This is a genomic window from Pleomorphomonas diazotrophica, from assembly GCF_002844595.1.
Classification (GTDB): domain Bacteria; phylum Pseudomonadota; class Alphaproteobacteria; order Rhizobiales; family Pleomorphomonadaceae; genus Pleomorphomonas; species Pleomorphomonas diazotrophica.
The window spans coordinates 171334-402019 of the sequence record NZ_PJNW01000005.1; the positions used below are offsets into that span (position 1 = coordinate 171334).

Here is a 230686-nt window from a genome sequence, read left to right on the forward strand (position 1 = left end):
TCTGGCAGGATCCCTTCGAGCTTCGCCGCCAGATCCGCGAAGTAACGGCCGCCTTCCTCGCCGCCGGCATCGATCCGAAGACGCATATCGTTTTCAATCAGAGCCAGGTGCCCGAGCATGCCGAGCTTGCATGGGTATTCAACTGCGTCGCCCGCATGGGCTGGCTCAACCGCATGACGCAGTTCAAGGAGAAGGCCGGCAAGGACCGCGAGAACGTGTCGGTGGGCCTCTTCGCCTATCCGAGCCTGATGGCGGCCGACATTCTCGTCTACCGGGCGACGCATGTGCCCGTCGGCGAAGATCAGAAGCAGCATCTCGAGCTTGCCCGCGACATCGCCACGAAGTTCAACAACGACTTCTCGGCCTCGATCGTCGCCCAGGGTCACAGTGCCGAGGAAGGTTACTTCCCGCTGCCGGAGCCTCTGACGCAGGGCCCGGCGCCGCGCGTCATGTCGCTTCGCGACGGCACCAAGAAGATGTCGAAGTCCGACCCGTCGGATTACTCGCGCATCAACCTCACCGACGACCGCGACGCCATCGCCCAGAAGATCCGCAAGGCCCGGACCGACCCGGAGCCGCTGCCGTCTGAGGTCGAAGGCCTCAAGGAGCGCCCGGACGCCGACAATCTCGTGACCATCTACGCCGCGCTGGCCGGCACGACGAAGGAAGCGGTGCTGAGGGACCATGGCGGTTCGCAGTTTTCGGCCTTCAAGCCGGCTCTGGCCGACCTCGCGGTGTCCGTCCTGTCGCCGATCAACGATCGGATGAAGGCGCTGATGGCCGAGCCCGACCATATCGACGCCGTCCTCGCCGACGGCTCCGAGCGGGCCGGCGCCATCGCCGGCAAGGTGATGGACGACGTGCGCGACATCATCGGCTTCATCCAGAGCCGCAAGCGACGCTGAGATCCACCGTTCGATGAAACTTGAAGGCCGGCGCGGCTTGTCCGCCGCCGGCCTTCTGCTAGTCTCCCGCCATGGTCTCACGCCGTCTCGCCCGCGAAGAGGGTCACCGCCGCAAGTTCCTGTGCGTTATCGACGACACGCCCGAGTGCGACCGGGCGCTGGTCTATGCGGCGACGCGCGCCCGACATACGGCGGGCGGCCTGGTGCTGCTCTACGTCATCCCGCCCGGCGACTTCCAGCACTGGCGGGGCGTCGAGGAGATGATGCGGGCCGAGGCGATGGACGAGGCGCGGCAGCGGCTCGCCACCACCGCCGAGCGCGTACACGCCTTCGCCGCCGACATCGAGGCCGAGCTGGTCATCCGAGAGGGGCAGGCCGCCGACGCCATCCATCGGCTCATCGAAGAGGATCGCGACATCGCCATTCTGGTGCTGGCGGCCGGCATTGGCAGCGAGGGGCCGGGACCACTGGTCACCTCGGTGGCCGCCCGGTCGACCCCGCCCTTCCCCATTCCGGTGACCATCGTCCCCGGCGACATGAGCGATGACGATATCGCCGCCGTCGCCTGACCGGGCAGAACGATTTATGTCCGCAGGTTCACCGATTGTTCATTTGCAAAGTCTGAACTATCTTCTAAAGATCAAGTTTAGATCCGTTCCAATCAGGCGAGCCTGAGGAGCCCAACGACATGTTCATCCAGACCGAGTCCACGCCCAATCCGGCGACGCTGAAGTTCCTGCCCGGACGGGTCGTCCTCGAAGGCAGCCCGCGCGAGTTCCTGACCGCCGAACAAGCGACCGTCTCGCCGCTCGCCAGCGCCCTGTTCGAGATCGACGGCGTTTCCGGCGTGTTCTTCGGCGCCGATTTCGTCACGGTGACCAGCCGCGACGAGGATTGGGTGCACCTCAAGCCGGCGGTGCTCGGCGTCATCATGGAACACTTCATGTCCGGCGCGCCGATCCTGACCACCACCGAGACGACGGCCGGCGCCGAGGATTTCGATCCCGCCGACGCAGAGACGGTGTCGTCGATCAAGGAACTGCTCGACACGCGCGTGCGGCCGGCGGTTGCCGCCGACGGCGGCGACATCACCTTCCGCGCCTACAAGGACGGCGTCGTCTACCTGAACATGCGCGGCGCCTGCGCCGGCTGCCCATCGTCGACGGCGACGCTCAGGAATGGCATCCAGAACCTTCTGCGCCACTTCCTGCCGGACGTGCGCGAGGTTCGCGCCGTCGCCTGAACGCATCCGCTATATCCTGTCTTGCGCGCCGCCGGCTCCGCCGGCGGCGTTGTCGTTTGGGCCGACGACCGCTCGCTAAACAGTCAAGATGCCGTGAAAAGGTCGTTACTGACGCGTAATAAGGTGCGAAATTCCGCCATCGGTCACTCTTATTGAACAATTTGTCAGCCATTCGTGGTCTATTCGAGCCCCTGGGAGCGGCCTAGGTCGAGGGACGAAATCCTTCTTTCCCAACGAAAGGCTTCTCCAATGTCCGCTCTTCTCGCCGACGACACACTCGACCGCCTGTTTCGCGACGGCCGTTCCTACAACGGCTTTCTCGACAAGCCGGTCTCCGATCAAACGCTGAAGACGCTGGCCGAGCTCGTCAGCTTCGGCCCCACGGAGGCCAACACCCTGCCCGGCCGCTTTGTCTTCGTGAAGTCGCCGGAGGCCAGGGAAAAGCTGCTTGCCGCCATGGCGCCGGGCAACCAGGCCAAGACCAAGACCGCGCCGGTGTCGATCGTGGCCGGCTATGATCTCGATTTCTACGAAAACCTGCCGAAGACCTTCCCGCACGCAGATGCGCGCTCATGGTATGCCGGCTCGCCCGACGAGCGGCTGCAGTTCTCGGCGCTGCGGTCAGCCTCGCTGCAGGTCGGCTACCTCACCATGGCGGCCCGGGCGCTGGGTCTCGACGTCGGCCCGATGGCCGGCTTCGACGCAGCCGCCCTCGATGCCGCCTTCTTCCCCGACAGCCGCGTCCGGACCTTCCTGGTGCTCAACCTCGGCTATGGCGACAAGTCGTCGCTATTCCCGCGCCTGCCGCGCCTGGCATTTGACGAGTATGCCCGCATCGCCTGACGGCTCTCCAAGACAGGCAGCCCGAAGCCCCGCCGGCAACGACGGGGCTTTTCTTTTGCTTACATCGCTGGCAGGCGCTTTTCCGGGCTCCGGCAGAGGTCGGCGACGATGCAGCGTTCGCATTCCGGCCGCCGGGCCTTGCAGACGTAGCGGCCGTGCAGGATCAGCCAGTGGTGGGCATGCTGAAGGTAGGCTTTCGGCACGCGCCTTTCGAGGCCGAGCTCCACCTCGATCGGGGTCCGCCCCGGCGCCAGGCCAAGCCGGTTGGATACGCGGAAGACGTGGGTGTCGACGGCGATGGTCGGCTCGCCGAAGGCGATGTTGAGCACGACATTGGCCGTCTTGCGGCCGACGCCCGGCAGCGCTTCCAAGGCAGCCCGGTCACGCGGCACCTCGCCGCCGTGCTCGCGCACCAGGATCTCCGAAAGGGCAATGACGTTCTTCGCCTTGTTGCGATAAAGACCGATGGTCTTGATCGCCTCGCGCAGGCGGTCTTCGCCGAAGTCCACCATCTTGTGAGGCGTATCGATCGTCTCGAACAGGGGACGCGTCGCCTTGTTAACGCCGGCGTCGGTGGTCTGGGCGGACAGCGTCACGGCCACCAGCAGCGTATAGGGGTTGACGGCGTGGAGTTCCCCTTGCGGTTCGGGATTGGCCGCCTTGAAGGTGGCGAACAGCGCTTCAACTTCTTCGGCAGTCATCGGCCGCGTCGGCGGGATGGGCGTCTCGATGTCTTCGGACAGGGCGGCGGGCTTTCTCGGCACGGGCATACTCCGGACAAGGCGTGAAGCCGTTTCTATAGCCGGATTTGCCGCCCGACAGAGTCAGCAGCGCTCTTTTCCGGACGCCGGCATCGTTTTTTTGCGCTTTTTCGTCCCGCGTGCGAAAATCGGGTGGTTGGATCGCCCGACGCTCCCTAACTTCGCATCGCACCCTTGATGGAGGACGCGATGGACGCCATTACGCTGACCGACAACCTCACCTGCCCGCCGATGTCGGCGAGCTGGCTGCACGAGGGGATGCGCATGGCGGGCGAGGTATCGCTCGATCGCGATCACAGCGACTATATCCTCGTGCGCGATACCATTCGTTTCATCTCCGAACGCTGGCGCGACCAGCCGGAGCTGGAGACGATCGCCGCCGCCGTCGGCACCGATGCCGGCCATCTGCATCGCCTTTTCACCCGCTGGGCCGGATTGACTCCCAAGGCCTTCGTGCAGGCGCTGACGCTCGATGAGGCGCGGCGGATGCTCGACCAGTCGTCGTCCATCCTCGACACGGCCTATGAGGTCGGACTGTCGGGGCCGGGCCGATTGCACGACCTCTTCGTGACGCATGAGGCGATGAGCCCCGGCGCCTACAAGGCCCGCGGGGCGGGCGTCACCATCGCCTACGGCTTCCACAACTCGCCCTTCGGCACGGCTCTAGTGATGGCCACCGATCGCGGGCTCGCCGGCATCGCCTTCGCCGACCCCGGCGAAGAGCAGAAAGCCTTCCGTGACATGTCGGCGCGCTGGCCGGCCGCCACTTATGTTCAGGACGAGGTGGTAACCGCGCCCTACGCGCGGCAGGTGTTCGACCCGACGGTATGGTCGCAGGATCGACCGATCCGGCTGGTGTTCATCGGCTCCGATTTTGAAGTCCGCGTCTGGGAAACGCTGCTGCGCATTCCGCTCGGCAAGGCGACGACCTACTCCGACATCGCCCGGCACATCGGCAACCCCAATGCGGCGCGAGCGGTCGGGTCGGCGGTCGGCCGAAACCCTCTATCCTTCGTCGTGCCCTGCCACCGCGTGCTCGGCCGCGAAGGCGACCTCTGCGGCTACCACTGGGGTCTCACGCGAAAGAAGGCCATTCTCGGTTGGGAAACCGGCCTGGCGCGCCGCCTCGGCAGCGCCGAGGTGGAACGGGGCTGACCACCCGGCTCCTTCCGTCCAGAAACAAAAAACGCCGCGACGGGAAACCGCCGCGGCGCTTTGTTTTCAAAGAGGCCGTAATCAGGCGGCCAGAACCTTCTTCGACTTGATCGAGCCGTCTTCGTTCAGCTCGTAGACGATCGGCTCGCCGGTGTTGAGCTCGCGAGCGACGATCTCCTCGCCAGTGAGCTTCTCGAGGTCCATGATGATCGAGCGCAGCGAGTTGCCATGGGCGGCGACCAGCACATTCTCGCCCTTCAGGACGCGCGGCAGAATCTGCGCGTTGAAATAGGGCAGCGTGCGCTCGGCGGTGTTCTTCAGGCTCTCGCCGCCCGGAGGCGGAACGTCGAAGGAGCGGCGCCAAATGTGCACCTGCTCCTCGCCCCACTTGGCGCGGGCGTCGTCCTTGTTGAGGCCGGTCAGCTCGCCGTAGTCGCGCTCGTTGAGGGCCTGGTCCTTGATGGTCTCGAGGCCCGGCTGGCCGACCTGGTCGAGGATGAGGCGCAGCGTGTGCTGGGCGCGAGTGAGCACCGAGGTGTAGGCGATGTCATACTTGTAGCCGAGGGCCTTGAGGCGGGCGCCGGCGGCAGTCGCTTCCTTGACGCCCTGGGCGGTGAGGTCGGGATCCTTCCAGCCAGTGAACAGGTTGAGCAGGTTCCACTCGGACTGGCCGTGGCGGACGAGGACCAGAATGCGGCTCATGGGCTTTTCTCCAGTTGATCGTTTCATTGCGGGCCGGAACCAACCCTCGGCCCCGGAACGTTCAGCAGCCGGCCGCCGCCCCTTGTCGGGCGCGCGGCCGGAATATGGTCAATCCTTGAGGCCGAGCACGTCGGCCATGTCGTAGCGGCCGGGTTTGCGGCCGCGCGCCCAGAGCGCGGCACGCACCGCCCCCTTGGCAAACTGTGCTCGATCCTCGGCAACGTGCCTCAGCTCAAGCCGCTCGCCGGCGCCGGCGAGATAGACGGTGTGCTCGCCGACCACCGAACCGCCGCGCAACGTGGCAAAGCCGATGGCGCCCTGCGGACGCGGGCCGGTGTAGCCATCGCGTGAGCGGACGGCATAATCGTCGAGCTTGATGTCACGACCGCGCGCCACGGCCTCGCCGAGCAGCAGCGCGGTACCGGAGGGCGCGTCCACCTTGTGGCGATGATGCATTTCCAAGATCTCGGCGTCGAACTCCGGCCCAAGAACCCGGGCGGCTCGTTCGACCAGGAGAGCGAGAAGATTGACGCCGACACTCATGTTGCCGGACTTGACGACCGTCGCATGCCGGGCGGCGGCATCGATCTTGGCCTCGTCCTCGGCCGAACAGCCGGTGGTGCCGATGATGTGGGCGATGCGCGCCTGGGCGGCCAGCTCGGCGAACTCCAGGGTGGCCGCCGGCGTCGTGAAATCGAGAATACCCTCGGCGCCGACCACCGCGGCGAGGGTGTCGGTCGTCAGGGGCACGCCGATATCGCCGATGCCGGCCAGCGCGCCGGCATCCTCGCCGACAAGAGGACTGCCCTCGCGCTCGATGGCGGCGTGTACGGTCACGCCCGCCGTTTCGGAGACGATGCGCACCAGCGTACGCCCCATGCGTCCGCCGGCGCCGACCACAACGAGCTTCATGTCCGACATGTTCGACCTCGCCGGTTCAGGGGAGAACACCGTTGCCATGGCGGCCTTCTATCACGCGAGGGCCGCTCGGTAATCCTTTAGTCGCAAAAAACCTTCGGGATCATGCTGGAAAAAACGCGTATTGGCGCGGATTTCAGCTTCAATCCTCGGTCACGCGGCCGATGGCGTCGAGGATCAGGGCGATGTCGGCGGGGCGAGACAGCCTGTGATCCCCATCCTTGACCAAGGTCAGCACCACGTCGTCATCGACGAGACGATCGACGATGCGTTGGGCATGGAGGTAGGGTACCGAGGTGTCGGCCATGCCCTGGATGATGATGACGGGCACGCCGAGGCGGAGCGGCGCATCGAGAAGATTGTGTTTGGCGCCGTCCCGGAAGAAATCGGCGGTGAGGCGATAAGCGGGGCTGCCATACTCGCCGGGGACCTCGATGGTTTCGCCGGCCTCCACACGGGCGCGCGCCTCGGGCGGCAGCGCCGGATAGAACAGCTTCTCGGTGAAATCGGGGGCCGGGGCGACAAGGACGGCGCCCTTGAGGCCGGCGGGACACTCGCGGGCCAGCAACAGCGCCATCCAGCCGCCCATCGAAGAGCCGACCACCACGTACTCCGGGCCGGCCTCGGCGGCGATAATCGCCTTGGCCTCGGCGAACCAGCGGCCGATGCGGCCGTCCTCGAAGGCGCCGTCCGATCCACCGTGGCCGGAGTAGTCGAAGCGCACCACCTTTCGGCCGGTCTTGCGACCCCAGGCTGACACCGCCTCGGCCTTGGCGCCGGTCATGTCGGACCGGAAACCGCCGAGCCAGACAACAGTCGGGCCGGCTCCATCCTGGACAAGACCGCGAACAATCCGCCCATCATCCGGCATGGTGATATTGATCGGCCGATCCGTCATCTTGCTCCGCCCCACCCCTCATGCGCGCCGGTCTTTGCCGGCACCCAAGGCAATCCGCCGCTTCTTTAGCCCATTTCCTGGCTAATTGCGGCGTGTGACCTTGACTTTTTCGCACTCTCCAACGATTTTCAGGCCGTTGTCCAGCTTGCGAGTCCGTGCTTCACGGAATGACGCGGTTCGCCGTGAGGACAGCCGGCCACCCGTGGATGGCGCCCCTGTTTCAAAGGTGCGATCGGTTTGACGATCAAGGTCCTTGACATGGTCGGGCGCTGACATATCCCTGCGGTGATCGTTCCCAAAAACGTCAGAGGAGTTGACAGCCATTCGTCGCCCGTTCCGAGCCACCGCCCCCGTCAAGGAAGGTCCGCGCATCAATCGCGAAATCCGGGTCCCTCAGGTCCAGTTGATCGGTGAGGAAGGTGACAACCTCGGCGTTGTCGCGATCGCCGATGCCCTGGCCGCTGCTGCCGAGGCCGGCCTCGACCTCGTCGAGATTTCTCCGAATTCGACGCCTCCCGTCTGCAAGATCCTGGATTTCGGCAAATACAAGTTCGAAGCCCAGAAGAAGGCGTCGGAAGCCCGCAAGAACCAGAAGATCGTCGAAATCAAGGAGATCAAGCTCAGGCCCAACATCGACACGAACGATTACGGCGTGAAGATGAAGAGCATGCTGCGGTTTTTCGAGGAAGGCGACAAGGTCAAGGTGACGCTGCGTTTCCGCGGTCGCGAGATGGCTCACCAGGACCTCGGCTTCAAGCTGCTGCAGCAGGTCAAGGAAGAAACCGTCGGCGTTGCCAAGGTCGAGAGCGAGCCACGCCTCGAAGGCCGTCAGATGGTGATGCTGCTCGCTCCACGCTGAGCATTGCATTTTCCAAGGGCTCCGGGCGGCGTTGCCGCGCCGGAGCCTTTTTTGTTTCGGAGGCGCGATACCTGAATCCGCCTTGCGTCTGCTGCGCTTTTCGGCTAGAAGCCAGCCACTTCAGGTCGCCCGGCGTGGAAACGGCTCGCCGTGTCCATGGGCATGCCGTGGCGACCGTCGAAGCTCAAACCCCCGGACAGCGCGGTCCAGGGTCGCGGGTCTCCCGCGGCGGACCGCGGCCTTTTCCGGAACAAACAGGCCAGAGGCCCCGAAAGGGATCTCCTAAAACTCGGAAACGAGCAAAATGCCCAAGATGAAGACGAAGTCGGGCGCCAAGAAGCGCTTCAAGGTGACGGCCAGTGGCCACATCAAGTCTGCTCAGGCCGGCAAGCGCCATGGCATGATCAAGCGGACCACCAAGTTCATCCGTAAGGCTCGCGGCACCACCGTGCTGTCGAAGCCGGACGAGATCATCATCAAGAAGAACTTCCTGCCCTACGCCTGATCCCGCGCGATCAAACGGCACTCACTATCGAGGAGACTGAATTATGGCGCGCGTCAAGCGGGGCGTTACGTCCCATGCCAAGCACAAGAAGGTTCTAGAGGCCGCCAAGGGCTATCGGGGCCGTCGCAAGAATACCATCAAGACCGCCAAGGCGGCTGTCGATCGCGCGATGCAGTATGCGACGCGTGACCGCCGGGCCAAGAAGCGCAACTTCCGCGCCCTCTGGATCCAGCGCATCAATGCCGCTGTTCGCGATGTGACCGGTGGCGAGCTGACCTACGCTCGCTTCATCGACCTGCTGGCCAAGGCCGGGATCACCATCGACCGCAAGGTGCTGTCCGAGCTTGCCATCAGCGAGCCGGCATCGTTTAAGGCCATCGTCGAGAAGGCCCAGGCTGCCGCCTAATCAGCGACAGCGCGGGGCCGATCGCTGATCGGCCGCCCCCGACATCACGAGAGCGGCGCGCCGGTCGGTGCGCCGCTCTTTTTTGTTTCCGGGATGCATTCGCCGGTAAGACCGGCTAGAAGCCTGCCATCAGATCCGCCAGGACATCCGTCATGACCGACATCGAACAGCTCGAAGCCTCCATTCTCGACGACATCCACGCCGCCGGCGATGAAACCGCCCTCGAGGGCGTGCGCGTCGCCACCCTCGGCAAGCAGGGATCGGTGTCGGCACTGCTGAAAACGCTCGGCGCCATGAGCCCCGACGAGCGGCGGACGCGCGGCGCGGCAATCAACGCGCTGAAGGATCGGGTGAGCCTCGCCATCGCCGACCGCAAGGCGGTGCTGAAGGCCGCCGCCCTTGATGCCCGCCTTGCCCGTGAAACCGTGGATATCTCGCTACCTGTTCGCTCCGGCCCGCTCGCCGAGGGGCGTATCCACCCGGTGAGCCAGGTGATCGACGAGATCACCGCCATCTTCACCGACATGGGCTTTGCGGTGGCCGAGGGTCCGGATATCGAGACCGACCACTATAACTTCACCGCCCTCAACTTCCCGCCGGACCATCCGGCGCGCGAGATGCATGACACCTTCTTCCTGAAGCCGAAGGAAGATGGCTCGCGCCTGCTGCTCAGAACCCACACCTCGCCGGTACAGGTGCGCACCATGGAGGCGCAGAAGCCGCCGATCCGCATCATTGCGCCCGGCCGCACCTATCGCTGCGACAGCGACGCCACCCATACGCCGATGTTCCATCAGGTGGAGGGCCTCGTCATCGACGAGACGACCCATTTCGGCCATCTCAAGTGGGTGCTCGAGGAGTTCCTGAAGGCTTTCTTCGAGGTCGACGAGGTCAAGACCCGCTTCCGCCCGTCCTTCTTCCCGTTCACCGAGCCGTCGATGGAAGTCGACGTCGGCTGCAAGCGCTCGGGTTCGGAGACCCGCATCGGCGAGGGCGACGACTGGTTGGAGATCTTGGGCTGCGGCATGGTGCATCCCAACGTCATCCGCTCGGCCGGCCTCGACCCCGATGTCTACCAGGGCTTTGCCTTCGGCATGGGCATCGACCGCATCGCCATGTTGAAATATGGCATGCCCGACCTGCGCGCCTTCTTCGATGCCGATGCCCGCTGGCTGAAGCACTACGGCTTCCGGCCGCTCGACCTGCCGAGCCTTTATGGCGGTCTGACGGGGTAACCGGTGGCAGCCGCCAACCTGTTTATCCGTCCGCTCGCCGGGCCAAGCCAATCAGAATTTCCGATTACGGATTTGCCAAAATGAAGTTCACACTCAGCTGGCTGAAAGACCATCTTGATACCGAGGCCTCGCTCGACGAGGTCGTCGAGGCGCTCACCATGGTGGGCCTCGAGGTGGAAGAGGTTTCCGATCCCTCGGCGCCACTCAAGCCTTTCGTCGTGGCCAAGATCGTCACCGCCGACAAGCACCCCAACGCCGACAAGCTGAAGCTGCTGTCGGTCGATGCGGGCAAGGGACCGGTGCAGGTGGTGTGCGGCGCGCCCAATGCGCGGGCGGGCCTCAAGGGTGTGTTCGCCCTGCCCGGCGTGGTCATTCCGGCCACCGGCGACGTTCTGGAAGTCGGCACCATTCGCGGCGTCGAGAGCCGGGGCATGATGTGTTCGGAGCGCGAGCTCGGCCTGTCGGACGAGCATAACGGCATCATCGAGCTGCCCGAGGACGCCCCGATCGGCGTGTCCTTCGCCGACTATCGTGGTGGCGCCGATCCGGTGATCGACATTTCCATCACCCCCAACCGCCCCGACTGCCTTGGTGTGCGCGGCATCGCCCGCGATCTCGCGGCGCGCGGTCTCGGCACGCTGAAACCCGACCCGCTGGCGCCGGTTCCTGGCGCCTTCGCGTCGCCGGTGCCGATCTCGCTGACGTTCGACGGCGACGATACGCCCTGCCCGGTGTTCGCCGGCCGCGTGGTGCGTGGCCTCAAGAACGGTCCGTCGCCGAAGTGGCTGCAGGACAGGCTCAAGGCCATCGGTCTTCGTCCGATCTCGGCCTTGGTCGACATCACCAACTACCTGACTTTCGATCGCGGCCGTCCGCTGCACGTCTACGACGCCGACAAGCTGACCGGCACCATCCGCGCCCGCCTCGGCAAGACTGGCGAGAGCCTTCTGGCGCTCGATGGCAAGACCTACGCGGTGGACGAGAGCATGTGCGTCATCGCCGACGACGCCGCAGTGCTCGGCCTTGGCGGCGTCATGGGTGGCGAGACCACCGGTTCCACCGAAGCCACCACCTCAGTCTTCATCGAAAGCGCCTTCTTCGATGCCGGTCGCACCGCCCGTACCGGCCGCCGGCTGGGCCTCAACTCGGATGCCCGCTTCCGCTTCGAGCGTGGCGTCGATCCCGGCTTCGTGGTGGCCGGCCTCGAGCTGGCGACGCGGATGGTGCTCGACCTCTGCGGCGGCGAGGCTTCCGAGATCGTGGTGGCCGGCAAGGAACCGCTCCAGAACAAGGTGATCGACTTCCCGCTCGCCGAGGTGAAGCGCCTCTCCGGCCTCGATCTGCCGGCCGAGACCATCGCCGGCACGCTGGAGAAGCTCGGCTTCAAGGTGACAGGTGGCGGCGACAACCGCTCGGTCGCCGTGCCGTCCTGGCGGCCGGACGTTCACGGCAAGGCCGACCTCGTCGAGGAAGTGGTGCGTATCGTCGGTCTCGATCAGGTGAAGGCGACGGCGCTGCCGCGTATCGCCTCGGTGTCGCAGAAGGTGCTGACGCCGCTGCAGATCCGCACCCGCCGTGCCAAGCGGACGCTGGCAGCGCGCGGCCTCGTCGAGGCGGTGACCTGGTCCTTCCTCGCCAAGCCGGTAGCCGTGCTGTTCGGCGGCGGGGCACCCGAGCTCGAACTCGCCAACCCGATCTCCGCCGATATGAGCGACATGCGGCCGAGCCTGATTCCCGGCCTCGTCGCTGCAGTGAAGCGCAACGCCGACCGCGGCCTTGCCGACCTCTCCCTGTTCGAAGTGGGGCAGATATTCGCCGGCGACCGCCCCCAGGACCAGAGCATCGCTGCCACTGCCGTACGCGAAGGTAGTGCCGGTCTGGCCGGTGCTGGTCGTCATTGGGCTGGTTCCGCGCCCGCCGTCACCGCCTTTGACGCCAAGGCCGATGCGTTGGCGCTGCTCGACGCCTTGGGTGTCGACACGTCACGCGTCCAGATCGTCCGTTCGGCGCCGAGCTGGTTCCATCCTGGCCGCTCGGGCAGCATCCAGCTCGGACCGCAGACCGTGCTCGCTCACTTCGGCGAGCTGCATCCGGCCGTCGTCGAAGCCCTGGATGCCGAGGGACCGATCGTTGCCGCCGAGGTGATCCTCGACCGCATCCCTGTCGCCAAGGCGAAGGCCGGCCGCAGCAAGCCTGCGCTGGCGCTTTCCGCGTTCATGCCGGTCAGCCGCGACTTCGCCTTCGTCGTCGACGACGGCATCGAAGTGGCTAAGATCATCAAGGCGGTGCAGGGCGCCGACAAGAAACTGATCGGCAGCGTCGACGTGTTCGACATCTACAAGGGCGAGCACGTGGCCGCGGGCCAGAAGTCGGTGGCCATTGCCGTCACGCTGACGCCGAGCGACCGCACGCTGACCGACGAAGACATCGAGAAGGTGTCTAAGGCCATCATCGCCGCGGTGCAGAAGGCAACCGGCGCAGCGCTACGCGGCTGAGCGCCAAGCAAGCCAAGAGATGTGCGAAGGCCGCGGGAGACCGCGGCCTTTTTCATTACTTTGCGACCAGAACCTGCGAGCACTCCGGCGGCAGATCCTTCAGGGTGATCTCCGGTGGCGGTGGCTTGGGCTTCGACGGCTTCGTCGGTTTGGGCGGTGGCGGCGCGTACCAGCTTTGGAGTTCGGCGCCGCAGCCGTCGCCCGACGGCGGATCGACCTGGGGCTTGCAGGTCGGCGAGTTGCGCGGACAGGCGAGGCGGATGTGGAAATGGAAGTCGTGCCCCCACCAGGGGCGCACCTTGGATAGCCATCCGCGATCGCCGGTCGCGCCTTCGCAGAGCGCCTTCTTGATGGCCCGGTTGACGAAGATGCGCTCCACCTCCGGCTGTTTCGCCGCCAAGCGTATGATGTTGAACTGGCGGTCCGAAAACTTCTTCGGGTCGACGCTGAGCGTGTTGGGTGCCAGCATCGACACGGCGCTCACCCGCTCGCGTTCGTCGTAGGTCAATTCACGCTTCGGCATTGGTGTCAGCCAGATGTCGGCATCGAGCCCGATCTGGTGGCTGGCGTGGCCCGACGACATGGGGCCGCCCCTCGGCTGCGACATGTCGCCGACCAGAAGGCCGTTCCAGCCGACGGCCGGCGCCTTCGCCGCGAGGCGTTCGAGAAAGCCGACCAGTACCGGGTTGCCCCAGTTGCGGTTGCGGGACAGGCGCATGACCTGCCATGTCGGGCCGTTGACCGGTAGGAGCGCCGCGCCGGCAAGACAGCCTCGGGCGTAGGAGCCTATCGAGCGCGCGGCGAGTGGCGCCGGGGCCTCTACGGCGCCGAACAGTTGCTTGGCCGGCGTCTCGGCGGCGGCCGGCAGGATGGTGGCAAGGAGGAAGAGGGCAGCGAGGCGACAGGACATGGACTGTTCCGGGGCTGTTCCGGCAAGATGACCTGCCCATGCTGCGCCATTGCGGATTAACCGGAGATTAACCAGCGCGCGGCGGCGACGCCCCTTGATCGACGGGCAACCAGCCGAGGGCCTCGATGTCACTCGCGAAGCGACGGGCGAAGCCGCAGCACCGGCAGCGAGCCGGTAACGTCGAGGCCGGGCGGTTTTGCTGAGAAGATGACGCCGGCCGGTCCGGAAGCCAGTTCGTCGAGCCAGGGCGGCCGCGCGCCGCCTATCAGGCGGGCGGCGAGCCCCTCCGGCGCGCGTTCGGCCATCTGGTTCAGCTCGGGGTCGCTCGTGCAGGCCGCAAGATAGGTAGCTCCCGTCGCCCGGAAGGCGGCTTCCGGATCGGCACCGGTGAAGACGGCATCGACGGCCAGAATGCCGCGGGCGCCGCGGTGATAGGGCGCGGCCAGAACGGAATGCGGCGTTGCCTTGAGCAGGAAGGCGCCGAAATTGGAGGTGGCGACGACGAGGCCCGGCGCTCGAGTGCCGAGCACCTCGCCCAGGAATGCACGGCATTCGGTCATGGCCCCCACGTTGACCGCCTCGACATCGGGACGGCCAAACACCCGATCAACCGCAGCCACGCCAAGCGTCCACACGGCGGGAACGGCGACCAGCCAACTCCAGCGTCGGGCGACCGAGCGTGCGTCGTCGCGCCCCGCGGTTGCCTTGACGGCCAGGGCGGCCACAACCCCGACCGCCGCCGATGCGACCACCTGGGCGCCAACCAGGGCACGCAGCTGTATCGCGCCGATCAGCACCGAGCCGCCCAGGATTGCCAGAACGATGATGAACGCCGGCCGGTCGGCGACGGACATGCGGCGGAGTGTCAAGACGCCGAGCATCAAGGCGGCGAGCGGCGCAAGATAGACCGGCGCCACCAGCCCCGGTCGGTTCTCAAGCGTGGACAGAAAGCTCTGCGCTTCCGCGACATGATCGAGCCAGATCGGCCGAATGGCCGGATCGATGCCGCCGTAGGGGCCGGTCAGGCAGGCCGGAAACAGTACGGCGGCAAGCGTCACCAGCAGCGAGGCAATGGCGACCAGCGCACCGCCACGCATCAGGATGCCTGGAACGCCATCGCCGTGACCGCGCAACAGAGCCGCCAGCGCGATGACGGCGCTACCACCCATGACCACTGGCGTCAGATAGGCGAAAGACAAGGCATCGCAGGCCGGCACCAACCAACGCGACGGCGGGATGGTCGCCGCCGCCACAAGCAGCGTGCCGGCGATCAGCGCACCGGCAAACAACGTCAGTCCGCGCCGCCACCGGTCGGCGTCGATGGTCCAGGCGATGGCGAGGCCGAGGATGGCCAGGAGAATGGCAAGTAGCGTCTCCATGCCCACGGCGAGGCTGCCAGCCGCCGCTGCGCCGGCGACGATCGGCCAGCGGCGGGCTTGGTCGGCTCGTACCAATCCCATCAGAACGCAGGCCAGCAACACTGCTTGAACATTGTGATGGTCGAAGGCGCCCGGCACGAAGATGCCCTTGAGCTGCGGCGACAGGAAAATCATCAGGAGGGTGGCGAGGCGGGCGATCTCGCCACCGAAGCGGGCGGCGGCCGAAGCCAGCGCGACAGCGAAGGGGATTGCCAGCAGTGCTGGCCAGAGGTGGGCCGCGAAGAGCTCGGCGCTGGCACGTCCGACCAAGGGAGTTGCGGCAAGAATGATGGTGGCGATCGGCAGGTCTACGAGGCGAGACCAGTGCATCAGCAGGCCGCCGGGCGGATCGAGGCGATATTGCGTCAGGTCGAACCAGCTTTGGCCGGCAAGAAAATCGCGCACCTCGACGAGGCGCATCATCGAATCCGGGTCGTCCCAACCGGGTCCGAGGTCGGCGAGCCGGTTCACCCCAGCGAGCGCTAGGACGAAAAGCCCCAACGCGGCGGCGAAGACGAAGCGGGCGCGCAGGCCGAGACCGAAGAGGACAGGAGCGGAGCCAAAGGCGCCTTGTTTCGAATTCATTGACCAAAGCCGACGACAGAACGTGGGAAAGCCGGGCACACGCGAAGCGTCGTTAGCCTTGCCTTAACACGATGGATAAAAGGTAAAGGCGGCGCACCGCCCATCGCGGTCCGCATCCTCCGGATGGCCCCATGACCGCAAGTGAGATCGCAACCGACACCACCCCCGTCTTTCCGGGGCTCGATATCGCAGTGGTTCTGCCCTGCTACAACGAGGGTGCGACCATCGGCGCCGTGGTGCGCGGCTTCCGTGCAGCTTTGCCGGAGGCGCGCATCTGCGTCTTCGACAACAACTCCTCCGACCGCACCGCCATCGAGGCACGGGTGGCCGGCGCCGAAGTGATCCGCGAGGGTCGGCAGGGCAAAGGCCACGTCGTCAGGCGCATGTTCGCCGACATCGATGCCGACATCTACGTCATGGCCGACGGCGACGGCACCTATGATCCACGCGACGCCGTGGACCTCGTCCGGGCGTTGGTCACCGAACGTGCCGACATGGCCGTCGGTGTACGCCGCAACGTCACCGTTGACGCCGGTCGTTCCGGGCATGCCCTGGGCAATCGGCTTTTCAACGGACTCTATCGGCGGCTGTTCGGCCCCGACTTCACCGACGTTTTCTCCGGCTACCGCGCCTTCACGCGGCGCTTCGTCAAAAGCTTCCCGGCCGTGTCGCATGGCTTCGAGATCGAGACGGAGATGGCCGTGCATGCCGGACAGCTTCACATTCCCACCGTGGAGCTACAGCTCGACTACGGCCGCCGCGTCGAGGGGGCACCGTCCAAGCTGCGCACCTTCCGCGACGGCTTCCGCATTCTGATGATGTTCGCCATGCTGGTGAAGGAGACGCGTCCAAGCCTTTTCTTCGGCGTGCTCTCGGGCGCATTCGCCGCCGCCGCGGTCATCCTGGCTCTGCCGGTCTTCGCGACCTATGTCGAGACCGGTCTGGTGCCGCGCCTGCCGACCGCCGTGCTGTCGACCGGTCTGACGATCCTCGCCGCGCTTGTGGCGACCGCCGGGCTCGTGCTCGACAGCCTCGCCCGCTCCCGCGTCGAGCAAAAGCGCATCCTCTATCTGTCGATCCCCGCGCTCCGGCCAACGGAGGAACCTGCCGAGGCAGAAACGGCAGCGAATCTCGCGGCCCTCCGTGACCTCATGCACCGGCTTGATCGCCTGTCCGACCGCAAGGCGGGTTGAGATGCCCCTCGTCGTCAGGCGGCTGGGCGGCTTTGCTCTTGCAGGTTTCAGCGGCTTCGCCGTCGATGCGGGACTGACCGAGGCGCTCGCCGGTCTGGGCATCAGCCCTTACCTTGGCCGCGTCTTCGCGGTGGCCGTCGCCATCGCCGTCACCTACACGATCAACCGCAATCTTACCTGGAAAGAACGGCGCGTACCGGTGCCGGGCCGCCGGGCGCGCTATTTCGCGGTATCGCTCGTCTCGATCGCCGCCAACTACCTAGTCTTTGCCGCTGCCCTTGTCGCCTTGCCCGGCCTGCGCCCAGTGCTCGCCGTAGCGGCGGGAACCGGTGTCGGCATGGTAATGAATTTTGTCGGTTATTCCCGTCTGGTCTTCAAGAATGATCAGGCGGCGTAGCGACTGGCGTCGGCGCCGTAATACTTGACGTAGCGCTCGGAGATGCGATCGACCGGCAACACGATCATCACGTCGGTGGTGCCGAAGGGACGATCGACGACTGCACCACGGCCAACCATGGCGCCGAGGCGAAGATACCCCTTGATGAGCGGCGGCATTCCGGCGAGCGCGGCGCGCATGTCCACCGTCTCGATCGGCAGCCGGTTCATGGAGACGGCACGCTCGGGCCGCGCCTCTACCAGCCAATCGGCGTCGGCAGACGCGTGATGATGCAAGAAGGAGAGCGGCAGGGCTAGAGCGTTGGGATCCGTGCCCTCGAAGGAGGCGCAGCCGATCATGGCGTCAATGCCGTTGTTCAGCACATAGGCCCAGATGCCCTGCCACAGGAGTTCGACGGTGCGCTTGCTGCGATAGGGCTTCATGACGCAGGACCGGCCAAGCTCAAGAAACTCAAGGCCGGCATGACGGGCGAGCAGCGGCTCGATGGAAAACTCGCCGGCGGTGTAGAAGCCGCGATGACGCTCGGCCACGGTCTGTCGCAACAGGCGATAGGTGCCGACGATGCGCGGCCGGGCCTTGCGGAACGGCCGAATCTCGACATCGTCGTGGTCGAGAACGAGCAGATGGTCGCAATAACGATCGAAGGCGTCGGCATCGCGACGGCGGATGAGGGTGCGCGGGTCGGCTGTGGCCTGCATCTCTCCGTAGAAGACGCGATAGCGCAGCGCCTGGGCGGCGCGGACCTCGGCGGTCGAACGGGCCAGCCGCACCTCCAGCGCACCCATGCGGCCGAGGGGAGCAGCCTCACCCGCCACCGTGCGCCTCGCTTGCGTTGCAGGGAAAGTGCCAGGAAGTCCGAACATCGTGAGCCCTCCGCCAAAAAGCATAGCCACCATCCCATCCTTGCCGCGAGGATAGTGACAGTTCGCCGACGATCTCGTGACATTTTGGTAGCAGATCCGGCAGGGAAAGCTGCTAACTCTCGACTCAATCTAGCCAGGATGTGGATTGCTTAAGGGAAGTTTGACAGGTTGCATCCTATGGTTTGCCGCTTTCTTCGACGAGTGAAGGCCAATGGCATCCCAAGGCAATCTCATCCTAATTTCGATCATAATACCGGTCTTCAATGAAGAAGATGCCATCGAGCCGTTTCTTCGCCGAGTCGCTCAGCCGGCGGAGACAGCCTGCCGGTTGGTCGGCCCGGACATGAGTTACGAGTTGCTTTTCGTCGACGACGGCAGCCAAGATGGTACTTATGCCTATCTGATGGAAGCGCGCCTACGGCAACCCGAAATCGAAGTGGTGTCACTGTCGCGCAATTTCGGTAAGGACGCAGCTCTCACCGCTGGCCTTCACAACGCTCGTGGCCGCGTCATCATCCCCATGGATGTCGATCTGCAGGACCCCCCTGAAGTGCTGCCGGAAATGGTCAGACATTGGCAGTCAGGTGCCGAAGTGGTCAACGTCAAACGGTCGGACCGCCTATCCGACACTTCTTCAAAACGAATTTCGGCTGAGTGGTTTTACAAAGTATACAATCGACTGGCCGAACGCCCAATCCCCGAGAACGTCGGGGATTTCCGGCTGCTTGACCGTGTGGTTGTCGACGCGCTGTTGAACATGCCCGAGCGTGCTCGCTTTATGAAAGGGCTTGTCTCCTGGGTTGGGTTCCATCAGGAGACCGTGCAAGCCAAGCGCGAGCTCCGCACAGCAGGTAGTAGTAAGTGGCGCCCGTGGCCATTGTGGAACTTCGCGCTTGACGGTTTTGCTGGCTCGACAACCGTTCCGCTCCGTATCTGGACCTACATAGGATCGGCTATTGCGCTGAGTGCCTTCCTCTACAGTCTATTTTTGGTGGTGCGACGGATTGTCGCGGGCACCGATACGCCAGGCTATACTTCCTTGATGGTGGTAATGCTGCTTTTCGGCGGCATTAACTTCATGGCACTGGGAATTATGGGCGAATATATTGGCCGCATCGCTGCGGAGGTTCGCGGCCGGCCTCTCTACATCGAACGTCGCTCTACGCTGCGAGACCGATCCGCCGCCAAGAATGGGTTACCCGCCACGGCAGACGTTGTTTCCGCATCTTCAGAAGAGAGTCGATCAGCATAAGCCATGAAACTACCTATTAGCGACACAAAGCAACGCCTCCTTCTTGCATTTATAGCCACCGCGAGCGTTCTTTTTTACATTTCGCGACCAACGAAAGACGATATTAGTTGGCTCCTAGTTGTGGCGGATTCCCTGCTAGACGGAGGACGTCTCTACGACGACATTATCGAAACCAACCCCCCAATGTCTGTATTAATTTATACTCCAGCCATTATTCTTGAACGTATTTTTCATCTTAAGGCAGAGATATTTGTTATTTTGCAGACTATGATTACCTGTCTGCTATGCATTGAGTTTTCAACGCGCCTTATTGCAAGGTCCGGACTCAACATGAAATCTGGGATATTTCGGATCGCAACGGCCTTTGTCATCATAGTCTTGCCAATGGGCGCTTTTGGCCAAAAGGACCACTTGGCTTTCGTCGCCTCGCTACCACTTCTGCTCATCATCGCCAGTGCGGACCGCCGGCAGTTTACTTGCTCGGACCAACTCGTCGCGGGGTTGTTCGGCGGGCTCACCATGGCCATCAAGCCGCAGTTTGCTCTTGTTTTCATCCTCCCCTGTCTTGCAATGTTTTTTCAAAGGCGCCGGATATCGGATCTCCACAGTCCGGCCTTTATAGCCGCTGGTGCTCTAGTTGTGATTTACGCGGTTATTATCTGCCTGCTTTTCCCCAGCTTCACCTCGAAAATGCTGCCAGTACTCACCGAAATCTACCGTCCTGTTCATGAGAATCGGCTTTTGCTACTACTGCCAAACTATTTTGGCGGCTATATCTTACTAGTTCTCATCGTTGCTGTTTGGCCCCTTGGTAGGAAGGTGCTCCAGCCCTTGCCATTAGTACTCCTTCTCGCCGGCATTGGCTTTTTTCTTGCCTTCATGGAACAGGCAAAGGGCTGGCCATATCAGGCATATCCGGCTCTGGCTTCCGGCTTACTTCTCGGCCTGAGCGTTACCCTGCCGGTTTTCAATCGGGAAGTTGGTCCGTCGCGCTCGGCCTTCTTCATCTGGCTGGGCAGCTTCGCAGTCTTGTTTGCTTGGGCGGCTCGGTTTTTAGTTTGGTCATGGATAGATTACACGCCCATAGAAAAGGCGGTGTTTGACCTTGAGCTCAAACAGCCAAGCATCCTTTCCATTGCTGCTTCACACGGTCCGGGGCATCCAGTAACGAGGGATGTTAATGGCAAATGGGCAGGCACTCTGAGTTCCCGATGGATAACGGTTGGAGCCCTAAAACAAAAAAAGCTCGGAAATCTGTCGGACGAAAGAAACCGCTCGCTCGACAATTGGGTGTCGCTTGACCGGGCCTATCTTCGACACGACATTTTGGAAAAGAAGCCGGATGTTATCCTGGTGCAGCGGAGCTCCGATTTTGATTGGCTCGCTTGGGCACAGGAGGACCCGTCAATCGCGGCCGCCTTTGCCCACTATCAACGAACCAGCTCGGTTGCCAACCCAGAGGACCCCGGCACTATCGAAATTTGGCGCCGGCTGCCCAATGGCTCTTGAGACGAGACAAGGATACGCGGGCTTGTCTTGCGTCGCCTTCGCCGGCAACCTATATACCGGCCGAATTCGGGGACTTCCCCGGTCAGCATTCAAGGGAAAAACGGGGACCGGCCGGAGATCCGGCATCTAGCCGAATGCCTCGGAAGGGGGTTCGGACGGTCTGCCTGAACGGAGTGACGAAATGGGCAAGGTTATCGGCATCGATCTCGGAACGACCAACTCCTGCGTCGCCATCATGGACGGCAAGAACGCCAAGGTGATCGAGAACTCGGAAGGCGCGCGCACCACGCCGTCGATCGTCGCCTTCGCCGACGGTGGTGAGCGTCTGGTCGGCCAGCCGGCCAAGCGCCAGGCGGTGACCAACCCCGAGAACACCATCTTCGCGGTGAAGCGTCTGATCGGCCGCCGGTTCGAGGACCCGATGGTGGCGAAGGACAAGGACCTTGTTCCCTATGCCATCGTCAAGGGCGACAATGGCGACGCCTGGGTGAATGCTGACGGCAAGAAATACTCGCCCTCTCAGATCTCGGCGATGACGCTGGCCAAGATGAAGGAGACGGCCGAGGCCTATCTCGGCACCAGCGTGACGCAGGCCGTCATCACCGTTCCCGCCTATTTCAACGACGCCCAGCGTCAGGCCACCAAGGATGCCGGCAAGATCGCCGGCCTCGAAGTTCTGCGCATCATCAACGAGCCGACGGCCGCCGCCCTCGCCTACGGCCTCGACAAGTCCGACCATTCCAAGACCATCGCCGTCTACGACCTCGGCGGCGGCACCTTCGACATCTCGATCCTGGAGATCGGCGACGGCGTGTTCGAGGTGAAGTCGACCAACGGCGACACCTTCCTCGGCGGTGAAGACTTCGACATGCGGCTCGTCAACTATCTGGCCGACGAGTTCAAGAAGGAGCAAGGCATCGACCTGCGTGGCGACAAGCTTGCCTTGCAGCGCCTGAAGGAAGCCGCCGAAAAGGCCAAGATCGAGCTCTCGTCCTCTGCGCAGACCGAAATCAACCTGCCGTTCATCACCGCCGACGCCAAGGGCCCGAAGCACCTGACGCTGAAGCTCACCCGCGCCAAGTTCGAGGCACTGGTCGACGACCTGATCCAGAAGACGGTCGACCCCTGCAAGGCGGCCCTCAAGGACGCCGGCCTCAGCGCCGGTCAGATCGACGAGGTGGTGCTGGTCGGCGGCATGACGCGCATGCCCAAGGTGCAGGAGACGGTAAAGCAGTTCTTCGGCCGCGAGCCGCACAAGGGCGTCAATCCGGATGAAGTGGTGGCCATCGGCGCCGCCATCCAGGCCGGCGTTCTGGCCGGCGAGGTCAAGGACGTGCTGCTGCTCGACGTGACGCCGCTGTCGCTCGGCATCGAAACGCTGGGCGGCGTGTTCACGCGCCTCATCGACCGCAACACCACCATCCCCACCAAGAAGAGCCAGGTGTTCTCGACCGCCGAGGACAGCCAGAGCGCGGTGACCATCCGCGTCTTCCAGGGCGAGCGCGAGATGGCGGCCGATAACAAGATGCTCGGCCAGTTCGATCTCGTCGGACTGCCGCCGGCGCCGCGCGGCGTGCCGCAGATCGAGGTGACCTTCGACATCGACGCCAACGGCATCGTGCAGGTGTCGGCCAAGGACAAGGGAACCGGCAAGGAACAGCAGATCCGCATCCAGGCCTCGGGTGGCCTGTCGGATGCCGACATCGACAAGATGGTGCGGGACGCCGAGGCCAACGCCGCCGCCGACAAGGCGCGTCGCGAGGCGGTCGAGGCGAGGAACCACGCCGAGGCGCTGATCCACTCGACGGAGAAGTCGCTCGCCGACTATGGCGACAAGGTCTCCTCGTCGGACAAGTCGATCATCGAAGGCGCCGTTGCCGACCTCAAGGCGGTGATCGACTCGAACGACGCCGAGGATATCAAGGCCAAGACCAACGCCCTCGCCCAGGCAGCCATGAAGCTCGGCGAGGCGATGTATGCCGCCCAGCAGGGAGGCGCCGAGGAGAAGCCGAGCACCGAGGGCGATGATGTTCTCGACGCCGACTTCGAGGAGGTCAAGGACGACAAGAAGAACGGCTAAGGCCGGGCTTCCTGTGCACCCCGGCTCTCCGGCCCGCAACCGGAGAGCCGTTTCCTGTTGAGGGCGGGCGGGAGGCGCCGCCCTGGGTTTCTCCCACTCGGGACCAACGATGGCCAAACGCGATTATTACGACGTGCTGGGCGTTTCCCGCGACGCCGACGAAAAGACGCTGAAGAGCGCCTTCCGCAAGCTCGCCATGCAATTGCATCCCGACAAGAATCCGGGAGATACCACCGCCGAGGCCCGCTTCAAGGAAGCCAACGAAGCCTATGAGGTTCTGAAGGACCCGCAGAAAAAGGCTGCTTACGACCGCTTCGGCCACGCCGCCTTCGAGAACGGCATGGGCGGCCGCGGCGCGGACGCCGGCTTCGGCGCCTCAATGGCCGACATTTTCGACGACATTTTCGGCGAGTTCATGGGCGGCGGCCGGCGCAGTCGACCCAACGGCCGCGAACGCGGCGCCGACCTTCGCTACAATCTCGACGTCACGTTGGAAGAGGCCTTCGCCGGCAAGACGGTCGAGATCCATGTTCCCACCTCGATCACCTGCGTGAAATGCTCCGGCACCGGCGCTAAGCCGGGAACCAGCCCGCAGACCTGCCGGACCTGCGGCGGCAGCGGCAAGGTCAGGGCCAGCCAGGGCTTTTTCACCATCGAGCGCACCTGTCCCACCTGCCAGGGCCGCGGCGAAACCATCGCCAGTCCTTGCGAGGTCTGTTCGGGAACCGGACGCACCACGCAGGAGCGGACGCTGTCGGTGAACATTCCCTCGGGCATCGAGGATGGCACCCGCATCCGGCTTTCCGGCGAGGGTGAGGCCGGTCTCCGGGGCGGTCCGGCCGGCGATCTCTACATCTTCATTTCGCTTCGCCCGCACGCCTTCTTCCAGCGCGACGGTGCCGACCTCCACTGCCGCGTGCCGATCTCCATGACCACGGCGGCGCTCGGCGGCGAGTTCGAGGTGCCCACCATCGACGGCAGCAAGACCAAGGTACGCGTGCCGGAGGGGACCCAGACCGGCAAGCAGTTTCGTCTGAGGTCCAAGGGCATGCCGGTGCTGCGCTCGCGGGACGTCGGCGACATGTATATCAATGTCACCGTCGAGACGCCGCAGCGCCTGACGCGTCGGCAGCGCGAACTGCTCGAGGAGTTCGAGCGAGAGTCGTCCGGCGAGAATAATCCCGAATCGGCCGGCTTCTTTGCCCGGGTCCGCGATTTCTTTGACAATCTGGGTAGCTGAGCCTCCAGACCGATGACATGCCCCAGGCTTAAGCTGTGATCCGAGATGTCTGCAAGCCGAACCGGGGAGTGAGGGATGTTCGTGCATCGACTGCGGGATGAAGCGATCGCCGAGGCAAAGCGGGTGCGTTGCCATTATTCGGACGATCTCAAATTCCTGAGAAGCTGGGCTGCAAAGCCGCTCACGACCGGCGCCGTGAGCCCTTCTGGACGTTGGCTTGCCCGCGCCATGGCCGCTGCCGTCGATCCTGCCTGGGAGGGAACGGTGGTCGAGCTGGGGCCTGGCACCGGCGCGGTCACCGCCGCACTCCTGGCCCGAGGCGTCGCGCCGGAGCGCCTATTGGCCATCGAGTATAATCCGGACTTCGCCGAGCACATTCGAGGCCGCTTTCCCGGTCTCGGCGTGACCGTGGGCGATGCCTATCAGTTCGGTGACGCGCTGCAGCGCGCCGGTATCGACAAGGTGGCGGCGGTCGTCTCCTCCCTGCCGCTGTTCACTCAGCCGCCGCTCCGCCGCCGCCGTCTCCTTGACGAAGCAATGACGGCTCTCGATCCAGGGCGCCCCTTCATCCAGTTTTCCTATGCGCTGGTGCCGCCGGTTCCCGCAGAGGCGGGGCGTTGGACGCTGGACGTCAGCGGGTGGATCGTCCGCAATCTGCCGCCCGCCCGTGTCTGGACCTACCGCAAGGCTTGAAGCAGCAAGGCGGTCACGCTTCTTCGCTCGCCACAGGCTCGTCCGAAGGAGTGTGCTCGGCTTCCACGCGATTCGCCTCGAAGCAGCAGTTGCAATAGGCCCGCGCGCACATGCGGCACAGGCGACGGCGGTCGTGCCCACGCGCTGCATGCTGGTAGAGCATTCGGTCAACGAGGCGCCCCAGAAGTTCCCGTTCTTCGGCGGAAAGAACCTCAAGAAAACCATTGCTTTCGGCGAGACGGCGATCCTGCAGCCCTTCTGCCTTGCGTCGTCCGGCCGGTGTGATTTCCACCTGTACCTCACGGCCGACCCGGCGGCGGCGGCGGAGTAGGCCGTCCGTCTCCAGCCTGTCGATGAGGCGGACAGTGGCCGAGTGCGTGAGGCCGACAATGGCCGCTATCTCACCGATGCTCGCTGGAGGGTTGTTGGCGGCGGTGATCAGCGCGGCGACAGCGGTTGGCGCAAGAGCGGTATCCCCGGCGAGCGTCGCATCCGTGACGGCCAGTGAGAGAGCGGCGAACTTGTTCGGCAGATGCATCTCTACGTCTCCTCCGCCCACCGGTATGCCGCCGCCCTAGCACCGACGGATATCGGATCACCTAAAACTCGAGCTATTATCATTGATAAACGAAGGTGGTAGCAGGCACCGCCCCGAAAAATACGTATTGCGCTTAAGGCGTAACGCTCCTGCCGCATGACATCCGCCGGCCGGTGGCAGCCACTCGGTCTTGAGCACAAGGAGCTTCGCCCGACGCAGACGGTGTAGAGCAAGAGCGGCCCGGCGCCAGGAGTGGCATCCGCCGGGAACCGGCGTGAGGCGCGACGGCCGGCGGTTATTCTGGCCAAAGGCCGGAAAACCTTGCTCCGGCTGGACGTCAGGTGCTTGGCGGTGGAGCGGGGGAATGATATCTAGCCGGCCATGACGACAAAGCCGCTCTCCCATATTCGCAACTTCGCCATCATCGCCCACATCGACCATGGCAAGTCGACGCTCGCCGACCGCCTGATCCAGACGACGGGCGCCGTCGCCCAGCGCGACATGAAGGACCAGATCCTCGATTCGATGGACATCGAGCGCGAGCGCGGCATCACCATCAAGGCGCAGACCGTTCGCCTTGCCTACAAGGCGGAGGACGGCGAGACCTACACGCTGAACCTGATGGACACGCCCGGCCACGTCGACTTCGCCTATGAGGTCAGCCGATCGCTCGCCGCCTGCGAGGGATCGCTGCTGGTGGTCGACGCCAGCCAGGGCGTCGAAGCGCAGACGCTTGCCAACGTCTACCAGGCGATCGACAACAACCACGAGATCGTGCCGATCCTCAACAAGGTGGATTTGCCGGCCGCCGAACCGGAACGCGTCAAGAGCCAGATCGAGGATGTGATCGGGCTCGATGCTTCGGACGCCGTGGAGATTTCAGCCAAGACCGGTCTCAACATCGAGGGCGTGCTCGAGGCGATCGTCAAGCGCCTGCCGCCGCCCAAGGGCGATCCGGACGCGCCGCTCAAGGCGATGCTGGTCGACAGCTGGTACGATGCCTACCTAGGCGTCATGGTGCTGGTGCGGATCATCGACGGCGTGCTCCAGAAGGGCATGAAAGTCAGGATGATGCGGACCGGCGCCGTCTACGAAGTGGAACGCGTCGGCTACATGACGCCGAAGCTCGAACTCTGCGACAAGCTGGAGGCCGGCGAGGTCGGCGTCATCACCGCTTCGATCAAGGAGGTGGCTGACACCGCCGTCGGCGACACCATCACCGACGAACGCCGGCAGACTGCCGAACCACTGCCCGGTTTCCGCCCAGCGCAGCCGGTGGTGTTCTGCGGCCTGTTCCCCGTCGACGCCGCCGATTTCGAGGACCTGCGCGCCGCCGTCGGCAAGCTGCGCCTCAACGACGCCAGCTTCTCCTTCGAGATGGAGACCTCCGCCGCGCTCGGTTTCGGCTTCCGCTGCGGCTTCCTCGGCCTCCTGCACCTCGAAATCATCCAGGAGCGGCTCGAGCGCGAGTTCAATCTCGACCTGATCGCCACGGCACCGTCGGTCATCTACAAGATGACGCTCACCGATGGCACGGAAATCGAGCTGCACAACCCGGCCGACATGCCCGAGGTCACCCGCATCTCGGAAATTTCCGAGCCGTGGATTCGCGCCTCGATCATGACGCCGGACGACTATCTCGGCGCCATCCTGAAGCTCTGCCAGGATCGCCGCGGCATCCAGATCGACCTGTCCTATGTCGGAAGCCGAGCCATCGTGCAGTACGACCTGCCGCTCAACGAAGTGGTGTTCGACTTCTACGATCGGTTGAAGTCGATCTCCAAGGGCTACGCGTCCTTCGACTATCACCTCAGCGACTATCGCGAGGGCGATCTCGTCAAGATGCAGATCCTCGTCAATGCCGAACCGGTCGACGCGCTGTCCGTGCTGGTCCACCGCAGCCAGGCGGAGCGGCGGGGTCGAGCCATGTGCGAGAAGCTGAAGGATCTCATTCCGCAGCATATGTTCCAGATCCCGATCCAGGCGGCGATCGGCGGCAAGATCATCGCTCGCGAGACCATCCGGGCGCTCCGCAAGGACGTGCTGGCCAAATGCTATGGCGGCGACGTGACGCGCAAGCGCAAGCTTCTGGACAAGCAGAAGGAAGGCAAGAAGCGGCTCCGCCAGTTCGGCAAGGTGGAAATCCCGCAGGAGGCCTTCATCGCCGCCCTGAAAATGGACGACTGAGCCAGAACCGTGCATGTGGCGCGTCTGCCGCCGGGCTGGCAATGTCCCCCTTGTGACACGGGGCCGTTCCGACATTGCCGCCCGAGGGCGACCATCCCCTCCTGGGGCCGACCTCACACTAGACCCGAACGAGCCCGACGACCAGTCGTCTTTACGTGTAATTGCGTAGAAAACGGCCAGCAAAACCAAACAGTCTTAAGAAAGGAAAAGGGCGTCCATTCCGGACGCCCTTTTCGTTGTTCTCGCCAGCTTTTTTGGCTCACACCGTCTTGTCGACCCTGTGGCCGCTCTCGGCGGGTGCGTCAGGCTGGGCCGCTTCTTCGGCGGGTGTCGCCTTGGGGCCGCCGCGTCCGACGCCGACAAGGGCCGGGCGCAGCACGCGCTCGCCGATCTTGAAGCCGACCTGCATCACCTGAACCACCGTGCCGCTGGGCACGCTCGGGTCGGGCACCTCGAACATCGCCTGATGGAAGTTGGGGTCGAACTTCTCGCCGACCGGATCGACACGACTGATGCCGTGCTTTTCGAGCGCCTTCATCAGCTCGCGCTCGGTCAACTCGACGCCCTCGACCAGCGAGATCAACGACTCGCCGCCAGTGGCGCGCGCCTCGGCATCGACGGCGGCGACGGCACGCGTCAGGTTGTCGGCGGCGCCGACGATATCGCGGGCGAAGTTGGTCACCGCGTAAGTGCGGGCATCAGCAATCTCGCGCTCGGTACGGCGGCGAAGGTTTTCCATGTCGGCGAGCGTGCGGAGGAGCTGATCCTTAAGGTCGCCCGCCTCCTTTTCGAGGGCGGCGATACGCTGGAGCCCCTGGTCGACCACCGGGTCCAGTTCAGGCGTGGTCGGTTCGGGAGTCTGTCCTGTCTCGTCTGCCATCTTGTCCTCATGCTGTATCACAGGCGGCAACCGCCGCCGGACGTGCCCCGGATTTGAGGGTTCCCGAGGCGAAAATCAACCCTTGGCGGCCATTGTTGCGGCGGATGCCATGTTCGGTCTTTATTGCACGCGGAGGCTTACTCCTCCATGCTTTCGTGAGCAGGAACGTAGCGAATGGGTCATCGACCATATCGCCTTCGCGGCGAATGCCTTTGCCGGCGGGTAGGCTACGAGGTGGCCGACGCCTTCGAGTATGCCATGAACTGTCATTGCTCGAACTGCCGCCGGGCGACCGGTTCCGCTTTCAAACCCTTTGCCGGCATCCGCACGACGGAGCTCGCCGTTGTACGTGGAGAGGGCGACATCATGCGCTTTGGCGACGGCAATCACGACGCCCATTGCGCCCATTGCGGCTCGCTCCTCTATTCGCAGGTCCGCGACGGCGCCTATGTGCATGTCACCCTGGGAACACTGGTCGACGCGCCGTCGATCCGCCCGACGGCGCATATCTTCGTCGGCTCGAAGGCGCCGTGGTTCGAGATTTGCGACAGCCTGCCGCAGTATGACGAGTTCCCAACGGACTGAGTGCGCCGCGACCTAGCCAAGAAGGCGCCCGACCACGCGGGCAGTATAGTCGACCATCGGCACCACGCGCGCATAGTTGAGGCGGGTCGGGCCGATGACACCGACGACGCCGATCACCCGCGCCTCGGTATCCCGGTAGGGCGATACCACAAGCGATGAGCCCGACAGGCCGAACAGCTTGTTTTCCGATCCGATGAAGATGCGCACGCCCTCCCCCGCATCGGCGAGGCCGAGGAGTTCGATCAGATCCTCGGAGCTTTCGAGTTCGTCGAACAGCGCGCGGATGCGTTCGAGATCCTCGGCCGCCCTGACGTCGTCGAGGAGGTTGGCACGGCCACGCACGATCAGGGTCTGCGGCCGACTGCCGCCGGCGTCCGACCAGGAGGCGAGACCGGCGTCGACGAGGCGGGCGGTCAGCGTGTCCAGCTCCAGCTTGCGGGCGGCACGCTGGCGCTCGACCTCGGCGCGCGTCTCGCTGAGGGTGCGGCCGCGGATATGGGCATTGAGATAGTTCGCCGCCTCCTGCAAGGCTGAGGCCGGCAGATCGGGCGGCAGATCGACGAGGCGGTTCTCGACGGTGCCGTTGTCGCCAACCAGCACGACGATGCCTCGCGTCGGTTCGATGCGGACGAACTCGATATGACGGAGCCGCGGGTCGGCCTTCTGCGTCAGCACCACGCCGGCGCCACGCGTCAGACCGGACAGCGTCTGCGAGGCTTCTGTCAGCACGTCCTCGACGCTCTTGCCGGTACCGGACGCCTTGAGGCGCCCCTCGATCGCTGATCGGTCACCCTCGGTAAGGTCGCCGATCTCCAGCATGGCGTCGACGAAGAAGCGAAGTCCGAGCTCGGTCGGCAGCCGGCCGGCCGAGGTGTGCGGGGCATAGAGGAGGCCGGCCGCTTCCAGATCGGACATGACGTTGCGCACCGAGGCCGGCGACAGCGGCGCGGCAAGAAGGCGCGATATGTTGCGGCTGCCAACGGGGTCACCCGTATCGAGATAGGCCTCGACGATGCGGCGGAAGATGTCGCGCGACCGCGAATCGAGTTCCCGCAAGCCCCCCTGTCCACCTGTGGTCACCACGATACCCAAACTCCTTTCCCATCAGATCCAATTTGGCCGCGCAGCCCCTCCGGCGCAAGTCCCGCGAAGGCCTCGGTCCCGGGGAAGGTGGACGACGCGGCGTCGCTGCTCGACAGGGGCGGCCGGTCGGGATAAAGGGGGCCGATGCTGACGCTTGCGCTCGATACTGCCAATGACCGGATCGCCGTTGCCCTTGCGGGCGAAGGCAGGGAGACGATGCGCGCCGAGGCGATCTCGCGCGGCCATGCCGAGCGACTGTTTCCCCTGATCGACGAGCTTCTCGCCTCGGCCGGCGTGGAGATCGAAAGCATCGGTCGCATCGCGGTCAACGTCGGCCCCGGCAGCTTCACCGGCATTCGCATCGCCGTGGCGGCGGCGCGCGGCCTCGGCCTCGCTCTCGGCGTGCCGGTGGTCGGCATCGATGCGCTTCGGCTCATCGCCGCCTCGCTCGACGAACCGGTGGACGGGCCGGTGCTTGCTGCGGTCGATGCCCGGCGCGGCGAGGTCTATGCCGCCCTCTATGGACCGAAGGGCGATCTCCTCGAATCCCCATTCGCAGCCGACGCTGAAGCCATTCTTGCTCGCGTTGGCGACCGAGCCGCCGTGGTTGCCGGCTCTGGTGCGGCGATCCTTGCCCATCAGGCGGCGATCTCGGGCCGAAGGGTGCCGCCGGTCGACGCGATGACCGCCACCGATCCGTTGGCGCTGGCCCGGCTCGGCAGCCTCGCCGATCCCGCCGTCGCTGCGCCCCGCCCCCTCTATCTCAGGGCGCCGGACGCCAAGCCGCAGCCGCCGGTGCCCGGACTTCTCGCACGAGCCCCGACGCCATGAAACTTCGCGACCTCACGCGCCTGTTTGCCGCTCCCCGGCCGATCTGCGAACCCGGTCGCGTTTCCGACGCCGACGACCTCGCCGTCTTGCACTCCCATGCGTTCCGACACGGCTGGCCGGCCACCGAGATGGAGGCGTTGATCACCGACCCTACGGTGACGACCATCGTCGCTCGCGAGGGGCGGACGCCGTTCAGCCGCCGACCGGTCGGCTTCGTCATGGTGCGTGCGGCTGCCGACGAGGCGGAAGTACTGACGGTCGCTGTCTCGCCGAAGCGGCGCGGCCGAGGCATCGGCCGCCTGATGATGGACGAGGTGATCCGACGCCTCTACTTCATGCGTGTCGCTTCGCTGTTCCTTGAGGTGGACGAGAGCAACGGCCCGGCGCTCGCCCTCTACCGGCGCCTCGGTTTCCGCGAGGTCGGCCGTCGTGCCAACTACTACTCCGGCGGGACTGCGAACGCCCTTGTCATGCGAGCCGATCTCAAATAACCCATAGTTGGCCGACGACGGCGGCCGATTGTTCGAGGGTATCCGCGATGACCGAGGAATCCACTCCACTCTCTCTGGAAGAAGCCTGCGCGGCGCGCGGCATGCGCATGACCGAGCAGCGACGAATCATCGCGCGCGTGCTTGAGCAGGCGATCGACCATCCCGACGTCGAAGAGGTCTACCGGCGCGCCTCGGCGATCGACAGCAACATTTCGATCTCCACCGTCTATCGCACCGTCAAGCTGTTCGACGATGCCGGCATGATCGCCCGGCTCGATTTTCGCGACGGTCGCTCGCGTTACGAGCCGCTGCCCGACGAACATCATGACCACCTGATCGATTTTCGCACCGGCGCCGTTGTCGAGTTCCACAGCGACGAGATCGAGGCGCTGCAGCGTGAGGTCGCCCGCAAGCTCGGCTACAAGCTGATCGACCATCGGCTCGAACTCTACGGCGTGCCGCTGGAGGACGCCGACAAGGAGAGCAAGGCGTGAAACCTGGCCACGTCAGGGCAGCGCTGACGCTGCCGCTGTTTTCCGTGGCCGCTTCCGTCCTCATCCTTCTCTATCTTCCGGCCCGGCACTTTCGCTGGCGTCTCGCCGGCCTGCTCCAGATGGTCTTCCACCGGCTGGCCCTGTGGACGCTCGGCATCCGCCTTCACGTGCGCGGCCGGCCGGCCGCCGAACGACCGCTGCTTCTTGCCGCCAATCATGCGTCCTGGATCGACATTTCCGCCTACAGCGCGGTGATGCCACTGTCCTTCGTGGCCAAGCGCGAGGTCGGCACCTGGCCGCTGATCGGATTCTTTGCCCGCCTGCAGCACTCCGTCTTCGTCGACCGCGCCCGGCGCGGCAGCACCGCCGATCAGGCGGACAGTATCGGCCGCCGCCTCGCCGACGGCGACGCCATCGTGCTGTTCCCCGAGGGGACCACGTCGGACGGCAACCAGGTGCTGCCCTTCCGCTCGTCGCTGTTCGGCGCCGCCCGTACCGCCCTCGACGAGGCTGGCGTCGAGGCGGTTTTCGTTCAGCCGGTCGCCATCGCCTATACTCACATGCTCGGCCTGCCGCTCGGCCGGTCGGGACGCTCGATCGTGTCCTGGGTCGGCGACCAGGATCTGGTACCGCATGCCAAGGAGCTGCTCGCCGCCTCCGATTTCGACGTGAGCATCGTCTTCGGCGAGCCGATCCGCTTCGACCGTAGCGCCGACCGCAAGAAGGTGTCCCTCGAGGCGGAAAAAGCGGTGCGTCGCCTGCTCGCCGCCGAGCTCAGGGGCTGAAAATCCGGCCGCATTAGCGCGGCATCAGCAGCCAGAGATCGAGGTCGAGCACCACCGACGGCAGATAGGCGCCGGCGTCGTCCCGGTCGGGGAAATCGGCGGCCGGCTGGTCACGCGTTCCGACCAGACGGACGCGCAGCGCTCCGAGATCGTCGCGGCCGTCGATCAACTCCTTGCCGACGATGGTCGACCAGGCATGGATGGTCGAGCCGGTGAACACCGGCGCGACATAGCGGCCGGCATTGAGCGCCGCGACGTGGACGGCGTTGCTGAGACCGTTGAACGACAAGGCGCGGCCGATCGCCATGACGAGGCCGCCCGGCACCAGCCAGCGACCGCGCGATCGTTCGTCGGAGAAGGGCAGCGGATGCTGTCGGGCGGGATTGCCGAAAAATCGGGCCGCCAGCATGGTGCTGCCCTCGTCGATCAGAATACCGTCGAGATGATCGATGCGCTCGCCAAGTTCATAGTCGCCCCAACGGAAGCGGCTGCCGGACAGGCCGCTGTCCCAGGCGGAGAGGTCGAGCACGGGCAGATGCGATCCAAGAGCATCGGCTGGAACGGCCGCCGGCAGCGGCGGCACAAGTTGCTCGGAGAATGGCGGCACGCCCTCCTCCGTCTTGCGCACGGTCTGCCAACGGGCAAAATCGATGACCTCGACGCCGCCTTCCTTGTGACCGGTGGTGCGCAGATAGACCACCCCGGTGCGCCCGCCGGTGTCGCGCAGACCGATCACCTCGGTTACCGCCGAGATCGTTTCGCCCGGATAGACCGGAGACAGGAACCGGCAGCCGGCATAACCGAGGTTGGCGACAGCGTTGAGGCCGACATCCGGTACCGACTGTGCGAACACGACGTTGAAGACCAGGAAATCGTCGATCGGCGCCACCGGATGCCCGACGGCACGGGCGAAGTCGTCCGATGATTGCAAGGCGAAGCGGCTGCCGGTCAGCGCTCGATAGAAGGCGACGTCGCCATCGGTGACGGTGCGCGGGCTGGCATGGCGAAAGACCTGACCGACCCTGAAGTCCTCGTAATAGCGGCCGCCGCTACTCTTCATGACTGACCCCGCGCAGCGAATCGATGATCATCATGCCCCGCAACGCCAGGCTGTCCATCCCCACCTAAGGTCGGGGACGCGAGACCCAGGCGTTGCCGAAGCATCGTACCCTCGGCATCCCGTCCGAAAGCCTTGGTGGACATCGGCCTGAAAGCGTCAGCAGCAGGCACGGGCGGCGACGGCGCGTCTTCACTTCCGGCGGGCGGGCGGGCATAGTCGCAGCATGTCGAACGCTGAATCCCCCACGAGCCCCGCCTCGCGTCCGGTCAGGGCCGGCGACCACGTTTTCCTGATCGACGGGTCGGGCTACATCTTCCGTGCCTATCACGCGCTGCCGCCGCTCACCCGCAAGTCGGACGGTGTGCCGGTCGGCGCCGTTTCCGGCTTCTGCAACATGCTGTGGCGGCTTCTGAAGGAAACCGAGCAGACCGCTGTCGGCGTCAAGCCAACGCATCTCGCCGTGATCTTCGACGCGTCCGCCGTCACCTTCCGCAACGAGATCTACCCGCTCTACAAAGCGCAGCGCCCCGAGCCGCCCGCCGACCTCCGGCCGCAGTTCGGATTGATCCGCGAGGCAGTCCGCGCCTTCAACGTGGCTTGCGTCGAGCAACTCGGCTACGAGGCCGACGACCTGATCGCCACCTATGCGGCGGAAGCGACGGCGGCAGGCGCTGACGTCACCATCGTCTCGTCGGACAAGGACCTGATGCAGCTTGTCGGCGACAGGGTCGTCCTGCTCGACACCATGAAGGACCGGCGGATCGGCGTGCCCGAGGTGATCGAGAAGTTCGGTGTGCCGCCCGACAAGGTGGTGGAAGTGCAGTCGCTCGCCGGCGATTCGGTGGACAACGTGCCCGGTGTGCCCGGCATCGGCCTCAAGACGGCGGCGCAGCTCATTCTCGAGTATGGCAACCTCGAATCCCTGCTCGACGGTGCGGCCGGCATCAAGCAGCAGAAGCGGCGCGAGAACCTGATCGCCTTCGCCGAACAGGCCCGCATCTCGCACCGTCTGGTGACGCTGAAACGCGACGTGCCGCTGGAGCATCCGATCGACGGGCTGGGGGTTCGGCCGATCATCGGCGAGCGGCTGATCGCCTATGCCAAGGCGATGGAGTTTTCGACCATTACCCGGCGCGTTGCCGAAACGACCGGCGTGGACCCCTCGAAGGTGGTGCCGGCCGTGGTGCCGGTGACGCACTGGCCGCCGGAAGGGGAGACCCCTCCCCTCACGGAGACCGCCGACGTCACGACCGTGGGCATCACAGTCGACCCGCCGTCTCCCGAGATCGGCGCGGAAGGGGAAAGCGGCGTGTCGGCGCTGTCGGGCGCATTCACGCCGGCAACCCGTGCCGCCGAGGCACTGGCCCGGATGCAGGCGATCCCGGTCGACTACTCGGCCTATGAGACCGTCACCGACCTTGCCCGCCTCGAAGCCTGGGTGGCGGATGCCTATGAGGCCGGCCGCGTTGCCTTCGACACCGAGACCTCGGGCCTCGATCCCATGCAGGCAGAGATTGTCGGTGCATCGCTGGCCGTCACGCCCGGTCGGGCCTGCTACATTCCCTTCGCCCACGTTTCCGGGGCCGGAGACCTTCTGGGTGGCGGCCTGGTGCCGGGACAGATCACCGTTCGCGACTTCGTGCGGGTCATGAAGCCGCTTCTCGAGGATCCCTCGGTCCTGAAGATCGGGCAGAACGCCAAATACGACTGGGTGGTTTTGAAGCGCCTAGGCATCACCATGGCGCCCTGTGACGACACCATGCTGATTTCCTACGCGCTCGATGCCGGCCGCATGGGCCACGGCATGGACGAGTTGTCGGAGGTGCTGCTCGGCCACAAGCCGATCGCCTTCAAGGACGTCTGTGGCTCGGGCAAGTCGATGATCACCTTCGACCGGGTGCCGCTCGACCGGGCCACGCATTACGCGGCCGAAGACGCCGACATCACGCTCCGCCTCTGGCACGTGTTGAAGCCGCGCCTTGTCGCCGAGGGGATGACCGCGCTCTACGAGACGGCCGAGCGGCCGCTGGTCGACGTCATCGCCCGCATGGAAATGCGCGGCGTTTCCGTTGACCGGCAGATCCTGTCGCGCCTCTCCGGCGACTTCGCGCAGTCGATGGCGGCGATGGAGGCCGGCATCTTCGAGGTGGCCGGCGAGACCTTCAACATCGGCTCGCCCAAGCAGATCGGCGACATCCTGTTCGGCAAGCTCGGCCTCGCCGCCGCCAAGAAGACCAAGACCGGCGCCTGGGCGACCGGCGCCGACGTGCTGGAAGACCTCGCCGCCGAGGGGCACGAGTTGCCCCGCCGCATCCTCGACTGGCGGCAGCTCTCCAAGCTGAAGTCGACCTACACGGATGCGCTGCCCGGATACATCCATCCGGAGACCAGGCGTGTCCACACCAGCTATTCGCTGGCGTCCACCACCACCGGCCGCCTCGCCTCGTCGGAGCCCAATCTTCAGAACATCCCGGTACGCACCGAGGAAGGCCGCAAGATCCGCCGCGCCTTCGTGGCGCCGCCGGGCCGCAAGCTGGTGTCGGCCGACTACAGCCAGATCGAGTTGCGCGTGCTTGCCCATGTCGCCGACATTCCGGCGCTGAAGAACGCCTTTGCCGAAGGCATCGACATCCATGCCATGACGGCCTCCGAGATGTTCGGCGTGCCGGTCGAGGGCATGGACCCGATGATCCGCCGCCGCGCTAAGGCGATCAACTTCGGCATCATCTACGGCATCTCTGCCTTCGGCCTCGCCAACCAGCTCTCCATTCCGCGCGAGGAGGCGAGCGACTACATCAAGCGCTATTTCCAGCGTTTCCCCGGCATCCGCGACTATATGGAGGCGACCAAGCGGCAGGCGCGCGAGAACGGCTTTGTCACCACCATCTTCGGCCGCAAGGCGCATTATCCGGAGATCGGCTCGCCCAATCCGTCGATGCGCGCCTTCATGGAACGGGCGGCGATCAACGCGCCTATCCAGGGCTCGGCCGCCGACATCATCCGTCGTGCCATGGCGCGCATGGAAGCCGCGCTCGCCGAGGCGAGACTGTCGGCGCTGATGCTCCTGCAAGTTCATGACGAACTGATCTTCGAGGCGCCGGACGATGAGGTGGAGGCGACCATCCCGGTGGTGCGTGCCGTCATGGAAGGCGCTGCCGAGCCGGCCGTGAAGCTCGCCGTGCCGCTGGTGGTCGAAGCCCGTGCCGCCCAGAACTGGGACGAGGCGCACTGATGACCGACGCGGATGCCGAACGCCACCGGCTGAAGATGGCGAAGCGCAAGGCGGTGCAGGACGCGGAGGTCGCCTCGAAGACCATCAGCGAGAAAGGCCTGCTGATCGTCAACACCGGCCCCGGCAAGGGCAAGTCGACCGCCGCCTTCGGCCTTGTCGTCCGCGCCCTCGGCCATGGCTGGAAGGTGGGCGTCGTGCAGTTTGGCAAGGGTGGCTGGGAGAGCGGCGAGCGGCGCGTGCTTGAGGGCTTTCCCGGTGTGTCCTGGCATACCCTCGGCGAAGGCTTCACCTGGGAAACCCAGGACAGGGCGCGCGATGTCGCAGCGGCGGAAAGTGCCTGGGCGAAGGCGATGGCGCTGATGGAGGACCCCGCCATCCGCCTGCTCGTCCTCGACGAACTCAACATCGCGCTCCGCTATGAGCATCTGCCGCTTCTCGATGTGGTCGAGACACTGAAGACGCGGCGGAGCGATCTCACCGTGGTCGTCACCGGGCGCAATGCCAAGGCCAAGCTGATCGAGGCGGCCGACTGCGTGACCGAGATGACCGCCGTGAAGCATCATTTCGCGGCCGGCGTGAAAGCCCAGGCCGGGATCGAGTTCTGATGGTTAGCCGGCTGATGTTTCAGGGGACCGGCTCGGACGTCGGCAAGTCGCTGATCGTCGCCGGTCTCTGCCGCCTCTTCGCCCGGCGCGGCCTCCGGGTGCGCCCCTTCAAGCCGCAGAACATGTCGAACAACGCAGCGGTGACGATGGACGGCGGCGAGATCGGCCGGGCGCAGGCGCTGCAGGCGCGTGCCGCCGGTGTCGAGCCGTCCGTGCACATGAACCCGGTTCTCCTGAAGCCGCAGTCGGAAATCGGCTCGCAGGTGGTGGTGCAAGGACGCGTCGTCGGCAATGCCAGGGCTCGCGATTATCAGGCCATGAAGCCGCAGCTGATGCCGGCCGTGCTCGACAGCTTCGCGCGGCTGTCCGAGGATGCCGATCTCGTGCTGGTGGAGGGCGCCGGGTCGCCGGCGGAAATCAACCTTCGGGCCGGCGACATCGCCAACATGGGCTTTGCGCGCGCCACGGATACGCCGGTGGTGCTGATCGGCGACATCGACCGGGGCGGTGTCATCGCCAGCCTCGTCGGCACCAAGGCGGTCATGGCAGACGACGATGCGGCACTCGTCGCCGGCTATCTCGTCAATCGCTTTCGGGGCGATGTGTCGTTGTTCGACACCGGCCTCGCCGAAATCACCCGCCGCACCGGTTGGTCGTCCTTCGGCGTGGTCCCCTATTTTCCGGAGGCTGGGCGGCTACCGGCCGAGGACGCGCTGGGGCTCAAGAGCCGCTACCACGCCGGCGGAGAAGACGGCCGCAAGCGCATCGTCGTTCCGGTGCTGCCGCGCATCGCCAACTTCGACGATCTCGACCCGCTTCGGCAGGAGCCCGGAGTCGACGTGATTCTTGCGGAGCCTGGCCGCCCGCTGCCGGCCGCCGACCTCGTGCTGCTGCCCGGTTCAAAGGCCACGATCCCCGATCTTCTCGCGCTCAAGGCGGAGGGGTGGGATATCGACATCCGCGCGCACGCCCGGCAAGGCGGGAAGGTACTCGGTCTCTGCGGCGGCTATCAGATGCTCGGCCGGGTCTTGCGCGACCCTGAGCGGATCGAGAGCGACATTGAGATCATCGAAGGCCTTGGTCTGCTTGATGTCGAGACCACCATGACCGGCGATAAGCGCCTCCGCCCGGTGAAGGGCGTGTCGATGCCCGACGGCACGCCGTTCTCCGGCTATGAGATGCATGTCGGCGCGACTGTCGGATCCGGTCGATCCAGGCCGTTCGCCCGTCTTTCGGATGGCAGCGACGAGGGGGCCGTCTCGCAGGACGGCAATGTCGTCGGCAGCTATTGTCATGGCCTGCTCGCCGACGATCGGCAGCGCGCAAGACTTCTCGCATGGATCGGCGCCGCGACCTCTGCACTCGCTTATGAGGCAGAGATCGACCGGGTGCTCGACGGTCTCGCCGATCATCTCGCAGCCCACCTCGACATAGACGGCCTTCTCGACCTCAGCCGTAGGCGAGGATGACGAGACCGAGCCAGACGAGCCCCAGCAAGGTGGCGATCAACAGCAGCGCCCGCCGGTAGAGCCGCAACGCGCGGTCGATGTCATAGGCGTTGACCTCGGCCCGGCCGTCGCCCATCCAGGCATCCTCGACGCGGCTATCGCCGTAGACCTTGGGGCCGTTGAGACGCAGGCCGAGCGCACCGGCCATGGCCGCCTCTGGCCAACCGGCGTTCGGCGACTTGTGACGGCGAGCGTCGCGGTCGATGGCCCTGACCGCTGCTGCCGCCGAGGCGCCATCATCGGCAAGCGCCGCCGCAACGATGGCCCAGGCTGTGAGGCGCGAAGCCGGCAGGTTGACCAAATCGTCGAGCCTCGCCGAAGCCCAGCCGAAGGCGAGATGGCGCGGGGTCTTGTGGCCGATCATGGAATCGGCGGTGTTGATCGCCTTGTAGGCCGCCGCTCCCGGCAAGCCGAAGACAGCCATCCAGAACAGGGGCGCGGTAACGCCATCCGAGAAGCTCTCAGCCAAGCTCTCAATGGCCGCTCGGCAGACACCGGCGGCGTCGAGGTGGGCCGGATTACGCCCGACGATCTTGCCGACGGCCAGCCGCCCCGCCTCCAGGCCACCTTGGCGCATGGCGTCGGCAACCGCCGCGACGTGGACATGCAGGCTGCGGGCGGCCAGCAGCGTCGAGCCGGCAACGGCAGCAAGACAGGGACCGGCGATGGGACCGGCGAGACCGGCGAGCGAACCGATCGCCGCGGCCACAAGGACGCTCACCATGACATTGACGGCGGCAGCGAGCATGCCGTTCAGACGACGGCGGTCCGCGTCGAACTCATCGCGGTTGAGCGTGCGGTCGAGAAAGCCGATCAGCGCGCCCATCCAGGTCACCGGATGCCCAATCCGCCGGAAGACGAGATCCGGGTAGCCGATCGCCGCTTCAAACCCGAGGGCCAGCAAGGCGATGAGGAGAGAGTCGAGCGGGACCATTGTCAGCGTCTCTTCCGAGCGACGGCCAGACGGCCTGAAGCGTTAGCCGCGCCTTTCTGTCATGCCTCCCGCCGTTCCGAAAGCCCCGGCGTGTCGAACGCTGTGAGGCTGGGCGCCCCGACGGGAATGGCAAAGGACGATTCGGACGGGTTTTCGTCCCAGACGACAGGCAAATATTGCCGCAAAGAGTATCCCGTGAAATACCTAGGCGAGAGATTCTATCTGTGGTTGACGATGCGGAGTCAGTATCGGCCTGCGAGTCCCGCCATTTCTCAGCCCCCAAGAGGGAAAACTGGAAATTGTGATTCATTTCAAGACTCTATTCCTGCGGCACCCAGGATCTCCTCACCAGTCTTGCTTCAGCATCGATCGGGAACAAGACCTTACGGTCGAAAACGTATGATTCAACAAATGACAAGGAAGACTCGTAGAAACCAGTATCCTTAATAGCCGACTGCGCCGAATTGCCAGCCGAGAGAAGAATCCACTTCAGTTTTCGGTAACCAATCCATGCGTGTACTGCCATGCCCCAGGTCCACGGACAGGTGTGGCCTTCGACGCCTGTAGATTGTAGAGGCTCTAAGTTGCCGTCGCTCGAACAACGCAAGATTTCCTGCGATCTGACCGCCGCGCTCGACGCGTCTGCCGTCCGTGAACTCCATGCGCAAATCGAGCCTCTCGTTTCCGAGGCCACCTACCTGACCCTGAATGCCGCAGCCGTCGAACGGCTCGGTACCCAGGCCGTTCAGCTTTTTGTTGCAACCGCCCGCGCGCTCGAAATGAACGGCGGCCGGCTCGCGATCGTGAATATCACGCCAACCTTTCGCGAAGCCTATGCCGACCTCGGCCTTCTCGCCGAACTCGACGCCCGGAGCTCCATAAATGCCGAGAAAGATACTGACGGTTGACGACTCCAGGACCATGCGCGACATGGTCACCTACACGCTGAAGGGGGCTGGCTTCGACGTCCTCGAAGCCGAGGACGGGGTCAAGGCACTTGGCGTTCTCGCCAGTACCCGCGTCGACCTGATCATTACCGACATCAACATGCCCAACATGGACGGCGTGACGCTGGTCAAGCGGGTGCGCGCCGGTGGCGCTCACGCGTCGACGCCGATCCTGATCCTTACCACCGAATCCGGTGACGACAGAAAGGCCAGCGGAAAAGCCGCCGGAGCCACGGGCTGGATCGTCAAGCCCTTTGCACCGGAGAAGTTGCTCTCCGTCGTCAACAAGGTTTGCCCCGCCTGACCCTTCCGGACGGCCGTCATGTCAACTCCGACCTTTGGTTCCGACGAACTCGCCCAGTTCCGCAGGACGTTCTTCGAGGAATGCACGGAACTGCTTGCCGACCTTGAGGAACGCCTCGGGGCGCTCGTCGCGTTTTCCAGCGACGTTGAGAGCCTCAACGCCATATTCCGCGCCGTTCATTCGGTGAAGGCCGGCGCCGGTGCCTTCGGCTATACCGTGTTGGTAGGCTTCGCGCATCGCTTCGAGGCGCTGCTCGACCGCCTGCGCGATGGCAAGGCGGAGCTGGACGAACGCACGCTCGCAGCACTCGTCGCGGCCGCAGACGTGTTTTCGGCCCTTGTCGATCTCGCCCGCCAGGGAGAGGTGCCCGCCGATGATTTCGGCGCCGATGTCGCCGAGGAGCTCGGCGCCCTGCTCGACGGCGCCGCCCCGACGGCCAGCGTGGCACGGCCGGCCGAAGCTGCACCGGAAGCAGCGAAGCCGGCCGAGAAAAGTTACCGCATCCTCTTTCGCCCTAACGCGGAGCTGTTCCGCCACGCCAACGAGCCGCTCTATCTGATCCGCGAGATGAAGACGCTCGGAGAGCTCACGGTCGACTGTGATCTCTCCCGCCTGCCGCCCTTTGATGCGTTCAACATAGACGATTCCTATCTCGGCTGGACCATGACGCTACGCGCGGTCTGCACGCCGGCCGCCATCGCCGAGGTGTTCGAGTTCGTCGATGACGAATGCGTACTGACGATCGAGGAGATCGCTGCTGCCGTCGAGCCCGATGAAGCCTCCCCCGTCGTCGCGGTCGCAGCGACGGTGGCAACGACCGTTGCGCCGCCGTCGGACCCCCAGCCGTCGGGAAGCAAGCCTTCTGAGAGCAAGGCCGCCGGCAAGACCGGGTCGATCTCGTCGATCCGCGTCGACCTCTATCGTGTCGACCGCCTCGTCAACATGGTGGGCGAACTGGTCATCGCCCAGGCGATGCTGGCGCAGCAGTTTACCGAGAGCCATAGCCACGACGACCCCACCGCGCTCCAGGGCTTCGAGCATCTGGCGGGGCTGACGCGCGAGTTGCAGGAATGCGTGATGGCCATCCGCATGCAACCCGTCAAATCGGTGTTCTCGCGCATGCCGCGCCTCGTCCGGGACGTCGGCCACAAGACCGGCAAGGACGTACGCCTCGAAATGGCCGGCGAGCAGACCGAGGTCGACAAGACGGTAGTCGAGGAACTGGCCGACCCGCTGACCCACATGATCCGCAACGCCGTCGATCACGGCATCGAGGACGCGGCGGAACGGCTTGCCGCCGGCAAGCCGGCCGAAGGCGTCATCCGCCTGTCCGCCCAGCACGCCGGCTCCAACATTCTGATCCATGTCGAGGACGACGGCGCCGGGCTCGACCGGGACCGCCTCTTCGCCAAGGCGGTCGAGAAGGGCATCGTGCCGGCGGGAGCCAAGCTCACCGGCGAGGAAATCGATGAGCTGATTTTCGCGCCGGGCTTCTCGACGGCGGCCGCCGTCACCGACGTGTCGGGCCGCGGCGTCGGCATGGACGTCGTCCGGCGCAATGTGCAGGCGCTTGGCGGCCGCGTCCAGGTGATGTCAACGCCGGGCAAGGGCACCCGTTTCACGCTGGTCATTCCGCTGACCCTCGCCGTCCTCGACGGCATGGTGGTGGCAGTCGGCTGGGAGAAGTACATCCTGCCGCTCACCTCGATCGTCGAATCCTTCCGTCCCGGACGCGGCCAGATCCGCGTCATCCCCGGCGGCGGCGAGGTCGTGTCCATTCGCGGCGAGTTCGTCCGTCTGATCCACCTCGCCCGGGTATTCGGCGTCACGGAGGCCGTCGCCGACCCCTGCCAGGGCCTCGTCGTGCTGATCGAACTTGCCAACGGCGGCAAGCTCGGCGTCGTCGTCGACGAACTGATCGGCCAGCAGCAGGTGGTGATCAAGTCGTTGCAGGACAATTACGACCCGGTTCCGGGGATCTCCGGCGCCACCATTCTCGGCAACGGGCGCGTCGCGCTCATCGTCGACATCGAGGAACTGACCCGCCTTTACGACCGGAACGCCCGCATCGCCGATGCGCTGCGGCAGCCGATCGCCGCCAACGCCTGACCTTACGGAGACTTCTCCATGGCAGAACCGCTAGACCTTCCCAGCATCGGCCCGGACGCCGCCACGGCGCAGACGCGACAGTTCATTTCCTTCCGCGTCGGCGAGGACGAATTCGCCATCGACATCATGGCGGTTCGCGAAATCAAGGGGTGGACCGAGACAACCGTCCTGCCGAACCAGCAGGACTACATGCTCGGGGTGCTCAACCTTCGCGGCACCATCGTGCCGATCTTCGACCTTCGCTGCCGTTTCGGCCTCGGGCTCACCACCGCGACGCGCAGCCACGTGGTGATCATCGTGGCGATCGGCGGCCGTCTCCTCGGCCTGCTGGTGGATGCCGTCTCGGACATCCTGACCGTCAATGCCGCCGATATCCGGCCGGTGCCTGACGTCGACCAGCCGATCGACAACGCCTTCCTCGCCGGCATCATTCCGGTCGGCGACAGCATGGTCGTCCTTCTCAGCCTCGAAAACCTCTTCGCCAATCATGGCCCGGCCAACGCCGCCATCGCCGCGTGAGCGGCCTCTCCAGGAACTGACATCATGTCACTGACCTCGCTGAAACTCCGCACAAAGATCGGCCTGATCGTCGCGCTGATGACCCTGCCGATCGTCATCCTCGGCTGGCTCTATGTCAGCAAGAGCGAAGAGGGCGTGGCCACGGCCCGCCAGGAGGCCGACGGCGTCACCTATGCGATCGCCATCTGGGAATCCATTCGCGGGCTCGCCGTTTCTGCCCTCGACGACACGGCGACCCCCGCCACCGTGCTGCCTGACATTCCGGATCTCGCCGGCCTCAACCGCGATCACGGCGCCACCTTCGGCTCCACCGCCGCTGCCGAGACCTTCGCCGCCGCGCTGGCGAGCTACGACTGGCCGCGCAACCACGTACCGTTCGACGCAAAGCTGACCCAGTCGGTCAACTCCGGCCTCGCCCTCATGGCCGCCGTCTCCGACGGCGCCGGCATTGCGGTCGATACCGAGGTCGACCACAACTATCTCGGCCAGGCGCTGATGAACCGTATTCCGCGCGTGCTGTGGTACCGCGTGGCGATCACCGGAAAGATCCGCGAGATGTCGCGGGCGACCAGCGTGTCCGTCGCCGATCTCGGGCTTCTGAAGTCGCAGATCGCCCTGTTCCAGGAGGCCTCCGGCGGCGCCCTCGACGTGCTCCAGGTGGCAAAGACCCACAGCACGGACGGCCGAATCGAAGCCCTCAGCGCGCAGATCACTGCCTTCGCCGAGGCCGTGCCCACCTTCGTCCGCGAGGCGGAAGCCGTCACCCTCGCCTTTGAGACGGCCGCCACACCGCAGAACGTCGACGTCTCCCGCTTCATGGACGCCACCAAGGCGCAGGCCAAGGCGAGCCAGGCCCTCTGGCACGGCGGCGCCGAGACGCTCACCGCCATGCTCGCCGATCATGCCGCGAGCCTGCGCAGCGCGCTGTTCGCCACATTCGGCGTGGTCCTGTTGGCCGTGATCGTGGCGCTCGCGGTCAGCATCTTCTTCTCCCTGCAGATCACACGCGGCATCGGCCGGATGATCGGCTACATGCAGCGGATCACTGCCGGCGACTATGAGTTCGAGGTCGACGGCACCGATCGCAAGGATGAAATCGGCACCATCGCCGGCGCCGTGTCGGTATTCCGCGGCAATGGCCGGCAGGTTGCCGAGCTCACCGCCAACTACAAGGGTCAGGCCGACGCCATCCGCCTGTCGCAGTCGGTGCTGGAGCTGGCGCTCGATGGCTCGGTCATCGATGCCAACGACATCTTCTGCCGTATCTTCGGCTATACGATCGACGAGATCCGCGGCAAGCCGGTATCGATGTTTGCCGACGCCGCCGTCCGCGAGAGCGCCGAATACAAGCTGATGTGGGAGGGGCTGCAGCGCGGCGAGCATGTCACCGGCCAGTACAAGCGCATCGCCAAGGGTGGGCGGGAAGTCTGGCTCGAGGTGTCGTTCAACCCGATCATCGGTCTCGACGGCAAGCCGTTCAAGATCGTCCAGATCGCCACCGACGTCACCGCCCAGCGCCTTCAGTCGGCCGACTTCGAGGGACAGATCGCCGCCATTTCCAAGGCGCAGGGCATCATCGAGTTCTCGCTCGACGGCAAGATCCTGAGCGCCAACGAGAACTTCCTCAACATGCTCGGCTACACGTTGGCCGAGGTCCGCGGCCAGCACCATTCCATCCTGGTCGACCCAGCTTATCGCGCGTCGGTCGACTACCGCATGTTCTGGGAAAAGCTCGGTCGCGGCGAGTATGATACCAACCAGTACAAGCGCATCGGCAAGGGCGGCCGGGAGATCTGGATCCAGGCCTCCTACAACCCGATCCTCGACATGAACGGCAAGCCGTTCAAGGTGGTCGAATATGCCACCGACGTTACCGAACAGGTGCGGTCTGCGGAGGCGCTGCAGGCAGCGGTGCGCGAGTCCAAGGAAGTGATCGAGGCGGCGCGCGGCAACGACCTCACCCGCCGGGTACCGCTCGACGGCAAGACCGGGGAAATCGCCAGCCTCTGCGAGGGCATCAATACACTGCTCGACACCATGTCGACCGTGGTGGCCGACATGATGGAGGCGGCGACCACCATCTCCAATGCCGTCGCCGAGATTTCCTCAGGCACCACCGACCTCTCCCAGCGGACCGAGCAGCAGGCCTCGAACCTCGAGGAAACCGCCGCGTCGATGGAAGAGATGGCGGCCACCGTCAAGCAGAACTCCGACAACGCCCAGCAGGCCAACCATCTGGCGGCCTCCGCTCGCGGCACGGCGACCGATGGCGGCGAGGTCGTCGGCAAGGCGGTCGAGGCCATGAGCCGCATCGAGACCTCGTCGCAGAAGATCTCCGACATCATCTCGGTGATCGACGAAATCGCCTTCCAGACCAACCTTCTGGCCCTCAACGCCGCCGTCGAGGCAGCGCGGGCGGGCGACGCCGGTAAGGGCTTCGCCGTTGTCGCCTCGGAGGTGCGCTCGCTCGCCCAGCGCTCGTCCGGCGCCGCCAAGGACATCAAGGCGCTGATCGTCGAGAGCGGCGCCCAGGTGAAGGATGGCGTCAAGCTGGTCAACGACGCCGGCACCGCGCTGACCGAGATCGTCGGTTCGATCAAGAAGGTGGCGGATATCGTCTCCGACATCGCCGCCGCCAGCCGCGAACAGTCGGCGGGCGTCGAGGAGATCAACAAGGCCGTCACCCAGATGGACGAGATGACGCAGCAGAACTCGGCGCTGGTCGAGGAAAATGCCTCGGCGACGCGCATGCTGCAGGAACAGGCCGAGGCCATGCATGGCCGCATGTCGGCCTTCCGGCTCGCCGAAGCCGTCCGGTCGGCTCGGGTCGCCCTCGAGGAGCGGCGCGAAGCGAGATCCGCTGGCAAGACCCCGCCTCGTCCCGCCCAGCCCAAGAAGGTGGCGGCGGCCGGTGGGCGCACCGCCCAGCGCCTGCAGTCCGAACTGCATGCGGCCTTCGAGAACGATGCCGACTGGAAGGAATTCTGAGCGCGTCAAAAGATCGGGCCGCGGCGGCAACGCCGCGGCCTAGTTCCCCCGGAGTAGACATGGCCGCCCTCAGCACGACCGCCCCGGAACATCGCGAATTTCCCTTCACGCTGAAGGAGTACCGCCGGCTCTCGGCGTTCATTCACGGCCGCACCGGCATCACCCTGCCCGATCACAAGATCAACATGGTCTATTCGCGGCTGACGCGGCGGCTCAGGGAGCTCGGCTTCTCGGCCTTCTCCGAATATTGCGACTATTATTCAAGCCCGGAGGGCGAAGACGAGATCGAGTATCTCATCAACGCGCTCACGACCAACCTGACCCGCTTCTTCCGTGAGAAGCACCATTTCGACCACTTAGCCGACAACCTGTTCTCCGAACTGTCGACCGACGGCATCAACGGCCGGACGCGCCTGCGCATCTGGTCCGCGGGGTGCTCGACGGGCGAAGAGCCCTATTCGATCGCCATGACCTACCAGGAGACGGCGTCGTCGCGGGTACGCTGCGACACCCGGATTCTGGCGACCGACATCGACAGTTCGGTGGTGGCGCGCGGCGCATCCGGCCGCTACGGCGGGCAGTCGGTGGCCGAACTCGGCAAGGGCCGGCGCTATCGCCACTTCACGGCCGTCAGTGGCGGCGAATGGCAGGTTCGCCCGGAGCTCCGGCAGCTCATCGCGTTCAAGCAGCTCAACCTTCTCGATACTTGGCCGATGAAGGGACCGTTCGATGCCATCTTCTGCCGTAACGTTATGATCTACTTCGACAATCCGACCAAGGCCCGGCTGGTGCAACGTTTCGCCGACCTTCTGGCGCCCGGCGGTTGGCTCTACATCGGTCATTCCGAGACCATTCTCGACCAGAAGACGGCTTTCCGCCTGCGCGGCCCGACCATCTACCAGAAGGGAACCTGAGCGATGTCCTTTGCCGGCCAGCCGAAACCGACCGAGCATCGCGATTGCCACGTCGCCCAATCCCGCCAGACCTCGCACGCCTATGACTGGCGACGGGGCCTGCAAGCCGTGCGGGTGCTGCCGGGCGAGGCCTATGTGACGGCGCGGACCGACGAAATGATCGTCACCGTCCTCGGTTCCTGCGTCGCCGCCTGCATCCGCAACCCGGCAACCGGCTTCGGCGGACTCAATCATTTCATGCTGCCCGAGAGCGACTCCGGCATCTGGAACGGCGCCAGCGCCGCCCTGCGCTATGGCAACTACGCCATGGAAGTGCTGATCAACGAGGTGCTGAAGTCCGGCTGCGAGCGCAGGGACCTTGAGATCAAGCTGTTCGGCGGTGCCGACCTCACCGACGGGCCGACGTTGATCGGCTCGTCCAACGTGTCCTTCGTGCTCGACTATCTGGAAGCCGAGGGCCTCGTCATCGCCTCGGCCGATCTCGGCGGCTGCTATGGTCGGCGCATTCACTACAATCCATCGACCGGGGTCGTGCACCGGCTTCTGCTTGGCACCGCGACACACCCAGACTTCGTCGAGGAGGAACATTCATTCAAGGATCGGCTCGCCCGGACGAAAGTCGAGGGCGAGGTCGATCTCTTCTGAGGAACCATTATGTCCGGTACGCCCATCCGCGTTCTCATCGTCGACGACAGTGCGCTGATGCGCGACATGCTGGCCAGTGTGCTTGCCCACGATCCGGAGATCCAGGTGGTCGGCACCGCCAGCGACCCCTTCGCCGCACGTGAGGCGATCAAGCGTCTCAATCCGGATGTGCTGACGCTCGACGTCGAGATGCCCGGCATGAACGGCATCTCCTTCCTGGAAAAGCTGATGGCCCTCAGGCCGATGCCGGTGGTGATGGTGTCGACGCTGACCCAGGCCGGCGCCCTCAGCACCCTCCGGGCGCTTGAGATCGGCGCCGTCGACGTCGTCGCCAAGCCCGGCAAAGCCAGCGATCTCGACAGGATCGCCGCCGAGCTGATCGACAAGATCAAGATCGCTGCCGCCGCCAACGTCGGCGCCCGCCGCGCCACGCCCGAGAAGCCGCCGGCTCGGTTCTCCGCCCCGCCGCCACCCATCGGCTGCTCCCGCACCGGCATGGTGATCGGCATCGGCGCCTCGACCGGCGGCGTCGAAGCCATCCGCGCCGTGCTGACCGGCCTTCCCTCGGAGATGCCGCCGATCCTGATCGTCCAGCACATGCCCGGCCAGTTCACCGGCTCCTTCGCCAGCCGGCTGGACGGTCTCTGCGCCCTGCACGTGAAGGAGGCCGAGGATGGCGAGCTTCTGCGCCCCGGCACTGCCTACGTGGGGCCGGGCGGCCGTCAGTTCGAGCTCGGGCACGCCGGACCCAACCTCACCTGCCGCCTGGGCAGCGAGGACCGCGTCTCCGGTCACGCGCCGTCGGTCGACGTTCTGTTCCGCTCGATGGCGCGCGTCTGCCCGATCAACAGCCTCGGCGTCATCCTGACCGGCATGGGGCGTGACGGCGCCTCCGGCCTTCTCGATATCCGCCTCGGCGGTGGCCGGACGATCGGCCAGAACGAGGCAACGTCAGTGGTTTACGGCATGCCCCGCGCCGCCTTTGAGATCGGGGCCGTGGAGCGACAACTGCCGCTTCACGGCATCGCCCCCTACCTTGCCGCTGCCTTCTCGCCGGAAGCGGCCGAAAAGGCGCATGCTTGAGGTGACCACAGCGATCAGTCGGCGATCTTGCGGCACCCCGTCTTGAAGCGCTTGAAGTTGGCGGCGTAGTTTTCCGCCGACCGCCGCAGCTTTTCGATCGCCGCCTCGTCGAGTGATCGCACGGCTCGCGCCGGCGCGCCGACGATCAGCGATCCCTCCGGAAACTCCTTGCCCTCGGTGACCAGCGCGTTGGCGCCAACCAGGCTGTTGGCGCCGATTTTCGCTCCGTTCAGGATAGTGGCGCCCATGCCGACCAGCACGTTGTCGCCGAGCGTGCAGGAGTGGACGATCGCCTGGTGGCCGATGGTGCAGCCTTCGCCGATGGTCAGCGGGAAACCCGGATCGGTGTGCAGCGTCGCCCCCTCCTGAATGTTGGTGCGGGCTCCGACGACGATCGGCTCGTTGTCGCCCCGGATCACCGCGCCGAACCAGACGCCGACGTCGGACCCGAGCTTCACCTTGCCGATCACATGGGCGTCGGGGGCAACCCAGTAGTCGCCGTCTTCAGGCAGTTCGGGGGCGATTCCATCGAGTTCGTAGATCGGCATGGCGGCGTTCCGGGGCATGATGAAGGAGCGAACGGATCTTCCTTGTAAGCCGAGGCCGGTGGCGATCAAGGCGCTTTAGGCTTTGAATCCGCGGCTAATCGTTCCAGAGACGGGAAGCCGGCCCAGCCAGCCGAAGCACGATTTTGTTGGAAAACCGCCTTTCGCCGCTCCTCAAAATGCACTAGATGCCGTTATCTTTGCCGGGACGGTCTGGATTGCCGTCCCCCACGAGGGAAGCGAGCAACGGTGACGGATAAGAAGTCTGTCTTCATCAAGACCTACGGCTGCCAGATGAACGTCTACGACAGCGACCGCATGTCGGACACGCTGATGCCGCTCGGATACACTGCCGCCGACAGCGCCGAGAGCGCCGACCTCGTCATCCTCAACACCTGCCATATCCGCGAGAAGGCGGCCGAGAAGGTCTATTCCGAACTGGGGCGCCTGCGCGTTCTCAAGGCAGAGCGAGCCGCCGAGGGACGGGAGACGCTGGTCGCCGTCGCTGGCTGCGTCGCCCAGGCGGAGGGCGAAGAGATCATCGCTCGGGCGCCGGTCGTCGACATAGTGTTCGGTCCGCAGACCTATCACCGTCTGCCGGAGCTGATCGAGCGCGTGCGGGCGGGTGAGCGCCCGACCGCCACCGAAGGCAAGGCGCCGGCCCGCCAGAAGGTGGTGGAAACCGAGTTTCCCTCGGAAGACAAGTTCGACCATCTTGCCGCGCCCTCCGAGACGGCGGTGCGCTCGCGCGGGGTGACGGCCTTCCTCACCGTGCAGGAAGGCTGCGACAAGTTCTGCACCTTCTGTGTCGTGCCCTACACCCGAGGCTCGGAGGCCTCACGGCCGGTCGAAAAGATCGTCGAGGAGGCGAAGACCCTGGTGGCAGCCGGCGTGCGCGAGATCACGCTTCTGGGCCAGAATGTGAATGCCTACCACGGCGTCGACCGCGACGGGCGGACGGTCGGCCTTGCCGGCCTGCTGGCGCGCCTCTCCGAGCTGCCGCGGCTCGCCCGCATCCGCTATACCACCAGCCACCCGCGCGACCTCGATGATGCGCTGATCGCCGCGCACGGCGGCAATCCCAAGCTGATGCCTTACCTGCATCTCCCGGTGCAGTCGGGTTCGGACCGCATCCTCGCCGCCATGAACCGCCGTCACACCGCCGCCGAATACATCGCCCTCATCGAGCGCATCCGCTCGGCGCGACCGGACATGGCGATCTCCGGCGATTTCATCGTCGGCTTCCCGGGCGAGACCGAGGAAGACTTCGCCGCGACCATGGACATCGTCCGCACCGTCGACTATGCCGCCTGCTTCTCATTCAAGTATTCGCCGCGCCCCGGCACGCCGGCGGCAACGCTCGCCGACCAGGTGCCGGAAGCGGTGAAGAGCGCGCGGCTTCATCGCTTGCAGGCGTTGCTGGAAGAGCAGCAGAAGGCGTTTGCGGAGCGCCTCGTCGGCCGTACGCTGCCGGTGCTGTTTGAAAAGTCCGGCCGTACGCCTGGTCAGGTGGTCGGACGGTCGCCCTATCTTCAGCCGGTGGCCGTCATGGCACCGTCGTCGCTGATCGGTGAAATCGCCGAAGTGACCATCGAGGCGACTAGCGGACACAGCCTGATCGGCCGGCTCGAGGGCGAGCCCGTGCCGGCCCGACGGTCTGCATGAGGCCGTCAGGACACGCACCGACCATGCCGTCGCGATTGTCGCGACCTAACCGGGGAACGCCATGACCTATGCGTCCGACCTCACTCATCTGGAGCTGATCTTCGAGGATAACCGGTTGATCGGCCCACTCTACGGTCAGTTCGACCAGCATCTGGCACTGATCGAGCAAAAGCTGAGTGTCGACGCCACGGCGCGTGGCAACCAGGTGACGATTCGGGGCTCGCACGAGGCGGCCGGCCGCGCCCGCGACGTGCTGGAAGCGCTTTACGGCCGCCTGCAAGCCGGGCAGACCATCACCTCGGCCGACGTCGAGGGGGCGATCCGCATGGCGCTGGCGGTCGGCGATCAACTGCCGCTGCCGACTATCGACGCCGGCTCGCGGTTGCAGCTCGCCGCCATCTCCACCCGCCGCAAGACGGTAGTCGCCCGCAACCCGGCGCAGGACGCCTATATCCGCGCCATGGATCGTTCGACCCTGGTGTTCGGCCTCGGCCCGGCCGGCACCGGCAAGACCTATCTCGCCGTGGCGCATGCCGCCGCCCTGCTTGAACGCGGCGAGGTGGCGCGCCTCGTGCTGTCGCGTCCGGCGGTGGAGGCCGGCGAAAGGCTCGGCTTCCTGCCCGGCGACATGCGCGAGAAGATCGATCCCTATCTGAGGCCCCTCTACGACGCGCTCTACGACATGATGCCGCCCGAGCGGGTGGAGCGGGCGCTGACCTCCGGCGCCATCGAGATCGCGCCGCTTGCCTTCATGCGCGGCCGTACGCTGGCCAATGCCGCCGTCATCCTCGACGAGGCGCAGAACACCACGTCGATGCAGATGAAGATGTTCCTCACCCGCCTTGGCGACGGCTCGAAGATGATCGTCACAGGCGATCCCAGCCAGATCGACCTGCCGGCCGGACAGGTGTCCGGTCTGGTCGAGGCGAGCCGCATCCTCACTGAAACTCCCGGCGTCGTGCAGGTACGCTTCAGCCACGAGGACGTGGTTCGTCACGAGTTGGTGGCCCGCATCGTCAAGGCCTATGACGACGACAGCCGGGAGCGGCTCGCCGCCGCCCGCGGGGGAAAGGCATGAGCGTGATCGCCGTCGACATTCTCGCCGACAGCCCGCTGTGGGGTGAGGCGGAGGAGTGGCGCGCCGACGTCGAGGCTGCCGTCGCCATGGCGGCGGCCGCCGCCGATGCCGAGATCGCCGAGGACGCCGAACTGTCGCTTCTGCTGACCGATGACGCGGCGATCCGTCTGCTCAACCGCGACCATCGCGGCCTCGACAAGCCGACCAACGTTCTGTCCTTTCCGCAAGACGATCCGGAGGCCGACGCCTACGGACCGCTCCTCGGCGACATCGCCGTGGCGCACGAGACGGTGGCGCGGGAAGCGATCGAGGAAGGCATTTCCTTTCGCGACCACTTCCTGCACATGATCGTGCATGGATTCCTGCATCTCGTCGGGTATGATCACATGAACGACGACGAAGCCGAGGAGATGGAGGGGTTGGAAACGGCCATCCTCGCCCGGCTTGGTATTGCCAACCCCTATGCCGACGCGCCGATGGGCGGCGCCGGCCGCTGAGGAGCGGCACAATCGAGGCGTCCGCCAGCGGCCGGGAGGGTCAATGGGCGGCGCGGAAGAAGGACGATGAGCGACAGCGACAGTCATAGTACGGGCAGTCAGAATACCGCCGCGGCAGCCCAGCCGGGCACCTTGGCCGAAGGTGGAGCGGGCTCAGGATCAAGCTGGCTCGCGCGATTGCGCGAGGCCTTCGGCTTCAAGACCTCGGCGACGCTTCGGCAGAATCTCGAGGAGGCGCTCAGCCAGGAGGACGCCCTCGACGCTGCCTTTTCGCCCGAGGAGCGGACGCTGATCCGCAACATCCTTCGTCTCAGGGAAACGCGCGTCGCCGATGTGATGGTGCCGCGTGCCGACATCGCGGCCGTCGACGCCGACACGACGCTGGCCGAACTGCTCGGCCTGTTCGAGGCGTCCGGCCACTCGCGCATGCCGGTCTATCGCGAAACGCTCGACGACGCCATCGGCATGGTTCACATCAAGGACCTCATCACGCATATCACCGGCAAGGCACGCATCGATGCCGCCGCCGACGAGGACGAGGGCCGTCTCGACGTCGGCAAGGTCGATCTCGAAATCACCCTCGAAGCGGCGAAGCTGGTGCGCGCCGTGCTGTTCGTGCCGCCCTCGATGCCGGCCACCGACCTTCTGCAGAAGATGCAGGCGACGCATATCCAGATGGCGCTGGTCATCGACGAGTATGGCGGCACCGACGGCATCGTCTCCATCGAGGACGTGGTGGAGACCATCGTTGGCGAGATCGACGACGAGCATGACGACGAGGATGGGCCGCTGGTCAAGACGGTGCAGGACGGCGTCTATCTTGCCGATGCCCGCGCCGATCTCGACGACGTCAGGGCGGCCATCGGGCCGAGCTTCTCCTTCGTCGATTATGACGAGGACGTCGACACGCTCGGCGGTCTGCTGTTCGCCGCCCTTGGGCGCATTCCGGTGCGCGGCGAGGTGATCGTCTCCGACGATTTGCCCGGTTGGGAAATCGAGGTCCTCGATGCCGACCCGCGCCGCATCAAGACGGTGCGGTTGGTGGCACGCGCCACCGAACCCGAGGAGGCGACCGAACCTTCCGAGGTCGGGGCCTGATGGTCCGCCGGCGCCGATTGCGCAGCCGGCGGCCGACGCTTCCTGGCATGCTCCGAACGACGCCTGGAGTGCCGCGATCTCTGGCGGTCGGCGGCCATTCCCTCGTCAGCGGCGACCGGCTATTGCTTCAGGCGGAATGACCGATTCGCCGATGCGGGAAGAGGCGCCATGTTTGATACCCTTGCCCATCGGCTCCTGCTTCTCTGGGGATGGCCCCGCCGCCTTGCAGCCCTCTTGGCCGGCGCGCTGTCGGCACTGGCCCTCGCGCCCCTGCATGCCGCCCCCATCCTGTTCCTGACGCTACCGGCTCTGGTGATCCTCATCGACGGCGCTGTCGTTGCCGGTCCGCGCGGCGTCCGCCGGCTGAGGCCGGCGGCGATCACCGGCTGGTGGTTCGGCTTCGGCTATTTCCTGGCCGGCCTCCATTGGGTGGGAGTTGCCTTCTTCGCCGAGGGACGGTCGGCCCTCATCCCGCTGATGCCGATCGCCGTCGTCGGCCTTGCCGCTGGCCTCGCCCTGTTCACCGCGTTTGGCGTCCTGCTGGCTCGTCTCCTTTGGAGTGACGGCCCCACCCGGATTTTCGCTCTCGCCTTCGGGCTCAGCGCCTCCGAGTGGCTGCGCGGCCACGTGCTGACAGGCTTTCCCTGGAACCTGTTCGGACAGGCAGTGGCCTTTACCGATGTCACGGCGCAAGCGGCAAGCGTGGTGGGTATCTACGGGCTGACCCTCGCCGGCATCGCCGTGTTCGCTGCGCCGGTGCTGTTGACGGACGAGATGGGGAAACGACTCTGGCTGCGGCGGCTGACCGTCACCTTGGTGCTGGCGCTCGCTGCCGCCGACATCGGCTGGGGCGCCTACCGGCTGTCGGGCGCAGTGCCGGTTGGTGAGGCGGTCATCGCTGATGCCCGCATCCGCATCGTGCAACCGAACATCGATCAGGCCGCCAAATGGTCTCCGGAGAAACGGCAGGAAGCACTCGACCGGCTGGCGACCCTCTCCGATCGACGGACCGACCCGGAGACGCTGGGCGCCATGTCTTTCTCGGAAATCGTCTGGCCGGAGACCGCCCTGCCCTTCTTCCTGACCGAGGAGCCGGAGGCGCTCGCCCGTATCGCCGACCTGTTGTCGCCCGGCACGATCCTGCTCACCGGCGCGCCGCGCGTCGAACCGACCGGCGATCCGGAGGACGGCGGGCGCCGCTATTACAACTCCCTGTTCGTCATCGACGACAGCGGCGCCATCCGGGCCGCCTATGACAAGGTGCACCTCGTTCCCTTCGGCGAGTACATGCCGCTCGGGGCGTTGGTGCGACGGCTGGGTATTGGCGAGCTGTTTCGCGGCATCGGCGGCTTCTCGCCCGGGCCTCGCCGCAACCTGATCGCGCTGGCCGGCCACCCATCCTTTTCTGTGCTGATCTGCTACGAAGCGATCTTCCCCGGCGAAGTTCTACCGGAGAGCGGCCGTCCCGACTATCTCGTCAACGTCACCAATGACGGCTGGTTCGGTGAGAGCGCCGGCCCCTACCAGCACCTTGACGCAGCCCGCCTGCGGGCGATCGAGGAAGGCGTGCCGATGGTTCGCGCCGCCAATACGGGCATTTCGGCAATCATCGACGCCTACGGCAGGATGGTTGCAAGTCTACCGCTCGGCGAGGAAGGCGTGCTTGACGGTTTCGTGCCATCCGAGCGCCCCAAGTCTTTCTTTCAACGAAGCGGACAGGCTTTTCTCTTGATCTTTAGCGTCTTTTTCATCTTGCTGTCACTTCTCGGAAAGGGAAAACGTAGAGCCGGGAGTTGACAACTTCTCGTTCAGAGACAACAATCTCAGCGCGCAACGATCCTTTTGTGGTTCGTTTGCCAAGAAATGGGCCGCAAGACAAAAAATAAAGACCGCGCCTTGCGAGCCTCATCGATAACCGTGGGTCAACCCGCAGACGAGACCAATATGGCCAGCAAGAAGTCCCCCAATCCCATTGACGTCCATGTCGGCAGCCGCGTCAGGCTGCGCCGCATGATGCTTGGCATGAGCCAGGAGAAGCTGGGCGAAGCGCTCGGCATCACCTTCCAGCAGATCCAGAAGTACGAGAAGGGCACCAACCGCGTCGGTGCCAGCCGTCTTCAGCACATCGCCACGGTTTTGAAGGTGCCGGTGTCCTTCTTCTTCGAGGATGCGCCGGGCACGCCCGAAGAGGCGGCCGGGTTCGCCGAGACGCCGAGCCACTCCTATGTCGTCGACTTCCTGTCGTCGACCGAAGGATTGTCGCTCAACAAGTCCTTCGTAAGGATCAAGGATGCCCGCGTCCGTCGGCGCATCGTCGATCTCGTGCAGACGCTGGCCGCCGAGGACGGCGAGGCCTGAGCAAGTCTCGCTTGTAATTGCAAACGGATTGTCTCGGCACTGGTCGAGGCAATCCGTTTTGCTTTTCGAGCCTCATCAAAGCCCCGTTCCATGGGAACGGCCTTGCCGGACACCTCCTCAAAACAGAAGATTTTCGCCTCCTCCGTGACGAGAAACGCACGGCGCATTCCAAACGCGTCCGAGCGTGCGGCAGGCGCTTGCGCTTTTCCCGGCGGCTTGCGAAAAGGGAGCGCCGCGAAGGACAACTCCCGCGACAGACCAGTCTTCCGTCGACCGCGTCGACGTCTTCTTTGAGGGGTCAACCCTATGTCTCGCCAGAACTACCTCTTTACTTCCGAGTCCGTCTCGGAAGGCCATCCCGACAAAGTCTGCGATCGCATTTCCGACACCATCGTCGACGCCTTCCTCGCCGCCGAACCGCAGGCGCGCGTGGCAGCCGAGACGCTGGCCACAACCAACCGTATCGTCATCGCCGGCGAGACGCGCGGGCCCAAGTCCGTCGACAACGCGCTGATCGAGCACCTGACGCGTCAGGCGATCCGCGACATCGGCTACGAGCAGGACGGCTTCCATTGGGAAACCGCGAAGATCGAGATCCTGCTGCACGAGCAGTCTTCCGATATAGCCCAGGGCGTCGACGCAGCGGCTCACAAGGACGAGGGTGCCGGTGACCAGGGCATCATGTTCGGCTACGCCTGCCGTGAGACGCCGGAGCTGATGCCGGCGCCGATCTATTACGCCCACAAAATCCTTCGCGACCTCGCCGCGGCCCGCAAATCCGGTAAGGAGCCGCTGCTCGCCCCTGACGCCAAGAGCCAGGTGACCGTCGCCTATGAGGGCGGCAAGGCAGTTCGGGCGCCGCAGATCGTCCTTTCCACCCAGCATGCCGAAGGACTGACTTCGGCCGACGTGCGCCGCATCGTCGAGCCCTATATCATTGCAGCGCTGCCGGCCGGCTGGGTCGACGAGAGCACCGTCTGGCACGTCAACCCGACGGGCAAGTTCGTGATCGGCGGCCCGGACGGCGACGCCGGTCTCACCGGCCGCAAGATCATCGTCGACACCTATGGCGGCGCGGCGCCGCACGGCGGCGGCGCGTTCTCCGGCAAGGACCCGACCAAGGTCGACCGCTCGGCGGCCTATGCCGCCCGCTGGCTCGCCAAGAACATCGTCGCCGCCGGCCTCGCCGATCGCGCCACCATCCAGCTCAGCTATGCCATCGGCGTCAGCGATCCGCTGTCGATCTACGTCGACCTGCACGACACCGGCAACGTCGATCCGGCCAAGATCGAGAAGGTGCTCGGCGACCGCGACTTCGTCCGCCTGTCGCCGCGCGGCATTCGCGAGCGTCTCGGCCTCAACAAGCCGATCTATGCCCGGACGTCGGCCTATGGCCACTTCGGCCGGGCGGCCGAAGCTGACGGCGGCTTCTCGTGGGAAGCTCTCGATCTCGTCGATGCGTTGAAGTCCGCCCTCGCCTGAGGCGGAGAAATAGGCTAGACACCGGCCCCGGCAGTTCGCTGCCGGGGTTTTTGTGTCTCTAGGCAGCTTGGCTGCCGGAGTTTTTTACGTCCTGGGCAGATCGGCTGCGGGATTTCTCATGCAACAGGCAACGATGAGCGACGACGACCATAGGCCGGAGCACCGGCCCGGCCAGCCACGCGAGAGCGCCTTCTTTGGGCGTCGCAAAGGCAAGACGCTGCGGAAGGGACAGGCTGAACGGCTCGAGGCCGACCTGCCCAAGCTGTCGCTCGACCTCGAGATGCCCGCCCCTGACCGTCTCGCAGAGCTCTTCCCGGATGCGCCGGCTGAGATCCGTCTGGAGATCGGTTTCGGCGGTGGCGAACACCTGGTTCATCGCGCCCTTGAGTGCCCGGACGTCGGCTTCATCGGCGTCGAGCCCTTCATCAACGGCATGACAAAGGCGCTTGGCCGCATCGCTGCCGAGGAGATCACCAACGTGCGCCTCAGCGGCGAGGACGGCGTCAAGGTGCTCGACTGGCTGCCCGAAGCGTCGCTCGACCGCGTGCTGCTGCTCTATCCCGATCCCTGGCCGAAGAAGCGCCATTGGAAGCGGCGCTTCGTCGGACCCGACACTGTCGCTCGCTTCGCCCGCGTGCTGAAGGATGGCGGCGAGTTCTGGTTCGCGTCGGACATCGACACCTATGTCGACTGGACGCTGCACCATGTGCGCGCCGACCCCGCCTTCATCTGGACCGCATCGGCACCCGACGACTGGCGCCAGCCTTGGGAAGGATGGCCGGGAACGCGCTACGAGGCCAAGGCGCGCCGCGAGGGTCGCGGCTCGGCTTACCTGACCTTCCGACGCTTGCCTCGTGAAGGTTGAGTCCGGGCATGTCCGGCAGCCGGCGAGGCTTTCCAGCGGAAGGCTTCCATCGCCACCATTGATTTCCGCGCAAAAGCGGCCTATATGGGGTGCATCAGTTCTGATGCGCTTCATAAGCGGGTTGGGAGTGGGTCCGAGAGGTCCCGCTCTTTTTTATTGCCTGTGGTGAAGACGCCGTGAGGGATACCGCCGAAGGATGACGTCCGAGGACCAGCCGCCCCTTCCGCCACTTGGCGGCCAGAGTGTCGACACGACGCTCGATGAGCCGCGCCTGGTGACCGAGACCGGCGTCGAGGCGCGGGTCGCCGCGATCATCGAGCCGGCGCTGATCGACCTTGGATACCGCCTCGTCCGCGTGCGCATGACCGGCCTCAACGGCGTGACGCTGCAGATCTTCGCAGAGAAGGCCGACGGCACCATGAGCGTCGAAGACTGCGAAGCGGCGAGCAACGTGATCTCGCCGCTGCTCGACGTCGACGATCCCATCGGCAAGGCCTACAGCCTTGAAATGTCGTCGCCCGGCATGGATCGCATCCTGGTGCGGCGGTCGGACTTCATCCGCTGGTCGGGCTTCGAGGCCAAGCTTGAACTTGCCGTGCCGCTCTTGGGCCGCAAGCGGTTCCGGGGCTGGCTCACCGGCGTCAAGGACGACAAGGGCGGCATGCGGCTGCTGCAGGCGCTCGAAGACGGTACCAAGGACATCGAATTCCCGCTCGACACCGTGTCGGAAGCGCGGCTCGTGCTGAACGAAGCTCTGATCCGCGAGGCGCTCAAGGCGGGCAAGAGCTGAGACGGACGGGCGGCTGCGCCGCCCGAAGGAAACCGGGGACACCCCCCGAAGGACGGATTAGGAACCCCATCGAGGGCAGGAGACGAAGACAATGGCCGTCAGTGCGAACCGTTTGGAACTGTTGCAGATCGCCGACGCGGTGGCCCGCGAGAAGTCGATCGACCGGCAGATCGTCATCGCCGCGATGGAGGACGCCATTCAGAAGGCGGCCCGCTCGCGCTACGGTTCCGAGACCGACGTCCGCGCCGAGATCAATCCGCGCACCGGCGAGATCAAGCTGCAGCGCTTGCTGCAGGTCGTCGAGAATGTCGAGAACTTCTCGACCGAGGTCGACCTCGTCGAGGCACAGCGCCGCAACCCGGCCGCCCTCGTCGGCGACTTCATCTCCGAGCCGCTGCCGCCGATCGACTTCGGCCGCATCGCCGCCCAGTCGGCCAAGCAGGTGATTGTGCAGAAGGTGCGCGAAGCCGAGCGCGACCGCCAGTTCGACGAGTTCAAGGATCGCACCGGGGAAGTGGTGAACGGTGTCGTCAAGCGCGTCGAATACGGCAACGTCATCGTCGACCTCGGCCGCGGCGAAGCGATCTGCCGCCGCGACGAGCTGATCCCCCGTGAGAGCTTCCGCTACGGGGACCGCATCCGCGCCATCATTCACGACGTGCGCCGCGAGCAGCGGGGCCCGCAGGTGTTCCTGTCGCGCACCCATCCGCTTTTCATGGCCAAGCTGTTCGCCTCGGAAGTGCCGGAAATCTATGATGGTATCATCGAGGTGAAGTCGGTGGCTCGCGACCCGGGCTCCCGCGCCAAGATCGCCGTCATCTCGAAGGATTCGTCCATCGATCCGGTCGGCGCCTGCGTCGGCATGCGCGGCAGCCGCGTGCAGGCCGTCGTGCAGGAACTGCAGGGCGAGAAGATTGACATCATTCCCTGGTCGCCCGATCCGGCCACCTTCATCGTCAACGCGCTGCAGCCGGCGGAAGTCGCCAAGGTGGTGCTCGACGAGGATGCCGAGCGCATCGAGGTGGTGGTGCCCGACGATCAGCTGTCGCTGGCCATCGGCCGCCGCGGCCAGAACGTCCGCCTCGCCAGCCAGCTCACCGGCTGGGCGATCGACATCCTGACCGAGCAGGAAGAGAGCGAGCGGCGCCAGAAGGAGTTCAACGAGCGCACCGAGCTGTTCATGAACGCGCTCAACGTCGACGAAGTCGTCGGCCAGTTGCTGGCCACCGAAGGCTTCGCCACCGTCGAGGAGCTCACCCTGGTCGAGCGTGACGAGATCGCGGCCATTGAAGGCTTCGACGAAGAAACGGCTGAGGAAATCCAGGCGCGTGCGCAGGATTATCTCGACGCCAAGGAACGTGAGCTCGACGAGGAGCGCATCAAGCTCGGCGTCGAGGATGCCCTGCGCGACGTGCCGGGCGTCACCACGGCCATGATGGTCGCCCTCGGCAAGGACGGCGTGAAGACGGTGGAAGATCTCGCCGGCTGTGCCACCGACGATCTCGTCGGCTGGACCGAGCGCAAGAACGGCGAGACCATCCGCAACAAGGGCAGCCTCTCCGATCTCGACGTCAGCCGCGCCGATGCCGAGGCGATCGTCATGGCGGCGCGCGTCGCCGCCGGCTGGATCGAAGCGCCGGCCGAGGACGCGGATGTCGTCGAGGAAGAGGTCGCCGAAGAGGCGCAGTGAAGACAATGACGGGGGTCGCCTCTGGCGACCTTCCAACCCGGAAAGAGGACGATGGCACCGAAGGCTGAGACGGCGGAACGCAGTTGCATCGTGACGCGCGTCGCGCAGCCGCCCGAGGGCCTCGTCCGCTTCGTCTGCGGACCGGACGGCGCGGTGGTGCCGGATGTCCGCGGCAACTTGCCGGGTCGTGGTGTCTGGGTGACCTGCCGCCGCGACGTGGTGGCCGAGGCGGTGCGCAAGCGGGCGTTTTCGCGCGGCCTCAAGGCAGAGGCCAAGGCAGGCGATGATCTGCCGGACCTGGTCGAGGCGCTGCTGCTCAAGGCGGCGTTGTCGGCCCTGTCGATGGCGCGCAAGGCCGGCCTCGTGGTCACCGGCTTCGGTCAGGTGAGCGATGCGGTCGGCAAGGGTGGCGTTGTCGCCGTGCTGCACGCCCGCGAGGCGGCCGACGACGGCCGACGCAAGATCGGACAGGCGATCAGGCGGCGCCTGCGCGCCACCGGAGCCGGTGGAGACGTAGAGGAAATGCCCGGAAATGCGGCATTATGGCAACAACCGCCACCTTCCGGACCAAAGGTTGTCGCCGGAATCTTCGCGTCGAGCGAAATGGATTTGGCATTGGGCGGCGCAAATGTGATACATGCTGCTCTGCTCGCCGGTGGGGCGAGCACCAGCTTCCTGAAATGCGCTGCAGCGCTGGCCCGTTACAGGGGCGAAGCGCCGGACACGGACTGGACAGCGGACCTTTCCTGAGGTTCGCGAATACGATTGGCCATTGCGCTGCCCGTATGGGGTGCCGCGACGGCCCGCGAGGATAGAGCACGGTATGAGCGATACGAAAGACACCGACGACAAGAGCACGTCCATGGCGCCTAAGAAGACGCTGACCCTTTCCCGGCGCACCGTTGAGCAGGGAACGGTCAAGCAGAGCTTCAGCCATGGCCGGACAAAGGCCGTCGTGGTGGAGACCAAGAAGTCGCGCAAGCACGGCGACGGCAGCCCGCTTGAAAGCGTGCAGTCGACGCAGACCGCGCAGCTTCAGAAGTCGATCGCCGACAGCCTGAAGCCTCGCCGCGACGCCGCGCCTGCCAACGCTCCGCGCGAACAGCGCCGACCGGCGCCGGGTGGCATGGTGCTGCGCACGCTCAGCCAGGACGAGATCGAGGCCCGCCAGGCCGCGCTTGCCGAAGCCATCGCCCGTGAGGCCGAGGCGCGCAAGCGCGCCGAGGAAGAGGCGAAGCGCCGGGCCGAGGAAGAGGCCCGTCGCAAGGTCGAGGAAGAAGAGCGCGCCAAGCGCGAGGCCGAAGAGGCCGCCGCTCGTGCCGTCGAGGAAGCGCGCCTGAAAGCCGAGGAAGAAGCCCGCGCCAAGGCGGCGCCCGCCGAGGCCGCACCGCCGAAGCCGGCTGAGCCTGCCGTTGCCAAGGCTCCCGTTGCCGACAAGAAGCCGGCTCCGGCCGGTGCGCCGCGTCCCGTCGCCGAGGTGGCTCCGCGCGGCAAGATCGCCGGCGACGATGATGAAGAGAATCCGCGCGGCAAGCTGCTCGCCGCCAAGAAGGCACGCGTGCCGGCGCCCGCACCGGTCAAGAAGGCCGGCGAGGACGATCGTCGCAAGGGCCGCCTGACCATTTCCGCCGCCCTCTCCGACGACGAGGGCGAGCGTTCCCGTTCGCTTGCCGCCTTGAAGCGCAAGCGCGAGAAGGAACGGCGTGGCCAGCAGTCCGGTCCGCGCGAGAAGGTGCTGCGCGAGGTGGTTCTGCCCGAGGCGATCACCATCCAGGAACTCGCCAACCGCATGGCCGAGCGCGCCGTCGATGTCATCCGCCTGCTGATGAAGCAGGGCCAGATGCTGAAGATCAACGACGTGATCGATGCCGATACCGCCGAGCTGATCGCCACCGAGATGGGGCATACGGTGAAGCGCGTCTCCGAGGCCGACGTCGAAGAAGGCCTGTTCGATGCGCCCGACGTCGTGGCGGACACGCAGCCGCGTCCCCCTGTGGTCACCATCATGGGCCACGTCGACCACGGCAAGACGTCGCTGCTCGACGCGTTGCGCCACGCCAACGTGGTGGCCGGCGAAGCCGGTGGCATCACCCAGCACATCGGTGCCTATCAGGTCGAGCAGAACGGCCAGAAGATCACCTTCATCGACACCCCGGGTCACGCCGCCTTCTCGGCGATGCGTGCCCGCGGCGCCAAGGTGACCGATATCGTCATTCTCGTGGTGGCCGCAGACGACGGCGTCATGCCGCAGACGGTGGAGGCGATCAGCCACGCCAAGGCGGCAGGCGTTCCGATCATCGTCGCCATCAACAAGATCGACAAGCCCGACGCCAACCCTGAGCGCGTGCGCACCGAGTTGCTGCGCCATGAGATTCAGGTGGAATCGATGGGCGGCGACACGCTCGAAGTGGAAGTGTCCGCCAAGGCCAAGACCAATCTCGACAAGCTGCTCGAGATGATCCTGCTGCAGTCGGAAGTGCTGGAACTCAGGGCCAATCCCGACCGCGCCGCCGAAGGCATCGTCATCGAGGCCAAGCTCGACAAGGGCCGCGGCCCGGTGGCCACGGTGCTGGTTGACCGCGGCACGCTCAAGGTGGGCGACATTGTCGTCGCCGGCTCGGAATGGGGCCGCGTTCGCGCGCTCCTCGACGACCATGGCGCCAACGTCAACACCGCCGGTCCGGCCATGCCGGTCGAGGTGCTCGGCTTCCAGGGCACTCCGGACGCCGGCGACCGCGTCGCCGTCGTCGAGAATGAAGCCCGTGCCCGCGAGATCACCGAGTATCGCGTCCGTCAGAAGCGCGAGAACGTCGCCAAGCGTGCTTCCGGCTCGCGCGGCTCGCTCGAGCAGATGATGAGCAAGCTGCAGACCGCCGGCAAGAAGGAGTTCCCGCTGGTCGTCAAGACCGACGTGCAGGGCTCGCTCGAAGCCATTGTCGCCTCGCTCGAAAAGCTCGGCAACGAGGAAGTTGCGGCGCGGGTCATCCACGGCGGCGTCGGTGGCGTCACCGAGTCCGACGTCACGCTGGCCTCGGCCTCCGACGCGGCGATCATCGGCTTCAACGTCCGCGCCAACAAGCAGGCGCGCGATGCGGCCGACCGCGACGGCATCGAGATCCGCTACTACAACATCATCTACAATCTCGTGGATGACGTGAAGGCGGCGATGAGCGGCATGCTCACACCCGAGCGGCGCGAAACCTTCCTCGGCAACGCCGAGATCCTGGAGGTGTTCAACATCTCCAAGGTCGGCAAGGTCGCGGGCTGCCGCGTCACCGAGGGCATGGTGGAGCGCGGCGCCTCGGTGCGCCTCATCCGCGACAACGTGGTTATCCACGAGGGCAAGCTCGGAACGCTCAAGCGCTTCAAAGACGATGTCAAGGAAGTCCACGCCGGTCAGGAATGCGGCATGAACTTCGAGGCCTATCAGGACATGCGGGCCGGCGACGTCATCGAGTGCTTCCGCGTTGAAGAGATCGCCCGCACGCTGTAATGGCTGGCCCGGCGTCTTTCGGGACGCCGGGCGCCTTCTCGACGGCACGCCATGACCGACACCGCCGACCTCGCCCCGGACGTACCTACAACGCGCCGCTTCGTCTTCACGACGACGGAGGCCGACGCGCTGGCGCTGGAGGCACTGCTGAAGCCGGCTGACCGCGGCTGGCGCTCGTTCCTAGGCTATATCCTGGCCCTGCCGCCGCTCGTTATCGTCTCCTGGCTGACGCGCGATGCCGAGTGGCCGGTGTGGTTCGCCGCCTTCGGTCTTTGCGGGCTTGCAGCTTGGCAGCTGGCGCGCTTGGTTCTCAAGACAGAGCGATCGCGGGCGGCGCGGCGCCATCCGGTCGGAGCTGGGCGGATCGAGTTTGCCGGCGGCCGCCTTGAAGGCACGATCGGCGGCGTAGCGGTCGACATCCCAACGATGTCCGGCCGTCGCGTCGAGACCGATGTCGGCCATCTCTTCGTTGTCGCCGGCGAAGGGCCGGCGCTGATCCTGCCGCTTTCGGCCTTTGCCGACAGATCTGATCTGACGGCCTTCGCTGCAAAGCTGAAAGGTTAGCCGGGTCAGATCCTAGCACTGATTGCCATGGACCTATTGTCCATGGTCTCAATCCCACGCGCTCCCTAAGATCGGACGTCATCCGCTTGAGGAGGCGCCCAACCGAGGTTTCATCATGGTCCAGCACGGCCAAAGCCAGGGGCAGGCCCGCGCCCCCTCCCAGCGCCAGCTTCGCGTCGGGGAGTTGATCCGTCACGCGCTGGCCGAAATCCTGGCGCGCGGCGAACTCATGGACGACGAAGTGACACGGATGATGGTCACCGTGCCTGAAGTGCGCGTCAGTCCCGACCTGCGCAATGCCACCGTCTACATCACGCCGCTCGGCGGCGGCGAGCCGAAGCAGGCCGAAAAGGCGATGGCTCGCAACGCGCGCTGGCTGCGCGGCCAGGTGGCGCACCGGGTCAATCTCAAGTTCGCGCCCGACCTGACCTTTCGCTACGATGATCGCTTCGACGAGACCGCTCATATCGACGCGATCCTGCATTCCCCCGACGTGGCGCGCGACCTTGACGAGTCCGACCGGGACGACCAGCGAGACGACAAGGACGAGTGACAGTTTCTGTCAGCAGTGGAACTGACGCTTCCTGACGTGATGAGGCGTGAAACTCCTCCTCGACGGACCGCCGAAGCGGCCGCGAGGAGGATGTTCCCCATGACCGACGACCGCATCACATTCCACTACGCGCCGCAGACCCGCGCCTTTGGTACCCGCGTCCTCCTCGAAGAGCTCGGCGTACCCTATGACCTGCATGTCATGGACACCCGAGCCGGCGATCAGTTGAAGCCGGACTATCTCGCCGTTAATCCGATGGGCAAGGTGCCGGCCATCAGTCACCGCGGCAGCGTGGTGACCGAACAGGCCGCCGTCGCCCTCTATCTCGGCGATCTTTTCCCGGAGACCGGTCTGGCTCCGGCTCTCGATGATCCTCGTCGCGGTTCTTACCTGCGCTGGATGGTGTTCTACGGCTCCAGCTTCGAGCCGGCACTGGTCGATCATGCCATGAAGCGTCCGCCGCTGCCCCGATCCACGGCGCCTTACGCCGACTATGAGACGGTGGTCGCCACGGTCAACGAGCAGGTCAGGCGTGCGGCACCCTTCTGGCTCGGCGAGCGCTTCACGGTGGCCGACGTGCTGTGGGGCTCGGCGCTGTTCTGGGTCACCAACTTCGGCATCTTCGAGAAGACGCCAGAGGTTGCCGCCTATATCGAGCGGGTCATCAGCCGCCCGGCCTTCAGAAAGGCGCAGGCCGACGAGGCGGCTCTGATCGCCGCCCGCGACGCTGCCGCTTGAATCAAAGAAGACGGAGAGCGGCCACACCGGCCACCACCAACAGGGCGGCGGCAATGCGCCGCCCGCCGACCTTTTCACCGAAGGCCAGTCGTGACAGCACCAGCGCAAAGATGATCGACGTCTCGCGCAGGGCGGCGACCGGCGCGACGGGCGTCCGCGTCATCGCCCACAATGCGACACCGTAGGAAAGCGTGGTCGCCGCTCCGCCGGCAAGGCCGAGGGCGAGCGTCCGCGCCCGGAGCCGGGGACGCGCGCCGCCGACAAGCGCCATGGTCACGGTGACCAGCCCCGTCAGCACGGCCAGCATCAGCGTGTAGGAGATGGGGGCGCCGGAAAGACGCGCGCCGCTGGCGTCCACCAGAGTATAGGCGGCGATCACCATGGCATTGCAAAGCGCTGCGGCGGCGCCCTTGGCAGCCAGCGGCTGATGGAAAGCGCCCAGCGTGAGCGCCAACACGCCCGCCGAGATCAGGCCGACCGCCAGCCATTCTCCGCCGGCCAGCGTTTCACCGAACAGAATTGCCCCCGACAAGGCGACGACGAGCGGCGCCGCGCCGCGCATCAGGGGATAGGCAATGCTCATGTCGGCGATGCGATAGGCGCGGGCGATCAGCAGATAATAGACGCTCTGCAGCAGCACAGACGCGCCAAGAAATGGCCAGCTCGCCGGAGCCGGCAACGGCAGAAAAGGCAGAACCGCCATCGCGATCAGCCCGGCACCGAGCGCCACCGACAAGGTCATGGAGAGCTTGTCGGCAGCCCCCTTGACGAGCACGTTCCAGCCGGCATGGATGAATGCTGCCGCGAGGATGGCGACAAAGACGCCAGGGGACATTTGTTCTCCGGAAGATTCGCCGGCAACCGGCCATCCCACCTTTTCATGCCAGCGATGCCACCGCAATCTTGCGGGCCTTGCCTTCCCACAGTCCCCGGTGTAGGAGCGGCGCCTTCCGGACGCTTTGTCCGCCGTCTTTTCGCCGCGCCGGGTTCTACTCCCGGTCGGCGCACGCAGGATTCAGGTATGGCACGCAAGAAAAAAGGCACGGTCCACGGCTGGGTGGTGCTCGACAAGCCCTATGGCATGACCTCGACGCAGGCGGTCGGCGCCATGAAGCGCATCTTCGGCACGCCCAAGGCCGGACACGCCGGCACGCTCGACCCGCTTGCCTCGGGCATGCTGCCGATCGCGCTTGGGGAAGCCACCAAGACCGTGCCCTATGTGATGGACGGCGACAAGCTCTACCGCTTCACCGTACGCTGGGGAGCCGAAACCTCGACGGACGACGCCGAGGGCGAGGTGGTCAAGGCCTCCGACCACCGGCCGAGCGCCGACGACATCGACGCCGTGCTCGACGAGTTCGAGGGCGAGATCCTGCAGACACCGCCCGCCTTCTCGGCGATCAAGGTGGACGGCGAGCGGGCCTATGACCTTGCCCGCGCCGGCGAGACGGTCGAGCTGGAGGCGCGGCCGGTGACAGTGCATCGGCTCGATCTCGTCGACTGCCCCGATGCCGATACCGCGGTCTTCGAGGCCGAGTGCGGCAAGGGCACCTATGTGCGCGCCATCGCCCGCGACATGGGCCGGCGTCTCGGCACGGCCGGCCATGTCATCGAGCTTCGGCGGCTCGTCGTCGGGCCATTCGGCGAGGAGGACATGGTGACCATCGACGCGCTGCAGGCGGCGCTGGAAGCGGATGGCGACGCGCTGTCGTTGCTGACGCCGATCGAAGCCGCCCTTGCAGGCTTGCCGCAGCTGGACGTCACCTCCGATCAGGCAGTCCGGCTCCGGAACGGCAACCCCGTGCTGCTGCGCGGACGCGACGCGCCGGTCGAAGAGGAGGCGGTCGGCGTGTTCGAGCGCGGCCGACTGATGGCCATTGCCAAGGTGGAGCATGGCGAGCTGAAACCGGTCCGGTTGATCCTGCCGGACTGAGGCAGGCGGTCCTTCTCCGGCTCCGGATTGCCGCTGGCATTCGGACGCTTTTTCCTGTAGAGAAACCGCAACCTGATCATACAGGTTGCGCCGACCCGGCTGGACGACATCCCGGCCGGGCCATTTTTGCTATCCAACGACAAGGAGTCACCGATGTCGATCACTGCCGAGCGCAAGGCCGCTCTCATCAAGGAATATGCCACCCTCGAGGGCGACACCGGTTCGCCGGAAGTCCAGGTGGCGATCCTGTCCGAGCGCATCGCCAACCTCACCGAGCATTTCAAGAGCCACGTCAAGGACAACCACTCCCGCCGCGGCCTTCTGAAGCTGGTGAGCCAGCGTCGTCAGCTTCTGGACTACCTGAAGCGCAAGGACGCCTCGCGTTATGCCGCGCTGATCAGCCGCCTCGGCCTGCGCCGCTGACGGTTTCCCGGAAGGGCGGCCCGCCGCCCTTCCCACCCGCCGCTTCGGCCTGCCGAGGCGGCTCCGGTTTCCCGCCGCCCTGAGACGAGGGCGTGGGTCCGCCCGCAGAAGCGGGCAAGAACGACAGGCGCCGTCGCCCCGCCGGGGTGAGCGCCGCTCCGGCGTGTTCCGCACCCTGGGGCAGGATTGCCAGACGCTCCCGATATGGGAGGAGCGTCTCGTCGTCTTGCCCGTGGGCCGCGCGCCGGACCAGACAAGAACGGAACAAACGCATGTTCGATATTCAGAAAGTCGAGATCGACTGGGCCGGCCAGAAGCTGACCCTCGAGACGGGCCGTATTGCCCGCCAGGCCGATGGCGCGGTGCTCGCGACGCTCGGCGAAACGTCGGTCCTCGCCACCGTGGTCTCCGCCAAGGAGCCGAAGCCCGGCCAGGACTTCTTCCCGCTGACCGTCAACTACCAGGAAAAGGCCTTCGCGGCCGGCAAGATTCCCGGCGGCTACTTCAAGCGCGAAGGCCGCCCGGCCGAGCACGAGACGCTGATCTCCCGCCTGATCGACCGCCCGATCCGCCCGCTGTTCCCCGATGGCTACAAGTGCGACACCCAGGTGATCGTCACCGTGCTCAGCCATGACATGGAGAACTCGCCCGACGTTCTCGCCATGGTCGCCGCCTCGGCAGCGCTCACCATTTCCGGCGTGCCCTTCATGGGCCCGGTCGGCGCGGCTCGCGTCGGCCTGATCGAGGGCGCCTACGTCCTCAACCCGCCGGTCGACAAGATGGCCGACAGCAAGCTCGACCTCGTCGTCGCTGGTACGGGCGATGCCGTGCTGATGGTGGAATCGGAAGCCCAGGAGCTCGACGAAGACACCATGCTGGGCGCCGTGATGTTCGGTCACCGCGGCTTCCAGCCGGTGATCGACGCCATCATTCGCCTTGCCGAGCGCGCCGCCAAGGAGCCGCGCGAGTTCGTCGCCAAGGACGTATCCGAGGTCGAGCAGGCCGTGCTGGCCATCGCCGAGCAGGACCTGCGCGCCGCCTACAAGATCACCGCCAAGCAGGAGCGTTACGCCGCCGTCGACGCCGCCCGCGCCAAGGTGATGGGCGAGTTGTTCCCGGAAGGCGCCGAGCCGCGCTTCGACAAGGAGACGGTCTCCAACGTCTTCCACGACCTGCAGGCCAAGATCGTCCGCTGGAACATCCTGGACACTGGTAGCCGCATCGACGGCCGCGACCTCAAGACCGTGCGTCCGATCGTCGCCCAGGTGGGCGTGCTGCCGCGCGCTCACGGTTCGGCGCTGTTCACCCGCGGCGAGACGCAGGCCCTCGTGGTTGCCACCCTCGGTACCGGCGAGGACGAGCAGTTCATCGAGACGCTGGAAGGCACCCGCAAGGAACGCTTCCTGCTTCACTACAACTTCCCGCCCTTCTCGGTCGGCGAGACCGGCCGCATGGGTTCGCCCGGCCGCCGCGAGATCGGCCATGGCAAGCTTGCCTGGCGCGCCATTCATCCGGAGCTGCCGGCCCATCACGAGTTCCCCTACACCATTCGTCTGGTGTCGGAGATCACCGAGTCCAACGGCTCGTCGTCGATGGCCACCGTCTGCGGCTCCTCGCTGGCCCTCATGGATGCCGGCGTGCCGCTGAAGGCGCCGACCGCCGGCATCGCCATGGGCCTCATCAAGGAGGGTGACCGCTTCGCGGTTCTCTCCGACATCCTCGGCGACGAAGATCACCTCGGCGACATGGACTTCAAGGTGGCCGGCACGGCCGCTGGCATCACCTCGCTGCAGATGGACATCAAGATCACCGGCATCACCGAGGAGATCATGAAGGTCGCCCTCGCCCAGGCCAAGGGCGGTCGCGAGCACATCCTCGGCGAGATGTCCAAGGCGCTGACTGGCGCCCGCGCCTCGATCGGCGAGCATGCTCCGCGCATCGAAGTGATGAAGATCAACCCCGACAAGATCCGCGAAGTGATCGGCTCGGGCGGCAAGGTCATCCGCGAGATCGTCGAGAAGACCGGCGCCAAGATCGACATCCAGGACGACGGCACCGTCAAGTTCGCCTCGTCGGACCTGAAGGCGATCACCGCCGCCATGAACTGGGTGAAGGGCATCGCAGCCGAGCCGGAAATCGGCGCCATCTATGAAGGCACCGTGGTGAAGTGCGTCGACTTCGGCGCCTTCGTCAACTTCTTCGGCACCCGCGACGGCCTCGTCCACGTGTCCCAGCTCGCCCCGCAGCGCGTCCAGAACGTCAAGGACGTCGTCAAGGAAGGCGACAAGGTGTGGGTCAAGCTGATGGGCTTCGACGAGCGCGGCAAGGTGCGCCTGTCGATGAAGGTGGTCGACCAGGCCACCGGCCAGGAAATCAAGCAGGACGAGAAGGCCGAGCCGAAGGGCGAGTGACCTCCGTTTCTTGAATGACAATGGCGGCCGGCGCGACACATCGCGTCGGCCGCTTTTTTCCGCCTTGGGTGCCAGCATGCCTCCGGCCCTCAGTCTTTCCTCTTCGCACGCGGGCGCCGCTTGGTGCCGGAAGCCGCTTCGCGGCTTCGGAGGACGTTCTGTTTGCAGCCTTCCGCACTTGACAGCGGACTGCCGCTGGCCCTTGATGCGCGCCGACGAAAGCGCCGCGAGACGGCGGCATCCAGGACGTGAATCCATGCTGGTCAAGACCGACGATCTGCCTCACGAAGTCCGCTACACCAAGACCGACGCCATCATCTCGGCGGTCGGGGCGACCTTGCTGATCGTCTCGGAAATGCTGGGGGCCATCGTGGCTTTCGCTTGGGCGATCGGCAGCATGCTCGGACTTGGTGAGACGCCGATCCTCATCTTCATCGGCGTCATGGCCATTCCTGGTCTGGTTCTATCGCTGACGCTCACCCGACGCATCCTGCGCGTCGAGCATTCCTTGCGCGACAGCGGCAGCTTCTGACCTCAGGGGTCAGTCCAGCGATCCTCCTGCGATCTGCTTCAGGGCGTGGTGACACGCCCTTTTCGCTTGATTCAGCCCTTCCGGACCTAAGGACTAACGCGGACCCCAAGAGCTCGCGCCGAGGCTCAATTGTAGTCAGACGCGTTCCCACGACGTCGGCGCGGAGTGGCGGAAACGCCCCCATCGGCTTGATCTCAGCGGCCTTTTTGGAAATGGGGAGATGTTGCAGGCCTTGAAACTTTTCGCTTACCGAAAGGTGCAATTCAGTCGCATCTGTAAAATGTCCACGTTGTCATAGTCCCAAAACCTGCTATTTCCCCAGACGTGGGGTGATGCCTCACGCAGGAGAGCCGGATGATTTTTCCGCGGGAACTTGTTGCCAGAATTGACGCCAGCCTTGCTCGGAGCCAGACCGCTCCGGCACCTTCGGACGGCCTCGACGAGATCGCCATCGTGGCGCTGGGTCTGGCCAAGGGCGACCGAGACGTGGCACGGGGTCTCATCCTCAACGATTTCGAGGATTGGCTGTCGCGCACGGGCCGCCTGAACTCCAGCTACAGCTTCACAAGCTACCCCCAGTTTCAGAAGGGCAAGCGGCGGGCGAGCCTGTTCGGCGCCCTTGCCTGGACCTATCTGCTGCCGAAGCGCACGATCTCCCTGCACCAGTACGCGTGAAAGGCTTAGCGTTCGCCGCGGCGATAGGGCTGCATCAGCGCCTGCGGCACGCGAGCATGCCGCGCCATGACGCAAAGCGCTACGATGGACAGGATGTAGGGCGTCATCAGAAACAGCTGATAGGGCACACCATCCACCACCGTTTGCAGCCGCAACTGAAAAGCGTCGAAGAAGGCGAACAGCAGCGCGCCGAACAAGGCCCGTCCCGGCCGCCACGAGGCGAAGACCACAAGGGCGATTGAGATCCAGCCACGCCCCTGAACCATGGTCGGGAAGAAGCTGTTGAAGGCCGACAGCGTCAGAAAAGCGCCGCCCACCGCCATCAAAGCCGACCCCACGATCACCGCGCCATAGCGAACCGCCATGGGATCGACGCCCTGTGCCTCGGCGGCGTGCGGATTTTCGCCAGTCATGCGGATGGCGAGACCGAGCGGCGTGCGGAAGATGGCATAGGCAAGCCCGAGGGCAAGCAGCAGCGCCAGATAGGTTGGCGGCGTCTGCGCCGAGAGTACCGGCCCGATGAAGGGAAGGTCGGCAAGGCCCGGTACGCTCAGCGGCGCGAAAGGCTCAATGGTCGGCGGCGAACCGGAAAGCGGGACTAGCAAACGGAACAGGTAATAGCTGAGGCTTGATGCGAACAGCGTGACGCCGAGGCCGGACACGTGCTGCGAGAGGCCGAGCGTCACGGTAAGCGCCGCATGCAACAGCCCGAAGACGGCGCCAGAGAGTGCCGCAACCAACAGGCCGGTCCAGAGATCGGCACCCTGGTAAACGGCGAGCCAGCCGATCATGGCGCCAAAGGTCATGATGCCCTCGATGCCAAGGTTGAGCACGCCTGCCCGCTCGCAGAGCAGCGCACCGAGCGTGCCGAAGATCAATGGCGTGGCGATCCGAAGCACGGCCGCCCAAAGACCTATCGAGGCGACGATGTCGAGGACGATGCTCATCGACGTATCCTGTATTGGGCGAAGAACACCGCCACCAACATGGTGATCAGCGACAGCGCGACCGTGACGTCGGCGATATAGGTCGGGATCTTCAACGCCCGGCTCATGCCGTCGGCGCCGACGAACATCGTGGCGGTGAACAACGCGGCCAGCACGACGCCTAGGGGGTGGAGGCCGGCCAGCATGGCGACGACGATGCCGGAGTAGCCGAAGCCCGGCGAGAGATCGGTGGTGACGTAACCCTTGACGCCCAGCACCTCGACCGCGCCAGCGAGCCCGGCAAGGCCACCCGAGAGGCAGGCGACCAGAAGCAACGTTCGGGCAAGCGGCACACCGGCGAAAACGGCGCCTTCGGGACTGAGGCCGGCGGCGCGCGATTTCAGGCCGAAGACGGTGCGGCTCTGCACGATGTGGATGACGACGGCCAGTACGAGAGCAATGCCGAAGCCCCAATGCAGGCGCGAGCGGGCCACCAGCTTCGGCAGCATCGCAGCATCGGAGACCGATTGGCTCTGCGGCCAGCCGAAGGCCAAAGGATCCTTGAGCGGCCCGTCGATCAGCATGGAGACGAAGAGCACGGCGACGAAGTTGAGCAGCAGGCTGGTCACCACTTCGTCGACGGAGAACCTCAATCTCAGCCACAGCGGGAGGATCAGCAGCAGCATGCCGGCGATGGCGCCGGTGAAGAGCAGCAGAGGTATCGAAAGGTAGCCGGGAGCTTCCGCCAGGAGCCGCGAACCGACTGCCGCCACCGCGATGGCGCCGAGATAGAACTGCCCCTCACCGCCGATATTCCAGACACGGGCGCGGAAGGCAACGGCGGCGGCAAGGCCGGTGAGCATCAGCGGGGTCGCCCGCGTCAGCGTCTCGGTGGCCGACAGACGAGAGCCGAAGGCGCCGACCAGGATGCGCCAGTAAGCTTCAAAAACAGGGGCACCGGCGGCAGCAATCAGCAGGCCGGAAAGCGCCAGCGCGGCGGCAACGGCAAGAAGGGGGGTCAGGACGACCAGGAAAAGCGGGCGATGCTCACGGCGTTCAAAGCGCATCAGGCCGCCTCTTTCTTCCAGGCGCCGGCCATCATCAGGCCCAGCGCGCGTGCGTCCACCTCGTCGGCCGACACCGGCGGCGACAGGCGACCGCCGACGATGGCCTGGATGCGATCGGCAAGGGCGATTACCTCGTCGAGATCTTCGGAAATCAGCAGCACGGCCGTTCCGGCCTTTCTGGCATCGAGGATGCGAGCATGCACGGCGGCAACGGCGCCTTCGTCGAGGCCGCGCGCCGGCTGGGCGGCGATCAGGATGCGTGGGTGCTCGGCAAGGTTCCGCCCGAGGATCAGCTTCTGCATGTTGCCGCCCGACAGGAGGCGCGTGCGGGTGAGCGGGCCGCCACCGCGCACGTCGAAGCTCCGGACAATGGCGTCGGCAAAAGCGACGGCCGCGCTGCGATTGACTAGACCTCGCCGGGAAAAGCGCGGTTCGTCGATGCGTTCCAGCACAGCGTTTTCCCAGACCGCCATCTCGCCGATCGCCCCCTCTCGGGTGCGGTCCTCGGGAATGCGACCAATACCCGAAGCCACGGTCTCGGCCACCGAGAGATCACCTACCCCCTCGCCATAAAGCAGGATATCGCCAGAGCTGCGGAGCAGCGTGCCGGACAGCAGCCCGGCGAGGGCCGCCTGACCGTTGCCGGAGACGCCGATGATGCCGAGTATCTCGCCGGCATGCAGACGGAAGCTGATCTCTCTCAGGCGGTCGACGCCATCGACGCGAACCGAAACGGCCGCAGCCTCCAGCACGGGCGCGCCGCGTTCGTGCGCTTCCCGCACCGGTCGGGCCACCCTGTGGCCAACCATCAGTTCGGCCAGCTCGGCCTTGGAGGTCTCTCCCGCGCGGCGCTCGGCCACCAGCTTGCCGCCGCGCAGCACGACCACCCTGTCGGCGGCGGCCATCACCTCGTCGAGCTTGTGCGAGATGAAGATCAGCGACAGGCCCTGTCGAGCCATTTCCTTCAGCGTGGCGAACAGCGTCTCCGCCTCAAGGTTGGTCAGCACCGCCGTCGGTTCGTCGAGGATCAGAATGCGCGCGTCATTGTAGAGCGCCTTCAGGATCTCGACGCGCTGCTGCTCGCCGACCGACAGGTCGCCGAGGCGGGCATCGGGATCCACGACAAGGCCGAAGCGCTCGGCGAGCGCTTTCAGCTTTGCTCTTGCGCGGCCGGTTTGCGAGCGCCAGGACCACAGCTTCTCGGTGCCGGTCATGACATTTTCCAGCACCGTAAGGTTGGGCGCCAACGAGAAATGCTGATGGACCATGCCGATGCCGGCATGGATGGCGGCGCGTGGCCGGCCGGGCGGCAGGTCGACCCCGGCAACGCGGATATGCCCCTCGTCGGGCACATAATGACCGAACAGGATGCTCATCAGGGTGGTCTTGCCGGCGCCGTTCTCGCCGAGCAGCGCGACGATCTCGCCTCGCCCCAGCGTCAACGAGATGGCGTCGTTGGCCTTGTTGCCGCCGAAGCTCTTGCTGACGCGATCGATTTCCAGAACGGTTTCGGTCATGACGACAATCCTGCGACGTCGAAGCGGTGCTGCCAGCGCCCCTCCCGCTCGAGCGCCATGGCGAGCGAAAGGAGCCGACGGTCGCCTCCGAGCGGTGCAAAGAGTTGCACGGGCAGCGGCAACCCATCGGCATCGGCGCCGAAAGGCACGGTCAACGCCGGAAAGCCCGAGATGTTGGCTAGCGCCGCGAGCGGAGCCAGGGAGACCATGCGGTTGATGTGAAGGTCGGTGTCGTCATGATCGGATGGAAAAGACCCGATCGGCGGCGGCGCCTTGGTCAGCATGGGCGTGATCAGGATATCGACCCGGTCGAACAACCGCCAAAGATTGCGGGACACCAAGACGCCGGCTGTCTGCGAGCGCCAAAGGCTAGCAGCGGAAAGCGCCCTGCCGCGCGCGGCGAAAGCCTGTGTCAAGCGTTCCGCCAGCGAGAAGTCTATCCCATCGGTTTCCGAGAGAACCGCCAGATTGGTGGAAACGAGGTCATAGAAGAGACGGGTCGAGGCAGCCGTCATGGTCGCGAGATCCGACCAAGCGACCGGCACGAGCCTGTGGCCGCCGGCTTCAAGCAGCCGGCCCGCCGCTTCGATGGCGGCAGACCGTTCCGGCGTCGTCGGAAAAACCGGTCCCGTCTCGGACAGAATACCGATCCTGAGCGGCTCCACCTTTGCTTCTGCCAGGGCAACGTCGGCGAACGGACCGCGCGTTGCGCCGGCGACGATGGACAACAGGCTGGCACAGTCACGAACGCTGCGCGATACACAGAGTTCGGAGGCGATGCCGCCGAGATGATTGCCGAAGCCCGGGCCGGCGGGCATGACGCCCCGGCTCGGCTTCAGGCCGACGAGACCACAGCAGGCCGCCGGCACCCGGATGGATCCTCCGGCATCGGTGGCATGCGCGATGGCGACGATGCCGGCGGCAACGGCCGCCGCTGCGCCGCCGGACGAACCGCCGGGCGTGCGGGCGGGATCGAGCGGATTGCGCGCGATCGGACCGATCGCCGGCTCGCTGGCCAGGGCCAACCCGAACTCCGGGGCCGTGGTCAGGCCGAAGGGCAAAAGACCGGCCGAGCGGAAGCGGCTGCCAAGGTCGGAATCGGGCGCATCGCCCCCCTGTCTGGAGAACAGCCGCGACCCCGCCGCCACCGGCAACCCGGCGAAAGGACCGCCGAGGTCCTTGGCCAGCGTCGGAACGCCGCCGAACGGCCGGGAAGCGAAGCGATCCGGATCGGTGCGGCGCTCGGCATCGGCCTTCGCCGCCGCCCGCCGCCCCAGTTCGGCGTCAACATGGCAGACCGCGCCGAGATCGGCACGCGACGCGACGGCGGCAAGCGAGGCCGCCATGGCCTCGGCTGCGGTGAGGCGACCGTCACGGATCGCCCCGGCCAGCATTGTCGCGTCGTGGATCATAAGCCGGTTTACTTTGGCTCGGCAGCGTCGCGCGGCACCTCGAAGGCGCCGGACTTGATCTTCGCCCGCACCTCCTCCATGGCCGCCTCGGCATCGGCCGGCGCCACGCCCTTGGCATAGGCGATGTCGCTGCCGCCTTCCTTCATCAGGCCGAAGGCGGTGTAGTCCTTGCCGACCGGCTTGCCGGCGGCAGCATCGGCGATGGCCGCGTTGAGGATCGGCCGGAAGCCCCAGAGGGCATTGGCGAAGACGGTGTCGGGGTAGCGCGGAGTATAGTCGATCAGCGAGCCGACCGCCTTGATGCCGCGCTCCTTGGCCGCGTCGGCCGTGCCGATACGCTCGCCGAACAGAATGTCGGCGCCGGCGTCGATCTGGGCGAGACCGGCCTCGCGCGCCTTCGGCGGATCGAAGAAGGTGCCGATGAAGGTGACGAGGTGCTTGGCCTCCGGATTGACCGCCTTGACGCCGGCCGCGAAGGCGTTGATCAGCATGTTCACTTCGGGAATCGGCATGGCACCGACCGAGCCGACGACATTCGACTTGGTCATCTTGCCGGCCAGCATGCCGGCGAGATAGGCGCCGTCATGGTTCCAGGTACCGAAGACGCCGAAATTGTCGCCGGTCGCGGCACCCGACGAGCCGAGCACGAAAGCGGTCTCGGGATAGTCGGCAGCCACCTGACGGGCCTCCTTCTCGACGGCGTAGGCCTCGCCGATGATCAGCTCGTTGCCGGCTTCGGCATATTCGCGCATGGCGCGCGGATAGTCGGTACCCGATACGCCCTCGGAGAAGGTGTATTCGATGGCGCCGTCGGCGGCTGCGTCCTGCAATGCCTTGTGCAGGCAGGAATTCCAGGCATTTTCCACCGGCGAGGCGTGAATGCCCGCCACCTTCAGCGGCGTGGCGGCGCGAACCGGCAGGATGAGGCCGCCGACGCCGAGCGCAAGGCCCGACGCCAGAACGGCGCGGCGGGAAAGACGATAGTCCCTGGTCATGGTGGTCCCTCTGGCTTTTTTGATTATTTTGAAAGCCGTATCAGTGCCCAAACTTTTGTCAAGTTATCAGAAGGCGCAAGTTTGGGCATGCGGGGAGATCGGCCAGCGGATCTTCACTTCCGGATGCGCCTTTCACGAAATGCTCGCATGAGATCAACCGACGCGCAGGAGATCGAGTGCCCGGATATCCGCCTCGTTGTGCGGTCCGCCCATTCCGCCCGGGCTGATGTAGGTGGCGTTTGACGCGAGATAGCTCATGTTGAAAAAATCGGCGATCTCCACTCGGCAGCGCCCCGCCGGGAGGGTCAGCGATAGGGTTGTCGAGCGTCGGAGGGGATTGACGGGCGTCATATGCGGCATCTGCACGATGCCCATGGCGAGCTGCCGTCCGTCCTCAGCGAACACCGTCACCCTGTTCACGGCGTTGGTGACGCCGGTCTGGATATGGAAGCTGTGGTTCCGGTAGAGAAGCGCCAGCCGGTAATCACCGGCTTCGTGCACCGCGACGTCGGTAAAGACCAGGCGACCGTCCCGCCATTCGACGCCAGCGCTATCAACTCCGACCGTCAGGACGGCGTCCGCCTCGATGGCAGCCTCGAGCGACGGATGCGACGCATTGCCGCTTCCCTCGAAGCGCGCGACGACACGATAGGCGCGGCGGATACCCGGCCGCAGAGGTACCGGATCGCGCCAGCCCGTTTCGGCAAGATCGGCGACCGCCACCTCCCCGTCCCGCAGCACGGTGAAGAGGAGAGCCTCGTTTCGGCCGGAACGCGGTGGCTGCCCCTCGAAATGCAGCCGCACCCGCCCGTCCTCGACGACCAGATCGGTGATGACAGGTTCGCGCGGCGAGAAGATGCGCGGGTCGTCGTGGGTGGCGACGTCGACGACCGGGATCAGCGACAGCCTGGACTCGTCGGGAACGAGCTCGCCAAAGAACACCTCGATCCGATTGTCGTCCCACAGTCGAGCATCGGCGATGACGCCCGTTACGGGCTGGCCATTGAGACGCAGCTCGCGCACCGGGTAGTGCCCTCGCTCCGCGAGGCGCGGCGGCAGATGAAGCACGATGGCAATGCGCCGGCCGTGATGGTCGAGGCCGGACAACTCCGCCTTGTCGCCGAGCCGGTCACGGACATGCTCGGTGAGGAAGGGAGCGAGGAGAAGACCGCCAGCTTGCGGACGGTAGCCGAAGATGGCCTTGGTCACCATGCCGAGATAGCCGCCGACGGACCAGAGCTGTCGCGCCGAGGAAATTTGTGGGCCGTCGTCAAACCATGTCAGGCCGGTCAGCCACTCCTGGTTCTCGACATTGTCGAGATTGAGCGCGGCGGCGCGAACGAGCGAGTCGAAGGCATGATCGAAGGCGGCGACGGCGCCGACTTCCGCTGCGGCGAGCAACTCGTAAGCGGTGACAAATGGCCAGATGGCGCGATTGTGGTAGCAGAAGACGTCCGGCTGGGCCGGATAATAGACCGGCACGCCGAAGGGAACATGCGGATAGGTGGCGAGAATCCGCCGCGCCCGCTCACGCCCGGCAACGCCGGTCAGGATCGCGAGCGACAGGCCGAGCATGTCGAACTTCTCGACCGGGCGGGCCGGACTGTCGGGCGTGGTGATCGAGGCGTAGAGCCCCTTCCCTTCTAGCCAGAAGCCGCGATCGATGGCGGCGGTCAGATCGACGGCCCAGTCGGCATAACGATCGGCCAACGCCTTGTCGCCGCGTTCGCCGGCAAGGCGCGCCGCAAGATTGAGCGCCTTGTAATGGCAGACGTTGGTGGACAGCGCCTTGGAACTGGCGATGGCGGTGAGGTCGTCGATCACCCAAGGCGCATAGGTCTGGTCGCGCCAGTCGAGGAAGGATTGCTCACCGCGATAGAGGCCGTCGGCGGCATCGAAGGCGGCGAGGCGGTCGGCCTCGATGGTGCCGGACAGCGCGCGGAACGCGGTCTCGGCGAAGGCTGCGCGAGCATCGCCATGGAGGCTGTCGAGCAACGCCTCGGCGCCGAAGGCCCAGGAGACTCGGTCGGTGCTGACCGGCCAACTGCCGCCGGAGCCGGTGTCCTGCACGATCTGCAAGCTGTCCGCCGGCAGCTCCTCGGGCAAGGCGAGACCGTCGCGGAACGGGCTGACCTTGTAGAGAAGCGTGGTAGCGACCCGTTCGGGATCGAGAGCGGCGAGCCCGAGATGGGCGGCATAGGAGACGTCGCGCGTCCAGACATAGGTCCACTTTTCGCCTGTCTGGAAGCATTCGCAAGGGATGGGTTCGCCATGGCGATAGGCGCCGTCGCGGATCGACGACACGGCGTTGAGCCGGGCGTCGTCGATCGCCTGCGCGAAGAGCGCATCGAAAAGCGGCGAGCCCGTCATCGCGCGAGGTTTCGCGGCGCCTTCCTCGATCCGCCTGTAGCGCGACGGGTTGTCACGCCGCTCGGCCGTCGTCGTCAGCTCGAAGATCCGCCCGCCGGCAGATGTCGCGACCCTGACATCGACCGTTTCGTCATGTCCGAACAACTCGGTGGGATAGGGCGGGAAGGATAGGCTTTCCTCGCGCATGGGCGTCTCCAGCGGCGGGTGAATCGGAACGGCGCTCTCCACCAAGCTTTACGCCGGTCCGCCGCCGCCCGGAACGACGATCGTCGCGGTGCCATCAGCCGACGCGGAAGCCATCGCTGTCGCGGCCAACCAGTTCCCAGGGCCAGATTTCCTGGATGAGGGCGTTGCCGTAGCTCTCGGCAAAGCGCGGCATGGAGGCAAGCAGCGCCTCTGCGAGGCGACGACCGAGGCCGTAGAGGTCGAGCCGGAAGCAGGTGAGCGGCGGCGCCATGAACTGGGCGATGGCCGTGTCGGTCGAGCAACTGAGGATCGCCACGTCGCGGCCGGGCTGAAGGCCGGCCTCCGACAGGCAGGCATAGGCACCAACCACCGCCCGATAATGGGGAAAGATCACCGCCGTCGGCGGCTCCGCCATGGCAAGGAACTCGGTCATCGCCTTGTAACCGCCCTCCTCATGCGTGTCGGCCTTGATCATCAGCGCCTCGTCGACGGCAAGACCGTGGCCGACCAGTTCCCGCCGGTAGGCATCCTGCAGCATGGTATCGAGCCGATAGCCGGGATCGCCGGTGACCAGTGCGACGCGGTGGTGGCCGAAGCCGGCGAGCCGGTCGATGGCGGCACGCATGGCGAAGTCGAAATCGAGGTCCATCCAAGGATGGCTACCGCCCGACCAAGAGCGCCCCATGGTGGCGAAGGGAAAACTGCGGCCCGCGAGATAATCGAGGCGAGGATCATTGTCGCGCGTTTCGGCCAGGATCAGGGCGTCGGCCTGCCGCCGCTCGACGATCCGCTTCACGCGATCGAGCATGTCGAGATCGGGCTTGTTCAGGTGGATGACGAGGTCGAGGCCATGCTCGGCGAACTGATCCTGAATGCCGCGCGACAGCTCCATGAAGAACATGGTGTCGGTCTTGGAGGTGAGATCGGTGGAAAGCAGCAGCGCCACGACGTTGAGCGTGCCCTGGCGGAGGCTGCGCCCAGCCTGATCCGGCGCGTAGCCGAGCCTTGCTGCCGCCTCCAGCACGCGCTTGCGCGTTTCGGCATTCACCTCCGGATGACCGTTGAGCGCTCGCGACACCGTGCCGATGGAAATGTTGAGATGGCGCGCCAGCTCCTTGATGCCCAATCCTTGTCCTCCAATTCACAGCGCCGGAGCTCATTTCCGTCTTCCGCGCCGACGTTCAGCAAGCTCCGACATGCGATCAATAGACGGAAGGTCCGGCGCCGTCGAGGAAATCCGCCGGTTTCCGGCCTGCCGCGGAGACGAAGTGGCGAAACAAAAGCCCTTTGACAGAAGACCCCGCCACAGCTATCGTCGTAAACGTTTACGGAATAGAGGAAGGCCGTGGAATCGCAAGACCCACGAAGGTCTTGGCGACGAATGGCAGGTGCGTGCTCCGCTTACGGAGGAGCGCCTTCGGGAGGAAGACGATGAAGTTCAGCGACGGCAACTGGATGCTGCCGGCAGGCATGAGTATCCTCAATCCGCACCACCTGCATGCGGTGCGGACGGACGCTCGCCGGGCCGAGATCCTGACACTTGCCGTCCGGGGCCGGGGCCGTGCCGACCAGATCAATGCGCCGACCATCACCGTGACATTGACCGCGCCGATGGAAGGCGTCATCGGCGTGCGCATAGAGCATCACAAGGGGGCGGCCAAGCGCGGCCCCGCCTTCGAGCTCTTCCCCGACGACACCTTCCGCCCGACCATCATCGACGACGAGCGTGCCCTCTCATTCACGTCGGGCGGCCTGACACTGACCGTCTCCAAGGACGGCGACTGGCGCACCGAGGTGACGCGCGGCGGCAAGCGGCTGACCGGCACCGGCTTCCGCGAGACCGGCCATGCCAGCGTCGCCGGCGAGCCCCCACATGTGTTCGAGCGACTCGATATCGAGGTCGGCACGCTGGTCTACGGCCTCGGCGAACGCTTCTCCCCTTTCGTCAAGAACGGCCAGAGCATCGACATCTGGAACCAGGACGGCGGCACCTCCACGACGCAGGCCTACAAGAACATCCCCTTCTTCCTGACCAACCGGGGCTGGGGCGTTCTGGTCAACGATCCCGGCCGCGTCGGCTTCGAGGTGGCGTCGGAGAAGGTATCGAAGGTGCAGTTTGCCGTCGAAGGCGAGGCGCTAGAATACTTCCTGATCGACGGCCCGACGCCGAAGGCGGTGCTTGAGCGCTACACACGCCTCACCGGCCGCCCCGCGCTGCCGCCGGCCTGGTCGTTCGGCCTCTGGCTGACCACGTCCTTCACCACCGACTATGACGAGGGCACCGTCAACTCCTTCGTGGACGGCATGCTCCAGCGCGACATTCCGCTCCATGTCTTCCATTTCGACTGCTTCTGGATGCGCGGCGTCCACTGGTGCGATTTCGAGTGGGACCCGGAGGTGTTTCCCGATCCCGAGGGCATGCTGAAGCGCCTCCGAGAGAAGGGGCTGAAGATCTGCCTCTGGATCAATCCCTATATCGCCCAGGCGTCGAAGCTGTTCGATGAGGCGGCCGAGAAAGGCTATCTTCTGAAGCGCCCCGATGGCAGCGTCTGGCAGTGGGATCTCTGGCAGGCCGGCCAGGGCATCGTCGACTTCACCAATCCTGAAGCAGTCGCCTGGTATGGCGGGCATCTCAAACGCCTCGTCGCCATGGGCGTCGATGCCTTCAAGACCGATTTCGGTGAACGCATCCCGACCGACGTCGTCTGGCACGACGGCGCCGACCCTCAGAAGATGCACAACTACTATCCCTTCCTCTACAACAAGGTGGTGCACGACGCTCTGATCGAGACACGCGGCGAGAGCGTGCTGTTCGCCCGCTCGGCCACCGTCGGCGGCCAGCGCTTTCCGGTGCATTGGGGCGGGGACTGCTACTCCGACTATCCGGCCATGGCCGAGACGCTGCGCGGCGGCCTGTCGCTCGGCCTATCCGGATTCGGCTTCTGGAGCCACGACATCGGTGGCTTCGAGAACACCGCCGAAGCGGATGTCTACAAGCGCTGGTGCGCCTTCGGTCTGCTCTCCAGCCACAGCCGCCTGCACGGCTCGAAGTCCTATCGGGTGCCCTGGCTGTTCGACCAGGAAGCGGAGGCCGTGCTCCGGGACTTCGCGCGCCTCAAGTGCTCGCTGATGCCCTATCTCTATGCCGCCGCCGTCGAGGCGTCGGACACCGGCGTGCCGATGCTCAGGGCGATGCTGCTGGAGTTCCCTGACGATCCCGGCGCCGAAACGCTCGACCGCCAGTTCATGCTTGGCCCGTCGCTGCTGGTTGCACCGGTGTTCGACAGGGACGGCGAAGTGGCGGTCTATCTGCCGGCAGGACGCTGGACGCAGTTGCTCACCGGCGAGGTGGTGGAAGGTCCGGCGTGGCGGCGCGAGACGCACGGCGTCATGAGCCTGCCGCTCTACGTTCGACCGGGCAGCCTCATCGCCTTCGGCAACAATGACCGCCGGCCGGATTACGACTACGCCGACGGCGTCACCTTCGCTCTCTATGAACTCGCAGAAGGCGCCAGCGCCACGGCGACGGTGCCGGATTATCGCACCGGTACGCCGGCTCTGACGCTGATAGTGCGCCGCGACGGCAACGTGCTGACCGTGACGCCCGACCGCGACGTGCCCTATGCGCTCCGCCTCGTCGGCATTCCGCAGATTGCCGCCGTCGAAGGCAGCGACGATTTCGAGCAGCGTTCCGGCGGCGTTACCCTCCGCACCGCCGGCCCGCTTCGGATCACCCTCCCACCGGCCTGACGGCTGCGCCTTCACGGCGACGATCCGAAGCAGAAACCCCGGAAGCACGGCTTCCGGGGTTTTTCTTTTGGCGCTCTCGCTTGGAAAAATCAGAGGCGCCGTTCCGTCTCGGCGTCGAAGACATGGACGCTCGTGTCGGCAAAGGCCAGACCGACACGGTCGCCGCTCGCAACCATCCGCCGGCCGGTCTCCACCACCATCATTTCAGGCGTCGTCGCCGTGGTAACGAAAGTGGTCGAGCCAGTCGACTCGGTGAAGGCGACCGGCGCGTCGAAGCGCCCTTCGCCAGGTGCGGTCAGCGTGAGGTGCTCGGGCCGGATGCCGAGCAGTATCCTGGCGCCCACCGGCGCAGCGACCGGAATGGACAGACCGATCGGCCCGGCGCCCAGATCGATGGTCACGGCGCCGCCCTCGATCACGGTCGCGGGCAGGAAGTTCATGGCCGGCGAGCCGATGAAGCCGGCAACGAATTTGTTTGCCGGCTTATCATATAGATCGAGCGGGTGTCCCTGCTGCTCGATGGCGCCCGCCCGAAGCACGACGACGTGATCGGCCATGGTCATCGCTTCGATCTGATCGTGCGTCACATAGACCGAGGTGGCGCCGAGCCGGTCGTGCAGGGCGCGGATTTCCTTGCGCATGTGGACGCGCAGGGCCGCATCGAGATTGCTGAGCGGCTCGTCGAACAGGAAGGCCTTGGGGTTGCGAATGATCGCCCGGCTCATGGCGACGCGCTGGCGCTGACCACCGGAGAGTTCGCGTGGATAGCGATGAAGCAGGCCGGTGAGCCCGGTGGTGGTGGCCACCTCGGCGGCGGCCTTCTTGCGCTCGGCCTTGGCGACGCCATGCACCCTCAGCGAATAGGTGAGGTTCTCTTCCACCGTCATGTGCGGATAGAGGGCGTAGGACTGAAAGACCATGGCGACGTCGCGCTTGCGCGGCGGCAGCTTTGTCACCACCTCGCCGGCGATCGAGATGTCGCCGCCGGTGATCTTCTCGAGGCCGGCCAGCGAGCGCAGCAGCGTCGACTTGCCGCAGCCGGACGGACCGACCAGAGCCACGAAGCTGCCCTGGTCGATCGAGAGGTTGATGTCTTTCAGGGCGTGGTAGGCGCCGTAGTGCTTGTTGACGCCGGAAAACTCGATCTGCGTGGTCATTTCAGGGCTCCGGAGGTCAGGCCAGAGACGATGCGCCGCTGCAGCAGCACGAAGGTCGCCAGAATGGGTGTCACGTAGATCGAGGCGAAGGCCATGATCCGGTTCCATTCGTTGGTGTTCGGGCCCATGAATGCGTTGAGGCCGACCGAGCTCGGTTGCAGCTCGATCTCCTGGATCAGCGACTTCGAGTAGACGAACTCGCCGAAGGCCTGCATGAAGATCAGGATGGCGGCGACAAGGATGCCGTTGCGGGCGAGCGGCAGCACGATCGACCAGAAGGCGCCGACGCGCGAGTTTCCATCGACCAGCGCCGCCTCCTCGAGCTCCATCGGCACGCTCATGAAGGTGGCGCGCACCAGCACGATGAAGAAAGGCATGCTCTTGGCCGCGATGGCGAGGATCACCGCCATGCGCGGATAGTCGAGGATGCCGGTCAGCGTGAACAGCACGAAGATCGGCGTGATCATCAGCGAGGCCGGCAGCACCTGCAACATCAGGACGAGGAAGAGGCCCACATCGACCCAGACGTTGCGATAGCGGGCCAGCACATAAGCGGCGCCGGTTCCAAGAACGGCGATCAGCGCCACCGATCCCGAGGCGATCACCGTCGAGTTCCACAGGAACAAGCCCATACCCTTCAACTGAAAGACGAAGGGAAAGATCGACCACTGCGGGTCGTCCGGCCAGAAGGACGGCGGCGTCCTGAACATCTCCGAACCGGTCTTCAGTGCGGTGATATACATCCAGTAGAGCGGAAAGAGATAGATGGCAGCGAGCAGCAGCGCGACGGCGAGCAGCAGCCGATTCCTGTTGGTCTCGCTCATCCTCTCACCTCATGACGGGTCGACCGGACGTAGTAGACGGAGGCGACCATCACCACGGCGATCATGATCACCGAGATCGCAGCGCCCTTGGCGAAGTCATACTGCTTGAACGAGAGGTCCCAGGCCCAGTATTGCGCGACGTTGGAGGCGTTGTTCGGACCGCCGGCGGTGATGGCGGCGAACAGGTCGAACTGTTGCAGCGTGAAGATGAGGCCGAGAGAGATCAGCGCGCCGATGGTCGAGCGCATCATCGGCAGGGTAATGGTCCAGAAGCGGAACAAGGCGCCGGCGCCGTCGAGTTCGGCTGCTTCGTAGAGATCGGCGGGGATCGACGACAGGCCGACCGACAGCATGATCATGTTGAAGGAGGTGCCGAGCCAGATGTTGGCAATGACGACGCTCCAGAGCGCGAAAGCCGGGTCGGAGCGCCAGAAGACATTGCCCGAGATGATGTGCAGCTGGTGCAGCACGAAATTGAAGACGCCAAAATCGCCCGACAGCAGCCAGTTCCAGACGGCGCCAACCACCAAGCCCGGCATGACCCAGGAGACCAGGAATAGGCCGCGCAGCCAGGAGGCGCCGGGGAAATTTACCCAGAAGAACAGGGCGAGCGCGAAGCCGATGAGGAACTGGCCGGCGATGGAGGCGATGAGGAAGGTCGCCGTGTGCCCCATGATCGGCCAGAACTCCGGCTGGGCGATCAGCTGGCGGTAGTTGTCGAAACCGACCCACGGGCGGACGAAGCTGCCGAGGCTGAACATGTCCACGGCCTGAAAGCTCATCACCACATTGTAGGCGAGCGGAACGCCCGACAGCAGGAGAAGAAAGACGAGCGGGACGCCGATCAGGCAGAGATCGAACCCTCGGCCATCGACGAGGCTGGAATAAAGGCGTCGCATCGGTTCTCCCCGCATCCGCGCCACGGCCGGCCGCCGGCACGGAGCATCACCCTTTCCGGGCGATGCGATCAACACACTTGGATGGCGCTCCGGCGAAACGTCGGCCGGAGCGCCTTTCTCACGAGATCAGCCGAGGATGCCCTGGATGGTGGCGGCGGCCTGATCTAGCGCGTCCTTGGGGCTGGCCTGACCGGTCAGCGCCGACTGGATGGCGCCCTGGATCGCCTTGGAAATCTTCATCCAGTCGGGATGCGGGCCGCGGGGCTGGGCGTACTTGAGCTGCTCCATGAACACCTTGACGGCCGCGTCCTTCTTGGCGTCGCCGGTGGTCGGTATCTCAATGTTGGCGCGGGCGGCAAGCTGGCCCCAGTCGGGGAAGACGCGCGGATCCTGCGACACGAAGTATTCGAGCGCCTTGAAGGCCTCGTCGGGATGCTTCGAGCTCTTGAAGATCGCCCAGTTGAAGTCACCCATGGCCGACGAACGCGGCGCGCCGACTTCCGGCACCGGCATGAGCGTCACGCGCCAGTCGAACTTGGCTTCCTCCGACATGCGGTTGAGTTCCCACGGCCCGGAAATGACCATGGCAGCGTTGCCGGAGTTGAAGGTACCGGTGGAATCCCACTGGCCGCGGGTCAGCGTATCGGGCGAGGCGAGCTTCTCGTCGAGCAGCGTCTTCCAGATGGTCAGCGCACGGACGGCGCCCTCGGTGTTGATCTTGTCGAAGCCGCCGCCAGTCATCTGGGCCCAGGGGAGGAACTGGAAGGTACCCTCTTCCGAGGCCTTGGCCGAGAAGGCGATGCCGTAGACGTTGTTGGCGGGGTCGTTGAGCTTGCGGGCCGCATCGACCAGCTCATCCCAGGTCTGCGGCGGCTTGTCGGGATCGAGTCCCTTCGCCTTGAACATGTCGGCGTTGTAGTAGAGCGCGATGGTGTTGGTGGCCTTGGGCACGCCGTAGATCTTGCTGTCCCAAGTGACGGAGGCGAGCGGACCGGGGAAATAGTCTTCCTTGTGGATCACCTGGGAGCTGGCGATGCGGTCGGTGAGGTCGAGGAAGACGCCATGCGATGCGAAGAGCGCGTGCTCGGGATTGTCGATGGCGATGATATCGGGCGCCTGGCCGGTCGAGTAGGCGCGCATTGCTTCGGACGCCACGTCGTCGAAGTGGATCTGGCGATAGACGACCTTGATGTCGGGATTTTTCTCGCCGAACTCCTTGGCAAGGTTGAGGCCCGGCTGGCGCTCGTCGTCCTGGCACCAGATGGTGATGGTGACGGGGTCGGCAGCATGCGCCGCCATGCCGAGCGTCGCGACGCCGGCGTAGAACACCGCCCCCAGGATTGCCGATGTCTTCATGCTCCCTACTCCTCCAGTTGGCCGACCGGTTCTGGCTCAATGATGACCGGCGGGACCGGGAGCGAAGGGTCGGCAGCCTGCCGTTCCCTCGAAAGAGCAAGACCCACCGTTCGCCATCCATGCCTGCCGGCACGGCAATGACGCTCGAAGACCTTGGTCCGGACAGGACGTTCCTCCTGCCTGTTCGCTCCCGTAAACGTTTACGACGTTATGCGGAAAGGCTCGCCACTGTCAAGACCGCCGGAGGTCGGCGGCGGGCGCCGCATCGCATCGGCCGGGAGATACCGGCCGATCCGGGCGCTTCACAGCCATACAAAAGCAAACCGCGCCGCCCCGAATAATCGGAGCGGCACGGCGCCAGAAAACAGGTGTGAAAGCGTCAAGCGGCGTCGTAAAGGCGACGGTTGACGAGGAGGCTGCCCCTGAGGCCGTAGAGAAGTTTGGCACCGGCGAGCACAGCCAGATCGACCAGCGGTTCGACAATGATCACCAGCATGTAGGCGCCGCCGAACGAGCCGATGGCGGCGAAGTTGCCGACAGTGAAGCCCTGGCCATAGAGAGCCCAGAAGCCAACCCAGCCGACAATTCCAGCCTGATAGGCGGTGGAGAGAGCGAGGGCCTGCCCATACTTCAGCTCGACATAGGGCGTGGCAGGCGCGATGACTCGGCGGGCCAGCATGGAGAGGCCGAACAGCGGCACCAAGAGCGTGGTCACGTTCATGGCGTATTGCGGCAGATCGAAGGGGGCAAAGAACAGTCCCTGGATCAGCAGGCCGAGCGCAAGGCCGATGGCGGCCGGCGCCGCGCCGAACAGCAGGAACAGCGTCGAGCCGAGGATCAGATGCACCTCGGAGACGCCAACCGGATAGTGCGGCAGCACCTCAAAGAAGGAAAAGACGAGGGCGGTGGTCGCAACGCTGCGCAGGCCGAGCGACAGAAAGCCACTTTCGCGGACCATTCTTCTCGCAAGCGCCGAGCCGTAACCGGCCGCGCCCGTCGCCGTGAGATAGCTGAGCCACAGTTTGCCCTCAGCCACCAGGCCGGGTTCAATATGCATGTCAGTCTCCTTTTCCGTCTCACCCGACGGAATCCGATGTGTCGTGCAGGGCCGGTCTCCTGGCTTGCGGATCGCTGCCTGTCGTCCGCCTTCCCGGGGAGATCCCAGTGGCGTTCAGGACGGAGGCTCACCACGCACAGTCGCGGGGGCGGCCGGGGCTTCGGATCGTGATCCTTCCCCGTTCCCGTTTCATCCCGGCGGCCTCATGCCGCCGGAACACCTTGCACGCCTCCACCTGCGAGCAAGTTGCAGATGCTGTCAAGACGATTCGACGGGCACGCCGCTCTCGGAGCACGGGTTCCAGAGCGCTTTTTCTGTGGATTACCAATGGGTTGAATTCTGACCATATGGTCAAAATGTGCGTTTTCATGTTCAGAATCAGCGTCTCCCGTTCGAGCCCGTCCACCGGGGCCGTAAAAGGCTGCTCTTTCGCCGGCTTGGGTCTTGGGGATAGTGACCATCTCGCCTTTCCCATGCGGCCGCCCACGGGGGGACGGACCGGGGACAACAGACGAGACAATCATGACGACAAGCCCAACCGAAGGCTGGTTTCCGCGCTGGAAGCTGACCACCGCCGATCGCGTCGCGCCGGAGGAGCGCCTGCCCTGGCCGCAGACCCTGATCGCCGGGTTCCAGCACGTCGTCGCCATGTTCGGCTCGACGGTGCTGGCGCCGATCATCATGGGCTTTGATCCAAACGTCGCCGTGCTGTTCTCCGGCATCGGCACGCTGATCTTCTTCCTGGTGGTCGGCGGACGCGTGCCGTCCTACCTCGGGTCGAGCTTCGCCTTCATCGCCGTGGTGATGGCCGCCTCCGGCTACGCCGGCACCGGCGCCAACATCAACATCTCGGTGGCGCTCGGCGGCATTATTGCAGCCGGTGCCGTCTACTCGCTGATCGGCCTCATCGTCATCAAGATCGGGTACGGCTGGGTCGAGAAGCTCATGCCGCCGGTCGTCACCGGCGCCATCGTCGCCGCCATCGGCCTCAACCTCGCGCCGATCGCCGTGAAGGGCATCTCCGCCACCGGCTTCGACCGGACGGTCGGCCTCATCACCATCGTCGCCGTCGGTGCCGCCGCCGTCTACGCGCCGGGCATGCTGCGGCGCATCCCGGTGCTGATCGGCGGCCTCGTCGGTTATCTCGTCTACTGGCTGGGCGCCGCCTCCTTCGGCGATGCGCCGATCGACTTCTCCAAGCTCGACGCCGCGCCCTGGTTCGGCCTGCCGACCTTCACCACGCCGACCTTCTCGACCAGCGCCATGGCGCTGATCGCGCCGGTGGCGATCATCCTGGTGGCGGAAAACCTCGGACACATCAAGGCGATCGGCGCCATGACCGGCCGCAGCCTCGATCGTTACGTCGGCCGGGCTTTCCTGGGCGACGGCCTCGCCACCATGCTGTCGGGCGCCTTCGGCGGAACGGGCGTCACCACCTATGCCGAAAACATGGGCGTGATGGCGGTCACCAAGATCTACTCGACCCTGATCTTCGTGGTGGCCTCGGCAATCGCCATCCTGCTCGGCTTCTCGCCGAAGTTCGGCGCGCTGATCGGCACCATTCCCGGCCCGGTGATCGGAGGTCTTTCGATCGTCATCTTCGGCCTGATCACCGCCACCGCCGGCCGGATCTGGGTGGAGAACAAGGTCGACTTCTCCGAGACCAAGAACCTGATCACCACGGCCGCGGCGGTAATCGCCGGTGCCGGCGATCTGACGCTCAACATCGGCGGCTTCACGCTGGGCGGCATCGGCACCGCAACCTTCGGCGCCATCCTGCTCTACGCGCTGCTCGATCGCGGTCCGAAGCCGGCCTGACGAACAACGCCGCGATCATTCGATCGGGGCCGGGTCATACTTCGCCCACTGGTGCCCACCGGCCGTCTGGCCGGTCGGTGCCGGTGGGCTTTGCTTCTCACCGACCGCATTGGGCTTGCCGAAGCGGCCGATATTGGCGTCGCCCCACACCTTCAGCGCCATCAGCACCGGTTCCATCGAGCGGCCGAGCGGCGACAGCGAGTATTCCACCTTGGGCGGAACCTGCGGATAGACGGTGCGTATCACCAGTCCGTCCTCCTCAAGTTCGCGCAACTGATTGGTCAGCATGCGCGGCGTCACCGAGGCGAGGATTCGGCTGAGTTCGCCGAAGCGCAGCGTCCGGTCCAGAAGGTGAAACAGGATCACCGACTTCCACTTGCCGTCGATCAGGCCGATGGCCGCTTCCACCGAACAGCCGGGCGCGCAGTCGAAGCGGGAATGCCGGACCTTGGCCATGACAGTATCCTTTTGTGCAGTACATACGCTCGTTGTGCGTATTGGCTAGCTAAGCTCTTAGGAGCAATTATCGCATATATCCGCGAGAAAGGAAGTCCATCATGAAAGCCGTTGCCTATCGCCAACCCGGAGCCATCGACCGTTCGGACGCGCTTGTCGATATCGATCTGCCAACGCCAGTGGCCGCAGGGCACGATCTGCTGGTCGAGGTCGGGGCCGTCGCCGTCAATCCCGTCGACACCAAGGTGCGCAAGAGCGCCGCGCCGGCCCCAGGGGACGTGAAGGTGCTGGGCTGGGATGCAGTGGGCCGCGTCGCCGCCGTCGGAAACGAGGTGACGGGCTTTCAGCCCGGCGACTCGGTCTGGTATGCAGGCTCGATCGCCCGCCCCGGTGCCAACAGCCAGTTCCACCTCGTCGACGAGCGCCTCGTCGGCCGCAAGCCTCAAACGCTGACCGATGCCGAGGCGGCGGCGTTGCCGCTCACCGCCATCACCGCCTGGGAGATGCTGTTCGACCGTCTCGATGTGCGGCGCAAGGTACCCGGTGCCGCCAACGCCATCCTGATCGTCGGCGGGGCCGGTGGCGTCGGGTCGATCACCATCCAGCTTGTCCGGGCGCTCACCGACCTCACCGTCATCGCCACGGCCTCGCGGCCGGAGACGGCCGCCTGGGTGCGCGAGCTCGGTGCCCATCACGTCATCGATCACTCGCGCCCACTCGCCGAGGAAGTGAGCGCCCTCGGCATCGGCGCCCCGGCCTTCGTTTTCTCGACCACCGAGACGCACCGCCACCTCCTGGAGATCACCAAGCTGATCGCACCGCAGGGTCGCTTCGGACTGATCGACGACCCTGAACAGCTCGACGTCACCGGCTTCAAGCGCAAGGCGGTATCGGTGCATTGGGAGCTGATGTTCACCCGTTCGCTGTTCGAGACGCCGGATATGGACGAGCAAGGCAAGCTCCTCACCGAGGTCGCCCATCTCGTCGACGCGGGGCGGCTGCGCACGACACTCACCGAGGTGCTGCAGCCGATCAACGCCGACAATCTGCGCCGCGCCCACCAGATCATCGAAAGCGGTCGGGCACGCGGCAAGATCGTTTTGGAAGGCTTTTCTCAGGAAAACTGAAGGATCCCCAAAGAAAATACGACTCGCGGCGGCGGCTCGGAACCATTGGAGGCGACCGGCGGAAGCGCTATATTCGGGGTGCAAAGACAAGAGAAGAACGGGTTCCGGGAGCCGCCCGGAACGGGAAAAGGACGAAGATCATGTTCGGCACCCTGAAGCACCTCGCCAAGACCTTCCGCGCCCCTGCCGCCCCCGATCGCGAGCTGATCTACATCACCGTCGCGGCCGACCGATACGATCTTGATGCCCGCGCACGCCACATGGCGCGCCTCAGCCGCGTCCGGGCCTTCGGCTACTGAGCCCGCCCGAAGCGGCCAAAGAACTCCGGCCGACCACCCCGGCCGACGCCGAGCGCTCGATTTCCCTGACCGGATCGGGCGCTTTGCCGTATCTGCACTGCGGCCATCACCGGAGGCCGTCTCCGACCCGCCTCCCCTCCATCCGTTCGGGTATCTGTTCCGGCATCTGCTCGGATACCGCGATCCGCGGCACGTCGAGGAAATGGATGCTGGCGTCTGCCGTACCCTCGATGCGGCCGACGATCGCCTTGGCGAGCCACCGTCCGGCGGCGCGAAAATCCTCGCGCGCCGTCTCGATGGCCGGTCGGAACTTGCGGAACAGGTCGGAGGACTCCTTCACCACCACGTCGAAATCGCGTCCGAGCACGAGGCCGGCCGCTTCGGCGCCGGCGGTCACCGACAGCGCCGCCACGGCGCTGCCGCTGATAAAGCCGTCCGGTCGGTCACGGCGTTGCATCAGTCGATAGATCTCCGCCTGGATGTGCTCATGCGGACTGTCGGTGTCGATCGGTCCGACCGACAGGCTCTCGAGCTTCATGGCTGTGACGCCCCGACAGAAACCCGAGGCCATGTGGCGGGCATAGGCAAGATGCGGCGGCGGGCCGACCAACGCCAGCCGGCGGCGGCCGAGGCTCGCGAGGCGTTGAACGGCGCTTTCGGCATAGGCCTCGTTGTCGAAGTCGAAATAGGGATGCACGATGCCCATGTCGGTGCGGCCATGCGTCGCAAAAGGCACGCCGCGCTCGGTCAGAAAGCGGACCCGTGCATCATCGGGTTCGATGCGGGCGAACAGGATGCCGTCGGCGGCGCCGGCTTCGACGATGTTGCGGATCGGGCCGAGCGGGTCGGCTAGGGGATCGTGCATCATGACGACCAGTTGGTAGGTCGATGCCGACAGCGCCTCGGAAATGCCGTAGATGAGCTGCGAGTTGATGCCCAGTTCCTCGGACTCGGTGGCCAGCACCAGGGCGATCACGTGGCTGCGCCCGGTGCGGAGGCGAACTCCCGCACGGTTCGGCTGATAACCGAGGCTGTCGGCCAGCCGGCGGACGCGCGCCTTGGTTTCCTCGCCGATGTCGGGCGCGTCGTGCAGGGCGCGCGACACCGTCGTCACGCCCAGACCGGCCAGGCGGGCAATGGTCTTGAGCGTCGGCCGACCGGACGACGGCGGCTGATCGGCCGCGCTGTCCGGGCGCGTCTCGTCATGGGTCATCATAGTGCTATCCAGCGCAAATCCCCCGGTCGTTGCCGACGGCGCTGCTCCTCCCAATCGTTCACCCTACATCCTTTGGGCGAGAAACAGAACTGAGGCTTGCGTCTTGTTGCGCGTTTGGGTAAGTCTCCTGTAACGTTACAGGAGTGAATGCCGCGGGCAACCGCGGAAGGCGCGCCGGCAGGTCGCCAGTTGGGATATCGCGAGTTCCTGAGGAGATTCTCGCGTTATGTCAATGACTTGTCGTTTGGATGGAGCGAGAGGAGTCAGCAGTCGCCGCTGTTGCGTCATCGGCCGCACGGTCGGATGTTCAGGGTAAGTTCCTTTTCCCGACCGTCACCTGCCCATGACCCTTTCGAAAGGTGCGCAACCCTGCGGCGCAGGCCGTCCGGGAAGCGTTTGATCGCGGCGGGGAGGATCGCCGCAGGAGGAAAGGGAGGAACGCATGTCGTTTGGTATCAATCGCCGCACCTTCACGGTCGTGTCGGCTGCTGCCCTGATGGCGACCGTGGCCGGCACGGCGCTGGCGCAGTCGGGCGAATATCCCCGCAACGAGACGCTCTACATGAGCGGCGCGCAGTGGGGCAACATCATCGGCTTCAACCCCTATTTCGGCAACTTCGCCAACGGTCTGATCGGCCTCGTCAACGAGACGCTGTTCCGCTACGACCCGATCGCCGACAAATACATCAACTGGCTGGCTGAGAAGGGCGACTGGGAGAGCCCCACCGTCTTCAAGCTGACCATCCGCTCCGGCATCAAGTGGAGCGATGGCGACGACTTCACGGCTGAAGACGTGAAGTGGAACATCGATCTCGGCAAGCTGCCCACCATCTGGTGGACCGACCTCTACAAGAGCATCAAGAGCGTCGAGACCTCCGGCAATACGGTGACGGTGACCTTCGAGGGCACGCCCAACTATCAGGCCTGGCAGAACGCCCTCTGGAACATCCCGATGATGAAGCCTTCCCAGTGGAAGGATCACGCCAACGAGACGGACATCACGTCCTGGACGCCGGAGGAGCCGATCGGCACCGGTCCCTATGTGTTCGACAAGGCCGGATACGACCCGACGACGCGCGTCGTCTGGACGAAGACGCCGGATGGCTGGTGGGCCTCGAAGGCCGGCATCTCGCCCGATCCCAAGCCCAAATACATCATCGACCTCGTCAACTCGTCGAACAACGTGGCGCTCGGCCTGTTGCTCTCCGGCAAGCAGGACCTCAACAACAACTTCCTGCCGGGCGTGGCGACGCTGATCAGCGGCGGCTACGGCCTGCATACCTATTATGACAAGCCGCCCTACATGCTGCCGGCGGTCACCTCCTGGCTGCTGCCGAACACCAAGAAGGCGCCGCTCGACGACGCGGCCTTCCGCCGCGCGCTGGCCTTTGCCATCAACACCGACCAGATCGCCAAGGTGGACTATGGCAACGTCGTGCTGCCGGCGAGCCCGACCGGCCTCCTGCCGGTGTGGGACAAGTATATCGACAAGGAAGCGGTGAAGCAGCACGGCTTCAGCTATGATCCGAAGAAGTCGGCCGAGATCCTCGATGCGGCCGGCTACAAGAAGGGCGCCGACGGCTTCTATCAGACGCCGAAGGGCGAGCCGATCGACCTCAAGATCGAGGTTCCCTCGGGCTGGTCGGACTGGATGCAGGCGGTGCAGATGATCTCGGCCGACGCCAAGGCGGTCGGCATCAAGATCACGCCGAAGTATCCGGACTTCAACACCTACCAGTCGCAGCGCAACACCGGCAATTTCGATCTGATGATCGAGAACTCCCAGCCGCTCAGCGACACGCCCTATACCTACTACCGCTACCTCTACCAGCTGCCGATCCTGAGCTCGCAGACCAACTACAACTTTGCGCGCTTCGAGGACAAGGAAGCCTGGGATCTCACCGTGCAGCTCGCCAAGACGCCGCGTACCGACATCGAGAAGATGAAGGAAATCACGGCCAAGCTTCAGGTCAGCTTCATGGACCAGCTGCCGATGATCCCGCTCTGGTACAATGGTGCCTGGGCGCAGATGAGCACCACGACCTGGAAGAACTGGCCGGCCGACGGCACCGACCGCCAGTTCATCCCGATCTCGTGGCGCGGCTGGCTGCAGATGACCGGCCTCGACACGATCACGCATCTCGAGCCGGCCGGCGAGTAAGTCGCCGTTTCCACGTCCCGGTGGCCAGCGCCGCCGGGACGCCTCCGTCCGACCGAACGAACGACAGCTTCAGCAGATCCCGGGCGACGACATCCGTTGCCGCCCGGGACCGGCCGAGGATGATCCTTTGTTTCCTTTTCCGGAGCCCCGACCGTGCTGCGCTACCTCGCCCGGAAGCTGTTCATCTATCTCCTGACGTTCATCGTGGCGGTCACGATCGACTGGGCCATTCCCCGCTTCATGCCGGGCAATCCGGTCGACGCCCTGGTGTCGCGCATCGCGCTGATGCCGGATGCCAACGCGGCGCTGACGTCCTATTTCATAGCGGCGTTCAACTTCGATCAGCCGCTCTGGCAGCAGTATCTCAATTTCTGGTGGGCGCTGTTCAACGGCGACCTCGGCCGCTCGATCATGCTGTTCCCGACGCCGGTGACGACGCTGATCGGCCGCGCCCTGCCCTACACGCTGGGCCTGCTCCTGCCGTCGATCCTGTTGTCCTGGTATGTCGGCAATGTCATCGGCGCGCTGGCGGCACGGCGCAAGTTTCTGGACAACAGCGTGCTGCCCTTCGGCTATCTGCTGACAGCCACCCCCTACATGTGGCTCGGCATCCTGCTCGCCTGGGTTCTCGGCTCGACGCTCGGCTGGTTCCCGCTGGCCTTCGGTTACGACCAGTCACTCAAGGCCGAGTGGTCCTGGCAGTTCTTCGGCAGCCTCCTCTACCACTGGGTGCTGCCGTTTGCCTCGCTGTTCATGGTGGCGCTGGGTGGCTGGGCCATCGGCATGCGCAACATGATCATCTACGAGCTTGAAAGCGACTATGCCAACTATCTGATGGCGCTCGGCGCTCCGCAGCGGCTGGTGCGCAAATATGCCTTCCGCAATGCCATGCTGCCGCAGATCACCGGCCTCGCCCTGCAGCTCGGCGCCGTGGTCGGCGGCGCCCTGGTCACCGAAATCGTCTTCTCCTATCCCGGACTTGGCTGGCTGGTGCTGTCGGGCATCCAGAACCAGGACTATTTCGTCATCCAGGGCGTGTTCCTGTTCATCATCGTCGGCGTTCTGCTCGCCAACCTGATCGTTGACATCGTCTACGTGATCGTCGACCCGCGCACCCGCGTCGGACTGCAAGGAGATGCCGCATGACGAGCACCGCCAGTTCCGCTCCGGCCTCTCCCGCGCCCAAGACGGGTCGCAACGAGGTTCTCTATTTCGCCTTCCGCAACACCAAGCTGGTGATCGGCGCCTGCGTCTTCACCCTGTTCCTGCTGGGTGCCATCTTCGGCCCGATGCTCGCAACCCACGAGCCCTTGACCTTCGACGCGCCTCCGGGCCTGCCGCCCTCGGCCGACTATTGGTTCGGCACCACGCTGTTCGGCCAGGACGTGTTCTCGCAGTTCGTCCACGGCCTGCGCTCCAGCTTCATCGTCGGCGCCCTCGGCGGCATCACGGCGGCCGTCATCGGCATGCTGGTCGGCTTCTTCGCCGGCTACCGCGGCGGTCTCGTCGACGAAGTCCTGAACATGCTGACCAACGTCGTGCTGGTCATCCCGACCTTTGCCGTCCTCCTGGTGGTCGCCGCCTATCTCAGCGTGCGCGGCCTCGGCACCGAGGCCATGTTCATCGGCCTTACCTCCTGGCCGTGGGCGGCGCGCGCCATCCGCGCGCAGACCTTCTCGCTGACGTCGCGCGACTTCGTCGGCATGGCGCGGCTCAACGGCGAGAGCACGTTCCGCATCATCTTCGGCGAGATCGCGCCGAACATGAGCTCCTATCTGGTGATGACCTTCATCCTGCTGTTCGGCGGCGCCATCCTCACCGCCGCGACGCTGGACTTCATCGGGCTCGGACCGACCGATTCCATCTCGCTCGGCCTGATGATGAACTACTCGGTGATGAACGCCGCCCTGCAGCTCGGCATGTGGTGGTGGTTCGTGCCGCCGGGCCTTGCCATCACGTCCATCGTCGGCTCGCTCTACGTCATGAACGTCGGTCTCGACGAGGTCTTCAATCCCAAGCTGAGGGCGCTCTGACATGCTGGCGGTATCCGACCTCAAGATCCACTACCGGACGCTCGCCGGCAGCGTCAAAGCCCTCGATGGCGTCACCTTCTCGGTTGCCGATGGCGAGATCATGGGCCTCGCCGGCGAATCGGGCTGCGGCAAGTCGACGCTGGGCAAGGCGCTGATCCGGCTCGAAGAGCGCATGATGTACGCCGGCGGGCAGGTGACGCTCGACGGCAAGGTGCTGCCGATCGCCGATCACAAGGCGATGAATCCCTATCGTTTCCGCCATGTGTCGATCGTTCCGCAGTATGCGATGAGCGCGCTCAACCCGACGCGCCGCATCGGTCGGATGATCGATGAGCTACTGGACGCGCGGGGCCTCAAGGGATCGACGCTTCGCCCGGAACTCGAACGGCGCCTCGCGATTCTGGGGCTCGGGCCCGACGTGCTCGGCATGTATCCGATCGAACTGTCCGGCGGCATGAAGCAACGCGTCGTCATGGTGCTGTCGACGCTGCTCGACCCGTCGCTGCTCATCGCCGACGAGGTGACGTCGGCGCTCGATGTCGCCTCGCAGAAGAAGGTGGCAGGGGCGTTGGTCGAGTTCCGCGACCGCGGCTACGTCAAGTCGATGATCGTGGTCACCCACGACCTCGCCATCCTCGCCCAGGTCGCCGACAGCATCCTGATCATGTATGCCGGCAAGCTGGCCGAGAAGGCGCCGACGCGCACCATCGTCGAGGCGCCGGCGCATCCCTATACCCGCCTGCTGCTCGGTTCGCTGCCCGAAGTGGGCATCCGCTTCGAGGAGAAGCGACTGCCGGGCATCAAGGGTCGGCCGCCTTCCCTCCTCTCGCCTCCGGTCGGTTGCCGCTTCCGCGACCGTTGCCCGCTGGCCTTCGGCAAGTGCGTCGAAGAGCCTCCCTTCGTCGAGATCGCTCCCGGCCATCAGGTCGCTTGCTGGAAGGCGGACGCCCATGCTCAAGGTTGAGAACGTATCCAAGGTGTTCCGCTCCGGCGCCTTCGGCGGCAAGAAGAGCCGGGTGATCCACGATGTCGACTTCGAGGTGAAACCCGGCGAAGTGGTGTCGCTGATCGGCGAGAGCGGCTCGGGCAAGACCACCGTCGGCCGCATGATCCTGCGCCTCACCTCGGTGAGCGAGGGACGCATCACCTTCGACGGCGAGGACATCTCGGCGCTGAAAGGTTCCGGCCTCAAATCCTATTATCGCCGTGTGCAGGGCGTGTTCCAGGATCCCTTCAGTTCGTTCAACCCGATCTTCAAGGTCGGCCGCGTCTTCCGCACGATCCGGCGCGAGTTCCTAGGCGATCTCGACGCGGCCGCCTGGGAGGCCCGGCTGACCGGTGCGCTCAATGCCGTCGGCCTGGAGATCGCGGCGCTTGACAAGTTCCCCCACCAGATGAGCGGCGGCCAGTTGCAGCGCCTCTTGATCGCCCGGGCGCTGGTGCTCGACATTCGTCTGCTGGTCGCGGACGAGATCATCTCGATGCTCGACGCTTCGACGCGCATCGACGTGCTCAATCTGCTCGGCGACCTCAAGCGACAGGGCCTGTCGATCATCTTCGTCACCCACGACCTCGCGCTGGGCAACTACATTTCCGATCGGATCATCATCCTGCAGAAGGGCTCCATTGTCGAAATGGGCGCGACCGACCGGGTGTTCGGCGATCCACAGCATCCCTACACCCGCTCCCTGCTCGATGCCGTGCCGCATCTGCACGAACGCTGGAGCGACGCAGAGTTGAAAGATCTCGGCCTTGTCGCCGACACCGCGCGGTTCGGTGGCCACCTGATCGAGCATCGGGAAAACCATCTGGTGCGCGTCTATTCGTGAGTGGACGTGTCTAAACCGCCTGTCTCGCCGGCCGGCAGACGTGCTATGCCGGTTCCGCAAGAGACAGCGGGCGGCGAGATGACCAGACGGGACGAGGCACAAGCGTTTTCCGAGTTGCGGGCGGCGCTCGGGCCGGCCGGGTTTCTGGCGGGCGACGACATTCCCTCCCGCAACCACGCCGACTCCTCGGTCCTTCCGTCACAGAGACCGCTCGCCGTGCTGAGGCCGGCCTCGACGGACGAGGTGTCGGCGGCGCTCGCCATCATTTCTCGTCACGGTCTCGCCGTTACCACCCAGGGCGGCCTGACCGGCCTTTGCGGCGGTGCGACGCCGGTTGCCGGCTCGCTGGCGCTGTCGCTCGAACGGCTGGTCGGGGTCGAAGAAATCGATGGTCGCGCCATGACTCTGACGGCACGGGCCGGCACGCCGCTGGAGGTCATGCAGCGAGCGGCTGAAGCCGAAGGCTTCCTGTTCCCGGTCGACTTCGGCGCGCGCGGCACGGCAACGGCCGGCGGCATCGTGGCGACCAACGCCGGCGGCAACCGCGTGCTGCGCTATGGTATGACGCGCGCCTCGGTGCTCGGCCTCGAAGCGGTGCTGACCGACGGCACGGTGATCATCTCAACGAGCAAGATGCTGAAGAACAACGCCGGTCCCGATCTGAAGCAATTGTTCGTCGGCTCGGAAGGCCTCTTTGGCGTGGTGACGCGGGTGGTGTTCGCGCTTCAGCCCCTGCCGCGCTGGACCGGACTTGCGCTGATCGCCACCCGAGATTTCGAGGCCGCTGCCGATATTCTCGCGAGCGCCCGTGCCGATCTCGGACCGATGCTCTCTGCCTTCGAGGTGATGTGGCCCGACTACTGGACGATGGTGACCGAAAACGTGCCTGGCTGTCGCGATCCCTTTGCCGACAGGCATGGTCTCTATTTGCTCATCGAGGGGCACGGGCGTGACGCGGCGCGGGACGGTGCGGCCTTCGAGGCCTTTCTTGAAGGCATCTACGAGGCGGGCCTCGTCGACGACGCGATGCTGGCGCAATCGCTCACCGACATGGAAGCCTTCTGGGCGATCCGTGACGCCTCGGCGGAGATCGAGCCGATACTCGGCGAGCACGAGAGCTTCGATGTCGGCCTGCCGCCCGGCGAAGTGGGCCGCTTCGTCGAGGCTTGTCGCGCCGCGCTGGCACGAGAGTTGCCGACGAGCCAGGCGGTGTTCTTCGGCCATGCGGCTGATGGCAATATCCACGTGATGGCATCGGTGCCCGAACCCGGCCCGGCCGGCCACCACGCCGTCGAGAGCGTGGTCTATGGCGTGACGCGCAACTTCTCAGGCTCGGTATCGGCCGAGCATGGGATCGGCGCGTTGAAGCGCGGCTGGCTCGGCCACAGCCGATCGCCGGCGGAGATCGCACTGATGCGGCATCTCAAGACTACGCTCGACCCGCACGGCCTCCTCAATCCCGACAAGGTGATCTAGGCGGCCGAAGCTCAATCTTTCGAGGACATGGCACCCATCAGCTTGGGCAAGTCGCCGAAGCGGGCGATCAGGCCGAACACCGCCGCCGTCACCGCCACGAACAGTACCGACACGGCCGCCATGGTCGGCGTGTAGCCATAGCGAAGGGCGTTGAACACCTTGATCGGCAGTGTCTCGCGGACGAAGCCGATGGTCATGTAGGCGACGATGTACTCGTTGAGCGACAGCACGAAGGCGAAGGCATAGCCCGACACCACGTAGGGCAGGATCAGCGGCAGCACCACGGTGCGAAACACCGTGCGATCGTCGGCGCCCATGGTGGCGGCCGCCTCGGTCAGCGAACGGTCGATCGACGAGAAGCCGAGCGTCAGCGTGACCAGCGGCAGCGTGACGAAAAAGATGGCGTGGGCGATCACCGCCGTCCACGGCTGCCCGTAGAAGCCGGACGTCGCCCAGAAGGTCAGGAAGCCCAGGGCGGTGATCACCGGCGGCAACGTGAAGGGGGCGACGCCGAGAAGCTGGAACACCTGTGCCCAGGGCGCGAGGCGCCGCCACAGGAACCAGGCGAGCGGCAGGGCGATGGCGACGGCCAGCGCCGCCGAGGTGACGGCGAGCAGCACAGAAGCGATCAGCGCCCGGAACCACTCGGGATTGACGAAGATCTCGGCAAACCAGTGCAGCGAAAAGCCCTGCGGCGGAAAGGCGAGGTTCTGCTTCTCGTTGAAGGAAACGCCGGTGACGACGACGATGGGCGCCGCGAGGAAGATGCCGACCAGCGCGAGGTAAAGGCGGGAGAGGGCGCGCTCCATCTCAGGCCTCCAGCTTCTTGCCGGCGAACATCGTCAGCGCAACGAGCGCCAGCGAAACCAGCACCAGGAATACGGCCATCGCCGCCGCGAAGGGCATGTTGGACTGATAGAGCGCCTGGTCGGTGATCAGCACCGACAACGTCCAGTGGCTCGGTCGTCCCAGGATCTGCGGCAGCAGGTAGGAACCGAGGGCGAAGATGAAGGCCATGATCAGCGTGGCGACCAGCGTCGTCCGGAGCGCCGGCAGCACCACCGTGAAGAAGGCCTTGAGCGGCGAGGCACCCAGCGTGCGAGCCGCCTCGGTCAGCGTGGGGTCGAGCCGCACCATGGACGGGTAGAGCACCAGCACGGCATAAGGCATCGCCTGATAGACCATGCCGGTGAGCACGGCGCCGAAGCCCGGCACCAGCGCTTGCGGTGCCTCCATCAGACCGAGCCGGACGAGGAGGTTGGTGATGCCGGCGGTGCGCGACAATAGCGTCGACCAGGCGAAGCCGATGATCACTTCCGATAGCGACAGGATGGAGAGGAGCGCCACCAGCCAGAGCACCTGCGTGACGCGTCGGGACCGGGCGATCAGATAGGTGAAGGGCACGGCGATGATCAGCGACACCACCGCCACGGCGATGGCGAGATAGAGCGAGAAAACAAGGACATTGCCGAAGAACGGCGTCAGGAAACGGGCATAGTTGGCCAGCACGAAGTCCGGCACGTAAAAACCACCCTGCTGACGGCGAAAGAAGCTCACCGCCACCATGGTGCCGAAGGGCACGATGAAGAAGATGGTCAGCATCAGACCGGGAAAGATCACCGGCAGATGCTGGACAAGCCCACGGGCCGGTTCGCGTCTCATCTCGTGAGCACCACGGAACGGGCGGGATCGAGACGAAGCCCGACACGGTCGCCGACGGCGACCTCAGGCCGGGCGCGAGGACTGGTGACGGCGACCACCTGGGCCCCGTTGGCATCGAGGAAGAACTCGATGGCGCCGCCGAGATCACGCACGAAGGTGATCTTGGCCTCCGGCAGTTCCGAGGATGGCGCAGTCAGCTCGACATCCTCCGGCCGGACCGAAACCGTGGCCTTCGAGACACCATAGGGCAGTGGAACGGCGGTCGGACGGCCGAGCAGCATGGCACGGTCGCCATCCCGTGATATGTCGATCAGGTTGGTGGAGCCAATGAAATCGGCGACGAAGGTATCGGCGGGCTTTCTATAGATCTCGACCGGCGACGCCGCCTGACGGATTTCGCCGCCTTTCATGACGATCACCGTGTCGGCCATGGTCATCGCCTCGCGCTGGTCATGGGTGACGACGATGGTGGTGATGCCGAGCTGCTGCTGCAACTGGCGCAACTCGACCTGCATCGCCTCGCGAAGCTTGGCGTCCAGAGCCGACAGCGGCTCGTCGAGCAGGAACAGGCGCGGGCTGACGGCGAGCGCACGGGCGATGGCGACGCGCTGGCGCTGCCCGCCCGACAGTTTGGAAACGGCGCGGTCGGCATAGCCCGGCAGATGGACGAGCGCCAGCAACTCCTCGACGCGGCGGGCCTGCTCCTCCTTGGAAAGACCACGGATCCGGAGCGCATAGGCGATGTTGCCGCCGACGGTGAGGTGCGGGAACAGCGCCAGCGACTGGAACACCATGCCGAGGTTGCGCTTGTGGGTCGGCTGGCGGGTGATGTCCTCACCGTCGATGGAGATGGTGCCGGTCGTCGGCGCGTCGAGGCCGGCGATCATCCGGAGCAGCGTCGTCTTGCCGCAACCGGACGGTCCGAGCAGACAGACGAAGCGTCCGTTGGGCACCACGAGGTCGACGTCGTTCACGGCCTTGACCGGGCCGAAGTCCCGGCTGACGCCCTTGAGTACCAAACCCGACATGGAGATTTCCAAGCTGACTAGAAGAGAGGCGCCCCGCGCTATGGCGGGGCGCCGGACATGAAGGCGATCAGCTGACGATCAGCTCGGTCCACTTCTCGTTCAGCCAGTCGGCCTTCTCGACCTGCATGTCGTAGCGCGGGATGATCGGATCGATCTCCGACGAGGCGGCGGCGAACTCGGCATCCGTCAGGTCGGTCAGCGACCGCTTGACGGTGGGCGCGGTGCCGACCTTGCGCGTCACCAGCGCCTGGATCGACGGCTGGCTCATGAAGTCGATGAAGAGGTGCGCTTCCTCGACCTTCTTCGAGGCCTTGGACAGCGCCCAGCAACCGGAATCGAGAATGCCGCCCTCCTTGGGGAAGGTGGAGCGGACATGGAAGCCGTCGGCGATCGCGAGGCCTGTCACGTCATGATAATACTGGCCCATCGGGATCTCGCCCGACTTCAGCGCCTGCTCGAACTGCGCCTCGTCGCGATACCACAGGCGGACGTTGCCCTTGAGCTCCGCCAGCTTGTCGAACGCCTTGAGGATGCCCTCCTCGGTGTCGAGGGCGTTGGTGCCGCCGAAGAAGGTCTTGGCCGTCACCTCCAGCAGGAAGGAGTTGGAGACCAGCGCCATCAGGCCGAGCTTGTCGGCGTTGGAGGCGTCCCATAGGAAGGCCCAGGAGGTCGGCGCCTCCTTGTAGACGTCGGTGTTGGAGACCAGCGTCACATACCAGGCGACGGCGCCGATGCCGGCGATGCGGCCGTCAGGATACTTGTTGACGAAGGCGGGGATCAGGGCATCGATGTTCTTGATCTTGGCGGCATCGAGCGGCGCCCACAGTTCGGTCGCCTGCCCTTTCAGCATCGAGGTCTGCGAGATCATCGACACGTCGGCCGGTGCCTCGCCGGCGCTCGCGGCCTGCTGCAGTTGGACGAGCCAGGCTTCGCCGGTCGGCTCGGCCACCGATTCCACGGCGATGCCGGTCGCCTTGGTGAACTCGGGGAAGACGTTCTTGTCAAAGGAATCCTTGAAGTAACCGCCATAGGCACCAACCTTGAGCGTGCGGTCCTGCGCGCGCAGCACGTTGGGCATGGCGAGCATGGCGGCCCCGGTGGCACCGGCCGCGAGCAAGGCGCGGCGGCTGACGGATATGTCGGTGAGCTTGGTCATCTCAATGGTCCCCTTTGTCTGGCCGTTGCCGTGTTCGGCATGCGCGGCCGCTTCCCCTGGTTAATCTCTATTTACTCTTTTTCAGCGCCGGGCTGAACACCATCAGGCTCAGGATCTCGAACAACATTTGCGCAGCGATCTGGGCGGTGTTGGTGGTCGCGTCATATTGCGGGGCGACCTCGACGACGTCGCCGCCGACAAGGTTGAGCCCCTTGAGACCCCGGACGAGCGCCAGCGCCTCGCGGCTGGTGAGACCGCCCACCTCCGGTGTGCCGGTGCCCGGCGCGAAGGCCGGATCGAGGCTGTCGATGTCGAAGGAGAGGTAGGTCGGGCCGTCGCCGACCACCTGCCGCGCCTTGTCGATGATCGCGGCAATGCCAAGGCCGGAAATGTCCCTGGCGTCGATCACCGTCATGCCGCTGTCGAGCGAGAACTCCCAGAGATATTCCGACGAGCCGCGAATGCCGATCTGGATGGTACGGGTGGGATCGAGCACGCCATCGAGCACGGCGTTGCGGAAGGGCCCGCCGTGATGGAACTTGGTATCGTCAAAGGGCGCGCCGGTGTCGCAATGGGCATCGATGTGGACGAGGCCGACCGGACCTTTCGCTCCGACCGCCCTGAGTATGGGATGGGTAATGGAGTGATCACCGCCGACCGACAGCGGCAGCACGCCCGCCGCGACAATGGCGGCCACCGTCCGCTCGATGTCCTCATGGCTCTGTTCAAGACGGAAACGCCCCCGGAATGGTACGTCGCCGATATCAGCCACCGACATGTCATGCGTGGGAGCCGTATCCAGAACCTCGTTATAGGGCCCGATGCGCTCGATCGCCCTCAGCGCCCGCGGCCCGAAGCGCGAACCGGGCCGATTGGTGACGCCGAGGTCCAGGGGCATGCCGAGAAGGGCAACATCGAGGCCTGAGAAATCGGGGGCATTCCAATCGATGGGCCGGGCCGGTGCCGACAGCAAAGTGGGCATGCCCGCAAAGGGGGCAGCGCGTGTGCCGCCCTTGAAAATGCGAGCCGCGACGCGCGCGTAGCGGGGGTCGTAGGTCTCTCCCGGCTTGCCGGTATACCTCTCCCGCAGCGCCTTCAATCGCTCGGCATTCCAGACCATGGATGATCGGTCCCCTGACACGTCAGGTCGCGCTGCCCGCGTCCGTGACGGCTGATATGGCGCCGGCTATTCACCGAGCGCCTTCGCAGACTGCTCCCCGGAGCTTGGCTGCTCCTTGTCTGCCCAATCAAAAGGCAAATCCATTTGAAATGCAATTCACATTGATTTATCCAAGCATGTGAATTTTTCTCACAGACGGATCCGATGGGCGAACAGGGAATTCCCAGCCGGCTGCCGCCGCTCAACTCGTTGCGCGCCTTCGAGGCAACGGCCCGCCGCGGCTCGGTGTCAGCGGCGGCGCGCGAGCTCGGCGTCACCCACGGCGCCGTCAGCCATCAGATCAGGGCGCTCGAAGAGACATTGGGGTCGTCCCTGTTCGAGCGCGGTAGCCGCCGCATGCGACTGTCGGCGCAGGGTGCCTTGCTGCTGCCCGCCGTGACCCAGGCCTTCGGCGACATCGCGGCGGCAACGGCCCGCCTGCAGCGGCCGGAGGCGAGCGGCACGCTGACCATCATGTGCGTCGCCGGCCTGTTGTCCTTCTGGCTGCTGCCGCGCCTTCACGGCTTCACCGACGCCTATCCCGGCATCACACTGAATCTCTCGGCCGGCAACGACCCGGCGCGCGTCGGCGATCCGGAGGTCGACCTCGTCATTCTCTACGGTCGCGGCAGCGTCGACGGATGCTGGAGCCGGCTATGGAGTCCGCTCCGCCTGTTTCCGGTGGTTTCGCCAAGCCTGATCGCCAGCCGTCCGCTGCGTTCAGTGCGCGACCTTCGCCATCACACGCTGTTGCATGGCGACCGCGGCGACGAGTGGTCGACCTGGCTCACCGCCGCCGACGCCGCCGACCTGCCGCGCGGCCGCCAGCATTTCCTGGGCGATGCCCGCCTGTCCACCGAGGCCGCCGTCCATGGTCAGGGCGTCGCGGTGGGCGATACCATCACTGCTGCCCGGCTGATCGCCGACGGCGATCTCGTGGTGCCCTTCGATCTCTCGGTGGCGGCCAACGACAGCTTCTTTGTCGCCTGCCGCAGCGAGATGCGCTCGGCGCCGATCGTCAAGGCCTTCGTCGACTGGCTGTTCGCGACGCTCGACGACGGCGCCCTTCCCGAACCCAGGCTGTCGCCGCGATCGTCCACGCGACGACCCGCCAGCCCATCGCCCGATCCCTGACCCGCCGCCACAGGACCCCGGACATGCCGCGCCTCAATCCGCTCGTCACCGACCTTGCACCACCGCCCATTCCGTCCGTCCAGGCCTGGGCTCGCGCCTATGACGGCAGCTTCGGCCCGACGGTCGACCTATCGCAGGCCGTGCCGGGCTATCCGCCGCATCCCGAGTTGATCGCCCTGTTGCGGGCGGCGGCGACCAATCCGTCGACGGCCGCCTATGGCGCCATCGAAGGCGACCGTGCCCTGCGCGAGGCGCTCGCTGCCGATGAAAGCGCCCTTTATGGCGCGGCGATTGCCGCCGACAACATCCACATCACCGCCGGCTGCAACCAGGCCTTCATCTGCGCCGCGCTCGCCGTCGCCGAGCCCGGCAGCCGGGTGTTGCTGTCGAACCCATTCTATTTCAACCATGAAACGTCGCTACGCATGTTCGGCGTCGGCATCGGCCTCGTCGACTGCCCAGCAGAAGCCGGCTTCCTGCCTGACCTTGACGCGCTCGACGAGGCGATCACGCCCGACGTCCGGGCCTTCGCCATCGTCTCGCCCAACAACCCGACCGGCGCCGTCTATCCGCCTGACCTGCTCGCTGACCTGCTGGAACTCTGCCGGCGGCGCGGCATCTGGCTGATCCTCGACGAGACCTATCGCGATTTTCTGCCGGCCGAGGCGCGGCGGCCGCACGACCTCTTCCTGCGCTCCGGCTGGGGCGACGGGCTCATCTCGCTCTATTCCTTCTCGAAGAGCTTCTGCGTGCCCGGCTACCGGCTGGGCGCGGTGACGGCGAGCCCGGCCGTGGTGACCGAGATCGCCAAGATCATGGACAACTTGCAGATCTGTGCGCCGCGCGTCGGCCAGATCGCCATTGCCGAGGCTTTGCCGAGGCTCAGCTTCTGGCGGGAGGCCAACCGGGCGGAGATCACCCATCGCGCCAATGCGCTGAAGGCGGCCATCACCGAAGCGAACGGCTGGGAGATCGGCGCCGTCGGCGCCTACTTCGCTTTCGTGCGTCATCCGTTTGCCGGCGTAGCATCGGCGCGTGTCGCCGAGGATCTGGCCCGGCGAGCCGGCGTGATCACCGTTCCCGGCAGCTATTTCGGACCAGGGCAAGACGACTACCTGCGCTTTGCCTTTGCCAACGCGACGGCGGCTACCATCGGCCTCCTGCCGGGGCGTCTCGACCAGCTCCGGACGGTTGCCAACGCTTGATCACGCCGAGGGGCGCCACCAGGAGCCGCCGACCGGCAAGGCGACGAAGTCAGTGTCGGCGAGGCCGGCCGCAGCCCGCGCGGCGGCCAGCCGCAACGGCGGCTCGTCGAGCGCTTCGTCGGTGAGCTGGAAGCAGCCCCAGTGGATGGCGATGCTCCGCCGCGCCCCGACTTCCCGATGAGCGAGCACCGCCTCCTCGGGGTTCATGTGGTGCTCCTTCATGATGCGCCGCGGCTCGTAGGCGCCGATCGGCATCAGCGCCAGGTCGAACAAAGCGCCGTTGCGCTCGTGGGTCGCCAGGCGCTCACGCGTTTCGCGGAAATGCGCGCCATAGCCGCTGTCACCGGCAAAATAGCAGGAAAAGCCTTCGGAAAAGATGGCGAAGGCGCCCCACAGCATACGGTTGCGGTCGTTGAAGCTGCGCGCCGACCAGTGGCGGGCCGGCGTCAAGGTCAGCTCAAGGCCATGGTAGAGGTGGCTCTGCCACCAGTCGAGCTCGACGACGTTGGAAATACCCCAGCGCCTGAGCAACGCGCCGACACCCAGCGGGGCGACGAAGAGCGTGCGGCCACCGAAACGCTTGTTGATGCGGCGCACCGAGGCCCGGTCGAGATGATCGTAATGGCCGTGGGAAATGAGCACGACGTCGACCGGCGGCAACTCGTCGAGTGCGATGCCGGGCGGCACGAAACGCCTCGGACCGAGGAAGCTGAAGGGTGAGGCGCGTTCGCTGAAGACGGGATCGGTGAGCAGCGTCAGGCCGCCGATGCGGAGCAGAACGGTGGAATGGCCGATGAAGGTGGCCGAGGTTTCCGTTCCCATGATGCGGGCGAGATTGGGAGCCACCCTGGGCGTCGGGCTTGCCGGCGGGTACGGCTTGCCCTCACGGCGCGCCTCCCGCTTCCACGCCCATATGTCCCGAAGGGTGGCGCGGGCGGCTTCCAACTCCGGATCACGAAAGCCGTCCGGCGTATGGTGAGTCTTGGCGGGATCGTAATAGGGATTCATTGCCGCAGATCGCTCCAGTGCTCCAACGCGTCGGGTCAAGGCAATATGGCATCGCCGCGCGGAAATGCCATATGCATCGGGGGCTTGGGCGCCACACGATGGCGTGAGCGCTAGGCTGCGGCTGGCTCTTCAATCGGCAGATACGCAGCCCAGGCGACGAGCGCCGCCCTGCCGCCGTCGGTCAGGCGGTAGATGCCGCGCTCGACCCGCTCGAACCAGCCGTAGACATCAGCTTGCAGGATTTTCGCGGCGTCGGGCGCGACCGGCTTGAGATCGCGCGGCCTGAGTGGTCCGTCCCGCAGCGCACGGGCAACGGCGAGCGCCTGCTGACGGTAGGCGGTCATCTGCGGCAGCCGCGTCGAGCCACCCGCCATCGGGTCGCCCCGGCGGCGACGGAACTCCTCGACGATGCGCGAGCGGCGCCGGCCATCGCGGCGCGGCTTCCAGGGCGCCGGCTCGACGATCACCTCGATGAGGCCGGTGGCGGTGACGGCAATCAGGCCGAAGCCGAGAAAGCGGCAGAGTTTCCTGACGCGCGGGTCGCCCTCGCGGCCGCGGCCGCGCTTCGAGGCACCAACGGCGAGCCACACCTCATCGGCCGCCGCCGTGCGATCCACTGCCTGCAACACCAGCTCCAGGGTGAAGGCGCGCTTGAGCTCGCCGATCACCACCAGCTCGGGCTCGCCGTCCGAGAGGCCGACGAGATCACAGCCCTTCACCTCGCCCTTGACGGTCAGGCCAAGGCTTTCGAGGTGACGTTTGACGGGCAGGTAGAGGTCGGTTTCCACGCGACGGTTTCCGAACGGACGACTCAACAAGGGTAGAACGTCGCCCGCCACCGGTAAAGAAAGCGTGGGCTACACCGCTTCGCGCGTGAAGCCCTTGCTCGCCACCATCAACCGCCTTGTGTAATCGGAGACCATCCGGCTGCCGGCAAGATCGACCGAAGAGAGTGTTTCCACGATCTCGCCGCTCTTCATCACAGCAAGGCGGCTGCACATGTGAGTGACCACCCCGAGGTCATGGCTGACCATGACGTAGGTGAGGCCGTGGCGGCTGCGCACCTCCTCAAGGAGGTTCAGCACCTCGGCCTGAACGGAAGCATCTAGCGCCGAGGTGGGTTCGTCGAGCAGCAGGATCTCCGGTTCGACGATCAGCGCACGGGCTATGGCGACCCGCTGCCGCTGACCGCCGGACAGCTGGTGGGGATAACGGAACCGGAAGGACGGGCCGAGGCCAACCTCATCGAGCGCCTTGAGAATACGCTTGTCGCTGTCGCCGATGCCGTGGATGGCCAGCGGTTCCAGAAGCTGCCGGTCGACGGTCTGGCGCGGATGCAGCGAGGCATAGGGGTCTTGAAACACCATTTGCACGGCGCGGCGGAAGGCGCGGCTGCGCCTGTTGCCCGACAGCATCTCGCCGTTCACCTCGATGGTGCCGCCGCTGACCGGCGCGAGGCCCGCCACGGCGCGCAGCAGCGTCGACTTGCCCGAGCCGCTCTCGCCGACGAGGCCGAAGGATTCGCCCTTGTCCACCGAAATGCTCGCCGAGCTCAACGCCCTGAAGCCATCGAAAGTCACCGACAGGTTTTCGATGCGGATGGTCACGCCGCCCACTCCTTCTGTCGTTCGAGCACCGGCAGCGGGTGCCGGCTCTCGCCGATCTTCGGCGTGCAGTCGAGAAGGCCGCGCGTGTAGGGATGCGTGGCGCTGCCGAGATCGGCGGTGGCCAGTTCCTCGACGATGCGGCCGGCATACATCACCAGCACCCGGTCGCAGAAGGAGGAGACGAGGCGGAGGTCATGGCTGATGAAGACGAGGCCCATGCCCTTGTCCCGGACCAGCCGATCGAGAATGCCGAGCACCTCGAGCTGGACCGTGACGTCGAGCGCAGAGGTCGGCTCGTCGGCGATCAGCAGTTCCGGCCCGCAGACCAGCATCATGGCGATCATCGCCCGCTGGCCCATGCCGCCCGATACCTCATGCGGATAGAGGCCGAACACGCGCTCGGGGTCGGCGATCTGCACCGCCTCCAGCATGTCCAAGGCGCGACGCTGCGCCTCGCGTTTGGTGACATTCTCGTGATGGCGCAGCGTCTCGGTGATCTGGCGACCGATGGTCATCACCGGATTGAGCGAAAACTTCGGGTCCTGCAGGATCATCGCCATCCGGCTGCCGCGCATGTCGCGCCAGGTGGCCGGACCGGCCTTGAGGAGATCGATGCCGGAGAATGACAGCGCGTCGGCCTTGACGATACCGGGCGGCGGCGTCAGGCCCATGATGGCGCGGCCGGTCTGCGACTTTCCCGAACCACTCTCGCCAACGATGCCGAGCCGCTCGCGGCCGAGGTCGAAGGAGATGCCGCGCACCGCCTCGACGAGGCCGGTGCGGGTGGGATAGGTGACCGACAGGTTGCGGACGGTGAGAAGCGGCATCATCGGCCGGACTCCCGCGGATCGAGGGCGTCGCGCAGGCCGTCGCCCAAAAGGTTGAAGCCGAGGCTGACGATGAGGATGGCGATGCCGGGCATGGTCGCCACCCACCACTGGTCGAGGATGAAGCGGCGGCCCGAGGCGATCATGGTCCCCCATTCGGGCAGCGGCGGCTGGGCGCCGAGCCCCAGGAAGCCGAGGCCGGCCGCCGTCAGGATGATGCCGGCCATGTCGAGCGTGACACGGACGATCAGCGAGGACAGGCACATCGGCATGATGTGGCGGATGACGATGCGCGCCGGCGAGGCGCCCATCAGGCGAACGGCGGCGATATAGTCGGAGTTTCTGACGCCCAGCGTCTCGGCGCGGGCAAGACGAGCATAAGGCGGCCAGGAGGTGAGCGCGATGGCGATCACCGCGTTCTCGATGCCAGGACCCAGTGCCGCCACGAAAGCCAGCGCCAGGATCAGTTTCGGAAAGGCGAGGAAGATGTCGGTGATGCGCATCAGAACCGCATCGACATAGCCACCGGCAAAGCCGGAGACGGTGCCGATCAACAGGCCGACCGGCGCGGCAATGATGGCGACCAGCGCCACCACGGCCAGCGTGATGCGCGAACCGACCAGCAGACGGGACAGGATGTCGCGGCCCTGATCGTCGGTGCCGAGCAGGAAATCCGGCGATCCCGGCGGCAGGAGGCGGGCGCCGGCCAGATTGCCTGTGGTGGCCGAATGGGGTGCCAAGAGATCGGCGAAAATGGCGACCAGCACGAGGGCGAGGATGATAAGAAGGCCGGTAACGGCAAGCCGGTTCTCGGAAAAGCGCCGCCAGGTGACATAGGCGCGGCCGAGGCTGGCCTGCCGGCGGGAGTGCGGCTCGGCGGTGAGCAGCCAGTCGCGCCAACTGATCGGCGCCGGAGACGAGGGATCGGTCATTTTGCGCGCGTCCTCGGGTCGAGCAGCCGGTAGAGCAGATCGGACAGCATGTTGATGGTGATGAACACGGAACCGATGACGATGGTGCCGCCGAGCACGGCATTCATGTCGGCATTCTGCAGGGAGTTGGTGATGTAGAGGCCGATGCCGGGCCAGGAGAACACCGTCTCCGTCAGCACAGACCCTTCGAGGAGGCCGGCATAGGACAGCGCGATGACGGTGACGAGCGGCACGGCGGCATTGCGCAGCGCGTGGAACCAGATGATCCGGCGTTCGCTGAGCCCCTTGGCCCGCGCGGCGACGATGTATTCCTGCCCGAGCTCGTTCAGCATGAACGACCGCGTCATGCGGCTGATGTAGGCGAGCGAGAAATAGCCGAGCAGCGTGCCGGGCAGGATGATGTGCCGGAAGGCATCCCAGAGAACGTCCCACTGCCGGGTCCAGGCGGCATCGACGAGATAGAGGCCGGTGATGGGCGTGAAGGTATACTCATAGGCGACGTCGAGACGACCGGGATAGGCGACCCACTTCAGCTTCGCGTAGAACAGCAGCAGCGACAGCAGGCCCAGCCAGAAGATCGGCACGGAGTAGCCGATGAGCCCAACGATGCGGACGATCTGATCGGCGATCGAACCGCGCCGGACGGCGGCGACGACGCCGAGCGGTACGCCGAGCCCCGCCCCGATCAGCGTGCCGACGGTGGCGAGCTCCAGCGTCGCCGGAAAGACCCTGACGATGTCGGTCATGACCGGGTTGGTCGTCAGGACAGAGGTGCCGAAGTCACCGGTCAGGGCTTGGCGGAGATAGATGAGGAACTGCTGCCAGAGAGGCAGGTTGAAGCCCATTTCCTCACGGATGCGCTCGACGACGGCGGTCGGCGCGCGATCGCCGACGATGGCCAGCACCGGATCGATCGGCACCACACGGCCGATGAAGAAGGTGACGGCGAGAAGGCCGAGATAGGTGGTCGCCAGCATGACGACGAACCGGCCGACATTGATCAGGATGCCGCGGCTGCGCCGCAGCCCGGCGGTTCGCTTGGCACTTGGATGGGACACGGGACAGACCGCTCCTCATGGACAAGGATTGAAGGCGCTCCGCCCCCTCGAAGAGGAGGAGGCGGAGCTCAAGGTCATTCCTTGGAGATGGAAGCGACGAGATTCGTGTCGTAGGACGGCCCGAGCTTGAAGCCCTTCAGCTTGGCCGTGTAGGCGGCGACCTCGATCTGCTGGTAGATCACAACGAAGGGTCCGCTCTCCAGCACCTTCCGCTGCAGATTCTCGTACATGGCGGCACGCTTGGCCGCGTCCTTCTCGAGAAGGGCGGCCTTGGTCTCGGCGTCGAGCTCCTTCGGGTCCCAGGCATTGCGCCAGGCAAGCGTCTTCACCTTGCCCTCGTCGGAGTTGTCCGGGTTGGCGGTGAACGTCTCGGCATTGGAGTTAGGGTCGAAATAGTCCGAGCCCCACTGGCCGATGTACATGTCATGCTGACGGGCGCGATACTTGGTCAGCGTCTGCTTGCCGTCGCCGGGGATGATTTCCAGCTTGACGCCCGCCTGACCGAGCGTCTGCTGGAAGTTTTCGGCAATGCCGGTTACCGGCTGGGTGTTGCGGGTGTCCATGGTGACGGTGAAGCCGTCGGCGAGACCGGCCTTGGCGAGCAGTTCCTTGGCTTTCGCCACGTCGAACTTGTAGGGCTTGTCGTCGATGGCGCCGAGCTGACCTTTCGGCAGGAAGGACTGGTGGATTTCGCCGATGCCCTTGATCAGGGTGGCGCCGATGCCATCGTAGTCGACGAGGTACTTGAAGGCTTGGATGACCTCCGGCTTGGCGAGGTTCGGGTTCTTCTGGTTGAGCGAGATGTAGTAGACGGTGCCCTTTGGCGCCGAGATGGTATCGAGATCGGGGTTGGCGGCGGCCGCATCGAAATCGCCCGGTTCGAGGTTGCGGGCGATATCGATATCCCCGTTCTCAAGGGCGAGGCGCTGGCCGGCGCTTTCCTTCATGTGGCGGTAGATCACCCGCTTCAGTTTGGCGAGCTCTCCGAAATAATTGTCGTTGCGTTCGAGGACGACGGCTTCGTTGGCCTTCCAGGTCACGACCTTGAACGGGCCGGAGCCAGCCGAGTTGGTCTTCAGCCAGTCGTTGCCGAAGTCGGTGTCCCACTTGTACTCCTCGGACGGCGTCACCGCCTTGGCGTGCTCCATGACGAGTTTCTTGTCGAGCACGGAACCGGCTGTCGACGAGAGAACGTTGAGCACAAAGGAGGTCGCGTAGGGCTTGTCGACGGTGAAGCTGACGGTGAGCGGATCGACCGCCTTGACCTTCTCCGTCACGTTGTCGCCGTTAAGGCCGAACTGTCCAAACAGGAAGGCCGGACTCTTGTCCATCTTGATCAGGCGCTCGACCGAGAAGGCAACGTCCTCGGCGGTGACCGGGTTGCCCGAGGCGAATTTCAGATCGGGCTTCAGTTTGAAAGTGTAGGTGAGGCCATCATCGGAGACGGTCCAGCTTTCAGCAACGTCGCCCTTCACCTTGGTGGTGTCGTCGAGATCGAGGCGGACGAGCAGCGAATAGGTGTTGCCGGTAACCTCGGCCGCGGACAGCTCGAAGGCCTCGCCGGGATCTAGGGAAATGATGTCGTCGATGGCAAAGCCCTCGACCAGGGTATCGGCGGGCGTGACGGCAAAGGACGGGCCGCCGCTGGCAATGAGGACGGCCATCGCGGCTCCGGCCGACAGATATCGCAAATGTTTCATCAGGAAAGGCATGTTCATCTCAAGATTCCCCTTTTGATAGTCCCGGTGGTTTCTCCACCTTGGTCGTCCGGCGCCCCCAAAAGAAGGCCGCTGAGCCGTCGCTTGACCAGCATATCCCTGCCGGCAATGGAGCGCGAGCACTGGCGCGATCCCGGCAATCGAACAGCGGCAACTCTTCCGACAGGACGGGGACGTTGTTTCGGAAGGGAAAGTGGTAAATGTCGGCCAGCCAGTGGTCAACAGGCAGGCACGCCCAATGTGTATGCAACCTTGGGCGGATGCCTAGACAAGAAGGCTCTCGATTCGCTCGGCAATGGCGTCGGTGTCGTTGGCGCCGATCACCTCGGCCACCTTCGCCTTGACCCCATCCGGGGCGTTGTCCATGGCGATGCCGAGACCGACTCCCGTCAGCATGGCAAGATCGTTGAAGTTGTCGCCGAAAGCGACGATATCGGCCGGATCGATGCCGCGCTCGGCGGCCCAGGCGAGAAGGCGGCTACCCTTGCTGCAGCCGGCCGGCATGACGTCGATACGGTCATGCCAGGAGTATTCGACGCCATAGGCCGGCATGGTCTCCGCCTCCGCATACCAGCCGGCAAGGCGACCGGCGTCGGGATGCGTGACGACGAACTTCCAGACATCCGGCTTGGTTTCGAGCACCGCCTCCACTGACGCGACCTGCCGAAGTTCAGGTTTTGGTCGCGTGGAAAGGCCATCGATCCAGGCGCCGAGCTTTCGAAGGTGCGGCGTCAGCACCTCGTAGAGCATGACATCATCGAGATAGACCAGCATGTCGACGCCGTGCTGGCGGCAGGAGGCGACGAGGCGTCGCGCGTCGGCGGGATCGAAGGGCGCGCCGCTTACCATGCGCTCCGTCGGAAAATCGTAGACATAGGTGCCGTTGCAGCAGATGGCCGGCCCCGACAGCCGGAGTTCCTCGAAATACGGTCGGGTGACCGAGTGATGACGACCGGTGACCAGCACCACCTCGAGCCCGCGCGCCCTGGCAGTTCCAAGCGCGGCGATCGTGCTCGGCCGAATGCGCCCTTCCGGATCGAGGAGCGTGCCGTCGAGGTCGAGGGCGATCATCCGGTAGGGCATGTCGTTCTCCAAGTCGCGCCGGTGCGAGCCGCCACGGAAGGCAGCGCCTCTCAAGGCGCGGGCATTTGGCCGGCCTAGCCGACGCAGCCTAACCTGTCGATCCGTAGTCGCGCCAGCCAGCCGGGTTGTTCGTAGCCGCGCTGACTTCGACCAACGGACCGAACCGTATGACAGTTTGGCGTAGACTCTATCAGCATCGGTGATATGAAAGGGCAACTGCCTGCCCTCGAGTGATCCCATTGAACAGAAACTTCCTTACGCTGCATGCCGCCGACAGCCACGCCACGCTCAAGGGCATATCCTCGCCGACTCGTCTCGACATCCTGCGCCTCCTGCATGGCAAAGGACCGATGAACGTCAATGAAATCAGCGCGGCACTATCCTTGCCGCAATCGACCGTCGCTATGTCCGTGCAGGCGCTCGAAGAAGCCGAGCTGATCGAAACCAAAACGGTCAAGGCCAAGAAAGGGCATCAGAAGATCTGTTCGGCGCGTTACGACGAGATCGTTATCCGTTTCGATGATACGGCCGACTTGCCGCGTGACGAGACGATCGAAGTGTCGATGCCGATCGGCCTCTATACCAGTTGCGACGTGCGTGCGCCCTGCGGCCTCTGCTCGGGCGACGGCGTGATCGGGCTTCTCGACGTGCCAAACTTCTTTCTCGACCCCAACCGCATGCAGGCGGGCCTGTTGTGGTTCGGGCGCGGCTATGTCGAGTATAAATTTCCCAACAATGCCAAGATATTGAATGAGGATATCAGTGCCGTCGAGTTCTCGATGGAACTGTCGTCGGAGGTGCCGGGCACCAATGCTGACTGGCCGTCCGACATCACGCTCTGGGTCAACAACGTGTCGGTCGGCACATGGACGTCGCCGGGCGACTACGGCGACAAGCGCGGGGTCTATACGCCACGCTGGTGGAAGCTCGAGGGGTCGCAATACGGCAAGCTCAAGACCTGGACCGTCTCGACGCGCGGCACGTTCATCGACGGTATCAAGATTTCCGATGTGACCTTGCGCGATCTCGATCTCGACAATCATCACTCCATTCGCCTGCGTATCGGCATTTCCGACGAAGCGAAACATCCTGGCGGCATCAACATTTTCGGCCGAGGCTTCGGGAATTACGACCAGGATATCATCATGCGCCTGTACAGATCCGCGCAGTAGCCGGCTTTTCTTGATAACTGACGGATATCTTTGACGCGATGCGCGAGCGTGCAACGCGATCGCATGATTTTCTTTAGCTCTCGATCGGAACACACTTTTTCGGCGGCATCACCGACGCGGCGTCAGCCTTTGGTCGTGGAACCCGACCGGCTGATTGACAACCCCAATGGTGCGAAACATACTCCACGTTATGTATCATAAAAAATAATATACATGGGGACAGCGAGGGCCAACGTGAAAGCGAATGTGACCATCCACCGGGATTTCACGATTTCCCAGGTCGACGACCGCGTCTACAGCTCCTTCCTGGAGCATCTGGGACGCGCCATCTACACCGGCATTTACGAGCCTGGACATCCGACGGCCGATGCCGACGGCTTCCGCGGCGACGTGCTGGACCTCGTCCGGGCCACCAAGACCCCTTATGTCCGCTACCCCGGCGGCAACTTCGTCTCGGCGTATAATTGGGAAGACGGCGTCGGCCCGCGGGAAAGCCGTCCGACGCGCCTCGACCTCGCCTGGCGCACCCGCGACAACAACCACATCGGCGTCAACGAGTTCGTCGACTGGTGCAAGAAGGCCGGCACCAAGCCGATGCTGGCCGTCAACTTGGGATCGCGCGGTCTCGACGCGGCTCGTAACTTCATCGAGTACTGCAATCATCCCGGCGGCTCCTACTGGAGCGACCTGCGCCGCCAGCATGGCTGGAAGGACCCGCATAACGTCAAGCTCTGGTGCCTCGGCAACGAGATGGACGGCCCCTGGCAAGTCGGACACAAGTCGGCCGACGAGTACGGCAAGCTGGCCAACGAGACGGGCAAGGCGATGCGCCTGTTCGACAAATCCGTTGAGCTTGTGGTCTGCGGCTCGTCGCACTCCAACATGCCGACCTTTCCAGATTGGGAGGCGACCGTTCTCGACCACACCTACGACGTGATCGACCACCTGTCGCTGCACATGTATTTTGCCAACAAGGAACACAACACGCTGAACTATCTTGCCAAGACCGAAACGCTCGACCGGTATATCCAGACGGTCTCGGGCGTCATCGATTACGTCAAGGCGAAGAAGCGTTCCAAGAAGAACGTCACCATTTCCTTCGACGAGTGGAACGTCTGGTATCATAGCCACGAGCAGGACAAGAAGATCCTCGAAGGCGACGACTGGCCGGATGCGCCGCATCTCCTGGAAGACATCTACAATTTCGAGGACGTGCTGCAGGTGGGCGGCGTGCTCAACACCTTCATCCGCCGCGCCGACCGGGTGAAGATCGCCTGCATCGCCCAACTGGTCAACGTCATCGCCCCGATCATGACGGAAACAGGCGGCCCCGCCTGGAAGCAGACCATCTACTATCCGTTCCTGTTCGCCTCGCTCTACGGACGCGGCACCTCGCTGCGCGCCGTCGTCGACGGACCGACCTATGATGCCGACATCGCTAACGATGTGCCTTATCTCGACGTGTCGGTGGTGCGCTCGACCGGCGGCGATGCCCTCACCTTCTTCGTGGTCAACCGGCACCTCACCGAGACGCTCGACCTTACCTCGGCGCTCAACGGCTTCCCGGCGGCGCGCGTCGTCGAGCACATTCAGATGACCCACCCTGACCTCAACGCCGTCAACTCCGCCGCCAACCCGGACAACGTGGTGCCGAAGACGGTGGGAGGGACGGTCGTGGAGGACGGGGCGCTCCTAAGCAAGCTGCCGCCGCTTTCCTACAACGTCATCCGCCTCGCAGTTTGAACCGACCGGCCGCCTTCGGAGGAAAAGCGGCCGGTGTTTGTCATTCCGGCGCGGTGCCGCGCCCGCCGGACAACGGAAGGAGGACAGAAGAATCCCGTCGGTCTGGAGGACACGGTCTGTCGCCCGTTCGGGGCGCGCCGTGCAACATGGACATTCTTGAGGGAGGATACCGCATGAGACTATGGAGAAAATTTCTTGCCGGAGCCGCACTCGTGGTTCTGGCCAGCACGGCCCAGGCGCAGGACATTTCCAACCTGCCGCGGAAGGAGACCGTGATCATCGAAAACCCGGAGGGCACCGTCAAGAATCCGGGTTGGTTCAACATCTGGGTGAACGGCGGCGGCGGTCTTTCGACCGGCCTGCAGCAGCTGACGATGGACACCCTCTGGTACATCGACCCGGACCAGGGCATCAACGGTCCCTGGTACAACTCGCTGGCCGCCGAAAAGCCGATCTACAACGCCGACTTCAGCGAGATGACGGTGAAGCTCCGCAAGGGCATGTACTGGAGCGACGGCGTCGAGTTCACGGCTGATGATGTCGTCTACACCGTCCAGACCCAGATCGACCATCCGGGCATGGTATGGAGTCCGCTCCTTGCCGTCAGCGTCGACAGCGTCAAGGCGACCGATCCCTACACCGTCGTCTTCAAGCTGAAGAAGCCGAACTCGCGCTTCCACGCCCTGTTCACGGTGCGTTGGAACGCCATCTGGATCATGCCCAAGCACGTGTTCGAGAAGGTTGAGGACCCGCTGAAGTACGACTTCGCCAATCCGATCTCGATCAGCGCCTACAAGCTCAAGAACTATGATCCGCAGGGCAAGTGGTACATCTGGGAAAAGCGTGAGGACTGGCAGCGGACACCGCTCGGCCTGCTTGGCGAGCCCGGTCCGAAATACGCCGCCTACGTGGACGGCGGCCCGCCGGACAAGAAGACCATCGCGCAGTTGAAGCACGAGCTCGACATCATCCACGACAACACGCCGGAAGGCATGTTCACGCTCGTGGAACAGTCGAAGTCGCTGGCCACCTGGTTCAAGGGCTTCCCCTATGCGCACCCCGATCCGACCCTGCCGGCCGTGATCTTCAACACGCAGAAGGCACCCTTCGACAACGCCGATGTACGCTGGGCGCTCGCTCTGCTGATCGACATCAAGGCCGTCGACCTCGCGAGCTATCGCGGCGCGGCGACCCTGTCGGCCGTCGGCGTGCCGCCGACCGGCGTGGCGATGCCGACCTATCAGGCACCGATGCACGAGTGGCTGAAGACCTTCGAACTCGACACGGGCAAGAGCAAGATCAAGCCCTATGATCCGACGATCCCGACCCAGATCGCCGACATGCTGCGCAAGCAGCCGAAGTTCAAGGACCAGATCCCGACCGACCCGACGGCCATCTCCAACCAGTTCGGCTACGGCTGGTGGAAGCCTGATCCGAAGGCGGCCGGCGAACTGCTCGAGAGGGCCGGCTTCAAGAAGGCCGGCGATCAGTGGATGCAGCCGGACGGCCAGCCCTTCCGGATCCGCCTGACCGTCGAAGGCGACTCGCGCTCGGTGTTCACCCGTGCGGGCACGCTGATTACCCAGCAGTGGAAGCAGTTCGGCATCGACGCGAAGGCGGAGCCGACGACCAACCCCTGGCAGCCGATGCAGGCCGGCGACTTCGATGCCGCCATCGCCTGGAGCGTCGAGACCTGGGGCGGCGACGCTGACCTGTCGTTCTTCCTGGACAGCTGGCACTCCAGCTTCGTGGCCAAACCTGGAGAAGTCCAGCCGGCCCGCAACTGGCAGCGCTGGTCCAGCCCGGAACTCGACAAGATCATCGAGGGCATTCGTGGGATCAGCTTCGACGATCCCAAGGGCGTGGACTACGGCATGGAGTATCTGAAGCTGGTGGTGAAGGAAATGCCCACCATTCCGATGATGTCCTACAACGTGTTCGCCTCGATGGACACCACCTATTGGACCGGTTACCCGACCTTCCCGGACGATCCCTACACCGATCCGGTTCCGAACTGGGGCAACTCGCGTCTGATGATGGTCAAGCTCCGGCCGACGCAACCCTGACGACGGCGGCGCGCCCTACCTCCTCCGGGGCGCGCCGACCCTTCTTCAAGGTCCGCGCGGACTTCGGCCCGTGCGGGCTTTACAGAACGGTTTGCCGGCTTCACCGGCACTGGAAGCGGAGCTAGGGATCTCGTGGCAGCCTACATGATCTTTGTCGCGCGCCGGTTCGCCCAGCTGCTGCTGGTCGTCTTCCTGGGCATTTCCGCGACCTTCTTCATCACCCACATGACCCCGGTCGATCCTGTTACCGAATCGGTCACCGCCATCACAAACTTCGGCAAATCGGACCCCGAAGCGATCGAGTTGATGCGAAAGACGCTGACCGAGCTCTACGGGCTCGAGGGCAATCTCTTCGAGCAGTATGTCACCTTCTGGTCCCGCCTCGTCCGTGGCGACTTCGGCCCGTCGTTGTCGGCCTTCCCGACACCGGTTTCCCAGATCATCTTCCGCGCCCTGCCCTGGACCGTCGGACTGATGATCTCGGCTACGCTGATCTCCTTCACGATCGGCAACACGCTCGGCGCGCTCGCCGGCTACTACCGCAAGAGCCGCATCCTGAAGATCATCAGCCTCGGCCTGATCGGCCTGCAGCCGATCCCCTATTATGTGTTGGCCTTCATCCTGCTGATCCTGTTCGGCTTCGTCTGGCCGGTGCTGCCGATCACCGGCGGCTATGAAATGAACGCCGACCTCAACCTGTCCTTCGCCCTCGTCCTCGACATCATCCGCCACTCGATCCTGCCCGCGATGGCGCTGGTCCTGGTCGGCGCCGGGTCCTGGCTGACGGGCATGCGGGCGCTGACCTCCAACATCGTCACCGAGGACTACGTTACCTTCGCCGAACTCGGCGGCGTCGGCTCCACCCGTATTCTCCGCTCCTACGTGGTGCGCAACGCCATGGTGCCGCAGCTCACCGGCCTCGCCATGTCGCTCGGCGCCATCTTCAACGGCACGGTGATCACCGAGATCGTGTTCGGCTATCCCGGCATCGGCACGCTGCTGATCAATGCCGTGCATGCGGGCGACTACAGCCTGGTGCTCGGCCTTGCGTCGCTCTCGATCATCGGTGTCGCCATCGCGGTGTTCCTGATCGACATCCTCAGCCCGCTGCTCGACCCGCGCATCAAGGCGGAGTGATGGCCATGTTTACGATCGTCCGCGACCTCATCCGCTACAACATCGAGTTTGCCGTCGGCTTTGCGATCCTGCTGCTGTTGATCGGCGCCGTCATCCTGTCCTTTTTCTCACCCTATCCGGCCGCCGACATCTACGTGGTTGCGCCTGACATGCCGCCGGATGCCGAGTTCTGGCTCGGCACCACGTCGCGCGGCCAGGACAACTTCTGGCAACTGATGATCGCGCTCAGAAACACGCTCGCCTTCGGCCTCGGCGTCGCCTTCCTGTCGCGTATCCTTTCACTGGTGGTCGGGCTGACGGCCGGCTATGCCGGCGGCCGCGTGGACCGGGTGCTGATGGCGATCAATGACTCGGTCATGGTGATCCCGCATTTCCCGATCCTCGTGCTGTTCTATTTCGTGCTGAAGGACGACATGAACTGGCTGATGCTGGTGCTGATCCTATCGGCGCTTGGCTGGTCCTATGACGCCCGCCTGATCCGCTCGATCGCCATGAGTCTCAGGACACGGCCCTTCACCACGCAGAGCGTCTACTCGGGCATGAGCATGCGCAAGATCCTCGTCGAGGAGCATCTGCCCTATGTGATGCCGATCGTGTTCGCCACCACCATGAACAACATGATCTGGTCGATCGGCATGGAGATCACCCTGTCGGTGCTCGGCTTCACCGATGTGGACACCCCCACCATGGGCCAGATGATCTACTGGGCCAACTCGCACTCGGCGCTGATCTCGGGCATCTGGTGGTGGGTGGCGGCACCGGTGGTGGCCATCATCGTGCTGTTCATCGGCCTGTTCCTGCTCTCCATGTCGATGAACGAATACATCGATCCGCGAAGCCGCCTGAACCGGATGGGGAGTTGAGCCGATGCAAACCGAAGCGCTTCTCCGCAGCCCCGACATTGTGGTCGAGCCAACGCTGACGGTTGAAAGGCTGAAGGCCTATTACACCACCAAGGCCTTCGGCATCGATCGCGACATCCGCGCCGTCGACGACATCAGCCTCACCGTCGCCAAGGGGGAGGTCTATGGGGTGGCCGGCGAATCCTCTTCCGGCAAGACGTCGCTGATCAAGACCATCGTCGGCGCCATCCGGCCGCCGTTGCACGTGGTCGGCGGCACGGTCCGCTTCAACTTCGGCGGACAGACCTACGACATCTACGATCTGAAGCCCGACGAACTGCAAGCCATCCGCTGGCGGCACCTGTCCTACATCATGCAAGGGTCGATGAACGTGCTGAACCCGGTCCGCCGGATCAAGCACTCCTTCTACGACTTCGCCTTTCCTCATATGGGTCTCGGCCGCGCCACCTTCTGGGACCGGGTGCGCGACCACCTCAGGAAGCTCGATCTCGATCCGGGCGTGCTCGACAGCTACCCGCATCAACTGTCGGGTGGCATGCGCCAGCGAACCACCATCGCGCTCGCCACCGTCTGCACGCCGGAGTTCATCGTCGCCGACGAGCCGACGACGGCACTCGACGTCATCGTCCAGCGCGACGTTCTCACCATGCTGCGCGACATCCAGCGCGACCTCGGCTCGTCCTTCCTGTTCGTGACGCATGACATGAGCGTGCACGCAACGGTGTCCGACCGGGTCGGCATCGTCTATGCCGGCCGCCTCGTGGAGGAGGCGGATACGCCGACGCTGTTCCGTAGCGCCCGCCATCCCTACACGCAGCATCTGGTCGCCTCGCTACCGAAGATCGGCGACACCACGCGGCGGGCCTCCCTGTCCGGCCGGCCGCCGAGCCTCGCCGATCCGCCCCCCGGCTGCCGATTTCATCCGCGCTGCCCGCTGGCCATGGATGTCTGCTCGAAGGAAGTGCCTCCCCTCGTCAGCATCGCACCGCGCCATCGCGTCGCGTGCTTTGCCGTTACCGGAGCACCGTCATGAGTCTCCTCCTCGACATCGATCATGTCGGCAAGACGTTCACGCAGGGCGGACTGCTGTCTCGCCGCTCGATCGAGGCGGTGAAGGACATCTCGCTGCAGATCGAGGCCGAGCGACCGGAGATCCTGTCGGTGGTGGGAGAATCCGGTTCCGGCAAATCGACGTTGGCTGCCATGGTGCTCGGCCAGCAACTGCCGACGCGAGGCCGCGTGCTGTTCGACGGCGTCGACGTCGCAAGCATCCGCAGCGGGGCCGATCGCCGCGCCTTCATGGCCAAGGTGCAGCCGGTGCTGCAAAACCCATTCGAGGCCTTCAATCCGCTGAAGCGCGTCGATCGCTACCTGTTCGCCACCGCCGCGAACTTCATGGCGGCCACCGGCAAGCCGACACGACAGGAGATCGAGGCACGCGTCGACCGGGCGCTGGTGGAGGTGGGGCTCACGCTGGCCGAAGTTCGCGGCCGATTCCCGCACGAACTCTCCGGTGGCCAGTTGCAGCGCACGGCCATTGCACGGGCGTTGATCCCCGATCCGCGCCTGCTGGTGGCTGACGAGCCGGTGTCGATGGTCGACGCCTCGCTCAGGATGTCGATCGTCAACCTGTTCAGCTCGCTACGCGACCGGCTGGGGCTGTCGATCATCTACATCACCCACGACCTCGCTACGGCCTACTACATCTCCGACCGCATCATCATCATGAAAAAGGGCGAGGTGGTCGAGCGAGGCAATGCGCGGGAGGTGCTGGACAACCCGCAGCATCCCTACTCGATCGCCCTGAAGAATGCCGTGCTGACACCCGACTTCGCCTGAGGGCGGGATCAGCTCCCCCTCGACAGATCCCGATTGCTGCTCAAAGAAAACAGGCGGACGCCGAGGCGCCCGCCTGCTGCTCGATGATCGCGGTTCGGGAAGGGAGGTCCTGAACCTGGGGGAAGGTCAGTCCTTGAGCGCGAAGTTATCGAGCTTGGCGGCGTTGTCCTTGGTGATCAGCACGCAATCCATGGAGATCTTCTCGGGCTGGCCGGTCTTGCCTTCCTTGAGATACTTGTCGGCCAGCTCGACGGCATACTGGGCCTGACGGAAGGCCGGCTGCAGGCCGGTCGCATGGATCTTGCCGGCGAGGATGGCGTCGCGCACGTCGTTGGAGCCGTCGAAGCCGGCAACCAGCACGTCCTTGCGGCCGGCGGCCTCGAGAGCGGCCATGGCGCCCATGGCCATGGTGTCGTTGCCGGAGATCACGCCCTGGATATCGGGGTTGGCCTGAAGGATCGATTCCATCTTGGAGAAGGCCTCGGTCTGGCTCCAGTTGGCGCTCTGCTGGGCGACCATCTTCATGTCGGGATACTGGTCGATCACGTCATGGAAGCCCTTGGAGCGAACTCCGGCGTTGGTGTCGGATTCCTTGCCGACTAGCTCGACGAAGTTGCCCTTCTCGCCCATCGCTTCGACGAAGCTCTCGGCCACCAGGGTAGCGCCCTGATAGTTGTTGGAAACGATCTGGGCGACGGCGATGCCCGTGGCGTTGATCTCGCGGTCGATCAGGAAGGACGGCACGCCGGCGTCCTTGGCCTTCTGCACGGCGGCGACGGTGGCGTCGGCGCCCGCGTTGTCGAGGATGATCGCGGCGGCCTTCTGGGCGATGGCCGAATCGATCAGGTCGTTCTGCTTGTTGGCGTCGTCGTCATGGCTGTAGATCGCCGCCTCGTAGCCGAGTTCCTTGGCCTTGGCCTGGGCACCCACCGCTTCCTGCTTGAAGAAGGGGTTGTCATGGCTCGGGGTGATGATGACGATCAGCTTGCCATCGGCGGCAAGAGCAGAGGCGGTGAGTGCGATGCCGGCCAGAAGGCCGAGGGAAACCGTCCTCAGAGTATTGCGAAGCGACATGTCTTTCTCCTCCACTAAAATCCGCTGCACACCTCTCAGCGGGACGCGGTTCACGCCGGGTGACGACGGCCGCGGTTGACGCCGGACGGGGTTTCGGCCGGCGCCGAATCTCAGTTCAGCTTTCAGCCAAGCCGGGCGTTGCGGGCGATGCGGCGCTGCATCTGGTCGAGAATGACCGCGCCGACGATGACGACGCCTTTGATGACCATCTGCCAGAACTCGGAAACGCCCATCATCACCAAGCCGTCGGAGAGCACGCCGATGACGAAGGCGCCGACGATGGTGCCGCCGATGGTGCCGCGGCCACCGGATAGCGAGGTGCCGCCGAGCACCGCCGCCGCGATGGCGTTCATCTCGAAAGTCTCACCGGACGCCGGATGCGACGCGACGAGTTGCGAGGCGACAACGAGGCCGGCGATGGCCGCGCAAAAGCCGGAGACCATGTAGACGGCGAGCTTGACGCGGTTGACGTTGACGCCGCTCAGCGTCGCGGCGCGCTCGTTGCCGCCGACAGCGTAGATCTGCCGGCCGAAGGGCGTCTTGGTGGCGACATAGGCGGCGATCCCGGCGACCACCAGCAACAGCCAGATCGACAGGGGAATGCCGAGGATAGTGCCCGAGCCGAGCGTCGGGAAGCCCTGGTTGCCGAACTCCGGCTTGCCGATCAGGTTCGGGAAGGTGGAACCGCCCGACATCAAGAGCGCCGTGCCGCGAGCAACGTAGAGCATGCCCAGCGTGGCGATGAAGGGCGCCACCTGCATGCGGGTGATCAAGAGGCCGTTGACGAGGCCGACGAAGGTGCCGACCAAGAGCGCGATGCCGATCACTTCCCAGACGTTAGGGTAGATCACCACGCCGAACATCTCGAGCGGAATGCCGTAGAGCACCAGGGCGCCGGCCACCATGCCGACCAGGCCGACGATGGCGCCAACCGACAGATCGATGCCGCCGGTCAGGATGACGAAGGTCATGCCGATGGCCAGGAAGGCGTTGATGGCCACGTGCTTGGATACGATCACCGCGTTGGCGACCGTAACGAAATTCGGCGCCATCAGGCTGAAGAAGACGACGACGGCGATCAGCGCGATGAAGGTCCTGAGCTTCAGGAGCAGAAGAAGCAGCGTCGACTGTCCCCTGGGCGCTTCGGCCGCCGGTGTTGCAACGGTGTTGGTCATGGTCACTGATCCTGAGCCGGGTGGTCGTGGGCAGACACGGGGGCGGGGGTGGCGTGTCCCTTGGTGGAAGCGCGGACGATGATCTCGTCGGTCGCCTCGTGATCGGGCAGGTCGGCGGTGATCCGCCCCTGCGACATCACCAGCACGCGGTCGGACACGGCATGCACTTCCTTGAGGTCGGAGGTGGCGAACACCACGGCGAGGCCCTGATCGGCGAGCTCGCGCATGGTGCGGAACACTTCCTCCTTGGCGCCGATGTCGATGCCACGGGTGGGTTCGTCGAGGAGGAGCACTCTCGGTTCGGTCATCAGGCTCTTGCCGATCACCACCTTCTGCTGATTGCCGCCCGACAGCGAGGTGATGGGCGTATCCGGCGACGGCGCCTTGATGCGCAGCGAGCGGAACAGGGCGTCGATCGCCTTGTTTTCCGAGCCGTTCTGCACGGTGAAGAACTTCGTGACCTTGGCGAGGCTGGCGAGCGACAGGTTCTTGCCGACCGTCAGGTTCTGCACGAGGCCGTCGCGCTGGCGATCTTCCGGCACCAGGAACAGTCCGGCGGAGATGCGCTTGGCGACCGGCAGATGGTCTATCCCCTGATTGCCGATGGTGACCAAGCCGCGCGCGTCGGCCCTGAGGCCGAACAGGCTCTCGAACAGTTCCGAGCGGCCGGCGCCGAGAAGGCCGTAGATGCCGACGATCTCGCCGGCCCGGAAATCGACGCTGACGTCGTCGACGAGGTAACCGCCGCCGACGCGCGGCAGCTTGAGATTACGGACCGACAGCACGGGCTCGCCGACCTTCACCTCGCGCTGCTGACGCTTGGCGAACTCCGAGGTGCCGAGCATCTGGCGGATGATCCAGGGGATGGTCGCCTCGCCCTTGGGAGCGCTCGCCTGGAAATGGCCGTCGCGCAGCACGGTGAAATAGTCGCCGATGCGGATGAGCTCCTCGAGGCGGTGCGAGATGTAGATGATGGCGACGCCGGATTTCTTCAGCTCGGCGATGACGCGGAACAGCACCTCCACTTCGGACGCCGACAGCGCCGACGTCGGCTCGTCCATGATCAGCACCTTGACGTCGTCGGCCAGCGCCTTGGCGATCTCGACGATCTGCTGTTCGCCGATCCGGAGGTCATCGACCAACGTGTCCGGGTCGATGTCATGTTCGAGGCGGGCCAGCAACTCCTTCGCCCGCTGGCGCTGGCGCGGCATGTCGATATGTACGCCGCCCCTCGTCATGTCGCGGCCGAGGAAAATGTTCTCGGTGACCGTGAGGTTGGGGCAGAGATTGAGCTCCTGGAAGACGATGCCGATGCCTTTTTGGGCCGCGTCGAGCACTGAGGAAAACTGCACCTCCTCACCACCCATCAGGATGCGGCCGGACGTCGCCTGATCGACGCCGGCCAGGATGCGCATCAGCGTCGATTTGCCGGCGCCATTCTCACCGATCAGCACATTGACCGAGCGTTCGTAGACGTCGAAGTCGACGTTCTCCAGGGCAATGGTGCCGGGGAAGATGCGCGTCATCTTCTCGGCGCGCAGGATCACCGCCGGCGCTTCGGCTCGTTCCAGCGCGCTCATTGGGTGCCTCCGGGGCCGATCAAAACCGGGGTCAGGAGGATCTTGTCGGTGGCCGAGTTGAGCGAGAAGGTGCCGGAATAGGCAATCGTCTGGCCGGGGGCCAGCGCGTCGACGGCCGTCTTGATTTCGGCGACGACGCGACCGTTGAAGGCGCGGCCGACCTCGGCGAACTCGAGCTGATTGGTGAAGTTCTGGAAGTTGATGAAGGGCATGGCGTCGCGCAGCGAGTTGCCCTTGATCACCGGCCCGATCTGGATGGTCACGGGAACCGGCCCCTTCGGCGTCGTCACGTCGATCAGCACGGTGCCGGCGCGCGAGGTCGTGTTCTTCTCCTTGACCACCGCCGTGCCCTTGACGACGAAGCTCCAGGGACTGCCCTCCTCGGCAGGGCGGTGACCGAACTCGGGGCCGGCCTTGTCGAGACCAGCCTCAATGGCGGCGATCACCGTCTCGATCGGATAAGCCTTGTCGCGAACCACCGGGACAACGTCGGTGCCCCAAAGCTTGGCCACATAGTCCGTGCCATTGAACTTCTGCTGAGCCGCCTCGGTCTCGCTCTGGATTGGCAGGATCTTGCAGCCAGCCACGGCCATGGCCAGCAGCCCGGCAACGACGAGACGCCTCGAAAGCCTTGCGCCGGCTTCGCCTCCAAACTCGACGAATGACTGTCCATTGGCCGCGCCAGCAAAAGGCCAGCGCGACTGGGCATGATCTGGCATGCTCGTCCTCCCTGAGGTCCTGAGGTTCCTCGCCCGGACCTTATGTTTCGATTATTTTCGTTTTTTATCGTTTGTCAACGGATCATTCGTGTCCCACAGTCGGCATGTGAGGCATCAAAGCCGCTACGTCCATGTTTTCGGGCGTTTTTCCTCATTTCGCTGGTGAAAAAGAGGCTTTGGTCGCGCATCTGACCTATCCGGCGCGATAGGTCGATTTGCGATCCTCATATGTTAGACGAAAGTCGATAGTATTCGAAAGGTGGCAAGGGATCCGCGACTGCTCGGCTGACGTGAGATAGAGACTGACTCACCCGTCCCATGCCGAAAGAAAGACGATGGCCGCCGGCAATCGCCCTTGAGCGAGACGAAGCTTGCCCGCAGACGGCATCCGGCGATGAAAAGCGGACTTCCTTGGACGCTCAGGTCAGGTCGCGACGATCAGCTCGATACCGCGGCGCTCGAATTCCTTGGCATCGCTGTCGGCGATGCCGTCGTCGGTCACGAAGGAATGGATGACGTCGAGATTGCCGAGCCGCGTGAAGGAGGTGCGGTTGATCTTGGAGGAGTCGGCCACCAGGTAGACGTGGGCGGCCGCCTTGATCATCGCCTCCTTGAGCTGCAGGTCGGCGAAGCTCGGATAAGTGAGGCCGGCGTCGATCGACACACCGGCGGTGGCGAGAAACAGCTTCGAGGCAAAGATGTTGCGGAAATACTCGACCGACTTGTCGCCGCTGAGCGACAGGGTCGGCGCCTTGAACTGACCGCCCGGCATGTGCACGGCATAACCGGGAATGGCGCCGAGAATAATGGCTATATTCAGCGCGTTGGTGATCACGGTGAGATTTTCCCGAGTCGTCAGGCGCTGAGCGATCTCGGTGGTCGTGGAGCCGGCATCGAGAATGATGGTCTCGTTGTTCTTGACCAGCGACGCCGCCTTGGCGCCAATCTTCCGCTTGCGGTCCATGTTCTCGATGTGCTGCAGCGACATGGTACCCACCTGCTGCTGCACCGTCTTGAGATAGGCGCCGCCATGTTCGCGCAGAATGTAACCGTCCTGTTCGAGCCGCTCCAGATCCTGGCGAATGGTGGCCTCCGATACCTTGAAGGCCTGTGACAGCTCGCGCACACGGGCGCTGCCCTCTTCCTGGAGCCATTCGAGAATCTTCATGCGCCGCGGCTCAGCCAGCAGCCCGGTGAAAGCGGGGGTTTCCGCCGCGGAAGTCCCACGCCTGCCGGCCGGACCCGAGTCGGCTCCGCTACCATTCGATGATTCTGTCGCCATGGAGACCTTCGCTTTCTTGCGATCCTTATAGCTCCGATTTTTGGCCGACGGCCACGTCTTTTTGCCGACGCAAGCCAAAGGAAGCCTTCCAACCCCCGATCTTTAGCGACTCACGGCAAAAACCCTATTGACAAAATGCACCCTCAAAAACATCATCAAACGAAAGAAAGCGATAAAAATCGAAAATCTCGTTCATGTCGGCAGGAAATCCGGTCGACGGGAGGATGGAATGGCGGACAAGTTCAAGCGCGAAGTGACCCTCGGCCTGGTGGTCGGCAGCCGGCAGTTCTTCAATGGCGCACCCTGCATCAAGGCGCGCAACGACCTTGAGGCGCAGGCGGCCCGCCTCGGCATCCGCACGCTGATGCCGCCGGTGGACGCCACCGTGAATGGAGCCGTGCAGTCGCGCGACGACGCCAAGCTCTATGGCCGTTTCTTTGCCGCCCACAAGGAAGAAATCGACGGCCTCGTCATCTCGCTCGCCAACTTCGGCGATGAGATCGCCATCATCGAGATGGTGATGGCCGCCAATCTCGGCGTGCCGATCCTCCTGCAGGCCTGCAACGACGAGTTCGACAAAGTCGACGTGAAGAGCCGCCGCGACGCCTTCTGCGGCAAGATCTCGGTCGCCAACAATTTCTATAACTACGGCGTCCCGTTCACCGAGACCACCAGCCATACCTCGGACCTCGACGGTGAGGAATTCGGTGCCGATCTCGACGCCTTTTCCCGGGTCTGCCGCACGGTGCGCGGCCTCAGCCATGCGCGCATCGGTGCCATCGGCGCCCGCACCGCTCCCTTCCAGACCATGCGCTATTCGGAGAAGCTTCTCCAGGCGATGGGCGTCACCGTGGTGCCGGTCGACCTCTCCGAAATCATCGGGCGCGCCAAGGCGCTCGACGACAATGCCGCCAGCGTCAAGGAGAAGCTGGCGGCCATCGGCGGTTACGGCAAGATCGACGCCCATATCCGGCCGGAACAGGTGCTGAAGCAGGCCAAGTGGGGCATCGCCATCGACGAATGGATGGGGGAGACCGACTGTGACGCCTCGGCGATCCAGTGCTGGCGGTCGCTGCAGGACAACTACGGCTGCGCCACCTGCCTTTCCATGAGCATGATGGGCGAGAAGCTGATGCCGAGCGCCTGCGAGGTGGACGTGCTCGGCACGCTGTCCATGTACGCGCTGACGCTGGCCGCCGGCCAGCCAGCCGCCATTCTCGACTGGAACAACAACTACGGCTACGACCCGGACAAGTGCGTCGGCACCCACTGCGGCAACTATCCGAAGAGCTTCTTCGGCGACACGCCCAACATCGGCGAGCTCGACGTGCTCGGCGAGACCATCGGCCGCGACAAGTGCTTCGGCGCCGTCAAGGGCAAGGTGAAGGCGGGGCCGATGAGCTTCCTGCGCTTCTCCTCCGACGACCTCAACGCCACCATCAAGGCCTATGTCGGCGACGGCCAGTTCACCGATGATCCCTACGGCATGGACGGCGGCATCGCAGTGATCCAGGTCAAGAAACTGCGCCAGCTTCTGAAGGTCGTGACGCAGAACGGCTTCGAGCATCACGTCGCCATGGTGCGCGGCCAGGTGGCCGGCATCGTCGAGGAAGCGGTCAGCCGCTACCTCAAGCTGCCCATCTACCACCACAACGGCGAGGCCGTGCCGACGCTCGGTCTCAAGGCTTTCTGTTGACGGCCCGCCGGCCGCAACCCGGAGAACATGAAATGTCCCTTTCAACCGCCCCGGCGCCGGCTCCCGGCGCCGACAGGATCGACATGGTCCGTGCCAGGGCGCTGAGCATCCGCCGCAGCGCCTTCACAATGGTCCACGAGGCCCAGCTCGGCCATCCCGGCGGCGATTTCTCGGCGGCCGACATTCTGGCGACGCTCTATTTCGGCGTCATGCGCTACGACCCCAAAGAGCCGCGTCACCCCGATCGCGACCGCTTCATCATGAGCAAGGGCCACTGCACCGGCGCCTTCTACTCGGTGCTGGCCCAGGCCGGCTTCTTTCCCGAGACCCAGCTCAAGACCTACATGCAGCCGCTGTCCATGCTGAACGGCCACCCCAATCGCAATTATTTGCCGGGCATCGAGACCAACACCGGGCCGCTTGGCCACGGCCTGCCTGTCGCCGTCGGCATTGCCATCGCCGGCAAGCTGTCGGCCAGAACCTATCGCACCTTCGTGCTGACCGGCGACGGCGAGTTGCAGGAGGGCTCCAACTGGGAGGCTGCCATGGCGGCCGGTCACCATAGGCTCAACCGCCTGACGGTGATTGTCGACCGAAACCGCCTGCAACAGGGCGCCCGCACCGAGGAGACCAACAGCCTCGATCCACTCGACGACAAATGGCGGGCCTTCGGCTTCCACGTCGAGATGATCGACGGCCACGACCACGGCGCCTTGCTCGACGTGCTCGGAGCCGATCCCGCCGGCCGCGACAAGCCGCTCTGCGTGATCGCCAACACCATCAAGGGCAAGGGCGTGTCCTTCATGGAAGACAATGTCTCCTGGCACCACGGCGTTCCCACCGACGAACAGTTCGCCCAGGCGATGAAGGAGCTTATCTGATGTCGGCCGCCACCAAATCCGTCGAGGGACTTTACGACTGTCGCGACGCCTTCGCCAAGACACTCGAGGCGCTGGCCGAGGCCGACGACCGGGTGGTCGCCGTGGTCAACGACAGCGTCGGTTCCTCGAAGCTCGGCGGTTTCAAGAAGCGCTGGCCCGAGCGCCTCGTCAACGTCGGCATCGCCGAACAGAACATGGTCGGCGTCGGCGCCGGTCTTGCCAATGGCGGCCGCATTCCCTTCGTCTCCTGCGCCTCCTGCTTCCTGACCGGACGGGCGCTCGAACAGGTGAAGGCCGACGTCGCCTACTCCAACACCAACGTCAAGCTGTGCGGCCAGTCGCCCGGCATTGGCTATGGCGAACTTGGCCCGACCCATCACTCGATCGAGGATCTCGCCTGGCTGAGGCCGCTCGCCAACCTCATAACCATCGTGCCTTCCGACCCTTGGGAAACAGCCGAGGCCGTCCGCTTCGCCGCTGCCTATGAAGGGCCAGTGTTCATCCGCGTCAGCCGCTATCCGGTGCCTGCGCTTCAGCACCGGATCGAGCGCATCGAGCCGGGAAAGGCCGAGGTGATGCGGGACGGCGATGATGTCGCCATCCTCGCCAACGGCGTCATGCTGCACAAGGCGCTTCGCGCGGCCGAGAAGCTGGCCGAAGACGGCGTGTCGGCACGCGTCGTCAACATGGCCTGGATGAACCCCCTCGATATCGAGACGATCGTCGATGCCGCTGCCACCGGCGCGATCGTCACCGTCGAGGAGGCCAGCGTGCGCGGCGGCCTCGGTGGAGCCGTGGCCGAGACGCTTGCCCTTCGTCGGCCTGTGCCGATGGAAATGCTGGGCTTCCCCGGCTTCGTGCCGACGGGTACGGTCGATTTCCTGTTCGATCATTTCGGGTTGACCGCCGCCGGCATCGCCGCCGCCGCGCGAAAGGCGATCAGCCGCAAGGGGCGATGATGGACAACACGCTCGTCCTGGCCATCGACCAGGGGACAACCAACACCAAGGCTCTGCTCGTTGACCGGTCAGGAGCGGTGATCGCCTCCGCCTCCCGGCCGATGACCGTCGACTATCCGCAACCCGGCTGGGCCGAACAATCGGCCGACGCCATTTGGACGGCGGTGAGGGCGGTAGTCGACGAACTGGCTGCCCATCCAAGGGCACCTGACATCGCGGCACTGGCCGTTTCCAACCAACGCGAGTCTATCGTCGTCTGGGATGCCGCCACGGGCAAGCCACTCGCTCCCTGCGTGATCTGGCAGTGTCGGCGCACCGCGGCGGTCTGTGAGGCGCTGATCGCCGCAGGACATGGCGACCTCGTCGAATCCCGCACCGGCCTCGGCATCAATCCGCTGTTTCCAGCGAGCAAGATCGCCTGGCTCCTCGATCGCATTCCCGACGGGCGTGCGAGGGCCGCCGCCGGCGCCATCCGTGCCGGCACCATCGACAGCTGGCTCCTTTGGAACTTCACAGGCGGTGTAGTGCACGCCACCGATCACTCCAACGCCAGCCGAACCCAGCTCTTCGATACCGAGACACTTGCCTGGAGCGACGACCTCTGCGACCTGTTCGGCGTGCCCAAGGCAATGCTGGCCGAGGTCAAATCGTCGGACAGTCGTTTCGGCGCAACGGTCGCCGATGTCACCGCCCTCCCGGCGGGCATCCCCGTGCATGGCATGATCGGCGACTCGCATGCCGCCCTGTTCGGTCACGGCGTGCGAAAGCCCGGCACCGTCAAGGCAACTTACGGCACCGGCACGTCGCTGATGTCATTGGTTCCGAAGCGTGTCCGCTCGCGGCACGGGCTCTCCGGAACCATCGCCTGGAGCCTCGGCGACCAGGTATGGCATGCTCTCGAGGGCAATATTTCGGTATCCGGCCAGACGGTTGCCTTCATGGCCTCGCTGCTTGGTCTCAAGGATGCCGGCGCTCTGGCCGATCTTGCAATGACGGTCCCCTCGAGCAATGGCGTTACCTTCATACCGGCACTGGTCGGTCTCGGCGCGCCGCATTGGCGCAACGACGTGCGCGGCGAGATCTCCGGGCTCACGCTCGGCACAGAGCCGGCGCATCTGGCACGCGCTGCCGTCGAGGCAGTGGCCTTTCAGGTGGCCGACGTATTCGCGGCCATGGAAGCGGATATCGGCACCCCGCTTTCGGGCCTGTCGGTCGACGGCGGCGCCTCGCGCAACGACTTCCTGATGCAGTTTCAGGCCGACATCCTCGGCCGCCCGCTCAATCGCGGCAAGTTCCCCGAAGTCAGCGCCCTCGGTGCCGCCTCGGTGGCTTTCCATGGACTCGGGCTCGCCATGACCGGCGGCGGCGAAGGGCAGACGCGCTTCGTGCCGACCATGCCGGACGAGACACGCGAGGCGCATCTCGCTGGCTGGCGCAAGGCGATGGTTCATCTTTTGGCCTGACGATTAGCGGAACCAAGCGTCAACAAGGCGGCGGAGCGAACCTGACGGGACGCTCCGCCGCTTTTTTCTTGCCCATCCCTCCCAGATCAGCCACCCGAAGCGGGCTTCGGTCCTCATCTTTTAGTCTAGCCTCCGGCGTTCCCTTCTTCCGCCCTTCCCTGCCTTGCCGACGGGGCGACGCGCATGAAATCCAGCAATGCCAAGCAGATGGCTGCGCAGCCGTTTCTCAATGCATCTGCTAGCGATCGCGCCTTGAGAAAATGTTTTCTCATATTGACTTCACCTAAGAGAAAAGGTTTTCTCACCCTCAACCAAGCGGGAGGGAAAACTGAACACCATCGGCGGCAAGCGTGGACGGCTCACCATCCACACCGTGGCAGCGCTGGCCGGCGTGTCGATCTCGACCGCTTCCAAGGCGCTCAACGGCAGCGGCCGGATGAGCGAGGAGACGCGGGAGCGGGTGAAGAAGGTGGCGCAGGAGGTCGGCTTTCGGCCGAACGCCTTGGCGCGGGGGCTGATTACCAAACGCAGCTTCACCATCGGCCTTCTGACCAACGATACCTACGGCCGTTTCACCCTGCCGGTGATGGCCGGCATTTCGGAGGAACTGGTCGGACACGGCGTGTCGGTGTTCCTGTGCGCCATCGAGGACGACCCGGAGCGGGCGCGCGTCCACGTCGACGCCATGCTCGACAAGAGTGTCGACGGCATCATTGCTTCCGGCAAGCGCCTCGACAGGCAACTGCCGGTGGATCTGTCCGGCCTCTCGGTGCCGGTCGTCTACGCCTTTACCAAAGGGCCGGTCGATGGAGTGACGCTGCGCTCCGATGATGAGCAAGGGGCTAGGTTGGCGACCCGGTGCCTGATGGACGCCGGCTGCCGCCGGATTGTTCACGTGACCGGGCCCAAGACCTTCCAGTCGGTGCGCGAGCGCGCGGACGCTTATCGCACCGCGATCGACGGGCCGCCGGAAGTGCTGCACGGCGTCTGGTCGGAAGCCTGGGGGCTCGAGGCGGTGGCGCAGCTCTGGGACCGTGGCGGCGACAAGCCGGACGGCATCTTCTGCGGCAACGATCAGATCGCCCGCGGCGTGGTCGATGGTCTTCGCGAGCGCGGCATCCGGGTGCCGGACGACGTGGCCGTGGTCGGGTTCGACAACTGGGACATCGTGGCGGCGCAGACGCGGCCGCCGCTGACGACGGTGGACATGAACCTCAAGACGCTTGGCCGGGAAGCCGGGCGACTGGTGCTGGCGATGTCGGAGGGGCGCGAGGTGCAGCCCGGCATTCGCAAGCTGCCCTGCTCGCTGGTGCTGCGCCAGTCGTGCCGAGGCCTGGAGCCGCCGGCCTGACAGCCGAAATTGTCGCGGGAAGAGGAACCCGCTTAGGAGGAGAGAGCAATGAAAACCAGTAAGCTGCTGGCCGCGGCCAGCCTTGTCACGTTCTGTTTTGCCGCAGGCGCGGCTCAGGCCGAAACGCTGCAGATGTGGGTGCGCAGCGGTATCGGCGCCTCGTTCACCAAGCTGGTCGAGGCCTATAACGCCAGCCATGAAGACAAGATCCAGATGACGGAGGTTCCCTTCTCCGAGCTGGTGCAGAAATATGCCACCGCCATTGCCGGCGGCCAGGCGCCGGACGCGCTGTCGCTCGACCTGATCTACAATCCCGCTTTCGCGGCAGCCGGCCAGCTCGAAGATCTGACCGACTGGGCCAAGGCCCTGCCCTACTTCACCTCGCTGTCGCCGAGCCACGTCAAGCTCGGCACCTATGAGGACAAGATCTACGGCCTGCCGCTGTCGGTCGAAACCTCGGTGTTTGCCTGGAACAAGGACCTCTACAAGAAGGCCGGACTCGATCCGGACAAGGCGCCAACCACCTGGGAAGAGATCTCCGAGAACGCCAAGAAGATCCGCGCCCTCGGCGATGACACCTATGGCTTCTACTTCTCCGGCGGCGGCTGTGGCGGCTGCATGATCTTCACCTTCATGCCGCTCACCTGGGGCGCCGGGGCCGACATCCTGTCGGAGGACGGCAAGACCGCGACGCTCGACACGCCCGAGATGCGCAAGGCGGTGGGCTACTATCGCGACATGGTCAAGGCAGGCGTCGTGCCGCCGGGCGCCGCCTCGGATACCGGCACCAACTTCCTGTCGATCACCAACGGCAAGATCGGCCAGCAGAACCTCGGCGCCTTCGCCATCGGCACGCTGGTCACCGAGCATCCGGACATCCACTTCGGCGTCAGCCTGATCCCGAGCGTCGACGGCAAGACCTCGTCCTTTGCCGGTGGCGACAACTTCGTCATCACCAAGGGTTCGCCGCGTGCCGCCATCGCCAAGAACTTCCTCGAATATGCCTATTCGCTCGAAGGGCAGAAGGTGATGGCCAAATACGGCAGCCTGCCGACGCGTGCCGATCTCGCGGGCGAAGTGCTGAAGGACCTCGATCCGCGCATGCAGGTCGGCGTCGATGCCATCGCCGTCGCCAAGACGCCCTACACGCTGCAGTTCAACGACCTGATCAACAGCGCCAACGGTCCGTGGGCCTCGTTCACCAACGCCGCCATCTTCGGCGACGATGTCGACGGTGCCTTCGCCACCGCCCAGGAAGAGATGCAGAGCATCATCGACAACGCCCAGTAAGGGCCTCGCGACCGACCGGCCGGAAGCGCCTTCCGGCCGGCCTTCCCTCGGACCACCGCCGGCCCGTTACGGCCCGCTCGCGCCCGATCCCTTGATCTCGACCATCCGCCACCTTGCAGGCGAATGACCAGAAGAGCGGCAGCGATGACCCTCGCCGAAAGCCTATCTCGCCCCGCCCGCCGATCGCGCCCCAAGCGCCGATCGCAGTGGAAGGGCCTTCTCTACATCGCGCCGGCCATGGCGCTGGTGATCGTCTTCTTCATCCTGCCGGTGCTGTTCACCTTCTGGATGAGCCTGCACAAGTGGCCGTTGCTCGGCGCACCCAAGTTCATCGGCCTCGGCAACTACATCCGGATGCTGTCCGACACCCGGTTCTACGGGGCGCTCGGCTTCACCGCCTACTATACGGTGATCATCACCATCGCCATCTTCGCCCTTGCCTTCCCGCTCGCCATCTTCGTCGAGCGGCAGCGGCGCATGGTCGGCGTCTACCGGACGGCGATCTTCATGCCGGTAGTGGTCGGCCTCGCCTCGGCGTCGCTGCTCTGGGTGTGGTTCGCCAACGTCGACGCGGGCTTTCTCAACCCGCTGCTCGCCTGGCTCGGCATCGTCGACCTCAAGACCAACTTCTTCGCCAGTTTCGACAGCGCCTTCTTCATCATCTGCCTGATGGTGGTCTGGAAGGTTGCCGGCTTCACCATGATCATCCTGCTGACCGGCCTGCAGGCGATCCCGACCGAACTCGGCGAAGCGGCGCGCATCGACGGCGCCAACCGTTGGAAGCGCTTCATCTACGTCACGCTGCCCTTGATGCGGAAGACCATGGCGCTGTCGCTGATCCTGTCGGTGACCGGCTCGATCCTCGCCTTCGACCAGTTCTACATCATGACGGCCGGTGGGCCGCAGAACAAGATGATCTCGGTGGTCTACTACATCTTCAACCAGTCCTTCGTGTCGTTCAACCTCGGCTACGGCGCGGCCATGTCGCTCGGCCTTCTGGTGATCCTGGTGCTGATCAGCATCTTCCAGCTCTGGCTGCTGCGCGTCGGGGAGGAGCGGCCATGACTGGCAAGAAAGAGGCCCGCGCCCGCCGGGCCCTGCTCGGCGCCGGCGGCTACCACGGCACTGGCATTCTGCTCGCCATCTTCTTCCTGGCGCCGTTTGCCATCACCATCCTCTCGTCCTTCCGTCACGGCACGGAAGCTCGGCTGCCGCCGATCCCGCCGTGGCCGACGACAGGGTTCAGCCTCGACGCCTATCGTGGTCTCGACAGCTTCGGCGCCGGCGTCTGGCAGCACACGCTGAACTCGGCAGCGGTGGCGATCGGCACGGCGCTACTCACAGTGGTGGTGAGTCTTCTCGCCGGCTACGGCTTCTCACGCTACCGCTTCATGTTCAAGAACGCGCTGTTCGTGCTGATCATCGCCACGCTGATGATCCCGTTCCAGTCGATCCTGACGCCGCTGTTCATCATCCTCGCCAAGCTGGGACTCAACAACTCACTGATCGGCCTGACGCTGGTCTACGTGACGCTGCAGCTTCCCTTCTCGGTCTTCATGATGCGCAACGCCTTCGACGCGGTGCCGAAGGAGATCGAGGAGGCCGCCCGCATCGACGGCGCCCGCGACCTCAAGTTGCTGGTGCGCGTGCTGCTGCCGCTGGTGCTGCCGGGCATCGTCACCGTGGCGATCTTTGCCTTCCTCAACTCCTGGAACGAGTTCCTGGCCGCCCTGGTGCTGCTGTCGGACAACTCCAAGTTCACGCTGCCGATCCTGATCTCGGCCGTCCGTGCCGGCCGGCTCGGCGCCATCGACTGGGGCGCCGTCCAGGCGGGCGTCACCGTGATGAGCGTGCCCTGCCTGTTCGTCTTCCTGCTCCTGCAACGCTACTACATGCGCGGCCTGATGGCCGGCGCCGTGAAGTGATCCCTCACTGGAAACCGATCATGACCAAGACCAAGAAAGACCGTCAGTTCCGCCCCGTCCCCGTGCCGTCCGTCGTGCTTGGTGGTCTGTTCGGCGCCCGTCAGGATGCCGTCTGCGCAGCCACGGCCGAAACTCTGCTCGACCGCTGCGTCGAGGCGGGCATGGTGCGGGCCATCGATACGACCCAGCCCAGCCCCGGCATCGTGCTTCCTCTTCAGCCCTGGGGCGGCTCGACGCAGATGTTCTGGGACAGCGACCTTGGCAAGTCGATCGAGACGGTGGCCTTCTCGCTCTATCGCCGGCCGAACCCGGAGCTGGAAGCGCGGGTCGACAAGATCATCGATCTCTATGAGAAGATGCAGGACGCCGATGGCTATCTGAACGCCTGGTTCCAGCGCGTCCAGCCGGGCCGACGCTGGACCAACCTGCGCGACTTCCATGAACTCTACTGCGCCGGCCATCTGATGGAGGGTGCCGTCGCCTATTATCAGGCGACGGGCAAGCGCAAGCTGCTCGACATCATGTGCCGCTATGCCGACTATATGATCACGGTGTTCGGCCATGGCCCCGGCAAGATCGCCGGCTACTGCGGTCACGAGGAGGTGGAGCTGGCGCTCGTCAAGCTGGCGCGCGTCACCGGCGAGAAGAAATATCTCGATCTCGCCAAGTATTTCATCGACGAACGCGGCACCGAGCCACACTATTTCACGGAGGAAGCCATCCGTGATGGTCGCGACCCGGCCGACTTCATTCAGAAGAGCTACGAATACAACCAGGCCCACCAGCCGGTGCGCGAGCAGAAGAAGGTGGTGGGACACGCAGTGCGCGCCATGTACCTCTATTCGGGCATGGCCGACATCGCGACCGAGTATAACGACGATACGCTGACATCGGCGCTCGATACGCTCTGGGACGATCTCGTCACCAAGCAGATGTATATCACCGGCGGCATCGGGCCGGCAGCGTCCAACGAGGGCTTCACCGACTATTACGACCTGCCGAACGAAAGCGCCTATGCCGAGACCTGCGCGTCGGTCGGTCTGGTGTTCTGGGCCAACCGCATGCTGGGCCGCGGCCCCAACCGCCGCTTCGCCGACATCATGGAGATCGCACTCTACAACGGCTCGCTCAGCGGCCTGTCGCTCGACGGCAAGACCTTCTTCTATGAGAACCCGCTGGAAAGCGCCGGCAAGCATCACCGCTGGATCTGGCACCGCTGCCCTTGCTGCCCGCCCAACATCGGCCGTCTCGTCGCCTCCATCGGCTCCTACATGTACGCGGTGGCCGATGACGAGATTGCCGTGCACCTCTACGGCGAAAGCTCGGTGAAGGCGGAGGTGGCCGGCACCAAGATCGAGCTCAGCCAGGCCACGCGCTATCCCTGGCACGGAGCCGTGCGGCTGACGCTGAAAGTGGAGAAGCCGACGCGCTTTGCCATCTCCCTGCGCATTCCCGGCTGGGCGAAGGGCGCCAAGCTTTCGATCGACGGAGGGGCGGTGGACCTCGCCTCAATCATGGTGGATGGGTACGCTCGCATCGAACACGCGTGGACCGGCCGGGAAGTCATCGACCTGGAACTGCCACTTATCCCGCGCGCCCTCTGGGCCGATCCGCGCGTCCGTCAGGACACCGGCCGCTTCGCGCTGATGCGCGGACCGCTGGTCTATTGCACCGAGGGCGTCGACAACGGCGAAGGCCTCAACGCGCTCACCGTGACGGGCGACCCGGCTCGCGCCGTAGAGAGCGAGGTGGCTGCGCTCGGCGGTGCCGTTGCGCTCGACGTCGAGGCCACGCGCGACGTCAGCACCGGGTTCGAGGGTTCGCTCTACCGCGAAACGCCGCCGGCGACGCAACCCGCCAAGGTTCGCTTCGTGCCTTACCACCTCTGGGACAACCGCGCGCCCGGCGAGATGCTGGTGTGGATGCGCGGCGGCCTCAAGAAGAGCGGGGTGTGACCGCCATGTCGGACAACGGCGTTCAGCTCATCGAGGTGCGCAAGAGCTACGGCTCGATGGAGGTCATCCACGGCGTCAACCTCTCGATCCCCGATGGCGCCTTCGTGGTGTTCGTCGGTCCGTCGGGCTGCGGCAAGTCGACCCTGTTGCGCATGATTGCCGGGCTCGAAGAGGTGACCGACGGCGAGATCGCCATCAAGGGCCGCGACGTCACCGACGTCGATCCCTCGCAACGCGGCATCGCCATGGTGTTCCAGAGCTATGCGCTCTACCCGCACATGACGGTGCGCGACAATCTGGCCTTCGGGCTCAAGATGCAGCGCACCGACAAGGCGGTGATCGACGAGCGGGTGGCGGCGGCGGCCGCCATCCTGAAGATCGAGCAGCTTCTCGACCGCCGTCCCGGCCAGCTTTCCGGTGGCCAGCGGCAGCGCGTCGCCATCGGCCGAGCCATCGTGCGCCAGCCGGAGGTGTTCCTGTTCGACGAGCCGCTCAGCAATCTCGACGCAGAACTGCGCGTTTCCATGCGTGTCGAGATCGCCCGGCTGCACCGCGAGCTCGGCAACACCATGATCTACGTGACGCACGACCAGACCGAGGCGATGACGCTCGCCGACGTCATCGTCGTGCTGCGCGACGGCCGCGTCGAGCAGGCTGGCCCACCTCGCACGGTCTACGAGGATCCCGACAACGCCTTCGTCGCCGGCTTCATCGGCTCACCGCGCATGAACCTGCTCGATGCCGTCTGGCGCGGCAATGGCAAGGTGGAGATCGCCGGACAGGTCGAAGCCGCGCCGATCTCCGGCGCGGGCCTCGTTCCCGGCGACAAGGTGACCTTCGGGCTCAGACCGGAGCACCTGATCGTTGGAGCGACGGATGGCATCATGGCGCGCGTCGACGTGCTCGAGTACCTGGGCGGCACGCGCTACCTCTACTGCCAGCTCACCGACGGCCAGCCGCTGATCGTCGAATATCGGGACGGGCCGGACGTCCGTTCCGGCGATACCATCACACTGGGCTGCCCGGAGAACCGACGCTATATCTTCAACGAAAGCGGCGCGCGCATCCGCTAACCTCTTCTCCGACACCTGAGAGGCAACTCGGCCCGCGCTCCCCCTCGCGGGCCTTTTCTTGTCGGCCTCGAGAGAGGGACGAATTGCGGTGATTGTCATCTTTCCTGTTCGGTAACCTCAATTTATTCTAATCTTCCCGAACGAGGTGCCGGTACCGACCCGGACGTCGTGCGTTGTGTGAGTGGGAAGGGGCATTACATGCGGGCGACAGGGAGGAAAAGACCCTTGGGCAGCGCCCGTTTTGTCGCCATTGCGGCATCGCTGCTTTCCACTTCGCTGTGCCCTTACGACGCTACCGCCTTCGAGCTTTTCGGCCATCGCTTCTTCGAGGCGGAGCCCGATCCCGACATATCCCCCGACGCCCAGCGCTATACGATTGCCATCGACACGGTCGGCGCCGACGACGACCTGCATGCCGCCGTGCTCGCCGCCTCGGCGCTCTGGAGCGGCCGCGACGAAACGCCGCCGCCCTCGACGGCCGCCTTCCTCAGTCGCGTCAACGCCGAATACGGTCGCATCACCGCCGCCCTCTACCGGACGGGACACTATGGCGGCGCCGTCGAGATCACCGTCGACGGCCGCGACCCCGATGCCCTCGCGCCGGATGCCGTTCTGCCGCAACCCGTGGCAGTGGCGATGCGCGTCACGCCGGGCCCCCTCTTCCGCTTCGGCAGGGTGGAGATCGCCGGGGCGCCGCCCACAGGTCCCGAGGATGCCGACTTCAAGAAGTCGACGCCGGCCGAGATCGGCCTCGCCGCCGGCGAGCCGGCGCGGGCCGGCGCCGTGACGGGGTCTGAAAAGCTCTTGATCGACGCCTGGCGACGGCGCGGCCATCCGCTGGCCAGCATCGTCAAGCGTGACACGGTCGCCCAGCACGATAGCTCGACGCTCGACGTGGAGATCACCATCGATCCCGGACCAGCCGCCACCTTCGGGCCTCTGGCCGTGACCGGCACCAGCCGCATGAACCCCGAGTATACCGCCTGGATGACCGGCATCGAGTCGGGCACGCGTTACGACCCGGCCGTCATCGAGCGCGGGCAGAAGAACCTCCGCCGTCTCCAGGTGTTCTCCAGCCAGCGCATCGAGGAGGCCAAGACGCTCGGACCCAACGGCGAATTGCCGCTGACGCTCAACGTCGCCGAACGGCCGCTCCGGGTGATCGGCGGCGGCGTTAGCTACGCCACAGAAGACGGCGCCGGCATCGAGGCCTACTGGCAGCACCGCAACCTCTGGGGACATGCCGAATCCCTCAAGCTGTCGGGCGCCGTCAACGGCATCGCCGGCGTCGACCCCAAGGATTTCAACTACGATCTCTCGGCGGTCTTCACCCGGCCGGGCGTCATCACGCCGTTCACCGACTTCACGGCCGAACTGAGCGCGACGCGGGAGACGCCCGACACCTATACCGAGACGGCCATCACGGTGAGGGTCGGGCTCAGCCACGCCATTACCGAGCAACTCGCCGCCTCGGTCGGCCTCGGCGTCACCGCCTCGCGCGACGAGGACTCGCAGGGTACGGACAACTTCCTGTTTACCGGTCTCCCGCTCGGCCTCACCTACGACAGCCGCGACGACAAGACCGATCCGCACGAGGGCTTCAACGCCAAGGCCAGCGTCGAACCGTTCTACGAGGCGAATTTCGGCAATGCCGGCGCCATCCTCGACGCTTCCGTGGCCTCTTATCTGCCAGTTGATCGCGAGGGGCGCTTCGTCATTGCCGGCCGGCTCGCCGCCGGGTCGATCCTGGGAGCGCCGATCGACGAAATGCCCAACGGCCGCCTCTATTATGCGGGCGGTGGCTCGTCGGTGCGAGGCTATGCCTATCGCAGCCTCGGTCCCAAGGAAAACGGCGTGGTGACGGGCGGCCTGTCGCATCTCGAAGGATCGCTGGAACTGCGAGCCAAGGTGACCGACAGCTTCGGCGTCGTCGGCTTCGTTGATGCCGGAAATGCTTTCGCGTCGAGCTACCCCGACTTCTCCGGCGGCCTGCGGCTCGCCGCCGGTGCCGGCATCCGCTACTACACCGGCCTCGGGCCGATACGGCTCGACGTGGCAATGCCGCTCGATCCCGAACCGGGCGATTCCACCTTCGGCGTCTACATCGGCCTCGGCCAGAGCTTCTGAGGAGGCGACCAATGAGAATGAGAGCCGCCCTTCTCGCCCTTTCCGTCATGGTCATTGCGCCGCTCGCCCTGACGCTGGCCGGCGCGCAAGAGGACGACAGCGCCGAGAAAAGCGCCTTCGTCCGCTTCGTCGAGGAGAAGATCTCGACGCCGGACCGCAAGATCGAGCTCGGCGCCATCGATGGCGCGCTGTCGTCTGACGTCCGCCTCGCCTCGATCACCATATCCGACCGCGAAGGAGTCTGGCTCCGGATCGAAGGCGTTCACCTCGTCTGGAGCCGTCTGGCTCTCCTGGGGGGGCGGCTCGACGTCGACAGCCTCGACGCGGACAAGATCGAGGTCATCCGCAAGCCGCTGCCGGCCGAGACGGTCGACCCGGCGGCGAGCGAGGGCTTCAGCCTGCCGGATCTGCCGGTGGAGGTGGACGTCGGGCGCCTCGCGGCTCCCAATGTCATCCTCGCTGCCCCCGTGCTGGGCGAGGAAGCGCATCTCGCCGTCACCGCCGCCGCCAATCTTGCAGGTGGTTCGCTCAACGCCGATCTTGCGGTGCGCCGCACCGACAGCAAGCCGGGTGAGCTGATGCTCAAGGCGGCCTATGCCGCCGAGGGCAAGACGCTCGATCTCGATTTCAAGGCCGAGGAACCGGCGGGCGGCGTTATGGCCAGCCTGCTCAACCTGCCTGGCCGGCCGTCGGTCGCCCTGACGTTGAAGGGCTCCGGCCCGCTCGATGACTTTGCCGCCGACCTGACGCTGGCCACCGACGGCGTCAACCGGCTTGCCGGCCGCACCACCATCACTCGCGACGGCGCCGGCTATCGTTTCGGCTCGGCGCTCGGCGGCGATCTCGCCGCCCTGGCGCAGCCGGACTATGCGATCTATCTCGCCGGTCGCTCGACTCTGGATCTGTCGGGCCGCGTCGACGATGCCGGTCCTGTTGTCATCGACAAGCTGACCCTCGTCGCCCCGGTCCTGACGCTGCAGGGTTCGGCGGCGCTTGCCGCCGACCATTTCCCGACGGCGATCGACATCGACGCTCGCCTCGCTGGCAAAGACGGCGCCCTGCCGCTTGGCGGCGAAGGTGCCATGACGCGGCTTGGCGAAGGGCGACTCCGCTTCTCGTTCGGACATGGCGGAGCCTGGAACCTGGAGCTTGCTGCTGAAGGCCTGTCGACACCGAGCCTCAGTGCCGGAGCGTTGGCGATCAACGGTCGCGGTGCCGCCACCGATCTCGCCGATCCACAGAAGCGCCGCATCGACTTCACTCTCAGCGGCGGCTCGAATGGCCTCAGCTTCACAGACGCAGCCCTTGGTGAAGCCGTGGGCGGCGAACTCTCCTTCTCCGGCTCGGGTCGCTGGATGGCCGGGGCTCCGCTTGCCATCGAAGCCCTGAAACTCGCAACCCCGACCGCCGAAGCGTCATTCACCGGGCAGGTGGAGAACGGCCAGATCGAAGGGCAGGAGACGCTGTCGGCCCCCTCGCTGGCTCCCTTCTCGGCTCTTGCCGGCCGGCCGCTTCAGGGTGGCGTCGACCTCTCGGCCAGCGGCACGCTCGTTCCGACGACCGGCGCCTTCGACCTGACGCTCGACGGCAATGTCGACGCGCTCATGGCCGGCATCCCCCGGCTCGACAGCCTGCTGTCCGGCGAGACGAAGCTGACAGGCCGTGTTGCCCGCGATACGTCCGGCCTCAAACTTGAGAACTTCAAGATCGCCAATCCGGCGCTGACGCTGACCGCCGACGGCAGTCACGCCCTTGAGCACACCGACATCACGGCAACGCTGACGCTGCCGGATGTCGGCCGCGTCGAGCCCAAGGCCAAGGGCGCGGCCGGTCTCATGCTGTCGCTCCGGGGCGAAGGGGGGCCGCTCGACCTGACGGCGCGGCTTTCGTCCGATCGGCTGACACTGGCCGGCAATGCCCTGGAGACCTTGGCGATAGACCTTGCCGGAAAACTCGACGGGGCCGCCTTCAACGGCTCCGTCAAGGGGACGGGCCGGGTGAAGGGCAAGCCACTGACGCTTTCGGCCGGTCTGGCAAGCGCCGAGGACGGCACCCGCCGGATCGACGGCCTTGCTCTGTCCGTCGCCGATACCCGTGTGACCGGCGACGTGGCGCTCGGCGGTCAGGGGCTGATGAACGGTCGGCTCGTCGTCGACTCGCCCGACCTCTCGGCCATTGCGCCGCTCATTCTCATGGATGTCACGGGCCAACTCTCGGCCGACGTGAGTCTTTCGCCCGACGGCGCGCAGCAGTCGGCCAAAGCCAACGTCAAGGCGGCGAACCTTGCCCTCGCCGGCAACCGGGTTGCATCGGCCGATATCAATGCCGCCATCGCCGACCTCCTGGGCGCACCGAAGATCGACGGTCGGTTTGCCGCCAAGGGCGTTGCGACTGCCGCTGCCAGCGTGACCAACGTCAACGGCACCGCCAGGAGCGACGGCGGGGCCACCGCTTTTACCGTCAAGGCCGACGGCATCACCGCGCCGCAGCTCACCGCCGCCGGAGTCTCTAGCCTGACTGCCACGGCTTCCGGCCGACTCGAAGGCGATAGGGTAACCCTCGCTGCGGCCAAGCTGACCGGCCCCGCCGGGCTCAGCGCCGAGGCCAAAGGCGTCATTCCGCTGTCGGGCAGCGGCCTTGCCGTCGACGTCCGCGGCAATCTGCCGCTGGCGCTGGCGCAACCCTTCGTCGCCGCGCGCGGCACCCGCCTGACCGGCACCGCCGCTGCCGCCGTGACGGTGGGCGGCAGTCTGGCGTCTCCCGACCTTTCCGGCCGCGTGACGGTGAGCGGCGCATCGGTGGCCGATCCCCTGACCACCATGCGGCTCGACGCCATCGACGTGGCGCTCCAGCTATCCGGCGACAGCGTGCGTATCGAACGGGCGAGCGCCACGATCAGAGGCGGCGGCCGTCTATCGGCTACCGGCAGCATCGGCCTGACCGGTGGCTTGCCGGTGGATGTCCGCGTCACCGCGACCCGGGCGCGAGTCACCGATGGCCGGATCGTCACCGCCGATCTCGGGGCATCGCTCGCGGTCACCGGTTCGATGACCAACGGCCTCACGGTTACCGGTCGGGTGGACGTCGTGCGCGCCGAGATCACCGTGCCCGAGGGCGGCGGCGGCGCGCCGGCGCCCATCGAGGTTCGACATAGGAACACACCCGCCGACGTCAATGCCACGCTAAAGCGCATCAACAAGGCGGCCGGCGGCAACCGGGCAAAGTCGGGCGGCGGCCTTTCCGTCAGTCTCGACGTCGCCGTCAATGCGCCGCGCCAGTTGTTCGTGCGCGGGCGCGGCATCGACGCCGAACTCGGGGGCCAGCTCACGGTGCGCGGCACGCTTGCCGGCGTGCAGCCGGTGGGCAGCTTCACGCTGATCCGCGGCCGCGTGCTGGTGATCGGCCAGCGCATCAATCTCACAGAGGGCACCGTGACGCTTCAGGGCGACCTCAACCCCTATCTCTCCCTGTCGGCCACGACCACGTCGGAATCGATTTCCGTCACGGCGACCGTCGAAGGCTATGCCGACAATCCGAGCATCGTGCTCTCGTCCTCGCCCGAGCTGCCACAGGACGAAATCCTGGCCCGTTTCCTGTTCAAGCGCTCGATCTCCGACCTTTCCGCCGTGCAGATCGCCCAGTTGGCAGAGGCGGTGACCCAGCTCGCCGGCGGCGGCAATGGCAATGGCATTCTTGACCGCCTGCGTGCCGGCGTCGGCCTCGACGATCTCGACGTGAACACCGACGCAGAGGGAAACGCGGCGGTGACGGCCGGCCGCTATATCACCGAGCGCGTCTATCTCGGCGTCACCGCCGGTGAAGGCGGCCGGAGCGGCGTGTCGGTCAATCTCGACATTACCGACGACGTCAAAGTCAGGGCCGAGGCGACGCAGGAACAGTCGAAGGCCGGCGTCTATTTCGAGAAGGAATACTGACGGCCGCGCGACCGAGGAGCGCGTGCCGAAGCCTTCAACATTCGTTATTTGCGCAGGCGATCAATGGCATCTTCCTAATCTGTTGGACGGATGACCAAGAGCGGCGCATCGTCCGAATCGTTTCATTCTTTTGTTCGTCCTGCCGCCGCACGGGTGGCGAGCGCGCCAAATCAAAGGCAAGCCATGCAAACCTATCAAATTCCCAGAAGCGACCTTTCGGTCTCCTCCGTCATCCTCGGTCTGATGCGCATCGCCAAGATGAGCGACGCCGATATCCAAACCCTGGTGAACACCGCCCTCGATGCCGGCATCAACATGATGGACCATGCCGACATCTATGGCGGCGAGCTGCATCTCTGCGAGAAGCGCTTCGGCGAGGCGATGAAGCTGACGCCGGCCCAGCGCGAGAAAATCGTCATCCAGAGCAAGGCCGGCATTCGCAAGGGCTTCTTCGATTTCTCCGAGGCGCACATCCTCGAAGCCGTCGACGGCTCGCTGAAGGCACTCAAGACCGACTATCTCGACGTGCTGCTGCTGCACCGCCCCGATGCGCTCGTCGAGCCGGAAGAGGTCGCCTCGGCCTTCGACAAGCTGCAGTCCTCCGGCAAGGTGCGCAACTTCGGCGTTTCCAACCAGACACCGGGCCAGATCGAGCTCCTGAAGACGGCGGTTAAGCAGCCGCTCTTGGTCAATCAGGTGCAGCTGTCGATCACCCATGCGCCGCTGGTCGCCCAGGGCGTTGCCATCAACATGGCCGGCCTTGAGCAGTCGGTCGATCGCAACCTCGGCCTCCTCGACTATTCGCGCAAGGAAGGCATGACGCTTCAGGCGTGGTCGCCCTTCCAGCGGGGCTTCTTCGACGGGCCGTTCATCGGCGACCGCGAAAACTGCGCCGCGCTCAACGACGCGCTCGATGAGATCGCCGCCGCCCATGGCGTGACGCCGACGGGCATCGCTGTCGCCTGGATCACCCGCCATCCGGCGAAGATGCAGGTGGTGCTCGGCACGACGCGCCCCGACCGCGTTAGGGAATGCGTGGCCGGCGCCGGCGTGACGCTGTCGCGCGAGGAATGGTATCGGCTGTTCACGGCGGCGGGCTACATCGTTCCCTGATGACATTTGCGGCGGTGGAGCCGTTCCGCCGCCGCGCGCCCTTCACCATGCGAAAGGACAAGATGATGAGCACGATCGATGCCAGCCTTTCCGGTCAGTTCAGAATCGGTGGCCTCACCGTCAATCGCCTGGGCTTCGGTGCCATGCGCGTCACCGGCAAGGGCATCTGGGGACCGCCCGCCGACCGAGCGTCGGCGCTCGCCACGCTCCGGCGACTGCCGGAGATCGGCGTCAACTTCATCGACACTGCCGACAGCTACGGTCCCGATGTTTCCGAGCAACTGATCCGCGAGGCGCTCCACCCCTACAAGGGCCTGCTCATCGCCACCAAGGGCGGCCTTACCCGCAGCGGTCCCGACCAGTGGACGCCGAACGGCCGGCCCGACTATCTGATCGGGCAGGCCAAGAAGAGCCTCGCCAAACTCGGCGCCGAGCAGATCGACCTCTGGCAGTTGCACCGCATCGACCCGAAGGTCCCGCGCGACGACCAGTTCGGCGCGGTGCGCCAGCTCATCGACGAGGGCATCATCGCCCATGCGGGCCTGTCCGAGGTGTCGGTCGCCGAGATCGAGGCGGCGCGGAAGGTGTTCCCGGTCGCCACCGTCCAGAACCGCTACAACCTGACCGACCGCGCCAGTGAGGATGTCCTCGCCTATTGCGAGGCGAACGGCATCGGCTTCATCCCGTGGTTCCCGCTCGCGGCCGGCAGGCTGGCCCAGCCCGGTGGCCTCGTCGATCGCATCGCCAGGGTGCATGGCGCCACGGCCGGCCAGGTGGCGCTCGCCTGGCTGCTGGCGCGCAGCCCGGTGATGCTGCCGATCCCCGGCACGTCGAGCGTGGCGCATCTCGAGGAGAACGTGGCGGCCGCCGGCCTCACGCTCAGCGCGTCCGAGCTGGCCGAGCTCAACGCAGCGTAACGGCTCGCAACGCATCGTGACCGATGCGGCGGCGACACAGATCGCCGCCGTCGGCATGGTTCGAGCAGCCAAGCCTTTCGCGCCGAGACGGGATGGGGCATTCTCCGCCCCATGCTCAAAACGTTCTTTTCCTATTATCGCCCGTATCGTGCGCTGTTTCTGCTCGACTTCACCTGCGCCGTCGTCGCGGGCCTGCTCGAACTCGGCTTTCCCTTCGCGGTCAAGATCTACATCGACCAGTTGCTGCCGTCGGCCGACTGGACGCTGATCGTCGTCGCGGCCTTGGCGCTCCTGGTCGTCTATCTGCTCAGCGCCGGCCTCAACGCCATCGTGGTCTATTTCGGCCACATGCTGGGTATCAACATCGAGACCGAGCTCAGGCGGCGCAGCTTCGATCACTTGCAGAAGCTGTCCTTCCGTTATTTCGACAATCAGAAATCCGGTCATCTGGTCGCCCGGCTGACCAAGGATCTCGAGGAAATCGGCGAGATCGCCCATCACGGGCCGGAAGACCTGTTCATCGCCGTGATGACCTTCTTCGGCGCCTTCCTTCTCATGCTGTCGGTCAATGTGCAGCTGGCGCTGATCACCGCCGCCATCGTGCCGGCCGTCGCCTTCATCACCGCCCGCTACGGCGGCCGCATGACCGAGAACTGGCATCAGCTCTATGGCCGCGTCGCCGGCTTCAACGTGCGCATCGAGGAAAACGTCGGCGGCATGCGCGTGGTGCAGGCCTTCGCCAACGAGGACCACGAGCGCCGGCTGTTCGCCATCGACAACTCCGCCTACCGCACCACCAAGCTCGCTGCCTACCGGATGATGGCCGCTACGAACGCGCTATCCTTCCTGTCGATGCGGCTCGTGCAGCTCGTCGTGCTGATCGCGGGCAGCCGTCTTGTGCTGACGGGTGAGCTGACGGCTGGCGGCTTCGTCGGCTTCCTGTTGCTGGTCGGCGTGTTCTTCCGGCCGGTCGAGAAGATCAACGCGGTGATCGAAACCTATCCCAAGGGCATCGCCGGCTTCCGCCGCTATCTGGAGTTCCTGGGCACCGAGCCGGATATCGCCGATAGGCCCGGGGCCATCGTCGCACCGCCTTTCAGGGGGCATGTGCGCTTTTCGGATGTCGGCTTCACCTATGGCGGCGACCGGCCGCTGCTTTCCGGCATCAACCTCGACATAGCCGCTGGTGAGACGATCGCCTTCGTCGGGCCATCCGGCGTCGGCAAGACCACGCTCTGCTCGCTGCTGCCGCGTTTTTACGAGGTGACCGAGGGCGCCATCTCCATCGACGGCATGGACATCCGCGACATGACCGTCGCCTCGCTTAGGCGGCAGATCGGCATCGTCCAGCAGGACGTCTTCCTGTTCGGTGGCACCATCCGCGAGAACATCGCCTATGGCCGGCTCGACGCCTCGGAGGCGGACATCGCCGCCGCTGCCGAGCGGGCACAGCTTGGCGATTTCCTGTCAGAGTTGCCCGATGGACTCGATACCATTGTCGGCGAGCGCGGCGTCAAGCTTAGCGGCGGCCAGAAACAGCGTATCGCCATCGCGCGCATGTTCCTGAAGGACCCGCCGATCCTGATCCTCGACGAGGCGACCTCGGCGCTGGATACGGCCACCGAGCGCGAAATCCAGGCGTCGCTGGCCGAGCTCGCAAAGGGTCGCACCTCGCTGGTCATCGCCCACCGGCTCAGCACCATCCACAATGCCGACCGCATCGTCGTCGTCGATGCCGAGGGTATCGCCGAGCAGGGCAGCCACGACGATCTCCTGAAGCGCGGTGGCGGCTACGCGCGCCTCTACGCGGCGGGAGGCTGAGGAACCGGCTCCCGGGCCTCCACCGTCAGGTGAACGATCTCGTGGACCGGGCGGAGACGGCGGCGCACGTCCTCGGCGTCGTCGCCGATCACCGAGACGATGGCGGCATGGCCGGCCGGGCCGACCCGCCAGAGGTGCAGGTCAACGATGCGGGCACCAGCCTTCTCCTCGACCAGTTCGCGGATCTCGCCTTCGACATGGGGATCGGCCATGTCGAGCAGCACCGACGATGCCGCCCGCATCAGCGACCACGACCAGACGGCAATGACCGTTGCGCCGACCAGCCCCATCGCCGGATCGAGCCAGATCCAGCCGAGGAAGCGACCGCCCAGCAGCGCGGCAATGGCAAGGACCGAGGTCAGGGCATCGGCCAGCACGTGGACATAGGCGGAGCGGAGATTGTTGTCATGGCCATGCTCGGCATGGTCGTGATCGTGATGATGATGGTCCGGACCGAGCAGAACGGCGCTCAGGAGATTGACCAGGAGGCCGAGCACGGCGACGGCCGTCGCCTCGGAGAAGGCAACCGGTTGCGGGTTGAGGAAACGAAAGACGGACTCGATGGCGATGCCCAGCGCCACGAGACCGAGAATCAACGCCGACGCAAAGCCGGCGAGGTCACCGATCTTGCCGGTGCCGAAGGTGAACCGCCGCTCGCCGGCATAGCGCCGGGCCAGAAGATAGGCGACGGCCGCCACCGTCAGCGCTCCGGCATGCGTGGCCATGTGAAAGCCGTCGGCAAGCAGCGCCATCGACTTGAACACCAGGCCGGCAATGATCTCGCCGATCATCATGCTCAGCGTCAGAAGAACGACCCAAAGTACGCGTCGGGTGTTGCGTTCGTGATGGTGACCGAGAAAGACGTGGTCGTGAACCACCCCGCCTGCATCGGGCTGCTGCATTGCCTGCCTCATTTTCCGTAGCGACGGATGGCATCCATCAGCTCGTCGGCCGCTGCCGTCCGCGTTGCATCGTCGATGCCGGGGCGAGCGACATGCTCGCGAAGGTGCCCCTCGATCAGTTCGTCCATCAGGCCCAGAACGGCCCCGCGGACAGCCGCCACCTGATGCAGGACGACGGCACAGTCCGCCTCGTCCTCCAGCGCTTTCTCAATCGCCGCGACCTGTCCGGCGATACGCCGGATACGAGCGAGCAAGGGTTTTTTGTTTGTCGTGGTGTGCATGATAGGATACCCTCCTATCCTATACAGATATGAGCCGATGGCAAGTGCCACCAGCTGCTCATTGTAAGTCGGACGCTTCCATGGAAAAAGCCGGCACCCCCGTGGGGGATGCCGGCCTTGTCTTGCATGCCACCCCGATTTCGGAGCGGCCCTTGCGGAGAAGCGGTCCGTTGCTTTGTAGGTAAGCCGATCAGCGTTTCGGCTCGGGGATCCAGGGCGCCATGGAGACGTCGGCCTTGGAGAACTGCGGCAGCTTGGCCGCGAGATCGTCCATGTTCTTGATGCCCTTCTCAAGAAGCATCTGCCGGGTGATCAACGTCGGCGGCACCACCACCTGCTGGCCGGTGTCGACGCCGGCGAGCTGGAGCGCCAGCGTGCGCACGCAGACCTCACCGACGACGGCCGACGAGGTGGCCGCCGAAGCCGCCCAAGCGCTCTTGTCCTCGACCATGGCCGAAATGTCCGGCGTCGAAATGTCGGCCGAGTAGATCTTGATCTTCTCGCTGAGACCGGCCTCGTCGACGGCGGTCTTGGCACCCTTGGCGAACTCGTCATAAGGCGCGAAGATGACGGTGATGTCCGGGTTGGCGCGCAGCACTGCGGCCGTCTGGTCGGCGACCGAGTTGGCGATCGGGTTGTTCATGGTGCCCCAGTGCGCCACTTCCTGGATGCCCGGATACTTCTTCTTGAAGGCCTGCCAGGTCTCGTCGCGACGGTCGAGCGGTGCGATGCCCGGCACGTAGACGTAGCCGGCCTTGAAGCTCTCGCCATTGTCGACGATCGCCTGCTCAAGGGCGAGGCGGGCCAGTTCGCGGTCATTCTGCTCGATCTGCGGGATGGCCTGGTTCTCGCAGTTGACGTCGAAGGCGACGACCTTGAAGCCTTCCTCCACCGCCTGGGCGGCCGGGTCCTTCAGCGTCTCGGTCAGGCCGTGCTGCAGGATGATGCCGTCGACGCCGAGGTTCATGGCCTGCTGCAGCATTTCCGCCTGCAGCGCCGCGTCCTGGCGGGAGTCGAGCACGTGCAGGTCGAAGCCGAGCGCCTCGGCCTGGCGCGTCACGCCGGCGAGGTAGAACTGGAAGAAGTCGCCGGTGGAAAGATAACGCACCAGGGCGATCTTGATCTTGCGCTCGCCGACGATGCCCGGGGCACCGGCGATGCCCTCGGCAAAGGCGGCACGGAGCGGCAGGCCGCCGGCCACCGTGGCAGTGGCAAGGCCGGCAAGAAATGTCCTTCTGTCGATAGTCATTTTCTCACTCCTCAAATGACGTTTCCATTGACCTTTTCCGGGACGCGCCTCCTCCGCGCGCCGCGGCTTACCTCGCGTTTTCCAATTGGGCCGAAGCCGGCTCAGCGACGCTGCGAGGAGGCGAAGCCGAAGGTGAAGAGCAGGGCGAAGACAAGGACGAGGCCCTTGACGAAGTCCTGCGCGTAGTAGGGGGCGTTGAGCATGGTGAGGCCGTTGAGCAGCGTGCCGACGAACAGCGCGCCGACCGCCGTGCCGAATACGTTGGGCTTCTTGGCGCCCAGCACGGCGTAGCCGATCAGCGCGGCAGCGACGGAGTCGAGCAGCAGCGATGAGCCGGAGGTAACGTCGCCACGGCCGACGCGGGCGGCAAGCAGGATGCCGCCTATCGAGGCGAACAGGCCGGAGATCATGTAGGCGGCGATCTTGTAGCGCTCGACCGGCGCGCCGGCGAGGCGGGTGGCCTTTTCATTGCCGCCGATGGCATAGAGCACGCGGCCGTAGCGCGAGCGCTCCATGAACACCCAGAGGATCACGGCGGCCACCAGCATGATGATCACCGGCAGGGGGATCAGGTCGAACAGGCGGTAGCGGCCAAGCGCCAGGAAGGCGTCGGTAAAGGTACCCGTCGCCGCCGAGCCGTCGGACAAGGTCATGCCCTTGGCGATCGAGCGGCCGCCGGTCGGAATGAGCTGCAGGCCGAGCAGCAGGAACATCATGCCGAGCGTCGCCAGAAGGTCGGGGATGCGTCCCTTGACGATCAGCACGCCGTTCAAAAAGCCGATGAAGGCGCCGAGCAGCAGGCAGACGATGACGGCGAGCAGCGTGCCCTGATTGAGAATCACCATCACGTAGCTCGACGCCATCAGCGACATGGCCGCCGTCGAGCCGATGGACAGGTCGAAGCCGGCGATGGCCAGCGTAACCGTGACGCCGAGCGCCAGCAGCGCCGTGACTGACACCGCCTGCAGGATGGAGAACATGTTGCGGGCGTTGGCGAAAGCCGGCTCCAGGCGCCAGAAGACGACGACCATCACGGCCAGAATGATCAAGAGGCCGAACTTGATGACAAAGTCCTTGAAGGAGAAGGCGGGCTTCGCCGTGCCGGTCTGCACGGCGGCCGCCGGCGCGGCCGGATTGGGAGCCGGATTCGACGAGGGGGTGCTCATGATGAAAGCCTTTTGTCTCTGAAAGCGTCAGGCGAAGGTTGCGTGGGTGCCGGCGCCGCTGATCTCCGCGACCAGGGCGTCGAGCGACAGCCCATCGATCGAGTGACCGCCGACCACCGAAAAGTCGCGCATCACGATGATGCGGTCGGCGATTTCCGTCGCCTCCTCCAGATCGGCGCAGATGACCAGCGTCGCTCGGCCGGCGGCCGTTTCGCGCAAGCGGTGGCCGATGTCCTGGCGGGCGCCGATGTCGACGCCCTGGAAGGGTTCGTCGAGGATGAGCAGCCGGCAAGGCTGGATCAGCCAGCGGCCGAGCACGACCTTCTGCTGGTTGCCGCCGGATAGCGAACCGATCGGCACGTCGATGGAGGCGCACTTGATGGCGAGATCGGAAACCTGTCCGGTAGCCGCCCGGCGCTCCTGGTCGGGCACGACCAGAGACAGCTTGGAGAACTGCCTGAGGAAGGGCAGCGTCATGTTGTGCAGCACCGAGAACTCGGCGACCAGCGACGAATTACCCCGATCCTCGTGCGCCATGAACACGCCTTCGGCGATGGCCTGCTGCGGCGAGGCGGCGCGGAGCGGCTTGCCGTCGATCATCACCGATCCTGCAAAAGGCGTGGCCGTGCCGAACAGGCACTCGGCGAACTCCGTCTTGCCGGCGCCGATCAGACCGGTCAGCACCACCACCTCCCCTTCGTGGAGATCGAGATCGAAGGGTGCAGACGTCGGCGTGATCGCGAAGTCGCGGATTTCGACCACCGTCCGGCCACCGGCAACGGCGGCGCGGGCGCCTTCGCTGACGCGATGGCCGACCATGGCGTGGACGATGCCGTCGAAGTCGAGCGGTCGGATAAACTCGGCACGGACCCGGCCATCGCGCATGACGACGGCCCGGTCGGCGAGACGACGGATGTCGGACATGCGGTGACTGATGTAGACGATGGCCACACCGCGCGCCCGGAGATCCTCGATCAACACGAACAGCCGGGCCGCCTCCGCTTCCGATAGCGACGATGTCGGTTCGTCGAGGATCAGCACCTTAGGATCGTGCGACAGGGCGCGAGCGATGGCGACGAGCTGCCGTTCGGCCTGACCGAGTTCGCTCATCGCCTTGCCGAGCGGCAGGTCGAGGCCGAGGATCGCCTGAATGCCACGCGCCCGCGCCGTAATGGCCGCCCGGCTGAGAAGCATCGGTCCCTCGGGCCGGCAGATCTCGTCGAGCGCCAGGTTTTCGGCGACGGTCAGCTGCTGCACGACGCCGTCGTTGATGATCTGGTGAACCGTGTGGATACCGGCGGCGCAGGCTTCGAGCGGCGACCGGAAGTCCACCATCTCGCCGTCGATCTCCATCGTACCGGAATCGGCCGGATGCACGCCGCAGAGAATCTTGATCAGCGTCGACTTGCCGGCGCCGTTGGCGCCCATCAGCGCCAGCACTTCGCCGCGCTTTATGTCGAGATCGACGTCGATGACCGCATGCGTGCTGCCGAAACGCTTGTTCAGCCCACGGATGCGGATCACCTCCCTCCCTGGTTCTGTCATGCCGAAAACCGCCTCCACGGATGTTTGGCAGAGGGCCTCCTCCAGACCCGATGGCGGCAACCTAGCCACCAAAACGTCAATTGTCAATCTATCTTGACAAATGACGAAAACCAGACCAACTTCCACCTCCAACAACCTCTGCCAGCATGAGGAGCGACAAAGCGTCGTGGCGGAGGGTTGGTAGCGAGGGATGGAGAAGACCCCATGACAGACGTTCGGAGCGCCCGTACCGGCGGCGCCGACTATCGGCCGATGACCGACGGCACGCTGGCGCCCTATCTCGCCGGCTTTTCGGAAGTTGCCGCCATCCTGGGCGGGGCGGCGCAGGACTGGAAGGTCACCGAGGTCGGTGACGGCAACCTCAACCTGGTGTTCATCGTGCGCGGCCCCAGGGGATCGCTGATCGTCAAGCAGGCCCTTCCCTATGTGCGCCTCGTCGGCGACTCCTGGCCGCTGCCGCTCGACCGGTCCTTCTTCGAGAGCCAGGCGCTGATGATCGAAGACGCCGCCGCGCCGGGGTTGGTGCCGAAGGTCGTGCTGTTCGACGCCATGCAGGCGCTGGTGGTCATGGAAATTCTCACGCCGCATATCATCATGCGCAAAGGACTGATCGACGGCGTCGAGTTCCCGCTTTTCGCGGCGACGCTGTCGGAGTTCATGGCCCAGTCGCTGTTCAAGACCTCCGATCTCTATCTGCCGGCTGCCGAAAAGAAGCGGCAGATGGCGGTGTTCTGCGCCAACACCGAGCTCTGCCGGATCACCGAGGACCTGGTGTTCACCGATCCCTACCGGGCGGCCAAGCTCAACCGCTGGACCTCGCCACAGCTCGACGACATTGCCCTGGAGTTTCGCGCCGATGGCCCGCTCAAGGCGGCCGCCCAGGCGATGAAGCTGAAGTTCCTGAGCCACGCCGAGGCGCTGGTGCACGGCGACCTGCATTCCGGCTCGATCATGGCGACCAGCACGGATGTTCGGGTGATCGACCCGGAGTTCGCCTTCTTCGGGCCCATGGGCTTCGATGTGGGCGCACTGATCGGCAATCTGATCCTCGCCTATCTCAGCCAGATCGGCCACGAGGACAAGAAGGGCGGACGGGACGCCTACCGCGCCTGGATCCTGAGGCAGATCACCGACGTCTGGACGCTGTTCTCGGCCCGTTTCGTCGAGCTTTGGTCGACCGAGGGCAAGGGGGACGCCTTCACCGCCGAGCTGTTCACCGATGCGGCGAGCCGGGCGGCGCTGGCGGAAGAACAAGCCCGCTACATGCGCGCGCTGTTCGAGGACACGCTGGGCTTTGCCGGCTGCAAGATGATCCGGCGCATTCTCGGTCTCGCCCACGTCGCCGATTTCGAGAGCATCAGCGACAAGGATCTGAGGGCGAGTGGCGAACGGCGGGCTCTGCGCCTCGGCCGGGACCTCGTTGTCAACCGGACGCGCTTTGCCGATATCGAGGCCGTTGCGGCCGCCGTGGTCGCCGCCGACGCCACCCGCTGACGGCCACCGGCCGCATTCGAGACCCCTGGGCGGCTGCCAGCCGCCCGCCACAAGTGGACCGTCCGTCGCGCTGAGGCGCGCGACGGCGATCGGAGGCCTTTCATGAAAATCTACGGCAAATCCATGCGGACGATCTGGGTTGCGGACGACAGCTGGGGCGTCGAGATCATCGACCAGACCAAGCTGCCCTTCGAGGTGACGACCCGGACCCTTCGCTCCTGGCAGGAAGCGGCAACGGCCATCCGCGACATGGTGGTACGTGGCGCGCCACTGATCGGCGCCACCGGCGCCTACGGTCTGGCGCTGGCCATGCGCGAGGACTCCTCCAACGAGAACCTCGAGCGGGCCTACACCGCCCTGCTGGCCACCCGCCCGACCGCCGTCAACCTCCGCTGGGGTCTCGACGACCTCAAGGGGCGCCTTCTCAAGGTCGCCCCTTCCGAGCGCATGGGCCTTGCCTATCGCCGCGCAGCCGAGATCTGCGACGAGGACGTCGAAACCTGCAAGGCGATCGGCCGGCATGGTCTCGCCATCATCCGCGAGCTCTGGGAGAAGAAGGGCAAGCCGCCGCGCTTCAACGTTCTCACCCACTGCAACGCCGGCTGGCTCGCCTGCATCGACTGGGGCACCGCGCTCGCCCCCATCTACATGGCCTTCGAAGCGGGCATTCCCATCCATGTCTGGGTCGACGAGACGCGGCCGCGCAACCAGGGCGCCAGCCTCACCGCCTTCGAGCTCGGCCAGCATGGCGTCGACCACACGGTGATTGCCGACAATCAGGGTGGCCACCTGATGCAGCACGGCCTCGTCGACATGGCGATCGTCGGTACCGACCGCACCACGGCGACCGGCGACGTCTGCAACAAGATCGGCACCTATCTCAAGGCGCTGGCCGCCCATGACAACGGCGTGCCCTTCTACGTCGGTCTGCCCTTCACCACCATCGACTGGACGCTGGAAGACGGCATCCGCCAGATCCCGATCGAGGAGCGCGACGCCCGCGAACTCAGCCACATCACCGGCCGTACCGCCGATGGCCGGCTCGAGACGGTGGACATTCTCCCGAAGGGCAGTCCCGCGCTCAACTACGGCTTCGACGTGACACCGGCCCGCCTCGTCACCGGGCTCATCACCGAACGTGGCGTCGCCGATGCTAGCCGCGAGGGTCTTCTCAAGCTCTATCCGGAGCAGACGGCCAAATGACAACCCGCCCCTGCCCCGCATCGGAGATCCGAGCCGGCGCAGGGGCGCGCGCCGGCTCCCCCCGGCAGGCGCTTCCCTTATTCGCGCGTCCTGTCGATCTAGAGTCGGCCGAGAATGTTGCGGGCCGTCGGTTCGTCGGTGATCAGCGCGGTAATGTAACCGCCACGCAGGGCGCCGAGAATGGCGTCGGTCTTGTCCGGGCCACCGGCAGCGGCAATGCGGGTCGGCACGCTGCGAACGTCGTCGAGAGTGATGCCGATCATCCGGTCGTCCATGGTGCCGCGCAGCCAGTTGCCCTCGATGTCGTAGAAGCGACCGGCAATGACGCCGACGGCGCCGTTGGCGATGTAGTACTTGCTCTCGTCGACGGAGATCAGGCCGGAGGCGAACACCAGGCTGTTGGCCTTCACCGTGCAGACGCCGAACAGCAGCTTGTTGCAGGAACGGATGCGGGCGAACTGTTCCTGGATCGTCGGTTCGCGCATCAGCGCGTCGCGCAGCGCCGCGTTGGACAGGGCCGCCGGGGCATGCAGGTTGATCGACCGGGCGTGCAGGCGACGGGCAATGAAGGCCACGCATTCCTCGGCCGTGAAGCCGTCGTAAGCCGAGCGCTGGCTGCCGATCACCTGCACGACGCAACTGTCGGGCATGGCCCTTTCCGGCAGGTTTTCGGCCAGCGACAGCACGGTACGCCCCCAGGCGACGCCCAGAACGTCGCCGTTCACCAGGATCTGGTCGAGATACTGGGCGCCGGCCCGGCCGATGCGCTCGCTCGGTGGCCTCACGCCGCCGTCGAAGGGAATGACCATGCATTCGGTGAGGCCGAAGGCCTGCTTGAGCTGCTGGGCGAGGTCGATCGAGTTCAGGAGTTCCGGCCGCACCACCACCTTGACGTAGTGCAGGTCGCGCGCCTGTTGCAGATAGTTCACCACCGTCGCCCGCGACACGCCCATCAGGTCGGCGATCTGGCTCTGCGTCATCTCGTCATGGTGGTAAAGCCAGGACGCCCACAGAAGCGGATCGGTGAGGTACTCCCCCGGCCGCGGCAGCGGCGCTCTGTTGTCCGCTTCGGCTGCCCCCGACCGGTCGGCCTTATCCTTCATCCTTGAGCGTAGCGCCATGATCTTCCAACCCCATCGCCCCGAAGCGTGACACTCCGGATCGACAATTGACAATCTGAGTTAACATAAGCACCCATCCGCGCCAAGTGCCAATGCTCGTCCGGCGTGTCGACCACGCCTGCCGCCCTTCATCCGAGGACATCAGTATGCCTGCCAGCCTTTCCGCCCTTTCCCATCTCGCCCTCCGGACGGAGATCATCGCCACCTGCCGCGAAATGAACGCCTCGGGCGTCAACCAGGGGACCTCGGGCAACGTCAGCGTTCGCGTCGGCAAGGATCGCTTTCTGGTAACGCCAACCGGCATTCCCTATGCTGGCATGACCGAGGACCAGATCGTCGAGATGACCTTCGATGGCACCTATTACGGCCCCTGCCGGCCGACCAGCGAATGGCGTTTCCACCGCGACATCCTGCTGCATCGGCCGGATATCGACACGGTCATCCACACCCACTCGATGTTCTCGACGGTGATCTCCTGCCTGCGCCGCGACATTCCGGCCGTCCACTACATGGTGGCTGCGGCAGGCGGCGAGAACATCCGCTGCGCCGACTACGCCACCTTCGGCTCCCAGGCGCTGTCCGACAACGCGTTGAAGGCGCTGGACGGCCGTCTTGCCTGTCTGCTCGCCAACCACGGGCTGATCGTGCTCGGCGCCAACCTCAGGAAGGCCTATTCGCTGCTGGTCGAGGTGGAGACCATCGCCGCTCAGTATTGGCGGACGCTTGCCGTCGGCACGCCGGTCATCCTCGACAGCGCCGAGATGCAGAACGTCTTCGCCATGTTCAAGGTCTATGGTCGTCAGGACGTGGCCGACGCCGATCTCCGCTGCGGCGGCATGGTAGCGCCTGCCGCCTGAGGCCTGCATCTTCAGACCGGCGTCGCGTATATCTCGACGCCGGGCCGATCGAGCCGGGACAGGTCGTCCGGCGCCATCAGCACGGCCGCCGTCGACAGGGCATCGGCCAGCGCGGCCTCCGGCGCCACGACGCTGACGGCTGAGAAAGCGGATGCGACGGCGCCCTTTCGGGGGTGCAGGATGTGACCGACGCGGGCGTTGGCATCGAGAAGGGTGCCGGCCATCATCGACGTGGCGACGGCGCGGTCCTTGAGGCGAAGCGTTGCCCTCAGAGACTCGTTATCAGGGCCGGAGGCAAGGCCGACCTTCCAGCCGTCGCCATTACGGCCACCGCCCAGCACCCTGATCTCGCCGATGTCGAGCAGCACGTTGTCGAAGCCGCGTGCCTTGAGGAGATCGGCGACGCGATCGGTGATGTAGCCTTGGGCGATGCCGTTCAGCGTCATCGCCATTCCCGGACGGGAAAAGCGGACCGCCGCTTCATCGAAGATCACCTGATCGAAACCGACCAGCGTCAACCGGTCGGCAAGTTCCGCCTTGGGCAGCGCATCGCTCCGCCCACCAGCGTAATGGGCGGCGTAGGCGGCAAACAGCGGCTGGACCGTGGGGTCGAACAGGCCGCCTGTCTCTCGGTGCGCGCTCCGTGCCAGCGCCAGAAGATGCAGGACGTCGGCTTCCGGTGCATCGAGCCGGCCGGCAGCATTCAGGCGGGAGAGGGCGCTGTCGGCGCGATAGAGACTGAACAACCCTTCGAGGCGGGCAATCTCCTGTTCGACGGCGGCGAAGGTCGCCTCCGCCAAAGCTGCGTCGGCGCCGACAAGTTCGATCGAGGCATGAGCGCCGAGTGCGCTGCCCGACCAGCGACGGGTGGGAGCCGCAGCGAGAGCGGCGGGCACGAAGGCGATGGTGGCGAGTGCTGCGCCGATGTGGATGAAGCGGCGCCGGGCGATGGGCCGGGCTAGGAGGTCTGCCATGACGGCCTCACATCTGCATGTCGGAATGGCTTGGGGGCTCGGCGTTGGCCGGACCTAGATACTTGTCGGGAATATCGGCGAGCTTGACGATGGCACCGCCTTCGCGCGCCACGAAGTCGTCGGCCGCCTTCTGGCTGCCGAACGGGATCGCCTCGGGCATGCCCATGGCGCCGGCCTGTCGGCTGCCGATGACGAACACCGCCGCCTCGGCGTCGATCCAGTTGTCACGGCCAGGCTCGGCCCAGCTCGGCGCCTTCTCCATGTCGGAAACGTAGACGGCGGTGACGTCGCCGCGCTTCTCGCCGCCCCTCAGATAGGTGACGGCATCGCTCACTTGGGAGAACCACAAGGGTTGCTCCTGCCCCTTCTCATGAACCTGCGCCTTGGGGCCGCCGTGGTCGGCGAGATACATCTGGCAGTAATAGCCGAGCGCCTCGTCGGTCATGGTGATGGCGGTCGGCTTGACCGCAGCCTCTTCCTTGCAGGCGGCGAGCGGCAGGGCCAAGGCGGCGGAGAGCAGCATGGCGGAGAGAATGCGGTTGATCATGGGCGGATTCTCCGGGTGAGGGCCCAGGCGACGGCAAGGCTTGCGGCGAGCCACAGGACAAGCACGAGGAGCGCGCTGGAAACCGGGAAGGGAAGCGTGTGGGCGAGGCCGTCGAGGCCGGCGATCGGTGCGTTCGATTCGATCAGCGCCAGATTGTAGAGACGGAAAGCGTCGCCGGGGTTGGCGAGGACGAGGGCCGGGAACACCGTCTTGGTGAAGGCGCCGCCCTGGTCGACAATGACGGCGCCGAGAAGCGCCAGGTCGTAGAGCACCACCAGCACCAGCCAGGCGCCGATGGCGAGTGCGGCAGCGGTGCCGGTCTGGCGCGGCAGGCCGGACAGGGCCATCCCCAGGGCGATGAACACGGCGCCCAGCAGCACGGCGGTGGAAAGAAGCCGCGCCCAGGCGAGAAGACCGGCATCGTCGGCGCCGTGCGCGCCGGCGATCACCGCGCCGGCGATGCCGTAGCCGATGGCGATGGCCAGCGCCAGCACGGCGAGGTGGCCGCAGAACTTTGCCAGCACCAGTTCGCCGCGCTTCAACGGCGTCGCCAGCACCAGCGCCAGAGTGCCGCGCTCGATCTCGCCGGCGATGCTGTCATAGGAAACGAGCAACGCCATCAACGGTACGAGGTAGACGGTGAGCGTCGACAGGCTCGCCGCCGTCAGCGTCAGCGCGTCGGCCTTGAGGGCGCCGCTCGGCCCGGAACCGAGGAAGGCCAGCGCCAGCGCGAACAGCGTGAAGGCCAGTGTCGACAGGAGGACCCAGCGATTGCGGAAGGCGAGGCGGAACTCGGTGGCGGCCACCGCCGTCATGCGGTCAAGACCGATCATTGGATGGCTCCCTGGGCGGTTACGCCGGAATAGTGGCGGTAGACATCGTCGAGATCCGGCAGGGCGATGTCGATGTCGGCAACGTCGGGCCCGAGTTCGGCAAGGCGGGCAAGCGCGCCCACCTTTTCGTCGGCGCGACAGGTGACCACGACAGAACGACCATTGACTCTCTCACCACCGAGGCGGGCGTGCAGCGCCTCGACCCGGCCTTCGGCCGCCTCGACGCGAATGCGGATCGGCAGACCAGCCCGCCGGGACAGGTCGGCGAGCGAGCCTTCGGCCCGCAGCCGACCCTTGGCCAGGATGGCGATGCGGTCGATGCGGTTCTCGATTTCCGACAGCGAGTGCGAGGACAGGAGCACCGCCGTGCCGGCACGGGCGGACGCCTCCAGCACGGCGTAGAACTCGCGCCGCGACACCGGATCGAGGCCGGAGGTCGGCTCGTCCAGCAGCAGGAGGCGCGGCGTACCGATCAGCGCCTGGGCGAGACCGAGCCGCTGGCGCATGCCCTTGGAGTAGGTGCCGACGGCCCGTTTGGCGGCGTCGGCGATGCCGACCGTTTCAAGAAGCGGCAGGGCCGCCTTCGGCGCGACGCCCTTCAGGCGGGCGAAATGGGTGAGCACCTCGGCGCCGGTCAGGGCCTTCGGAAACACCACCTGCTCGGGCAGGTAGCTCACGGCACGGCGCGCCACGTCCGAACCCGGCGTGGCGCCGGCGATGGTGAGATGGCCGCCGGCCGGTTTGAGAAATCCCAAAACGGTCTTGAACAGCGTCGACTTGCCGGCGCCGTTGTGCCCGAGCAGTGCCACCCGTTCGCCCGGCGCAACTGAAAGGCTGACCCCGTCGACCGCCGTCACGGCGCCAAAGCGGATGGTCAGGTTCTCGACGGAGAGGATGGCGGCGTCGGTCATTGTGAAATCTCCGCGGCCGGAACAAAACCAACCGTCACGGGGGTACTGGGCGAGCGAGGTCCGGCGCCCTCGGGCGACATCAGCGGGTGACTGTCGATCACGCCCCCCGGCAACAGGCCGGGGAAACGCGATTGCGCCCAGCGAATGAGCTGCACCGCCGGCGCGCCCAGGAGCAGCCGCGTCATCGGCTGGCTCCAGGTCAGAACGTCCACCGTGTCGTTGGGTCGGTAGGGACTGTCGGCCATGCCGTCGCCATCGATGTCGAAGGCCACGTGATCGGACCAGAAGTTGCCGATCTGCGCTTTTGTCTGTCCGGCCACCTCAGCTACGCCGCTCCATTCGAGCCAGCGGGTGCCGACATATTTCACCTGGGTACGGTTGCCGATCACGGCGTTGCCGGTCAACACGTTTTCCGAGGCGCCGCCGGTCAGATGAACGCCGATGTCGCAGCCTTCGAGACGGTTGCCCTCGAAGCGGTTGCGCGTCGCGCCGTAGATGAACAGGCATTTCTCGCCACCGTCGCGTACCTCGTTGTGAACGAGACGCGAGTTCTTGACGGAGTTGAGGAACAACCCGTGGGTGGCATCTCCCACCGAGAGATTGTCGGTCGCGGTCACGCCGCGGGAAAACATGAAGGCGAAGCCCAGCATGTTGCCGCGCGAGACGTTGTGCTCCAGCTCGATGTCGTTGGCATACATCGAGTGAAAGGCGAAGCGCAGTTCCTGCATGCGGTTGAAGCGGTAGCGCGCCTTCATCGACGTGGTGACGAAGATGCCGTCGCGGCCGCGCCGGATGTCGTTGTGTTCGACAAGAAGGCCGGGGGCGTTCCAGACGTAGATGCCGGAGCCCATTTCGGCGCGATGGAGATCGGTGCGGCCGACGATGGTGTTGCCGCGGACCGTCGCATCGATGGCGCCCTGCACGTCGATGCCGATCAGATTCATGACGATCCGGTTGTCTTCGACGAGGGCGCGGCGCGTCTCCTTGGCGAGCGCGATGCCGCTGTCCAGCTTGTCGAGCTTGCGGCCAGAGCCGGTGATGTAGAGGCCTTTCAGGGTCACGTCGTCGGCCTGTACCGCGACGACTGTCCCCTCACCCTTGCCGACGATACGACTGTCGCGGCCGCCGAGGAGAGTCAGCGGCCGGTCGATGACGATAGGGCCGTTGTAGCTGGCGTTGCCGAGCCGGAGGACATCCCCCGGCGCGGCGGTTTCAATGGCCTGGCGCAGCGCGTCCGCCTCATTGCCAACGACGATCTCGGCGGCGCCGGCGGGGCCGACGCAACAGAGAAGGACGGTGGCGAGGGTGGCGAGACGGAGCGCGCGCTTCATGTCTTTCCTCAGGCCGACTTGGCCTTCACGATCATGCGGCCACGCATCTCCATGTGGAGGGCGTGACAGAACCACTGGCAGTAGTACCAGTGAACGCCCGGCCGGTCGGCCGTGAAGGTCACCGAGGCCGTGGCCTGCGGCGCCACTTCCATGGCGACGCCATAGTTGGAAACGGTGAAGCCGTGGGTCAGGTCCTCCACATCGTCGAGGTTGGTGACGTAGACGGTGACCTCGTCGCCCTCGTTGACCTCGAACTCCTCGAGACCGAAGGCCGGCGCCACCGACGTCATGTAGACGCGCACTTTGTTGCCGTCGCGGATGACCGTGCTGTCCGCCTCGATGTCGACGCCGTCCGCCTTGGCCTGCTTGACGGCATCGGCAAAGAACGGGTCGTCACGCTTCCAAACCGCCAGCGGGTTGACGATGTCGGCACGCACCAGGATGCTGTCATGCGGCTCGGCAAAGGTCGGGCTGTCGTGAACCAGCTTCATCTCGTCGCCGGAGATGTCGATCAACTGCTCGTTCTCCGGCTTGAGCGGACCGACGTTCAGGTAACGGTCCTTGGAGAACTTGTTCATCGACACCAGCCACTTGCCGTCGGCCTCCTTGGTCTCGCCCATGGAGGTCGCGTTGTGGCCGGGCTGATAGGCGACGTCGATCTTCTGTACGATCGGGTCGACCTTCTCGCCCTTGAAGGCACTGATGGCCTTGTCGATGTTCCACTTCACCACCTGGCTGTCGAGGAACAGCGTCGTGTAGGCGTTGCCGCGGTTGTCGAAGGCGGTATGAAGCGGGCCGAGGCCCAGTTCCGGTTCGCCGACGATGCAGGAGCGCGGGTCAGCATTCTGCGCAAACAGTGCGTCCACCTTGCTGACGTCGATGATCGACACGGTCGGCGACAGCTTGCCGTTGATCATGATGTACTTGCCGTCCGGCGTGGCGTTGACGCCGTGCGGGCTGTTGGGAATCGGAATGTAACGGGTGTACTTGGAGTTCTTGCCCTTGCGGCCGTCCAGCACCTTGACGCCGTTCAGCTCCTGGAAGTCGCCGGCGGCAACGCCCGCCTCGATCGCCTTGATGTCGAAGACGACGACGTGGTCGGTCTCGTTGGCGGTCATTTCGGCAAGATTGACGCCCATTTCCGAGTTGTAGGACGTCGAGAAGACGTACTTGCCATGGTAGTCCGGGCTGGTGTTGTCGAGGTTGCCCGAGACGATGACCTGCCAGGCCACTTCCATCTTGTCGCCATCAACGGCGGTGAAGATGTTGACGTATTCCTTGGGATCGGTCGTCTTGCCGTCATTGACCAGCGGCGCCTCATGCTCGCCATTGGCGAAGATGTAGCCGGTCCGCGGATACTTCTGCGGCCGCAAGCCATGGATGTCGGAGGCGTTGGGGATCTCGATGATCTTGTCGCAACGCATCACGTCACAGCGCACGCGGGCGATGCGGGTGTTGGCCTTGTCGTTCATGAAGAGGTAGCGACCGTCATAGGTGCCATCGGTGAACGACATATGCGGATGGTGCAGGTCGCCGTTCTGGTAGGTCTGGAGACCGCGCTTGGCAAGGAGCGCCTTGGTGTCGGGCAGCAGTCCCTCGGTGAGCACCTTCAGGCTTTCGTTGGTCATGCCCCAGCCGGTGGCCGAACAGCGGTTGAACACCGGCACGCGCATCAGTTCGCGCATCGACGGCACGCCGAGAATGCGCAGTTCGCCCGTCTGGCCGGAGGACCAGAAGCCATAGTATTCGTCGAGTTCGCCCGGCTTCACCTCGGCCTTGTTGGCCGGTTCCGCCGCCTTGGTGCCGCTGGTGGCCATCAGGCCGCCAACGGCCGTTGCCGCCACGCCGGCGAACACTGCCGTCTTGGCGGTGCCCCCCAGAAGCGACCGGCGGGACAGGTTATGCGTCTCATCAGTCATTTCGCTCTCCTCGGTTATCTTTCTCACGCTTGTGCCGAACCACCGACGTCGTTCCGGACGGCAAGGTTGCCTCCCGGTGACGCCGCCCCCGTCTGGGCGAGGCCGTTCTGGCGTTCGAAGCGTTCCCGCTTTTTCAGCTTGCCAATCACAACCGGACAGCGGGTCGTGCTGCGGTAGAGCACCTGGCAATGCAGACAGGAGACGCATTCGTTGGGGTTGATCTCACCCGTCGGGTGGATCGCCTGCACCGGACATTCATGGGCGCAGGTCTGGCAGGGATTGCCGCATTCGCGGTAGCGCTTCAGCCAGCGGAACATGTGCAGCCTGGCCGGGATGGCGAGGCCACCGCCCAGCGGGCAGACATAGCGGCAGTAGAAGCGTTCGATGAACAGGCCCGGCGCAAGCATGGCGAGCGCAAACAGCACGTAGGGCCAGGGGCGGTCGAACTTCAGGATGATCGCCGTCTTGAACGGCTCGATCTCCGCGTAGTGCTCGGCCATGTCGAGCGAGTAGAAGGAGATGCCCAGCAGGCCGAGGAAAATCATGTATTTGATCGGCCAGAGGCGCTCGTGCAGACCCCAGGGCAGGCGGATCTGGGGAATCCGCAGCCAGCGGGCGATCTGGTTCGACCACTCCTGCAGGGCGCCGAAGGGGCACAGCCAGCCGCAATAGGCGCCTCGCGCCCAGAACAGCAGCGCCGCCGCCACAGCGAACCACAGGATGAAGATCAGCGGATCCATCAGGAAGGTTTCCCAGCGGAAATCGCTGACCAGCGCCGACAGGACGGCGAGCAGGTTGACCACCGAGAGCTGGGCGTTGGCGTACCAGCCGACGAACACCAGCGTGAAGGCGAGGTAGCTGAGCCGGATGATGCGGAACACCCGCTCGTTCTTGGTGGCGAAGGTCTGGAAGAAGAAAATGCCGGTCAACGCCGCCAATGCCGCGATGATGATGGCGACCTCGACGCGCTTGGCCTCCCAGATACGCAGCCACAGGCGATCGCGAGCCGGCCCTTCGTCGGCGGAGCTTGCCGCCGGTGCCGGGACGGTGGCGACGGGCGCCGGCTTCGGCTGCGTCGCGAGATAGGCGGGCGGCAGCGCATAATCGACGTCATAGGTGAGGAACAGCTTGTCGATGGCACCGACGGCGCGCGAGACCAGGAGCTGCAGCCGCCAGGGCGCGGCCGGGTCGAAGCCTGACGCCTTGGGGATGACGAAGAGATCCATTTCGCTGAAGGTCGGAGCATCGGTGGGCGCCATGCGAACGACGCGCAGATGATCCTTGTCGCGGAAGCGGATGGTGGCCTCGCCCTGCAGCACCGTGATGCGGTCGAAGATGCCACCGCGCACGTAGCCCGACCCCTTGAAGGACCAGCGTCCCGTGCTGGCAACGAAGATCGCCTCCTCCCCGTCGCCGAGCCTCCGGACGAGGTTGGCATAGGCGGCTTCGCCCAGCAGCGTGCGGCCGATCGACGGCTGGCTGGCCAGCCCGACGTAGATGTCGATATAGCCGTCGGTGTCCGCGCCGGGCTCGCGATGGGTGGCGGCACGCGGATCGCCCTGCTTGTCGAAGGCGGCGTTGATCTCGCCCACCGACATGCTGAAGCGCCGCACCGAACCGTCGCCGGTCAGCGTCGTCCAGTCGCTCACCGCATTCTTGGAGCGATCCACCATCTTCACGTCGGCGGCAGGGCCTGCTCCCGCAGAGGCGAATCCTTCGAGCCCGAGCGCACGGGCGGCCTTCAGTCCCGACCGGCGGATCGAGTCGTCGATCACCATGATGGTGACCGTGGCACCGGAGACGATGTCGAGGTCATGGGCAGGCCCGTCGGCCTCGCGCTTCAGGTCCAGGCCGGTATACTTCGCGATCACCGCCGTGATCTTGGCCTCGGGAATGCCCACGAGGACGATCGGCTCGGAGTGCTTGACGAGGCGGGCACCGGTGATCACCGCCTTGTCGTTGAGGCCGATGAGGATATGGATCGGCTTGCCGGAATAACCAGTGGCCGGCACGAAATCGGTGTTGAGGAAGACCCAGCCGATCCGTTCGCCCGCCTTGAGGGCCGGTGCGGCTGGCATGTCGTCTCGGATCGGACCGTAGGCATCCGCTCCCGGCACCAGATCCGCGGGGGCCACCTTGCCGAGGAAGTCGGCTAGGCTGGCCGCCTTCGACGGCATCGCGACGAGCGCCAAGGCAAGCGCAAGGCAAAGGGCCGTTACCATCCTGGCAAGCCAGGGCGTCTCCGCCAGTCTCATCTCGCCTCCCCGGAATCACCGTCAACATGAACTATGCCATCATGTTTTCACGAGATGACTTGGACCTTCGTTGCGCTGGCACAAATTCGATTGATGTAGATCACAAAGGCCTATCGGCCCGGGGGCCGGTCAGAATGCCGGCATAGCCGGCTGCGAAGGCCAGAAAGGCGGCCGCCCACAAGAGGCCGGCGCAGCCGATTAAGTGATAATACGCCCCGCCCGCGTATGGGGCGGCCATGCGCAGGAGTGCCCCGACACTCACAAGGCCGTAGATGGCGAGTTCGAGCCGGCCGGCGGCGAGCGGCCGGCCGGTATGGCCGCGACTCACCCGCGTCATCACGCCAAGCACCATTAGTCCGACGCTACCGGCGGTCCACAGATGCAGTGCGGCGGTCGGATCGATGACGGCCGGCCACAGGATGGCCAATGCCTCGACGACAAAGCCAAGCGCAACCGATCCGATGGCGACGTGCAGCACCAGAAGCAACGGTTCGGCTCGCGCCGCAAGGCCCCGCCAGCGGGCAAGTCTCGCCGCCGTCAGCAGACCGGCCAGGCCCAGCGCGACAGCCGTGCCGACCCATGTCGGCGCGATGGTCCACGCGAGGAAGGCAAGCCCCGAGACGACCATCGCCGCGGCGTCGAAGCGGTCGAAGGCCGCCGGCAACCTGGTTTCGCCGCGCGCTTTCAGCCAGTTGCGGGTAAACGCGGGGGTGATGCGCCCGCCCATCAGCAGAATGAGCAAGAGGACCGCCGACAGCGCGGCCCGAATGGAAACGTCGGCAAGGCCGTTGATTGCCGCCTCGGCATGGAAGCCGGCATCGGCCAATGCCAACACAAGAATAAGGCCGACGACCCTGAGGTTCCGCCAGTTGCCGGCCAGCACGACCTCGCGACCAAGCAGGGCAGCGAGCGCCAGGGGAAAGGCGAGATCGATCAAGGCCGCCGGAACCAGCCCGATCAGAGCGGAAGCGGACACGGCGATCCGGCCGGCAAGCCAGATCAGCGCCAGAAGGACAAGCGGCCGGCCGGTGATGGTCGGGCGGCCGGTCCAGCTCGATACGGCCGTCAGCGTGAAGCCGGCGATGATCGGCGGCACACCGCCGAACAGCATGGCGTGGATATGCCAATCACGCGGGGCGAAGGCGGTGGGCAGCTCGACGTGCCCCATGTAGAGAGGCACCCAGATCAGGATCGAGCCGGCCATCCACAGTGCCGCCAGCAGGAAGAACGGCCGGAAGGCACCCGAAAGAAAGTGCCCCCGCCCCGCGATGTTGGTCATGTCAGAGGCTGCCCAGCAGTTCCGTGAACAGCTTGCCGGCCTTACCGGGGTTCTTCGCCGCCTTGGCGGCTTCGAGGTTGGGGGCGGGATCGCCGACGACCACCACCGCCACCATGCCCATCACATAATGCGGCTTGCACTTGACGCCGTAGACGCCCGGCTGGGTGAAGGTCACCGTCAGGTCCTTGCCGATCTTGCCCTCGAAGGGCTGGGCGCCTCCCGGCAGCATGCCCGGCACGCTCTGGGCGTCATGTCCCGGATCGGTGGCGACGAAGGTCACCGTGTCGCCCGGCTGAACCTTCACGAGGTCCGGCTCGAACACCATCATGCCCTTGGCGCCCTTGTTGAGCATCTTGACCTGAACGTCGGCGGCAGTGGCGGGAAGGATGGCAACCGCGAGGGCGGCGGCGGCGAGGAGAAGGGTCTTCATTTCTAAGCCTCGTTTGTGGATTCTGATATTCAGAATAAGGGATGTTACCCTTCCTGACGTTGCGAAAACGCAAACTTTGAGACTGAGTTTCATTTTTGCCTGTGGCTGCGTGTGCGATGACCGCCGAGCCCGACAGGCTTCAGTCTTTCTTGAACTCGATGGGAACCGTGACCTTGAAGGGAGCATCGAGGCTGTCAGGAACAGGGGGAAAGGCTCCGACGCGGCGAATCAGGCGCTCGGCGGCCGCACTGACCGCGGCCGAGCCCCCAACACTGAGGCCGATGATCGAGCCGTCGCGACCGATCGACAGCGACACCGTCGCCCGGCCGGTGGCGCCATCGGCGTCGCTCGCCCGGCGCTTGCCGACGATCGCCCGGCGGACCGAACTGCGATAGGCGGCCAGCGCGTCGGCGACCTGTCGTCCCGCCCCGGCACCGGCCGCCTGGGCGTCGGCCGGCGGGGTTACCTCCGGCTGCTTCCTCGGTTCCGCCTTCCGGCGCTCCGTTTTCTTCGGTTCGGATTTGGGCTTCACTTCGGCCGTCTCGACCATCTCCGGCGGAGGTGGCGGCGGCAGCGGGATCGCCACCTCCGACGGCGGCAGCATCTCCGGCTCGGATGGCGGCGTCTCGACCGGCTCGGGCAGCGCTTCGGCCAACTCCTCAACCGACTGGATGGTTTCGACCGCCTCAGGCTCGAGCGGCACTGCGGCCACGTCCTCGGGCGGCGCTTCCTGAATCTCCTCGACCGCCGCCTGCTCGACGCTTTCGAGCGGCGGCAGCTCGGGCTCCGGCGGCAGATCGATCATCACCACCGCCTCCGGCGCGGCCACGACCGCCGCAGAATCGTCGGCCGGAAAGACCCACCACAAAGCCACGCCATGCAACGCCAAACCGACCGCGCCGGCCAACGACCAGCGCAACAGTCCGGACCGTCGCGATAGAAGCTCGGTCATCGGTGCGGAATGAACGCCCATCGGATCGGCAAGTCTTTCGGCGTCTAGAGGACGGTCAGCCGCCGGAGGCGGGCGGGTTGGCGACCTGTTCGATGCCGACCAGCGCCACCTTGAGATAGCCGGCCGCCCTCAGAAGGTTCATCGCCTCGGCGAGGTCGCCATAGGCCACCGTTCTGTCAGCCCTGAGGAAGACGCGCTCGGCCTTGTTGCCGCCGGTCACCGCGTCGAGACGGCCGGCCAGCGCCTCGCGCGCTACCTTCTCCTCGCCGACGCTGATGGTGAGATCCTCGCCTACCGTCACGTAGAGGGGCTTCTCCGGTCGTGGAGCGGCGGTGGCCGTCGAGCCGGGCAGATCGACCGGCACATCGACGGTGGCGAGCGGCGCCGCCACCATGAAGATGATGAGAAGCACCAGCATGACGTCGATGAACGGCGTCACGTTGATCTCGTGGTTCTCGGAGAGTTCGGTTCCGTCGTCGAGCCGGGCGGCCATTGCAAGCCTCCTTTGCATGCCGGACCGGGCAAGCCGGCCGGCCGTCGCTTCATCGGGTGAGGAGGCCGGCGTCGAGCCGGCCGGTTTCGAGGTCGCGCGACAGGGTGCGAATCAGCCCTTCGGAGAGGTCGGTCATCTCGGCGCGGAAAGCCGTCGTGCGGCGGGCGAGATGGTTGTAGACCACCACGGCCGGAATGGCGGCGACAAGGCCGGTCGCCGTGGCCAGCAGCGCCTCGGCGATGCCCGGCGCCACCACGGCGAGATTGGTGGTCTGGCTTTCGGAGATGCCGACGAAGGCGTTCATGATGCCCCAGACGGTACCGAACAGGCCGACGAAGGGGGCCGTCGAGCCGATGGTGGCGAGAAGACCGGTGCCGACCATCGCCCGCCGTCCGGCCGCCGCCTCAAGGCGGGCGAGGCGCGAGCGCACCCGTTCGACGAGACCGCCAGCAACCGGACCGGCCGCAACTCCATCAGGCCCGGTCTGGGCGATCTCCTCGCCGATTTCGGCCAGCATCAGGGCGAGTGGCCGCGGCAGGCGAGCGTGTCGGGCAAGACCGGAAATGGCCGCCTCGCCGGCGACCACGGCGACACCGCGCCGGGCCGCCCGGCCGAGGGCGGAAAGCTCCAGCACCTTGCCGACCAGGATCACCCAGGTGACCAGCGAGGCGGCGATCAGGCCGGTCATCACCGCCTTCACCACGAGGTCGGCAGCCATGAACATGCCCAAGGGCGTCAGATCGTGTGGCAGGGCAACGGCGGCCGCGCCGGCGGCCAGAGTCTCGGGGTTCATCGCCACCTCACTTGTCGAAGGGAGCGGCCACACGGGAGCGCGGCTCGACGAGGTCAAGGCAGGCGTCGGCAGCGAGGCCGTCGGCCTCGCAGGCCAGGACGTCATTGATCAGCAGCCGGCCGACATCGCCACAGGCAAGGCCCTTGAGGTCGAAGGTCTTGACCACCGTCCGTCCAGCCTTGAGAGGACCCGCATCCACACCCACCCGCTTGCTGACGATACCGGCACCGTCGAACACCACGAGATCGAGCTTCAAAGCCGCGAAGGTCGATGGCGTGCCGTTCTTCTCAACCAATGTCACCCGGCAATCGCCGCCGACACCATCCAGCCGGTTCAGTTCCAACGAGAAGGCACCGGCCTTGGAGGAAGAAGGCGGAGACGTCTGGGCAAGGGCGGGAAAGGCAGAAACGGACGCGGTCAACAGGAAGGCGAACATGCGCCGAATGGCGGAAAGGGAAACGGTCATTGAACTTGCCCCTGAACTCAGCAGTGCGGATTGGCTTCTATCAACTTTATTATGAGTCTTACATACATATTTTACTGACCCCCCGAACTGCCATTTCCAAAGTCACCCCAATCGCCGCCGCCAAAGCGATCCCTGTCTGATCTGCCTCAAAGACAGCCCGTCGCACTTATTGCAAACGCCTCGCAGTGTCAGCGCCATTTCGGGCTCATCGGTATTCAAACCTATAAACTTGATTTGCGCACTCATATTTTTTAGCGTCAGCGCGACGAGCTGACAATCGAATGGGACACGAGGCGATGGCGACCGACTTTCGGCCACAGATGACCAGCACCATTTCGGGCATCACCTTGAGGGAAGATCTGCGCTGGCGCGCCTGGAGCGGTTGCGTCGCCGATCTCTGGGAGGTTACCTGCGAGGCCGGCGCCCGTGGCGCCTACGTGTCGCGGGCGCCGCGCCTGTTCGCGTTGCTCGGCGATGTGGAGGATGGCGGCATCGACGTCCGCGACGCGGCGGGCCGACAGCACCGGCTCGACGGCCATAGGCGGTTTTGCTTCGTGCCAGCCGGCTATCCCATTCAGAGCTTCATCGACCGACTCGACGATCTCAGGCATCTCGACCTGCATTTCGACATCGCCACGCTGGCAGCCCAGTCGGGAGGGCGCATCCATCCCTGCCAGTTCCTGTCGCCGCGCATCGGCTTTTCCTCGCCCGGTCTTTCAGCCCTCGCGTCGCTGATCGCCGATGACTGCGCCGAAGGTCGGCGCGACGACCTTTATGGCGAAGGTCTGGTGCTGGCGCTTCTGGCCGAGTTGCTGGACCTGCGCCAAGCCGCGGCGCCGCAGCCGGACGCCGGCCTGTCGCGCCGGCAGATGAACCGCGTCATCGACTATGTGCGGGCCAACATCGTCCGCAACCTGTCTCTGGCCGAGCTCGGGGCTTTGGTCGGGCTGTCGCCTGACCACTTCGGCGTCGCCTTCCGGACGGCGGTCGGCAAGACACCGCACCAGTTCCTGCTTCATTGCCGCGTGGAAGCGGCAAAGGACATGCTGCTGCGGGAGGAGACCAGCCTGTCGGCGATCGCCGTCGACACCGGCTTTTCCGATCAGGCGCATTTCACGCGGGTGTTCCGCCGACTGACGGGCCGGACGCCGGCGCTGTGGCGGCGCGAGCAGCGCGCCCATTATGGCCCCGCCCGGACGGCACCGGTGGAAATCGTGAAACTCCGTCCCGCTTTCATTCCAAACGCCCCGGCTTCGTTCAATCGGCAGATCGCGACTTGACCTATCGGTTCGCCTCAGGAACGACCGTGGCGCCTTTCGCCGGGCCGGCGAAGGACGCGCCGCGGTCGACGTTACCGGAGAACCGACCGATGCCGTCCGACCGCAGCACACTCACTCGCGCCCTGGCGCTGACGCTCGCCACCCTGCCGCTCGCAGGCACCGCCCGCGCCCAATCGACGGCGCCGGTCGAACTCGACGAGATCGTCGTCCAAGGCGAGGGCGGATCCGGCACCGGTCCGGTGAAGGGCTATGTCGCCAAGGCCACCACCGCCGGCGCCAAGACCGACCTGCCGATCGAGAAGGTTCCGCAGTCGGTGTCGGTGATGGGGCGTGAGGAGATCGACGCCCGCGGCGCCGACAAGGTGGACGAGGCGCTTCGCTATACGCCGGGCGTCTTCACGCAGCCGTTCGGATCGGATGGCGATACCGACTGGCTGTTCATCCGCGGTTTCCAGGCAACGCAGAGCGGCGTCTACCTCGACGGCCTGCAGAGCTACAGCTACGCCTTCGGCGGATTCCTCATCGACAGCAATGACCTTGAGCGCATCGAGACGCTACGCGGCGCGTCCTCCGTGCTTTACGGCGGCAGCAACCCCGGCGGTCTCATCAACATGGTTTCCAAGCGCCCGACCGGCGAGCGCATCCGCAAGATCGAGACCAGCATCAATGATGCAGGCTATGCCTCGCTCGGCTTCGACATCGGCGACCGGATCTCCGACACCGTCGCGGCCCGGATCAGCGGCCGCCTTGCCGGCGGTGACGGCTATACCGATTTCGAGGAAAACATCCGCGGCACCGTGTCGCCATCGCTGACCATCGATCTCAGCGACACGACCCAACTGACGGTGCTCGCCAACTACACCCACCTCGACGGCGTTCACAACGGTGGCTCCTTCCTGCCCTACGTCGGCACCGTAGTGGCCGCGCCATATGGCTATATCGATCGCGACGCCAACTTCACCGAGCCCGACATCGACAACTATGACCGCGAGCAGGGATCGCTCGGTTACGAGCTGGAGCACGAGTTCGGCGACGGCTGGAAGGCGACGCAGGCGGCACGGATCGCCTACAGCGATGTCGAGGAAGCCTCGCTGTACGCCTACGCCTACAGTTCGCCCACCGAACTGGCCCGCATCAACTTTGCCCACCACAGCAAGACCTTCGCGCTCAATACTGACAACCGGATCGAGGGTACGGTGGACACCGGTCCGCTTGAGCACAAGCTCCTGCTTGGCCTCGATTATCGCCTGTATGATCTCGATCAGGTGCAAGCATCTTCGCTGGGAACGCCGATCTCGGCGCCCAACCCGGTCTATGGTTCGCCGCAACCGGCGCCGGTTCCCTACATCGACCAGACATTGCGGCAGCAGCAGCTCGGTTTCTACGCGCAGGATCAGATCGCCTTCGGTGATGGTTGGCTCGCCACGCTGAACGGCCGCTACGACCATGTCTGGACCGACGCCGTGGGGACGCCGGCCTATTCCGGCGACGATGGTCAGTGGAGCGGCCGCGCCGGCCTCGCCTATGAGTTCGACAATGGTCTCACGCCCTATGCCAGCGTTTCGACCTTCTTCGCACCGGTGCTCGGCGCCAATGGCAGCGGCGTGTTTCTGCCGGAGAGCGGCCAGCAATATGAGGCCGGCATCAAGTACCGACCCGACTGGATCGACGGCCTCTTCACCGTCTCCGTGTTCGACCTGACCAAGCAGAACGTGCTGACCGGCCCCTGGAACGCCCAGACGCAGATCGGCGAAGTCAACTCCAGGGGCGTCGAGCTCGAAGCCAAGGTCAACCTCACCGAGAACTGGAAGCTCACCGCCTCGGCCGCCGTCATGGACGTCGACATCACCCAGGACGCCGACGCCGCCATCATCGGCAAGACGCCCTACGTCATTCCCGAGACGATGGCATCGGCCTGGCTCGACTATACCTTCTCCACCGGCGCCTTCGAGGGCTTCACGGTGGGCGGCGGCCTGCGTTACGTCGGCTCGTCCTGGGCCGACAACGAGAACACGCTGAAGGTACCCGACGTGCTGCTCGCCGACGCCAGGATCGGCTACAGCCGCGACAACTGGGGCATCGACCTCAACGTCAACAACATCTTCGACACCGATTACGTCGCCTCCTGCCAGACCGCCTATTCCTGCGGCTATGGCGAGGGACGGGTGATCAAGCTCACCGGCCACTTCAGCTGGTGACCGAACCAATGACGGCGCCCCGCAATCCCGGTCTGCCCGGATTGCGGTGCGCCAACGAAAGGAAAGGCTGCGGAGCGTGGAGCAGAATGGACCGGATTTCGCGCTCGACGGCGCCGGCTTCTCGGCCGGCGGCAGGAGGATCCTCTCCCCACTGGCTCTCCGCCTTGCCGTCGGCCATCTCCATGCGCTGGTCGGCCCCAACGGCTCCGGCAAGAGCACGTTCCTGAAACTCCTCGCACGCCAGATCGCGCCCGACGCCGGCACCATCCGGCTGGGCGGTCGTCTTCTCCCAAGCTTCGGGTCACGCGCCTTCGCCCGCGAGGTGGCCTTCATGCCGCAGTTCACTCCGGCCACCGACGGGATGACCGTGCAGGAACTTGTGTCGCTCGGCCGGTTCGCTTGGCATGGCGCGCTGGGACGCAGCTCGCCGCGCGACAAGGCGGCTGTTAGGGAGGCCATCGAGCGCTGCGACCTCACTGCCTTTGTCCACCGGCCGGTCGACGCCCTGTCCGGCGGCGAACGCCAGCGCGTCTGGATCGCCATGATGCTGGCCCAGCAAAGCCGCTGGTTGCTGCTGGACGAGCCGACCTCGGCGCTCGACGCCGGTCATCAGGTGGAAATTCTCGACCTGGTCGCCTCTCTGGCGCGTGAACGCGGCGTCGGCGTGGTCGCCGTGCTGCACGATATCAACATGGCCGCCCGCATCGCCGACGACATTCTGGCGCTCGATGGCGGCAACCTCGTTTTCCGTGGCGGACCGGCCGACGTTATGCGACCGGAGGTGCTGAGACCGCTGTTCGGCCCGCATGTCGACGTGCTGCCCGCCGAGGGAAGCCGCCCCGCCGTCGTCTACATGCGTTGAGGATGGCCATGCAGCCGAACCGCCGCCAGTTTCTTGCTCTTGCTGCCCTGCTTGCCGCTCGTCCGGCGCGCGCCGCCGGCCGGCTGGCGGTGATCGACTGGGCGCTGCTTGAGACGACGCTCGCTCTGGGCGTCGTCCCGGCGGCAGCGGCGGAACTCAAGCAATATGCCCGCATCGTGAGCGAACCGATCATGCCCCAGAGCGTGATCGACCTCGGATTGCGCGGCAACCCCAATCTCGAGCTGCTGTCGAACCTCACGCCCGATCTGATCGTCATCTCCAACTTCTACGACTACCGCCGTGCCAGCTTCGAGCGCATCGCCGAGGTTCTGTCCCTGCCTGTCTATCTCACCGGGGAGCCGTGCCTGCCCATCCTGCGCCATTCGACGCTGGCACTCGGCCAACGCATCGGCCGACCCGAACAGGCGGAAAGGCTCGTCACGGCACTTGACGCCGCGATAGCGGATCTGCGGCTCGCCCGACGCCCCGATGGCCGGCCGGCCATGGCGATCAATCTCGGCGACCGGCGGCACGTCCGCCTGTTCGGCGGCGACACACTGTTCGGCGGCGTGCTGTCGGCGGCCGGCTACCGAAACGCCGTGGCCGACACTCGCTACTCGATGACGGCGCCGGTCGGGCTCGAAGCGTTGGCGCGCGAGGCGGAGGCCGAGCTGTTCGTCATCGGGCCGCTGCCGCCGGGAGGGGGTGACGCTCTGGCCGGCAACGCCCTTTGGCAGGCGTTGCCGCAGGTGGCGGCCGGTCGGGTTCACCTGCTGCCGGCTCTCGACCATTTCGGCGGCGTGGCGACAGCCACACGGTTTGCCAAACTCGTCGTCGGAGGAGCGGCCGCCCGATGAAGGCTCTCCCAGCGTCCTGGCTCGTTGTCGCAGCCGTTGCAGCCGTCGTCGCGCTCGCCGCCGCCAATCACGTCATGCTCATAGATGCGGTATCGACCGAGGCGGCCGGCAACCGAGCCTTCGCCGCGATTTTCGTCGCCCGCGCCGAACTGCCTCGCCTCGCAATGGCACTGGTAGCCGGAGCCGCTCTCGGCCTTTCCTCGGCGTTGTTGCAGCGCGTGCTGCGCAACCCGCTCGCCGAGCCGGCGACGCTGGGTCTGTCGGCCGGCGCCCAGCTTGCCCTGGTTATCGCCACCGTCGCGCTGCCGGCCGCCATGGCCTACCCGGTGGCGGTTGCCTTTGCTGGCGCCGCCGCCACGGCCTTGCTGGTGCTTGCCGCCACCGCCCGGCGTCGTTTCGAGCCGCTGGCGGTCATCCTGACGGGCATGATGGCGTCGCTCACCGCCACCGCCGGAGCCGCCGCCGTCATCCTGGCGAGCGGCGACTACATGACCGGACTGTTCATCTGGGGCGGCGGTGACCTCACGCAGGATGGATGGGGGCCGACGCTGCGGCTCGCCGCCATCCTCGCCGTGGCCAGCGCCGGCACGCTCCTGGCGTTGCGACCGCTCGCCCTGCTGGCGCTCGGCGACGCCGAGGCGAAGGCAGCCGGACTGGCGACGGGCTCCCTCCGGCTCGTGGTCATTGCGCTCGCCGTTTGGCTCGCCGCCGCCACGACCGCCGAGATCGGCATCGTCGGCTTCATCGGTCTCGCCGCGCCACTCATGGCGCGCCTGACCGGAATCCGGTCGTCGACTGCCAGGATGGCGGCGGCGCCGGTCTTCGGTGCGTTGCTCCTGTCGCTCGCCGACGGTGCGGTGCAGCTCGCCGGCCACCTCACCGGCCTCAGGATTCCGACCGGTGCGGCGACAGCTTTGATCGGCGGGCCGCTGATCCTCGCGCTGGTGCCGCGCATCGCCAACCTGACGCGCCCGGACGTCCTTCCGACTCCAACAATCCTGTCGCGCCGGTCGGCCGGCCCGGTGCTCGCCGCACTCGCCATTATCCTGATGGGCGCCATTGCAACGGCGCTGTTGGCTGGACGCGGTGCCGGGGGCTGGCACTTCGATCCAGCCAACATGGACTGGCGGCTCGCCCGCGTCAGCCTTCTCGGCGCCGCCGGCGCTTTGATCGGCATGGCCGGGACGGTGGTGCAGCGTTTGACCGGCAATCCGATGGCCAGCCCCGAGGTACTGGGCGTCGGTGTCGGCGCCGGTGCCGGATTGTCGGTCGTGCTGATCACCGCCCCTTTTGCAGGTCTTGCCGCCCAGGCCACCGGCATGATGGCCGGCTCGGTCGCGACGCTTTCCGTCCTTCTCGCCTTCGTCCGGCGGCACGGCTTCGGCGCCGAGCGGCTGCTGATCGCCGGCATCGCCCTTGGCGCCCTGCTATCTTCAATACTGACCTCGGTGATCACCACGGGAAGCCCGGCCGGCTTCCGGCTGCTCGGCTGGATCAGTGGCTCGTTGATCGAGCCATCCGCCAGCATGGCGATGGGCATGGCGGTGATCCTCGCCGGTCTGACGCCACTGGTGCTCGTCTACGCCCGGCCGCTCGCCATCCTACCACTCGGGGAGACGACGGCACGCGCGCTCGGCCTCGCCACGACGGCAACCCGGTTCAGCCTTGTACTGATCGCCGGCGCCGCCACCGCCGCTTCGACGCTCGCCATCGGCCCGATGTCGTTCATCGGGCTGATCGCGCCGCATCTCGCGCGATCGCTCGGCCTCGGGCGGCCGGCCGCCCACCTCATCGGCGCGATGCTGAGCGGAGCGGCCCTCACCATCTGGGCCGACTGGCTCGCCCGCATGGTCGCCTTCCCCTACCAGTTGCCGCTCGGCCTGTTCGCGGCACTGATCGGAGGCGGCTATCTGGCCGTCCGCTTTGCCCGCGGCTCGCACGCTTGACGGCTCCGTTGTCCCGTAGCAAGGACCTCGCCGCCTTACTGACAGACGTCGACCCAACGGGCACCGACAAGCTCAGCCAGGCGTTCGGTGCCGATGCGCACCGCCGCGTTGGTGGCGCCGGCAGCCGGCAGCACCTCGGGAAAGCGGCGGAGCGACTGATCGCAGTAGATCGGCAACGGTGACTTCAGGCCGAAGGGACAGACACCGCCGATCGGATGACCGGTCAGCTCGACCACCTCATCGAGACCGAGCATGCGTGCCTTGCCGCCGAAGGCCTCTCGAGCCTTGCGGTTGTCGAGCCGGGAGGTGCCCCCGGCCACCAGCAGCAGGGCCTCATCGCCGACCCTGAGGCAGATGGTCTTGGCGATCTCTGCCGGATCGACACCATGGGCGGCGGCGGCCTCGGCAACGGTGGCCGAAGAGGCTTCCGTCTCGATCACCTTGATGTCGGGCGCCTTCTCCGCAAAGAAGGCCTTGACGCTGTCGAGGCTCATCCTATCTCACCACTCGCCGAGCTTGATGTCCGGCGTGTAGTCGACCCCCTCGACCTCCTTGACCACCGGCTGGCCGCAAATGACGCGCCCCTGCACGGCGTCGAAGGTCAGCGCCGGCGAACCGGCGAGCTGCCAACCCTTGTTGAGCGCAGCGGTGACGCGATGGCAAAAGGTCGCGTCGTCGGGACCGGTCAGAAAACGGTAGAGCTTCATGGCGTAATCTCGCAAAAAAGATGGAGCGATCGAATAGTTTCGCCCGCCGCAGGCTTGTCAAGGTTGGGACAGCGACCCTCGACTAGGCTTCCACCGCTAATCCCTTTTGCCACTTGGCCGGTCGATAGGCTTAAAGAGGCGTTAAAGTTTGGAAGGCAGGCTTGATCATCGGAGGTCCGATCCGTCACGGCGGCGACGTAGGAGTGAATGCGCTGGCTACCCCTGTTTCCTCAATGCGCAGCTTCTGGGGGCTGCTCAGGGCCTACTGGATCTCGGACAGGTGGCGAGAAGCCTGGGCGCTGACGAGCGCCGTCGTGCTCCTGTCGGCGGCGGCCAGCAAGAGCAGCGTCTGGCTGGCGCAGGCATCAGGCTCCTTCATTTCGACCATCGCCTCCTTTCACGATCTCGGCGTCTCGGCCATCGATGAGGTGCTGATGGCGGCGGCCACGCTGGTCGGCCTCGCCTTGCTGAAATTCGTGGTGTTCATCAGCTTCCGCCATTATTTTTCGACAACGTTGCATCGCAAGTGGCGCCAGTGGCTCGACAGCCAGTTCAATGCGGCGCTGCTTTCCGACCGACGTCCCTATTACCATCTCCTGGTCATGGGGGCCTCGGACGAGGGCGCCAACGTGCCCGACAACATCGACCAGCGCATCCAGGAATCGATCAAGGCAATGACGGGCAACGCGCTCGGCATGGCCATGGGGCTCATCTCGGTGGTGACCTCGGTCTACTTCGTCGGTGAGATGCTGCTGTCGACTTCGGTCGCCGTCGAAGGACTCGACTTCCTGGGCCCTTACGCCAGTGCAGTGTTGGTGTTCGGACTTGCCGTCACCTACGTGCCGTTGTCGACGGCGATCGCCTTGAGGATCGGACGCGCCATCGAAGCGCTCAACATGGCGATGCTCAGGGCCGAAGGCAGCTACCGCGCTGAACTGGCGACCTTGGTCCGTCGCATCCTGCCGATCGCCGCCGCGCGCGGCGAAAAGGTGCAGGCCTCGATCCACCGCCGGCAGTATCAGTCGATCGATCGCACCTGGGGGCTCCAGAACAAGGTCTCGGCCATCTTTCTCGCCTTCAACGGCAGCTACAACTACATCACCCAGAGGGTCGTGGCCTATCTGCCGAACCTGCCCGCCTACATGCAGGGCGGCATTTCCTTCCGCACCTATATCACCGGATCGGAGCTGGCCAGCGAGCTGATCAGCGACTGCTCCTGGGTGATCCAGGTGATGCCGGATATCGCCAACCTCCGCGCCAACGTCAACCGCGTGGTCGAGCTGGCTGACGCCATCGAGCGCGTGCAGGATGCGCAGGCCTTCTACCGCGAGACGGGCGTCTCGGAGTTCCGCTACGAGCAGCAGGCGCCGGAGCGGGGGCTCGCCGTCCAGGGTCTCGAACTGATGTTCGCCGGCAAGGACGCGCAGCCCTTCCTGCGACTGGCCCGCCTGTCGATCAAGCCGGGCCAGTGGATCTTCGTCCGCGGTCCTTCCGGTTCTGGGAAATCCTGCCTGATCAAGGCGCTCAACGGTCTCTGGCCCTATGGGCGCGGCCGGGTGATCATGCCCGAGGGCATGAAGGCGCTCTATGCCTGCCAGGACACTCGCCTGCCGCAGGCCAGCTTGAAGCAGCTGATTGCCATGCCCGAGGACGAGCACGAGCATCGGGATCTGGAGGTCGCCGCCATCATGAGCGCCGTCGGCCTCGGCGAGTTCATCCCGTCAATGGGCAATCCCTATTATCGCGGCCGGCGCTGGGACGACGTTCTATCCGGCGGACAGAAGCAGAAGGTGGTGCTCGCCCGCATCCTGCTGCACACGCCCGACGTGCTGTTCCTCGACGAAGCGACGGCCGCCCTCGACCCCGAGGCGCGCACCGAGTTCCACCGCCTGGTCCGGCAATACTGCCCCAAGGCGACGGTGCTCTCGGTCATGCACGAGCAGACGCCGCCCACCGACAGCCTCGGCCGCCCGTTCTACCATGCCATCCTCAACATCGAGAACGGGCGCGCCGGCCTCGAGCCTGTGGTGATGCCGGCACCGCCGCCCATTCGCGACGTGCGCGGCGGCCTACGGTCCATGCTCTCGGTGATGCGCCACCTCCCTTGACCCCAGAGCGGGGACCAAACGCGGACATCCGGACATGAAAAAGGACATGGACTTCATCGACGACCTCATCGGCCGGATGACCCTTTCGGAGAAGATCGGCCAGCTCAATCTCGTCACGCCCGGTGGCGAGACGCTGACCGGCGCGGTCGTCAACACCGACGTTGCCGAAAAGATCCGAACCGGCCGTATCGGTGGCATCTTCGGCATCAAATCGGCGGAGGCGGTGCGGGTGTTTCAGGATCTCGCACAGGAAACGCGGCTGAAAATCCCGCTGATGTTCGCCGAGGACGTCATCCACGGCCAAAAGACCGTGTTCCCCCTGCCGCTGGCGCTGGCCGCCAGTTGGGATATGGACCTCGTACGCGCCACCGCTCGCGTCGCCGCCCAGGAGGCGTCATCGATCGGCATCGACCAGGTCTACTCGCCGATGATCGACGTCTGTCGCGACCCCCGCTGGGGCCGGATTGCCGAAAGCCCCGGTGAGGATCCCTACCTCGCCAGCCGCTTTGCCGAGGCTATGGTCGAGGGCTACCAGGGCAGCGATCTCTCGCGCTCCGACGCGGTGATGGCCTGCCTCAAGCATTTCTGCGGCTATGGCGGCGGCATGGGTGGCCGCGACTATGACGCGGTCGATATCTCTCCCGTCACGCTGCACGATGTGGTCCTGCCGCCCTTCATCGCCGGCATGCGGGCCGGCGCCGGTTCGGTCATGGCGTCCTTTAACACGCTGAACGGCGTGCCGATGCACGCCAACCGCGCCGTGATCACCGAGCTGTTCCGCGAGAAGCTCGGCTACGGCGGGCTCGTCGTCGCCGACTACACCGGCATTCTCGAACTGATCGCCCATGGCATCGCCTCCGACCGTGCCGATGCCGCCCGCCTCGGCCTCACCGCCGGCGTCGACATGGACATGGTGTCGGAAACCTATCTCGAAACGATCGAGGACAGCGTCAGGGCTGGTCTCCTCAAGGAAACCGAGATCACGGCCGCTTGCCGACGCGTGCTGGAAGCCAAGCTGAAGCTCGGCCTGTTCGACGACCCCTACCATCGGCTCGACTGGGGCCGTGCCGCGCAACCCATCCTCACCGCCGCCAACCGGCAGCTCGCCCGCGAAGCAGTGGCCGCCGCCACGGTGGTTCTCAAGAACGACGGCGATCTTCTGCCGCTGCCGGCACCGGAGAGCGGCAAGATCGGCACCATCGCCCTGATCGGTCCCTTCGTCGAGGACCGCATCAACATGAACGGCACCTGGGCCGTGGCCGCGCTGCCGTCCACCGTCGTCCCCATCGCCGACGGGCTGCGCGAGGCGGTCGGCAACGCGGCGAGCGTGCTGACCGCCAAGGGTGCCAACATCGTCGACGAGCCCTGGCTCGCCACCCGCCTCAACGTTCACGACTGGAAGGAACTGTCGGTCGTCATCGACGTGCGATCGCCCGAGGCGATGATCGCCGAGGCGGTCGCCACCGTCTCGGCCGCCGACGTCGCGGTGGTCGTGGTGGGCGAAGCGCGGGAATACTCCGGCGAATCCTCGTCGCGCACCGATCTTTCCATTCCCGAGCCGCAGAAGAAGCTGCTGCGGGCGCTGAAGGCGACCGGCAAGCCGTTGGTCGTCGTCGTCATGACCGGCCGCCCGCTGGTGCTTGCCGAGGAAGCTCTGCTCGCCGATGCGCTTCTCGTGGCCTGGTTCGGCGGAACGGAGATCGGCCACGGTCTCGCCGACGTGCTGTTCGGCAAGACCGAGCCCTCCGGCCGGCTACCGGCGACGTTCCCCTATTGTCTCGGCCAGGTGCCGATCACCTATGCCCACCGGCCAACTGGCCGGCCGACGCCCGGCCGCTTCCAGAAGTTCACCTCCGGCTATGTCGATCTGCCGGACAACGTGCCGCAAAACGATGGCCTCTACCCGTTCGGCTTCGGCCTCGGCTATGGCAAGGTGGCCTACGGGCCGCCGCGCGCCGACCGGACAAGCCTTGTCGGCGACGACCGGCTTGAGGTTGCGGTCACCGTCACCAATCTCGGCGACAGGCCGACGCTCGAAACGGTGCAGCTTTACGTCGGCGATCCCGTGGCCAGCGTCAGCCGGCCGGTCAAGGAACTCAAGGCCTTCCGCAAGGTGGCTCTCGCCGCCCACGCCGTGGAACAGATCACGTTCGTGGTCACCGCCGCCGATCTCGATTTCTCCGTGGCCGAGACGGTGACCGACACGCGCCGGCGATCGGAGAGTGGCGCTTTCGACATTCACATCGGCCCCAACTCTCGCGATACCCAGGCGGTGCGCGTCGTCTGGGACGAACCGCAGATCGAGGCAAGACGGTCATGACTCATTCGCCGGCCACCATCGCAGCAATGAGCGACGACGCACTTCTCGATCTCGTGCAGCAGGCAACGCTGAGCTACTTCTGGGATTATGGCCATCCGCTGAGCGGCATGGCGCGCGAACGCGACAATGACGCCTTCGGCTATTCGCCGGACAACACGGTCACCACCGGCGGCACCGGCTTCGGCGTCATGGCGTTGATCGCCGGCGCCGAGCGCGGCTTCCTCGACCGGAACGAAGTCATCGAGCGAGTTGCAAAGATCGTCGGCTTCCTTGAGACGGCCGATCGCTTTCACGGCGTCTTCCCCCATTTCATGAACGGAGACACCGGAAAGGTCATCCCCTTCGGCGAAAAGGACGATGGCGGTGATCTTGTTGAAACGTCCTTCCTGATGGCCGGCCTGCTGACGGCGAGGCAATGGCTGATCCCGGCCCGTCCGGACGTGGCCGCCCGCATCGACCGCCTGTGGCGCGAGGTGGAATGGAGCCATCATCTGAGAGCCGACGGCGCCCTGCTCTGGCACTGGAGCCCCACCCATGGCTTTGCCATGAACCACGCCATCACCGGCTGGAACGAGTGCCTGATCACCCATGTGCTGGCCGCCGCCTCGCCGACCCATCGCGTGCCGGCCTCGACCTACCACCAGTCATGGGCCAAGGGGCGTGACTTCCTCAACGGCCATGACTATGGCGGCGTGACGCTGCCTCTGGGCCCCGACTACGGTGGGCCCCTGTTCTTCTCCCACTATTCGTTCATGGGCCTCGACCCCCGCGGTCTTTGCGACGCCTATGCCGATTACTTCGTCCAGAATACCGCCCATGCCCTCATCAACCGCGCCCATTGCCTTACCAACCCCGGCGGCTTCCAGGGTTATGGTCCGGACTGCTGGGGGCTGACGGCCTCGGACACGTTCGACGGCTACAACGCTCATTCGCCGACCAACGACACCGGCGTGATCACGCCGACGGCGGCGCTCGCCTCGTTCCCTTACGTACCCAAGGAGGCAATGGAGGCACTGCGCGGCTTCCTGACCGCGATGGACGGGCGGCTGTTCGGGCAGCGGGGCTTTGCCGACGCCTTCTCGCCGGCGCGGGCGTGGGTCGCATCCAGCCACCTCGCCATCGACCAGGGACCGATCGTGGTGATGATCGAGAACCACCGCTCGGCGCTTCTGTGGAGATTGTTCATGTCGGCGCCGGAAGTCCTGGCCGGCCTCACGCGCCTTGGCTTCTCCAGCCCGCACATCGACAGGGTCGCCGTCGCATGACGCCCGATATCGTCGCACTCGGCGCATCGGAGAACCCCGATGCCGCCGATGCCCGCATGGCCATCGAGGTATGGCGGACCGAGGCGCCTTCTCCCCGCCTCGCCGTCACGGCCCATGGCCGCAACGGCGCGGCCCGGGCGCCGCACATGCAGAAGCTGATCGACGCCTATCGCGCCCGGAACTATGTCGTCGTCTCACCCGATTGCTGCGCCTCGGCCTGGAACGACAGCGCCGGCAGTGAGGCCGATTTCCTCTTGGAAAATCACCTGCGCGACGTGCGGCGCACGATCGACTGGGCAATCGCCAATGCGGCCGCCCTGGGCTGGACCGGCGCCCATCTCGCCCTGTGCGGCCACTCCATGGGCGCCTACGCCGTAGCGCGCCTTGCCGCGACGGATTATGCCGGCCGGGTCGGGCACCTGCTGCTGGTCTCGCCGTTTACGTCCGGTGTCCGCCAGATTGAGGCGCGAGAGAAGTATCATCCCGATGGCATCGCCAATCTCCGGCGCGACGTGCCGCGCGCCCTCGACGAGTGGCCGCGCCACGATATCTTCCCGATCATCGACCGGCTGACGCTGCCGGTGGCCGTCTTCGCCGGCGCCAAGGACATCGTGGCACCGCCCGAGAACGTCACGGAGCTCGTCGAGCGGTTGCCATCAAAGCCGATTTACCGGATGCTCTTGGAGGCTTCGCACTGCCTGGAAGGCGGCGACTATCGGGTTGAGCTCCTGACCGCAATTGACCGGCTCGACGGGATCCCCAGAGCCAGCGTCTGACCGGTCTAACGCCTTCTCCGGGTTGGCGAAGTCCCAGATCGAACGCCCTCGACAATTAGTCCAATAGTCGTATTTTCCCATACACTTTATCGTTTCGCATCGCCTGCGGAGCGTTTTGTCTTTGACGGCCCACGTCCGAGAAGGTACTTACGACTCAGGCTTTTCCGCATCCTGACGTTGACGTTAGCGTCAAGAGCCGCGCCAAGGGAGCGTCTGTCTCCCGCCTCATGAGGGAACATCATTCGATGGCCGACGCCCGCCTCGCGGCTTCCCGCCCGCTTTCGCCGCATCTCCAGGTCTTCCGCTTCATCCTGACCATGGCGATGTCGATCGTCCACCGCATCACCGGTGGTTTCCTCTACGTCGGCACGGTGTTCGTCGCGATCTGGCTGGTGGCGGCGGCGAGCGGACCCGAATGGTTCGCCCGCGTCGACGGCCTCTATCAGAGCTGGATCGGCCGGCTGATCCTGCTGGGCCTTGTCTGGTCGCTGATCCATCACGCCATCGGCGGTATCCGCCACTTCGCCTGGGATCTCGGCTACGGCTTCGCGCCCAAGACGGCCGATCTCCTCGCCCTCATCAACCTCGTAGCCGGCATCGTGCTGACGATCGTGGTTGCCGTCGCCGCCTTCGTCTTCGCCTGAGGTCTGCCATGGACAAGTCCTTCCGCTTTCAGACGTCGCTGAAGCACGCCCGTGGCTTCGGCTCGGGCAAATCCGGCACCACGCATTTCTGGCAGCAGCGGGTAACCGGCGTCGCCGCGCTCTTGCTGTCGCTCATCTACGTCGTCCTGCTCGTCAAGCTGCAGGGCGACGACTATCCCACCGTGATCGCCACGCTCGGCAACCCCTTCGTCGCCGTGCTGATGTTGGCCTTTCTGGGCGTCAGCGTCTGGCACATGAAAATCGGCATGCAGGTGATCATCGAGGACTATGTCAACCAGCCGCTGCTGCGCGTCCTGGCTCTGATGGCCAACTCCTTCTTCTCGGCGCTGGTCGGCATCGCCTCGGCCGTGGCGCTCATCAAGATCACCTTCGGAGCCTGATCATGGCCGTTGCCTCGGAATCCATCGGCGGCAAGCAGACCGCCTTCAACGTCGGCGGCCGCGCCTATCAGTTCATCGACCATACCTTCGACGTGGTGGTGGTGGGTGCCGGCGGCGCCGGCCTCCGGGCCGTGGTCGGCGCTTCGGAAGCCGGCCTTTCCACCGCCTGCATCACCAAGGTATTCCCCACCCGCTCGCACACCGTAGCCGCCCAGGGCGGCGTCGCGGCGTCGCTCGGCAACATGGGGCCGGACGACTGGCGCTGGCACATGTACGACACCGTCAAGGGCTCCGACTGGCTGGGCGATCAGGATGCCATCGAGTATCTGGTGCGCAACGCACCGGCCGCCGTCTACGAGCTCGAGCACTGGGGGGTGCCCTTCTCCCGCACCGAGCAGGGCAAGATCTACCAGCGGCCGTTCGGTGGCATGACCACCAATTTCGGCGAGGGCATCGCCCAGCGCACCTGCGCCGCTGCCGACCGTACCGGTCATGCCATGCTGCACACCATGTATGGCCAAGCGCTCCGGCATTCGGCGGAATTCTTCGTCGAGTTCTTCGCCATCGACCTGATCATGGAGAACGGCACCTGCCGCGGCGTGGTGGCGCTCGAAATGGAAACCGGCGCGATCCACCGCTTCCGCGCCCACAAGACGGTGCTGGCGACCGGCGGCTATGGCCGCGCCTATTTCTCCTGCACCTCGGCCCATACCTGCACCGGCGACGGCAACGCCATGGTGCTGCGCGCCGGCCTCGCCTTGCAGGACATGGAATTCGTGCAGTTCCACCCGACCGGCATCTACGGCGCCGGCTGCCTGATCACCGAGGGCGCCCGCGGCGAAGGCGGCTATCTCACCAACTCCGAAGGCGAGCGCTTCATGGAGCGCTACGCGCCGTCGGCCAAGGATCTTGCCAGCCGCGACGTCGTCTCCCGCTCGATGACCATGGAGATCCGCGAGGGGCGCGGCGTCGGCAAGGCCAAGGATCACATCTACCTGCACCTCGACCATCTCGACCCGGCGATCCTCGCCGAGCGTCTGCCGGGCATTTCGGAAAGCGCCAAGATCTTCGCCGGCGTCGACGTGACGCGCGAGCCGATCCCGGTGTTGCCGACCGTCCATTACAACATGGGCGGCATCCCCACCAATTATCATGGCGAGGTGCTGGCCAAGATCGACGGCGATCCCGACCGGATCGTGCCGGGCCTGATGGCCGTCGGCGAGGCGGCCTGCGTGTCGGTGCATGGCGCCAACCGCCTCGGCTCCAACTCGCTGATCGACTTGGTGGTGTTCGGCCGCGCCGTCGGCCATCGTTGTGCCGAGACCATCGAGAAGGGCGGCCGCATCGCCGAGCTGCCGAAGGATGCGGGTCTCTATTCGCTGGAGCGGCTCGACCGCGTGCGCCACGCCTCCGGCTCGACGCCGACGGCCGACCTCAGGCTGTCGATGCAGAAGACCATGCAGTCCAACTGTGCCGTGTTCCGTACCGGCGAGGTACTGGAGGAAGGCGTCAAGCTGATCCACGATTGCTGGGCGGCCGGCGACGACCTCAAGACCACCGATCGCTCTCTGATCTGGAACACCGACCTGACCGAGGCGCTCGAATACGAGAATCTGATCATTCAGGCCGTGGTCACCATGGAAGGCGCCGCCAACCGCAAGGAAAGCCGCGGCGCCCACGCCCGCGAGGACTATCCGAGCCGCGACGACAACGAGTGGATGAAGCACACGTTGGCCTCGATCAATGCCGACGCCCGCACCGTCGGCATCGACTACCGGCCGGTGCACACCTACACGATGACGTCGGAGATCGACTACATCAAGCCGAAAGCGCGCGTGTATTGAGAACAGGGAGGCGGCAATGGCGGCAGGTTATTCCGGAACGCCATTGCCGCGGAAACTGGGGCTTAAGGACGGACAGCGCGTCGCCTTCATCGGATTGCCTCCGGAGCTCGCGTGGCTGGCATCGGCGGCGGCGTTTTCCGAGGTGGCGGTGGAGCCGGGCATCGACGGTTTCGGACCGATGCGCCCGCTGGACGTGATCCACTTGTTCACGACGCGGCGACGGCTGCTTGAGGACGGGTTACAGGGCCTCATGAACTCGATCACGCCCGACGGCATGATCTGGGTGTCATGGCCGAAGAGGGCATCGAAAGTAGCAACCGACGTGACCGAAGACGTCGTGCGTGAACTGGCGCTGCCGATCGGCCTCGTCGACGTCAAGGTCTGCGCGATCGACGAAGTCTGGTCGGGATTGAAACTGATGGTTCGGCGCGAGCTGCGCTGAAACGACTGCGGCGAAGGAAGAGGCGACATGGTTCAGCTCACGCTGCCGAAGAATTCGAAGATCACGGCCGGCAAGGTCTGGCCGAAGCCGGAGGGTGCGACGCGCGTTCGCGAGTTCCGCATCTATCGCTGGGATCCGGAGGACGGGCGCAATCCGCGGCTCGATACCTTCTTCGTCGATCTCGACGATTGCGGGCCGATGGTGCTCGACGCGCTGCTGTGGATCAAGAATAAGGTCGACCCGACGCTGGCTCTGCGCCGCTCCTGCCGCGAGGGCATCTGCGGTTCCTGCGCCATGAACATCGACGGCATGAACACGCTTGCCTGCACCAAGGGCATGGACGAGATCGACGGCCCGATCAAGATCTATCCGCTGCCGCATATGCAGGTGCTCAAGGATCTGGTGCCCGACCTCACCCATTTCTTCGCGCAGCACAAATCGATCGAGCCCTGGCTGCACACCGTCTCGCCGACGCCGGAAACGGAGTGGCTGCAGAGCCATGAAGACCGGGAGAAGCTCGATGGCCTCTATGAGTGCATCCTCTGCGCCTGCTGCTCCACCTCATGCCCGAGCTATTGGTGGAATGGCGACCGCTACCTCGGACCGGCTATCCTGCTGCAGGCCTATCGCTGGCTGATCGACAGTCGCGACGAGGCGACGGGCGAACGCCTCGACAATCTCGAGGATCCGTTCCGCCTCTATCGCTGCCACACCATCATGAACTGTGCCCAGACCTGTCCCAAGGGGCTCAACCCGGCGAAGGCCATCGCCGAGATCAAGAAGATGCTGGTCGAACGGCAGATCTGACCCAAATCATGCTTCTGGCCTGGAAGGCGGCGCGGCTCAAACCGGCGCCGCCTTTTGTGCTTCTGCCACGATAGAACCTTATAGGTGACCCGCTTCCGTCCCCTTTCCTCCCCAATGCCGGCGGTTTCCGGTGCTTTAAATGCCACCATCGCTGGGTTGTCCGGCGCCATGGAAGCTTAAGTTATGTTCGTCCGCAAACTCGCCGTCAGCCTCGCCTTCGCCGCCGTCTTCGCCCAGGCGCTCGCTGCCCTTGCCGAGCACGCCGTTGTGCAAAACGCCGCCGCGACGGCCACGGTGGTGGATGTGGCCGCCGCTTCGGAACCGCCGGCCTCCTGATCGCATTTTTGGCGGTCCGCTGCCCAGAAAACCATCAAAGGTAGCAGCGACGGGGCGCGAACAACGACGCCAAGTCCTGTGGAGCGATCGACCTTCTACGCCCTTCGGCGGGGTTGAAGACACGCCCCTGAGACTATACCTCGCCATCGACCGACCGGCGGCATATCGATTCCGCTTTGAAGATGAAGGACTTGGACTTTTGTCTACGTCATTTGTCCAGAAGATGCGAGACGATGGCGCGCTTTATGCATTTGAGTTTTGCGAGAGGCGCGTCATCGGCCTGTCTCGCAAACGTCATGGAGAATCCATCGGCGCGGCGCAGAGGAGTATCGGAATTATCGTGCCTGATAGGCGCGGCGTTTCCGAAACATGGTGAGAGACGGAACGATGGCGTTGATGACACCTCCGAGCGTCAGGGACCTGTTCAGGATGCAGACCGTCGATGTGCTGTTTCTGTGCGAAACCAACAGTGCGACCAGTCTGATGGCCGAAGCGCTGCTCAATCAGCGTGGCGACACGCGCATTCGCGCCTTCAGCGCCGGCAGCCGACCGGCTGCTGCCATGCTGCCGGAAGCCGCGCAGGCGCTTGAGCAGCGTGCAATCCCCACCGACGGCCTCGAGCCGAAGTCGTGGACCATATTCGCCCTCCCCGGCGGCCTCCGCCCGCATATCGTCGTCGATCTCGCCACCGTTACCTGGACCGAGCCCGACTGCGCCCGTCTCGCCGAGTACGCCACACTCCGCTGGCCCTTGCGTGATCCGGCATTGATCGAGCGCAAAGCAGATCGTCGCGTCGTCACCGAGACCGTGCTCAACGCCCTGCAGACCCGCATCTCGGGCGAGTTGATGCGGCGTATCGACAGCGTGCGGCAGGCGATCGACAGCGAGCAGCCGCCGGCCTCCAAGCTCTGGGCGTGAGCACTCCGTCTCGAGCGCTTTCGGGCCCGACCGGATTGCGCGAGAGCGTTCACAGCGATGCCTTTGCGCCGTCTCTTCCGGCAAGTGGCCACATGAAAACAACGGGTTGGCGCAGAATCCGGCATTCAGCCGACAGACTTTTTCTTTGAGTTGGTTCCCCTCTTGCGCTCCGAACGAACATCGCTATAGTGCGCGGCCACGAGCCGGGGCGCCGGCCGTGTGGAGAGGTGGCCGAGTGGTTTAAGGCGCACGCCTGGAACGCGTGTATAGGGGCAACCCTATCGAGGGTTCGAATCCCTCCTTCTCCGCCAGTTCCGCAGCTCAATACATCAATATCAGTAGTCGTTCGACCGGGCGGATGCGTATTGCTCCATCCAACGGCGGCGCGCGCATGCTCTGATGGCAGGTCGAACCCCCGGTTCGGTTCAGGCGCTCGGTCGCGGTGCTTACGAACTGCCTGAACCACCAAGTCCAGCCCTTCCCTACTTTGACGAAAGTGGTGTTGAGAGGAGTGCCCGGAGACGAAGCACTGACTGGTGATGAGCTGCTTTCATCCCGAGTATTTGAACAGTTGGAGTGTTACGCCGCGGTAATCGCCCAAGAACTGCTGCCGGTGGAATTGTACCAAACGAAACCGCAAAAACAGCAAGGGCAATGGAGTCCGTTTAACTAAACGACAGGGATTATAGTTCAGCCTGACTACTTGCCATAAAGGACGTTCGGCGACGCTGGTCGCGCTGCCTGTCGTTCACGCACCGGTGCCGGGCGGAGGAAACCGCGCCCCGGAAGCTTGGCTGGAGGCCCCATGTTCGATCGTCTACGCATCATTTCCCGTATTGCCCTGATCTGTGGCGTCATGATCATTCCGGTCCTCACGTTCGGAAAGATTTTCTTCGAGCAGTCGAGGGAACAGACCAAGCAGACCACCACCGAGACAAAGGGCATGGAGCATTACCGGCTCGCCTTCTCCCTGTGGGAAGCGCTCCTCGCCGAAGAGCGCGCACCGGGCGCCGCCATGTCGCAGGCGGTGGCCGATGTTCGCAAATCCTATACCGAGGGCTCGCCGGCCTATGACGGGCTGCACGGCACCGAGAAGCTCTCCAAGGATTTCATCGCCGCCGCCGAAGTCGGACGCGGCAACGAAGCCAAGATGACCGGTCTGACCTTGCTCAACGCCGTGCGCAACACGTCCGAGTTGACGCTCGATCCGAAGGCGACCAGCTCCTACCTCATCGACGCCGTCACGGTGCAGATGCCGACGCTCCTGATGGCGTCGAGCAATCTTGGCGATCTCTTCGATCTTGCCGACCGCACCAAGGGTTTCATCACCCCGCAGCAGCGCATCGACATCGTCAGCGCACTGCACGACATCGACCAGAGCGCCGCCGCCCTCACCCATGACTTCGAGCTCGGCCTGGCCGACGTCACAGACGCCAGCGCCACCGATCTCAAAGCCAAGGCAGCGGAGCTCTCGAAGGCGGCAACCGGTTTCGCGGACAAAGTCAGGCCGGCCGTTCTGGTACTGGCGACCGGCAAGTTTCCGAAAGAACTCAACGTCGGCATCGCCGAGGCCAAGGGCGCCTTGCGCGGCCAGACGCTGGCGCTTTGGCATCAGACGACCGATGAGGTCGATGCCCTGCTCGGCAACCGCCTCAGCGGCCTCAGCTGGGCCATGTACAGCAACCTTGCCATCATCGCCGTGATTCTGACGATCGCCGGCGTGCTCGCCTATGTCGTCACCCATTCGATCGGCCGGCAACTCGCGCGTCTCACCGCCGTGCTTGGCGACATCGAGGCCGGCCGTCTCGACGTCGAAATTCCCTATGCCGGCCTCCGCAACGAGATCGGCGCCATGGCGAAGGGCTTCGCGGTCTTCCGCGACGGTCTTGCCGAAGCCGAGCGCATGCGGCTCGAACGGGAAGACCAGAGCGCCGAGGCCATTCGCGCCGCCGGCCATCGCATAGAGTTGGTGTCCGCCTTCACGGACCGGATGACCGCACTGGCCGGTGCCTTCACCGCTTCGTCGAGCGAGGTGAATGCCGCCGCCGACGGTCTGTCGGCCAATGCCCGCCAATCGGCCGATCGCACCGACGTGGTCAACACGGCCGCGGAGGAAGCATCGCTCAACGTCAACACCGTCGCCTCGGCGACGGAGGAACTGGCGGCCTCCATCGGCGAGATTGCCGGTCAAGTCCGCAAGTCGGCCGACGTGGCCGCCAACGCCGTGGATGACGCGACACTGTCCGAGCAGAGCATCAGCGCCCTGTCGTCGGCTGCCGAGAAGATCGGCGACGTGGTCAGCCTGATTTCGGCCATCGCCGAACAGACCAACCTTCTGGCGCTCAACGCCACCATCGAGGCGGCGCGGGCCGGCGAAGCCGGCAAGGGGTTTGCAGTCGTGGCATCGGAGGTGAAGCAACTCGCTTCGCAGACCGCCAAGGCCACCGCCGACATCTCGCAGAAGATCGTGGAGATCCAGACGCAGACGTCGACCTCCGTCGAGGCGATCGCCCGCATCGTCAACACCGTTCGTTCGCTGGGCGAGATCACCCAGTCGATTTCGGCTGCCGTCGAGGAGCAAGGCGCCGCCACCCGCGAGATCGCCATCAACTGCCAGCGGGCCGCCGCCGGCGCCGGTGCCGTCACCGAGAACATCGGCGAGGTAGCGGCAGCGGTCGACCTGACCGGCACATCGGCTGGCCGGCTGACCAATCTCGCCCACGACCTCGCCCGCCGTGCCGAGGATCTCAACCAGGAAGTCAGCACCTTCGCCGAGCAACTGGCCGCCGCCTGACGGGGCTCATAACGACACGGAAGAGGGGAGCGGCGATCGGCCGCTCCCCTTGTCTTTCATGGGCATTGGACAGCCCCACGCCGCTTGTGCAGGGCAGGCGAACATTTCGGCACTACCGCATCTCAGGACTCGCTTGTCCCTTGAAGAAGTGTTACCGTACAACCTTCAATATAGCGTAGATTTCTTATCATTGCTGATGCGGATCGCGGCAGACTTACCTCTGCAGCAAATAAATCTTCGCGTCGCAACTTCTTGCGTAACTTCGTTGGCTTACTAACTCGCGCTTTTGGGGGAAGAGCGATGAGGACAAGCAACAAGTTCCGAGCGCTTGTCGAGCAGACTCGCAGTGATCGACGCTGGGTCCGGCGACTGGCGGACAGCCAGCAATGGCTGATGGCCGAACCCGACCAGCAACGACTTGCCGACTATCTGGGCCGAACCAGCGATGTTGCCAATCGCTCCGCCGCCGAAGCGGTACAAGGCAACACGATCGATTTTCAGCCGGCGTCGTTTCTGATGATCGGCGCGCAGATCCAGCGCGCAGTCGGCTATGTCGAGGTGATGGCGGCCGGCAAGTCCTGCTCGGGAACCGGCTTCCTGATCAGCCCCGATCTGTTTCTCACCAACCAGCATGTTGTCGAGGATGCCCCGTCAGCGCTGGGCGCGCAGGTCACCTTCGACCGTCAGGCCGATGCCAGGGGGCATCCGACGCCGACCACTTCCTTTCGGCTCGATCCGGATCGCTGCGCGGTCTTCTCGCCGGAAGACCAGCTCGACTACGCCGTCATCGCGCTCGGGCCTCGATTGGCCGGCGCCGCGTCTCCGGCGGATTTCGGTTACTGCCCGCTGTCGAACCGGCGCGACAAGCACTTCGTCGGGATGAACATCAACATCATCCAGCACCCGCAAGGGGCACCCAAGATGATTGCGGTGCGTAACAATCTTCTCACCCATCGCACCGAGCGCACGCTGCTCTACGAGACCGACACCGATCATGGATCGTCGGGTTCGCCCGTGTTCAACGACATGTGGGAGGTCATCGCCCTTCACCATTTCGGCGAGCCATTTCTCGAGCGAACCGATGACGCCGGCAAGCCGATCCCCGATACGGTCAATGAGGGAATACGCATCAGCGCGATCTACAACGATCTCGAGGCGCGCCTTGGAACGCTCCCCTCCAGTGCCCGGGCTCTCGTCGAGACGGCGCTCGCCTATGACAAGGCCGCGCCCGGCCCATTGGGCGATCGTCTGCTCGGCCCGCCCAGGCCGAGGCCATCGCCACCGGCAGAAGCGCACCTGACAGGAGTCACCAGCATGCCGCAGGACACCGCCTCGGAGTTCAAGCTCTCCATCCCGATCGAGATCATTGTGCGTGTCGGCACGGGCGCGGCGACAAATGTCGCCGTGACAACCGCGCCTGCCGGACCGTCCGGCAAGGCCCTGGTTGCCGCTGCCGAGAAACTCCAGGTCGACAAGAACTACGGCAACCGTGGTGGCTACCAGGAGGACTTCATTCCGGGCGTTGTGGTCGCGCTGCCAGAACCCAATGCCGAACTCGCCAAGCAAATTGGAACGCTTCGCGCCGATCAGGAGAACCCCGACAAGGGCATCCTCAAGTATGAGCATTTCAGCCTCGTCATGAACAAGGCCAAGCGGATCGCCATGTTCACTGCAACGAACATCGATGGGGCAACCTATCTTGCGATCGATCGCAAGACGGGGCAGCCGGCTGACGCGCAGGAGGGCGAGACCTGGTGGCTCGACCCGCGCATCAGCGCGAGCTTCTTCCTCGACCAGAGTTTCTACTCGAGCTGGTCGACCTATTTCGATCGCGGGCATCTGACACGCAGAACCGACCCAACCTGGGGGGCGCCGGAAATCGCGGTCCGCGCCAATGCCGACACCTACCACTTCACCAACTGTTCGCCGCAGCACTTCCGCTTCAACCAAAGCACCAAGTTTTGGCAGGGCGTCGAACGCTACGTGCTGGAAAAGGGCGTGCTGGCCGCCGATTCAGAGTCCCGACTAAGCGTCTTTCAGGGGCCGATCTTCTCCGACGCCATAGATCGCTGGGCGGACGACGTGCAGGTGCCGTCATCCTTCTTCAAGGTCGTCGTCTGGAAAGGTCATGCCGGGTTGCAGGCCGTGGGTCTCGTCGTCGATCAGCTTGCCCTGCTCGACGAGAAACGGTCGATGGTCAGCCGGGCCGACGACAGCATCCCGCAAGTCAACCAGTGGCGCGTGGCGATCAAGGCCATTGAACAGCGAACCGGCCTCGATTTCGGTCAGACGGTGCGAGACGCCGACACGATCGCCGCCGCGGCGCAGCCGGCCGTCGGGGAGGCGCAAATTCGCATCACCTCATTCGATGACATCCTGGCGTGATGGCTCGGCCGAAAGGCCCGTGCGATCCGCAAGAAAGGGCCTCACTCGGCGGAGCGGCTAGTTTGCCGCATCGGCCATGGGCAAGACGATCCGGAAGCTGGCGCCCTTGCCACCATCGACGAGATCGAGGCTGCCCCGATGGGTCGCCACCATGGCACGGGCGATGGCAAGCCCCATGCCGGTGCCGCCGTCGGCCCGGCGCGTGGTGAAAAACGGATCGAAGATCTTGGCACGATTGGCCGGCGAGATGCCGGGGCCGTCGTCAGCGACGACCATAAAGAGCCGGTCCCCCTCCTGGACAGCCGAGGTGGCAACGCGGCCGGCGCCAGCCGCCGCTGCGTTGTCGACGAGATGGCCGAGGACAAGCGCAAGCGTTTCGGCGGACATGGCGACGCAGTTGCCGAGATCGCCGGTCGCTTCGATCGTCACATCCGGCCGCTCGGCACGCAGCGCCTCGACCACCTCGGCCGGTCTGCACGCACCGGCGGTCGGCATCGTCTCCGCTCGGGCCAGATCGCGCAGGCGGCCCACCAGTGCGCCGAGACGATCGGCATTGGCCTGGATTCCAGCGATGAATGTCGCGCGCTGGGCAGGCGTCATGGTCGGGTCGGTCACATCGTCGGCGAGGAGCTCGGCAGCTCCGGATATGGCCGTCAGCGGCGACTTCAGCTCGTGCGAGACGTGGGCCGCGAAGGTCGCGACATACTCCGAGCGGGCGGCAAGGCTGGCTGCCATATCGAGAAAACTCTGCGAGAGCTGAGCGAACTCTGCCGTGCCATGATGGGCGAGGGGTTGCAGCGCGGCGCGGTCGCCGTCGGCAATCGCCCGGGTGCGAGCGATCAGTGCCCGTACCGGCCGGGTGATGGTGCGGTGGAAGACGAAGCCGATGATCGTCGTCGCGGCCAGCACGCTCAACAGGGCGAGCCCTACCTTGTAGCGCTCCTGATAGAGCTGCTTGAGCGCATTGGCCGGCGTGCGCGATGCATAGACGACGGCCGCCACCCGCCCGTCGACGGCAACCGGCAGAGCGACGAACACGCGAATGTCCGCCCCCCGGCTGATCGAATCGAGCGCTGGAATCGGGCGCTTGGAGTTGCGTTGGCGCAGCACCGATCGATACTCTCCGGCCAAGGCGCCTGCCACCTCTGGCAGATGCGCCAGCGATTGCCCCACCTCGCCGGCGCCAGCCACCACCACGCCGTCGGTATCAAGAACACGGAAGCCAGCCAGGGTTGCCGCGCGGATCGCCGCCAGTTCGGGCGTCAGGCGGCGACCGAGATCCGCCAGCGGTGAAGAACCTATGGCTGGCAATGCGTCCGGTCGCGGCGGCAGGATCGCGTCGGTCGCGAGATCGAGCCTAGGCAGGATGGGAGCGAGACCGTCGGCATTCGCCTCTCCAACGCGAACAGCCGGCCCGAGCCGCAAGCCGACAGGCGTGCTGGCCGTGAGGTCGGCGCTGATCCGCGCGGCGACAGCGGCGCTCAGGGCGATCAGTTCGGCCTCGGTCTGCCGAACCAGTTGGTGGTCATAGATGCGAAAGAAGATGACGCTGCCAAGCGGCAGGCAGGCTACCAGTGCCAGGGCAGACGCCACGATGAGGCCGATGCGAGGCCGCCACTTTTGCCGCACCCGCGGCGCCGAGGCGCTCACGGCGCCGCCACACAGGGACCGAGGCGGAAACCGACGCCATGCACCGTTTCGATGACCGTGGCGCAGCCGGCCGCACCGAGCTTGGCGCGGATGTTGCGAATGTGGCTGTCGACGGTGCGGTCGGAGACGTGGATGGCATCCGGCCAGGCCGTTTCCAGAATTCTCTCGCGATCGAACACCTGGTTCGGCCAGCTCATCAGGGCGCGCAGGATGGCAAATTCCTGGGCGGTAAGGGCTACCGGCTGCTCGCCGACAAAGGTGCGATGGCCATGGGTATCGAGCGAGACAACACCGCGGCCGAGACGGCGGGCCTCGGCCTCTCCCGATCCTCGGCTGCGTTTCAGGATGGCGGCGACGCGTGCCACCAACTCACGCGGCGAGAAGGGCTTGGTGACGTAATCGTCGCCGCCAAGCTCGAGCCCGAGCACCCGGTCGATTTCCTCGTCACGGGCCGACAGAAACAGGATTGGCACCTCGCTGGCCTTACGGATTTCCCGACAGGCGGCAAATCCGTCCATTTCGGGCATGCCGATGTCGAGGACGATGAGGTCCGGAGTTTCCCTTGAGAACAGGGAGACGGCTTCCCGTCCATCGCCGGCGGCATGCGTCCGATGACCGGCTTTCTCCAGGGCGAAGATGATCACCGAGCGGATGGCGGGATCGTCGTCGACCACCAGAATGGAAGCAGGCTGCATGGTGAGGTCACCGGCGTTCGAAAGCGGCCCATTGAGGCGCCTCGGACAGATAACGCCTGAGCCGCCAGTCTGCAAAGCTCCAGGTGCGCCAACTCTCCTCCGTTGCAAGCGCCTTCCTGGCCATCTGATCGCGCCAGTCATCAAGGGAGATGCTGATCCAGACGCCGTCGACGCGGGTGATCCAGTGCTTGCCCTGCCCGGCCAGCAGGTCGCGGCGGCTGTCGAGCGCCGGGATGGCCTGCGCCCCGAAGGTATGAGCGATGTAGGTAAGATCGAGCTGCGGCCCCTGACCGGTCGCTTCGCGCGAATGCGCAATATTGAAGGCGGTGACCAGACCGGCGAGATCCACGAGACAGCAGACCCAAAGCGTGACCAGGGCCGCACTGGCATTGACGTTCAGCAGCCAGCGCGTCGATTGCCCGGAGACGATGCGAATGAGGATGGTGACGAAGCCGAAGGCGACGAGTCCCATCCAGATAAAGGCCGCCACGCGCCAGAGCGTCAGCGAATAGGCCCCAACATAAAGATCGAGGCGCAACATGGACGAGGCGACCAGCACCAGCCCTTGGCCGACGAAAACCAGAAGAAGCGGCTTCAAGGCCCGTGGGCGCTGCCCATCCGAATCGTGCCGAAGCGCGACCAGCACGAAGGCGGCCGCCACCATGGCCGCAACCATCAACGGATAGGCACCGCGATGGGCATACTCGGCATGGGTCATGCCCTCAGGCAAGGCTGCACCGCCCCAGAGATAGCCGGCATCGGTCAAGGTTTGCAGCGCGAACAGCAGGTTGAAGGAAACGAGCGAACGCCGGACGGCAACCTCACCCAGGAAACTCGACCAGCTTTCACCCGCGGCTGGCAGTGTGAATGGCAGCGTTCGCCGGCTTCGCACGAGATGCAAAATCGGCCAGACAAGCAGCGCCATGGTCAGCCAGAAGAGGAAGCGCGGACCATCGACGAGCATCAGCCGGTCCGGTCTCAGCAAAGCGGCCCACCGCTCGATCACCGGATTGGCAGCCAGGAAGACGGCCAGGAAGAACAGCGACAGGCCGACCGGCACGATCCAACCGAGAATGTCGAAGCGCAGCCGACCACGCCGAGACATGGCCCGCCGCATCAACAGCAGGTCTGCCGCGAACCGCAGCCAGCCGCCGAGCGGCATCAGGATGGCGATCGCTGCAACTGTTAGCCACCCGGCGGCACCGTGGACGAGTAGTACGATGCCCGCGGCGGAGAGACCGATGGCAAGGGCAACGGACAGGGGATTGGCGTCCATTGCCAACGCGGCGACGGCGGCGACCACAAGCACGATGGCAGCAAGGCGCGACTGCCCGGAAGACCGGAGCCGATTGAATGCCGCCGCCGCGGCCAAAAGCAAAACGAGAAAGAGCGCGATCGGCAGGCCGGCGGCGGGCACGTCGTAGAATAGCAAATCGGCAATGGCCACCAGTAGGACAAGGGCGGTGCTGCGTTGCTTGAACCAGAGTGAAGGACTGACATAGGCAGGGCGGCGATCGGCAACAAGGAGATTCATGATCGGCAGTTCCGGGCAGGAGTTTCAACGGTCTGGCGGGGCGCCAAAACAGGTTCCGCTTCCGGCTTGTGCGGCAGAGGACAGGAACGGTGCGGCGGGATCTCGTCAGATACCGACCCGGCAAGCCACCATGCGTCCTGGACGAGGCGGTCGGGAAGCTGTTTGGCAGAAGGGAGATGGAGGCGGGCACGGATCGACATGCCCTGTCGTCGCATGCCGGAACGCAGGAAACGGGGCGGGTTTCAGCAGCGTTTCAGGATTTGCGTGCAGATTTCATGCAATAGCGCCTAGCGCATAGGCGGCCTGAGGGCTCAACAGCCTGCAACCGCCTGTCTCGTGGCGGGGGGAGCAAGATTGAAGATCTCGGCGAAGTGGGGCGCCAGCATCGGCTTGCCGATCAGATAGCCCTGACCTTCGGTACATCCGAGGCGCAGGAGGCTGTCACGCTCCGGCTCGCGCTCGATGCCCTCGGCTACCGTTTCAAGATCGAAGGCTTTGGCCATGTCGAGGATCGCCCGGACCACCGAAGCGTCTTTCTCGGAGACGAGCATGCCATCGACAAAGGAACGATCGATCTTGATCCGCGTCAGCGGATAGCGCTTCAGCAAACTGAGCGAGGCAAAGCCGGTTCCGAAATCGTCGAAGGCAATTCCGACCCCGTGCGCCCGCAGCTTTCTCAGCTTCTCCAGAACGACATCATCATGATCGAGGACGATGTTCTCGGTGATCTCGAGTTCAAGAGAACCAGGAGGCAGGCCGTGCTTGTCGAGCGTATCGAGTACCTCCTCGACAAAATCGCCGACCCGGAACTGCGCGCCGAACAGGTTGACGCCCATGCGGAAGGTTTGCAGGCCATTGCGTCGCCATAGCGCCGCCTGCGCACAGGCTTCGTCGAGAACCCACGACCCGACGGCAGCAGCGAGCGGGCCGCTTTCGAGGGCCGGCAGGAAAGCCGCCGGCGTCAACAGCCCGCGCGTGGGGTGTCGCCAACGGATCAGGGCTTCGGCCCCGGTCAGCGCCCCGTCGGACAGCCGGATCTGCGGCTGATAGACCAGCAGAAACTCGCGCTCCTTGACCGCCCGGTGGATTTCCGCGCCATAGAGGCGCCGCGCCGCGGCCTCCAGGCGCAGGGAGGGCTCGAAGACGAGCGCGCGGCCGCGATCGCCCGACTTCGCCCTAAACAAGGCAAGGTCGGCGTTGCCGAGCAACTCCACCGGATTGCCGGTGTGGAGGGGGGCGAGCGATAGGCCGGAGCTTGCCGCGACGGAGATCTCCTGGTCCTCAACGAGGATCGGCTTGCCGATCTCGTCGTTTATCGCCGCGGCAATCTCCACCGCCTTCTCAGGATCGGCAACCCCATGCAACAGAACCGCAAACTCGTCGCCGCCAATCCGTGCCGCCGTACCGATGCCCTTGACGCAACTCTCCAGCCGACAGGCGACTTCCCGTAGGACACCGTCGCCAACGGCGTGCCCAAGGGTGTCGTTGATATCCTTGAACCCATCCAGATCGATTAGTGCCACGGCAACAGCGAAAGGCCGGGCGAGCGCCTCTTCGACCTGGCGAAAGAACTGGCCGCGGTTGGCAAGGCCAGTCAGCGTATCGAAATTGGCCAACCTGTAGAGTTCCGCGGCATCTCCCCGATAGGCAGTCGTATCCCGCTGAGCGCTCGCGCGGAGGGCTCGCTCGGCGGACACCTCGATGCGGCGCAGCTCCAGCCGGTCGGTCGCCATGTTCGCCAGCTCGCGCAAACGGCTCATATCGTCGCGGGAAAAATCGCCATGCGGTTCATGATCGATCACGCAGAGAGCGCCGAGCGGCTGGCCGTCGGCGGACAGGAGCGGAGCCCCGGCATAGAAGCGGAGCTTGGCCGGCCCGGTGACCAGGGGATTGTCGTGAAAGCGCTCGTCGGTGGTTGCATCCGGAACGACCATCACACCATCCTGGGTGATGGCGTGCGCGCAGAAAGATACATCGCGGCTCATGTCGACCTCGCCGACGCCGACGCTCGCGGCGAAGAAAACGTGATCGCTGCCGATCATGTTCACGGCGGCCACGGGCATGCCGAACATGCGCGCGGCGATGCGCACCACGGAGTCGAGGCTGGGCAACGGCCGTTCATCGGCCAACCCATACTCAGACAGTGCCTTCAGCCGCTCCACTTCCGTCGGCAAAACAGGAGGACACTTCATAGACCTCGCTCCCCGGGCGCATCCGTGAGACAGCATAGGCCGGCGCGGCCTCGCCGCCTTGGCCGGCGCATGCGTCCGCCTCGAACGCTCAGCGCTCCATGCTGAGGAAACATCCCCCGCCCCTCAAGTAGCGCAAAGGTACTATTGCGGGTTCTTTCTCAACGAATGGTTCATGTGGGAGGAGGTGCCACCAGACGGAGAGCTGGATGTCGCGACAGAAGATAGACGGCGGTGATCCGCCTAACTGTGGCGGGCGTACTGTCGGCGCTTATCTTGGTAAGAAACAGAGCTCGCGCTGGTTACTTCAATAATTGATAACAGCCCAAGACTCACGAGCAAGTTATTGATCTCCCACTCGCGGCGAGATCAGCGGCGCGAGCTCTATGGTAACGGTAGTTAGCGAACGTGCGATAACGACCATCGACGAACTCGAAACGCTTGATGGTCTGTTGTCCTACGCCAGCCACACGAGCCAGCTCGGCAGAAGACATCCGAAGCGCCGCTCGAGCAGCCCTTATTTGAAGCCCTGTGATCATTGGACTTGATTTAATGGTACATTTGGTACCACATTAAAGACAAATTGGAGCAATTATCTGCCCCAAACCAAGTCGCCACCTCCTATGCGCTCATTTGGCGCGAAACCATAGACCGCCTCGAAGGAGCATACTCCGAACAAACACTTCGAAGCTATCGGTCTGATTTCGCGAGCTTCGACAGTTGGGGCGTTGCCAACAACCTTTGCTCATTGCCAGCTTCGCCCGGTACGCTTGCCGCCTTCATCGCGGCCCAAGCGCCCGAGCTTGCAGCCAACACACCATGCCGCCGCTTGGCTGGCATACGTAAAGTTCATCGTCTGTTCCACCTACAAAATCCTGCCGAGGATGAAGAAGTGTTGATCGCCACGCGTCGAGCGCTCCGGGCCAAGCCGAGTCGTCCTCGCCAAGCACTCGGCCTTACCAAGGAACTCCGAGACCAACTGGCCGCCGCCTGTGGCCACGATCTTGCCGGCCTTCGCGACCGAGCGATCATTATGGTCGGCTACGACACCATGTGCCGACGGTCGGAGCTCGCAGCCTTGCGGGTCGAAGACCTTACTCCGCTAAGCGATGGAAGCATGCTGGCACTGATCCGCCGCGCCAAGAACGACCCGTTCGGCGACGGTCGTGACGGCTTTGTATCAGCACCCGCCGCCGACGCGCTCAAAGCCTGGCTTGAAGCAGCGAAAATTTCGGAAGGGTGGCTGTTTCGGCGCGTGAATCCAGGATGAGCTGGAGCGGACGCCCTGCACCCGCATTCAATCGGACGAATGCTGAAACAGCGCGCAGCAGCCGCGGACTTACCGGCCGAAATCGCCAGTCGCCTCTCCGGACACTCGATGCGCGTGGGAGCTGCTCAGGATATGATGTAAACGGCGCCGACATCCTTACGATCATGCGAAGCGGCGGCTGGAACTCGATCAACGTGGTAGCGCGATATGTGCAAAACGTTGAATTGGTGAAGCTCGCGAGTTGGCGACAGTGACCAAGGGCGGCGCCTGATCAAGCTTGCTCGTCGCAAGCACATGCAGAAAGCTTCAAGGCGTGAGTGATCGTGCCTCATTTGGCCAGACACTCAAGCCGTTGTGAGTTGGGTTCTGATGAACGCGCATGGCGCGTGCATCTTAAGGCCTGCCTGACGATGGCTTTCGTCGTCAGGATCACGCCAAGCAGACCACCGGCCCACAACCTCAACACTGCAAACAACCGGAAAAGCCACACAGTCCGGATCGATCGCCCAATCTTCGGAAGACAAGGGGTAACGTTGCCCGTCGCTCTCAAAAAGCCATGTCATGAACGGCCGACGCCGTCTGCATCTCCCTTACTAGGAGTGAATGCTATCTGAGCTTTTCTGTAAAGACGGGTACGCAGCAGGAGCGAACACGCTTAAGGCCGATTGTTTTTTTATACCAGCCGCGTGCGGCAGCAAATGGGAAGGTGCGCTTCAGCATCGCCCAGGACGGACATTCAGGGTCGCGCTCGCCCGGTTCGTGTGTTATGGTTTATACGCATGCTGGCGTGTGCCGGTTTCGGCACACTATGGAGAAAAACCGGAAAGGGGCATGGCAATGGTGTTTCCTGAAAGAACCAGGCTGGGCCATACGCCGAGATTTTCCGCTGTTTTCTCTCGAATCGCCGACTCCGGACGGCGGCATTTCCTGGCCTCGCCCTGGACCTTTCAATAAACGGCCGCGCGGGATGATTTCGATGCGAAGCATGTCCTGCGATCGTCCTGCGCCCCGGAGCTGCCTTGCCCCGCCGCAAAACCTCAACGACCGGAGTAACATAATGAAGGCCATTATCGTCGCAGCTCTTTTTTCCCTTGGCGTCACCGGCACTGTTTCCGCCGCAGGAATGACCGATCTGGGCGGCGGATTTGCCTATGCCCCGGTAGGGAGTGGGCAGTGCCAAGTATTGTTCGATGCCAAATACGGACAGCCGATTTTTCGGACCAGCAAGCGGGAACCCTCAAGAGTCGTCGTGGTGGGCACTAAGAAGGAGTGCCCCAAGGAATACAACGGGTATAAGATCACCCGTCTTGCGGCTGGGCAGGCGAATGGTTTTATTTATACAGGCGTCACGGATGCCGGTCGCCGCTTGCATGTTTATCGTAAGATAGGTTCTAATTTCACGTTTAAAGTTGGCCCTAAACCCCAGTAAGCTCCGGGACTGATTTCGCTATTGTGAGTTTCTGTTCCGGCTTACGAACTGGTTTGGCACTGAATCTACTACACACTACTCTTTCCTACAAAGGCGGGCATAAATATGAGACCCTTTCGAGCTTTCCTCATAACTGCCACCCTTTTGGTGTCGCCCTGCTACTTACTCTCCCCAGGATGGGCGCAGGATGCGGTAGATCAGGCAGAAACGAGCTCGGCCGCCTCTTCGCTTAACGTCAAGTCGTTGACTGCGAGCATCCGGAAGGACCCGGCATCCGAAAAGGCAAAGACGGCCATTGCTACTCTGGGAGCCGCCGCGGCGACCGACTCCGCTGCCGCCCGCGCCCTGGCCGACCTCTATCTGGCGGGTACCGGCGTCGATGTTGACGATGCAAAGGCGATCAGCCTGCTCGAAGCCGCAGGCAAGAGTGGCGACGCCGACGCTTGGCTGAAGCTCGCTGGCCTCTATTCCAAGGGAGGCATAATAGCGGCCGATCCAGCCAAGGCCTTTTCGGCCTACGCAGCGGCAGCAAACCTTGGCGACGTGACCGCAAAATACAAGGCGGGCTATGCCTTGGTGACCGGCGGAGAGGGGGTTGCGAAGGATCCGGCCCGCGGCGCCCAATGGCTCGAAGAGGCCGCCAATGCTGGAAATCGCGATGCGCTATACCGGCTAGGCGACCTGCTCGTTCGCGGGGAAGCTGTTCCGCAGGATGTTCCCCGCGGTATCGACCTAATGACGCGCGCGGCGGCTGCGGGCCAGTCTTACGCCAATGTTCGATTGGGCCAACTGTACGGCGACGGCATAGGTGTCGAGAAAAATCCCACGAACGCCTATCAGTTCAACAAGGCGGCCGCTGACGCCGGCAATAAATACGGCAAGCGTGCAGTTGCAGAAGCGTTATTGTCGGGTAACGGTGTTCCGGCCGATCCCGACGCCGCCGTTTCCATCTTCTCCGAACTTGCCAATAGTGGAGACGCGCCTTCGGCCAAGCGACTAGCGGATATTTATAGTGGCAGCGGCCCGCTAGAGGCGGATGGTTCCAAGGTAGTGGAGTATTTGGCCATCTCCTCCGAGGCGGGGGATGCACAAGCGATGTCGCGCCTTGGGAAAATTTACCGCGACGGCGTACTGGTGCCGGCCGACCCAGCCCTTTCGACCCGCTATTTCCAGCAGGCTGCAGAAGCAGGCCACAGTGTCGCTTGGCAGCGCCTCGCCGAAGCCGCCCTGCAAGGGTTTGGCGAACCGCGCGATTCCGAGAAGGGTGTCGAGCTCGTTATGACCGAGAGCGACAAGGGTAACATTGCCGCGACACTTTATCTTGCCGACCTCTACATACGTGGAGAGTATGTCGAACCTGATCCCGCTAGGGCGGTCGAGCTTCTCGAAAAGGCCCGCGCAGCCGGCAACACAACCGCGATGAAGCGGCTCGCCGCGCTATATCGAGACGGCCATGGCGTGTCGAGAAATCCAGCGAAGGCGCTGGAGCTCTATACGGCCGCGGCAAGCAAAGGCGACAATGGCAGTTTGGTGAATCTCGGCGAGGGCCATCTGCGAGGCTGGTTCGGCGCGGCCTCCAAACCCTCGGAAGGGTTGCGCTACCTGAAGGAAGCCAATGAAAAGGGCGTCCCTTCTGCTCCTGTGCGTCTGGCAGAGGCGTATTTTTCCGGTGCCGGCGTTGCTCGCAACCCTAAAACTGCTCTCAGCATTCTGCAGACAGCAGCTGATGCAGGCAATGGCGAAGCCGCCCGCAGCTTGGTTGCCGTCTATCGCAGCGGCAAGGGAAAGCTGGTCAAGCCTTCTCTCATCAACGCGCGCCAGACACTCGACAAATATGCAAGTCTACTGTCACCTGCGGCCATCGCCCAGAATCGCTACCTGCTTGACGCCGCCGCCGCCCGATCGACGGCGGATTTCGAACGCCTAGCATTGACGATTGACAATGCCCCTATTCCGGCACGCAGAAGCATGATGGAGGCGCTACGCTTCGCCAACGCCAATGCATATGTCTACGTACTCCAACGTAATATGAAGGCTGCGGGGCATTACGACGGCCCGTTGAACGGTCTTCTGACGACGTCGACCATCCGCGCGCTGCAATCATTGTGCGATCTCGGACCTTCAGGAGATCGCTGCCGGCAAGGACCACTCAGCAGCGCCGCGGCCAAAATCATTACTGCTCGCGCTGCGGAGATGTGAAGGCCTCAGAAGTACGAAAACAACCTTGCCCCGTCATCCGTACAAGGCGCTGTCGTGCAGACTGCACTACAGAACAGCTCTGAATCGCTGCCCGCCTTCCGAGACCATAGTGAGGCAGGTAATTTGTGCCTGAAATCCAACGAAATCGGCCTGACCCTCGGCGACGCAGTCAGGTAACAAGGATCGTGTCCCATTGCGTGTTGTAAATGCGGCTTGGCCTCGGCGCTTTCCGGCACCACTTGGATGATCAGCGTGCCACAGCTGGCAAACTGACGATTGGATCATCGTTGAACTGGCTGATGGTTTCCAGATGCTATGGGGCACGCGCCGGTCTGTGGCAAGCTGGCGCTCCTCGAGATCTTGGAGACGCCTCATGCCTTATCAATTTACTGCCAGCCGCGCAATAACGGCCTTCGATCAGGATTGCACCCTCATCGTTGTTATCGAGATGGGTCAATCGACATGGCTCGTCACCGGATTGCTTCCGGGCGTCGAACGCCAGCCGCTGAAGAAGCTAGGACCAGATCCCGATAGTCTATTTGCTCTGATCGATCGTTGGCGTCAGGAGTGCTGCCAATCTGGCCGGAAGATCGAGCGTCTGGTCGTTGCTTATGAGGCCGGGCGGGACGGTTCTGGCTGGCGCGATGGCTTGGCGACCGCGGTGTCGAGGCGCATGTCATCCATTCAAGCAGCGTGGCTGTGTCCCGAGATCGCCGCCGTGCGAAGACAGATCGTCTCGACGCGGCCTTGCTCCTTCGGGTGGTACTCGGTTGGCTTCGCGGCGAATCTGGCCGTTACAGCATGGCAGCAACACCTTCAATTGAGGACGAGGACGCGAAGCGTCCGACGCGCGGACGCGAAAATCTCATCGGCGAGCGTCCACGCAACGCTGAGCGGTGCTTTGGCATCAGTCCAGTGTATCAAGTGATGTAGGACAGCCACTCCCAAACCCGTTACTAAATACTTTGTCGCCAACGCCTCACAGAACGAAACTTGTAAATCCCGCCGTGTAAACCCAATAAATTGGGAAAACACGTGAAAACCGCTTTAGCAGGTAAGGTTTCAAAGCGCTCAGTCGCCCAAGATGCTTCCCTTGTGCGGCATAGATAATAAACCCCGACAGAACGAAGAAATAATCTAAGCCGAAGGCGCCGGCCTTTAGCCATCCATCAAAGAAGTCCAGACCACCGTACTTTTCTACGGCCATAAGAACTGTCATATGTGAGAACAGTACGGCAGTAGCAACTAGGGCTCGCCCTGCCTGGAGCGAAGTAAACATGGCTTTATATCTCCCGCACTAAGCGAACTATACATTCACCTACCCCTAGTATCGAGAATAATTCTCCTCATAAACCCTCTGATCTGATTCGCATTCTCCCTGGAAAGCTCAAGAATATTCTCAGGAAACCGCTCCGGAGGGGAGCCAATCAAGCCTAGACCATGAGCCAGTAAATCATCGACCTTCTGATCCGTACATTGTAATAATGGCAAGCAGATATTCTCCCGTCCGATTTGCCGATAAAAGCGTTGCGTTTTTGAATGAGTCGGGAACGAAATCACCCGCTTTCCAAGCGCTGTCGCGACAATACCCAGATGCAATTTACTTGTAATCACCAAATCCGCAGCGGAGATCCGTCCAATTAGCTTTTCGACCCCGTCATATGGAAGGAACTCAGCATCTCTTAATTTCGACTGTACTTTTTCAAAGCATACTTTGTGACCATTAGAAACCTCTGTCCCCCTCTGGTCAGATATACCAACAACCTTCAAGTCATCACGTGCGAGTTGACGAGAGAGTTGGCGTTCGAGAAACTGCCCCTCCCGGGTAAGCAATGAGCGATCTAGCTGCACCAACACGAGCCGGCGCCCGTCCTTCGGAGCGATTCTGTCCCGCTCTTGAGTTGCTTGGAGCGAAAGTGGAAGGTCTCGAAGACTGAGGGCAGCATCCGCCGATAGGCTTCCCTGCCCGAAGCCGTACTTACTGGCGTAATCCATGCTCTCGTTGTCACGAAAGGTCACGGATGTCGCATTGGACATAAGCTGGACCGCCTCGCGTCGGGCAAGCAGATTGGTTATAGGGCCAAAGCCCACGCCAGTAATGCAATAGGGCAATCCAGCCTGTTTGGCGGCCCGCATAACTGCCAAGTGTCGGTGTCGAAGTTTCTCTCCCCAGAACCATCGTCCTACCAAAGAGCGCGGCGGCTCTCCCAAATATCCACCGCCAATCATGATAACACCCGCGACGTCCGCTTTAGTGCTGGTCGCCAGATCTAGCTCACTCTGTAAGTACGCAGGAACACTAGTTCCAACAGGAATCCCCCCTGCCTCCTGGACCCAATTGGCGAAGATTTTTGCCAAAAGAATGTCCCCAAAATTCTCGACCTCGAATGCTCCGTGAAGGCGAACTCTGAGTTTCTCTTTCATCAATTGAGTATCCTAGCGGAAATGAGGGTTAAAATAGAGTTCTTCCGTACTGAATAAGGAAGCCTACTATACAGAGTACCAAATAGCCATATCCCGTCCAGCTGCAGGAACACGCGAGGTAAAATAATAACCACTAAGATCCCAGACAAAATAACACCAATAGCCATGACAGCCAACTGCACTTCAGGACGTGCCTCCGATAGCAGAATCTCCACAGCTACAATACAAATTACAGTGACCATCGATAACGGCGCGGCAGCAAGATGCGTTCTTAAAAGCTTGACAAGCGCGATATCGATGTATTTTCCACACAAGTATATAGAAGCGACATATTGGCAGACTACCGCGCCCGTTACGGCAACCGAAACACCCAACAAGCCGTAGCGTACGCCGATCATACTTCCGGTGGCTGTAAGAACAAAAAACAGCGCCTGCAACGCCGCAACAAGCCAGGATCGCCCCAATGCCCTCAACACGGCACTGGTTATCCTTTGAGCAGAGCGAAAGATAAGCACCGCTGCCATAATCGCCACTATTTGAGGGGCGTCTCCCCAAGCAGCCCCCAACAAGACAGCACAGATTTGTTGTGACGCTAGAATTACGAACACCGAAATAGGTGTCATGATTATCGAAATAGAACCGATGGCTTTGGTATATGCCTCACCCAGTCGCCCCGTTTCCCCCTGAATGCCCGAGAATGAGGGAAACAACACATCTTCTATCACTTGCCCAAAAATCAGCGCAGGGTACCGCGCAATCTGCAGCGCTCTTGAGTACACTCCCACTAGCGGCAGCGGCAAGAACACTCCCACTACCATTCTATCCGCTTGATTCGCCAATGAGTTAAGAATGCGGGCAAAAGAGTATCCAGAGCCGAAGCCGGCAATGGCTTTGTGTGCCGCACGATCCAACGTGAAGCGGCTCTCAAATCTAACGCTAGAGAACATAAGAATGGTTATAACTGACGCCTGGGAAACCTGAGCAAATATCAGAGACCAAGCTCCGCAGCCACGATATGCCGCAAAAACACCTACAATTCCATATCCTATTGTGTACGAGACTACTTGTCGCAGTCCAAGTAGTCTAAATTTCTTGCCTCGCGATGCAAGCCCTAAGGGAACTAGAGACAGCGAGCGTATGAAGAACGTGACTGACAATGCTTGTATAAGAGGCGTAACACCTGGTGCATTCATTAATCCGGCAATTGGCCAACTCAACAAATAGACAGCACCAGTCGACAAAGCTCCAACAAGCAGAGAAGAGGTGAAGGCGGCTCGAACAATAATTGGCGTAAGATTCTTCTTTTGAACTAGCGCTTGGCTAACTCCCATCGTTGCCAAACCAGTGACGAAGTCGGTCACAATATTTGCAACAGCTACGAGGCCGAACTCGCTTGGAGTGAGTAAGCGCGCCAGAATTGCAAAAATGACGATCTGCAATATTGTTTGCACCACTGCTGACGCACCCAGCCACAAGCCACCATTGACAACGGTGGACGACAGCCGACTATTATGCTCAGGACGTGGATGTCTTTCCGGACCTACAATCATACCGTCGTTCCAAATACTGCTTGTTCGTATAGATCCACGCTTTTCTTTATTGTGAAGTCTAAACCCCTTGCTCGTGAACGCGCCGAATTATGTTCTTCACCAATTGTAGCCAAAATTGCATCACTCATTGCGAGAGCAGAGGCTGTGAAAAACCGGCCACCAAGGAGATCGAAAAAGCCGCGCGGATATGATGTTCGGTAAGCTCGCGTTGTTGTACAAGCGATTGGCCGGTACCAAGAGCCGCCAAGCCCGTGGCTAGGTCGACGAAAATGCCCGCGATGGCGACTTTGCCGAACTCGACCGGAGCAAGCAGACGAGCCAGCACCGCGAAAATTACGATCTGCAGAATAAATAGCCTGTAGAACTGCGGCGGCACCCATCCAGTAGGCACCTGAAAGCACAGTATCAGCTAGAGATTCTGTGGGGCTATTTTCAGAAGGAGCTGAAGGATCTAAAGGCTTCATGACACTGGCCTCTGCGGGAACAGCGCGTTTAGGTATAGCGAAGAGCTGCGGGCGATAGTAAATTCTAGGCCTCGAGCTTTACTTTGAGACGAATTTGCCGGCCTATCCAAGGTGTCGCGTATAGCCTGCGCCATTGCATCTGGATCGCCAACTGGCACAAGTCTTCCGTATCGATCGCCATCGACAATTTCGCTGGGACCACTTGGACAATTGGTTGCTACAACAGAAGCCCCACTTGCCAACGCTTCAATTAACGCGTTGGGCAGCCCCTCGTAGCGGGAGGAAAGTACGAACACGCTACATTTCGACATAAAGCAAAACGGATTTGAGACGAAACCTGGCAACTCAATATCACTCCCAAAACTAGACTTCGCCTTAAGTAATTCAAGTTCGCCCCGAAGCGGTCCCTCCCCGATAATCATCAACCGACATGGACGCTGATTTCTGAGTCGTTCGAAAGCCTGGATAAGGGTCTGAAAGTCCTTTTGTCGGTCGAGCCTACCTACGCCGAGAATAACCGGAAGCTGGTCGTGGAACCAAGGATGTTTAGGCGTGAGCTCGGCGTACGCGAGAAGTTCAGGCGTCACAACCGGATTTATGGGGATGACTGTTATTCTTGCTAGATCAAGATGTGCCCATTTCGCGAGGTCTTTGGCCAAATCTGAAGCAAGCGCCACAATTACGTCTGCGTAGCGATAAAAGAAGGGTGCCAATCGATAAGCGAGGCGGGTGGCACGATGCGGGCTTTCCGTTGCTGCGACAGACGGGAAAAGGCCCTCTCGAATTAGGACCCTCGTCGACCCGCCAGCCAACAACTTAGCGGCAATGACCGCGACGTTGCAGGCAGGCTCGGTAACCAGTATAGCATCCGGTCGTTCGCGGCGTAGGTAGCGCGCTAACGCGAGAATGGCTCCGGAGATGCGCTTAGGTCCCAATTTGGTCAGCTTTACCTTATCCGATAGTTCCTCCTTAAAGTTTCCGTCCTCTTCTAAAACCAACGCTTCAACCGAATGGCCGGCTTCGGCAAAGCCACGTGCAAGCCTCACCATAGCTCGCTGGGCGCCGCCACCCGCCATGCTCCTAATGAAGAATGCGATTTTTCTCGTCAAAACCTCTACCTCGTCTTTTCGGAAGTTTACAATCGCTTGATCTCTTGCCAAGCCGAATTCATCTAAAGCTTGGCGAGGCTAGTGGGTTGACCGAAGCGGAAGTGTCCGAAAACGGATTCCGCTTGTCAAACGTATGCGCGAGTCTGGCGGATGCGCAATGGGCTATCGATCACTCTTGACGATGCTGACCGGCGACTTGCCGCTGTGGTTTCGGATCATAGCACACCACAGAAACACGTCTGGCGTGCGCAGATTGCGAGGGACCGCGGGCGTCCGGGACGAGCGCGGCCAGACGTTCGGCGAACCCAAGATGCCGCTCGACCTGAGTCAGCAGCATGACGCCGCTATCCGACGACATCCGGCCACCATTGAAGGCGGCGACGATCTTCTTTCGGGCAACGGCTGGAAATTCGAGGGTCGGAGCAGTATCAACGATCATGGCGGGTGTGGCGGAGTGGGTGGACCGGGTCGGTGTAGGCAACCATATCCTATTCCACATCAACCCTTATGCTACACTCGCCAGGTCAAAACCGCGTCCCGGTGAATAATACATCTAGTCCTGTTGACAAAAGAAATTCCCAAATCGTTCCTGTATGATTCAAGGCTGGTCTTTGCGGAGTTCAGCTGATGCGGGGCGCCCCTGACGGACAAAGAATGGGTAGTTATTGGCGATCTGTTGCCCTCCGAACGAGGGCGCTGGTCACGCCGATCCTGGGATAACCAGCGCCTTCTCAGTGGCATGCTCTACGTCTTGCGGGTCGGCTGCCCCTGGCGCGACATGCACGAGCGATACGACAAGTGGAACTCGGTCTATGTCCGTTTCCGGCGCTGGGCTGAGCAAGGCGTGTGGGGTGCGCTTCTGGATACGCTGGTCGAACTCGGACTCACCGATGACTGGCAGCACGTGATCAACAGCACCACCGTCCGGGGCCATTCGCAGGCTGCGGCGCAACAAGGGGACTCATAAGGAAGGCTTTGGTCGAAGCCGCGGCGGCTTTACGAGCAAAATCAACGCCCGCTCAGACGGTCAGGGACGTCCACTTGGCTTCAAGCTGACCGGCGGCGAAACATCCGACTATCTCGCCGTCGACGACCTAATGGGCCTACCGCTCGGCAAACCGCGCATACTGCTGGCCGACAAGGGATACGACAGCGACGCGGTGCAGGAGTGACTGCTGTTGCAAGGCATTCTGCCTGTCATCCCACCCAGATCGAACCGTGTCGAGCCACCATCCTGCAACTTCAGACACTATTGGGACAGAAACTGCATCGAGTGGATGTTCAATCGCCTCAAGCAGTTCCGCCGCATCGCCACGCGCTATGACAAGACGGCCAAATCCTTCCTCGCCTTCCTCAACATCGCGGCTGTCAGGCTATGGCTGCCCACTTTTGTCAACAGGACCTAGCCATGGACAGATGGACTCTTCAACCATACCGTTTCGCGAGGTAGTGCACGGCCAACTTGATTACGGCGCAGCCTCTCATTGCTGTCCGCGACATAACAGGTGATGATGACCGTTATAATCCAAATTCCCGTATTGGCCCTGAAGAATAGGGCCCCGGCTACACCAATGACCGAAAATGTGAGCATAACGCAGAGGAGTAGACCGGATACCTTGTCTCCACGAAGAACCAAAACAAAAAGGTAATAGATTCTACTAAAAATGAACAAGCACTGAGTTAGTAGCCCAATAATCCCAACATCGAGCAATATCTCTATGTATGCGTTGTGTGCATGCCCAATATCCGCCATCCAACTCGTATTTCCAAAATAGGTCGCAGCGTGATCCCAAAATGCCAAGTAGCCCACACCAAGCCAGAGGTTGTCATCAATGATTGGAACCAGGGCTTTCCAAATAGATGTGCGCCCTGTCAGACTTGAATCGCGACCAAGCATCTCAAGGACATACTCAAAATATCCTTGCGGATCAGACAGCAGAGCTAGAACGGCGAAGGCCACGGCCGTCACCATGAACACTCTTAACGAGCGAGCGGTTCGAAACGCCGTCACGCTCAAGTACGAGATACCCGCAAAGGCCAGAGCCGCCACGCCGGTGGCCGAGCCAGTGCGGATTAACATTAGCAATCCTGCCGCGAACAATACATGGCGGAACCTCCCAATCCAGCCGGCTTTCTCAGTTCCTGCCAGAAAGAGCAGAAACAAGCACGCTAACCACGCAGCCTGATTCTTGAACCCAACAAGTCCTCGCCATTGGCCTGCAAACCTTCCCGTTGGATGAGTGCCCAAAGCGGGTAGAAAAATTGCCAGCGCTATTGAGAGTAAAGTAAATATTGCTAAGTTTTTTGCGATGAATTGGATCACTCCAATTTTTTCATTCTCAATATATATTAGTATTGCGACACAAGTGGTCCCAATCAAGGCGATAATCTTCTTCGTGCTCAGCATTGGATCGATTGACCATAAAGGCGAAATCGCTATAATCAACATAGCCAGTATTAGACTCTTGTTATTAGACAATAGATTAATGAATCTCTCTCTTCGACCCGGACGCATTAGTATTATAAACGATCCAACCTGGAGAGTAAGAGCTAGAAACGGATACAACCACGTGTTTCCACCACCACCCTCACTCGGTTCGAGGACATGCGTAAGTCCACCCAGAAAGAAAAAGAACGCGCAATTGCAGAAGGCCAGTATTGCGAGACTTTTTCTTCCCGGCCGCTCCTGAGCACTAATAATTTCTTCTTCGGAAATGATTCTTTTCGTCATCTATTATCCAAGCTCGCTCTGAGAGCCCAACCCAAAAAGAGTTGAGCGATTTCAGTGGATGTGATTCTGTTCAGTTGCAACACTGAACGGAACCACCGAGGCCCTGGACCGAAACCGCTCAACGCGAGTATGCGAGCGCCTCGGCTTACGACGGTGATATCGTCACGATCGACTCGACCTGTGTCCGCATGAGGTGGTCTGGGAAACTGAACCTTCGGCAGTCTGCTTCTTCCAGGCATTGATCAACGTCTGGTGCACACAGTGTTTTGCCGCCAATTGCGTCAGCGTCAGTTCTCCCGGATCGCTTCCAAAGCCCATTTGCTTAGAAAGCGGTCGAATACTTCTGCTTCTTCACGGTCATCCCCGTTCGTCCTGCTCGCCAAACGGGGCTAAGCTCAAATCACCGGTCCGGCAATTAGCGCCAGCTCAATCATGCTCAATCATGCTAGCTCCGCCCTATGCCAGATTTGTACGCAATGATGCTTAAAGACGACATCAGGTCACCCATTTCCATCAGCTACTTATGGCTTCCATGTATCCCTTTACCATTTTCTCAGTTGAATACAATTTCGAGCGCTGAACTCTTTTCTGCACATCTTTGTCCCCAACAGCTTGTTCGATCTTCGCTAACCATTGAGAATGCTCAAGTGGCGCGAACCAAGCCGCATCACCAGCGACTTCTTTCGCGACTGGCAACTCGTTCGACACAATCGGAACACCTTGAGATAAGGCCTCAACCAGCGTCCGGCCGAACCCTTCATAATGTGACGGGAACAATAGTACGTCAATTGCTCTGTAGAATTCAGTTATCGCGACCCCATGCACCTCCCCAACAAACTTGACGCGACACCCGACTTGGAGCCGCGCGACCATATCTTTAAGCTTAGACTCCTCAGGACCACCACCACAAATTAAAAGGAATGCATTCGGCATGAAAGTCAATAGTTCTATCGCAAATCCGATATTTTTCTGCGGGTGTAGTCTTGCAATGCACCCAAGTATAAGATATCCTTCGGGTAATTCATACCTTAAACGAGAGTGAGACTTACTTGCTTCTGTATATGCCAATGAAGGTGTTGCATTATGGACGACAGAAATACGGCGCCTATATGAAACAGGGTAACTGAAAAATGAATCCTTAACAGCATGACTTACAGCAATATTTCTTTTGTAGACTCCGATGGTTCCGAATAGTTTGTCACATAGAGCCCCTGCTGCAGACTGCTCTGTTGATGGATTCCTTTGGGTTGCGATACAGCGCGTCGACCAGCTCACGCAGCGCGAGAGCCCAGCAAAGATGTTTGCGGCCGGCGTAAATCCTATGATTGCGTCAGGTTTCTCACGCCAAACATATCTCATAAAAGAAAAAAATGCTTTGGCCCAACCTGCTGTGGTTGCCGTCCCGCGGTGCAGGGTTATCTGCCGCTCCGGTTGAGGTTTGAAAGTCGCATCTCGCTCCTGAATGAAGAATATCTTGGTGTCGATACCACTATTTGAAAACTCAGAGCATATGAGAGCCGCGTTAAGCGTAGCCCCGCCAACCCCCTGGCGGTTACATATAAGAAATACCTTCATCTCTTTCCCTTTGCCCACGGTTGTGAGGACTACAGCGAACTTCGACCGGTTGCACTCAAATCCGGCTTTCAAACCGTCTGCCCAACAGCGGCGCCGATTTGACCTCCCAGACGACGCTGCCACGCCTGCGGAACGCGCTGACCTTGAGCGACCCCAACGGCCTGACCTACGCACTGGTCGACCAGTGAACGGCGAGCTACGGGGCGCGCCGCCCAAAACGTCACGCTTGACATCGACGTCGCCCACGGCCGCCGGCAGCTGTCGCTGTTAAATGCCCGTCATGGCGACTACTGCCGTGTGCCGATCCATTTCTACGCTACCGGGCTTACGATGGCCACTGTTCTGCGCCGGGCAAGATGCCACCCGGCGTCAAAGTGCGCGCCTACATTCGCCACCTTGTCCGCCACATTCGGGCCAAGTAGCTAGCAACCCGCATCACGATCCGCGGTAATGGCCACGATGCAAGGCCCGACGCCATAGACTTCTGCGAGGCGCACGCAGCCACTACCTCTTTCGCCTGACGGGAGTAAAGCCACTAGTCGCCAAGTTACGCGAGATCGCTGACACTGTCGCCACCACAAGCGCGGTCGAGAACCTCGACGGGGTGCGCGAATTCGTCTAAGTCCGCCCAAAGCCAAGGGTTGATAGCACGAGCGCCGCGCCGCTGCCCGTCCCGAAGCCACATCGGCCTCGACATCAGCTTCGTTGTCACCAACATCGACAAAGTCGCTTCGCGCATCGCTTCCGAGAGACTCTACTGAGCCCTAGCCTAGCCGGAAGTCTGATCAAGGCCTACAAAGCCCATCTAGTTCCCGTCCACGCGATATCTCAACAGAGCCGATTTCGCCACCATCCGGCTGCACCTTCACAAAGTCGCCGTCCGCGTCCGGGCATATGCCACCCGCATTCGTCTTATCTACGCTACCAGGATTGCGACGACTTCGACCGGTGGCGCTCCGGCTAAGGGCGCGTTCCATTGCGGGGCAACGTAAACAACGCCGGAGAGGGCTGGCGAAGTGCGCCGACAAAGCCATGTAGCAGTACTATGCCAGGCTGGAGGCACCGACCATGGCCGCATACCTAAACCAAATGGCCTCCGGCAACCCGGCACGGTTCAGTCTACTTCTCATATTGCACAATCGGTCAGGAACGATCAGGTCCGCCGACAGGCTTCCCAACGGTCGCCTATACCACTCTCTATTCCGCCTATAGACGTCCTCAGGATAGCCTGTACCATTCGACGAACTTGGTCACACCCGTTGGAACGTCGGTTTCCGGCACATATCCGGTCAGTTCCCTGAGGAGGTCGGGTGCGGCATAGGTCTGGGGGAGGTCGCCCTTCTGCATGGGCAGGAGGTTGCGGATGGCTGGTTTGCCGAGTGCCTGTTCGATCGCCGCGATGAAGTCGAGAAGTCCGACCGGCTGGCCACCGCCGATATTGACGACACGGAACGGCGCCTGCCTCGACAGCGTGTCGGTGATGCCGTCGGCTGTGACGCGGTTGTCTTCGCTCGGGACGACAGGCACCAGGCGGACGATCGCCTCGACGAGGTCGTCGACATAGGTGAAGTCGCGCCGCATGTTGCCTTCGCCATAGACGTCGATCGGCTCGCCCTTCTCGATGGCATGGGCGAACTTGAACAACGCCATGTCCGGCCGGCCCCAGGGACCGTAGACGGTGAAGAAGCGGAAGGCGGTGGTAGGGATCTTCCACAGGTGGGCGTAGGAATGGCCCATCGCCTCCATCGCCTTCTTGGTGGCGGCGTAAAGCGTCAGCGGCTCGTCGGTCTTGTCGGCCTCGGCAAACGGCACCTTGTCATTGGCGCCATAGACCGATGAGGTCGATGCCAGCATCAGGTGCTTGACCTCGCATTGCCTGGCGAGCTCCAGCACGTTCCAGCTACCGGTGAGGTTGGCGTCGACATAGGCCTTTGGGTTCTCGAGGCTGTAGCGGACGCCGGCCTGGGCGGCGAGGTGGACGATCACCTCGGGTTCGGCGAGCTCGGCCGCCTGCTGGAGGGCCGCGGCATCCTCGAGCTGGCCAATCACCGCCCGAAAGCCGTTCGAGCGCTCAAGAATGGCATGGCGCGCCTCCTTGAGACGGACATCGTAATAGGGCGTCATGCCGTCGAAGCCGGTGACGAAATGGCCGTCGTCGAGAAGGCGCCTCGCCAGATGAAAGCCGATGAAGCCGGCCGTGCCGGTGATCAGGAACCGCATTATTCCGCCGCCTCGGCTACCTGACCGGCGGTCGGTGATCCCCTGCCGACGCTGGTGTAGGCGAAGCCGTGGCGTTCGATCTCCTCGGGGCGGTAGCGACCGTCCGCGCAGGCGCGCCATTTTGGTCGAAAGCCCTGTTTCATCAATGAAGACGAGACGCGCTGGATCGAGGTCGGGTTGGCCATCGAACCACGCCTGACGTCGCTTCAGGAGATCTGCTTGTTCCTGCTCCAGAATGCAACACTCGCGTAGTTTTCGAGTGCCTGGTCGTCCTTGACTGCGCGTTGGATCAGAAACTTCTGGAAACCGCCGTCTGTAAACATGTCCGCCAGGCTGGTGATCATCAAAATCGTCGCCACCGCACCAAAGGCTTCAGGCGATAAAAAGCGCGCCAGGATGAGTTGGGTGATTGGCGTGATGAGTCTCGCACTCACCTCCGTCAACAGGGACCACTTTGTCGCCCGGCGGGCCTTCTGATTGAGTTCGTCAACTGAAGGAACATCTACTTGGTGGGGCGACTTAATAATCATGATGTACTTACTAATGTTGATTTCAAAAAGAAATTCTTCGACGGAGTATGTCATGGCAAAATGCCGCCATGCCCAACGGGTAGATAACAGCGTAGCGTTTTATCAATCTACGAGGCTCCTGAGCGATACGATACAGCCAGCGTAAATTCAATCTGTTCATCCATGCCGGATAGTAATCGCCGCCCCGGGCAGAGACCAGTTGATCTAGGTAACCTCCGCAGGTAAAACCCGTGCCGCGCCAGCCTTTCTCTCTCAGTTTATGCAGAAAATCTTCCTGGCGCGGGGTCCCCATACTGCAGACAACAACATCGCAAAGAAATGCACGGGACAGCAACTCATCCTCTATGTTTTCTGGGTAAAATCCATCCGAAATCATGGTGATTTGCAAATCCTGGTAGCGCATCCGCAATAGTCTGACCGCCTCGGCCGCAATACCCGGCGCTGAACCAACAACACCGAGACTCAAGCCTTTGGCTACACATTGTTTCAATACAACGGGCGCCAGCGAAGTGTCATCGAAACTATAGCGTTCCGCACGACGCCTCATCAGGCGTAAAATAAATATCAGAGCAACCCCATCATAGAAAAAGCAAAATGACTTCCCGGACAGATACGCAAGGCGTTGTTTTCGCAAAACCAGATAGGCATAGGGATTCAAGAACGTATTGTTCCGCCCATTCAGCCATTCTTGTGGCCTCGACTTTTCCTGCATGTTGTTTGTCTAATTTTCTCGGTCTATCGCTTGCGAACTTGGATAAGTCTCTTTCGAGATTGCGGGAGTATCGTAGTTGCGAATAATGGGGATGTGCAGGCACTACGCGATGTATGTCATATAGTCTGACAATGGCTTTCGGTCAGAGATTGGCACAATGGTTTCATCCTTAAAGGCACCAACAGCGACAAACATGATGATTTGCTCCGAATCATGCACATTGATCAATGCGCGGACATCGCGTTCATCCGCAGCATTCATCATGGCGTTCAAGGGTACTGCCGCCAAACTTTCGCACTCCAAACCATAAATGACACTCATTGCAAACAAACCGCCATCCACGAAAGCCTCATTGCGTTCTACTGGGCTCAAGAAAGCGCTATTGGTTACGGCAATAACAAGCACGCATTCTGGAAGGGTGGGATAGCCTTTAAATCCCCGCTGCAGACGAAGGGTTTCCTGCATTTTTTCCTTGTCAGTAACGACATAGACATGCCAGCCCTGCCTATTGCAGACGGAAGGCGTTTTTCCTGCGTTTCTCAAGACATTGCTGATTTTCTCGATATCAACCCTCTCCCCCGAGAATTCGCGGACGCTGGATCGGCCTTGTGAAAGCGCATAGAATCCTTTCGAGGAATTGTTCAACTTGTCTTTTGCGTAGATGGTTTTTGTGCCAGCGGCATCGAAAGTATCTCTTCCTACATGAAAAGATTGATCGACTACGTCGAGAGTGCCCAAGTCCAGACCTGCATCTTTACCGTGTGCATCGATGTATCTATGGACGATCGACCTGCCCTGAATATAGGTATATGTTTCGCGTGAATACCCCTTACCTGAATATACGACAAGCGCATCATTGAGATTGGCAAGGGCTTTTCTGCCAAATCCGACCCGCATGTTCTTGCCGCGCGACAATCCTTTTTCAATGGCGTGTACATTGTACATGATCCTGGCGCACAGCTGGTCGTAAGAATCGTCGAAGACAGAGAAAGCGGCGTAACGCGTAAATCTGCGGATATCCCTGTAAGCAAGGTAATGAAGACGTATCTTTTGTAGAAACTTTTTGGCGGTTTGATTCAACCGATTTGCATTCATCTTCATGCGGCGGCCCCATTATTCGTCGTATCTCTTATAGAGTAAGCTCTTCGTCTATCGAGTTTACTGAATCACTACTCCGCGCCCGCTGTCGGTGCCTTCATGATTGAAATTTCTAGCACGGCGACTTCAGTCATTGACAACTCCGAGATCGATCGCGCTTCGCAAATAATTCAAGGTGCGCGCGCGCTGATGCTCTCGCAGTACTCGCACAGGGCTAAAGTCAACTGCCTCTTCCATAAGTTCCGGCAAGGTTGACGGGTCATTCAAGGCCCTGCACTCCAGATTCATGCTACTCAAAAGGTATCCGAGCTTCTCGGAGTTCCCGTATCCAACGCCATGGCTCTTGCGAATTATGGTGGCGAATGGCACTTCGTTGATGATGGCGAAAATGGTGCCGTGAAATGTATCCGTTATCACCGCTTCCGCATCGCGGAAGTACGCCAAGAGTGCGAAAGGGTCGCAATCGATGAACTCATCGGCTGACGATTGCAGGCCGCCGAAGGCTAATACTTTCGCTCCGATATGGTTCGCATACTTACGAACGGCTTGGTTCTCAACATCGTTAAAGCGGCCCGAATACCCATACGCGATAATGTATTTAAACGACCTCTGCCGAGTTCCAGGAATTTTTGAATCTTGCGACAGCGGATAAACAAGGGTTGGATCCAGATGAATTTCCGGCCTCTCCCCGATGAGCTGAGAAACTATTTCTTGTGAATTGAAGTCTCTAACTGATATTGCGTCAAACTTCAGAAAATCTTCCTCGAGCTCTTTCCTAATTTTGTACGCATCGATTTTTTCCAGCGTCGTGTTACCGAAAGACGCTGCGTATGAAATCAGCTTTTTGGCTTTAGACTCGTGACCGAATAGATCCCGTGTGTAGCCGACATTTGTGTTATCCTGGACGCAGTTGAATACTTCATCGCTGCCGATTATCTGCAAATCGATATTTGCCTCATGACGGGGGGCAGCGGATATGCCAATGAGCGGAAAGTATTTGGATGCGTAATGGCTCTTATGATTGAAAAATCTGATTTTATCTAGGATGCGCGCCTCAGTTTTGCTGTATTCACTCACCTTTTCAAACGTCCTGCGTAGGCGTCCGCCCCCATTACGCTTGATATCAGGTGATTTGACCAGCGGCGGACCGGGAGTGTAATCAAGATAGTGAACCAGAGCATCATTGGTCGATTCCTCCACCAACTTCCGCAATGCATATGCCTGCAGCGAGGATCCATAGTTGTAGATCCGCTGCATTGACATAATTCCGATAGTTTTCATCTCAACTTCTCATTCTATACGTAGCGGTCGCGCTGCCTGTCCAAACAGGGCGAAGCCACGCGTTTTCTAGACCTGACGACGGCTTGTTCGTCGGTCAGCTGAATTCCAGGCGTTCCGTCTCGTAGCCGAGCCGCCACTCGACGAACCTTGCCAGCCTCTCAGCCAGCTTGACCTTGGGCGGATAACCACAGAACGCCCAGAGCTTGTCGATAGTGGCGCAGGTGGCAGTGACGTCGCCGGGCTGCATCGGCTCACGTTCTTGATGGCTTCGACGCCGAGCGCGGCTTCCAGCGT

199 protein-coding genes, 1 tRNA gene, 3 pseudogenes and 1 riboswitch (1 of these 204 cut by a window edge) are annotated in these 230686 nt (G+C 64.3%); of the genes and pseudogenes, 115 read left to right on the forward strand and 88 right to left on the reverse strand.

Annotation, left to right across the window (positions count from 1 at the left end; all coding sequences use genetic code 11):
• The 4 genes from trpS to CXZ10_RS08965 form a co-directional block, all read left to right on the forward strand.
• Positions 1–905, forward strand: the 3' portion of a protein-coding gene (trpS, locus tag CXZ10_RS08950) for a tryptophan--tRNA ligase (protein WP_101288802.1). Its footprint begins 148 nt before the window's first position; only the last 905 of its 1053 coding nucleotides appear in the window; its start codon lies beyond the left edge, outside the window; it ends in the stop codon at positions 903–905.
• 71 nt (positions 906–976) lie between these two features.
• Positions 977–1474 carry a universal stress protein gene (locus CXZ10_RS08955; protein ID WP_101288803.1) on the forward strand — a complete coding sequence of 166 codons (498 nt, stop codon included), beginning with the start codon at positions 977–979 and terminating at the stop codon, positions 1472–1474.
• Positions 1475–1593: 119 nt separating this feature from the next.
• Positions 1594–2148, forward strand: a complete 555-nt coding sequence (locus CXZ10_RS08960) for a NifU family protein (RefSeq protein WP_101288804.1) — start codon at positions 1594–1596, stop codon at positions 2146–2148.
• Positions 2149–2397: 249 nt separating this feature from the next.
• Complete coding sequence (locus CXZ10_RS08965; protein WP_101288805.1) at positions 2398–2991, forward strand: malonic semialdehyde reductase; 594 nt, start codon at positions 2398–2400, stop codon at positions 2989–2991.
• A gap of 59 nt (positions 2992–3050) precedes the next feature.
• Here CXZ10_RS08965 and nth read toward each other — a convergent pair whose 3' ends face one another.
• Positions 3051–3761, reverse strand: a complete 711-nt coding sequence (gene nth / locus CXZ10_RS08970; protein ID WP_101288806.1) for an endonuclease III — start codon at positions 3759–3761, stop codon at positions 3051–3053.
• 249 nt (positions 3762–4010) lie between these two features.
• Here nth and CXZ10_RS08975 point away from each other — a divergent pair, with 249 nt between their 5' ends.
• Positions 4011–4907 carry a methylated-DNA--[protein]-cysteine S-methyltransferase gene (locus tag CXZ10_RS08975; protein WP_425298934.1) on the forward strand — a complete coding sequence of 299 codons (897 nt, stop codon included), beginning with the start codon at positions 4011–4013 and terminating at the stop codon, positions 4905–4907.
• An 81-nt stretch (positions 4908–4988) separates the two neighbouring features.
• On the opposite strand, the gene CXZ10_RS08980 is transcribed toward CXZ10_RS08975, so the two are convergent.
• From CXZ10_RS08980 to CXZ10_RS08990, 3 genes are all read right to left on the reverse strand, one after another.
• Entirely contained in the window at positions 4989–5609 is a 621-nt protein-coding gene (locus CXZ10_RS08980) for a 2,3-bisphosphoglycerate-dependent phosphoglycerate mutase (protein WP_101288807.1), read from the reverse strand.
• 108 nt (positions 5610–5717) lie between these two features.
• Positions 5718–6530 (reverse strand): 4-hydroxy-tetrahydrodipicolinate reductase, encoded by an 813-nt coding sequence (dapB, locus tag CXZ10_RS08985; protein WP_101288808.1) that lies wholly within the window; start codon positions 6528–6530, stop codon positions 5718–5720.
• 139 nt (positions 6531–6669) lie between these two features.
• Positions 6670–7425, reverse strand: a complete 756-nt coding sequence (locus CXZ10_RS08990) for an alpha/beta hydrolase (RefSeq protein ID WP_101288809.1) — start codon at positions 7423–7425, stop codon at positions 6670–6672.
• A 322-nt stretch (positions 7426–7747) separates the two neighbouring features.
• Between CXZ10_RS08990 and infC the strand changes: the two genes are divergently transcribed.
• The 5 genes from infC (at position 7748) to pheT (ending at position 12925) form a co-directional block, all read left to right on the forward strand.
• Complete coding sequence (infC, locus tag CXZ10_RS08995) at positions 7748–8284, forward strand: translation initiation factor IF-3 (RefSeq protein WP_101288996.1); 537 nt, start codon at positions 7748–7750, stop codon at positions 8282–8284.
• Positions 8285–8588: 304 nt separating this feature from the next.
• A complete protein-coding gene (rpmI, locus tag CXZ10_RS09000; RefSeq protein ID WP_026789928.1) occupies positions 8589–8789 on the forward strand; it encodes a 50S ribosomal protein L35 in 201 nt (66 codons plus the stop codon).
• A 43-nt stretch (positions 8790–8832) separates the two neighbouring features.
• A complete protein-coding gene (gene rplT / locus CXZ10_RS09005) occupies positions 8833–9195 on the forward strand; it encodes a 50S ribosomal protein L20 (RefSeq protein ID WP_101288810.1) in 363 nt (120 codons plus the stop codon).
• Positions 9196–9347: 152 nt separating this feature from the next.
• Positions 9348–10430 (forward strand): phenylalanine--tRNA ligase subunit alpha, encoded by a 1083-nt coding sequence (gene pheS / locus CXZ10_RS09010; protein WP_101288811.1) that lies wholly within the window; start codon positions 9348–9350, stop codon positions 10428–10430.
• Positions 10431–10510: 80 nt separating this feature from the next.
• Positions 10511–12925 carry a phenylalanine--tRNA ligase subunit beta gene (gene pheT / locus CXZ10_RS09015; protein WP_101288812.1) on the forward strand — a complete coding sequence of 805 codons (2415 nt, stop codon included), beginning with the start codon at positions 10511–10513 and terminating at the stop codon, positions 12923–12925.
• A 55-nt stretch (positions 12926–12980) separates the two neighbouring features.
• On the opposite strand, the gene mepA is transcribed toward pheT, so the two are convergent.
• Together mepA and CXZ10_RS09025 are read right to left on the reverse strand one after the other, a co-directional pair.
• Positions 12981–13835: a penicillin-insensitive murein endopeptidase gene (gene mepA / locus CXZ10_RS09020; protein WP_101288813.1), complete on the reverse strand. Its 855-nt coding sequence runs from the start codon at positions 13833–13835 to the stop codon at positions 12981–12983.
• Between the two features lie 128 nt (positions 13836–13963).
• Positions 13964–15838 carry a hypothetical protein gene (locus CXZ10_RS09025; RefSeq protein WP_101288814.1) on the reverse strand — a complete coding sequence of 625 codons (1875 nt, stop codon included), beginning with the start codon at positions 15836–15838 and terminating at the stop codon, positions 13964–13966.
• 131 nt (positions 15839–15969) lie between these two features.
• Here CXZ10_RS09025 and CXZ10_RS09030 point away from each other — a divergent pair, with 131 nt between their 5' ends.
• Complete coding sequence (locus tag CXZ10_RS09030) at positions 15970–17031, forward strand: glycosyltransferase (protein WP_101288815.1); 1062 nt, start codon at positions 15970–15972, stop codon at positions 17029–17031.
• A 1-nt stretch (position 17032) separates the two neighbouring features.
• Positions 17033–17428, forward strand: a complete 396-nt coding sequence (locus CXZ10_RS09035; RefSeq protein ID WP_101288816.1) for a GtrA family protein — start codon at positions 17033–17035, stop codon at positions 17426–17428.
• Here the strand turns inward: CXZ10_RS09035 and olsB are convergent.
• Positions 17416–18315, reverse strand: a complete 900-nt coding sequence (gene olsB / locus CXZ10_RS09040; protein ID WP_425298933.1) for a l-ornithine N(alpha)-acyltransferase — start codon at positions 18313–18315, stop codon at positions 17416–17418. The genes CXZ10_RS09035 and olsB overlap by 13 nt on opposite strands.
• 187 nt (positions 18316–18502) lie before the next feature.
• On the opposite strand from olsB, the gene CXZ10_RS09045 reads away from it, so the two are divergent.
• The 5 genes from CXZ10_RS09045 (at position 18503) to CXZ10_RS09065 (ending at position 25065) form a co-directional block, all read left to right on the forward strand.
• Positions 18503–19543: a glycosyltransferase family 2 protein gene (locus CXZ10_RS09045; protein ID WP_101288818.1), complete on the forward strand. Its 1041-nt coding sequence runs from the start codon at positions 18503–18505 to the stop codon at positions 19541–19543.
• A gap of 3 nt (positions 19544–19546) precedes the next feature.
• Positions 19547–21052: a hypothetical protein gene (locus CXZ10_RS09050; protein ID WP_101288819.1), complete on the forward strand. Its 1506-nt coding sequence runs from the start codon at positions 19547–19549 to the stop codon at positions 21050–21052.
• A 181-nt stretch (positions 21053–21233) separates the two neighbouring features.
• On the forward strand, positions 21234–23132 hold the full coding sequence (gene dnaK / locus CXZ10_RS09055) for a molecular chaperone DnaK (RefSeq protein WP_101288820.1): 1899 nt from the start codon (positions 21234–21236) through the stop codon (positions 23130–23132).
• Positions 23133–23241: 109 nt separating this feature from the next.
• Positions 23242–24372 carry a molecular chaperone DnaJ gene (gene dnaJ / locus CXZ10_RS09060; protein ID WP_101288821.1) on the forward strand — a complete coding sequence of 377 codons (1131 nt, stop codon included), beginning with the start codon at positions 23242–23244 and terminating at the stop codon, positions 24370–24372.
• 75 nt (positions 24373–24447) lie between these two features.
• Complete coding sequence (locus tag CXZ10_RS09065) at positions 24448–25065, forward strand: class I SAM-dependent methyltransferase (RefSeq protein WP_180335924.1); 618 nt, start codon at positions 24448–24450, stop codon at positions 25063–25065.
• Between the two features lie 13 nt (positions 25066–25078).
• On the opposite strand, the gene CXZ10_RS09070 is transcribed toward CXZ10_RS09065, so the two are convergent.
• Positions 25079–25603: a MarR family winged helix-turn-helix transcriptional regulator gene (locus CXZ10_RS09070; protein ID WP_101288822.1), complete on the reverse strand. Its 525-nt coding sequence runs from the start codon at positions 25601–25603 to the stop codon at positions 25079–25081.
• A gap of 381 nt (positions 25604–25984) precedes the next feature.
• Here CXZ10_RS09070 and lepA point away from each other — a divergent pair, with 381 nt between their 5' ends.
• The gene (gene lepA, locus CXZ10_RS09075) at positions 25985–27790 is read left to right on the forward strand and encodes a translation elongation factor 4 (protein WP_101288823.1); all 1806 of its coding nucleotides are present in this window, start codon (positions 25985–25987) and stop codon (positions 27788–27790) included.
• A 259-nt stretch (positions 27791–28049) separates the two neighbouring features.
• Here lepA and grpE read toward each other — a convergent pair whose 3' ends face one another.
• Positions 28050–28670 carry a nucleotide exchange factor GrpE gene (gene grpE / locus CXZ10_RS09080; RefSeq protein ID WP_101288824.1) on the reverse strand — a complete coding sequence of 207 codons (621 nt, stop codon included), beginning with the start codon at positions 28668–28670 and terminating at the stop codon, positions 28050–28052.
• 174 nt (positions 28671–28844) lie between these two features.
• Between grpE and CXZ10_RS09085 the strand changes: the two genes are divergently transcribed.
• Complete coding sequence (locus tag CXZ10_RS09085; RefSeq protein WP_101288825.1) at positions 28845–29255, forward strand: GFA family protein; 411 nt, start codon at positions 28845–28847, stop codon at positions 29253–29255.
• Positions 29256–29267: 12 nt separating this feature from the next.
• On the opposite strand, the gene hrcA is transcribed toward CXZ10_RS09085, so the two are convergent.
• Positions 29268–30338, reverse strand: coding sequence for a heat-inducible transcriptional repressor HrcA (hrcA, locus tag CXZ10_RS09090; protein ID WP_101288998.1), 1071 nt, complete (start codon positions 30336–30338; stop codon positions 29268–29270).
• Between the two features lie 144 nt (positions 30339–30482).
• Here hrcA and tsaB point away from each other — a divergent pair, with 144 nt between their 5' ends.
• Genes tsaB through olsA form a run of 4 tightly spaced genes read left to right on the forward strand, consistent with a single transcriptional unit; the run spans position 30483 to position 32939 of the window.
• Positions 30483–31169, forward strand: a complete 687-nt coding sequence (gene tsaB, locus CXZ10_RS09095; protein ID WP_101288826.1) for a tRNA (adenosine(37)-N6)-threonylcarbamoyltransferase complex dimerization subunit type 1 TsaB — start codon at positions 30483–30485, stop codon at positions 31167–31169.
• Positions 31166–31660 carry a ribosomal protein S18-alanine N-acetyltransferase gene (gene rimI, locus CXZ10_RS09100; protein ID WP_101288827.1) on the forward strand — a complete coding sequence of 165 codons (495 nt, stop codon included), beginning with the start codon at positions 31166–31168 and terminating at the stop codon, positions 31658–31660. The genes tsaB and rimI overlap by 4 nt, the downstream gene beginning before the upstream one ends.
• A 47-nt stretch (positions 31661–31707) precedes the next feature.
• Complete coding sequence (locus tag CXZ10_RS09105; protein WP_101288828.1) at positions 31708–32154, forward strand: Fur family transcriptional regulator; 447 nt, start codon at positions 31708–31710, stop codon at positions 32152–32154.
• The gene (gene olsA / locus CXZ10_RS09110; RefSeq protein ID WP_101288829.1) at positions 32151–32939 is read left to right on the forward strand and encodes a lyso-ornithine lipid O-acyltransferase; all 789 of its coding nucleotides are present in this window, start codon (positions 32151–32153) and stop codon (positions 32937–32939) included. Before CXZ10_RS09105 ends, olsA begins: the two co-directional genes overlap by 4 nt.
• A gap of 13 nt (positions 32940–32952) precedes the next feature.
• Here olsA and CXZ10_RS09115 read toward each other — a convergent pair whose 3' ends face one another.
• Positions 32953–33999 carry a MaoC family dehydratase gene (locus CXZ10_RS09115; RefSeq protein ID WP_101288830.1) on the reverse strand — a complete coding sequence of 349 codons (1047 nt, stop codon included), beginning with the start codon at positions 33997–33999 and terminating at the stop codon, positions 32953–32955.
• Between the two features lie 223 nt (positions 34000–34222).
• On the opposite strand from CXZ10_RS09115, the gene polA reads away from it, so the two are divergent.
• The 3 genes from polA to CXZ10_RS09130 are packed head-to-tail and all read left to right on the forward strand — an operon-like array spanning position 34223 to position 39305.
• The gene (polA, locus tag CXZ10_RS09120; protein WP_101288831.1) at positions 34223–37231 is read left to right on the forward strand and encodes a DNA polymerase I; all 3009 of its coding nucleotides are present in this window, start codon (positions 34223–34225) and stop codon (positions 37229–37231) included.
• A complete protein-coding gene (cobO, locus tag CXZ10_RS09125) occupies positions 37231–37836 on the forward strand; it encodes a cob(I)yrinic acid a,c-diamide adenosyltransferase (protein ID WP_101288832.1) in 606 nt (201 codons plus the stop codon). Before polA ends, cobO begins: the two co-directional genes overlap by 1 nt.
• Positions 37836–39305, forward strand: a complete 1470-nt coding sequence (locus CXZ10_RS09130) for a cobyric acid synthase (protein ID WP_180335925.1) — start codon at positions 37836–37838, stop codon at positions 39303–39305. The genes cobO and CXZ10_RS09130 overlap by 1 nt, the downstream gene beginning before the upstream one ends.
• On the opposite strand, the gene cbiB is transcribed toward CXZ10_RS09130, so the two are convergent.
• Complete coding sequence (cbiB, locus tag CXZ10_RS09135; RefSeq protein WP_101288833.1) at positions 39286–40278, reverse strand: adenosylcobinamide-phosphate synthase CbiB; 993 nt, start codon at positions 40276–40278, stop codon at positions 39286–39288. The genes CXZ10_RS09130 and cbiB overlap by 20 nt on opposite strands.
• A gap of 584 nt (positions 40279–40862) precedes the next feature.
• Between cbiB and CXZ10_RS09140 the strand changes: the two genes are divergently transcribed.
• Genes CXZ10_RS09140 through CXZ10_RS09175 form a run of 8 tightly spaced genes read left to right on the forward strand, consistent with a single transcriptional unit; the run spans position 40863 to position 49787 of the window.
• Positions 40863–41186 (forward strand): STAS domain-containing protein, encoded by a 324-nt coding sequence (locus CXZ10_RS09140; protein WP_180335926.1) that lies wholly within the window; start codon positions 40863–40865, stop codon positions 41184–41186.
• Positions 41161–41529, forward strand: a complete 369-nt coding sequence (locus tag CXZ10_RS09145; RefSeq protein WP_101288835.1) for a response regulator — start codon at positions 41161–41163, stop codon at positions 41527–41529. The genes CXZ10_RS09140 and CXZ10_RS09145 overlap by 26 nt, the downstream gene beginning before the upstream one ends.
• Before the next feature lie 18 nt (positions 41530–41547).
• Positions 41548–43638, forward strand: coding sequence for a chemotaxis protein CheA (locus CXZ10_RS09150; RefSeq protein ID WP_101288836.1), 2091 nt, complete (start codon positions 41548–41550; stop codon positions 43636–43638).
• 18 nt (positions 43639–43656) lie between these two features.
• Positions 43657–44157 carry a chemotaxis protein CheW gene (locus CXZ10_RS09155; RefSeq protein WP_101288837.1) on the forward strand — a complete coding sequence of 167 codons (501 nt, stop codon included), beginning with the start codon at positions 43657–43659 and terminating at the stop codon, positions 44155–44157.
• A 24-nt stretch (positions 44158–44181) separates the two neighbouring features.
• Positions 44182–47145: a methyl-accepting chemotaxis protein gene (locus CXZ10_RS21690; RefSeq protein WP_101288838.1), complete on the forward strand. Its 2964-nt coding sequence runs from the start codon at positions 44182–44184 to the stop codon at positions 47143–47145.
• A gap of 59 nt (positions 47146–47204) precedes the next feature.
• The gene (locus CXZ10_RS09165) at positions 47205–48059 is read left to right on the forward strand and encodes a CheR family methyltransferase (RefSeq protein ID WP_101288839.1); all 855 of its coding nucleotides are present in this window, start codon (positions 47205–47207) and stop codon (positions 48057–48059) included.
• A 3-nt stretch (positions 48060–48062) separates the two neighbouring features.
• Entirely contained in the window at positions 48063–48704 is a 642-nt protein-coding gene (locus CXZ10_RS09170) for a chemotaxis protein CheD (protein WP_101288840.1), read from the forward strand.
• Between the two features lie 9 nt (positions 48705–48713).
• Complete coding sequence (locus CXZ10_RS09175; RefSeq protein ID WP_101288841.1) at positions 48714–49787, forward strand: protein-glutamate methylesterase/protein-glutamine glutaminase; 1074 nt, start codon at positions 48714–48716, stop codon at positions 49785–49787.
• Between the two features lie 14 nt (positions 49788–49801).
• On the opposite strand, the gene CXZ10_RS09180 is transcribed toward CXZ10_RS09175, so the two are convergent.
• Positions 49802–50335 carry a gamma carbonic anhydrase family protein gene (locus CXZ10_RS09180; protein WP_101289000.1) on the reverse strand — a complete coding sequence of 178 codons (534 nt, stop codon included), beginning with the start codon at positions 50333–50335 and terminating at the stop codon, positions 49802–49804.
• Positions 50336–50581: 246 nt separating this feature from the next.
• Here CXZ10_RS09180 and miaB point away from each other — a divergent pair, with 246 nt between their 5' ends.
• The 15 genes from miaB (at position 50582) to CXZ10_RS09255 (ending at position 67203) form a co-directional block, all read left to right on the forward strand.
• Positions 50582–51997, forward strand: coding sequence for a tRNA (N6-isopentenyl adenosine(37)-C2)-methylthiotransferase MiaB (gene miaB, locus CXZ10_RS09185; protein WP_342212719.1), 1416 nt, complete (start codon positions 50582–50584; stop codon positions 51995–51997).
• A gap of 61 nt (positions 51998–52058) precedes the next feature.
• Positions 52059–53075 (forward strand): PhoH family protein, encoded by a 1017-nt coding sequence (locus CXZ10_RS09190; RefSeq protein ID WP_101288842.1) that lies wholly within the window; start codon positions 52059–52061, stop codon positions 53073–53075.
• Positions 53072–53572, forward strand: coding sequence for an rRNA maturation RNase YbeY (ybeY, locus tag CXZ10_RS09195; protein WP_101288843.1), 501 nt, complete (start codon positions 53072–53074; stop codon positions 53570–53572). The genes CXZ10_RS09190 and ybeY overlap by 4 nt, the downstream gene beginning before the upstream one ends.
• Before the next feature lie 66 nt (positions 53573–53638).
• Positions 53639–54670, forward strand: a complete 1032-nt coding sequence (locus CXZ10_RS09200; protein ID WP_101288844.1) for a hemolysin family protein — start codon at positions 53639–53641, stop codon at positions 54668–54670.
• Between the two features lie 168 nt (positions 54671–54838).
• A complete protein-coding gene (lnt, locus tag CXZ10_RS09205) occupies positions 54839–56467 on the forward strand; it encodes an apolipoprotein N-acyltransferase (RefSeq protein WP_101288845.1) in 1629 nt (542 codons plus the stop codon).
• A gap of 147 nt (positions 56468–56614) precedes the next feature.
• A complete protein-coding gene (locus CXZ10_RS09210) occupies positions 56615–57028 on the forward strand; it encodes a helix-turn-helix domain-containing protein (RefSeq protein ID WP_101288846.1) in 414 nt (137 codons plus the stop codon).
• Between the two features lie 306 nt (positions 57029–57334).
• Entirely contained in the window at positions 57335–58510 is a 1176-nt protein-coding gene (gene metK, locus CXZ10_RS09215) for a methionine adenosyltransferase (protein WP_101288847.1), read from the forward strand.
• Between the two features lie 133 nt (positions 58511–58643).
• A complete protein-coding gene (trmB, locus tag CXZ10_RS09220; protein ID WP_180335939.1) occupies positions 58644–59375 on the forward strand; it encodes a tRNA (guanine(46)-N(7))-methyltransferase TrmB in 732 nt (243 codons plus the stop codon).
• Positions 59376–59571: 196 nt separating this feature from the next.
• The gene (gene rimP / locus CXZ10_RS09225) at positions 59572–60165 is read left to right on the forward strand and encodes a ribosome maturation factor RimP (RefSeq protein WP_101288849.1); all 594 of its coding nucleotides are present in this window, start codon (positions 59572–59574) and stop codon (positions 60163–60165) included.
• 91 nt (positions 60166–60256) lie between these two features.
• Entirely contained in the window at positions 60257–61855 is a 1599-nt protein-coding gene (nusA, locus tag CXZ10_RS09230; RefSeq protein WP_101288850.1) for a transcription termination factor NusA, read from the forward strand.
• 51 nt (positions 61856–61906) lie between these two features.
• Positions 61907–62605, forward strand: a complete 699-nt coding sequence (locus tag CXZ10_RS09235; protein ID WP_101288851.1) for an RNA-binding protein — start codon at positions 61907–61909, stop codon at positions 62603–62605.
• Positions 62606–62678: 73 nt separating this feature from the next.
• A complete protein-coding gene (infB, locus tag CXZ10_RS09240) occupies positions 62679–65348 on the forward strand; it encodes a translation initiation factor IF-2 (protein WP_101288852.1) in 2670 nt (889 codons plus the stop codon).
• 51 nt (positions 65349–65399) lie between these two features.
• Positions 65400–65912, forward strand: coding sequence for a hypothetical protein (locus CXZ10_RS09245; protein ID WP_101288853.1), 513 nt, complete (start codon positions 65400–65402; stop codon positions 65910–65912).
• A gap of 115 nt (positions 65913–66027) precedes the next feature.
• Positions 66028–66465: a 30S ribosome-binding factor RbfA gene (rbfA, locus tag CXZ10_RS09250; RefSeq protein ID WP_101288854.1), complete on the forward strand. Its 438-nt coding sequence runs from the start codon at positions 66028–66030 to the stop codon at positions 66463–66465.
• Between the two features lie 99 nt (positions 66466–66564).
• The gene (locus CXZ10_RS09255; RefSeq protein ID WP_101288855.1) at positions 66565–67203 is read left to right on the forward strand and encodes a glutathione S-transferase family protein; all 639 of its coding nucleotides are present in this window, start codon (positions 66565–66567) and stop codon (positions 67201–67203) included.
• Position 67204: 1 nt separating this feature from the next.
• Here the strand turns inward: CXZ10_RS09255 and CXZ10_RS09260 are convergent, their stop codons facing one another.
• Entirely contained in the window at positions 67205–68038 is an 834-nt protein-coding gene (locus tag CXZ10_RS09260; RefSeq protein WP_101288856.1) for an EamA family transporter, read from the reverse strand.
• Positions 68039–68224: 186 nt separating this feature from the next.
• Here CXZ10_RS09260 and truB point away from each other — a divergent pair, with 186 nt between their 5' ends.
• The 5 genes from truB (at position 68225) to CXZ10_RS09285 (ending at position 73177) form a co-directional block, all read left to right on the forward strand.
• Positions 68225–69136: a tRNA pseudouridine(55) synthase TruB gene (gene truB / locus CXZ10_RS09265; RefSeq protein ID WP_101288857.1), complete on the forward strand. Its 912-nt coding sequence runs from the start codon at positions 68225–68227 to the stop codon at positions 69134–69136.
• A 153-nt stretch (positions 69137–69289) separates the two neighbouring features.
• The gene (rpsO, locus tag CXZ10_RS09270) at positions 69290–69559 is read left to right on the forward strand and encodes a 30S ribosomal protein S15 (RefSeq protein ID WP_101288858.1); all 270 of its coding nucleotides are present in this window, start codon (positions 69290–69292) and stop codon (positions 69557–69559) included.
• A gap of 272 nt (positions 69560–69831) precedes the next feature.
• Positions 69832–71970: a polyribonucleotide nucleotidyltransferase gene (pnp, locus tag CXZ10_RS09275; RefSeq protein ID WP_101288859.1), complete on the forward strand. Its 2139-nt coding sequence runs from the start codon at positions 69832–69834 to the stop codon at positions 71968–71970.
• A 256-nt stretch (positions 71971–72226) separates the two neighbouring features.
• Positions 72227–72502: a hypothetical protein gene (locus CXZ10_RS09280; protein ID WP_101288860.1), complete on the forward strand. Its 276-nt coding sequence runs from the start codon at positions 72227–72229 to the stop codon at positions 72500–72502.
• Between the two features lie 354 nt (positions 72503–72856).
• Positions 72857–73177, forward strand: coding sequence for a hypothetical protein (locus tag CXZ10_RS09285; RefSeq protein WP_101288861.1), 321 nt, complete (start codon positions 72857–72859; stop codon positions 73175–73177).
• 5 nt (positions 73178–73182) lie between these two features.
• Here CXZ10_RS09285 and CXZ10_RS09290 read toward each other — a convergent pair whose 3' ends face one another.
• The 7 genes from CXZ10_RS09290 to CXZ10_RS09320 form a co-directional block, all read right to left on the reverse strand.
• Positions 73183–74124 (reverse strand): ABC transporter permease, encoded by a 942-nt coding sequence (locus CXZ10_RS09290; protein WP_101288862.1) that lies wholly within the window; start codon positions 74122–74124, stop codon positions 73183–73185.
• Positions 74121–75170 carry an ABC transporter permease gene (locus CXZ10_RS09295; protein WP_101288863.1) on the reverse strand — a complete coding sequence of 350 codons (1050 nt, stop codon included), beginning with the start codon at positions 75168–75170 and terminating at the stop codon, positions 74121–74123. The genes CXZ10_RS09290 and CXZ10_RS09295 overlap by 4 nt, the downstream gene beginning before the upstream one ends.
• Positions 75170–76687: an ABC transporter ATP-binding protein gene (locus CXZ10_RS09300; protein WP_101288864.1), complete on the reverse strand. Its 1518-nt coding sequence runs from the start codon at positions 76685–76687 to the stop codon at positions 75170–75172. Before CXZ10_RS09300 ends, CXZ10_RS09295 begins: the two co-directional genes overlap by 1 nt.
• On the reverse strand, positions 76684–78099 hold the full coding sequence (locus CXZ10_RS09305) for an amidase (RefSeq protein ID WP_101288865.1): 1416 nt from the start codon (positions 78097–78099) through the stop codon (positions 76684–76686). The genes CXZ10_RS09300 and CXZ10_RS09305 overlap by 4 nt, the downstream gene beginning before the upstream one ends.
• 8 nt (positions 78100–78107) lie before the next feature.
• On the reverse strand, positions 78108–79094 hold the full coding sequence (locus tag CXZ10_RS09310) for a BMP family protein (RefSeq protein ID WP_101288866.1): 987 nt from the start codon (positions 79092–79094) through the stop codon (positions 78108–78110).
• 153 nt (positions 79095–79247) lie between these two features.
• Positions 79248–81650, reverse strand: a complete 2403-nt coding sequence (locus tag CXZ10_RS09315) for an MGH1-like glycoside hydrolase domain-containing protein (RefSeq protein WP_101288867.1) — start codon at positions 81648–81650, stop codon at positions 79248–79250.
• A gap of 94 nt (positions 81651–81744) precedes the next feature.
• Positions 81745–82776: a LacI family DNA-binding transcriptional regulator gene (locus tag CXZ10_RS09320; protein WP_101288868.1), complete on the reverse strand. Its 1032-nt coding sequence runs from the start codon at positions 82774–82776 to the stop codon at positions 81745–81747.
• A gap of 305 nt (positions 82777–83081) precedes the next feature.
• Here CXZ10_RS09320 and yicI point away from each other — a divergent pair, with 305 nt between their 5' ends.
• Positions 83082–85400 carry an alpha-xylosidase gene (gene yicI, locus CXZ10_RS09325; protein ID WP_101288869.1) on the forward strand — a complete coding sequence of 773 codons (2319 nt, stop codon included), beginning with the start codon at positions 83082–83084 and terminating at the stop codon, positions 85398–85400.
• A gap of 89 nt (positions 85401–85489) precedes the next feature.
• Here the strand turns inward: yicI and CXZ10_RS09330 are convergent, their stop codons facing one another.
• The 5 genes from CXZ10_RS09330 to CXZ10_RS09350 all read right to left on the reverse strand — a co-directional run bounded on the left by CXZ10_RS09330 (position 85490) and on the right by CXZ10_RS09350 (position 90693).
• On the reverse strand, positions 85490–86557 hold the full coding sequence (locus tag CXZ10_RS09330) for an ABC transporter ATP-binding protein (RefSeq protein WP_101288870.1): 1068 nt from the start codon (positions 86555–86557) through the stop codon (positions 85490–85492).
• Complete coding sequence (locus CXZ10_RS09335; RefSeq protein WP_101288871.1) at positions 86554–87381, reverse strand: carbohydrate ABC transporter permease; 828 nt, start codon at positions 87379–87381, stop codon at positions 86554–86556. The genes CXZ10_RS09330 and CXZ10_RS09335 overlap by 4 nt, the downstream gene beginning before the upstream one ends.
• Positions 87378–88280: a carbohydrate ABC transporter permease gene (locus CXZ10_RS09340; protein ID WP_101288872.1), complete on the reverse strand. Its 903-nt coding sequence runs from the start codon at positions 88278–88280 to the stop codon at positions 87378–87380. The genes CXZ10_RS09335 and CXZ10_RS09340 overlap by 4 nt, the downstream gene beginning before the upstream one ends.
• Before the next feature lie 126 nt (positions 88281–88406).
• Positions 88407–89636: an ABC transporter substrate-binding protein gene (locus CXZ10_RS09345; protein WP_101288873.1), complete on the reverse strand. Its 1230-nt coding sequence runs from the start codon at positions 89634–89636 to the stop codon at positions 88407–88409.
• Positions 89637–90015: 379 nt separating this feature from the next.
• Positions 90016–90693, reverse strand: a complete 678-nt coding sequence (locus tag CXZ10_RS09350; RefSeq protein ID WP_101288874.1) for an energy-coupling factor ABC transporter permease — start codon at positions 90691–90693, stop codon at positions 90016–90018.
• Between the two features lie 32 nt (positions 90694–90725).
• Positions 90726–90932, reverse strand: a riboswitch (cobalamin riboswitch).
• Positions 90933–91215: 283 nt separating this feature from the next.
• Here CXZ10_RS09350 and CXZ10_RS09355 point away from each other — a divergent pair.
• Positions 91216–92511 (forward strand): solute carrier family 23 protein, encoded by a 1296-nt coding sequence (locus CXZ10_RS09355; RefSeq protein ID WP_101288875.1) that lies wholly within the window; start codon positions 91216–91218, stop codon positions 92509–92511.
• Between the two features lie 15 nt (positions 92512–92526).
• Here the strand turns inward: CXZ10_RS09355 and CXZ10_RS09360 are convergent, their stop codons facing one another.
• Complete coding sequence (locus CXZ10_RS09360; protein WP_101288876.1) at positions 92527–92967, reverse strand: winged helix-turn-helix transcriptional regulator; 441 nt, start codon at positions 92965–92967, stop codon at positions 92527–92529.
• A gap of 101 nt (positions 92968–93068) precedes the next feature.
• On the opposite strand from CXZ10_RS09360, the gene CXZ10_RS09365 reads away from it, so the two are divergent.
• Both CXZ10_RS09365 and CXZ10_RS09370 read left to right on the forward strand, forming a co-directional pair.
• On the forward strand, positions 93069–94094 hold the full coding sequence (locus tag CXZ10_RS09365; RefSeq protein ID WP_101288877.1) for a zinc-binding alcohol dehydrogenase family protein: 1026 nt from the start codon (positions 93069–93071) through the stop codon (positions 94092–94094).
• A gap of 140 nt (positions 94095–94234) precedes the next feature.
• A complete protein-coding gene (locus CXZ10_RS09370; RefSeq protein WP_101288878.1) occupies positions 94235–94393 on the forward strand; it encodes a DUF3563 domain-containing protein in 159 nt (52 codons plus the stop codon).
• Positions 94394–94499: 106 nt separating this feature from the next.
• Here CXZ10_RS09370 and CXZ10_RS09375 read toward each other — a convergent pair whose 3' ends face one another.
• A complete protein-coding gene (locus CXZ10_RS09375; protein WP_101289002.1) occupies positions 94500–95606 on the reverse strand; it encodes a LacI family transcriptional regulator in 1107 nt (368 codons plus the stop codon).
• A gap of 445 nt (positions 95607–96051) precedes the next feature.
• On the opposite strand from CXZ10_RS09375, the gene CXZ10_RS09380 reads away from it, so the two are divergent.
• The 6 genes from CXZ10_RS09380 (at position 96052) to CXZ10_RS09405 (ending at position 103108) form a co-directional block, all read left to right on the forward strand.
• A complete protein-coding gene (locus CXZ10_RS09380; RefSeq protein WP_101288879.1) occupies positions 96052–97770 on the forward strand; it encodes an ABC transporter substrate-binding protein in 1719 nt (572 codons plus the stop codon).
• Positions 97771–97923: 153 nt separating this feature from the next.
• Positions 97924–98916 (forward strand): ABC transporter permease, encoded by a 993-nt coding sequence (locus CXZ10_RS09385; protein ID WP_101288880.1) that lies wholly within the window; start codon positions 97924–97926, stop codon positions 98914–98916.
• Entirely contained in the window at positions 98913–99803 is an 891-nt protein-coding gene (locus CXZ10_RS09390) for an ABC transporter permease (protein ID WP_101288881.1), read from the forward strand. Before CXZ10_RS09385 ends, CXZ10_RS09390 begins: the two co-directional genes overlap by 4 nt.
• 1 nt (position 99804) lies before the next feature.
• A complete protein-coding gene (locus tag CXZ10_RS09395) occupies positions 99805–100767 on the forward strand; it encodes an ABC transporter ATP-binding protein (protein WP_101288882.1) in 963 nt (320 codons plus the stop codon).
• The gene (locus CXZ10_RS09400; RefSeq protein ID WP_101288883.1) at positions 100754–101632 is read left to right on the forward strand and encodes an ABC transporter ATP-binding protein; all 879 of its coding nucleotides are present in this window, start codon (positions 100754–100756) and stop codon (positions 101630–101632) included. Before CXZ10_RS09395 ends, CXZ10_RS09400 begins: the two co-directional genes overlap by 14 nt.
• Before the next feature lie 78 nt (positions 101633–101710).
• Complete coding sequence (locus CXZ10_RS09405) at positions 101711–103108, forward strand: FAD-binding oxidoreductase (RefSeq protein WP_101289003.1); 1398 nt, start codon at positions 101711–101713, stop codon at positions 103106–103108.
• Between the two features lie 11 nt (positions 103109–103119).
• Here the strand turns inward: CXZ10_RS09405 and CXZ10_RS09410 are convergent, their stop codons facing one another.
• The 5 genes from CXZ10_RS09410 to speB form a co-directional block, all read right to left on the reverse strand.
• Positions 103120–103917, reverse strand: coding sequence for an ABC transporter permease (locus CXZ10_RS09410; protein WP_101288884.1), 798 nt, complete (start codon positions 103915–103917; stop codon positions 103120–103122).
• A 1-nt stretch (position 103918) separates the two neighbouring features.
• Positions 103919–104770, reverse strand: coding sequence for an ABC transporter permease (locus CXZ10_RS09415; protein ID WP_101288885.1), 852 nt, complete (start codon positions 104768–104770; stop codon positions 103919–103921).
• The gene (locus CXZ10_RS09420; protein WP_101288886.1) at positions 104767–105798 is read right to left on the reverse strand and encodes an ABC transporter ATP-binding protein; all 1032 of its coding nucleotides are present in this window, start codon (positions 105796–105798) and stop codon (positions 104767–104769) included. The genes CXZ10_RS09415 and CXZ10_RS09420 overlap by 4 nt, the downstream gene beginning before the upstream one ends.
• Positions 105799–105865: 67 nt before the next feature.
• Positions 105866–106954 (reverse strand): ABC transporter substrate-binding protein, encoded by a 1089-nt coding sequence (locus CXZ10_RS09425; RefSeq protein ID WP_101288887.1) that lies wholly within the window; start codon positions 106952–106954, stop codon positions 105866–105868.
• Positions 106955–107021: 67 nt separating this feature from the next.
• Positions 107022–108074 (reverse strand): agmatinase, encoded by a 1053-nt coding sequence (gene speB / locus CXZ10_RS09430; RefSeq protein WP_101288888.1) that lies wholly within the window; start codon positions 108072–108074, stop codon positions 107022–107024.
• 219 nt (positions 108075–108293) lie between these two features.
• Between speB and CXZ10_RS09435 the strand changes: the two genes are divergently transcribed.
• Both CXZ10_RS09435 and CXZ10_RS09440 read left to right on the forward strand, forming a co-directional pair.
• On the forward strand, positions 108294–109247 hold the full coding sequence (locus CXZ10_RS09435; protein ID WP_101289004.1) for a LysR substrate-binding domain-containing protein: 954 nt from the start codon (positions 108294–108296) through the stop codon (positions 109245–109247).
• 23 nt (positions 109248–109270) lie between these two features.
• Entirely contained in the window at positions 109271–110452 is a 1182-nt protein-coding gene (locus CXZ10_RS09440; protein ID WP_101288889.1) for an aminotransferase, read from the forward strand.
• Here the strand turns inward: CXZ10_RS09440 and CXZ10_RS09445 are convergent, their stop codons facing one another.
• From CXZ10_RS09445 to CXZ10_RS09480, 8 genes are all read right to left on the reverse strand, one after another.
• A complete protein-coding gene (locus CXZ10_RS09445) occupies positions 110453–111460 on the reverse strand; it encodes an MBL fold metallo-hydrolase (RefSeq protein ID WP_101288890.1) in 1008 nt (335 codons plus the stop codon).
• A gap of 110 nt (positions 111461–111570) precedes the next feature.
• Positions 111571–112248: a DUF2161 domain-containing phosphodiesterase gene (locus CXZ10_RS09450; RefSeq protein WP_101288891.1), complete on the reverse strand. Its 678-nt coding sequence runs from the start codon at positions 112246–112248 to the stop codon at positions 111571–111573.
• 69 nt (positions 112249–112317) lie between these two features.
• The gene (locus CXZ10_RS09455; protein WP_244617263.1) at positions 112318–113067 is read right to left on the reverse strand and encodes an ABC transporter ATP-binding protein; all 750 of its coding nucleotides are present in this window, start codon (positions 113065–113067) and stop codon (positions 112318–112320) included.
• Entirely contained in the window at positions 113064–113897 is an 834-nt protein-coding gene (locus CXZ10_RS09460) for an ABC transporter ATP-binding protein (RefSeq protein ID WP_101288893.1), read from the reverse strand. Before CXZ10_RS09460 ends, CXZ10_RS09455 begins: the two co-directional genes overlap by 4 nt.
• Positions 113894–114826 carry an ABC transporter permease gene (locus CXZ10_RS09465; protein WP_101288894.1) on the reverse strand — a complete coding sequence of 311 codons (933 nt, stop codon included), beginning with the start codon at positions 114824–114826 and terminating at the stop codon, positions 113894–113896. The genes CXZ10_RS09460 and CXZ10_RS09465 overlap by 4 nt, the downstream gene beginning before the upstream one ends.
• Complete coding sequence (locus CXZ10_RS09470) at positions 114823–115803, reverse strand: ABC transporter permease (protein WP_101289005.1); 981 nt, start codon at positions 115801–115803, stop codon at positions 114823–114825. Before CXZ10_RS09470 ends, CXZ10_RS09465 begins: the two co-directional genes overlap by 4 nt.
• 155 nt (positions 115804–115958) lie before the next feature.
• Positions 115959–117596, reverse strand: a complete 1638-nt coding sequence (locus CXZ10_RS09475; protein ID WP_101289006.1) for an ABC transporter substrate-binding protein — start codon at positions 117594–117596, stop codon at positions 115959–115961.
• Between the two features lie 270 nt (positions 117597–117866).
• Positions 117867–118685: a pyridoxal phosphatase gene (locus tag CXZ10_RS09480; protein ID WP_180335927.1), complete on the reverse strand. Its 819-nt coding sequence runs from the start codon at positions 118683–118685 to the stop codon at positions 117867–117869.
• Positions 118686–118924: 239 nt separating this feature from the next.
• Between CXZ10_RS09480 and CXZ10_RS09485 the strand changes: the two genes are divergently transcribed.
• From CXZ10_RS09485 to CXZ10_RS09515, 7 genes are all read left to right on the forward strand, one after another.
• The gene (locus tag CXZ10_RS09485) at positions 118925–119857 is read left to right on the forward strand and encodes an ArsR/SmtB family transcription factor (protein ID WP_101288896.1); all 933 of its coding nucleotides are present in this window, start codon (positions 118925–118927) and stop codon (positions 119855–119857) included.
• A gap of 234 nt (positions 119858–120091) precedes the next feature.
• Positions 120092–121600: an arabinosylfuranosidase ArfA gene (gene arfA, locus CXZ10_RS09490; RefSeq protein ID WP_101288897.1), complete on the forward strand. Its 1509-nt coding sequence runs from the start codon at positions 120092–120094 to the stop codon at positions 121598–121600.
• A 173-nt stretch (positions 121601–121773) separates the two neighbouring features.
• Positions 121774–123666, forward strand: coding sequence for an ABC transporter substrate-binding protein (locus tag CXZ10_RS09495; protein ID WP_101288898.1), 1893 nt, complete (start codon positions 121774–121776; stop codon positions 123664–123666).
• Between the two features lie 144 nt (positions 123667–123810).
• Positions 123811–124803: an ABC transporter permease gene (locus CXZ10_RS09500; protein ID WP_425298959.1), complete on the forward strand. Its 993-nt coding sequence runs from the start codon at positions 123811–123813 to the stop codon at positions 124801–124803.
• Between the two features lie 5 nt (positions 124804–124808).
• Positions 124809–125666, forward strand: coding sequence for an ABC transporter permease (locus CXZ10_RS09505; protein ID WP_101289007.1), 858 nt, complete (start codon positions 124809–124811; stop codon positions 125664–125666).
• Positions 125667–125670: 4 nt separating this feature from the next.
• Positions 125671–126699 (forward strand): ABC transporter ATP-binding protein, encoded by a 1029-nt coding sequence (locus tag CXZ10_RS09510; RefSeq protein WP_101288900.1) that lies wholly within the window; start codon positions 125671–125673, stop codon positions 126697–126699.
• Entirely contained in the window at positions 126696–127505 is an 810-nt protein-coding gene (locus CXZ10_RS09515; protein ID WP_101288901.1) for an ABC transporter ATP-binding protein, read from the forward strand. The genes CXZ10_RS09510 and CXZ10_RS09515 overlap by 4 nt, the downstream gene beginning before the upstream one ends.
• A gap of 126 nt (positions 127506–127631) precedes the next feature.
• Here the strand turns inward: CXZ10_RS09515 and CXZ10_RS09520 are convergent, their stop codons facing one another.
• The 5 genes from CXZ10_RS09520 to CXZ10_RS09540 form a co-directional block, all read right to left on the reverse strand.
• Positions 127632–128579, reverse strand: a complete 948-nt coding sequence (locus tag CXZ10_RS09520) for a D-ribose ABC transporter substrate-binding protein (RefSeq protein WP_101288902.1) — start codon at positions 128577–128579, stop codon at positions 127632–127634.
• A 122-nt stretch (positions 128580–128701) separates the two neighbouring features.
• Complete coding sequence (locus CXZ10_RS09525; protein ID WP_101288903.1) at positions 128702–129754, reverse strand: ABC transporter permease; 1053 nt, start codon at positions 129752–129754, stop codon at positions 128702–128704.
• A 2-nt stretch (positions 129755–129756) separates the two neighbouring features.
• Entirely contained in the window at positions 129757–131334 is a 1578-nt protein-coding gene (locus CXZ10_RS09530) for a sugar ABC transporter ATP-binding protein (protein ID WP_101288904.1), read from the reverse strand.
• Positions 131331–132053, reverse strand: coding sequence for a DUF2291 family protein (locus CXZ10_RS09535; RefSeq protein ID WP_101288905.1), 723 nt, complete (start codon positions 132051–132053; stop codon positions 131331–131333). The genes CXZ10_RS09530 and CXZ10_RS09535 overlap by 4 nt, the downstream gene beginning before the upstream one ends.
• 424 nt (positions 132054–132477) lie before the next feature.
• A complete protein-coding gene (locus tag CXZ10_RS09540; RefSeq protein WP_244617262.1) occupies positions 132478–133221 on the reverse strand; it encodes a DeoR/GlpR family DNA-binding transcription regulator in 744 nt (247 codons plus the stop codon).
• A 343-nt stretch (positions 133222–133564) separates the two neighbouring features.
• Between CXZ10_RS09540 and CXZ10_RS09545 the strand changes: the two genes are divergently transcribed.
• The 15 genes from CXZ10_RS09545 to CXZ10_RS09615 all read left to right on the forward strand — a co-directional run bounded on the left by CXZ10_RS09545 (position 133565) and on the right by CXZ10_RS09615 (position 155841).
• A complete protein-coding gene (locus CXZ10_RS09545) occupies positions 133565–135031 on the forward strand; it encodes an L-fucose/L-arabinose isomerase family protein (protein ID WP_101288906.1) in 1467 nt (488 codons plus the stop codon).
• A 32-nt stretch (positions 135032–135063) separates the two neighbouring features.
• Positions 135064–135912 (forward strand): transketolase, encoded by an 849-nt coding sequence (locus CXZ10_RS09550; RefSeq protein ID WP_101288907.1) that lies wholly within the window; start codon positions 135064–135066, stop codon positions 135910–135912.
• Positions 135912–136871, forward strand: coding sequence for a transketolase family protein (locus CXZ10_RS09555; RefSeq protein ID WP_101288908.1), 960 nt, complete (start codon positions 135912–135914; stop codon positions 136869–136871). The genes CXZ10_RS09550 and CXZ10_RS09555 overlap by 1 nt, the downstream gene beginning before the upstream one ends.
• Positions 136868–138334: an FGGY family carbohydrate kinase gene (locus CXZ10_RS09560; RefSeq protein ID WP_245412975.1), complete on the forward strand. Its 1467-nt coding sequence runs from the start codon at positions 136868–136870 to the stop codon at positions 138332–138334. The genes CXZ10_RS09555 and CXZ10_RS09560 overlap by 4 nt, the downstream gene beginning before the upstream one ends.
• A gap of 328 nt (positions 138335–138662) precedes the next feature.
• Positions 138663–139685 (forward strand): LacI family DNA-binding transcriptional regulator, encoded by a 1023-nt coding sequence (locus tag CXZ10_RS09565; RefSeq protein WP_101288910.1) that lies wholly within the window; start codon positions 138663–138665, stop codon positions 139683–139685.
• A 48-nt stretch (positions 139686–139733) separates the two neighbouring features.
• Positions 139734–140975 (forward strand): ABC transporter substrate-binding protein, encoded by a 1242-nt coding sequence (locus CXZ10_RS09570; RefSeq protein ID WP_101288911.1) that lies wholly within the window; start codon positions 139734–139736, stop codon positions 140973–140975.
• A 144-nt stretch (positions 140976–141119) separates the two neighbouring features.
• A complete protein-coding gene (locus CXZ10_RS09575; RefSeq protein ID WP_101288912.1) occupies positions 141120–142040 on the forward strand; it encodes a carbohydrate ABC transporter permease in 921 nt (306 codons plus the stop codon).
• On the forward strand, positions 142037–142900 hold the full coding sequence (locus CXZ10_RS09580) for a carbohydrate ABC transporter permease (RefSeq protein WP_101288913.1): 864 nt from the start codon (positions 142037–142039) through the stop codon (positions 142898–142900). Before CXZ10_RS09575 ends, CXZ10_RS09580 begins: the two co-directional genes overlap by 4 nt.
• Before the next feature lie 20 nt (positions 142901–142920).
• A complete protein-coding gene (locus CXZ10_RS09585) occupies positions 142921–144855 on the forward strand; it encodes a glycoside hydrolase family 127 protein (protein ID WP_101288914.1) in 1935 nt (644 codons plus the stop codon).
• A 5-nt stretch (positions 144856–144860) separates the two neighbouring features.
• Positions 144861–145928: an ABC transporter ATP-binding protein gene (locus CXZ10_RS09590; protein WP_101289009.1), complete on the forward strand. Its 1068-nt coding sequence runs from the start codon at positions 144861–144863 to the stop codon at positions 145926–145928.
• Between the two features lie 225 nt (positions 145929–146153).
• Positions 146154–148055 (forward strand): autotransporter assembly complex protein TamA, encoded by a 1902-nt coding sequence (locus CXZ10_RS09595; protein ID WP_180335929.1) that lies wholly within the window; start codon positions 146154–146156, stop codon positions 148053–148055.
• Positions 148056–148066: 11 nt separating this feature from the next.
• Positions 148067–151990, forward strand: a complete 3924-nt coding sequence (locus CXZ10_RS09600) for a translocation/assembly module TamB domain-containing protein (RefSeq protein WP_101288916.1) — start codon at positions 148067–148069, stop codon at positions 151988–151990.
• Between the two features lie 183 nt (positions 151991–152173).
• Positions 152174–153103 (forward strand): aldo/keto reductase, encoded by a 930-nt coding sequence (locus CXZ10_RS09605; protein ID WP_101288917.1) that lies wholly within the window; start codon positions 152174–152176, stop codon positions 153101–153103.
• A 65-nt stretch (positions 153104–153168) separates the two neighbouring features.
• Positions 153169–154020 carry an aldo/keto reductase gene (locus CXZ10_RS09610; RefSeq protein ID WP_101289010.1) on the forward strand — a complete coding sequence of 284 codons (852 nt, stop codon included), beginning with the start codon at positions 153169–153171 and terminating at the stop codon, positions 154018–154020.
• A 111-nt stretch (positions 154021–154131) separates the two neighbouring features.
• Positions 154132–155841, forward strand: a complete 1710-nt coding sequence (locus tag CXZ10_RS09615) for an ABC transporter ATP-binding protein (RefSeq protein ID WP_101288918.1) — start codon at positions 154132–154134, stop codon at positions 155839–155841.
• Here the strand turns inward: CXZ10_RS09615 and dmeF are convergent.
• The 5 genes from dmeF to CXZ10_RS09640 form a co-directional block, all read right to left on the reverse strand.
• Entirely contained in the window at positions 155823–156743 is a 921-nt protein-coding gene (gene dmeF, locus CXZ10_RS09620) for a CDF family Co(II)/Ni(II) efflux transporter DmeF (protein ID WP_101288919.1), read from the reverse strand. The two genes, CXZ10_RS09615 and dmeF, sit on opposite strands and share 19 nt — an antisense overlap.
• Before the next feature lie 8 nt (positions 156744–156751).
• The gene (locus CXZ10_RS09625; protein ID WP_101288920.1) at positions 156752–157024 is read right to left on the reverse strand and encodes a metal/formaldehyde-sensitive transcriptional repressor; all 273 of its coding nucleotides are present in this window, start codon (positions 157022–157024) and stop codon (positions 156752–156754) included.
• A 190-nt stretch (positions 157025–157214) separates the two neighbouring features.
• Positions 157215–158273 carry a substrate-binding domain-containing protein gene (locus CXZ10_RS09630; protein ID WP_101288921.1) on the reverse strand — a complete coding sequence of 353 codons (1059 nt, stop codon included), beginning with the start codon at positions 158271–158273 and terminating at the stop codon, positions 157215–157217.
• A 101-nt stretch (positions 158274–158374) separates the two neighbouring features.
• Entirely contained in the window at positions 158375–159439 is a 1065-nt protein-coding gene (locus CXZ10_RS09635; protein ID WP_101288922.1) for an ABC transporter permease, read from the reverse strand.
• Positions 159440–159466: 27 nt separating this feature from the next.
• Complete coding sequence (locus CXZ10_RS09640; RefSeq protein ID WP_101289011.1) at positions 159467–160984, reverse strand: sugar ABC transporter ATP-binding protein; 1518 nt, start codon at positions 160982–160984, stop codon at positions 159467–159469.
• Positions 160985–161188: 204 nt separating this feature from the next.
• On the opposite strand from CXZ10_RS09640, the gene mtnK reads away from it, so the two are divergent.
• Together mtnK and mtnA are read left to right on the forward strand one after the other, a co-directional pair.
• On the forward strand, positions 161189–162478 hold the full coding sequence (gene mtnK / locus CXZ10_RS09645) for an S-methyl-5-thioribose kinase (protein ID WP_101288923.1): 1290 nt from the start codon (positions 161189–161191) through the stop codon (positions 162476–162478).
• Positions 162479–162580: 102 nt separating this feature from the next.
• Positions 162581–163681, forward strand: coding sequence for an S-methyl-5-thioribose-1-phosphate isomerase (mtnA, locus tag CXZ10_RS09650; RefSeq protein ID WP_101288924.1), 1101 nt, complete (start codon positions 162581–162583; stop codon positions 163679–163681).
• Positions 163682–163779: 98 nt separating this feature from the next.
• On the opposite strand, the gene CXZ10_RS09655 is transcribed toward mtnA, so the two are convergent.
• The gene (locus CXZ10_RS09655; protein ID WP_101288925.1) at positions 163780–164802 is read right to left on the reverse strand and encodes a sugar-binding transcriptional regulator; all 1023 of its coding nucleotides are present in this window, start codon (positions 164800–164802) and stop codon (positions 163780–163782) included.
• 146 nt (positions 164803–164948) lie between these two features.
• Between CXZ10_RS09655 and CXZ10_RS09660 the strand changes: the two genes are divergently transcribed.
• On the forward strand, positions 164949–165659 hold the full coding sequence (locus CXZ10_RS09660) for a class II aldolase/adducin family protein (protein ID WP_101288926.1): 711 nt from the start codon (positions 164949–164951) through the stop codon (positions 165657–165659).
• 11 nt (positions 165660–165670) lie between these two features.
• On the opposite strand, the gene CXZ10_RS09665 is transcribed toward CXZ10_RS09660, so the two are convergent.
• The 13 genes from CXZ10_RS09665 to CXZ10_RS09725 form a co-directional block, all read right to left on the reverse strand.
• On the reverse strand, positions 165671–166633 hold the full coding sequence (locus tag CXZ10_RS09665) for an FAD:protein FMN transferase (protein ID WP_101288927.1): 963 nt from the start codon (positions 166631–166633) through the stop codon (positions 165671–165673).
• A gap of 7 nt (positions 166634–166640) precedes the next feature.
• Positions 166641–167180, reverse strand: a complete 540-nt coding sequence (locus CXZ10_RS09670; protein WP_244617261.1) for a nitrous oxide reductase accessory protein NosL — start codon at positions 167178–167180, stop codon at positions 166641–166643.
• The gene (locus CXZ10_RS09675) at positions 167177–168013 is read right to left on the reverse strand and encodes an ABC transporter permease (RefSeq protein WP_101288928.1); all 837 of its coding nucleotides are present in this window, start codon (positions 168011–168013) and stop codon (positions 167177–167179) included. Before CXZ10_RS09675 ends, CXZ10_RS09670 begins: the two co-directional genes overlap by 4 nt.
• On the reverse strand, positions 168010–168924 hold the full coding sequence (locus tag CXZ10_RS09680) for an ABC transporter ATP-binding protein (protein ID WP_101288929.1): 915 nt from the start codon (positions 168922–168924) through the stop codon (positions 168010–168012). The genes CXZ10_RS09675 and CXZ10_RS09680 overlap by 4 nt, the downstream gene beginning before the upstream one ends.
• Positions 168921–170255, reverse strand: a complete 1335-nt coding sequence (locus CXZ10_RS09685; RefSeq protein ID WP_101288930.1) for a nitrous oxide reductase family maturation protein NosD — start codon at positions 170253–170255, stop codon at positions 168921–168923. The genes CXZ10_RS09680 and CXZ10_RS09685 overlap by 4 nt, the downstream gene beginning before the upstream one ends.
• 8 nt (positions 170256–170263) lie before the next feature.
• On the reverse strand, positions 170264–172174 hold the full coding sequence (gene nosZ, locus CXZ10_RS09690) for a TAT-dependent nitrous-oxide reductase (RefSeq protein ID WP_101288931.1): 1911 nt from the start codon (positions 172172–172174) through the stop codon (positions 170264–170266).
• A 23-nt stretch (positions 172175–172197) separates the two neighbouring features.
• Positions 172198–174429: a NosR/NirI family protein gene (locus CXZ10_RS09695; RefSeq protein ID WP_210199887.1), complete on the reverse strand. Its 2232-nt coding sequence runs from the start codon at positions 174427–174429 to the stop codon at positions 172198–172200.
• Between the two features lie 100 nt (positions 174430–174529).
• Positions 174530–175708, reverse strand: a complete 1179-nt coding sequence (locus CXZ10_RS09700; RefSeq protein WP_101288932.1) for an NnrS family protein — start codon at positions 175706–175708, stop codon at positions 174530–174532.
• A gap of 1 nt (position 175709) precedes the next feature.
• Positions 175710–176138 (reverse strand): pseudoazurin, encoded by a 429-nt coding sequence (locus CXZ10_RS09705; protein WP_101288933.1) that lies wholly within the window; start codon positions 176136–176138, stop codon positions 175710–175712.
• Positions 176139–176277: 139 nt separating this feature from the next.
• The gene (locus CXZ10_RS09710; protein WP_210199888.1) at positions 176278–177090 is read right to left on the reverse strand and encodes a TonB family protein; all 813 of its coding nucleotides are present in this window, start codon (positions 177088–177090) and stop codon (positions 176278–176280) included.
• Between the two features lie 55 nt (positions 177091–177145).
• Positions 177146–177583 (reverse strand): TonB system transport protein ExbD, encoded by a 438-nt coding sequence (gene exbD / locus CXZ10_RS09715; protein WP_101288935.1) that lies wholly within the window; start codon positions 177581–177583, stop codon positions 177146–177148.
• Positions 177584–177632: 49 nt separating this feature from the next.
• Positions 177633–178376: a tonB-system energizer ExbB gene (gene exbB, locus CXZ10_RS09720; protein WP_244617260.1), complete on the reverse strand. Its 744-nt coding sequence runs from the start codon at positions 178374–178376 to the stop codon at positions 177633–177635.
• Positions 178377–178383: 7 nt separating this feature from the next.
• Positions 178384–178842, reverse strand: coding sequence for a Tat pathway signal protein (locus CXZ10_RS09725; RefSeq protein ID WP_101288937.1), 459 nt, complete (start codon positions 178840–178842; stop codon positions 178384–178386).
• Positions 178843–179138: 296 nt separating this feature from the next.
• Here CXZ10_RS09725 and CXZ10_RS09730 point away from each other — a divergent pair, with 296 nt between their 5' ends.
• The 5 genes from CXZ10_RS09730 (at position 179139) to fhuB (ending at position 185985) form a co-directional block, all read left to right on the forward strand.
• Entirely contained in the window at positions 179139–180122 is a 984-nt protein-coding gene (locus CXZ10_RS09730; RefSeq protein WP_180335930.1) for an AraC family transcriptional regulator, read from the forward strand.
• 89 nt (positions 180123–180211) lie between these two features.
• Positions 180212–182320 (forward strand): TonB-dependent siderophore receptor, encoded by a 2109-nt coding sequence (locus CXZ10_RS09735; protein ID WP_101288939.1) that lies wholly within the window; start codon positions 180212–180214, stop codon positions 182318–182320.
• 76 nt (positions 182321–182396) lie between these two features.
• Positions 182397–183182: an ABC transporter ATP-binding protein gene (locus tag CXZ10_RS09740; protein ID WP_101288940.1), complete on the forward strand. Its 786-nt coding sequence runs from the start codon at positions 182397–182399 to the stop codon at positions 183180–183182.
• An 8-nt stretch (positions 183183–183190) separates the two neighbouring features.
• Positions 183191–184039, forward strand: a complete 849-nt coding sequence (locus CXZ10_RS09745; protein ID WP_244617259.1) for an ABC transporter substrate-binding protein — start codon at positions 183191–183193, stop codon at positions 184037–184039.
• Positions 184036–185985 (forward strand): Fe(3+)-hydroxamate ABC transporter permease FhuB, encoded by a 1950-nt coding sequence (gene fhuB, locus CXZ10_RS09750; protein WP_101288942.1) that lies wholly within the window; start codon positions 184036–184038, stop codon positions 185983–185985. Before CXZ10_RS09745 ends, fhuB begins: the two co-directional genes overlap by 4 nt.
• Positions 185986–186020: 35 nt before the next feature.
• On the opposite strand, the gene CXZ10_RS09755 is transcribed toward fhuB, so the two are convergent.
• Positions 186021–186479 carry a YbaK/EbsC family protein gene (locus tag CXZ10_RS09755; protein ID WP_101288943.1) on the reverse strand — a complete coding sequence of 153 codons (459 nt, stop codon included), beginning with the start codon at positions 186477–186479 and terminating at the stop codon, positions 186021–186023.
• 6 nt (positions 186480–186485) lie between these two features.
• On the reverse strand, positions 186486–186692 hold the full coding sequence (locus tag CXZ10_RS09760; protein WP_101288944.1) for a DUF1737 domain-containing protein: 207 nt from the start codon (positions 186690–186692) through the stop codon (positions 186486–186488).
• A gap of 161 nt (positions 186693–186853) precedes the next feature.
• Between CXZ10_RS09760 and CXZ10_RS09765 the strand changes: the two genes are divergently transcribed.
• From CXZ10_RS09765 to CXZ10_RS09825, 14 genes are all read left to right on the forward strand, one after another.
• On the forward strand, positions 186854–188800 hold the full coding sequence (locus CXZ10_RS09765) for an ABC transporter ATP-binding protein/permease (protein ID WP_244617258.1): 1947 nt from the start codon (positions 186854–186856) through the stop codon (positions 188798–188800).
• 34 nt (positions 188801–188834) lie between these two features.
• Entirely contained in the window at positions 188835–191120 is a 2286-nt protein-coding gene (gene bglX, locus CXZ10_RS09770; RefSeq protein ID WP_101288946.1) for a beta-glucosidase BglX, read from the forward strand.
• The gene (locus tag CXZ10_RS09775; protein ID WP_101288947.1) at positions 191117–192385 is read left to right on the forward strand and encodes a glucoamylase family protein; all 1269 of its coding nucleotides are present in this window, start codon (positions 191117–191119) and stop codon (positions 192383–192385) included. The genes bglX and CXZ10_RS09775 overlap by 4 nt, the downstream gene beginning before the upstream one ends.
• The gene (locus CXZ10_RS09780; protein ID WP_101288948.1) at positions 192382–193161 is read left to right on the forward strand and encodes an alpha/beta hydrolase; all 780 of its coding nucleotides are present in this window, start codon (positions 192382–192384) and stop codon (positions 193159–193161) included. The genes CXZ10_RS09775 and CXZ10_RS09780 overlap by 4 nt, the downstream gene beginning before the upstream one ends.
• A 245-nt stretch (positions 193162–193406) precedes the next feature.
• Positions 193407–193805, forward strand: coding sequence for a succinate dehydrogenase, cytochrome b556 subunit (gene sdhC, locus CXZ10_RS09785; RefSeq protein WP_101288949.1), 399 nt, complete (start codon positions 193407–193409; stop codon positions 193803–193805).
• Positions 193806–193813: 8 nt separating this feature from the next.
• Positions 193814–194206 (forward strand): succinate dehydrogenase, hydrophobic membrane anchor protein, encoded by a 393-nt coding sequence (sdhD, locus tag CXZ10_RS09790; protein WP_101288950.1) that lies wholly within the window; start codon positions 193814–193816, stop codon positions 194204–194206.
• 2 nt (positions 194207–194208) lie between these two features.
• On the forward strand, positions 194209–196050 hold the full coding sequence (gene sdhA, locus CXZ10_RS09795; protein ID WP_101288951.1) for a succinate dehydrogenase flavoprotein subunit: 1842 nt from the start codon (positions 194209–194211) through the stop codon (positions 196048–196050).
• Between the two features lie 16 nt (positions 196051–196066).
• Positions 196067–196492 carry a DUF3052 family protein gene (locus CXZ10_RS09800; protein WP_101288952.1) on the forward strand — a complete coding sequence of 142 codons (426 nt, stop codon included), beginning with the start codon at positions 196067–196069 and terminating at the stop codon, positions 196490–196492.
• 27 nt (positions 196493–196519) lie between these two features.
• Positions 196520–197299 carry a succinate dehydrogenase iron-sulfur subunit gene (locus CXZ10_RS09805; RefSeq protein WP_101288953.1) on the forward strand — a complete coding sequence of 260 codons (780 nt, stop codon included), beginning with the start codon at positions 196520–196522 and terminating at the stop codon, positions 197297–197299.
• Between the two features lie 183 nt (positions 197300–197482).
• On the forward strand, positions 197483–197635 hold the full coding sequence (locus CXZ10_RS21530) for a hypothetical protein (protein WP_180335931.1): 153 nt from the start codon (positions 197483–197485) through the stop codon (positions 197633–197635).
• 396 nt (positions 197636–198031) lie between these two features.
• Positions 198032–198553 (forward strand): arsenate reductase/protein-tyrosine-phosphatase family protein, encoded by a 522-nt coding sequence (locus tag CXZ10_RS09810; protein ID WP_180335932.1) that lies wholly within the window; start codon positions 198032–198034, stop codon positions 198551–198553.
• A gap of 221 nt (positions 198554–198774) precedes the next feature.
• Positions 198775–198864, forward strand: a tRNA-Ser gene (locus CXZ10_RS09815).
• Between the two features lie 494 nt (positions 198865–199358).
• Complete coding sequence (locus tag CXZ10_RS09820) at positions 199359–201347, forward strand: methyl-accepting chemotaxis protein (RefSeq protein WP_101288955.1); 1989 nt, start codon at positions 199359–199361, stop codon at positions 201345–201347.
• A 300-nt stretch (positions 201348–201647) separates the two neighbouring features.
• Entirely contained in the window at positions 201648–203732 is a 2085-nt protein-coding gene (locus CXZ10_RS09825) for a DNA/RNA non-specific endonuclease (protein ID WP_101288956.1), read from the forward strand.
• Positions 203733–203789: 57 nt separating this feature from the next.
• Here the strand turns inward: CXZ10_RS09825 and CXZ10_RS09830 are convergent, their stop codons facing one another.
• The 5 genes from CXZ10_RS09830 to CXZ10_RS21980 all read right to left on the reverse strand — a co-directional run bounded on the left by CXZ10_RS09830 (position 203790) and on the right by CXZ10_RS21980 (position 210339).
• Positions 203790–205382, reverse strand: coding sequence for a sensor histidine kinase (locus CXZ10_RS09830; RefSeq protein WP_101288957.1), 1593 nt, complete (start codon positions 205380–205382; stop codon positions 203790–203792).
• Positions 205379–206077 carry a response regulator transcription factor gene (locus tag CXZ10_RS09835; RefSeq protein ID WP_101288958.1) on the reverse strand — a complete coding sequence of 233 codons (699 nt, stop codon included), beginning with the start codon at positions 206075–206077 and terminating at the stop codon, positions 205379–205381. The genes CXZ10_RS09830 and CXZ10_RS09835 overlap by 4 nt, the downstream gene beginning before the upstream one ends.
• Positions 206078–206084: 7 nt before the next feature.
• A complete protein-coding gene (locus tag CXZ10_RS09840; RefSeq protein WP_101288959.1) occupies positions 206085–207611 on the reverse strand; it encodes a DUF4153 domain-containing protein in 1527 nt (508 codons plus the stop codon).
• A 311-nt stretch (positions 207612–207922) separates the two neighbouring features.
• Positions 207923–209803 (reverse strand): putative bifunctional diguanylate cyclase/phosphodiesterase, encoded by a 1881-nt coding sequence (locus CXZ10_RS09845; RefSeq protein WP_101288960.1) that lies wholly within the window; start codon positions 209801–209803, stop codon positions 207923–207925.
• A 329-nt stretch (positions 209804–210132) separates the two neighbouring features.
• Positions 210133–210339 carry a helix-turn-helix domain-containing protein gene (locus CXZ10_RS21980; protein ID WP_425298958.1) on the reverse strand — a complete coding sequence of 69 codons (207 nt, stop codon included), beginning with the start codon at positions 210337–210339 and terminating at the stop codon, positions 210133–210135.
• Positions 210340–210383: 44 nt separating this feature from the next.
• Here CXZ10_RS21980 and CXZ10_RS21345 point away from each other — a divergent pair, with 44 nt between their 5' ends.
• The 4 genes from CXZ10_RS21345 to CXZ10_RS09865 all read left to right on the forward strand — a co-directional run bounded on the left by CXZ10_RS21345 (position 210384) and on the right by CXZ10_RS09865 (position 215626).
• Positions 210384–211070, forward strand: a complete 687-nt coding sequence (locus CXZ10_RS21345) for a hypothetical protein (protein ID WP_143741506.1) — start codon at positions 210384–210386, stop codon at positions 211068–211070.
• 1057 nt (positions 211071–212127) lie between these two features.
• Positions 212128–212499 carry a hypothetical protein gene (locus CXZ10_RS09855; RefSeq protein WP_101288962.1) on the forward strand — a complete coding sequence of 124 codons (372 nt, stop codon included), beginning with the start codon at positions 212128–212130 and terminating at the stop codon, positions 212497–212499.
• Positions 212500–212742: 243 nt separating this feature from the next.
• Positions 212743–214698 (forward strand): tetratricopeptide repeat protein, encoded by a 1956-nt coding sequence (locus CXZ10_RS09860; RefSeq protein WP_180335933.1) that lies wholly within the window; start codon positions 212743–212745, stop codon positions 214696–214698.
• A 373-nt stretch (positions 214699–215071) separates the two neighbouring features.
• The gene (locus CXZ10_RS09865; protein WP_101288964.1) at positions 215072–215626 is read left to right on the forward strand and encodes a hypothetical protein; all 555 of its coding nucleotides are present in this window, start codon (positions 215072–215074) and stop codon (positions 215624–215626) included.
• Between the two features lie 51 nt (positions 215627–215677).
• Here CXZ10_RS09865 and CXZ10_RS09870 read toward each other — a convergent pair whose 3' ends face one another.
• From CXZ10_RS09870 to CXZ10_RS09895, 6 genes are all read right to left on the reverse strand, one after another.
• Positions 215678–215977: an acyltransferase family protein gene (locus CXZ10_RS09870; RefSeq protein WP_101288965.1), complete on the reverse strand. Its 300-nt coding sequence runs from the start codon at positions 215975–215977 to the stop codon at positions 215678–215680.
• A gap of 35 nt (positions 215978–216012) precedes the next feature.
• Positions 216013–217122, reverse strand: a complete 1110-nt coding sequence (locus tag CXZ10_RS09875; RefSeq protein ID WP_101288966.1) for a polysaccharide pyruvyl transferase family protein — start codon at positions 217120–217122, stop codon at positions 216013–216015.
• Complete coding sequence (locus CXZ10_RS09880; RefSeq protein ID WP_101288967.1) at positions 217122–218672, reverse strand: lipopolysaccharide biosynthesis protein; 1551 nt, start codon at positions 218670–218672, stop codon at positions 217122–217124. Before CXZ10_RS09880 ends, CXZ10_RS09875 begins: the two co-directional genes overlap by 1 nt.
• Positions 218673–218796: 124 nt before the next feature.
• Positions 218797–219048: an oligosaccharide flippase family protein gene (locus CXZ10_RS09885; RefSeq protein ID WP_180335934.1), complete on the reverse strand. Its 252-nt coding sequence runs from the start codon at positions 219046–219048 to the stop codon at positions 218797–218799.
• Positions 219049–219132: 84 nt separating this feature from the next.
• On the reverse strand, positions 219133–220296 hold the full coding sequence (locus CXZ10_RS09890) for a glycosyltransferase (RefSeq protein ID WP_101288969.1): 1164 nt from the start codon (positions 220294–220296) through the stop codon (positions 219133–219135).
• Between the two features lie 118 nt (positions 220297–220414).
• Positions 220415–220744, reverse strand: coding sequence for a transposase (locus tag CXZ10_RS09895; protein ID WP_101288970.1), 330 nt, complete (start codon positions 220742–220744; stop codon positions 220415–220417).
• 141 nt (positions 220745–220885) lie between these two features.
• On the opposite strand from CXZ10_RS09895, the pseudogene CXZ10_RS21985 reads away from it, so the two are divergent.
• Positions 220886–221651: pseudogene (locus CXZ10_RS21985) on the forward strand (IS5 family transposase).
• Here CXZ10_RS21985 and CXZ10_RS09905 read toward each other — a convergent pair.
• The 10 genes and pseudogenes from CXZ10_RS09905 to CXZ10_RS21695 all read right to left on the reverse strand — a co-directional run bounded on the left by CXZ10_RS09905 (position 221648) and on the right by CXZ10_RS21695 (position 230639).
• Complete coding sequence (locus tag CXZ10_RS09905) at positions 221648–222976, reverse strand: O-antigen ligase family protein (RefSeq protein WP_101288971.1); 1329 nt, start codon at positions 222974–222976, stop codon at positions 221648–221650. The pseudogene CXZ10_RS21985 and the gene CXZ10_RS09905 sit on opposite strands and share 4 nt — an antisense overlap.
• Before the next feature lie 210 nt (positions 222977–223186).
• Positions 223187–223337: pseudogene (locus CXZ10_RS21990) on the reverse strand (transposase); the annotation flags it as partial.
• Between the two features lie 152 nt (positions 223338–223489).
• Complete coding sequence (locus CXZ10_RS09910) at positions 223490–224551, reverse strand: glycosyltransferase (RefSeq protein WP_101288972.1); 1062 nt, start codon at positions 224549–224551, stop codon at positions 223490–223492.
• Positions 224552–225769: 1218 nt separating this feature from the next.
• Positions 225770–226771 carry an NAD-dependent epimerase/dehydratase family protein gene (locus CXZ10_RS09920; RefSeq protein ID WP_101289014.1) on the reverse strand — a complete coding sequence of 334 codons (1002 nt, stop codon included), beginning with the start codon at positions 226769–226771 and terminating at the stop codon, positions 225770–225772.
• Positions 226772–226846: 75 nt separating this feature from the next.
• A pseudogene (locus CXZ10_RS09925) lies at positions 226847–227005 on the reverse strand (IS630 family transposase); the annotation flags it as partial.
• Positions 226978–227355, reverse strand: a complete 378-nt coding sequence (locus CXZ10_RS09930) for an oligosaccharide flippase family protein (protein ID WP_210199889.1) — start codon at positions 227353–227355, stop codon at positions 226978–226980. The gene CXZ10_RS09930 and the pseudogene CXZ10_RS09925, both read right to left, overlap by 28 nt.
• Positions 227324–228013 (reverse strand): WecB/TagA/CpsF family glycosyltransferase, encoded by a 690-nt coding sequence (locus CXZ10_RS09935; RefSeq protein ID WP_101288975.1) that lies wholly within the window; start codon positions 228011–228013, stop codon positions 227324–227326. Before CXZ10_RS09935 ends, CXZ10_RS09930 begins: the two co-directional genes overlap by 32 nt.
• Before the next feature lie 102 nt (positions 228014–228115).
• Positions 228116–229114 carry a nitroreductase family protein gene (locus CXZ10_RS09940; protein WP_101288976.1) on the reverse strand — a complete coding sequence of 333 codons (999 nt, stop codon included), beginning with the start codon at positions 229112–229114 and terminating at the stop codon, positions 228116–228118.
• A gap of 123 nt (positions 229115–229237) precedes the next feature.
• Entirely contained in the window at positions 229238–230368 is a 1131-nt protein-coding gene (locus CXZ10_RS09945) for a polysaccharide pyruvyl transferase family protein (RefSeq protein WP_180335936.1), read from the reverse strand.
• Positions 230369–230486: 118 nt separating this feature from the next.
• On the reverse strand, positions 230487–230639 hold the full coding sequence (locus CXZ10_RS21695; protein ID WP_210199890.1) for a hypothetical protein: 153 nt from the start codon (positions 230637–230639) through the stop codon (positions 230487–230489).
• Between the last annotated feature and the right edge of the window lie 47 nt (positions 230640–230686).

Coding starts and splice junctions, on each gene's coding strand:
- mepA (WP_101288813.1), bottom strand. CDS start 13,835: ATGTCCTGTCGCCTCGCTGCCCTCTTCCTCCTTGCCACCATCCTGCCG.
- speB (WP_101288888.1), bottom strand. CDS start 108,074: ATGGTCTGGAATGCCGAGCGATTGAAGGCGCTGCGGGAGAGGTATACC.
- CXZ10_RS09780 (WP_101288948.1), top strand. CDS start 192,382: ATGACGCCCGATATCGTCGCACTCGGCGCATCGGAGAACCCCGATGCC.
- cobO (WP_101288832.1), top strand. CDS start 37,231: ATGACCGACGCGGATGCCGAACGCCACCGGCTGAAGATGGCGAAGCGC.
- CXZ10_RS09515 (WP_101288901.1), top strand. CDS start 126,696: ATGAGTCTCCTCCTCGACATCGATCATGTCGGCAAGACGTTCACGCAG.
- CXZ10_RS09875 (WP_101288966.1), bottom strand. CDS start 217,122: ATGAAAGAGAAACTCAGAGTTCGCCTTCACGGAGCATTCGAGGTCGAG.
- CXZ10_RS09030 (WP_101288815.1), top strand. CDS start 15,970: ATGACCGCAAGTGAGATCGCAACCGACACCACCCCCGTCTTTCCGGGG.
- CXZ10_RS09025 (WP_101288814.1), bottom strand. CDS start 15,838: ATGAATTCGAAACAAGGCGCCTTTGGCTCCGCTCCTGTCCTCTTCGGT.
- CXZ10_RS09625 (WP_101288920.1), bottom strand. CDS start 157,024: ATGCACACCACGACAAACAAAAAACCCTTGCTCGCTCGTATCCGGCGT.
- CXZ10_RS09920 (WP_101289014.1), bottom strand. CDS start 226,771: ATGCGGTTCCTGATCACCGGCACGGCCGGCTTCATCGGCTTTCATCTG.
- CXZ10_RS09335 (WP_101288871.1), bottom strand. CDS start 87,381: ATGAGCGAGACCAACAGGAATCGGCTGCTGCTCGCCGTCGCGCTGCTG.
- CXZ10_RS09380 (WP_101288879.1), top strand. CDS start 96,052: ATGTCGTTTGGTATCAATCGCCGCACCTTCACGGTCGTGTCGGCTGCT.
- CXZ10_RS09400 (WP_101288883.1), top strand. CDS start 100,754: ATGCTCAAGGTTGAGAACGTATCCAAGGTGTTCCGCTCCGGCGCCTTC.
- CXZ10_RS09665 (WP_101288927.1), bottom strand. CDS start 166,633: ATGGCAGACCTCCTAGCCCGGCCCATCGCCCGGCGCCGCTTCATCCAC.
- CXZ10_RS09180 (WP_101289000.1), bottom strand. CDS start 50,335: ATGCCGATCTACGAACTCGATGGAATCGCCCCCGAACTGCCTGAAGAC.
- CXZ10_RS09825 (WP_101288956.1), top strand. CDS start 201,648: ATGAGGACAAGCAACAAGTTCCGAGCGCTTGTCGAGCAGACTCGCAGT.
- CXZ10_RS21690 (WP_101288838.1), top strand. CDS start 44,182: ATGTCACTGACCTCGCTGAAACTCCGCACAAAGATCGGCCTGATCGTC.
- CXZ10_RS09685 (WP_101288930.1), bottom strand. CDS start 170,255: ATGAAGCGCGCGCTCCGTCTCGCCACCCTCGCCACCGTCCTTCTCTGT.
- CXZ10_RS09870 (WP_101288965.1), bottom strand. CDS start 215,977: ATGTTTACTTCGCTCCAGGCAGGGCGAGCCCTAGTTGCTACTGCCGTA.
- CXZ10_RS09395 (WP_101288882.1), top strand. CDS start 99,805: ATGCTGGCGGTATCCGACCTCAAGATCCACTACCGGACGCTCGCCGGC.
- CXZ10_RS09510 (WP_101288900.1), top strand. CDS start 125,671: ATGCAAACCGAAGCGCTTCTCCGCAGCCCCGACATTGTGGTCGAGCCA.
- CXZ10_RS09065 (WP_180335924.1), top strand. CDS start 24,448: ATGTTCGTGCATCGACTGCGGGATGAAGCGATCGCCGAGGCAAAGCGG.
- CXZ10_RS09150 (WP_101288836.1), top strand. CDS start 41,548: ATGTCAACTCCGACCTTTGGTTCCGACGAACTCGCCCAGTTCCGCAGG.
- CXZ10_RS09580 (WP_101288913.1), top strand. CDS start 142,037: ATGACTGGCAAGAAAGAGGCCCGCGCCCGCCGGGCCCTGCTCGGCGCC.
- infB (WP_101288852.1), top strand. CDS start 62,679: ATGAGCGATACGAAAGACACCGACGACAAGAGCACGTCCATGGCGCCT.
- olsB (WP_425298933.1), bottom strand. CDS start 18,315: ATGCTTTTTGGCGGAGGGCTCACGATGTTCGGACTTCCTGGCACTTTC.
- CXZ10_RS09610 (WP_101289010.1), top strand. CDS start 153,169: ATGAGCACGATCGATGCCAGCCTTTCCGGTCAGTTCAGAATCGGTGGC.
- CXZ10_RS09315 (WP_101288867.1), bottom strand. CDS start 81,650: ATGCGCGAGGAAAGCCTATCCTTCCCGCCCTATCCCACCGAGTTGTTC.
- CXZ10_RS09710 (WP_210199888.1), bottom strand. CDS start 177,090: ATGACCGAGCTTCTATCGCGACGGTCCGGACTGTTGCGCTGGTCGTTG.
- CXZ10_RS09600 (WP_101288916.1), top strand. CDS start 148,067: ATGAGAATGAGAGCCGCCCTTCTCGCCCTTTCCGTCATGGTCATTGCG.
- dnaK (WP_101288820.1), top strand. CDS start 21,234: ATGGGCAAGGTTATCGGCATCGATCTCGGAACGACCAACTCCTGCGTC.
- CXZ10_RS09365 (WP_101288877.1), top strand. CDS start 93,069: ATGAAAGCCGTTGCCTATCGCCAACCCGGAGCCATCGACCGTTCGGAC.
- CXZ10_RS09700 (WP_101288932.1), bottom strand. CDS start 175,708: ATGACCAACATCGCGGGGCGGGGGCACTTTCTTTCGGGTGCCTTCCGG.
- tsaB (WP_101288826.1), top strand. CDS start 30,483: ATGCTGACGCTTGCGCTCGATACTGCCAATGACCGGATCGCCGTTGCC.
- CXZ10_RS09635 (WP_101288922.1), bottom strand. CDS start 159,439: ATGAGCACCCCCTCGTCGAATCCGGCTCCCAATCCGGCCGCGCCGGCG.
- nth (WP_101288806.1), bottom strand. CDS start 3,761: ATGCCCGTGCCGAGAAAGCCCGCCGCCCTGTCCGAAGACATCGAGACG.
- metK (WP_101288847.1), top strand. CDS start 57,335: ATGTCTCGCCAGAACTACCTCTTTACTTCCGAGTCCGTCTCGGAAGGC.
- sdhA (WP_101288951.1), top strand. CDS start 194,209: ATGGCCGTTGCCTCGGAATCCATCGGCGGCAAGCAGACCGCCTTCAAC.
- CXZ10_RS09560 (WP_245412975.1), top strand. CDS start 136,868: ATGATGGACAACACGCTCGTCCTGGCCATCGACCAGGGGACAACCAAC.
- CXZ10_RS09755 (WP_101288943.1), bottom strand. CDS start 186,479: ATGAGCCTCGACAGCGTCAAGGCCTTCTTTGCGGAGAAGGCGCCCGAC.
- CXZ10_RS09390 (WP_101288881.1), top strand. CDS start 98,913: ATGACGAGCACCGCCAGTTCCGCTCCGGCCTCTCCCGCGCCCAAGACG.
- dmeF (WP_101288919.1), bottom strand. CDS start 156,743: ATGCAGCAGCCCGATGCAGGCGGGGTGGTTCACGACCACGTCTTTCTC.
- CXZ10_RS09540 (WP_244617262.1), bottom strand. CDS start 133,221: ATGAAGATTCTCGAATGGCTCCAGGAAGAGGGCAGCGCCCGTGTGCGC.
- CXZ10_RS08960 (WP_101288804.1), top strand. CDS start 1,594: ATGTTCATCCAGACCGAGTCCACGCCCAATCCGGCGACGCTGAAGTTC.
- lnt (WP_101288845.1), top strand. CDS start 54,839: ATGTTTGATACCCTTGCCCATCGGCTCCTGCTTCTCTGGGGATGGCCC.
- CXZ10_RS09345 (WP_101288873.1), bottom strand. CDS start 89,636: ATGAAGACATCGGCAATCCTGGGGGCGGTGTTCTACGCCGGCGTCGCG.
- CXZ10_RS09105 (WP_101288828.1), top strand. CDS start 31,708: ATGACCGAGGAATCCACTCCACTCTCTCTGGAAGAAGCCTGCGCGGCG.
- grpE (WP_101288824.1), bottom strand. CDS start 28,670: ATGGCAGACGAGACAGGACAGACTCCCGAACCGACCACGCCTGAACTG.
- CXZ10_RS09175 (WP_101288841.1), top strand. CDS start 48,714: ATGTCCGGTACGCCCATCCGCGTTCTCATCGTCGACGACAGTGCGCTG.
- CXZ10_RS09460 (WP_101288893.1), bottom strand. CDS start 113,897: ATGATGCCGCTTCTCACCGTCCGCAACCTGTCGGTCACCTATCCCACC.
- CXZ10_RS09260 (WP_101288856.1), bottom strand. CDS start 68,038: ATGTCCCCTGGCGTCTTTGTCGCCATCCTCGCGGCAGCATTCATCCAT.
- CXZ10_RS09910 (WP_101288972.1), bottom strand. CDS start 224,551: ATGAAGGTATTTCTTATATGTAACCGCCAGGGGGTTGGCGGGGCTACG.
- dnaJ (WP_101288821.1), top strand. CDS start 23,242: ATGGCCAAACGCGATTATTACGACGTGCTGGGCGTTTCCCGCGACGCC.
- CXZ10_RS09145 (WP_101288835.1), top strand. CDS start 41,161: ATGCCGAGAAAGATACTGACGGTTGACGACTCCAGGACCATGCGCGAC.
- CXZ10_RS09245 (WP_101288853.1), top strand. CDS start 65,400: ATGACCGACACCGCCGACCTCGCCCCGGACGTACCTACAACGCGCCGC.
- CXZ10_RS09845 (WP_101288960.1), bottom strand. CDS start 209,803: ATGAAGTGTCCTCCTGTTTTGCCGACGGAAGTGGAGCGGCTGAAGGCA.
- fhuB (WP_101288942.1), top strand. CDS start 184,036: ATGAAGGCTCTCCCAGCGTCCTGGCTCGTTGTCGCAGCCGTTGCAGCC.
- CXZ10_RS09115 (WP_101288830.1), bottom strand. CDS start 33,999: ATGAAGAGTAGCGGCGGCCGCTATTACGAGGACTTCAGGGTCGGTCAG.
- CXZ10_RS09255 (WP_101288855.1), top strand. CDS start 66,565: ATGACCGACGACCGCATCACATTCCACTACGCGCCGCAGACCCGCGCC.
- CXZ10_RS21530 (WP_180335931.1), top strand. CDS start 197,483: ATGTTCGTCCGCAAACTCGCCGTCAGCCTCGCCTTCGCCGCCGTCTTC.
- CXZ10_RS09705 (WP_101288933.1), bottom strand. CDS start 176,138: ATGAAGACCCTTCTCCTCGCCGCCGCCGCCCTCGCGGTTGCCATCCTT.
- CXZ10_RS09285 (WP_101288861.1), top strand. CDS start 72,857: ATGATTTTTCCGCGGGAACTTGTTGCCAGAATTGACGCCAGCCTTGCT.
- CXZ10_RS09570 (WP_101288911.1), top strand. CDS start 139,734: ATGAAAACCAGTAAGCTGCTGGCCGCGGCCAGCCTTGTCACGTTCTGT.
- bglX (WP_101288946.1), top strand. CDS start 188,835: ATGAAAAAGGACATGGACTTCATCGACGACCTCATCGGCCGGATGACC.
- trmB (WP_180335939.1), top strand. CDS start 58,644: ATGAGCGACGACGACCATAGGCCGGAGCACCGGCCCGGCCAGCCACGC.
- exbB (WP_244617260.1), bottom strand. CDS start 178,376: ATGAACCCCGAGACTCTGGCCGCCGGCGCGGCCGCCGTTGCCCTGCCA.
- pheS (WP_101288811.1), top strand. CDS start 9,348: ATGACCGACATCGAACAGCTCGAAGCCTCCATTCTCGACGACATCCAC.
- CXZ10_RS09130 (WP_180335925.1), top strand. CDS start 37,836: ATGGTTAGCCGGCTGATGTTTCAGGGGACCGGCTCGGACGTCGGCAAG.
- CXZ10_RS09945 (WP_180335936.1), bottom strand. CDS start 230,368: ATGCAGCGGATCTACAACTATGGATCCTCGCTGCAGGCATATGCATTG.
- CXZ10_RS09810 (WP_180335932.1), top strand. CDS start 198,032: ATGACACCTCCGAGCGTCAGGGACCTGTTCAGGATGCAGACCGTCGAT.
- rpmI (WP_026789928.1), top strand. CDS start 8,589: ATGCCCAAGATGAAGACGAAGTCGGGCGCCAAGAAGCGCTTCAAGGTG.
- CXZ10_RS09405 (WP_101289003.1), top strand. CDS start 101,711: ATGACCAGACGGGACGAGGCACAAGCGTTTTCCGAGTTGCGGGCGGCG.
- CXZ10_RS09045 (WP_101288818.1), top strand. CDS start 18,503: ATGGCATCCCAAGGCAATCTCATCCTAATTTCGATCATAATACCGGTC.
- CXZ10_RS09415 (WP_101288885.1), bottom strand. CDS start 104,770: ATGAGACGCGAACCGGCCCGTGGGCTTGTCCAGCATCTGCCGGTGATC.
- rpsO (WP_101288858.1), top strand. CDS start 69,290: ATGTCGATCACTGCCGAGCGCAAGGCCGCTCTCATCAAGGAATATGCC.
- CXZ10_RS09865 (WP_101288964.1), top strand. CDS start 215,072: ATGCCTTATCAATTTACTGCCAGCCGCGCAATAACGGCCTTCGATCAG.
- ybeY (WP_101288843.1), top strand. CDS start 53,072: ATGAGCGTGATCGCCGTCGACATTCTCGCCGACAGCCCGCTGTGGGGT.
- CXZ10_RS09310 (WP_101288866.1), bottom strand. CDS start 79,094: ATGACCAGGGACTATCGTCTTTCCCGCCGCGCCGTTCTGGCGTCGGGC.
- CXZ10_RS09545 (WP_101288906.1), top strand. CDS start 133,565: ATGGCGGACAAGTTCAAGCGCGAAGTGACCCTCGGCCTGGTGGTCGGC.
- CXZ10_RS09350 (WP_101288874.1), bottom strand. CDS start 90,693: ATGCATATTGAACCCGGCCTGGTGGCTGAGGGCAAACTGTGGCTCAGC.
- CXZ10_RS09905 (WP_101288971.1), bottom strand. CDS start 222,976: ATGACGAAAAGAATCATTTCCGAAGAAGAAATTATTAGTGCTCAGGAG.
- CXZ10_RS09675 (WP_101288928.1), bottom strand. CDS start 168,013: ATGATCGGTCTTGACCGCATGACGGCGGTGGCCGCCACCGAGTTCCGC.
- CXZ10_RS09555 (WP_101288908.1), top strand. CDS start 135,912: ATGTCGGCCGCCACCAAATCCGTCGAGGGACTTTACGACTGTCGCGAC.
- CXZ10_RS09425 (WP_101288887.1), bottom strand. CDS start 106,954: ATGACCAAGCTCACCGACATATCCGTCAGCCGCCGCGCCTTGCTCGCG.
- CXZ10_RS09410 (WP_101288884.1), bottom strand. CDS start 103,917: ATGGAGCGCGCCCTCTCCCGCCTTTACCTCGCGCTGGTCGGCATCTTC.
- CXZ10_RS09295 (WP_101288863.1), bottom strand. CDS start 75,170: ATGCGCTTTGAACGCCGTGAGCATCGCCCGCTTTTCCTGGTCGTCCTG.
- CXZ10_RS09440 (WP_101288889.1), top strand. CDS start 109,271: ATGCCGCGCCTCAATCCGCTCGTCACCGACCTTGCACCACCGCCCATT.
- CXZ10_RS09300 (WP_101288864.1), bottom strand. CDS start 76,687: ATGACCGAAACCGTTCTGGAAATCGATCGCGTCAGCAAGAGCTTCGGC.
- CXZ10_RS09800 (WP_101288952.1), top strand. CDS start 196,067: ATGGCGGCAGGTTATTCCGGAACGCCATTGCCGCGGAAACTGGGGCTT.
- CXZ10_RS09200 (WP_101288844.1), top strand. CDS start 53,639: ATGAGCGACAGCGACAGTCATAGTACGGGCAGTCAGAATACCGCCGCG.
- CXZ10_RS09155 (WP_101288837.1), top strand. CDS start 43,657: ATGGCAGAACCGCTAGACCTTCCCAGCATCGGCCCGGACGCCGCCACG.
- CXZ10_RS09340 (WP_101288872.1), bottom strand. CDS start 88,280: ATGCGACGCCTTTATTCCAGCCTCGTCGATGGCCGAGGGTTCGATCTC.
- CXZ10_RS09760 (WP_101288944.1), bottom strand. CDS start 186,692: ATGAAGCTCTACCGTTTTCTGACCGGTCCCGACGACGCGACCTTTTGC.
- CXZ10_RS09805 (WP_101288953.1), top strand. CDS start 196,520: ATGGTTCAGCTCACGCTGCCGAAGAATTCGAAGATCACGGCCGGCAAG.
- CXZ10_RS09695 (WP_210199887.1), bottom strand. CDS start 174,429: ATGAGACTGGCGGAGACGCCCTGGCTTGCCAGGATGGTAACGGCCCTT.
- CXZ10_RS08990 (WP_101288809.1), bottom strand. CDS start 7,425: ATGACGGATCGGCCGATCAATATCACCATGCCGGATGATGGGCGGATT.
- CXZ10_RS09505 (WP_101289007.1), top strand. CDS start 124,809: ATGTTTACGATCGTCCGCGACCTCATCCGCTACAACATCGAGTTTGCC.
- CXZ10_RS09935 (WP_101288975.1), bottom strand. CDS start 228,013: ATGCAGGAAAAGTCGAGGCCACAAGAATGGCTGAATGGGCGGAACAAT.
- sdhD (WP_101288950.1), top strand. CDS start 193,814: ATGGACAAGTCCTTCCGCTTTCAGACGTCGCTGAAGCACGCCCGTGGC.
- CXZ10_RS09480 (WP_180335927.1), bottom strand. CDS start 118,685: ATGCCCTACCGGATGATCGCCCTCGACCTCGACGGCACGCTCCTCGAT.
- CXZ10_RS09630 (WP_101288921.1), bottom strand. CDS start 158,273: ATGACTATCGACAGAAGGACATTTCTTGCCGGCCTTGCCACTGCCACG.
- rimP (WP_101288849.1), top strand. CDS start 59,572: ATGACGTCCGAGGACCAGCCGCCCCTTCCGCCACTTGGCGGCCAGAGT.
- CXZ10_RS08975 (WP_425298934.1), top strand. CDS start 4,011: ATGCGCATGGCGGGCGAGGTATCGCTCGATCGCGATCACAGCGACTAT.
- exbD (WP_101288935.1), bottom strand. CDS start 177,583: ATGGCCGCCCGGCTCGACGACGGAACCGAACTCTCCGAGAACCACGAG.
- CXZ10_RS21695 (WP_210199890.1), bottom strand. CDS start 230,639: ATGCAGCCCGGCGACGTCACTGCCACCTGCGCCACTATCGACAAGCTC.
- CXZ10_RS09775 (WP_101288947.1), top strand. CDS start 191,117: ATGACTCATTCGCCGGCCACCATCGCAGCAATGAGCGACGACGCACTT.
- CXZ10_RS09895 (WP_101288970.1), bottom strand. CDS start 220,744: ATGTGGAATAGGATATGGTTGCCTACACCGACCCGGTCCACCCACTCC.
- CXZ10_RS09550 (WP_101288907.1), top strand. CDS start 135,064: ATGTCCCTTTCAACCGCCCCGGCGCCGGCTCCCGGCGCCGACAGGATC.
- CXZ10_RS09370 (WP_101288878.1), top strand. CDS start 94,235: ATGTTCGGCACCCTGAAGCACCTCGCCAAGACCTTCCGCGCCCCTGCC.
- CXZ10_RS09520 (WP_101288902.1), bottom strand. CDS start 128,579: ATGTCGCTTCGCAATACTCTGAGGACGGTTTCCCTCGGCCTTCTGGCC.
- CXZ10_RS09470 (WP_101289005.1), bottom strand. CDS start 115,803: ATGCTGGCGACCACCTATCTCGGCCTTCTCGCCGTCACCTTCTTCATC.
- CXZ10_RS09605 (WP_101288917.1), top strand. CDS start 152,174: ATGCAAACCTATCAAATTCCCAGAAGCGACCTTTCGGTCTCCTCCGTC.
- CXZ10_RS08955 (WP_101288803.1), top strand. CDS start 977: ATGGTCTCACGCCGTCTCGCCCGCGAAGAGGGTCACCGCCGCAAGTTC.
- CXZ10_RS09330 (WP_101288870.1), bottom strand. CDS start 86,557: ATGACCACGCAGATCGAGTTTTCCGGCGTCAACAAGCACTACGGCGCC.
- CXZ10_RS09575 (WP_101288912.1), top strand. CDS start 141,120: ATGACCCTCGCCGAAAGCCTATCTCGCCCCGCCCGCCGATCGCGCCCC.
- dapB (WP_101288808.1), bottom strand. CDS start 6,530: ATGTCGGACATGAAGCTCGTTGTGGTCGGCGCCGGCGGACGCATGGGG.
- pheT (WP_101288812.1), top strand. CDS start 10,511: ATGAAGTTCACACTCAGCTGGCTGAAAGACCATCTTGATACCGAGGCC.
- polA (WP_101288831.1), top strand. CDS start 34,223: ATGTCGAACGCTGAATCCCCCACGAGCCCCGCCTCGCGTCCGGTCAGG.
- CXZ10_RS09355 (WP_101288875.1), top strand. CDS start 91,216: ATGACGACAAGCCCAACCGAAGGCTGGTTTCCGCGCTGGAAGCTGACC.
- CXZ10_RS09235 (WP_101288851.1), top strand. CDS start 61,907: ATGGCACCGAAGGCTGAGACGGCGGAACGCAGTTGCATCGTGACGCGC.
- CXZ10_RS09660 (WP_101288926.1), top strand. CDS start 164,949: ATGCCTGCCAGCCTTTCCGCCCTTTCCCATCTCGCCCTCCGGACGGAG.
- CXZ10_RS09670 (WP_244617261.1), bottom strand. CDS start 167,180: ATGATCAACCGCATTCTCTCCGCCATGCTGCTCTCCGCCGCCTTGGCC.
- CXZ10_RS09190 (WP_101288842.1), top strand. CDS start 52,059: ATGACCTATGCGTCCGACCTCACTCATCTGGAGCTGATCTTCGAGGAT.
- mtnA (WP_101288924.1), top strand. CDS start 162,581: ATGAAAATCTACGGCAAATCCATGCGGACGATCTGGGTTGCGGACGAC.
- CXZ10_RS09495 (WP_101288898.1), top strand. CDS start 121,774: ATGAGACTATGGAGAAAATTTCTTGCCGGAGCCGCACTCGTGGTTCTG.
- CXZ10_RS09730 (WP_180335930.1), top strand. CDS start 179,139: ATGGCGACCGACTTTCGGCCACAGATGACCAGCACCATTTCGGGCATC.
- CXZ10_RS09745 (WP_244617259.1), top strand. CDS start 183,191: ATGCAGCCGAACCGCCGCCAGTTTCTTGCTCTTGCTGCCCTGCTTGCC.
- CXZ10_RS09725 (WP_101288937.1), bottom strand. CDS start 178,842: ATGACCGTTTCCCTTTCCGCCATTCGGCGCATGTTCGCCTTCCTGTTG.
- CXZ10_RS09655 (WP_101288925.1), bottom strand. CDS start 164,802: ATGGCGCTACGCTCAAGGATGAAGGATAAGGCCGACCGGTCGGGGGCA.
- CXZ10_RS09170 (WP_101288840.1), top strand. CDS start 48,063: ATGTCCTTTGCCGGCCAGCCGAAACCGACCGAGCATCGCGATTGCCAC.
- CXZ10_RS09500 (WP_425298959.1), top strand. CDS start 123,811: ATGATCTTTGTCGCGCGCCGGTTCGCCCAGCTGCTGCTGGTCGTCTTC.
- rplT (WP_101288810.1), top strand. CDS start 8,833: ATGGCGCGCGTCAAGCGGGGCGTTACGTCCCATGCCAAGCACAAGAAG.
- CXZ10_RS09070 (WP_101288822.1), bottom strand. CDS start 25,603: ATGCATCTGCCGAACAAGTTCGCCGCTCTCTCACTGGCCGTCACGGAT.
- CXZ10_RS09820 (WP_101288955.1), top strand. CDS start 199,359: ATGTTCGATCGTCTACGCATCATTTCCCGTATTGCCCTGATCTGTGGC.
- CXZ10_RS21980 (WP_425298958.1), bottom strand. CDS start 210,339: ATGATCACAGGGCTTCAAATAAGGGCTGCTCGAGCGGCGCTTCGGATG.
- CXZ10_RS09165 (WP_101288839.1), top strand. CDS start 47,205: ATGGCCGCCCTCAGCACGACCGCCCCGGAACATCGCGAATTTCCCTTC.
- rimI (WP_101288827.1), top strand. CDS start 31,166: ATGAAACTTCGCGACCTCACGCGCCTGTTTGCCGCTCCCCGGCCGATC.
- CXZ10_RS09290 (WP_101288862.1), bottom strand. CDS start 74,124: ATGAGCATCGTCCTCGACATCGTCGCCTCGATAGGTCTTTGGGCGGCC.
- CXZ10_RS09590 (WP_101289009.1), top strand. CDS start 144,861: ATGTCGGACAACGGCGTTCAGCTCATCGAGGTGCGCAAGAGCTACGGC.
- yicI (WP_101288869.1), top strand. CDS start 83,082: ATGAAGTTCAGCGACGGCAACTGGATGCTGCCGGCAGGCATGAGTATC.
- CXZ10_RS09525 (WP_101288903.1), bottom strand. CDS start 129,754: ATGACCAACACCGTTGCAACACCGGCGGCCGAAGCGCCCAGGGGACAG.
- CXZ10_RS09465 (WP_101288894.1), bottom strand. CDS start 114,826: ATGACCGATCCCTCGTCTCCGGCGCCGATCAGTTGGCGCGACTGGCTG.
- CXZ10_RS09050 (WP_101288819.1), top strand. CDS start 19,547: ATGAAACTACCTATTAGCGACACAAAGCAACGCCTCCTTCTTGCATTT.
- CXZ10_RS09445 (WP_101288890.1), bottom strand. CDS start 111,460: ATGAATCCCTATTACGATCCCGCCAAGACTCACCATACGCCGGACGGC.
- CXZ10_RS09035 (WP_101288816.1), top strand. CDS start 17,033: ATGCCCCTCGTCGTCAGGCGGCTGGGCGGCTTTGCTCTTGCAGGTTTC.
- CXZ10_RS09835 (WP_101288958.1), bottom strand. CDS start 206,077: ATGCAGCCTGCTTCCATTCTGGTGGTCGACGACGATCCCGCCATCCGC.
- sdhC (WP_101288949.1), top strand. CDS start 193,407: ATGGCCGACGCCCGCCTCGCGGCTTCCCGCCCGCTTTCGCCGCATCTC.
- mtnK (WP_101288923.1), top strand. CDS start 161,189: ATGACAGACGTTCGGAGCGCCCGTACCGGCGGCGCCGACTATCGGCCG.
- CXZ10_RS08965 (WP_101288805.1), top strand. CDS start 2,398: ATGTCCGCTCTTCTCGCCGACGACACACTCGACCGCCTGTTTCGCGAC.
- CXZ10_RS09615 (WP_101288918.1), top strand. CDS start 154,132: ATGCTCAAAACGTTCTTTTCCTATTATCGCCCGTATCGTGCGCTGTTT.
- CXZ10_RS09375 (WP_101289002.1), bottom strand. CDS start 95,606: ATGACCCATGACGAGACGCGCCCGGACAGCGCGGCCGATCAGCCGCCG.
- nusA (WP_101288850.1), top strand. CDS start 60,257: ATGGCCGTCAGTGCGAACCGTTTGGAACTGTTGCAGATCGCCGACGCG.
- CXZ10_RS09855 (WP_101288962.1), top strand. CDS start 212,128: ATGAAGGCCATTATCGTCGCAGCTCTTTTTTCCCTTGGCGTCACCGGC.
- CXZ10_RS09530 (WP_101288904.1), bottom strand. CDS start 131,334: ATGAGCGCGCTGGAACGAGCCGAAGCGCCGGCGGTGATCCTGCGCGCC.
- CXZ10_RS09360 (WP_101288876.1), bottom strand. CDS start 92,967: ATGGCCAAGGTCCGGCATTCCCGCTTCGACTGCGCGCCCGGCTGTTCG.
- lepA (WP_101288823.1), top strand. CDS start 25,985: ATGACGACAAAGCCGCTCTCCCATATTCGCAACTTCGCCATCATCGCC.
- cbiB (WP_101288833.1), bottom strand. CDS start 40,278: ATGGTCCCGCTCGACTCTCTCCTCATCGCCTTGCTGGCCCTCGGGTTT.
- CXZ10_RS09305 (WP_101288865.1), bottom strand. CDS start 78,099: ATGATCCACGACGCGACAATGCTGGCCGGGGCGATCCGTGACGGTCGC.
- CXZ10_RS09280 (WP_101288860.1), top strand. CDS start 72,227: ATGCTGGTCAAGACCGACGATCTGCCTCACGAAGTCCGCTACACCAAG.
- CXZ10_RS09880 (WP_101288967.1), bottom strand. CDS start 218,672: ATGATTGTAGGTCCGGAAAGACATCCACGTCCTGAGCATAATAGTCGG.
- truB (WP_101288857.1), top strand. CDS start 68,225: ATGGCACGCAAGAAAAAAGGCACGGTCCACGGCTGGGTGGTGCTCGAC.
- CXZ10_RS09420 (WP_101288886.1), bottom strand. CDS start 105,798: ATGTCGGGTTTGGTACTCAAGGGCGTCAGCCGGGACTTCGGCCCGGTC.
- nosZ (WP_101288931.1), bottom strand. CDS start 172,174: ATGACTGATGAGACGCATAACCTGTCCCGCCGGTCGCTTCTGGGGGGC.
- pnp (WP_101288859.1), top strand. CDS start 69,832: ATGTTCGATATTCAGAAAGTCGAGATCGACTGGGCCGGCCAGAAGCTG.
- CXZ10_RS09940 (WP_101288976.1), bottom strand. CDS start 229,114: ATGAAGATGAATGCAAATCGGTTGAATCAAACCGCCAAAAAGTTTCTA.
- CXZ10_RS09535 (WP_101288905.1), bottom strand. CDS start 132,053: ATGCCAGATCATGCCCAGTCGCGCTGGCCTTTTGCTGGCGCGGCCAAT.
- CXZ10_RS09475 (WP_101289006.1), bottom strand. CDS start 117,596: ATGCCTTTCCTGATGAAACATTTGCGATATCTGTCGGCCGGAGCCGCG.
- CXZ10_RS09585 (WP_101288914.1), top strand. CDS start 142,921: ATGACCAAGACCAAGAAAGACCGTCAGTTCCGCCCCGTCCCCGTGCCG.
- CXZ10_RS09680 (WP_101288929.1), bottom strand. CDS start 168,924: ATGACCGACGCCGCCATCCTCTCCGTCGAGAACCTGACCATCCGCTTT.
- CXZ10_RS09210 (WP_101288846.1), top strand. CDS start 56,615: ATGGCCAGCAAGAAGTCCCCCAATCCCATTGACGTCCATGTCGGCAGC.
- rbfA (WP_101288854.1), top strand. CDS start 66,028: ATGGTCCAGCACGGCCAAAGCCAGGGGCAGGCCCGCGCCCCCTCCCAG.
- CXZ10_RS09840 (WP_101288959.1), bottom strand. CDS start 207,611: ATGAATCTCCTTGTTGCCGATCGCCGCCCTGCCTATGTCAGTCCTTCA.
- CXZ10_RS09735 (WP_101288939.1), top strand. CDS start 180,212: ATGCCGTCCGACCGCAGCACACTCACTCGCGCCCTGGCGCTGACGCTC.
- CXZ10_RS09640 (WP_101289011.1), bottom strand. CDS start 160,984: ATGACAGAACCAGGGAGGGAGGTGATCCGCATCCGTGGGCTGAACAAG.
- CXZ10_RS09085 (WP_101288825.1), top strand. CDS start 28,845: ATGGGTCATCGACCATATCGCCTTCGCGGCGAATGCCTTTGCCGGCGG.
- CXZ10_RS08980 (WP_101288807.1), bottom strand. CDS start 5,609: ATGAGCCGCATTCTGGTCCTCGTCCGCCACGGCCAGTCCGAGTGGAAC.
- CXZ10_RS09930 (WP_210199889.1), bottom strand. CDS start 227,355: ATGACATACTCCGTCGAAGAATTTCTTTTTGAAATCAACATTAGTAAG.